The organism is Streptococcus cristatus, from assembly GCF_003944225.1.
GTDB lineage: Bacteria > Bacillota > Bacilli > Lactobacillales > Streptococcaceae > Streptococcus > Streptococcus cristatus_K.
This window is the reverse complement of sequence record NZ_RJPN01000002.1, coordinates 115,343-289,509: the sequence shown is the minus strand read 5'-3', so window position 1 is coordinate 289,509 and position 174,167 is coordinate 115,343. Positions and strand designations below refer to the sequence as shown.

Genomic DNA, 174,167 nt, shown 5'->3' with positions numbered 1-174,167 from the left:
ATTTGATTGGCAGAGTGAAATCGACGAATATCTCCCAATTCGCCAATGATAGATGTCGCTGTGGTTTCTGCGATGCCAGAAATTGACCGTAAGATGTTATACTCTGGTAAAGGCTGAGCTAGAGCTACCATGTCGTTTAAGACAACTTGTCTGCGTTCAGAAAGACGAAGCAATTCTTGAGCATAGTAGCGAACCTCTTCAAGCATTGGAGAGGTTTTCTTGACCGCACAAAAAGATTGTTTAGCGAGTGAGATAGCTGAGCCTTACCTTGATGAGCATATTGCCCAGCGCTGGTCTGATCTAGTTCGATCGGCTCAGACCAACTAAGTAGGATTCAGAAAGAAAGGCATAACCACTATGATTTGTTTGTTTGACCGCTATGATCAAGCAAGTTTTGATTTGTTACGTTCATTAAAAGCAACAGGACTTGATTGTCCTGTTGTTGTACAAGACGATGGCTATCTTTCACCAGATGTCGAGTCTCCTTACAGTTATTTTACAGGAGACTTGGACACGCCAGAAGGCCGTCCAATTTATTTTAATCTTGTCCCCAAACCGCACCTATGGGAGATTCGCTCCAGCAATGTAAATGGCGAAATCTTGGATATGGGCAAGAAGCGTGCGAATATTTTCTATCGCCAACCAACGCATGAAAGACGTGTACGGGCTGTCGAATGGTTGGATACAGAGGGGCAGGTTCGAGCAGCAGATATCTATAATCGCAAAGGACGCCTTTTCGCACAAATAACCTACGATCAGACACAACATCCGACCCATACTCGTTATTTTGACCAGAGCAATGTCGTGGTGATTATGGAAAATCATCTGACTGGTGATATCATCTTGACACTTGAAGGAAAGCGTCATATCTTTAAATCCAAACAAGAATTTGTCGTCTTTTATCTGCAATATCGTGGATATGATACAGATCGTATTATTTATAATTCTCTAGCAACCCCCTTCTTGGTGGCCTACGCTCTTCGTCCTAAAAATGGTCGTGCAGAAGATGTTCTTTTCTGGCAAGAGCCTATCGGAGAATCCTTACCTGGTAATATGAAAGTAGCTATGAAAATGCCTCATCGCAATATCCGCATCGCTGTTCAGGACAGGCAGGTATATGAGAAAATTCAAAGCTTGGCAACACCAGAAGAAAAAGTCTATTTCCACAATATTGGTTATATTTATGATTACCAGCGTCTTAATAATATGAATCCAGAAGCCCTGATTTTGACCAATAGTGATCAGCTTGAGCAAATAGAGCAGCTCTTGACTCAGCTGCCAAATGTACATTTCCATGTTGGAGCCATCACAGAAATGTCAAGCCATTTGATGGAATTAAATCGCTATCCGAATATTTCCCTCTACCCTAATATTCGTCCAGCTAAGGTGAATGAACTTTTTGCTCGCTGTGACTTGTATCTGGATATCAATATCAGCGATGAAATCCTAAATGCATGTCGCACAGCTTTTGAGAACAACATGCTGATTCTCAGCTTCAAAAACACTTGTCATAGCCATCGATTTATTGCGGATAATCACATTTATGCGCTAGAAAATGTCTCAACCATGGTGGATAAGATTCAAGCTGTCCTTGCCCACTCATCAGAGATGGAAGCAGCACTTACTAGACAGAAACAGGCTGCTAATCAGGCTAGTTTGGAGCAATATAAGGCCATTCTTTAACCAGATACATGAGAACTTGCTTTCGATGAAGGCAAGTTCCTTTATGCAGATTTAGTAAGGGAGGACAATCATGCCAGAGAAGAAAAAGGGAATTCTGCAGGAACATATCAACGAGCAACTAGATAATCGTAGAAAACCGTTGAAAAGAGAGAAGCAAGAGTTTAGTATGATTGCAGTGTTAGGCGGTATTCTTTTTCTGATCACCCTTTTGGTCACAATCATCATGCAGTTGGGACAATTCTTTTAGTCTCTAATATTCTAGTTAGAATGATAAAAAAACAGCAGACTTTCCTGCTGTTTTTTGTTACAATTTATACATGACTAAGAATCAAGAAAATAGAAGGGAGTGCCACTGTGTTAGCAATTGAAAAAATTAGGAAAATCACTCCCGAAAACCTTCCGACCTTAACGATTTTGACGGGAGATGACTTAGGGCAATTTGAGCTGTTAAAAGACGAGTTTCTGAAGCAGATCCACTACGATCCAGCGGATTTGAATATCACGTTGTTTGATATGAAAGAAACATCTTATGCAGATGTGGAGCTAGATTTAGTCAGTCTGCCCTTTTTTGCGGATGAAAAGATTATTATTTTAGATCATTTTGCGGATCTAACAACAGCGAAAAAGCGCTATTTATCGGATGAAGAGCTCAAGTCCTTTGAGCAGTATTTGGAAGCTCCTAGTAGCACGACCAAATTGGTCATTTTCGCGGAAGGCAAGCTGGACAGCAAACGCCGACTAGTCAAGATGCTCAAGCGCGATGGACAGATTTTTGAAGCGGCTGAGATTAAGGAAGCAGATTTACGCCAGTATTTTGCCAAACAGGCACAGCTTGAAGGTCTGGACTTTGCTCCGAAGGCTTTTGACCACTTGCTGATCAAATCAGGCTTTCATTTCAGCGAAATCAGTAAAAACTTGGCTTTTCTGAAGTCTTATAAAGAGTCGGGGCAAGTCAGTCTGGAAGACATTGCTGAGGCGATTCCTAAAACTTTGCAGGACAACATTTTTGATTTGACTCAGCTGATTTTACAGAAACAAATTGATGCCGCACGGAGTTTGGTGCGCGATCTGACCTTGCAGGGTGAAGATGAAATCAAGCTGATTGCCATCATGTTAGGCCAGTTTCGAATGTTTACTCAGGTTAAAATTTTGGCGGATAATGGCCGATCCGAGAGCCAAATCGTGTCGGACTTATCAGACTATCTAGGCCGCAAGATAAATCCCTTCCAAGTCAAGTTTGCACTCAAGGATGCGCGTGGGCTCAGTCTCAACTTTCTGAAAAGAACCCTGACCTGCTTGATTGAAACGGACTATCAAATCAAGTCTGGCCTCTATGACAAGGACTACCTTTTTGACCTTGCCTTGCTGAAAATCGCAACAGGAAACTTCTAAAAGCTTAGCAAAATTTATAAGCAAAATAGTTGAAAAATGTGCGTTTTTACGTTATGATTTGTATAATAATAAAGAAAATGAGGACAAGTAAATGGCAATTATTTTACCAGATCTACCTTATGCATACGACGCTTTGGAACCTTACATCGATGAGGAAACAATGCACCTTCACCATGATAAGCACCACCAAACTTACGTAAATAACGTAAATGCGGCGCTTGAAAAACATCCTGAAATTGGTGAAGATTTAGAAAAACTGTTGGCAGATGTTGAGTCTATTCCGGCTGATATTCGCCAAGCAGTGATCAACAACGGTGGTGGACACTTGAACCACGCTCTTTTCTGGGAATTGATGACTCCTGAAAAGACAGCTCCTTCATCAGAACTTGCAGCAGCGATCGATGCGACATTCGGTTCATTCGAAGAATTCCAAGCAGCCTTTACTGCAGCAGCAACAACTCGTTTCGGTTCTGGTTGGGCATGGTTGGTTGTCAACAAAGAAGGGAAACTTGAAGTAACTTCAACAGCGAACCAAGATACACCAATCTCAGAAGGTAAGACACCAATCCTCGGCTTGGACGTTTGGGAACATGCCTACTACGTGAAATACCGCAACGTGCGTCCTGACTACATCAAGGCTTTCTTCTCAGTGATCAACTGGAAGAAAGTGGATGAGCTCTACGCAGCAGCTAAATAATAGAATTATAAAACGGATCGCAATGATTCGTTTTTAAATGCCCTTAAATTGACCTTTCTACTTGTTATTTTAATGAGAATCTTTTATAATACTAAAATATTAGGAGAAAAACTTTGATTAAAAATGACATAAAGAAACTGGCTTGCTGGTTCGGTGGTGTTTTCTTATTTATTTGTTTTTTGGGTCTTTTGGTGGAGCCACAGCGAGCTGATAAAAAGATAGCAGAAGCAGGTCAATCAATCGCTTCTTCACAGGCTACAGAAGGAGAGGAAACGAAGTCTGAGGCGACTGCGCGTGCTAGCAAGACGATGGAAGAGAAGCAAGAGGTGATAGAGCAAGACCTTCCAACCATGGAAGCTTTGGGTTTATCTTACGATTATGCGAATATGACCTTGCCACAAATTGTTCAGGCTTATATGGATGACATGGGAATTGACTCTTCGCAGATTGCTTTTTCTTATAAAGATCTGACGAGTGGGCAAACTTATGCCATGAATGATACCCAGCCTATGACAGCAGGCTCTACTTATAAACTTCCTCTTAATATGTTGGTTGTTGATGAGGTAGCAGCAGGAAAATTATCGCTGGAAGAGCGGTTTGATATTACCAATACCATATATGAATACAAAGGAGAGCACGATAACTATGTAGCGGCCTTCAATGGCGCCATGTCTATTCCTGATATGCAGGAGTATTCCTTGGTTTACTCTGAAAATACGCCCGCTTATGCGCTAGCAGAGCGATTAGGTGGTATGGATAAGGCCTACAGCATGTTTGAAAGATATGGTCGATCAAAAGCTAAAGTCAAGACGATCAGCAGAGAAAACAAAACAACAACGGATTATTATATTCAAGTTCTAGAGTATCTGTGGAATAATCAAGAAAAATACAAGGACATTCTTTATTTTATCGGTGTTTCCTTCCCTGGTGAATATTACAAGCGTTATTTATACGATTTGACAATTTACCAAAAGCCTGGGTATGTTAGAGAGGCTCTCAATGTTGATGCTATTGTTATGGAGGAGAAGCCCTATATTGTGGCACTTTATACCGCCTATCTAGGTGGCAGCACAGAAGCTAGTGAGGAGATCAGCGGAGTTGGTATTGATCAGGTCGGTCAAATTGCCTATATCATCAATGAGTGGCACCGGGTCAACATGAATTAATCTAATAGAAATCAGAAAAAATACGCTTTAGATGAAAATCTGGGCGTATTTTTGGTTTTTAATTGCAGTAAAGCTTGATGACTTTTAGATTGAAATCTATTTAGAAAAAAATCAAAATAGATTTGACAGAAAGAAAAGAAAGATGTATAATCTATTTAGAAAAAAATCTAAACAGTTCAGGAGAAAAACGATGATTTCCATTCATATCTTGATTGCTATGCTGCTGATTTTAGGAGCAGTCCTTGTTCCTTTGGTTTATTTTAAAAAGACCAAGCACATTTCTTTATTAGTCTTTCTTTTAGGGGGAGTTGGCTTTTATCTGTCTAGTCAGGTTCTGGAAAATATCTTGCATCGTATCGTTTTACAGCCTCAGGCTGATGGGACTATTTCTTTGCGGACGGAAAATCCTTGGCTATACGTTCTTTATGCTGTTGCTGCGGCAGCTATTTTTGAAGAAACAGGTCGCTGGGTCATCTTTTACTGGCTGCAAAAGAAGCGTCCACTGACCTTTAGGGATGGTGTGGCCTATGGCTTGGGGCATGGTGGTATTGAGGCTTTGTTTGTTGGTATTGTCAGTCTCTTAAACCTTTGGGTTATAGCTCAAGTAGTGACTCAGGGGAATGCTCAGATGCTGGCTCAAATTCCTCAAGCAGTTATTGACAATGTCCGTTCCATGAGTGCTGGCAGCATCTACCTTTTGGCTCTTGAGCGGATCTTGGCTATTCTTATCCAAATCTTGCTGACCTTCTGGGTTTGGAAGGCGGTCAAGGAGAAGGCTCCAGTGTATTTTTTAGCTGCGCTGGGACTTCACGCCCTGATTGACTTAGCGCCTGCCCTGGCTCAGGTGGGCTTTCTTCCGCCACTTGCAGTTGAAGCTCTACTCTTGGTAGAAGTAGTGGTACTAGTCTTTCTGACCAAGAAAATCTTGAAAGTTTACCTGAAAGAAAGGTCTAATCATGGGGATCAGTCAAACGCTTAAAGCTCTAGCTGACCCAGTTCGGAGGGGGATTCTGGAAATGCTCAAGCATGGTCCGAAGTCTGCAGGGGAAATTGCCCAAGCTTTTGAGCTGACGCCTGCGACGGTATCCTACCACCTCTCTCAGCTAAAGAAAGCCGGTCTACTCATAGAAGAAAAGCAGAAGAACTTTATTTATTACAGCTTAGATGTCACTGTTTTTGAAGAAATTCTTGTCTGGTTTCAATCTCTTGGAGGAGGAAACGAAAATGAAAAAAAATAGTTTACAAGAATTAGGATGGGCACTTGGCGTCATGCTCTTGCCAGTTTTCTATGCCATCTGGGTCTATCAAGAATTACCAGATAGCCTAGCGATTCACTTTGACTTATCTGGGGAAGGAGACAGCTTTTTACCTAAGTTTCTGTTAATCTCTGCTTTTCCAATTGTCATGATGCTGCTAGAAGTTATGATTTATTGGTCTACTGTTGCTAAAGATATCTTAAATCCCACTTTTAAACACCTTATTCGCTGGATCTTTCCCTTTAGCTTTGTCTTACTCTATATGGCGACTATCTATGGGGGCTTAGACGAGGACTTTGATATCCGTAAAATAGCAACTGTGATTGTTGGTGTTGTTTTTATAATTATGGGAAATTATCTGCCGAAAAAAGTCCAGGCGGATAGAAAACCCATGAATAGAAAGTGGGCACGTCTTTTAGTTTTGCTAGGCTTTCTTATTTTTATAATGGCTGTTTTCTGCCTGTAAGCGGATTTATGCTATAATACTAATAGCAAGTAAGAAGGGTTATTATGATCAATAAGGAACATTATCAGATTATTAGACAGCATCCAGCATTTGCACATTTTCCTGTGGAAATTTTTGATAAGATTGCTATTGAGATTCAATTCCGCAAGATTCCCAAGGGACAGATTATCTTCTTTTCAGGGGACCGTAGGGATCGTCTTTTCCTCCTGCATCGAGGCTATGTTCGTATCGAACAGTATGATTCAACCGATACTTTTTCTTATATGGACTATATTAAAATGAATAGTGTGTTTCCATATGGAGGTATGTTTTTCGATGAGCGTTATCATTATACGGCTAGCGCGGTCACCAATGTCGAATATTTCAGCATTCCTATGGACTTATTTGAAGACTATTCAAAAAAGAATGTTGATCAGCTGTTGTTTATCACCAAGCGTTTATCACAGATTTTAGAATTTCAGGAATTGCGCTTACGGAATGTCGTCTCAGCCAGTGCTACGGATCGTGTGACCCAGTCTTTATCTATTTTATGCATGGATCTGTGCAAAGAGCAGGATACACTTCCATTTCCAATGAGTATGAAAGAGTTGGCCAAGTTAGGAGCCACCACACGTGAAACAGTCAATCAGGTTCTAAAAAAACTAAGAGAAGAAGGAGTGATTGACTACGAGCATAAAAAATTGACATTTAAGAATAAGGATTACTTTATGAGATATTTTGAAGGAAGCTAATCAATCATTTGATTGGCTTTTTTCAAACATTTTTACACATTTAAAAGTTTTTTCTGATCATATTCTAATATTAATTGAACATATATTTTTTACAAAAAAATATATATTCCTAAAAATAATAGAATAACCGAAATATGCAAAGAAAACGCTTTAGAATAAATAAATATTATAATGTTTTATAAAAAACGCAAAGGATTTGGCATTTGTAATGTAAGATTTTAGGTGTAAGCCTTTCCAATTCGTGATAGAATAATAGCATAAAAGGGATTGGGAAACCAAACCTCAACGAAAAGGAGGACAATAGATGTCTACACATCCAATTCATGTTTTCTCAGAAATTGGAAAACTGAAAAAAGTTATGTTGCACCGTCCGGGCAAAGAGCTGGAAAACTTGCTACCGGACTATCTAGAACGTCTTCTTTTTGATGACATTCCTTTCTTGGAAGATGCTCAAAAAGAACACGATGCATTCGCTCAAGCTCTTCGTGATGAAGGAATTGAAGTTCTTTATCTCGAAAAATTGGCTGCTGAATCCTTGATTTCTCCAGAAATTCGTGAACAGTTCATCGAAGAATATTTGGAAGAAGCAAATATTCGTGGACGCGAAACGAAGAAAGCTATTCGTGAATTGCTGCATGGTATCAAGGACAACCAAGAATTGGTTGAAAAAACAATGGCAGGGGTTCAAAAAGCTGAATTGCCAGAAATTCCTGACGAAGCGAAGGGTCTGACTGACTTGGTAGAATCAGATTATCCATTTGCGATTGATCCAATGCCAAACCTTTACTTCACACGCGATCCATTTGCAACCATTGGTAATGCTGTATCGCTCAACCACATGTTTGCAGATACTCGTAACCGTGAAACACTTTACGGTAAATACATCTTCAAATATCACCCAGAATACGCTGGAAAAGTGGAATTGGTTTACAACCGTGAAGAAGATACTCGTATCGAAGGTGGAGATGAGTTAGTTCTTTCTAAAGATGTATTGGCAGTTGGTATTTCTCAACGTACAGACGCAGCATCTATCGAAAAACTTTTGGTGAACATCTTCAAGAAGAATGTTGGCTTCAAGAAAGTATTGGCCTTTGAATTTGCTAACAACCGTAAATTCATGCACTTAGATACTGTCTTCACTATGGTTGACTATGACAAGTTCACCATCCACCCAGAAATCGAAGGCGACCTTCGCGTTTACTCCGTTACTTATGAAAACGAAAAACTGAAGATCGTTGAAGAAAAAGGTGACTTGGCTGAACTCCTTGCGCAAAACCTTGGCGTAGAAAAAGTTCATTTGATTCGTTGCGGTGGCGGCAATATCGTAGCAGCTGGACGTGAACAATGGAATGACGGTTCTAACACCTTGACTATCGCTCCTGGTGTGGTAGTGGTTTATGACCGCAATACTGTAACCAACAAGATTTTGGAAGAATACGGGCTTCGCTTGATCAAGATTCGCGGAAGTGAATTGGTTCGGGGCCGTGGTGGACCTCGTTGCATGTCTATGCCATTTGAACGTGAAGAAGTTTAATTCGTGTTCGACAATTTATCAATAGAAATTTAATAACTAGAAAGAGGAAATAACAGAATGACATATTCAGTATTCCAAGGACGTAGCTTCCTTGCAGAAAAAGACTTTACTCGTGCAGAATTAGAATACCTAATCGGACTTTCAGCTCACTTGAAAGACTTGAAGAAACGCAATATTCAACACCATTATCTTGCTGGTAAGAATATCGCTCTCTTGTTTGAAAAAACATCTACTCGTACGCGTGCAGCCTTTACTACAGCAGCTATCGACCTTGGTGCACATCCAGAATACCTTGGCGCTAATGATATTCAGCTTGGTAAGAAAGAATCTACAGAAGATACTGCTAAAGTATTGGGACGTATGTTTGACGGGATTGAATTCCGCGGCTTCAGCCAACGCATGGTAGAAGAATTGGCAGAATTCTCAGGTGTTCCAGTATGGAATGGTTTGACTGATGAATGGCATCCAACTCAAATGCTTGCTGACTACTTGACAGTTCGAGAAAACTTTGGTCGTTTGGAAGGCTTGACATTGGTTTACTGTGGTGATGGACGTAACAATGTTGCTAACAGCTTGCTGGTAACAGGAGCTATCCTTGGCGTTAACGTTCACATCTTCTCACCAAAAGAACTCTTCCCAGAAAAAGAAATTGTTGAATTGGCAGAAGGCTTTGCTAAAGAAAGCGGCGCACACATCCTCATCACTGAAGATGCAGACGAAGCTGTTAAAGGTGCAGATGTACTTTACACAGACGTTTGGGTATCTATGGGTGAAGAAGATAAATTCGCAGAACGCGTTGCACTTTTGAAACCTTACCAAGTTAACATGGAATTGGTGAAGAAAGCTGATAATGAAGACTTGATCTTCTTGCACTGCTTGCCAGCATTCCACGATACAAATACTGTCTACGGTAAAGATGTCGCTGAAAAATTTGGCGTAGAAGAAATGGAAGTAACAGACGAAGTCTTCCGCAGCAAATACGCTCGCCACTTTGACCAAGCAGAAAACCGTATGCACACAATCAAAGCTGTTATGGCTGCTACACTCGGCAACCTTTACATTCCAAAAGTATAATCTTATATAAGAAACCGTCTACCAACAGCTATGAGGGCTGCGACTAATAGCTTTAGTCCAGTCCTCTTTTATATGATGGAAATCTGTTATTTCTTATAAAAATTTGAAAAAATATTAAACCGAAATCTAAAGGCATTCAATTGAATGTGATAAAGGAGAATTTATGGCAAATCGTAAAATTGTAGTGGCTTTGGGAGGAAATGCGATTCTTTCTTCTGATCCATCAGCAAAAGCTCAACAGGAAGCTTTGGTGGAAACAGCTAAGCACCTTGTAAAATTGATCAAAAATGGGGATGATTTGATCATCACTCACGGTAATGGTCCTCAAGTTGGAAATCTCTTGCTCCAACACTTGGCAGCTGATTCTGAAAAGAACCCCGCTTTCCCACTTGATTCACTTGTTGCTATGACAGAAGGTAGCATCGGTTTCTGGCTGCAAAATGCCTTGCAAAATGCTCTCTTGGATGAAGGTATCGAAAAAGATGTTGGTTCAGTTGTGACACAAGTTGTTGTCGATAAAAATGACCCAGCTTTTGTTAACTTGAGCAAACCAATCGGTCCTTTCTATTCAGAAGAAGAAGCAAAAGCAGAAGCTGAAAAGAGCGGAGCGACTTTCAAAGAGGATGCTGGCCGCGGTTGGCGCAAGGTTGTTGCTTCACCAAAACCTGTTGATATCAAGGAAATCGAAACAATTCGTACCCTCTTTAATGCTGGTCAAGTGGTCGTTGCTGCTGGTGGTGGCGGAATTCCAGTCATCAAGGAAGACAACGGTCATTTGGCTGGTGTTGAAGCTGTTATTGATAAAGACTTTGCTTCTCAACGCTTGGCGGAATTAGTCGAAGCTGACCTCTTCATCGTCTTGACTGGTGTAGATTATGTCTTTGTCAACTACAATAAACCTGATCAAGAAAAATTAGAACATGTGAATGTTGCTCAGCTGGAAGAATATATCAAACAAGACCAATTTGCCCCAGGCAGCATGCTTCCAAAAGTAGAAGCAGCTATCGCTTTTGTCAACGGTCGTCCAGAAGGAAAAGCAGTTATTACTTCCCTTGAAAATCTTGGCGCTTTGATTGAATCTGAAAGCGGAACAATTATTGAAAAAGAATAAGCTATTTTACTAGTAAAATATATGGTATTTCTAACGTCTTTATATCAAGTTAGGAATATTTCTTGAAAATAAATGCGATATTTTCAAAAAATACTAGTTTTTTAGACCTTAATGTGGTAAAATAAATATAAATAGAAAGCGTTTTTCTTAAATATTTATTTAAGAAAGTGGTTGGTTTTTTGCACTTTGTTAGACATTAGGAGGAAAAACAAATGAGTGAAAAAGCTAAAAAAGGGTTTAAGATGCCTTCATCTTATACCGTCTTGTTGATAATCATTGCTATTATGGCAGTGTTGACTTGGATCATTCCTGCGGGTGCCTTTGTGGATGGTGTTTACAAAGCCCAACCTCAAAATCCGCAAGGGATTTGGGATGTTCTCATGGCACCGATTCGGGCTATGCTAGGTACTCATCCAGAGGAAGGCTCGCTGATTAAGGAGACAAGTGCAGCGATCGATGTAGCCTTCTTCATCCTCATGGTTGGTGGTTTCCTTGGCGTTGTCAATGAAACTGGTATGCTAGATACTGGTATTGCTTCTATTGTGAAGAAGTACAAGGGCCGCGAAAAGATGTTGATTTTGGTTCTCATGCCTTTGTTTGCCCTTGGTGGTACAACTTATGGTATGGGTGAAGAAACCATGGCCTTCTATCCTCTTCTTGTGCCAGTTATGATGGCTGTTGGATTTGATAGCTTGACTGGGGTTGCCATTATCTTGCTCGGTTCACAGATTGGATGTTTGGCATCTACCTTGAACCCGTTTGCGACAGGTATTGCTTCATCAACTGCAGGTGTCGGTCTGGGTGAAGGGATTATCCTTCGTTTGATCTTCTGGTTTGTCTTGACTGGTCTTAGTACTTGGTTCGTTTACAAGTATGCTGATAAGATTCAAAAAGATCCAACTAAGTCTCTCACTTATGCAACACGTGATGAAGATATGAAATTCTTCAATGTTGGTGAAGACGAAGAAAATGTCAACTCAACTCTTACTAAGAAACAAAAACATGTCTTTGTTCTCTTTGTACTGACCTTCGTCTTGATGGTCTTGAGTTTCATTCCTTGGAGTGACTTAGGTATTACTCTTTTCGGAGACTTAAATACTTGGTTGACTGGTCTTCCAGTTATCGGTAAGATTGTTGGTTCATCTACAGCTGCTTTGGGTACTTGGTACTTCCCAGAAGGCGCAATGCTCTTCGCCTTTATGGGTATCCTTATCGGTGTTGTTTATGGTCTTAAAGAAGACAAAATTATCTCTGCTTTCATGAATGGTGCTGCTGATTTGCTCAGTGTAGCCTTGATCGTAGCGATTGCCCGTGGTATCCAAGTTATTATGAATGATGGCATGATTACCGATACTATCCTCAACTGGGGTAAAGAAGGCCTCAGCGGTCTGTCTTCACAAGTCTTTATCGTTTTGACTTATATTTTCTATCTGCCTATGTCATTCTTGATCCCATCTTCATCTGGTCTTGCCAGCGCGACTATGGGTATCATGGCTCCGCTCGGAGAATTTGTCAATGTGCGTCCTAGCTTGATTATCACTGCTTACCAATCTGCTTCAGGTGTCTTGAACTTGATCGCACCAACATCTGGTATTGTGATGGGAGCTCTTGCACTTGGACGTATCAACATCGGTACTTGGTGGAAATTCATGGGCAAACTTGTAGTTGCTATCATTGTAGTGACTATCGCCCTTCTTCTCCTTGGAACATTCATTCCATTCCTATAAAGAGTGAGTGAGGTGATTCCATGAAAACATATATCACAAATCAAGTTAAAGATGAATTTCTTACATCATTAAAAACCTTGATTTCCTATCCTTCGGTACTCAATGAAGGAGAAAATGGAACACCTTTTGGACAAGCAATTCAAGATGTCCTAGAAAAAACTTTAGAGATTTGTCGAGGTTTAGGTTTCACTACCTATCTTGACCCTAAAGGTTATTATGGATATGCAGAAATCGGTCAGGGAGCAGAGCTCCTGGCCGTTCTCTGTCATTTGGATGTTGTTCCATCAGGTGATGAGGCAGATTGGCGGACACCGCCATTTGAGGCAACTATCAAAGACGGATGGATCTTCGGACGTGGTGTCCAAGATGATAAGGGACCATCAATGGCTGCTCTTTATGCAGTAAAGGCTCTGCTAGATAGCGGAGTTACATTTAAAAAGCGGGTTCGTTTTATCTTTGGTACGGACGAGGAGACCCTCTGGCGCTGTATGGGTCGGTACAATGAACTAGAAGAAACAGCGACGCTTGGCTTTGCACCAGATTCTTCTTTCCCTTTGACCTATGCTGAAAAAGGCCTCTTGCAAGTCAAGCTGCATGGTCCTGGCTCAGATAAGCTAGACCTAGAAGCAGGAGCAGCCTTTAATGTTGTGCCTGGCAAGGCTAGCTACCAAGGAGAACTTTTAGAGCAGGTCGTGGCAGGTTTGCAAGTAGCTTCTTTTGACTATGAGCAAAATGACCAACAAGTTACTGTTCTCGGCCTGCCTAAGCATGCCAAGGATGCAGCTGAAGGTATCAATGCTATTGTTCGGCTGGCGACAGTTTTGCAGCCTTTACAAACTCATCCTGCCTTGGCCTTTATTGCAGAAGCAGTGGGAGAAGATGCGACTGGCGGCCGTTTATTTGGCGACATTTCAGATGAACCGTCTGGCAGACTTTCCTTTAACATTGCAGGTCTGACGCTGAACTCAGAAAAGTCTGAAATTCGTATTGATATTCGGATTCCTGTCTTAGCGGATAAAGATCAGCTAGTAGCACAACTAGCGGAGATTGCTGGGCGCTACCAACTGGACTATGAAGAGTTTGACTATTTGGCTCCGCTTTATGTACCTAAAGATAGCGAACTGGTCAGCACCTTGATGGCTATCTACCAAGAAAAGACTGGCGATACTAGTCCAGCTATGTCCTCTGGTGGAGCAACCTTTGCTCGGACTATGCCAAATTGTGTGGCCTTTGGCGCTCTTTTCCCAGGAGTGGAGCAGACGGAACATCAGGCCAATGAACGAGCGTCTTTGGAAGATCTCTATCGTGCGATGGATATCTATGCTGAGACTATTTTCCGCTTGGCAGGAGAATAAAATTGCTAAGATAGATATCAGTGTTGCCAATTTTTCCAAGTAAAAACTGCGGATCAAAACAAAAAAGAGTTGGATTTTCCAACTCTTTTGTCATTTACTAAAGAAAAATGGGGGGGCAAATTCTTTGAGTTTATCAAAGCAATCGATAGCAGCTTGGTTATCTTCACAGATGATTAGGCAGACGTCGTCTCCACAGACGGTAGCAACAATCTGGGGCAACTCTAGAGCATCTAAAATGGCACCAAAAGATTGGGCCAGTCCGGGCAAGGTTTTCATGACGACTTGATGCTGAACGGGGCGGAGCATGACCAGGGCATCTTCCATATAGAAGCGCAGTCTTTTCTCCCAACGAGAGGGAGCGATGCTATTAATGATATAGTAAGATCTGTCGTTTTCGGTCACCTTGACTAGATTGAGAGTTTTCATGTCACGAGAGAGAGTAGACTGGGTGACAATGACGCCGTTTGCTTCCAGAAGTTCTTGGAGTTCCTGTTGGGTATGGACCCTTTTTTCCATGATGAGGGAGCGGATGAGGCGGTGCCTACTTTCGATTTTATTCATAGATTCACCTGTATTTATTTGATAAACATAGCGTCGCCAAAGCTAAAGAAGCGATAGCGCTCAGCGATAGCATGCTCATAGGCTCGCAGTGTCAGTTGGCGTCCAGCAAAAGCTGATACCAGCATGACAAGAGTTGATTTTGGTAAGTGGAAGTTGGTCGAAAAGGCATCGACAATCTTCCACTGATAGCCTGGTTTGATAAAAATATTGGTCCAGCCAGAGTCGGCTTGGATTTGACCATCGAATTTGCTGCCGATTGTTTCCAGTGTTCGGATAGAAGTGGTGCCGACAGCAATGATGCGGTGGCCGCTTGCCTTGACTTGACGCAGGGTCTCAGCTGCTTCTTCAGACAAGCTATAAAATTCGGAATGCATCTCATGCTCTTCCAAGTTGTCAACTGATACGGGACGGAAGGTTCCAAGCCCCACATGCAGGGTCAGATAGACGAGCTTAACGCCTTTTGCCGCAATTTTATCCAGCAATTCCTCTGTGAAATGGAGGCCAGCGGTTGGAGCGGCGGCGGAGCCGTTTTCTTTGGCATAGACTGTCTGGTAGCGTTCACGATCCTCTAGCTTCTCATGGATATAAGGTGGCAGGGGCATTTCACCCAAACTTTCTAGGACTTCTAGGAAAATCCCCTGATAGTCAAAGCGAACAATCCGTCCACCGTGCTCCAGCTCTTCTGTTACAGTGGCAGTCAAACGACCATCGCCGAAAGAAACACGCGTTCCGACTCTGAGTCGTTTGGCTGGCTTGGCTAGGACTTCCCAGAAGTCTCCTTGGGTATTTTTCAAGAGTAGGAGTTCTACATGACCGCCGGTTTCAGGCTTGGTTCCATAAAGGCGGGCTGGCAGGACACGGGTGTTATTCATAACCAAGGCATCACCTGGCTCAAGTTGGTCAATAATATTGTCAAAATGTTGGTCACTAAACTGGCCAGTTTCCCGGTCTACAATGAGCAGGCGAGAAGAGTCTCGCTTCTCCAGAGGGGTTTGAGCAATCAATTCTTCCGGCAAGTAAAAATCAAAATCAGCAGTATTCATTCTATCTCCCTAAATAGTTCTCATGATCCAAATATAGTAGGCGGCAAGCAAAAAGGGAATACTGATAAAGAAAATTCCCAGGCATAAAAAAATTAGTTGCCAACCGAGATGTTTTTTTAAGAAAAGCCCAGCGGTAAAAAGGGCAATTCCTAGTAAAAAGATTATAATCATTGGTAATAGCATGCTTTTATTATACCATGATTTGACGCTAAGTCTCTCAGTAAAATTTGAAAAAATTAAGTAGAATCTACTTGACAAAAATTGGTCTATACCATATAATAAAATAAGGAATCAATCAAGAAAAATAGGAGAACAGAATGAAAGTTATTCGTGTTGAGAATCAGGTAGAAGGCGCAAAGGTAGCTTTAGAAATCTTGAAAGAGAAGTTGGCTCAGGGGGCCAAAACATTGGGCTTGGCAACAGGAAGTAGTCCGATTGAGTTTTACAAGCAAATCATTGCCAGTGACCTAGATTTATCAGAGCTGACCAGTGTAAATTTGGATGAGTATGTGGGACTTTCAGAAGATAATCCCCAGTCTTACCGTTACTTTATGAATGAGCAGCTATTTAATAAAAAGCCTTTCAAAGAAAGCTTTTTGCCAAATGGTGTAGCAGAAGATTCGGAAGTAGAAGTGAAACGCTACAACCAAGTCTTGGCTGACCACCCAGTAGATTTGCAAATTTTGGGAATTGGCACCAATGGTCATATTGGCTTTAATGAGCCAGGAACTAGTTTTGATAGCACTGTCCATATCGTCGATTTGCAGCAATCAACTATCCAAGCGAACGCTCGCTTCTTTGAGAAGATTGAGGACGTACCGACCCAAGCTATCTCAATGGGAATTCGGAATATCTTAGATGCGAAGTCAATCATCCTCTTTGCCTATGGCGCTTCTAAAGCTCAAGCAATTGCAGGAACAGTCCAAGGTGAGGTGACAGAAGCTTTGCCAGCTAGTAGCCTTCAAGGCCATGAAGATGTCGTGATTATCGCAGATAAAGAAGCTCTGAGTTTATTAGAAGTCTAACAATCTATTTCCTATCTAATTTTTAGGTAGGATTTTTTATATTTATCAAAAACCTTGTTAAAAATATGGTATACTAGTTAGGAATGATTTTTTTGGAGGATAAATGTGAAGAAGAAATTTTTGGTGTTTGGACTGATTTTATCTGCCTTTCTGTCACCGTTTTCTGCTGCGGCAGATGAATTGGTAGATATGGCACGAAAAATGTATCCCAATGAAAATGTACAAGCAATCAATCGCCCTAAGTCATCTTTGATGATTGACGGAAATACGGGAGATATCCTGTGGCAGGATAACATCGATGAGGTTCGAGACCCAGCCAGCATGAGTAAGATCATGACCTTGTACTTGGTTTTTGAAGCCATTAAAGAGGGAAAACTCAGTTTAGATACGGTGATTAAGGCGACGCCGCAAGATCAGGCTGTTGCGGGAATTTATGAAATTTCCAATAATAAAATCGTGGCTGGGGTCAATTATACTGTTTCTGAGCTGATTACCATGACTGTTGTCCCATCCTCTAACGCAACAACAGTGATGCTGGCGAATTACCTGTCAGATAACGATCCCGATGCTTTCTTGGATAAGATGAACGCGAAAGCGCAGGAACTAGGCATGGCCAACACCAAATGGTTTAATGCCAGCGGTGCTGCGGCGGTTTCCTTCAAAGGTTACTATACTCCTCAGAGATATAACAATTATGTTAGTAATCAAACAACTGCGCGTGATTTAGGGATTCTAGTTTATAATTTTGTAAAGAACTATCCAGATATTTTAAACTATACCAATCAGGCTAAAGTAACTGTCAAGGCTGGCACGCCTTATGAAGAAACATTTGAGACTTATAATTACTCATTGCCGGGTGCTCGCTACGCTTTGGAGGGAGTAGATGGTCTGAAGACGGGCTCAAGTCCGAACGGTGCCTTCAACTACATTGCAACTGTCAAGCGTGGAAATCAGCGCGTGATTGGGGTTATCATGGGCGTTGGCGACTGGTCTGACCAAGACGGTGAATATTATCGCCACCCATTTGGAAATGCCTTGATCGAAAAATCTTATGCTGACTATGAGTACAAGAAATTATTCTCTAAAGGGAAGCAGGAGATTGATGGAAAAACTTACAATCTGCCAGAGGATTTTTATGCGACAATCAAAAAAGATGCGAAGGCAAAGCCTGTAGTTGAGAATGGTGTCTTGAAGGCTGGAAATGATCTGTACACGCTCTCTCCAAAAATCTCTGATGAGATGAAAGTGGAGGAAGTAGATGCTTCTGTCACCCAGTCTGCCAAGGAAGAAGTCACTAAGAAAGAAAATAATAAAACTTGGTATAGTGACTTGCTGAGCAACCGCTGGTTAATTGCCTTGCCAATTGTCATTATTGTCCTGATTTTCTATATCGAGAATCGGAAATCGAGAAAAGCTAAAGCAAGGGCTAGGAAAAATAAATAATTGATTGCATTTAGCTTGCAAGCTGAAATAAAGCTCAGTTCCTAAAAACTGGGTTTTATTCTATTTTTGGAGAGGTTTTGATGATGGGAAAAAAGTTTTCTAATAGCTATTTGGCTTATTTTTTGATGTATAATTTTTATTTTCTATCCAATTCATTGTTTTCAACCTTGATATCCGTTTATATGCTGGATAAGGGGTACACGGCTGGTCAAGTATCTATCGTCGTATCAGCTTCTTTCTTTTCTTCCATGCTGGCTCAGCCAATCATGGGGCTGTTAACTGATACGCTTGGCATCAAGAGAGTTTCGCTTATCAGTTTTTTCCTGATTATCCTAGGAGACATCTTCTTTATGGAGGCCGATAATCTATGGCTCTTGGCCATCTGGTACAGTTTTGTCTTGATGCTCATCAATGGAGTGGGTACCGTGATGGATGTACTAGCAACCCAAAGTCCTTATAAATATGGGAAAATCCGAATTTGGGGAACAATCGGTTATGCCGTCGGTTCACAGCTGGCAGGTTTGATTTATAAGAATATTTCTCCCCAGGCCATCTATCTGGTCTTTATCGGGACTATGATGCTGAGTATTTTAGGAGTTCTTGGCATGAATCCCAAGCGAGATAGATTAACTAAAAAGACTGAAAAACGAGGCCATTCGCTCTTTTCAGCTATACTTAAAAACAGAACTTATCTTTTTTATCTTTTCCTTGTTGCCCTATACTCTGGTGTGGGCAATACAGGGCATACCTATATTCCTTCCATGCTAGAATCCAGTGGCTTGAGTGTTGATTGGGCAACGACTGTTGTCGCAGTTTCTGTACTCTGTGAGGCACCCTTGATCTTTTATTCCTACCTTTTCATGGATAAGATAGCTGTCAAACAGTTGCTCTATATCTGCTTAGGTATGATGCTTCTTCAGTATGCGGTTTATGCTTTAAACTTTGGCTTGGGTTCGAAAATCGTAGTCACTCTGCTTTCCAAGCATGCTTCTGGCATGGTACTGACTATGCTTAGTCTGCGCATCGTAGCAAATTTGGTGGATGAAAAATATTTGGTGACCGCTTTTGCATTACTACAGACAGGGAGAAATCTAGGAACAATTTTCATCCAGAATATGTCAGGGTCTATCTTAGATCGTTTTGGCTATGGTAGTATGAATTTCATGTTGGCAGCGATCATAGGTCTAGTGCTCTTGCTTGCTCTCTTTTTGAAAGTTCCTGAAAAAAAGAATCAGAATTTATTTGGATAAGAAAAAGCGAGTCTGGAAACTTTTCAGCTCGTTTTTGTTTAGGGAGATTACATAAGTGAGAGAGTAAATAATACTTCGTTCCATTTCACAAGCCCTCTCTTTGGTGTTTTAATTACGAATAAAGATATAAAAGATATTGTTTTGAAAGGGAAATGCTCATGTTACTTGCGAAAAATGAAGAGGGGATTTTGCTGAATGCGATGGAAAAGCAGCCGTCTCTAGGCGAACAACTCTTTTGTCCGGCCTGTTCGGGAGCGGTCCGCTTCAAAAAAGGAAGGGTCATGCGAACGCATTTTGCTCATATTTCTCTTGAAAATTGCTCATTTTATGCGGAAAATGAAAGTGCGGAGCATTTGAACTTGAAAGCTGGCCTTTATAGCTGGGGGAAGCAAAGTCAAGAGATTCAGGTGGAGGCTTTTTTACCTGAGATAAGGCAGATTGCTGACCTTTTGATAGATGGCCGCATAGCGCTGGAGGTTCAATGCAGTCCTCTCAGTCAGGAAAGACTTGAGGAAAGGACGCTGTCCTATCGTCAGCATGGCTATCAGGTCCTCTGGCTTTTGGGCAAGAAATTATGGTTAAAACAGTCGCTGACGAAACTGCAAAAGGACTTTCTTTATTTCAGTCAAAATATGGGCTTTCATCTTTGGGAATTGGATGAGAGAAAGCAGGAACTTCGACTTAAATATCTCATTCACGAGGACTTGCATGGGCGAGCTCAGTACAAGGTCAAATCCTTTCCTTTTGGTCAAGGCTGTCTTTTATCCGTCTTGCGCAGTCCCTTTCAGAAGCAGGGGCTAGAAAGTTATCTGGCTAAGCAAGATCCAGAGATTTGTCGCTATGTTCGTCAGCAGCTTTATTACCAGCAGCCTCGATGGATGAAGCTCCAAGCCCAGCTCTATCAGAAAGGAGACAATCTTCTGACCAAGTCAGCTGAGGATTTTTATCCGCAGGTTCGGCCTGTCCAAGCCAGTTCCTTTTGCCAAATAACAAGAGACTTGACGTCCTATTACCAGCACTTTCATCGTTATTATCAGGCTGAAAAAAATAAGCAGCTTCAAATTATCTATCCACCAGTATTTTATGCGAGGAGGAGAGCAGATTCTTAAATGTTATTCCACTTCCTATTGATGAAGAAGAGAGTTTTTGCCTATACTTTGAATTTAAGAATATTTGAAAATCCTGTATAATAAAGTAATAGGTTAGATATTCCAAAATCCTAATTTTGACTAGTCCAACCAACTTTACCAAAGATGAGAAACGAAAGGAGCTGTCATGAAGAAAATTTTTGTAATATTTCTGACTATCATCACGCTCAGTTCAGGCATGATTTTAGCAGGCTGTAGTATGCTAAATAGTTGGTCAGAAAGAGAAGAAATGATTCAGATTGCGGAGAGTAAAAAGATGAAGAAAGCCTTGGAAAATTTTTTCAAAGATTTAGATTCTAAAGCTTTGACACCAGAAGGAAAGATTAAATCCTATGAAATTCAAAAGGATAAGTTAGATTATAATCTCATGGGTGGACTAAATGTTTACATAATTATTAATGGGAATGAAGTTTTGAATATTGATATGACTGTTCAAGAAGAAGATACTGGAGAATATGAGGTTGTATCATATGGTATTCCACAAGAATTGAGTGAGTTATTAGGAGAGGATTAACATGGCTAATAATGCAGAGTACAATGATAAGTAAAATGTTGAAGCAGCTTTGGTAGAGTATCGTGAATTAGAATTTGGGAAAAATTACTCAATAGCAGGTAAGAATGGATACATTGGTAATCTTTCTCAGGTATACGATAATGTACATGACAATGAAGAACAGGCTTTTATCTTTACGAATCTTTAAAAATGATTCCGTTTTCATATTCTTGAGAAAAATAGTATAATAATTAATATAAAACATTCATCTAAATCCAGTTTCTCATTTTTGTTAAGGCTCCACCTTTAGCAAAGATGAGAAGCGAAAGGAGCTGTCATGAAGAAAATTTTTGTAATATTTCTGAGTATTATCACGCTCAGTTCTGGCATGATTTTAGGAGGTTGCAGTATGCTAAACAGTCGGTCAGAAAAAGAAGAAATGATTCAGATTTCAGAAAGTAAAAAAATGAAGAAGGCGATTGAGAAAGAGTTGAGAGAACTGGATCCTAAAGCTCTGACACCAGAGGGGAAGATTAAAACGTATAAAATTGAAAAGAATAAATTAGATTTCAATCCGATGGGAGGATTAGACATCTATTTAATAATTAATGATGATAAGAAGTTTGAATTAGACATGACTTTTCAAGAAAATTCAACTACTAGCGAATACGAGACGGGTGGTTATGGCATGTCTCCGGAATTTAACGAGCTAATTAGAGGAGAAAAGTAATATGCCTGATTATAAAAACCCTATTGATGGTAGCGAATATAGAGATAAACAACATGTTGAGACTGCTTTATATGAGTATAGGAGTATGTATGTTGGTAAACAATATGATGTAAAAGGGGGGGGGATTATTTAGGCACAGTCTCCCAAATTTATGATAATGTAAATGGCAATGAGGAGCAATTTTCTATCTTTACGAACTTCTATCAATGATTGCGTTTTCATATTCTTTGGAAAAATAGTATAATAATCAATATAAGACGTTAATCTAAAACTGGTTTCTCATTTTCGTTAAGGTATCAGCTTTAGCAAAGATGAGAAGCGAAAGGAGCTATCATGAAGAAAATTTTTGTAATATTTCTGAGTGTCATCACGCTCAGTTCAGCTATGTTTTTAGGAGGTTGTAGTATGCTAAACAGTCATCAGAAAAAGAAGAAATGATTCAGATTGCAGAGAGTCAGAAATCTAAAAAGTTAATTGAGGAAATGTTAAGGAAGAAAGATCCTGAAGCACTGACAGAAAAGGGGATAATAAAAAAATATACAATAAATGAAAAAAATCTTAAATATAATCCAATGGGTGGCTTAATAGTTGAGCTTATAATAAACGATGACCCGGAATTAACAATTACCACAACATTGATGGAAGAGTCTGATGGTAAGCTAGAACATACAGGGTACGTAATTTCTGGTGAGCTTGTAAAGAAGTTGAGGGGAGAATGAGATGACGTATGATAAAGCATTTTATATTTATGAATCTCCGATGATTCCGCTTTCATGTTCTCGATAAAAATAGTATAATAATCAATGTAAAACATTAATCTAAATCTAGTTTCCCATTTTTGCTAAGGCTCCAGCTTTAGCAAAGATGAGAAGTGAAAGGAGCTATCATGAAGAAAATAGTTATTATTTTTCTGAGTATTGTAACACTCAGTTCAGGCATGATTCTAGGAGGTTGTGGTATGTTAAACAGTCGGTCAGAAAAAGAAGAAATTCTTCAGATTTCAGAAAGTAAAAAGATGAAGAAAGCCTTGAAAATTCTTCTTAGGGAATTGGATCCCAAAGCTTTGACACCAGAAGGAAAGATTAAAACCTATGAAATTAAAAAGGAAATGTTAGAATATAATCCTATGGGAGGATTAAATGTATACATAACAATTAACGGGGACGAAAAACTATATATTAACATGACTGTTCAGGAAGAAGAAGCAGGTAATTATGAAGTAGTCAGTTATGGCGTTTCCCAGGAATTAAGTCAGTTAATTGGAGAATAATATGGCTAATAATAAGAACTACACAGATCAACAAAATGTTGAGGCTGCTATGGTGGAATATAGACCTTTAAAAGTAGGAGAAAACCACTCAATTAAAGGCGAAAATGGATATATCGGTAATGTCTCCCAAATTTACGACAATGTAAACGGCCATGAAGAACAAGTATTTGTATTTACAAATAATGGTAAAGGCCCTGAACAATCTCCAGTTCCCTACTCAGCTTCGGATGCTGAGCGTGCTCAGGTGCAGGATGTGACAGTCATGATGCAGGGCTCTCAGACCAAGACGGACACTCCTAAGCTACTCCATGATACTGTTACGGATTGGCTGCCTACAGACTTTGTGACGGCGGCCCACCGCCTGGGTCCTGTCGGTGCAGTGGAACATGCTACCCCTTTTGTTTATCGCCATTCCCAAAATATCATCACTCAGAAAAGCCGGGAAGTGCTGGATAAGGCAGATCGAGATGCTAGCAATAATATAGGAGATGCGGTCGGATTCTTTAATAAAGATGTTGGTCAGGCTGTGACGAGGGGGCTTAATTCTTTAAATAAAAATCCCTTCAATGAGCTAAGGAAGGATGTTCTGTCAAATAGTGCAGGTATCTTTGGCGGAGCCGTAGTGACAGGTGTTACCTCTACACCGATTATGCTAGCTGCTGGCGGTCTTAAACTGACTCAAAAGTTTCCGCCCGCTCAGTTTGAGGATGCTGCTAAGCACCTCAAGGAAACCATTCGTAAATATCCCAATGCTAAGATTGACCTTTACGGACATTCTTTGGGATCGATGGATATCCAGTATGCTCTTGCCAGTCTGACCGAGGAGGAGATGCGCCATATTGGTACGGTTCACATCTATAACGGCCCTAATATCTATCCTCTCCTGACCAAGGAACAGAAGGCACGACTGGATAGCGCTAAGTACAAGATCTTCAATCATATCGATCATAAAGACATTGTCAGCCTAGGCTACAGCTTATCTGGTAGTGAAAATGCAGCTGGTATCGTCCGTCATATTAAAACTATCGGAAAAAGCATTGATGACCAGCATATGATGAAGGGGTATATCTATGATAAAAATAAAAACTTTGTGCTCATGGATGAGACAGGAAAGATTACCATTCAAGATACTATCAAAGCAAATATGATTCCCTATCAGAACATGAAAAAGTACTTATCGAAGGGAGGATTTAGCGGTAACGAAAAAATTTATCTGGACAGTGTCCAAGCGCAAGCAACTGCACAAAATCTAGTAAATGTGGCTAAGTTAGGATATAAAACTTTACAGCAAGCTAGAGATCAAGTTGTTGGAGAAGCCGAAATTCTAGCAGATGAGTTGCACAAAGTTCCGTGGGGCTTTAGTCTTAGTCCAGATGAGATGGCTACAGCTTATCAGGATGGAGGAGCAGATTACCAATCTTTGGTCATGTCCTTGAAAGCCCACTTTGACAGCCGTTTGTCCAAGGTTCAGGCGCTTCAAACGAGCTTTACATCTCTAACAGAGCAGCTTAGTGCTGGCATTCAGCAACTATTGGACAAGGATCAGGTATTAGCGGGAGATTTTGAGCAATGGAACCAAATCAAGCAATGAGACAGGATATCATCCAAAAAGAAAAAGAGATGGAAGAGCTCTACTCGGAGCTTCAGCGGGAACGCTTGAAGATTGAGAAGGAGCGAGATATTCTTATGTCTAAGAAAAGGGCTTTTTCTGATATGCTTCAAGAAGAGTATGAAATGGCGGCTGCAATTTTACGGAGACAGGAGTGGGATACTAGTGTTGAATGGCAGGTTCTAAATCGGTATATAGAATCCTATGATATAATGGCGGATGAAGCCAGTAATGACCAGTTGAAAAAATTAGATTTGAAAGATGAGGAATTGGTAGAAAACTTCTCAAGACAGAGACGTCGATTAGAGTTGGATATTGAAGAGAACTATCGCCGTCTTCGTGAATCTAAATGAATAACGACAGATGCTTTAGTGAATAAAAATAATAGGCAAAAGATTGAACATAGTTAGAGTAAAGGAAAAAGTTTATGTTTATAACAGAATCAGGATCAGAACCAGTAAGAACTTATTTTTCATCATCCAAAACGATTGATTTGCTAGAAATCAAGAAAACAATAGAAAAGCAAATTATAACAAATGTCCTAGCTCCGCTCTTACTAGCTCAAAGGGACAGGATGCAGAGCACATATGATAATCTTTTTACCGATGTTGCAAAGACTGTTCAGGAAAGTGTGAAAGTAGCTGCGGATCAGTTAGATGACTCAATGAAAGGCCAATTCTCTAAGAAAGTTGTGACCGTCATAAAAGAAAATAGTGAAAAATATAAAGAAATTTAATAATTGAGCTCTCTTGGATTCGAGTCCTGATTGATCAGGAATTGGATGTGGAGAGCTTTTTAAGTGAAGTATATCTATTTATCTACCATGCTATTTTGGTACTTGAGTTTTATAAAAATAGGCTTTTTATGATAAAATAGAAAAGATGGAGGAAATTTCTATGGCAAAACAAAGAAATGAAATTGAAGAAAAATATACTTGGGATTTGACAACCATTTTCCCAACAGATGAAGCCTTTGAAGCGGAGTTGGCGCAGGTTTCAGAAGAAGTGAGGAAAGCAGCTGGTCTGGCTGGGCATTTGCTGGATTCGGCTGACAGTCTTTTGACAACGACGGAAATCCAGTTGGACTTGATGCGCCGGATTGAAAAGCTTTATTCTTATGCTCACATGAAGAATGACCAGGATACTCGTGTGGCTAAGTATCAAGAATATCAGGCTAAGGGGATGACTCTTTATAGCGAATTCGGTCAAAGCTTTGCCTTCTATGAGCCCGAATTTATGGCGATTACAGAAGATCAGTACCAAGCTTTCTTGGCTGAGCAGCCAGCCTTGCAGCTGTATCAGCATTATTTTGACAAGCTTTTGAAAAAGAAAGCCCACATCCTGACCCAGCGCGAAGAGGAGCTGTTGGCTGGTGCTGGTGAAATCTTTGGGGCAGCAGGCGAAACCTTTGCTATCTTGGATAATGCAGATATCGTCTTTCCGATGGTGCATGACGAAGACGGAAATGAAGTTCAGCTTAGCCACGGTAACTATATCACCTTGGTTGAGTCTAAGAACCGAGAGGTCCGCAAAGAAGCTTACGAGGCTCTCTACAGCGTCTACGAGCAGTATCAGCATACCTATGCTAAGACTTTGCAGACCAATGTCAAGGTTCACAATTACAATGCGAAAGTCCGCAAGTTTTCATCTGCCCGTGAAGCAGCCTTGTCAGCGGACTTTATTCCAGAAAGTGTCTATGATAGCCTAGTTTCAGCTGTTAATAAGCATTTGCCTCTTTTGCAGCGTTATATCGCTTTGCGAGCGAAGATTTTAGGCATTTCTGACTTGAAGATGTATGATATGTACACACCTTTGTCAGAGACAGACTACAAGTTCACTTATGAGGAAGCCTTGGCTAAGTCTGAGGAAGTTTTGGCTATTCTGGGTGAGGATTATCTGAGCCGAGTGAAAACAGCCTTCTCAGAGCGCTGGATTGATGTTCATGAAAATCAAGGTAAGCGCTCAGGGGCATACTCAGGCGGTTCTTACGATACCAATGCCTTTATGTTGCTCAACTGGCAGGATACACTGGATAATCTCTTTACCTTGGTGCACGAGACAGGCCACAGTATGCACTCTAGCTACACCCGTGAGACCCAGCCTTATGTCTATGGAGACTATTCTATCTTCCTAGCTGAGATTGCTTCAACGACCAATGAAAATATTCTGACAGAAAAGCTCTTGGAAGAAGTAGAAGATGATGCAACCCGCTTTGCTATCCTCAATCACTTCTTGGATGGTTTCCGAGGTACGGTCTTCCGTCAAACCCAGTTTGCTGAGTTTGAGCATGCTATCCACAAGGCTGACCAAGAAGGTCAAGTGTTGACCAGCGAGTTTCTCAATGACCTCTACGCTGATTTGAACGAGAAATACTATGGACTGAAAAAAGAAGATAATCCACAGATTCAGTACGAGTGGGCTCGGATTCCGCATTTCTACTACGATTACTATGTTTTCCAATATTCGACAGGTTTTGCAGCCGCTTCTGCCTTGGCTGAAAAGATTGTCCATGGCAGTCAGGAAGACAAGGACAAGTATCTGGACTATCTCAAAGCCGGGAACTCTGACTATCCGCTCAATGTCATCAGAAAAGCAGGTGTAGATATGGAAAAAGAAGACTACCTAAATGCTGCTTTTGCTGTCTTTGAGCGTCGTCTGGACGAATTCGAAGCTTTAGTAGAAAAGTTGGGACTGGCATAAGATGGTCGAGACTTATAACCAAAATTCCAATCCCAATATGCGTCGGCCAGTGGTCAAAGAAGAGATTGTAGACTTTATGAGACAACGACTCCAGCCAGTTTCTGGTGGACTCAAGGAGCTGGAGGATTTTGCCAGAGCTGAAAATGTGCCCGTGATTCCCCATGAGACAGTAGCTTATTTCCGCCTGCTACTCGAAAGCCTGCAGCCAGAGAAGATTTTAGAAATCGGGACGGCTATCGGTTTTTCGGCCCTTTTGATGGCGGAACATGCGCCTCAGGCTCAGATTACGACTATTGATCGCAATCCAGAGATGATTGAGCTGGCTAAGGCTAATTTTGCTAAATATGACAGCCGTCAGCAGATCACCCTGCTGGAAGGCGATGCAGTGGATTTGCTTGAGACACTGGAGGATTCCTACGACCTTGTCTTTATGGACTCTGCCAAGTCCAAGTATGTGGTCTTTCTGCCCCAAGTCCTCAAGCGCCTCAATCCTGGTGGTCTGGTCCTCATTGATGATGTCTTCCAAGGCGGAGATGTTGCCAAGCCTTTTGAGGAAATTAAGCGTGGCCAGCGGGCTATTTACCGTGGCTTGCATAGCCTGTTTGACGCAACTTTGGACAGTCCAGATTTGACTGCGAGCTTGCTTCCTTTAGGAGATGGGCTGCTTATGATTAGAAAAAAATAATCCCTTCACTTTTTTCTCAAATTCCAAAAATTTTTAGGAAAAATTAAGATATCAAGTTGGATTTGTGGTACAATAGACAAAGTGAATTTATTGAAGGAGTAGATAAAACAATGAAGAAAAAAATCCTTACAGGAGCAGTAACTCTCTTTTCTGTAGTGGCTTTAGCAGCATGTTCACAAACAGCAAAAGATAAAGATATTGTGACAATGAAAGGTGAGACAATCACAGTAAGTGAATTTTACGATCAAGTAAAAAATAATGGATCCTCTCAACAAGTCTTGCTTCAAATGGCCATTAAGCAGGTTTTTGAAGAAAAGTATGGCAAAAAAGTGACGGATAAAGAGGTTGAAGAAGCCTTTGAAAAAATGAAATCCGCTTATGGTTCTGCTTTCCAAAATGTTCTTGCTCAAAGCGGAATGACAGAAGATGCCTACAGAGATCAGATCCGCGCAAATAAATTAGTTGAATACGCTGTTAAGAAAGCAGCTGAAAAAGAGTTGACAGATGACAACTACAAGGCTTTCTTTGAAACGTATACCCCAGAAGTAACGGCTCAAATTATCAAGGTAGATAGTGAAGAAAAGGCTAAGGAAGTGCTTGAAAAAGCTAAGGCTGAGGGAGCAGACTTTGGTCAGTTAGCCAAGGAAAACTCAACCGACAAGGACACCAAAGATAAGGGCGGCGAGGTGAAATTTGATTCAACCTCAACAACAGTTGCGGATGCCGTTAAAAAAGCTACTTTTGCTTTGGAAGAAAATGGCGTTTCTGATGTAATCACTGTACGAGGTAAGCAGAACTATTCAGCAAGTTACTACATTGTTAAATTGGTGAAGAAAACTCAAAAATCTGCAAAATGGACAGATTACAAGAAGCAACTAAAAGAAGGAATCCTGACTCAAAAACAAAACGATGCAAGCTTTATTCGTTCCGTTATTTCTAAAGAATTGAAGGAAGCGAATCTGAAAGTGAAGGATCCAGCTTTCCAAAATGTCTTTGCCCAATATGTAGAAGGGGATACTTCTAGCTCATCGTCTAAAGAAGAAAGCAAGTCTCAGTCTTCTAGTTCAGAAGAAAAGAAATCACAATCTTCTAGCTCGGAAGAAGCAAAATCTGGGGCTTCAAGCTCAGAAGAAAGCAAGTCAGAAGCTGCTCATACTGAAGAAAACCCAGCTCCTGCAGCAGAATAAGCTTGACGAAAAGCCAAGAAGTCAGTATAATAAAATTATTGAGAATTGATTTTCTAAATCTCAGCTCAGAGAATTGGCGGTGCTGCGAGCCATGTGAGAGGAAAATTCATGCTACTCATGTTTCAAACTAAATAGCTAATGAGAATGACAAGTTCATTGAATGAAGGTGGTACCGCGGTTTTTCGCCCTTCAGACAAAGAGCTTGTCTTTTATCTTGACTCTGGAGGTAAAGCGATGAAGACCTATCTTGTCAAACAAAAATTGCGCCTAGGTGGCGAACGCTTTGATATCAAGGACGATCGAGGTAATGTAGATTACCAAGTAGAAGGATCATTTTTCCAGATTCCTAAGAGCTTCACCATCTATGATGCCCAAGGACAGACAGTTAGCCAGATCAGCAAAATCTTTCTAACATTTTTGCCTCGGTTTGAAATCAAGCTCAGTGACGGGACAAGCTTTTATATTCGCAAGAAACTGACTTTCTTCCGTGATAAGTATGAGTTTGATGATTTAGGCCTTCGTATCGAGGGTAATATCTGGGATTTGAATTTCAAATTACTAGATGATCGCGATCAAGTCGTGGCAGAGATTACCAAGGAACTTTTCCATTTGACCTCCACTTATCAGGTGAGTGTCTATGATGAGGCATACTCAGATTTGGTCATTTCCCTCTGTGTCGCCATTGACTATGTGGAAATGCTGGAAAGTTCTTCATCATAATATAAATATTTAGAAAATTAAGGAGAAAAATAAAATGAAACAAATGTCAAGTGCTCAAATTCGCCAAATGTGGCTGGATTTCTGGGCAAGCAAAGGCCACTCCGTAGAACCATCAGTTAGCTTGGTTCCAGTAAACGACCCAACTCTTTTATGGATCAATTCTGGGGTAGCCACTCTTAAGAAATATTTTGACGGGACCATTATCCCTGAAAATCCACGGATTACCAATGCTCAAAAAGCGATTCGTACTAACGATATCGAAAATGTCGGAAAAACTGCCCGCCACCATACCATGTTTGAAATGTTGGGGAACTTCTCTATCGGGGATTACTTCCGTGATGAAGCTATTACTTGGGCTTATGAACTTTTGACAAGCCCTGAGTGGTTTGACTTCCCAGCTGAAAAACTCTACATGACCTACTATCCAGACGATAAAGATTCATACAACCGCTGGATTGAAGTGGGAGTGGATCCAAGCCACTTGATTCCAATCGAGGATAACTTCTGGGAAATCGGTGCGGGACCTTCTGGACCTGATACTGAGATCTTCTTTGACCGTGGAGAAGCCTTTGACCCAGAAAATATCGGTCTTCGCCTGCTTGCAGAGGATATTGAAAACGACCGTTATATCGAAATCTGGAACATCGTTTTGTCACAATTCAACGCTGATCCAGCTGTACCTCGTAGCGAGTACAAGGAATTGCCACACAAGAACATTGATACGGGCGCTGGTTTGGAGCGTTTGGTGGCCGTTATCCAAGGGGCTAAGACCAACTTTGAAACGGACCTCTTCATGCCGATTATCCGTGAAGTTGAGAAATTGTCTGGTAAGGTTTATGACCAAGATGGCGACAACATGAGCTTTAAGGTCATCGCAGACCATATCCGTTCCCTCTCATTTGCCATCGGTGATGGTGCCCTTCCAGGAAATGAAGGTCGTGGCTATGTCCTTCGTCGTCTCCTCCGTCGCGCTTCTATGCACGGTCAAAAATTGGGTATCAACGAGCCTTTCCTTTACAAGCTGGTTCCAACTGTTGGAAAAATCATGGAAAGCTACTACCCAGAAGTACTTGAAAAACGTGACTTTATCGAGAAAATCGTCAAGAGCGAGGAAGAGTCATTTGCTCGCACCCTTCACTCAGGTCAACATTTTGCAGAAACCATTGTAGCAGACTTGAAAGAAAAAGGACAAACGGTTATCGCTGGGCAAGATGTCTTCAAACTCTATGACACTTACGGATTCCCAGTTGAATTGACAGAAGAAATTGCTGAGGAAGCTGGTATGACAGTCGACCGTGAAGGTTTTGAAGCAGCCATGAAAGAGCAGCAAGAGCGTGCGCGTGCGTCTGCTGTTAAGGGTGGCTCAATGGGGATGCAAAATGAAACCCTCCAAAACATTACAGTAGAAAGCCACTTCAACTACAATGCCAGCCAATTGCCGTCTAAATTGGTGGCTATCGTAGCGGACAACGCTGAAGTAGAAGCTGTTTCAGAAGGAACTGCCTCTCTCATCTTTGCAGAGACTCCATTCTACGCTGAAATGGGTGGACAAGTAGCGGACCACGGTCAAATCTTGGATGCTGCAGGAAACGTCGTGGCTACTGTAACAGATGTTCAAAAAGCACCAAACGGACAACCATTGCATACTGTTGAAGTTCATGCTCCGCTTGATTTGAACCAAGAATACACATTGGCCATCGATACCAATCGTCGTCACCGTGTCATGAAAAACCACACAGCAACTCACTTGCTTCATGCCGCTCTTCACAATATCCTTGGTCACCATGCGACACAAGCAGGATCTCTGAACGAAGTCGAATTCCTTCGCTTTGACTTCACACATTTCCAAACAGTAACTCCTGAAGAATTGCGCGCCATTGAACAACAAGTCAATGAGAAAATCTGGGAAGCAATCGCAGTAGAAACTGTTGAGACAGATATTGACACGGCTAAAGAAATGGGAGCCATGGCCCTCTTTGGTGAGAAATATGGCAAGGAAGTCCGTGTTGTGACTATCGGCGATTACTCAGTCGAGCTCTGTGGTGGTACTCACGTAGGTAATACTTCTGAAATTGGCCTCTTCAAGATTGTCAAGGAAGAAGGAATCGGATCAGGAACTCGTCGTATCTTGGCAGTGACTGGTAAGGAAGCCTTTGAAGCCTACCGTGAACAAGAAGACGCTTTGAAAGCCGTCGCAGCGACCTTGAAAGCACCGCAACTTAAGGAAGTACCTCATAAAGTTGAAGGTCTTCAAGAGCAACTCCGTCAATTGCAAAAAGAAAATGTAGAATTGAAAGAAAAAGCCGCAGCCGCAGCTGCTGGTGATGTCTTCAAGGATGTGAAGGAAGTCAACGGCCACCGTTACATTGCAAGCCAGGTTTCTGTATCAGATGCAGGTGCCCTTCGTACCTTTGCGGATAACTGGAAACAAAAAGACTACTCTGATGTGCTTGTCCTAGTTGCAGCTATCGGTGACAAAGTCAATGTTCTTGTAGCTAGCAAGACGAAAGACCTTCATGCAGGAAACCTTGTCAAAGAATTGGCACCAATCGTCGATGGACGTGGTGGTGGTAAACCAGACATGGCCATGGCAGGAGGAAGCAACCAAGCCAAAATCCAAGAACTCTTGGACGCAGTAGCTGGTAAATTGTAAGAAAACAAAGATCTATCCACTTGGGTAGATCTTTTTGCATGCGCAAAAAAAGCTAAATCCGAGTGGACTTAGCTTGATTCGTAATAGCTAAAAGAAGAAAACTTACTATGCTTCTGAATGCAAGTTATAGCTCGTAAGGAAATTTAAAAGAGAGTGGGACAGAAATCGGTAATTCGTTAGAATTCGATTTCGTCGTCCCACCTCCGCACAGTTGAGTAGGGCTGTAAAAGCTGATGAAATCAGCGTAATAGAGCCCACTCAACCACTGCGTCTTGCTCGACAATCCAAAGACAATTGAGAGGCTAGGATTTCTGTCCCACTCTCTTGCTATCTAATGCTCTGTTTTACTTTTAATTCTAGCTCTCAGAAAGCGCAAATCATTAAAAATATAAATTAGAAAAATGATTTGACAAGAGTAAACGCCCCAATCTAGCCTATAAATATCCCTTTGAATAGTGATGGAAAACAGGGCGTACATCATGAAGATAAAACTAGCTATGAATACTAGAAAGGATTGTAGGCTTGCTATAAAAGGATAGCCTCTCTTTTTCAAAATGGATTTGAATAAAATAGCTAGAGCAGGCAAAATGGAAAATAAGGTAAAACAAGTTAAAAAATAGAAAACAGTTAAATTTCTAAAATCTTTTCCCCAAAAGATAGAATCCTCGTTTTGAAAAAGATAAATTGAAAGTGATCGATCGTTTAAAAAGGGTAGGCCAAGGATGACCAGATAAAATACAATCAATAATCCAATTTGCCAAGAGAAACCTGCTTTCCTTCTCTCTTTATTGTCTGACATGTCTATCTCCCTTCTATAATTTTTCCTTGCTCAACCACAACAAAATCACCGTTAGTTTCATCAATAGTCTCCAAGACATAGGTTCCATCAGGTAAGCTTAATTGTTCTAGTAACTGTTGGATTTGGTCTCTTAGATAAAAATGTTCCTTGTATCTTTCTTCTGGCAAGATAATTTGAACATAGACTGCATTATGTGACAAGGCATCATTTAAAGGCACATTGTACAATTCTTCAAGAATAGAATGGTTATTGCTAACAGCATCTTCCATACGATCGCTATACCAGAGCTCACCTTTACCAAATCTATTTTGGTCAGATAGAGTGCTTCTCAGCTTAACAGTTCCCCCTTTTAGGTGTGAAGCCTGATTTAATTTTCTCGTCAAAGATTGTTCCAATTTAGTCCGCTCAGGGTTGATTTCTAAAGCTTTTTCAAGAATTGGCGCATATACTCTCATAGATTCATCATATATAGGGTTCCTCCACTTGTCTATATCCATCTTGTCGTAATAAGGCATGACTAATTGTTTGAAGCGGACCGATTTTTTTACAGGGACAGAGATGGTTTTGTCCTTAATTTTTTCAGTATAGGTATAATTGACATCTATGCCCCAATTTTCTTCAGCCCAGGAAAAGCCAGTTATCTTAATCTCTCCCCAAAAATTACGATTGGCGTAAAAGCCTTTGAGATGAGCTTCTAGATTTCGGTAGAAAAACAAAGACGAGACCACTAGAAAGCATACAAGCACCATGAAACTTTTTCTCTTGTCCGTATCAATCTTTAAATTCTTTTTCAATGGCTTCCTCCTTAATGACTTGCTTGAACTCTTCTTCCGTACGGATTATTTCTTCTTTGCCACTCTTTGTATACTTTTTGCCAATACTCCAGTAAAAAGAGCCGGCATCGGGGATGAACATTTTTGTTAGGGTGATGCTATCGTTGAGGGTCATGTTTTCTTTTAAAACTACTATATAGCCGTATTTTTTCAATATTGAGAGGAGTAGGCTATCCTCTGGTTTCCTAAGGCTATCATCAGAATCGCCATCCGTTATACGTGATTGGTAATCGTTCTTTTTGTAACTAAACAAAGTGGGCCAATCCGTAGTTACATTTTCACTATCATCCTTATATATCCCTGTAATAAATGATGGACTTGAAAGTACTCGATAGAGCCCTCCATATCCGAAATGAATCGTCTCTTTGGGCTGTTTTTTTGTAGCTTTTTTACTGGTTAGGTTTACATAGATTTCATCATTGTCTTTTATCTGGATTTTGACATATTCATCTTTTCCATCAGAATACATAAGATTATCCATCTTGCCTTCTATGGTGACATAGCCCATATCTTGAACCAGTTTCAAGACATCAATCGTTTGCCCTTCTCCTTTTTCTTGTCCCAGTTTGTAATAACGAATTCGGAAGTATTCTTCCTTGTCCTTTGCTTTCAGTGTTCCCACATACTGCTTGGAATCCTGAAATGCTAGAAATTTCCGTCCAACAGCAAAATCATACGGACTCCACTCGTCGCTCTCTTTAAAAGAAAGAGCAATCATAGGGAATTCTGGTTCGGTCTCACCAATAGTTGTATAATCAGTTAGACGCTGATTCTTTCCTTTATAGGCATAATTTCGTTCTTTGACCACAAAAGCAGCTTCTTTTGTGAAAAAGAAAGAACAAGCACCAGCGACCATAAAAATGACCAGTGTTGCCAAAGCATAAATCTGCCACATTTGCCAAGAGAAATTCTCTATCTTTTTCATCCTATTCTCCTTTTAGATAGATTATGGACTATTATATCATTTTTTGTAAACTTCCTGCCATAAGCAAAAGAAAAGTATGATAAAATGGTATTATTATAGTTTTATAAGGGAAAAATATGAATCAAACACGTCTCAAAAAAATCCTGAAAATATCGAGTTTCTTTCTATTCGCTTTTGTGACATATCATGTCTACTATCAATCTCTCGTCCCTCATCTTACAACTAGGAACGAGGAAGATGCTAGACTGAGCCAGTCCAAATATCAAATCGCCTATGGGCAAGTAAGAGATTTTCAAAAAATCGGAAATTTTGCTTTGGCCATTGATATGTTTGGTGATGTCCAGCAGAAGGAAGGCTACATTATTGCTCAGAATTATCGCATTCCCAAAACTCAGGATCCTTCTAAAGGGCAAGCATTTTATGATAAAGAAAAGTCTGAGTATTTTTATCAAATTGACATTTACAAAGAGGATGAAGGAATTCAGTCACTGAGAAAGATTGATGTAAGAGATATCCTTCTCAAAGAAAAGAAGAAATATAAGATCATCAGTACAGCAAAAATAGATGCTTTTGACTCACCAACCAAGGCTCCCTATTTAGAAATAGGACTAGAAGAAATCGATGGGGATGCGAGAACTTTCTCACTGATCATTGATTTACAGACCTTAGAAAGTCGCATTACTCGCCTTATAGGCTCTTCATCTGAGGAAAAGATTACTAGCAGGACTAATAGAGAATTATCGGTTGTCAGAGCCAATCCTGTCTTTGCAGAGCGCTTGAAGAACCTAAGCTTCGTTATTGGTACTGATGATGCCATCACAATGCGACCATATCAGGGGGGAGAACTCATCAATCTCTACCAAGAATTTCCTCATATTTTTGAAATGGCTAAAAAAGGTAGTTTTACGATCTATCCACAGTTTCAATACAAAGAAGATCTAACTCAACAAGTTTCAAATTTTGCTAATCTTTTCAATTATCCAGGTGAAGCTCCCTTTTGGTCTGCTCAACAGAAACAAGATTACGAGGCAGACCGAGCTTTAAAACAGACAAAAGATTTATCGACTCCCCTTTCATATGATTTTTTCATGGAGAGGGTAAAAAAAGAAGGCAAGCTTAATGCGGTAGAAGGAATGATTCCTATCGGTTTTGATATCAATACTGGGGAAATAGTCACCGTTGATTTCAAAAAAGGACCTGTCTATCTCCAAAATTTTGACCTAGAAGACCATATAGATAGTCTAAGCTTTATGGAGTCCAATTATTCCTATATAAGGGATGTGCGGTTTGATCAAGTCAGTATCGACACAGCCATGTCTTATAAATTAGGTAGAAAATCAGTAAATGATTACAGTAGGTTGATTGAGGATTCTAAAATTAATAAACCGCGAGAGACACTCTATATCACTTGGCTTCAATATGAACCAAACAACAATGTACATGAATCCGATATGAATATCGTTAAGGGAATTGTGGATCAAGGAATCTTGTACAAAATCTTCTCCATATTTAGTCTTGAAGAAGGGCAAATGACAGTGAATCAGACTGGGACCAACAGCAATCTTGCAGTAGGAAAGACCAAAATATTAGTACAAAATGGGCATCAACTTCTTGATTCATTACAGTTTGAGACAACTGATATGCCTAGCTTGAATCACGATGAAATGATCCAGTCTGGTCGGATTATATATGTCCTTATCGATGGGCAGCTTCGTCAAGTAAAAGTTCCGGAGGAAAAGTAGGTGCAGAAGATAGTGATAAAAATAAAAAAATGCTTTCAAAATAAAAATTTTTTGAATGTTTCTGGCTATACCTTGGCTTTTACACTTGGTTTATTTTTGGCTTTTTATGTTTTTGAGAGGGAAAAAATGACCATTCAGTCTGAGCAAAGACAGTCTAAAACATCCCAAGAAAAGAAAGTTACAAGAGCGAAAGATGAGGCAGTCCAGATAGAAAAACTTGCAGACAAGATCTATATGGTGAAAAATCCTAATTCGGCTATCTTGTCTGATAAGTATATCTTACAGCAAGAAATGAATTACTCTGATCAATCCTTTCACTTCGATAGCTATCAGGCCTTTAGTAAGGACAATAAACAGAGCAACCATGTCAAAATTAAGCTTTTAAATCAAGTTGAAGCGTTGTATAAAGATTACGATTTAGTCCAATTGGCTCAAAACCTGCATAGTCAAGCCATACCAGGGAAAGTTAGCCATCAGCTCTATCAAGATCCTCAGGATGGGCAATATTATTTTGCTTTTGAAGTCTATATACCAGGTGGTAAGGATGAAAATGATTACTCGAACGCTCATGAGGAGAAGCCTATCTATACTCTCTATACTAACATTGAAAACGGGCAGACTTTTTATCTAAAAGACTATTTTAAGCCCCTAAGTATCCGTGACAAGTATCCTGTCTATGGTGCTAGTAATCTGGATGACAAACTTGAGAAGTACGGCTTGGTTTTACTCAACAGTCCGCATAACTTTACCCTCATTGAAGGGGAAGGAAATTTACAGATCAAAAAGTTGAAGCTAAGCCAGCAATTTCCAAAAATAGAGGAAAAACTTGCTAGTGGCTGGAGTTTAGTTGTAACTGGCGAGGATTCTTATGAAACCAGTATCAGACTTTTAGCGTCTGAAGGAGAAACCGATCTCTATACAAATGTCAAACTAGATCGTTCTTATTCATCTGATGACCAAGATCATCTCTTACAGTCTTATCAGGATTTCCTTGAGTTATACAAGGAGAAATAAGCACGTTCCTCTCTATCAAATAAGCACGTTCCATATGATTTTCCAATGATGCTTTTCATTGCTTTCATATGGGGCTTTTTTATGCCTTCGAAATGATATTTTGGATTTACCAACTGTAAAGTCTCTAGAGAATCTTTCTCAAATATTTGTAAAAGATCCAAGTCTTTATGACAAAAATCTTTATTTTTTTGACAAATATACTTGTCAAAAAGAAAAGAATCTGTTACAATGTATTTAAGTTAAGAAGAAAAGATAAAAGGAGGAACTGATGGAGATACTGTTTTGGTGTCTACTTCCGATATTTTCTGGTTTGTGGCTGACGTTATCCAGTGAATTGAAAAATGTAAAAAGGAAGTTGAAACGTTTAGAGAGAAATAAAGAAAGGAGTGGAGAAATGTCACGTTTTTTTAAAGAAATGATTGGGAAAAAACCGATCATCATTGGTGAAGTTTTCGGGACAGATTGCTGGGAGGTAGTTGATGCTGATGACGATTGGGTTAAGTTGAGTAAGACCAATAAAAAAGGTCAAACAAGAATCAAGCTCATGCGCATTGACGATATCAAGTCTGTTGAACTGAAAGAAGACTGAGAGGTGTTGTCATGAAGCTGAAAAATCGACTCAAAGAGCTGAGGGCCAGAGACGGGCTGAATCAAACCGACTTGGCCAAGGAAGCCGGCGTGTCACGGCAGACGATTAGCTTGCTGGAGCGGGATGAATACACGCCCTCCGTGGTCATTGCTCTCAAAATTGCTCAGATTTTTAACGAAAGTGTCGAAAATGTCTTTCGCCTAGTGGAGGAAGAGTAGGTATAAAAAGAGCTGGAACGGATACAATAATGTCCTAGTTATTATATTTATAGTTTTTTGGTCCATTTTGTTGCGATTATCTTGGGTGGTTTGCACATGCTGTCTTGGCGGCGACTGCTTGATTTGCCTCTGGTGATTTGTATTTATGTCGTTGTTATGCCTGAAATGGATGCTGGGAAAAAGAAGGAGAATTAGAATGAAAGAAAAAAGAATGAAATCAACTCGATACCGTTTTTGGAGAAATATTGTGTTTATTGCTGCGGGAGGTGTAGTAGGTTTTATCGCTGGCTCTCTGGTCGGTTATTATAACTTAGCAGTTAGAATTGATTTTAGCCAGCTGATTAGCCTGAAGGCAGTGCAAGATATCATGCTAGTAGCCATATTCCTGCTTTTTCTAGGAACGCTTTATTATCTTCACATCAGCCGGGAAAGTATGTCACGCTTGGAGAAGATAGAAGATGATGAGGAGATAGAATCATTAGAACAAGCGGGAAATCGAGCTTATGCTCTAGCTGGTATTTTAACGAATTTAATGCAGATTCCCTTCATGTTTTATGCGGCTACTGGCTTTGCAGAGGGAATCCGTCACGCAGATTTTAATATTCTGCCAGTCTTTGGTAAATTTTTCTTCTTGGTTCTTTTAATAACTGTAGCTAGCATTCTAGTTCGAAAAGGATTTAAAACGGTGAATGGAGAAGAGCTCCCTCGCTATAGCAATGTCAGGGAAACCAGAGATTTCTTAATGGATAAGATGGATGAGGCAGAAAAACAGATTAATTATGAAGAAAATTTTGAATTAGTCATGAAATTAGTAAGCTTTATCTTTCCTAGTATCTATATTGGACTGATACTGCTAAATCTTCTGTTCCAATTGGATACGATTTTGGCTTGGATTGCGGTATCTGTCATATATCTTTATGTTACTGTCAGCCAGTACAAAATTGTTAAACGTTATTATAAGTAAGAAAGTGAGAAGAGGCCTTATGTCACAAGTGATTCAAGTGGAGAATATTTCTAAAAGTTTTGGAGATAAAAAAGCTTTAGAACGGATTAATTTTCATATCGATCAAGGAGAGATTTTCGGATTTTTAGGACCATCTGGATCGGGAAAAACAACCTTAATTAATATCCTAACAGGCCAGCTTGATGCCGACAATGGTCAAAGTAAAATTCTTGGTAAGGCTTCAGATGCTATTAATGCTCAAGATTTGGTGAAAATTGGCCTAGTATCTGATACAAGTGGCTTTTATGAGAAGATGACTCTCTATAAAAACCTGCAGATATATGCGAAATTATACGGTTTAAAAAATGAACGGATAGATGAAGTTTTAGAGCAGGTTGGTTTGTTAGAAAGCAAAAATATTGTAGCAGAAAAACTTTCGACAGGTATGAAGCAGCGGATGTTTCTAGCCCGAGCTCTTTTAAATGATCCTGAAGTCTTATTCTTGGATGAGCCAACGAGTGGGCTTGATCCTCGTACTTCCAAGGTAATTCATGAGCTTTTGCTTGAGCTGAAGAAAAAGGGAACAACTATTTTTCTGACGACGCATGATATGCATGAAGCTAGCGCCCTTTGTGATCGACTGGCCCTGCTAAATAAGGGAGTATTAGTAGAATATGGCGAGCCGAAAGCTATTATTCAAAAATATAACGCAGCCAAGAAAGTTAAAATTAGCTATGAAAATGGAGAAACCGAGCAAATTTCATTCTCAGAATTGGCTACAAAAGACCTAAAACTAGCTATTACAGTACATTCTTGCGAACCTACATTAGAAGAAATCTTTATTCAATTAACAGGAGAAAAATTAGATGTATAAAAAAATTAAAGCTCTCACATGGCTGCGTACTCAGATTTTATTGACAAACTCTTCTTTGCTTATGTCCGTCTTGTTGCCCTTTGGCCTCCTCTTTTTGTACAATATGATTTTAAATAAGAATGGCAATGCAGGCCAAGGACTATTGAAGATGATCCTGCCTATGACCTTTGCTATGAGTGGCGGCTATATGGTGTCTATTATGATGGCAGAGGACAAGGAAAAGCGCAATCTAAAAACCTTGATGTTGAGCGGGGTTCGTTCTACTGAATACCTCTTATCCATGTTGGTTTATCCCTTCCTATTTACAGTCTTTGCCTTGCTTTTTTTCCCATATTATTTGCATGTAGATCTCTCTGGCAAATGGCCTATCTATCTTTTGATCAATCTCTTAATTATTGTTATTATCCTTTTAATCAATCTTTTTATTGGTGGTATTTCCAAGACACAATCTCAAGCTCAGGTTTATAGTTTATTTCCGCTGTTGCTGATCAGCTTCGTACCTCTATTTGCTAGTTTTGATAAAACAATACAGCATATTCTGCGGTTTACTTTTATGAATCCTTTTATCAACTTCTTTGAAACAGGAGACTATTCACTTAACATTGAAGATTTCTCTAATTTGGTGATTTGGCTTCTTATTTTTATCAGTGCAAGCACCTATGTCTTGAGTAAAGGTCGAAAATGATGGAGGAGATTTTATGAAACTCATTAAAAAAATCAATTTTATGGAAGAAAAGAAATATGTAATCGGTCTAAATGTAGCAGGGCTCTTACTGATTTTTCCCTTCTCCATGCTTTTTGCGAAGTTGACCCAGCTAATCTTCCGAGCCGATCATTATGATTTTTCGGGTCTAGATCTTGCCTATTTGTTAGTTTTTACCTTTATCCTTGTCGTCATCCATGAGTACATTCACGGTTTCTTCTTCAAGTTTTTTGGTAAAGGGAAGGCCAAGGTCAAGTTTGGTTTTAAAAAAGGGATGGCCTATGCGACTAGTCCAGGAACCTTTTACAATCGTAAGGACTTCTTGGTCATTGGTTTGGCACCTTTTGTTTTGATTAGCCTGCTTCTGACCTTATTGGCCATGCTGGGCTTGCTCAGTTCAACTCTCTACATGCCTCTAGCTAGTATTCATGCAGCGGGCTGTGTTGGTGACTTTTACATCGCTTTGCTGCTGTTGGGCCAGACTGATGATATTCTGGTTGAGGACACTGAGGTTGGGATGAATTTTTACCAGAAAGAAGAGCCTAGTCAGGGCTAGGAATCACAAGTATTGTATGCTTTTTTAAAATGTCTATTAAAGGGTAATATACTTGATAATTTAATGATGTGGAGCAATGTTGATCTTGTCTAAATGGATGGCAGCATGATACCAAATTCAAATTTAAAACAAATGAAACCCGAAGGACTAGAAGTTCCTTCGGGTTTTGTATATAAGAGAAAAATGATTAGACAAGTTCGTCAATAGAAGTGTAATCGAGATTCAAGCCTTCTGCAACTGGTCGGCTAGTGATGTGGCCGTGATAGGTTGTGACACCTTCACGCAATCCAGCGTCGTCAGCAATAGCTTGTTTGAAGCCTTTGCCAGCCAGCGCTTCGATATAAGGAAGGGTGACATTGGTCAGGGCGATGGTAGAAGTGCGAGCCACGGCACCAGGGATATTGGCTACCGCATAGTGGAGAACACCGTGTTTCTCATAGACTGGCTCATCGTGGGTTGTCACGCGGTCAGCAGTCTCGATAACACCACCTTGGTCAACGGCCACGTCAACAATGACAGAACCAGGGCGCATTTGCTTCACCATATCGTCAGTTACTAGTTTTGGTGCTTTAGCACCAGGAATGAGCACAGCTCCAATCACGACATCTGCTTCACGGACGCTTGCCTCAATGTTAAATGGATTGGACATGAGGGTTTGGATTTGGTTGCCAAAGACTTCTTCTAGAACGGATAGACGTTTGGCACTAATATCGAGAATCGTAACCTGAGCGCCTAGTCCCAGAGCGATACGGGCTGCATGAGTTCCTACAACACCGCCTCCGATAATGGTAACTTTACCTTTTGGCACTCCTGGTACACCGCCAAGGAGAACGCCAGATCCGCCTGTCTGCTTGGTTAGGAAATGAGCTCCGATTTGAACCGCCATACGACCAGCCACCTCGCTCATAGGTACTAAGAGTGGTAGTTGCCCTTGTCCGTCACGTACAGTCTCGTAGGCTACCCCAGTAGTTTTAGCAGTGACCATAGCTTGGGCTAATTCGGGAGCAGCGGCCATGTGCAGGTAAGTGAAGAGTAGGAGGTCATCACGCAAGAATTGGTACTCAGCTTCCAGCGGTTCTTTAACCTTAACAACCAACTCAGCTGCCCAGGCTTCAGCAGCAGTGGCAACGATTTTTGCACCTTGCTTTTCATAGTCTGCATCTGCAAAGCCAGATCCAAGTCCAGCATTTGTCTCGATCAAAACCTGATGGCCTTTTCCTACAAGACTGTGTACACCAGCAGGCGTCAGGGCAACACGATTTTCATTATTTTTAATTTCTCTTGGAATTCCGATTAACATAGAGCTTTACTCCTTTTTCTAACGCTAGGGTCTCCGAATACAGGACTACAAAGGGACCTAGGCCAATTATTGTGATGTTTTCATTTTAAAGGAAACTGGCGCAAAAAGCAAGAAAAAAAGGATTGTTTTAGACAGAGAATTATGCTATTCTGATAAGAAAAATTAGGAGGAAGAGATGGAAAATATTTACGTTAAGCTGAGCCAGCATTCCAGAATTGAGACGGAACGATTAATCTTGCGCCCGGTGACTTTGGATGACGCACCAGCCATGTTTGAATATGCTTCAGACGAGGAGAATGTTCGCTATACCTTTGCGACCAACAAAAATTTAGAGGAAACCCGCAATAATATTGCCTTGTTTTACTTGGCGAATCCTTTGGGGCGCTGGGGCATCGAGCTGAAGGAGACTGGCGACTTTATCGGAACGATTGACCTGCATAAGATCCGCTTGGACTTGAAAACGGCAGCTATCGGCTATGTAATCCATAAAAAATACTGGAATCAGGGCTATACGACGGAGGCCAATCGGGCGGTGCTTGAGCTGGCTTTTGAGAAAATCGGGATGAATAAACTTGTAGCGCTGTACGATGCGGATAATCCAGCATCTGGCCGTGTCATGCAAAAGTCAGGTATGATCTTTTCCCACGAAGAGCCTTACGCAGCCTTGGACAAGCATGAGGAAGAGCGCATAGTGACGCGGGTGCATTACTATCTGACTAGGGATCAATATTTTGCAAAAAAATGAGAAAGAATATTGACAAGTACCTATCTACATGATATAGTAGATAGGCAATGCTGATTTAGCTCAGTAGGCAGAGCGCATCCATGGTAAGGATGAGGTCGCCGGTTCGATCCCGGCAATTAGCACTAGATAAAGAGGTTGAGATTTTCTCAGCCTTTTTTGGTTTTAAATTAGGATTTCTCCTCGTTTAAATGCAATGCTTGTGGCTCTCATAGGCGCCCAAATATGATATAATAAAAGTAATATTAGCAAGGCAGGTAAAATATGTATATCGAAATGGTGGATGAAACCGGTCAGGTTTCTCAAGAAATCATCATGCAGACTCAGGAAATCTTGGAGTTTGCGGCTAAAAAGACGGGCAAAGAAAATAAGGAAATGGCTGTGACCTTTGTGACCAATGAGCGCAGCCATGAGCTCAACTTGGAATACCGAGACACGGATCGGCCGACGGATGTTATCAGCTTGGAATACAAGCCGGAGCTGGATATTGCTTTTGATGAGGAAGATTTGGCAGACAATCCTGAGCTGGCTGAGATGCTGGAGGATTTTGACGCTTATATCGGCGAGCTCTTCATCTCGGTGGACAAGGCGCGGGAGCAGGCAGAAGAATACGGCCACAGCTTTGAACGGGAGATGGGCTTTTTGGCGGTGCATGGTTTTCTGCATATCAACGGCTACGATCATTATACGCCGGAAGAAGAAGCGGAAATGTTTGGCTTACAGGAAGAAATTTTGACAGCTTATGGACTTACAAGACAATAAAAAAAACAAGCGCAAGTGGAAAAATCGAGATGTCATATCGAGTTTGGAGTTTGCCCTGACGGGGATTTTCACAGCTTTTAAGGAAGAAAAGAATATGCGGAGCCATGTTCTTTCAGCTGTGGCTGCCATCATTGCAGGTTTGATTTTTCGGATTTCAGCGACGGAGTGGCTGTTCTTGCTGCTAAGTATCTTTTTGGTGATCGCTTTTGAAATCATGAATTCAGCTGTTGAAAATGTTGTGGATCTGGCTAGTGATTATCACTTTTCTATGCGGGCAAAGAATGCCAAGGATATGGCAGCTGGTGCAGTTTTGGTGGTTTCTGGTTTTGCAGTTATCACAGGTTTGATTATCTTTCTGCCAAAACTGTGGGATATTATTTTTTAGAGAAGGAATAGAACAATGACTTTTAAATCAGGCTTTGTAGCCATTTTAGGCCGACCAAATGTCGGCAAATCAACTTTTTTGAATCATGTCATGGGGCAAAAAATTGCCATCATGAGTGACAAGGCTCAGACGACCCGCAACAAGATTATGGGCATTTATACGACGGATAAGGAGCAGATTGTCTTTATCGACACGCCAGGCATTCACAAGCCTAAGACGGCTTTAGGCGATTTCATGGTGGAAGCAGCCTACAGCACCTTGCGTGAGGTGGATACGGTTCTCTTCATGGTACCGGCAGATGAGCCACGTGGCAAGGGTGATGATATGATTATCGAACGCCTGAAAGCGGCTAAGGTGCCAGTGATATTGGTGGTCAATAAGATTGATAAAGTCCATCCGGATCAGCTTTTAGCGCAAATTGATGATTTCCGACAGCAGATGGACTTCAAAGAAATCGTTCCAATTTCGGCTCTGCAGGGCAACAATGTTTCGCATCTGATTGACATCCTTAGTGAAAATCTAGAGGAAGGTTTCCAGTATTTCCCAGAAGATCAGATTACCGACCATCCAGAGCGCTTCTTGGTTTCAGAAATGATCCGCGAGAAGGTTCTACATTTGACTCGTGAAGAGATTCCCCACTCAGTTGCGGTAGTTGTTGACAGCATGAAGCGAGATGAGGAGACGGACAAGGTCCATATCCGAGCGACGATCATGGTCGAGCGAGACAGCCAAAAAGGCATTATCATCGGTAAAGGCGGCTCCATGCTCAAGAAAATCGGTTCCATGGCTCGTCGCGATATCGAGCTTATGCTGGGAGATAAGGTCTTCTTAGAAACGTGGGTCAAGGTCAAGAAAAACTGGCGGGACAAGAAGCTGGATTTGGCAGACTTTGGCTATAATGAGAAGGAATATTAACAGAGCAAGAATTTTTCATTTCTGGTTATCGATTGAATCGTAGATAGGAAAATTGAATGAACAAAGACTACATTTCCTATATTCGCTCCAAGGTGGGGCATGATAAGGTTATCCTGAATTTTGCTGGTGGAATTCTGGCAGACGAGGAGGGTTGTGTGCTTCTGCAGTTGCGAGGTGATAAGAAAACATGGGCGATTCCTGGTGGAGCTATGGAGCTTGGGGAGACTTCTTTGCAAGCAGCTGTGCGTGAATTTTACGAAGAGACGGGCATTTCTGTTGAAGCCAAGCGCTTGATGAATGTCTACACTAATTTTGATGAATCTTATCCTAATGGTGACCAAGTGCAGACGGTTGTCTTTCTATATGAATTACAGGCACTGGAGAATTTTGATATTTCCAATTTTCACAATGATGAAACTCTGCGTTTAGGATTCTTTTCTAAAGAAGAAATGGCAGAGCTGGAAAATGTATCAGATAAACACCGCCTGATGCTGGATGAGTATTTCTCAGACAGCTTTGCTATGGGGCTTTGATATTGAGAATACTAAGAAAGGAGCTTTATGCCTGAATTACCTGAAGTGGAAACGGTTCGGCGCGGTTTGGAGCGTCTGGTTGTTGGCAAGACGATTGGGCAGGTGCAGGTCCGCTATACCAAGATGATTGGAACGGGAGTGGATAGCTTTGTCCATGACTTGCCAGGTCAGACCATTGAAAGGATTGGCCGTCGGGGCAAGTATTTGCTCTTTTACCTGACAGGCGGGGTGCTGGTTTCTCATCTGCGAATGGAAGGCAAGTATCTTTTTTATCCTGATGCGGTGCCTGAGCGCAAGCATGCTCATGTCTTTTTTGAGATGACGGATGGTGGGACGCTTGTTTATGAAGATGTTCGCAAGTTTGGGACCATGGAGCTGCTTAGAAAAGACCAGCTGGAGGCTTATTTTGCTGCCAGAAAGCTTGGTCCTGAGCCGACAGAGGCGGACTTTCTTTTGGCGCCTTTTGCAGCAGCTTTGGGGCGTTCCAAGAAGCCCATCAAGCCTTATTTGCTAGAGCAGACCTTGGTTGTTGGTTTAGGCAATATCTATGTAGATGAGGCCCTTTGGCGGGCGCGGATTCATCCGACAAGGCCAGCAGATAGTCTAAAGCCTGCTGAAGTCAAGCGCCTGCGTGAGCAGATTATAGAAGTTTTGCAGCTTGGGATTGAGAAGAGGGGTTCTACTATTCGGACCTACCGCAATGCTTTGGGCGAAGATGGCACGATGCAGGATTTTCTGCAGGTCTATGGAAAGACTGGTCAGCCTTGTGCTAGATGCGGTAGCCCGATTGAAAAGATTAAGCTGGGCGGACGCGGTACTCATCTCTGTCCTCATTGCCAGAAAGCGAGGTAGCTGTTGTGGTAAGAATTATTGGTATCACCGGCGGCATTGCTTCGGGTAAGTCAACCGTGACAGAGTTTTTGCGGCAGCAAGGCTACCAAGTCATCGATGCGGATCAAGTGGTGCATGAGCTGCAGGAGCCAGGGGGGCGGCTTTATCAGGCTCTTTTATCTACTTTTGGCTCAGCTATCTTACAGGAAGATGGGCGATTGGATCGCCCCAAGCTGGGAGCCATGATTTTTGGGAATCCCGAACTCTTGGCGCAGTCTAGCCAGCTTCAGAACGAGATTATTCGAGAGGAACTGGCTAGCAGACGAGATTTGCTGGCAGAAACTGAAGCTGTCTTTTTCATGGATCTTCCCTTGTTGTTTGAGTTAGAATATGATAACTGGTTTGACCAAATCTGGCTGGTGGATGTGACGGAGGAAACTCAGCTCAGTCGTCTTATGGCTCGAAACGATCTCAGTCGGGAAGAAGCAGAAAAGCGCATAGCAGCTCAGCTATCTCTCCAAGAAAAACGAAAGAGGGCGGACGTGCTGATTGATAATAATGGCTCGCTTGAGGAAACAAGACAGCAGCTTCGCGATGCTTTGCAGAAATTAGAAAGAAGATGATTCTATCACGATACAAGTAAATTGGAAACATAATCTGAAAATCGCCTGGTTTGGGAACTTCCTGACAGGTGCCAGTATTTCTCTGGTCACTCCTTTCATGCCCCTTTTTGTTGAGCAGCTAGGAGCGCGTGGTCATGAGGTGGAGTATTATGCTGGTCTTGGCATTGCTCTTTCGGCTGTTTCGGCAGCCTTTTTATCCCCTGTCTGGGGCAGTTTGGCTGACCGCTATGGCCGTAAACCTATGATGATTCGGGCTGCTACGGCTATGGTCTTTACCATGGGTGGCATTGCCTTTGTGCCCAATATTTTTTGGCTCTTGGTCTTGCGCTTTCTCAACGGCGTTTTTGCGGGCTATGTGCCCAACAGCACCGCCTTGATTGCCAGTCAGGTTCCTAAGGAAAAGACTGGTTACGCGCTGGGAACTTTGGCAACTGGTGTCGTCGCTGGCAATCTCATGGGGCCCTTAATTGGTGGAGTGATTGCTGAAGTTTTTGGTATCCGCAATGTCTTTCTACTGATTGGCTTTTTCTTTCTGATTGCGACCCTGATGACGGCTGCTTTTATCCGAGAAGATTTTAGGCCAGTCACCAAGGAAGAGGAGGTCAGCTTTAGAGAACTGATTCGTCAGATTAGGTATCCCAAGCTCTTGCCCACTCTTTTTCTGACCAGTTTTGTTATCCAGTTTGCAGCCCAGTCTATTGGTCCGATTCTTTCCCTTTATATTCGGGAGTTAGGCCAAACGGACAATTTGATTTTTGTATCTGGCCTGATTGTTTCGAGTATGGGGCTGTCTAGTATGCTAAGCTCAAGTATTTTAGGCCGTATGGGGGATCGGATGGGCAATCATCGTTTGCTGGTCTTAGCTCAGTTTTATTCCATTATCATTTACCTGCTCTGTGCTCATGCAGGCACCCCACTCCAACTCGGTTTTTATCGATTCTTGTTTGGTTTAGGGACCGGAGCCTTGGTGCCGGGGGTCAATGCTCTATTGAGCAAAATCACGCCTAAGTTTGGGATTTCTCGAATCTTTAGCTACAACCAGATTTTCTTTTATCTGGGTGGTGTCATCGGCCCCATGTCAGGCTCGGCTATTGCAGCGACAGCAGGCTATCATTCAGTTTTTTATGCTACAGCAGGCTTAGTGGGACTGAGTCTCCTTATCAACCTTTTTTGTTTTGGAAATTTATTGAAAAAGAAGGAAATCTAGTGCGCGTTAAAATTCATTTGAAATGCTCCAGTTGCGGCAGTCAGAATTATCTGACCAGTAAGAATAGTAAGACTCATCCTGATAAGATTGAGGTATTGAAGTACTGCCCCAAGGAAAGAAAAGTAACCTTACATCTTGAATCTAAGTAGATTTTATGGTAAAATAGAAAGGATTTTAAGGAGTTTTATTTATGTATAGCCTATTATTAACGATTTTAGTCATTTTATCAGGTTTTATTGTCATTGCTATTTTCATGCAACCAACTAAAAACCAATCTAGTAACGTGTTTGATTCGAGTGCCAACGACCTTTTTGAGCGGTCAAAAGCACGGGGATTTGAAGCTGTGATGCAGCGTCTGACAGGATTTTTGATCTTTGTCTGGTTGCTGATTGCCTTGATATTGGCAGTATTATCTAGTAAATAAAATGGGCTCTGACTTTGTCTTGGCCTTTTTTTAAAGTTTAAAAAGAGGGGAATATCAAGAGCCCCTCATAGTATAGAAAGAAAGTATGAAAGCAGAAATTATAGAATATTTAAAAGAAAAGCAGCAGGCTAGCGTAGATGAGATGGCGGCTGCTCTGGGGAAAGAGTCTTCCAAGGGCTTTAGTGACTTGGTCAAGATTATCTCCCAAATGGAAAGAAAGCATCAGATTCGCTTTGATGATGAGGGGCGGATTGAGCTTTACGAGAAGAAAAAGCAGGAGCGTCTGACGCTCAAGGGTGTTTTTCATGCTCACAAGAATGGCTTTGGCTTTGTCACCCTGAATGAAGAAGAGGATGATCTTTTTGTCAGCCGTAATGATGTCAATCATGCCATTGATGGCGATACGGTGGAAGTGGTCATTACCAAGGTGGCAGATCGTATCAAGGGAACGTCAGCTGAGGCTAAGATTATCGATATTTTGGAACACAGCCTGACGTCAGCGGTTGGCCAGCTGGTGTTGGATGAGGAAAAGCCCAAGTATGCCGGCTATATCCGCTCGAAAAATCAGAAAATCCGCCAGCCTATTTATGTCAAAAAACCAGCCTTGGTTCTGGACGGCACAGAGGTGCTCAAGGTCGCTATTGACAAATATCCGACCAAGAAACACGATTTCTTTGTGGCTAGTTTGGTTGATGTAGTCGGTCATGTCAACGATCCAGGTATAGATGTACTGGAAGTGCTGGAGTCGATGGATATTGTCTCCGAATTTCCAGAAAAGGTTTTGGAAGAAGCCGAGCGGGTTCCGGACGCGCCGACAGAGAGTGATTTGGAAGGACGTTTGGACCTGCGTGAAGAGATAACCTTCACCATCGATGGGGCGGATGCCAAAGACTTAGACGATGCTGTCCATATCAAGCGCCTGAAAAATGGCAACTTTGAGCTGGGCGTCCATATCGCGGATGTGTCCTACTATGTCAAAGAAGGCTCTGAGCTGGACAAGGAAGCCCTCAATCGAGCAACCTCCGTCTATGTGACCGACCGCGTGGTGCCTATGCTGCCGGAGCGCCTGTCCAACGGAATCTGCTCTCTCAATCCCAATGTGGACCGGCTGACCCAGTCAGCTATCATGGAGATAGATGCCAAGGGGCGCGTGGTCAAGCATACCATCACCCAGTCTGTCATTAAAACGACCTTTCGCATGACTTACAGCGATGTCAACGACATCATCGCTGGTGATCAGGAAAAAGCTGAGCAGTTCAAGGCCATTGTGCCCAGTATTGACAGCATGGTCCGTCTGCATGAGATTCTGGAAAGCATGCGATTTAAACGCGGTGCACTCAACTTTGACACCAATGAATCTAAAATCATCGTCAACAAGGAAGGTCGACCGGTTGACATTGTCCTGCGTCAGCGGGGAATTGCTGAGCGCATGATTGAGTCCTTTATGCTAGTGGCTAATGAGACGGTGGCTGAGCATTTTGCTAAGCTAAATCTGCCCTTCATCTATCGGATCCACGAGGAGCCTAAGGCGGAGAAGGTGCAGAAGTTTATCGACTACGCCTCTAGCTTTGGCATTCGGATATATGGGACGGCTAGCTCTATGAGTCAGCAGGCTCTGCAGGATATTATGGAGGCAGTCAAAGACCAGCCTTATGAGGATGTCCTGTCCATGATGCTTCTGCGCTCCATGCAGCAGGCTCGCTACTCTGAGCACAATCACGGCCACTATGGTCTGGCAGCGGAGTTTTATACGCATTTCACCAGTCCGATTCGCCGCTATCCAGACCTTCTAGTTCACCGGATGGTACGGGATTATGGACAGTCTAAGGAAATAGCAGAGCATTTTGAGCAAGTGATTCCAGAGATTGCCAGTCAATCTTCCAGCCGAGAGCGTCGGGCTATCGAGGCCGAGCGTGAAGTCGAAGCCATGAAAAAGGCTGAGTACATGGAAGAATTTGTTGGAGAAGAATTTGACGGCGTGGTTTCAAGCGTGGTTAAGTTTGGACTCTTCGTCGAACTGCCCAATACGGTTGAAGGCTTGATTCATGTCACCAACCTGCCAGAGTTTTACAACTACAATGAGCGGACGATGACCCTGCAAGGAGAAAAATCCGGCGTAGTCTTCAAGGTCGGTCAGCAGATTCGCATCAAGCTGGTTCGAGCGGATAAGGCTACAGGTGAGATTGACTTTGAATACCTGCCAAGTGAATTTGACCTGGTAGAAAAGACCAGCAAGAGTGGCAGAGGCAAGTCAGGTAGAAAGAGACGCCGTGAGGATGACAAGCGCAGCCATTCTTCCAAAGAAAAAGGCTACAGAGATAAGAAAGATAAGAAGTCCAAGAAAGGCAAGAGCCAGAAGGCATTTTACAAGGAACTAGTCAAGAAAGGAGCCAAGCATGGCAAAGGGAGAAGGAAAGGTCGTCGCGCAAAATAAAAAGGCCAGACACGACTACACCATCGTAGACACCATCGAGGCTGGCATGGTGCTGACCGGGACGGAAATCAAGAGTGTCCGTGCCGCTCGTATCAATCTTAAAGATGGTTTTGCCCAGATTAAGAACGGTGAGGCCTGGCTCAGCAATGTCCATATCGCGCCTTATGAAGAGGGCAATATTTGGAACCAAGAGCCTGAGCGTCGTAGAAAGCTGCTGCTGCATAAGAAGCAGATCCAAAAGCTGGAGCAGGAGACCAAGGGAACCGGAATGACGCTGGTGCCGCTCAAGGTCTATCTCAAGGACGGCTATGCCAAGCTGCTTCTGGGCCTAGCCAAAGGGAAGCACGACTATGACAAGCGCGAGTCCATCAAACGCCGCGAGCAAAACCGCGACATCGCAAGACAAATGAAGAACTTTAATACAAGATGAAAGACTGGGCGACCGGTCTTTTTTAACATTCAACTATGATTTTGGATTTATGCTATAATGGAGATAAGGTTTGAGGATGATTGAGAAAAGGAGAATAAAATGAAGAAGCAAGAAATACGTAACTGGAGTTGGTGCAGGAGGAAACTGATACGATGAGAAAGATATTAAAAAATAAGCGTGCTTTTCAATGGATGGTAGCTAGCCTAATTCTTATCCCTTTTATTATAGTAGGTACTGTTGGGTTACAACAATTATTTAAAGAACCTGAAAAAGTCGAATATTCTGAAAAAGTCGAATATTCTATTGAGAAATACCATTCTGTAAAGGAAAACGTATATTTTTTCGGGAATCAACGAAAATTCGTCTTATTGAGAAGAGGTTCTAATGTGAATTTTGGGGGCGAATTTTATCTCTATACAACCGAGCGGAAAGTGATGACAAATAAATATGGAGTTGATTTAACCAAAAGAAAAAACATGCCCAAATCAGATTATTGGAAGATTCGTCTTTATGACTATAGAACAGAAGACTTAGTCGTTAAAGAAGTGGATCTAAACAAAGTAGTCGCAGACTATGATAGTAATTTTTTTCCAATTGATTTCAAGATTTTTACCTATCGTGATAATCCTAAAAACACCATCAATATAGAAGTCAAAGATAATCAAGGTGATAGGAAAATCTTAATTTTAAACATTGATAGTGGAAAAGTAGGAGTAGTGAATCAACTGCGTTCAGATATGTATGAAGCGGGTCCTTACTTTGATTATACGACACTGGATCAGTATGCAGAAGATAAGGGGTATGTAGTAGGTCGGCTCATTAACAGTTCTTTGCCTTTTAAAGAGGAGGGCAAGGTTATTGATACCAACATCAATCTCTTTGAGGAATATCCTGAAATTGAGAAAAAAATAACTGAAGGAGATTGGAGTCTTTATCCTCAAGTAGAATACGTGACCCTAGAGGAATGGTATGACAAAGTTTTGTACTGGATGGCGCCTAAGGGAGGAGAGAAACTGACGATTTATGGTATAGATACTAAGGGTCAGGTTTCTGATACCCCACTTACGACTTATGCAGAATATCAAGCCTGGGTTGAAAAACAACGATCAGAAAGGAATATAAATGAAACGAATTGATCCTGAGAGAATAAAGAGTATAAAAGCGCGAGTTCACCAAACTCCGCGAGCAAAACCGCAACATGGCAAGACAAATGAAGAACTTTAATACAAGATGAAAGGCCGGGCGACCGGTCTTTTTTAGTTTTATATTAGTGATTTTCATCTACAGTAGCTGTCTTAAATTGTTTATTTTCAAATTTACTAAACAGAAAAGTTCTGACCACTTTGCCACTTGTCAAGTCTGCTCTTTTCGAGTATGATAAAGACAGTTAAAATTTTGAAATTTGGCTTTCAGAGAAAGGATTTTTTATGACAGAAAAATTGCTAGCTTATAAACGCATGCCAGTGTGGACAGCTGAGACCATGCCCGAATTGGTCAAGAACAAGCACAATACCAAAGAGGGAACTTGGGGCAAAATCACTGTTCTCAAGGGACGCCTTAAGTTTATTGAGATGTCAGAGGAAGGTGAGGAGCTGGCTGAGCACATCTTTGAAGCTGGTCAGGACAATCCTTTCGCCCAGCCCCAAGCTTGGCATCGGGTCGAAGCCTTGACAGATGACCTAGAGTGGTATTTGGAGTTTTACTGTCGGCCTGAGGATTATTTCCCTAAGAAATACGGCAGCAATCCAGTTCACTCAGAGGTTTTGGAAGCTATGCAGACGGTTGGCCCAGGACGAGTCTTAGATCTAGGCTGTGGTCAAGGCCGCAATGCTCTCTTTCTGGCCAAGCAGGGCTTTGAAGTAACGGCCGTAGATCAGAATGAGCTGGCACTGGAAATCTTACGTAGCATTGTCGAGCAGGAAGATTTGGATCTGCCAGTGGGTACCTACGATATCAACTCAGCTAGTCTGACCCAGACTTATGATTTGATCGTTTCTACTGTTGTCCTTATGTTTCTGCAGGCGGAGCGGATTCCGGATATTATCCACAATATGCAAGAGCATACAGCGCTTGGCGGCTACAATCTCATCGTCTGTGCTATGGATACAGAAGACTTCCCATGCTCTGTTCCCTTTCCTTTTACGTTTAAGGAAGGCGAGCTTGCCGAGTATTATAAAGACTGGGAGCTGGTTAAGTACAATGAAAATCCTGGTCACCTCCATCGCCGTGATGAAAACGGCAATCGGATTCAGCTGCGCTTTGCGACGATGTTAGCTAAAAAAGTGAGATAGATTCTTTGAGCTCAAGTCGGCTCTGCTAAAATCTCTAGTGAATTGCTTATAAAGATTTTATAGCAGGATATTTTCTGATAAGATAAAAATAATAGCCTTTCCTCTAAATAAGATGGGGCTATTTTTTAGTTTATCTGGTCTGGATTGATAAAAAAGTAGAGGAAATATAGATTAGATAAAAAATATACACAATTTTGTGTAAACGCTTGCAAAAAGTTTAGAAAGAGAGTATACTAAAGTAGGAATGTTAAGGTATTACGGTTTATGTTGTTTAGACTGGGAGTTGATTCCAGCCCCGCAGATAGTCAAAAGGAGATAGACTATGAAGAAAATACTGCTCAGACTAATGTTCCTTGCAATGTTAGTTGCTCTTTTGCCTGTTCATGTGGCACAAGCGTGTTCTGCTTTTATTGTCGGTAAAGATCTGACAGCAGATGGCTCTACTCTATTTGGTCGGACAGAGGACTATCCATACGCCCCTGACGGTGGTCGGCACAATCAAAACTATGTAGTTGTGCCAGCTAAGACCTATAAAGATGGTGATAAGATAGAAGATGAGTCAAATGGCTTTACCTATCCGCATTTGGCGAATGAAATGAAATACACAGCTGTCTACGACTCTGATCGTGACAACGGAAGTAACGGAAACTTCGCTGCGCATGGCTTTAATGAACTTGGTGTAGCTATGACAGCGACCGTTTCAGCAACACCAAATGATAAAGTTCTAAAAGAAGACCCACTTGTAAAAGATGGTCTTCCAGAAGCATCATTAGTTGACCTTGCTTTGCCTCGTGCAAAAACAGCACGTGAAGTTATTGAGACAGTTGCGAAAGTTCTGGATGAAAAAGGGTCAGCAGAAGGAAATATCATCGTTGCAGCAGATAAGAATGAGCTGTGGTACATGGAAATCCTGTCTGGTCACCAATACGTAGCCATCAAATTCCCAACGAATAAGTATGCTGTCTTTGCGAACACTTACTATCTTGGTCACGTTGACTTGAACGATAAGGAAAATGTCATTGCTTCTAAAGATGTGGAACAAGTAGCTAAAAAAGCAGACAACTATAAGACCGACAAAGATGGCAACTTTTTGATTGCTAAATCTTATGGACCTGATAAATATATGGAACGTAACCGTTCACGGACCTATGCAGGTATCAAGTGGATGGATCCACAAGCAAAAGTAAATTATGACGATGAAGCTTTTGATCTCTTGCGCGAACCAACTGATCCAAATAAGAAATACACGGTTCATGATGTGATCGCTGAACAAAGAAATCGTTTTGAACACTTGCCAGAATATAAAGCAGATGACTTAGTTGAAGTCGGTAAGAAGATCGATGGCAATGTCTACAAATATGCGCTAGGTAACGAAAACGTAATCGACGCCCACGTTTATCAAATCAAACCAAACCTACCAAATGCCTTTGGCGGTGTTATGTGGCTGGGTCTGGCACAAAGTCGCAACACACCATATGTGCCATTCTATGGTAATGTAGAAGATACTTACGAAGCTTTCAAGAACCGCTCTACTAAATATGACGGAAAATCTTGGTATTGGACTGTTTGGCATATTGACCAAATGGTTATGAAATATCCAGAAATCTTTGGTAACAGCATCCAAGAAAAATGGAAAGAAAAAGAAGCTGAATGGGATAAAGAACAAACCGAACGCGACGCCAAATACGCAAACTACACAGATGAACAAGCCAAAGCCGCTGGACCAGAAGTGACGAAGGAAGCCTTGGAACGCTCAGAAAAAATCTTTAAGGAAATCAAAGCAGTCGAAGCAGAGATGGAAGAAAAGATTAAGAAGGAAAAAGGTAAAGATGCAGATCTTGTCTATACAGGCTATAACAAAGCAAACCTCCTAGCTGAAGCAGAAAAAGGAAAATCAGCGGAAAAAGCTAGCGATACGAAGAAAGATGGCTCAAGTCAAACTACTTGGATTGTCATCGGCGTATTGGTTGTGCTAGTTGCTGGATTCTTCGGATACAAACAATTTAATAAGAAGAAGGAGGAAGAATAAATTTTGAAAGAAAAGCTAGAAGTTTAAGACTTCTGGCTTTTTTCCTCTCTCAGATAATAAACCTATATCCTAAAATACTTAGTGAGGAGATGAGGATAGAAGATTAGAATTGTCAAAAAACTAGGCTTCATCTTGCTTTTAGCGGTAAATTGCTATAAAATAGATAGGGTTAAACATCAATACTTTTATATTGCAAATAGGAGAAAAGATGACAAAAAAATTAAAACGTCCAGAGGTGCTTTCACCAGCTGGTACGTTAGAAAAGTTAAAAGTAGCTGTTCGCTATGGGGCAGATGCTGTTTTTATTGGTGGTCAAGCCTATGGTTTGCGCAGCCGTGCGGGAAACTTCACTTTTGAGCAAATGGAAGAAGGTGTCCAATTTGCGGCTGAGCATGGTGCCAAGGTCTATGTAGCGGCCAATATGGTCATGCACGAAGGAAATGAGGCCGGTGCTGGAGAATGGTTCCGTCGTTTGCGAGACATTGGGATTGCGGCTGTTATTGTTTCTGACCCAGCCTTGATTGCGATTGCAGCTTCTGAAGCACCTGGTCTGGAGATTCACTTGTCAACGCAGGCTAGTGCAACCAACTATGAAACGCTTGAGTTTTGGAAAAATCTTGGTTTGACACGGGTCGTTTTGGCGCGTGAGGTTTCCATGGCCGAGTTAGCTGAGATTCGCAAGCGTACCGATGTAGAAATCGAAGCTTTCGTTCACGGGGCTATGTGTATTTCTTACTCTGGTCGTTGTACCCTTTCCAATCATATGAGCATGCGCGACGCCAACCGTGGCGGTTGCTCGCAATCTTGTCGTTGGAAATATGATTTGTACGACATGCCTTTCGGACAAGAACGCAAGAGTTTGAAGGGGGAAATTCCAGAAGAATTTTCTATGTCAGCTGTTGATATGTCCATGATTGACCACATTCCTGATATGATTGAAAATGGTGTCGATAGTTTGAAAATCGAAGGTCGGATGAAGTCTATTCACTACGTTTCAACGGTGACCAACTGCTACAAAGCAGCTGTGGACGCCTATTTGGAAAGCCCAGAAAAATTTGAAGCTATTAAGCAAGATCTAGTAGATGAAATGTGGAAAGTAGCTCAACGTGAGCTGGCAACTGGTTTTTACTACCATACGCCAACTGAGAATGAGCAGCTTTTTGGAGCCCGTCGTAAGATTCCAGAATACAAATTTGTAGCAGAAGTAGTTGCTTATGATGAGGCTACACAAACTGCGACTATTCGCCAGCGGAATGTTATCCATGAAGGCGATCAAGTGGAATTCTATGGACCTGGTTTCCGTCATTTTGAAACCTACATTACTGACCTCCATGATGAAAAAGGAAATAAGATTGACCGTGCGCCAAATCCAATGGAATTACTGACGATTACAGTTCCGCAACCAGTCCAACCTGGTGATATGGTCCGTGCCCGCAAGGAAGGTTTAATCAATTTGTATAAAGAAGATGGCACTAGTGTGACTGTTCGGGCTTAATCAGGCGCGAAAGTTGGAGCAATGTGCTCATCAAGTAGATATTGCCTACATGGTGGATACGAATTGATAACGGAAGTCCTTATTCTAAAAATTCAGCCATTGGCTTTAAAAATAAAACTCTTCAAATCGCTTTTGATTTGAAGAGTTATTTTTTGAATTTGCGGCTTTCGAGCCGAATATCTTTTCTTTGGGCTTCACGGATGTTATTGGGAACTAGACTGATGCGATGGATATCAGGCACTCGGATGATGGTCGTCATGCTTTTTTTGAAATTTTTGACAATCAACTGTTGGCGATCACGGTCATATTTGACAATATCTCCAGTAAAATTCTTATCCAGAAAAATAACATGGACACCAGAATTTTTCCGAAGAGCTAACTCAATTGTATGTAGGATATGACTTTTGTCGTCCTCTTCCTGATCTGTCTTTTTATAATTGATAAACTCATTCGTCTTTTGTAAAATCATTTCGAGATATTTTTTCATAGCTAAAATCTCCATAACTTGTTACAATATATTATATAATAAAATACTTAAAAAAGTAAAATCTTTTACGAATAATGAGATAGAAAGTAGAAAAGAGGTAATATATGGCAGATTTTAAATTTGAAATCGAGGAAAAATTGCTCGTTTTATCGGAAAATGAGAAAGGTTGGACCAAGGAGCTCAACCGCGTAAGTTTTAACGGTGCGCCTGCCAAGTACGATATTCGCACTTGGAGTCCTGACCACAGCAAGATGGGCAAGGGCATCACCCTTTCCAATGAAGAATTTCAAGTTCTTTTAGATGCATTTAAAAATGGATAGACGCAAAGTCTATCCGTTTTTCTATTTATCTGAAAAATAGGGATGAAAGGCTAGGCTTCTAAATATAGGAATGCTGATGAGAGTAATTGCTACAATTTTTAAAAGATCAGGAAGAATGAAAGGTGTGACTCCAACAGCAATGGCTTTAGAAAAATTCATATTAGCCAGAAAATGAAGCCCGATTACGCCACCGACGAAGACCAGTGTATCTCCGAGCAGATTAGACAAAAAAATCGTGTAAAACTTGCTATCCTTGCTTGTCAGACTGGAAGTTACCAGCGCAAAGAGTAGATAGGCCCAAAGATAGCCTGCGCTTGGACCAAAGAGAGCCTGAAATCCACCGCTTCCTCCGGCAAAGACTGGCAGGCCAATAGCTCCGAGCAGTAGATAGAGCAGAACAGACAAGACAGCTTCGCGGGTTTTAAAAATGGTTGCAATTAAACCTACGGCAAAGGTCTGCAGCGTAATGGGAATGGTCCCAATAGAGAAACTAAGCTGGGATAGTACAGCTAAGAATGCAGCTCCGATAGCTGGGAGGGCAAGAAGAAAAGCTTTGTTCTTGTTCATAAATAGTAAACCTCTTTATTAAATTATGGTAACTATTTTAAATCAAAATAAAAAAAAGTCAAGTCTTTTCATATCAGACTAGACAGTTGTTTGTTTATTTCCGCTTTTTGCGGCTCCGAATGAGGAGGAAGATAAAGGCGATTAAACCAAAAATATTAAAGAAAATAATTCCTAGAGCTGCTAATAATTTTTTCGTTTTGCTCATTTCCAATCCCCTTTCTTTTAGTATTTCTTACTATCATATCAAAAATATGGTTTCTTGAATAGCAGAAAGGGTAAAAGGTGGTTGGGAAGTCATGAATATTTCAAGAAAATAGGATTATCTTGACAATTTATAAGCTTGTCCAGAAGAAGTGAGCCAACTAAATAAAAAAGAGGAAGATCCATTAAATAAATCTTCCTCAATTTTAGAAATAATTTAGAATTTCTTGAATGATAATTGAATTTTGTGCTTTAAAATAAAGAAAGAAGTCAAAGAATAAAGCCAGATAGTGTGTCTAGCTCTATCTAAATGGCATAAGACTTCTTTCTTACAAAAATGTAAGATAAAAATTAAAAATGAAAGGATAAGTTATGGTTGCCCTTTATTCTTTATTTTATGATAATAATGAGCTTTAGAAAGGCGAAAGAAGAAACTTTTAGCGCATGGTGACAAATTCTTCGGAGCCAGTTGGGTGGATGGCAACAGTCGCGTCGAAGTCGGCTTTGGTAGCTCCCATCTTAATAGCAACAGCGAAGCCTTGGATCATCTCATCTACGCCATAGCCAATGCCGTGGAGACCGACAACTTTTTCATCGTGACCCGCAGTGATAAGCTTGAAGCGAGCCTGCTGGCGGTGATGGGTGACAGCTGAGTACATAGAGGTAAAGCTAGAGGTGTAGACATGAACTTGCTCAGCGCCATAATCTCGAATAGCTTCTTCCTCCGTCAGCCCTACTGTGCCGATAGCGGGGTGGGAGAAGACGACAGTCGGAATAGTGGAGTAATCCATCTTGGCATCTGTTTTGCCGTTAAAGAGGCGCTCAGACAGGGTGCGTCCAGCCTTGATTGCTACTGGCGTCAGCTCTTTTTCGCCCGTCACATCGCCCAAGGCATAGATGCCAGGTACGACAGTATTTTGGTATTCATCCACAGCGATGAAGCCTCGGTCATTTAGGGTAACTCCTGCAGCATCAAGATTGAGCCCTTGGACATTTGGCTTGCGGCCAATAGCCCAAATAATCCGCTCAGCAATATGGCTACTACCGTCTTGGAAGTAGAGTTGTAGCTGACCATCGGCTAGTTTCTCCACTCGTTCGGGTATCTTGTGAGCATGAAGACTAGGACCAGATTTTTCCATTTCAGTCACCAATCCGTCAATCAGATAGCTATCGAAATTGCGGAGAGGACGGTCGCGACGGACAAAGAGATCCGTCTTGACACCTAGAGTATGGAGGACACCAGCAAGCTCCACTGCGATATAGCCTGCTCCGACGACGGCAACAGACTTGGGCAACTCTTCCCAAGCAAAGACATCATCAGAAGTCTCACCGTATTCGGCACCAGGAATCTGAGGAATGGCTGCATGTGCACCTGTTGCGATAACGATGTGCTTGGCGCGAATCAATTCTCCATTGACTTCGACTGTATGCTTGTCAACGAAATGAGCGCGACCTTCGATCAGTTCAACGCCGTTGCGTTTGAAGCTGCCATCATAGGATGAGCGAGCACGGTCAATGTAGGCTTCCCGATTCTTTCGTAAAGTAGCAAAGTCAAAGTGCTGATTTTCTGAAGTAAAGCCATAGTCTGGTCCATAGTGCTGGATGGCCTCGGCAATCTGAGCACCGTACCACATGATTTTTTTAGGGACACAACCGACATTGACACAGGTTCCCCCTAATTTCTTTTCTTCAATGACAGCTGCTTTAGCACCATGCTCACCAGCACGATTCATGGTAGCAATACCCCCGCTACCCCCGCCAATTGCAATAATATCGAATTCTTTCATAGTTAGATAGAAGCTCCTTTAATCAATATGAAGTAATTGTACCTTTTTTAGAAAATGAATGCAAAAATCTGCTATGATTTAGAGATCCTGCAGCGTTTGTAGAGGAAAAATGGTCTTTTAGGGATTTTGTCCCTTTTCCTATCACAATATGTTAGGCTTATGATATAATGTAGTATAAAAGAAAAATGGTTTTCATCAAGAGGAGGAAAAAAGATGAAAAAGCTGAAAAAATGGCAGCTATTTAGTATTATCGGAGTTGCTGTTGTAGTTGTATTGGGAGCAATTTCTGCAATAGTCCTGAGCAATCTTAGTTCTACAACAGAACCTAAGGAAGTTGCACCAATTGTGCAACAGGCAAAAGAAGGTAGCATAGCCTCATCTGTCCTGTTGACGGGGACCGTAACGGCTAACTCAGAGCAATATGTTTATTATGATGCTACCAAGGGCGACTTGGAGTCGGTCCTAGTCAATGTTGGTGACCAAGTAGCTGTAGGACAAGCACTTGTTCAATATAAGAGCACAGAAGCTCAAGCAAATTATGATGCAGCAGTTCGTGCTGTTAATAAGGCTGATCGTCAGATTAATGACTTACAGACAAATGGGGCGACAGTAGAAAAAACTGGCGATGAAGAGACGGATAGTAAGTCCCTTGCTTCTGCTCAACGTACCGTCGATTCTCAACTGGCTGATTTGCGTGATGCACGTTCAGACGCTGTGGATAATATGAACAAAGCACAAGCTTTGTTGAATGCAGCGACTGTTACAAGCACTGTTGAGGGAACAGTAGTAGAAGTAAACCGCGATGTATCCAAATCAACAACAGGAACCAACCAAACCTTGGTGCACATTGTCAGCAATGGCAGTCTTCAAATTAAGGGAGAACTCTCTGAATACAATCTGGCTAATTTGTCAGTTGGACAAGAAGTAACCATTACCTCAAAAGTGTATCCAGATAAAAAATGGACAGGTAAAATTAGCTATATTTCCAACTATCCTAAGGACGGACAGCAAGCTTCATCAACTAATACAGGTGGCGCGGCTTCCTCTGCAAAATATCCATTTACAGTCGATATTACAAGTGAAATTGGTGATTTGAAGCAAGGTTTCTCTGTCAGCGTTGAAGTGAAAAACAATACAAAAGGGATTCTTGTACCAGCAAGCAGTATCATCTCAGACGGAGACAAGAACTACGTTTGGACTGTCGAAAAAGGTAAAGCGAAGAAAGTGGAAGTAACCTTAGGGAATGCTGATGCTGAAAATCAAGAAATCTCATCTGGTTTGACAAAAGACAGTAAAGTTATCACCAATCCAACAGATAGCTTGAAAGATGGTCAAGAGGTGAAAGCGGATGAAAAAACTCATTGATCTACGAAATATTAACAAAACCTATCGGAATGGTGATCAAGAACTTAAAGTCTTAAAAAATATCAATTTGACAGTTGAAGAGGGCGAGTTTGTGGCTATCATGGGGCCGTCTGGTTCTGGGAAGTCCACCCTGATGAATATTATCGGGATGTTGGATCGCCCGTCTACTGGCGAGTATTTTTTAGAAAACAAAGATGTTGCAAACTTAGGTGATAAGAAATTAGCCAAGGTTCGAAATAATCAAATCGGCTTCGTTTTTCAGCAATTTTTCCTCTTGTCTAAATTAAACGCCCTTCAAAATGTAGAACTCCCGTTGATTTATGCGGGGGTGTCACAAGGAAGTCGAAAAAATCTAGCTAAGCAGTATTTAGAAAAAGTAGATTTGGGCACTCGTATGACTCACTTGCCGTCAGAATTATCTGGGGGACAGAAGCAACGTGTTGCCATTGCGCGTGCCTTGGTAAACAATCCTTCGATTATTCTTGCCGACGAGCCGACAGGGGCCCTCGATACCAAAACTGGCGAGCAAATTATGGAACTCTTGACGGAGTTGAACGCTGAAGGAAAAACGATTATCATGGTTACTCACGAACCTGAGATTGCTGCCTATGCTAAGCGTCAGATTGTCATTCGTGATGGAGCCATCTCTTCAGATAGCGCTGAGAAGGAGGAACGTGATTAATGCAAAATTTTAAATTTGCCATTAGTTCCATTCTTGGGCATAAGATGCGGGCTTTTCTGACCATGATCGGGATTATCATCGGGGTTGCGTCTGTTGTCGTCATCTTGGCACTGGGAAATGGAATGCAACAGGGAGTCACCAAGAGCATCACAAAAGAACAGAAGTATGTCAGCTTGCTTTATTCTCCTACTAAAAATAATTATACGATGGGAGTTAATTTGATGGAGGTCAATGGTGGTCAAGATGCAGATAGTGAGATACTAGAGGAACCACCTGTTGTCCAAGAGTCTTGGGTCAAGGAACTATTAAAAATTGACGGCGTCAAGGGCTATTATGTGACCAATGGTTCAACAGCTGACTTTTCTTATCAGAACAAGAAGTCTGATAAGGTCAACATTACGGGCGTGAATGCTACATTCTTTAAAATTAGAAAATATGAGATTTTAGCTGGACGGACTCTCTTGCCTAGTGACTATCAAAGTTTTTCTAATGTGATGATGATTGATGAAACAGTGGCAACCAGCCTGTTTGGAAGTAGTGCGGAAGCCCTGAATAAAATAGTTTCAGTCGGTGACAGCAACTATCGGGTTGTTGGGATTTATAAGGATCCCAATGCTGGTCAGAGCATGAGTATGAGCTCAGGTAGCGCCTTGATGGCGAATACACAGGTAGCATCTGAATTTCATACAGATGAAATTGCAACTGTCTATATCTATGTGCCAGAAGTGGATCGTATCAACGAAGTTGGTGTAGAAGCAGCCAAAGAATTGACGGCTCTTTCAGGAGCTCGTCAAGGAGAATATCAAATCCTAAATATGGATACCTTGCTGGAGCAGTACAATCAAATCACAGGAACTATGACCGGTGTTATCGGAGCTATTGCAGGAATTTCCCTCTTTGTTGGTGGTATCGGTGTGATGAATATCATGCTAGTATCTGTTACAGAGCGGACACGGGAAATTGGTTTGCGAAAAGCTCTTGGAGCAACGCGTGGAAATATTCTCACGCAGTTCTTGATTGAATCTATGGTATTGACCCTTATCGGTGGTCTGCTTGGTCTTAGCCTTGCTTACGGGATCAATGCTCTGCTAGCTGCAGTCGTGCCTGAAAACGTATTTGGAGGCCCACCAGTTGTCTCTGTCACTGCAGCAGTTGGAAGCCTTGTCTTCTCAGCTATGGTTGGGATTGTCTTTGGTATCCTGCCGGCTAATAAAGCATCTAAATTAGATCCGATTGAAGCGCTGAGATATGAATAATGTGAGTAAAAGTCTGGGAAACCAGACTTTTTGTCATGTGAAAAATCCCGATGGAATTCCAGCGGGATTTGTTTTTTAAAAATGTGTAAGTTTGAGATTACTTCATTGTTGGGAAAAGCAATACATCGCGAATGGTAGTCACATCTGTCAGCAACATTACAAGACGGTCGATACCGATTCCGAGGCCTCCAGTTGGTGGCATACCGTATTCCAAGGCTTCAACGTAATCATAGTCGATGCCAGTTGCTTCGTCATCGCCCAGTTCTTTAGCCTTTGCCTGTGCTTCAAAACGAGATAATTGATCGATTGGATCGTTCAGCTCAGTGAAGGCATTAGCATATTCTTTGGTCATGATAAAGAGCTCAAAGCGGTCCGTGAAGCGTGGATCTTCTGGGTTTTTCTTAGCCAGAGGTGACACAGCAACGGGGTGACCGTAGACAAAGGTTGGCTGAATCAGGGTTTCTTCGACAAATTCTTCAAAGAAAGCATTGATGATGTGTCCAACTTCAGTATAATGTTTTTCAACTGGTACTTTCTTTTCTTTAGCCAAGGCAGCAGCTTCTTCAAAGCTCATATCTTGCCAGAAATCAACACCAGTAATTTCCTTGATGGCATCCACCATATGAACACGTTTAAATGGCTCGTTGATCTTGATATCAGTGCCTTGGTAGTTGACTGGACCATCTCCTTTTACAGAAATGGCAGCATGTTGGATAATGCCTTCTGTCAAGTCCATGATATCTTGGAAGTCCGCATAGGCTTGATAAACTTCGATAGAAGTGAACTCAGGGTTATGAGTAGCGTCCATCCCTTCGTTACGGAAGATACGGCCAATTTCATAAACGCGTTCCATACCACCGACGATGAGACGTTTCAAGTGAAGCTCAGTTGCAATCCGTAGCACCATGTCAATGTTTTGAGCATTGTGGTGAGTAATGAATGGACGAGCAGCAGCACCGCCTGCTTCGTTGTGGAGAACAGGTGTTTCAACTTCAAGGAAGCCTTGTCCATCAAGATAGCGACGAATTTCTGAGATGATTTTTGAGCGAGTGACAAAGCGCTCAAAGCTTTCTCGGTTGGAAATCAAGTCCAAATAACGTTTGCGGTAGATAGTTTCCACATCTGTCAAACCGTGGAATTTCTCTGGAAGGGGACGCAGAGCTTTTGAAAGGTGAGTAATATGCGTTGCTTTGATAGAGAGTTCTCCCATATCTGTACGCATCACATCGCCTTCAATTCCCAAGAAGTCACCCAAGTCAGCCTTTTTGAAAATCTCATAGTTTTCTTCACCAACCTCGTCCTTACGAACGTAAATCTGGATTTGGCCTTCACGGTCTTGGATGTGGGCAAAGCCGACTTTCCCTTTTCCACGTTTAGTCATCAAACGACCAGCAATAGTTGCTTTTTCGTTTAATTCATGTAATTCTTCTTTGGATTTGTCGCTGTATTTTTCTTTAAGTTGAGCAGAATTTGCAGTGCGTTCAAAACGTTTTCCGAAAGGATCAATTCCTTGCTCAGCCAGCGCGGCCATTTTTTCACGGCGAATAATCTGCTGGTCATTTAGTTCTTCAATATGTTCAGTAGTCATTTTCTTCCTCCTAAGGCTTTCCCTTCTATTTTATCACAAAATAAAAGGAAATTCAGCAATAATTATTGATAAAAATATAAAAACTGCGATGTTTAAAGATTCGCAGTTTCATCAGTTAGCATGTAATCTAAGTTGTTCCAAGCAAGTAACTTGAAAGAGTCAAAATCGTCTGTTTCCAAAATGGTGACGCTAGCATTGGCCAAGCCTCCGTCCTTACGGAGCAAAGATGTTTCATAACCGAGCAGGCGACGAATACTGGCAGTTAGGTTAGCTCCATGTCCGACAATCAAGACATTTTGAAAATCTTTCCCTTTGAGAGACTTCACGAAGGCAATTGTCCGATTGGTGGTTTGAGCGACGGATTCTGCTTCAAATAGTTGGTGATCAAACTGGGATAGATCGTGGCGAAAAGCCCACATCTGCTGAGGATAAGTGGCTTCTACAGTAGCAATTTTGGCTCCTTCTAGTTGTCCAAGAGCCCACTCTCTTAGTTGAGGAGTTGGAACAATGTCGGTTTGATACTGGTTTTCACTTTGGATAATTTCTGCAGAACGGTAAGCGCGAGGCAAATCGCTAGAGTAGATTTTATCAAATTGAACGTTTGATAAATGCTTGCCCAAGCGCTTGAGCTCATCAATGGATGTCGCCAGCAGTGGAGAATCTCCGCTTGCCCCTTGGAAACGCATTTCTAGATTCCATTCGGTTTTTCCATGTCGGATAAAATACAATTTCATATCAAGATCCTTTTTCCTTTTGAAGCGAATAGCCTAGTCCTCTTTCAAGTCTGCGAACTGTGCTTGAACAAAGTCAGCCAAGTCCTGAGCCTTGATCTGGATGCTACGGCCGACCTCACCAGCAGAAACAATGATGCTTTCGCGACTCAGAGCCGTTTGGTCAATGAAAATGGGGAAGGAGTGCTTTTGGCGAATGCCGACAGGATTATTTGCACCATGGATATAACCAGTCGTTTTTTCTAAATCTTTCTGCGGAATCATGCTGACTTTTTTATTGCCTGAAATTTTTGCTAATTTCTTTTCCGACAGATGTTCGGTGATGGGGAGAATGCCAATGACTGTTCCTGTTTTATCCCCGTTTAAAGCCAGTGTTTTATAAATGAGTGAGCGGTCAAATTCCTCTGTCAGGCTATCATCCAAAGCATTAATCTGCAAGCCTTGGTGCTCGATTTTTGCCTTGTTTAAAATTTGCTCGACTAGTGTTTTTTTGAGTTTTGTCTTTTTAGCCATTATTTATATTTCTCTTCTAATTGGGACATCCAAATTCCTAGCCAGATACCTAATCCAAAGAAAAAGGCAGCAAGAACAAGTGTGAAAATGGATACTCCTGCATAACTAATGCTCTCACTGTTGCCGCTTTGAGGGAGAACAATGAGTAAGGTGCTGGACAATACAATGCCAATGATAAAATGGTAAACGCGGGAATGATAATGCTTCAAAATGTAGTCCATGGCTTTTGAAAAGAGAATCAGAGCCAGAGCGCCACCGATGCCGATTGGCAGGAAGGTGCCAAATAAATCTAGGCGTTTAAATCCTGTCAGCATAGGAGTATAGAGCCCTAAAATCAATAGCAGATTTGAAGGACTGAGTCCCGGAATCAAGATTCCTAAGGCGATAAGAGCACCTGCTAAAACAAAGGATAAGAAGTTAGCTGGCAGTGTTCCCACCATTCCATTTAGTGAATAGAGGAAGACGCCCGACAAGATGAAACTAAGCCAGAAGGTAACAGTGTCGGCTCGATCTCTGTCGGATTCCTTGACGGATTCTTTTATCAGGCTGGGAATGGTGCCGATGATGGCTCCAGCAAAGCCCCAGAGAACGATAACCTTGTAATTATCCAGCAAGAGATTGACTGGATAGGAGAAGGCTGCGATCCCTAAAACCATCCCAATAGCTACAGGAGTGAAGTAGAGAACATTCTCGATAAAATTTTCTTTGATATGGGCTAAAAAGCGAATCATTCGCTCATAAATCCCCAAAATCGCGGCTAATACACCGCCAGACACACCAGGTAGGATGAAGCCAAGCGCGATAATCATTCCTTTTAACATCCTAGCAATCCATGAAATCATAATATCTCCCTACAAGTCTTTTTCATTAGACTATTGTACCATAAAGCTACATACTTTTCTGAAAAAAGCAAGAAAAATATCTTGTACAGAAAAAAAAGATACAAGATTTCCTAACAATTATCTTGCATCTTTTTTATTTTGGTGTTGAAAATAATTTCTTGTAAGTCTCTTTTTTATCCTGTACGGGAGAGAGCTGATTGAGGTCTAAGTTATGTGGGAAACCTTCCAATTTACCTTCTGAGGTGTATTGATGTAGGTCATAGGGTTGTTCAGTATTTGGAGCAGCGTTATAGTAGCCGTCATTATAGCCATAAGTTGGAATCCAAACGGCAGTAAATTTCTCAGTTGAGATACTATGCTCTTCCATGAAATAGGTCCCAATGTAGATACCAATATTTTGAGCTCCAAGACTTTCAAGCTTGGCACGAAAGGCCTCAATTCCTGCGTTCATGTCGCCCATGGTCTTTTCTTCAACATCAAGCCAGTAAAAGGTAGGTTTATATTTCGAAGAGGCCTTGTAGAAGCTTTCAGCTTCTTTTTCCATTTCTTTGATATTGCCTGCCGCTATATAAGCATAGACAGCTACAGGAATCCCCCGTTTTTGAAACTCTTGGATATGGGTAGCAAATGATTTGTCAAGTCCATTTAAATGAGTGGCAACATTTTCTTTTTTTGCTTGAGCTCCACTATGCACGCGAATGATAGCTCCAGAAATATTTGTTGATAAGGTATCATAGTCTATTTCGCTGGGCAATTGCCAACCGGAAAGGTCAACGATAGGCTTATTAAGCAATTCTTCCTCAGGTTCGTCTGAAGGAGTTTCCTCCTTTTTTTTCTTGGTTGTCACCTGACTGACTTGAGTTTTTTTTGTTTGGGCTTGTTTAATTTGCACATCAAGATGGTGTTTGCTTATGACAATATATAGAATAAAGCAAGCAAAGAATAGCAAGAGTGCAAGCGGTTTAATCCTTTTTCTCATACTGTTTCATTGTAACGTAAAATAAATAGAAAAGCAAAGTATTTATCTATATTTCCAGCGAAATGCGAAAATGTAATCTGATTGCAATAGAAGATAAAACAATTTGAAATAATTGGATTTTTGAGGCGATAAATAAGTAAATATTTTTGGAAGCCATCCTAATGCTTTTTTTTCGAATCAAAAAGTGGTATAATGAAGTTTGAATTTTTAGAATAAATTGGTGAAATATGAAAATTGACAAAAAGCATTTATTGAATTACTCAATTTTGATTCCGTACATGCTGTTATCTGGCATTGGCTTGATTGTCGTTTATTCCACGACGAGCCCCATCCTCATTCAAAATGGGCTCAATAGTTTTCAAATGGTTGTCACTCAAGCGGCTTTTTGGCTCTTCAGTTTGGTGATGATTTGGATTATTTACCGCATGAAGCTGGATTTTTTGAAGAGGCCAGGAGTGATTACTTTTGTTATCGTAGTTGAAACGATTTTGCTTCTGCTCTCGCGCTTTATCACGGGAACCATCAACGGAGCACACGGTTGGCTAAAAATCGGCCCAGTTACTGCTCAGCCGGCAGAATATCTGAAGATTATTTTGGTCTGGTATTTGGCCCTACAGTTTTCTAAGAAACAAGAACAAATAGAAGTATATGATTATCAAGCAATCACCTTTAATCAGTTGATTCCGCGTGCTGTTACGGATTGGCGGGTTATTGTTGCTTTCTTGATAGGCCTGGTGGTTATCATGCCCGACTTAGGAAATGCGACCATTTTGCTCTTAACAGTTTTGATTGTAATTTCCACCAGCGGAGTTGCTTACAGATGGTTCTCGACCATGCTTGGTGCTGTTGTAGGAGGGTCGGCAGCAGTTTTAGCGAGTATTTGGTTGATAGGTGTCAAGCGTGTTGAGCAAGTTCCTGTTTTTGGGTATGTCGCAAAGCGTTTTAGTGCCTTTTTCAATCCATTTGACGATTTGTCTGGCTCAGGTCACCAGTTAGCCAACTCCTACTATGCTATGAGTAATGGTGGTTGGTTTGGCTTAGGCTTAGGAAATTCTATCGAAAAACGAGGTTACCTACCAGAGGCTCATACAGACTTTGTTTTCTCGATTGTTATTGAGGAAGTCGGATTCTTTGGAGCTACTTTAATTTTAGCTTTGCTCTTTTTCTTGATTTTACGGATTATTCTCGTAGGTACAAGGGCTAAAGATCCATTTAATTCTATGATGGCTTTGGGAATTGGCGGTATGATTCTGATGCAAACCTTTGTCAATATTGGTGGTATTTCGGGCTTGATCCCTTCAACCGGTGTAACCTTCCCGTTCTTATCTCAGGGGGGAAACAGTTTATTGGTTCTATCAGTTGCCATTGCCTTTGTTTTAAATATTGATGCTAATGAGCGACGAAACGCCATGTATCAGGAACTAGAAGTAAGTCAATCCTAAAAGATCTTCTTGTATGTTAGCTCTTCAACAATAGAAAGGTGTAAATAATGTCATTTACAAAATTAGAAAATTATAGCAATAAAGAAATGATTCGAGAAGAAGTTTCTATTTTAACGGACTTGTTGGTAGATATTACCCGGGATATTCTCAGTCCTGACACTTTTGCTAAAATCTCCATGATTGAAGAACTAGCAGTTCAATCTAAATACCAAGAGCTGAAAGCAGTGGTAGAAGAATTATCTACGGATGATATGGTCTATATCTCACGCTATTTTGCTATTTTACCTCTACTCATCAATATTTCTGAAGATGTTGACTTGGCTTATGAGATCAATCATCAAAATAATATCGACCAAGATTACCTTGGTAAGCTTTCGACGACGATTGATTTGGTTTCAACACGAGAAAATGCACAAGAAATACTGGAAAATCTAAATGTTGTTCCCGTTTTGACTGCTCATCCGACTCAGGTTCAGCGCAAGACCATGTTGGATTTGACTAATCATATTCACACACTGTTGCGCCAGCATCGTGATGTTAAAGCTGGTCTGGTGAACGAAAAGAAATGGTTAGCCAATCTCCGTCGCTATATCGAGCTGATGATGCAGACTGATATGATTCGGGAAAAGAAACTTAAAGTTACCAATGAAATCACTAACGTTATGGAATACTATAACAGTTCTTTTCTTCAGGCAATCACGAACCTGATGCTAGAGTATAAACGCTTAGCAGAAGAAAAAGGAATCCATTTGGAAAATCCTAAGCCGATCACCATGGGAATGTGGATTGGTGGTGACCGGGATGGAAATCCATTTGTAACCGCTGAAACTCTGAAATTGTCTGCAACGGTACAGAGCGAAGTTATTCTGAATTATTACATTGATAAGGTTTACACGCTCTATCGTAACTTCTCCCTGTCTACTAATCTTTCAAAAACAAGTGAAGCTGTAGCCAAGATGGCAGCTTTGTCAAGCGACAAGTCTGTTTATCGGGAAAATGAGCCTTATCGCCGTGCCTTTCATTATATTCAGTCCAAGTTGATTCAGACCTTACTTTATCTGAAAGAAGGTAATTTCTCTGGTGAAGGACATCGTTTGGCTGATAAAGCTGAAGCCGTCCTGCATGCAAATTCAGCTACTTCAGTTAGCCATAATGGTAGAGAAATCATTCCAAATTATATCCAGTCTAAACTTAGTGGTAGTTTAGATGAATTACGAAAAGAACAACTTCCATCTTATAAAGATGCACAAGAGTTTAAGGAAGATCTCCTTGTTATTCGTGATTCTTTGCTGGAGCACAATGGACAAGCTCTGGTGACCGGAGACCTTACTGAATTGCTACAAGCAGTTGACATTTTTGGTTTCTTCTTGGCCAGCATTGACATGCGTCAGGATTCTAGTGTCCATGAGGCTTGTGTGGCGGAGCTCTTGGCTTCTGCTAATATTGTGGAGGATTACAGCAGCTTGTCAGAGGAAGAAAAATGCCAAGTCCTTCTCAAGCAGCTTCTGGAGGATCCACGGGTCCTGTCAGCCACTCATGCACCTAAATCTGAACTTCTACAAAAGGAATTAGAGATTTTCAAGACGGCTCGTCAGCTTAAGGATGCGATTGGCGAAGATGTTATCAAGCAAAATATTATTTCCCATTCAACTAGTGTATCAGATCTGCTAGAGTTGGCGATTATGCTCAAGGAAGTCGGCTTGATCGATGAAGAAGGTGCGCGTGTGCAGATTGTTCCTCTGTTTGAAACGATTGAGGACCTAGATAATTCCTGCGATACTATGGAGAAATATCTATCTCTGCCAATTGCTCAAAAATGGATTGCTTCTAAAAACAATTATCAAGAAATCATGCTGGGCTACTCAGACAGTAACAAGGATGGTGGCTATTTATCATCATGCTGGACACTCTACAAGGCTCAGCAACAGCTGACAGCTATTGGTGATAAGTTTGGCGTCAAGATTACCTTCTTCCATGGTCGTGGAGGAACTGTCGGTCGTGGCGGTGGCCCAACCTATGAGGCAATCACTTCACAACCATTGCGGAGTATCAATGATCGTATCCGCCTGACAGAGCAGGGTGAGGTCATCGGCAATAAATACGGTAATAAGGATGCTGCTTACTACAATCTGGAAATGCTCGTATCGGCGGCTATTAACCGTATGATAAGCTATAAGAAGAGTGATAGTAATACGACCAATGAATACGAGAGAGTGATGGATCGAGTGGTTGATCGAAGCTACCAAATCTATCGTGATCTAGTCTTTGGCGACGAACGTTTCTACGACTATTTCTTTGAGTCTAGTCCTATTAAGGCCATTTCTAGCTTTAATATCGGTTCTCGTCCAGCGGCCCGTAAAACGATCACTGAGATCGGCGGCCTGAGAGCCATTCCTTGGGTCTTCTCATGGTCTCAAAGTCGGGTTATGTTCCCTGGTTGGTATGGCGTTGGCTCTAGCTTCAAAGAATTTATCGATGAAGATCCTGAAAAGAATCTGGCCTTCCTTCAATTTATGTATCAGAGATGGCCATTCTTCCAGTCCCTCTTGTCAAATGTCGATATGGTGCTGTCCAAGTCCAATATGAATATTGCCTTTGAATATGCGCAACTTTGTGAAGACCAAAATGTACGCGATATTTTCAATACAATCCTAGATGAATGGCAGCTGACCAAGGATGTTATCTTGGCGATTGAAGGCCATGACGAGCTCTTAGCAGAAAATGCCTATCTCAAGGATAGCTTGAACTATCGGATGCCTTATTTCAATGTTTTGAACTATATTCAGCTTGAGCTGATCAAGCGTCAGCGCCGAGGAGAACTTTCACCAGAACAAGAACGTTTGATCCACATTACCATCAATGGAATTGCGACAGGACTACGAAATTCTGGTTGATGTATAAGCAGTTTTAAATGATATAAAAGAATCGGCTTTTGAGCCGATTTTTTATTGAGTTTAAACTATTTTGAGTCAATAATTCATTTCCTGCGATTCGTGTAAATAAAAAATGAAAAAGTTTTCATATCTGTGCGCTAAAATACTTGAAAGTGTTTACAATTAGTGATACAATGATAAGTGTAGAAAAATGAAAACGATATTTTCAACAAAAGAAAGGAAACTATATGAACACAGACGACACAGTAACCATTTATGATGTCGCCCGTGAAGCGGGAGTTTCAATGGCGACAGTCAGCCGAGTTGTAAATGGTAACAAGAATGTAAAAGAAAATACACGAAAAAAAGTACTAGAAGTAATTGAACGTCTTGACTATCGTCCTAATGCAGTTGCCCGTGGTTTGGCCAGCAAAAAGACGACCACAGTTGGTGTTGTAATTCCTAATATCACGAATAGTTACTTCTCTACTTTAGCCAAAGGGATTGATGATATTGCCGAAATGTATAAGTACAATATCGTCCTGGCAAACAGCGATGAAGATGATGACAAGGAAGTTTCGGTTGTTAATACCCTTTTCTCTAAGCAAGTAGATGGTATTATTTTTATGGGCTACCATCTGACAGAGAAAATCCGCTCAGAATTTTCACGTTCACGGACACCAGTGGTTCTAGCAGGCACGGTGGATGTAGAGCATCAGTTACCAAGTGTCAATATTGATTATAAACAGGCAACCGTTGATGCTGTGGAACTATTGGCTAAACGCAACAAGAAAATTGCTTTTGTCAGCGGTCCTTTGGTAGATGATATCAATGGTAAAATCCGTTTGTCTGGCTACAAAGAAGCTCTGAAGGGCAAGAAAATTTCGTACAGCGAAGGCTTAGTCTTCGAGTCTAAGTATAGCTACGATGATGGTTATCATCTAGCTGAACGTCTGATTGCTTCAAAGGCTACGGCGGCCTTTGTGACCGGAGATGAGTTGGCAGCAGGTTTGCTTAATGGTTTGGCTGATCGAGGTGTTCGTATTCCTGAAGACTTTGAAATCATTACTAGCGATGATTCGCAAATTGCTCGCTTTACTCGCCCTAATCTGTCTACTATCGGACAACCTCTGTATGACATCGGTGCGATTAGTATGCGGATGCTGACGAAGATTATGCATAAAGAAGAGTTGGAAGAGCGCGAGGTTCTCCTAGCTCATACGATCAATGAACGTAAATCAACTCGTAAATAATAAAATTGATACGGAATGGGACAGAATTAAATTTTGAAAGAATTTAATTCTGTCCCGTTTTTTATTTTAGTTAAACACAGTCGCCGAATATAAAAGTCTCTGAGTTTCTTCTTTACAGAAATTTAGGTATAATAGAAGTAGGAATGCTGAAATTAGTTCTTGTTCTACTTACTTGACTGACGAAGGTTAAGAAGAAATAGGCTAGTTAGAGCTTGGGATAGATTTTCAGTAAAACGAAAAAAATAAAGAAGTGGAAACGCATTTTTCTTATCTTCTTTTTACTAGTAGGCATCATTTATCGTAGCTGTATCAAGGAGAATTTTGTGATTACGCAACTAGATACCAAGACTGTTTATAGCTTTATGGATAGTTTAGTCTCTATCAAAAAATATGTTCAACGGGCCAAGGGCCTGGGCTACAAAAGTCTAGGCATGATGGATGTGGACAATCTTTATGGGGCTTATCATTTTCTAGAGGAGGCAAAAGCGGCAGGACTTCAGCCCTTGCTGGGTCTGGAAATGGAAATTTATAAAGATGGAAATCCTCTCAATCTGAGACTGTTAGCCATAGATAGTCAGGGTTATCGCAATTTGATGAAGATTTCGACTCTAAAAATGATGAATCGTCAAAATTGGGAAGATTTTCAACATCTTTTTAAAGGTTTGGCTCTGATTGTGCCAATCTTTGAGGGCGTGGATCAACTAGATCTTGGTTTAGACTTTTATGTTGGGGTCTTTCCAGATACGCCTAGGCAGGAATTGACTAGGTCAGTCCTGCCCTTACATACGGTTCGTTATTTTGAGCAGGGAGACTTGGAAACCTTGCAGATGTTGAGGGCGATTCGGGATAATATCAGCTTGCGAGAGGTCGGCCATCTGTCAAACCATGAATTTTTATTAGCGCCAGCCTCTTTAGAAGAAGCTTTCGCTGAAAACTTTCCAGAGAGTTTGACTAACTTGGAGAAATTGATAGCTGATGTTCACTATGAAATCAACACCGAGTTGAAACTTCCGCGCTTCAATCCTGAGCGTCCTGCTGTGGAGGAGCTGCGGGAGTTAGCTGAGGCAGGATTAGCCAAGCGGGGGCTTGCAGGTGAAGTCTATCAAGCAAGGCTGGATCAGGAGCTGGATGTTATTCATCAGATGGGTTTTGATGACTATTTTCTCATCGTCTGGGATTTGCTGCGCTTTGGCCGCAGTCAAGGTTATTACATGGGGATGGGACGTGGATCTGCAGTTGGCAGTTTGGTGGCCTATGCTTTGGAGATTACAGGCATTGACCCAGTAGAAAAGAACCTGCTGTTTGAACGTTTCCTAAATCTAGAGCGCTATACCATGCCCGATATTGATATTGATATTCCCGATGTGTATCGGTCAGAGTTTATCCGCTATGTCCGAGATCGTTATGGTAGCATGCATGCGGCTCAAATTGTGACCTATTCAACCTTTGGAGCCAAGCAGGCCATCCGAGATGTCTTTAAGCGCTTTGGTTTGCCAGAGTACGAGCTGACCAATATGACCAAAAAAATCGGTTTTCGAGATAATTTAACCACTGCTTATGAGCGAAATATAGCCTTTCGTCAGATTATCAATAGCAAACTAGAATACCAGAAGGCTTTTGAAATTGCTAAGAAAATCGAAGGCAATCCACGTCAGACCTCAATCCATGCGGCTGGTGTCGTCATGAGTGACGATGATTTGACCAATCAAATTCCCTTAAAATACGGGGAGGACATGTATCTCACCCAGTACGATGCCCACGGTGTCGAAAGCAATGGACTGCTTAAGATGGACTTTCTGGGCCTGCGCAATTTAACCTTTGTCCAGCGGATGAAAGAAGCGGCTCTGGACAAATACGGAGTTGATATTGATATTGCTGGTATTGACTTGGAGGACGAGGAAACTCTGCGCCTCTTTGCAGCGGGTAATACCAAGGGTATTTTCCAGTTTGAACAAGCGGGTGCCATCAGTCTTTTGAAAAGAGTCCAACCCGTCCAGTTTGAAGAAGTAGTGGCTACCACCTCTCTCAATCGTCCTGGAGCTAGTGACTATATTGATAACTTTGTCAAGCGCAAGCATGGTCGCGAGCGCGTGGAGATGATTGATCCGAGCTTGGAGGATATCTTGGCTCCAACCTATGGCATCATGCTTTACCAAGAGCAGGTCATGCAGGTAGCCCAGCGCTTTGGTGGTTTTAGTCTGGGGAAGGCCGATATTTTACGACGAGCGATGGGCAAGAAAAATGCTGCTGAAATGCATAAAATGGAGGAAGAATTTGTCAGGGGAGCTGTCAAATTGGGGCACTCAGAGACTAAAGCCAAGGAAGTCTTTGCGGTCATGGAGAAATTTGCTGGTTATGGCTTCAACCGCAGTCATGCCTATGCTTACTCGGCTCTAGCTTTTCAGTTGGCATATTTCAAGGCTCATTATCCAGACATCTTCTTTGATGTTATGCTCAATTACTCGAGTTCGGATTATATCACGGATGCACTTGGATTTGGCTTTGAGCTAGCTCCCTTGACCATCCATAACATCCCCTATAAAGATAAGTTTCAGGAGCGAAAAATCTATCTTGGCCTGAAAAATATCAAGGGCTTGCCAAGAGATTTTGCTTTCTGGATCATAGAAGAGCGTCAAAAAAATCCCTTCAGCAGTGTGGAAGATTTCATTTTACGCCTGCCGCAGAGTTATCATAAATTGCCACTTTTAAGTCCTTTGGTGCAATTAGGGCTCTTTGATGTTTTTGAGCCCAATCGCCAGAAGATTTTGCACAATCTACCGAATCTTTTTGTCTTTGCAGATGAGTTGGGGAGTTTATTTGCTGATACTAGCTATTCATGGACGGATGCTGAGGATTTTACTGCTGCAGAAAAGTTTGAGCAGGAGCAAGCCCTGATTGGGATTGGCCTTAGTGATCATCCGCTCATTAGCCTAGCTAAGAAAGCCCATCATCCTTTTGTCTGGATTGAAGAGTTGGCCGATAATAGTAAGGCGACCATTCTAGTTGAAGTCCAGTCTATCAAAGTTATTCGCACAAAAAATGGTGAAAACATGGCCTTTATGCAAGTGACAGATACGAAGAAAAAGTTGGATGTCACCTTATTTCCGGAGGTTTACCGCCGCTTTGCTCAACTAATCCAAGAAAAAGGCTATTACTATCTGACTGGAAAAATTCAGGAGAGGGATGGCCGACTACAGATGGTTCTAGCAGAGGTGGAAAAAGCAAGCTCAGAACGCTTTTGGATCCAATTAGCTGATACTAGTCACGACAGGCAGATTGCGGAGATCCTGCAGCGATACCCTGGGGATATTCCCGTGGTGCTACGCTATGAGAATGACAAGAAAACGGTTCCTGCAACAGGCTTTCAAGTTCAAAAATCAGACCAACTTCAAGCTGAACTAGAAAATTACAGCATGAAAACGGTTTTTCGGTAAAAAATCAGGAAAATAAGAGAATTTTTATTCTGATTGTGGTATAATCTATAAGAATGTTAAAAAGATAAAGGAGCACATTACGAAATGAAACGTATTGCTGTTTTGACCAGTGGTGGAGATGCCCCTGGTATGAATGCTGCTATTCGTGCAGTTGTTCGTAAAGCAATTTCCGAAGGAATGGAAGTTTATGGGATTTATGGCGGCTACGCTGGAATGGTTGCTGGTGATATTTATCCACTTGATGCGACTTCAGTTGGAGACATTATTTCTCGTGGAGGAACTTTCCTTCATTCAGCGCGCTACCCTGAGTTTGCAAAACTTGAAGGGCAATTAAAGGGAATCGAACAACTGAAGAAACACGGTATTGAAGGTGTAGTTGTTATCGGTGGAGACGGTTCTTACCATGGTGCGATGCGCTTAACAGAGCATGGCTTCCCAGCTGTTGGTGTACCTGGAACTATTGACAATGACATTGTCGGAACAGATTTCACTATCGGTTTTGATACTGCTGTTACAACTGCAATGGATGCGATCGACAAGATCCGTGATACATCATCCAGTCACCGTCGTACTTTCGTTGTTGAAGTAATGGGACGTAACGCTGGAGATATCGCACTTTGGGCAGGTATTGCTACAGGTGCAGATGAAATTATCATTCCTGAAGAAGGCTTCAAGATTGAAGATATCGTTGCCAGCATCAAACGTGGCTATGAAAAAGGTAAGAAGCATAATATCATTGTTCTTGCTGAAGGAGTTATGTCAGCAGATGAGTTTGGTAAAAAGCTGAAAGAAGCTGGTGATACTAGCGATCTCCGTGTGACTGAACTTGGTCACATCCAACGTGGTGGTTCACCAACTGCTCGCGACCGTGTATTGGCTTCTCGTATGGGAGCGCATGCCGTTAAACTACTTAAAGAGGGTATCGGTGGTGTTGCCGTAGGTATCCGTAATGAAGAAATGGTGGAAAGCCCAATCTTGGGAACTGCTGAAGAAGGCGCACTCTTTAGCCTGACTGCAGATGGCAAAATCGTTGTCAACAATCCACACAAAGCTGATATCAGCTTAGCAGAGCTCAATCGCAGCATTAATATTTAATTGGTCAATCAGGGGTGAAATCCCCAAATAGTAGAAGGAGTTTCTTAATATCATGAACAAACGCGTAAAAATCGTTGCAACTTTAGGTCCTGCGGTAGAAATCCGTGGCGGTAAAAAATTCGGTGAAGACGGATACTGGGGCGAAAAACTGGACGTTGAAGCTTCAGCTGAAAATATTGCAAAATTGATTGAAGCAGGAGCAAACACTTTCCGTTTCAACTTCTCACACGGTGACCACCAAGAACAAGGTGAGCGTATGGCAACTGTTAAACGTGCGGAAGAAATCGCTGGTAAAAAAGTTGGTTTCCTTCTTGACACTAAAGGTCCAGAAATCCGTACAGAACTGTTCGAAGGTGACGCAAAAGAGTACTCATACAAAACTGGTGAAAAGATCCGCGTTGCGACAAAACAAGGAATCAAATCAACTCGCGATGTGATTGCTTTGAACGTTGCTGGTGGACTTGATATCTACGATGATGTTGAAGTAGGTCGCCAAGTATTGGTTGACGATGGTAAACTTGGTCTTCGCGTTGTAGAAAAAGACGATGCAAGCCGTGAATTTGTAGTTGAAGTTGAAAATGACGGTGTTATCGCTAAACAAAAAGGTGTAAACATCCCTAACACTAAAATTCCTTTCCCAGCTCTTGCTGAGCGCGATAACGATGATATCCGTTTCGGTCTTGAACAAGGTATCAACTTCATCGCGATTTCATTTGTACGTACTGCAAAAGACGTCAACGAAGTTCGTGCAATCTGTGAAGAAACTGGTAACGGACATGTTCAATTGTTCGCTAAAATCGAAAACCAACAAGGTATCGACAACTTGGATGAAATCATCGAAGCTGCTGACGGTATCATGATTGCTCGTGGTGACATGGGTATCGAAGTACCATTCGAAATGGTTCCAGTTTACCAAAAAATGATCATTACTAAAGTCAATGCAGCTGGTAAAGTTGTTATCACAGCAACAAACATGCTTGAAACAATGACTGAAAAACCACGTGCAACTCGTTCAGAAGTATCAGACGTATTTAACGCTGTTATCGATGGAACTGACGCTACAATGCTTTCAGGTGAGTCTGCAAACGGTAAATATCCACTTGAGTCAGTAACTACAATGGCTACAATCGATAAGAACGCTCAAACTCTTCTTAACGAATACGGACGTTTGAACTCAGATACTTTCGAACGTAACTCTAAGACAGAAGTTATGGCTTCAGCCGTTAAAGATGCTACTAACTCAATGAATATCAAACTGGTTGTTACTTTGACTAAGACTGGTCACACTGCTCGTTTGATCTCTAAATACCGTCCAAATGCTGATATCTTGGCATTGACATTCGATGAATTGACAGAACGTGGCTTGATGTTGAACTGGGGTGTTATCCCAATGTTGACTGAAGCTCCATCATCAACTGATGATATGTTCGAAATCGCTGAACGTAAAGCAGTTGAAGCAGGTCTTGTTGAGTCTGGTGACGATATTGTTATCGTTGCAGGTGTACCACTTGGCGAAGCTGTTCGTACAAACACAATGCGAATCCGTACAGTACGCTAATTTATTTCATAGTATGCAAAAACCGATAGATCCATTCTATCGGTTTATTTTTGGTTCTAGAATTTTTAATTGATTTCGTAAATATGAAAACTTCAAAATAAGAATATTAATATTTTGCATATCAAAAAAGAGAAGATCCTTATTATCCTCTCCAGATTTTTGACTTTTCAATCGACCACAGTTAATAAGGAGGCAAAGAACCAATAGTGTAAAGATGATAATTATGGATTATCGTTATATTATTGGTTAATAATGGATACTCTATATCACTTTCTCTTTTCTAGATTCTAATACCCAACCGATAATCCAGCAGCAGACGAGTAGGTAATTTTCAATCCAGCCCAGTAGGTTGGCTTGATTCGCTTTTTCCAGATAGCCTAGTAGATGGTTGGTGCCAAAGCCCAGTCCACCCAGAATCAGTGCTAGCAAAGTTATACGCAGATAGAACCAATCATACTTTATGTTGGTGGCAATGACTAAAGGCAGAATAGCCAGATTCCAGAAACCAATTTCCCGCTGCCAATAGGGAGCTAGGCCGTAGATGGACTCATTTCCCAAGAGTTGGGGCTGGAAAATCTGGATTATAGACGCGCCCAGCATAGCTAAGATCAGTAAAATGAAAGTCACTCGTAAAAATTTATTCATACCTGTCTCCTTTCTTCTTTATAGATTATATTATTTTTGAAAATAATTTTCAAGTTTTCATTTTTTACAAAAGAAATCTCTAGTAAAATATTTTACAAGCAAGTCCTATCTTTTTAGGTGCTTTTGTGGTATACTAGATTAGTTGCAGAAATACAGTTTTTCTATTCAGTGGGAACTAGCGACCGAGTCGGCGCTTTTTTAGTGCCTGGACTTGAGAGACCATATTTATGAAGAGAAGAGCGAATACTCTCAGAAAATCGAGATTTAGCAAGCGACAAGTGCTTGGTATGTTTCGATAGTTGAGTATCAAAAGCCTTATAAGGTGGCTTCGCACCGCCTTTAGAAAGAAGAAAAACATTGAAATTTAATGAATTACATTTATCTGCTGAATTGCTAGCAGAGATTGAAAAAGCTGGTTTTGTAGAAGCAAGCCCTATTCAAGAGCAGACCATTCCGCTTGCTATGGCAGGTAAGGATGTCATTGGTCAGGCCCAGACTGGGACAGGAAAGACAGCAGCCTTTGGCTTCCCAACTCTGGAGAAAATTGATACAGATAATCCTGCTGTGCAGGCTTTGGTTATTGCTCCAACCCGTGAATTGGCTGTTCAGAGTCAGGAAGAGCTGTTCCGTTTTGGCCGCAGCAAGGGTGTCAAGGTGCGTTCTGTCTACGGTGGCTCTAGCATTGAAAAGCAAATCAAGGCCCTCAAGTCTGGTGCTCATATCGTCGTAGGAACACCTGGTCGTCTCTTGGACTTGATCAAACGCAAGGCGCTTAAGCTGAATCAGATTGAAACCTTAATCTTGGACGAAGCGGATGAAATGCTTAACATGGGCTTTTTGGAAGATATTGAGTCTATCATTTCCCGTGTGCCAGAAGAGCGTCAGACCTTGCTCTTTTCAGCGACCATGCCGGATGCTATCAAGCGCATCGGTGTTAAGTTCATGAAGGAGCCTGAGCATGTCAAGATTGCTGCTAAAGAGCTGACGACAGAGTTGGTAGATCAGTATTATATCCGTGTCAAAGAAAATGAAAAATTTGATACCATGACCCGCCTGATGGACGTGGAGCAGCCTGAGCTGTCTATCGTCTTTGGCCGGACCAAGCGCCGGGTGGATGAGCTGACTCGTGGTCTGAAAATCCGCGGTTTCCGAGCAGAGGGTATCCATGGTGATTTGGACCAAGGCAAGCGCCTCCGCGTTCTACGCGACTTTAAAAACGGCAATCTGGATGTCTTGGTGGCGACAGATGTGGCCGCGCGTGGATTGGACATTTCTGGTGTGACCCATGTCTACAACTATGATATTCCTCAGGATCCAGAAAGTTATGTTCACCGGATTGGTAGAACTGGTCGTGCTGGTAAGTCAGGTCAGTCTATTACTTTCGTAGCGCCAAATGAAATGGGCTATTTGCAGATTATCGAAAATCTGACTAAGAAGCGCATGAAAGGCCTCAAGCCTGCGACTGCAGAAGAAGCTTTCCAAGCTAAGAAAAAAGTTGCTCTTAAGAAGATTGAACGCGATTTTGCGGATGAAAGCATCCGTTCTAACTTTGAGAAATTTAGCAAGGATGCCCGCAAGCTGGCAGCAGAATTCAGCCCAGAAGAGCTGGCTATGTATATCCTCAGCTTGACGGTGCAGGATCCGGATACCCTTCCTGAAGTAGAAATCGCCCGTGAAAAACCATTGCCATTTAAAGCATCTGGTGGCGGTTTTGGTGGAAAAGGTAAGAGTGGTCGTGGCAACGGCCGTCGAGGCGACCAAGGCCGTGATCGCCGTGGCGGACGTGAAGACCGAGAGGGTGGTCGCCGTGACTTTAAACGCAAGTCAAACAAGAACAGTCGCGACTTCGAAAGCAGAGGAAATAAACGTCCACAACGCACTTCCAGCGAAAAGAAAACCGGCTTTGTTATCCGTAATAAAGGCGATAAATAAACAAAAAATCCGATGTCAGCTGACATCGGATTTTTCTATTGAAAATAATTTGAATATCTTTCAAGATTTGTTTGAAAATAGCACAATGAAAACGCATAAACAAACAATAATCTATTTTTTTGAAAAAAAGTATACATTTTTTTGTTTATATGAAAAAATTGTAGTATAATGATATAAGCAAAGGTGCATGGACATTAAAGTGATTTGAGGTGTCCAAGAAACCTAAGAATCAAAGGGGAAACTTTGATGAGACGTCTCTAGACATCAACAACAAGGAGGATTGTACATGAAGGAAAGTCGTCATAAAGTGATCTTACAAGAGCTGGACCAGACGGGAGTTGTGTCTGTAAAGAACCTGAAGGAATTGCTGAATGTAACAGATATGACCATTCGGAGAGATTTGATTGATCTTGAGAAGCAAGGACTTTTGATTCGGGTGCATGGTGGGGCTCATAAAAAGGTGAAAGATAGCTTGAATGAAGCTTCGCATTCTGAAAAAACGATGTTAAATATCGAAGAAAAGAAGCTGATTGCTAAGAAATGTGCTGATTTGATTGCTGAAGGAGACACGGTTTTTATAGGATCAGGTACTACAACGGATTTTATAGGTGATTATTTAGAAGGGAAAAATATCAGTATTGTAACCAATTCTCTCCCTATTTTCGAAAAATTGAAGGATTACCCTAATTTTGATTTGATTTTGATCGGAGGACGCTATCGGGTCAAGACCCAGACTTTTGTAGGGCAGTTTGCTAATAAACTTCTACGAGAAATCAAGGTATCAAAGGCCTTTATTGGAGTGAACGGCATTGATGGCCACAATGTGACGACTGCCAATGAAGAAGAGGGTAATGGAAATGCCATTATTCTCAACAATGCAATTGAAAAATACATTGTTGCAGATAATAGCAAATTTGATAGCTATTCTTTCTATAGTTTTTACCGTTTGGACAATATTGACGCGATTGTAACGGATGACCATATCTCTCCGAAAGTGAGAGCAAAATATAGTTCTTACACCAAGGTTCTCTGATTTGTTCGCGTTGTCATGAATATTAATTTGAGATTCTGAAAGCTGCGAATTTCGTAGCTTTTATTTCTTATTGCAGATGAATAATTGTATTTTACAGTGAACGAAAAGTTCTTGTATATCAACTTAGACTTGCTAAGGATATTTTCATGACTCGTGTTATTCCTTAACAATTCAGAATGACGAAATGTTCTATCTTCATATGAACATTAAAATTTTAAGTTATTAGACAAATAAACAAAAAATAACAAAACAAACTATTGACAGCGCTATCACATAATGATATAATTAATTAAACGAACAAAAAGAAACAAAAGGAGAGGTGATAAAATGGCGCTTGCCCAATTATTTGATGAAAATCTAGTGTTTTGTTTACATGCAGAAAATCAAGAAGATCTTTTTCATCAAGTAGCTGATTTGTTAGAAGAAAGAGAAATTGTAACTTCTTCTTATCGAAACGCTTTACTTGAAAGAGAAAAGGCGTTTCCAACTGGATTGGATATGGAATTTTTAGGCAAGGACTTGCCGAATGTTGCCATACCTCATACGGATATTGCGCATAATTTGACTGAAAACGTGGTAGTTGTTAAGCTAGATCAGCCTGTAACCTTCCACAATATGATTTCTCCTACGCAAACCGTTGAAGTGTCTCTCTTGTTCTTTATTATCAACAACTCTAGCTCAAGCCAGACCAATATCTTAGCACAGTTAATGGATTTCTTCACTAGCGAAGGAAATCTAGCTGGTTTAGCTTCTTTGAACTCAAAAGAAGAGTTGTTCCAATATATTTCAAAAGTTATTAAATAAATAAATCGGAGGATTTTATTATGATTAAAATTTTAGCAGCCTGCGGAGCAGGGGTAAACTCAAGTCACCAAATCAAGAGTGCTCTTGAGGAAGAGTTGTCAAACCGCGGTTATGATGTACATTGTGATGCCGTGATGGTTAAGGATGTCAATGAAGATCTAATGCAAGGCTATGATATCTTCACGCCAATCGCTGCAACAGATCTTGGTTTTGAACCAGGAATCCCAGTTATCGAAGCTGGACCAATCTTGTTCCGTATTCCTGCAATGAGCGCTCCAGTGTTTGACAATATTGAAGCAGCAATTAAAGAGCACGGACTAAGTTAATTTATTCTTTATCTTGTTAACATTCATATAACAAAAAAGGGAGGAATTATTATGGATGTCATTATTGACCTAGCCAATAAGATTTTTAAACCCATCTTAGATATGGGTGGTCCTATCATCATGCTGATCATCTTGACAGTATTGGCTTTACTTTTTGGAGTAAAATTCTCCAAAGCGCTTGAAGGTGGTATCAAACTTGCCATCGCTCTTACTGGTATCGGTGCCATCATCGGTATGCTTAACGGAGCTTTCTCAGCTTCACTTGCTAAATTCGTTGAAAACACTGGTATTCAGTTGAACATCACTGACGTTGGTTGGGCACCGCTTGCAACTATCACTTGGGGTTCTCCATGGACCTTGTACTTCTTGCTCATCATGCTCATTGTCAATGTTGTGATGTTAGCTATAAAGAAAACAGATACATTGGATGTGGATATCTTTGATATTTGGCACTTGTCAATCACTGGCTTGCTCATCAAATGGTATGCAGATAAGAGCCATGTAAGTCCTGCCGTATCACTTTTGATTGCAACTTTAGCAGTTGTCTTGGTTGGTGTCTTGAAGATTATCAACTCTGACTTGATGAAACCAACTTTTGATGATTTGTTGAATGCGCCAAGTTCATCACCAATGACTTCAACTCACATGAACTACATGATGAACCCTGTTATCATGGTTTTGGATAAGATTTTTGACAAGTTCTTTCCTGGGTTGGATAAATATGACTTCGATGCTGCCGCTTTGAATAAGAAAATCGGTTTCTGGGGATCTAAATTCTTCATCGGTTTCCTTCTCGGTGTAGTTATCGGTATCATGGGAACTCCGCACCCAGTAGCAGGTGTAGAAGATGGCAACACATGGCAATTGGTTATTAAAGGATGGTTGTCTCTCGGTTTGACTGCCGGTGTCTGCTTGGAGCTCTTCTCACTTATCGGATCATGGTTTATCGCAGCCGTGGAACCACTTTCACAAGGTATTACAAACGTAGCAACAAAACGTCTTCAAGGACGTAAATTCAACATCGGTCTTGACTGGCCATTTATCGCTGGTCGTGCAGAAATCTGGGCCTGCGCTAACGTACTTGCCCCAATCATGTTGATTGAAGCAGTTCTGCTTTCTAATGTAGGGAATGGTATCTTGCCATTGGCTGGTATCATCGCAATGGGTGTGACACCTGCCCTTCTGGTTGTTACTCGTGGTAAATTGCTTCGTATGATTGTCTTTGGAACACTCTTGTTACCACTCTTCCTTCTTTCAGGTACCCTGATTGCACCGTTTGCAACAGAACTTGCTAAAGGCGTAGGTGCCTTCCCTGAAGGAGTTAGCCAGTCTCAATTGATCACTCACTCAACACTTGAAGGACCAATCGAAAAACTCTTGGGCTGGACTATTGGTAATACTACTACAGGTGATATTAAAGCTATCATTGGTGCTATTGTCTTCCTTGGTGCTTATATTGGAATCTTTGCTTGGTACAGAAAGCAAATGATCAAACGGAATGCAGAATATGCAGCAAAAGCAAAATAATATCCGTTAACTATTGTTAAATATTGTAAGACTAGGGAAGCTAGATTGTCCATTTCCAAATGGGAATGTTGATAATCTAGCTTTTCCTATGTGATGAATACTAAGCAGAGAGAAGTCAGAAGCCTGCCTTTTTCTCTGAAGTAGAGAGGAGATTTGGATGGTGATCGCGCTAGCAAATGATGAATTGACAGTGCAGTTTGAGAAATTGGGAGGAGCGCTTTCTTCAATCAAGGATAAGGATGGTGTAGAATACCTCTGGCAGGGTGATGCGACCTATTGGAGTGGTCAAGCTCCAGTTCTTTTCCCCATTTGCGGGAGTTTGCGTAATGACACTGCTCACTATGCATTAAAAGATGGCCAAGAAGCGAGTGGAGTCATTCCTCGGCATGGTCTCGTTCGCAAGAAAGAATTTGAATTGGTTGAACAAACGGATACGAGTGTGACTTTTGCTATTGAGGACACAGAGGAAATGTTTCAGAACTATCCCTATCATTTTCGCTTATCAATTCGCTATAGCTTGACTGGTAAGAAGCTTCGTACCCAGTATATCGTAGAAAATCGTGGAGATAGTGGCGCCATGCCGTACTTTATCGGAGGTCATCCCGGCTTTAACTGTCCATTATTTGATGATGAAAAGTATGAAGATTACTATTTGGAGTTTGAAGAGGAAGAAACTTGCAGCGTTCCTCTCTCCTATTCTGAAACTGGAATGTTGAACTTTCTGGAACGCACAAGTTTCCTAGACCATCAAAAAGAACTAAATTTGAGCTATGCTATCTTTGCTAAAGATGCAGTGACTCTTGATGAGCTAAAATCGCGGACTGTTACTCTTCGTTCTCGGAATCATGATAAAGGGTTACGTTTAGATTTTCAAGAATTTCCAAATCTAATTATCTGGTCAACTATTAACAAAGGACCATTTATAGCCTTGGAACCTTGGTCAGGTTTGTCGACCTCGTTAGAAGAGGGAGATTATTTAGAAAGCAAGAAAAACGTCCGTCTACTCCCAGCAGGAGAAAAAGAAGAAATTGGATTTGATATTACTATTTTTTAAAGAAAAATTTTAAAAATGTTTAAAAACAAACATATAATGTTGACAGCGAACACGAAATGTTGTATTATAAACTTGTGAATCAAATAACGTTTAATGTTTTAAAACATTTTAGTTCATTATATAGAAAATTAAAGGAGGACTTAATATGTCTATTATCATTGGTGCAGATGCTGCAGGTTTGAGATTGAAAGAAGTTGTGAAAGACTTCTTGGAAAAAGAAAACTTCCACGTAGTGGATGTTACGGCTGAAGGTCAAGACTTTGTTGATGTGACTCTTGCTGTTGCTGCAGAAGTAAACAAAGAAGAACAAAACCTTGGTATCGTGATTGATGCCTATGGTGCTGGTCCGTTCATGGTCGCAACTAAGATTAAAGGAATGGTTGCTGCAGAAGTTTCAGACGAACGTTCAGCTTATATGACTCGTGGCCACAACAACTCACGTATGATTACTATGGGTGCAGAAGTCGTTGGTGACGAATTGGCTAAAAACATTGCTAAAGGTTTTGTTAATGGTAAATACGACGGTGGTCGTCACCAGATTCGTGTCGACATGTTGAACAAAATGTGTTAATTAGATTACAGTAAGAAAGGTAAGTTAAAAATGAGAATTGCAATTGGATGTGACCACATCGTAACAGATGAAAAAATGGCGGTTTCAGAATTTTTGAAATCAAAAGGACATGAAGTCATTGACTTTGGTACTTACGATCATGCTCGTACACACTACCCAATTTTTGGTAAAAAAGTAGGGGAAGCAGTTGTTAGCGGACAAGCTGATCTTGGTGTTTGTATCTGTGGTACCGGTGTAGGTATCAATAACGCAGTTAACAAAGTTCCAGGTGTACGTTCTGCCTTGGTTCGTGATATGACAACAGCTCTTTATGCAAAAGAACAATTGAATGCTAACGTTATCGGTTTTGGTGGTAAGATCACTGGTGAATTGCTTATGTGCGATATCATTGAGGCTTTCATCAATGCTGAATACAAACCATCAGAAGAAAACAAAAAATTGATTGCGAAAATTGAGCACGTTGAAACTCACAATGCTCATCAAGCAGATGCAAACTTCTTTACAGAATTCCTTGAAAAATGGGATCGCGGTGAATACCACGACTAAGAGGTAACGCATGATTTTAACAGTCACAATGAATCCATCCATTGATATTTCTTATCCTTTGGATGAATTGAAAATTGATACTGTCAACCGTGTGGTGGACGTGACCAAGACAGCTGGTGGAAAGGGACTCAATGTTACGCGAGTACTTTCAGAATTTGGTGATTCTGTTGCTGCTACAGGTTTAGTTGGGGGAAAACTTGGTGATTTTCTAGTAGAAAACATTGATGATAAAGTAAGGAAAAGCTTCTTCTCAATTCAAGGAGAGACTCGTAACTGTATCGCTATTCTACACGGAGACAACCAAACAGAAATTCTTGAGAAAGGACCTGAAGTTCTGGAACAAGAAGGTCAAGATTTCTTGGCTCATTTCAAAAATCTTCTTGACACTGTGGAAGTAGTGGCTATCTCTGGTAGTCTGCCAGCAGGTCTTCCAGTTGACTACTATGCAAACTTGGTAGAACTTGCTAATCGCGCAGGAAAACCAGTTGTTCTGGATTGCTCAGGTGCGGCTCTTCAGGCCGTCCTTGAATCACCGCACAAACCAACAGTAATCAAACCAAATAATGAAGAATTGTCTCAGCTTCTTGGGAAGGAAGTTTCTGAGGATTTGGATGAATTAAAAGAAGTTCTTCAAGAGTCATTATTTGCAGGGATTGAGTGGATTATCGTTTCACTTGGTGCTAATGGAGCTTTTGCCAAACATGGTGATACTTTCTACAAGGTAGATATTCCTAGAATCCAAGTAGTTAATCCTGTTGGATCTGGAGATTCTACTGTTGCAGGTATTTCATCAGGACTTCTTCATAAGGAATCGGATCAAAAACTCCTAATCAAGGCTAATGTCCTTGGTATGCTCAATGCTCAAGAAAAAATGACAGGTCATGTCAATATGGCCAACTATCAAGCTCTATATGATCAATTAATAGTAAAAGAGGTATAAAATGGCTTTAACAGAACAAAAACGCAAATATTTGGAAAAACTCTCTGACGAGAACGGCATCATCTCAGCTCTTGCCTTTGACCAACGTGGTGCTTTGAAACGCCTCATGGCTCAATACCAAACAGAGGAGCCAACAGTGGCTCAAATGGAAGAACTCAAAGTCTTGGTTGCAGATGAATTGACAAAATACGCTTCATCTATGCTTCTCGACCCTGAATATGGTCTTCCAGCTACAAAAGCGCTTGATGCCAACGCCGGCCTTCTCCTAGCTTATGAAAAAACAGGTTACGACACAACAAGCACTAAACGCTTGCCAGACTGCTTGGATGTTTGGTCTGCCAAACGCATCAAGGAACAAGGTGCGGATGCTGTTAAATTTTTGCTTTACTATGATGTAGATAGCGCTGACGAACTTAACCAACAAAAACAAGCCTACATCGAACGCATTGGTTCTGAGTGTGTGGCGGAAGACATTCCTTTCTTCCTTGAAATCCTTGCTTACGATGAAAAGATTGCTGACGCAGGTTCTGCAGAATACGCAAAAGTAAAACCACACAAGGTTATCGGTGCCATGAAAGTCTTCTCAGACCCTCGCTTCAACATCGATGTCTTGAAAGTGGAAGTTCCAGTCAACGTCAAATACGTTGAAGGATTTGGCGATGGTGAAATCGTGCATACACGTGAAGAAGCAGCTGCTTTCTTCAAAGCGCAAGATGAAGCGACTAACTTGCCATACATCTACTTGAGTGCAGGTGTGTCAGCTAAACTCTTCCAAGAAACACTTGTCTTTGCCCACGAATCAGGCGCAAACTTCAACGGCGTTCTTTGTGGACGTGCAACCTGGGCTGGATCAGTTGAAGCCTACATCAAGGACGGTGAAGCAGCAGCTCGTGAATGGCTTCGCACAACTGGATTTGAGAACATTGACGAACTCAACAAAGTTCTTCAAAAAACAGCAACTTCATGGAAAGAACGCATCTAATTTAATCTTGATGTAGAACTCAAAAAACGTAGTAAGTTTCAGGACTTGCTACGTTTTTCTTCTATATAGGCTAGTTTTTCAGCTCGTTTCTTCTTTTTGAAGTGGGCTTCAGCCGACATGGCTGCAGATTTGTCGGGATGTTCCTCTTGATAGATGAGTGTGACGGGCAATCGGGCGCGAGTGTACTTGGCTCCTTTTCCAGACTGATGTGTTTTGAGACGAGCTTCTACATCGGTAGTATAGCCTGTGTAGAGGGTTCCGTCTCCGCATTCAAGGACATACATATAGGCTTTATTTTCCATAGTAAATCTCTTGAATTTCTGGTGTATAGCTGCCGTCTTGCTCGTGGATAAAGAGAGGCGGGAGGATTTTCAGGCCGTCTGGTGAACCATCTTTAATAGCCTCAATTAAGAGCATATTGGCTTCTCTCCCTTGTTTGGGATAGACAAACTGGATGCGCTTAGGCGCTAGATTATGGTTTTTCATGGTTTCTAAAATATCCAAAAATCGGTCAGGACGGTGAACCATTGCTAAGCGACCATTGGACTTGAGGACTCGCTGGGCAATCGTGCAAATTTCTTCTAAGTTGGTAGCAACTTCGTGACGCGCTAGCAGATAATGCTCACTGCCGTTAAGATTGGAATGTTCATCTACCTTGAAATAGGGAGGATTGCAGAGAATGATGTCAACCTTACTGCCAGATATATGGGCGCCTAGATTTTTCAAGTCGTCATGGATGACCTGCATCTGTTGAGTAAGGTGATTTAATTCAATGGAACGCTGGGCCATATCGGCTAAACGCTTCTGAATTTCCACCGCTAGAATCTGGGCCTGAGTCCGTGTGCTAGCAAAGAGACCAACAGCCCCGTTTCCAGCGCAGAGATCAACGATGAGCCCTCGTTTGGGTAATTTTGGAAAGCGAGAAAGCAGGACACTATCGACTGAATAGCTAAAGACCTCGCTATTTTGAATGATTTTTATATCAGTGGAAAAGAGTTGGTTGACTCTTTCCCCGTCTTTTAATTTTGCTTCTATCATACCAACATTATAGCATGATTAAGTGCTATTCCAAAGAAGAAAGAGAAATTTTATAGGAAAAAACACCTGACAGAAACAGTCAGGTGCGAATTTTAGTTGAATTCATATTTTTGCTTGATGGTACAAGCGATGAAAATTCCGATAAAGAAAACCATGAGAATCAGATAGACTGGCAAGGTTGCGGCTGTCAGCGTCGCAATTTCCAAAAGGTGTTGCAGGACAAAGGCGGATAGATAGAAGCCTGCGACTGAAAAAATGATCAGAAGAGCGCGCCAGAGGTTGAGTGGCAGGCAGGCCCGAATGACGGACAAGAAGCTGATGCTGCCTAGCAAGTAGTAGGTCAGGGTGGACATTTCTATGTCGCTCCAGCCATGGCTGCTGCCCCAGATACGGACAAATAGCACGCTGAAGATAATCATGAGGGAACTTGGCAGAGCTAGCTGCAGGGAGCGTTTAAGGAAGTGCTTTTCAACCGGCTTAATATTGCGCTCAAAGGTGAGGACAAAGGGTGGGAAGCCTTCAACAAACTGGTCAATCAGGGTGATTTGAATCGGAATGAATGGGAAAATCAAGAGGTATTCTGGCTTGCCTAGCAGAATACTGGCGATACAGATAATAGCCAGGATAAAGGAATAAATGGTCTTGATGAAGAAAATCGGAGCAATCCGGCCGATATTGTTAACAACACGGCGGCCTTCAAAAAGAATCTCAGGGACATCGTTAAAGTCGGAGTTAAGAAGGACCAAGTTGGCAATTTGCCGAGTTGCGGGGTCGCCCTCGGCCATAACGATGGAACAGTCTGCTTCACGTAAGGCCAAGATATCATTAACCCCATCTCCGGTCATGGCTGTTGTCCGACCAGCGGCCTTAAGAGTCTGGATGAGCAGCTTCTTCTGATGGGGAGAAACACGGCCAAAGATGGCCGTTTCTTCAGCTTGCTCAACCAGTTCTTGGTCGCTGATTTTAGAGCAGTCGATGTAGCTGTCGTAGTTGGCAAATCCAGCCTGGCTCGCGATATGGGAAACGGTCACAGGATTGTCACCAGAGATGATTTTCAGATCAACATCCTGAGAGCGTAGGTAGTCCAAGGTCTCAGCCGCTCCCTCACGAATAGGGTCAGTGATTTCCAGAACAGCTAAAGCGGTCATATCTTCAGGCAGTTGGATACTGTGTTTGTCTAGCACTTGGTCGCTGTGAGCCAGTACCAAAACCCGCGATCCGCGTTTTTGGGCCTCTCCAACCGCTGCAGGATTGCTGTCCAGCAGCATTTCGGGCGCTCCCAGAAAAATAGTTCCGACATTGGATAAATGCATAGCGCCCCATTTTCGGTCGCTAGAAAATGGGATGACATTGTCGCTAGTGTAGTTGTGCTCTAAATGGCCGTAGCCCTTGCGGATAGCCTGGGCTGTTGGGTTATTATCCTCGCTGGTTTGGATGTAGGCTGCTAAGATTTGACCGACGGTCTCATCAGAAAACTTATTTGACAGGCTATGCAAGGCTTCAACAGTCATCTTTCCTTGGGTAATTGTTCCGGTCTTGTCCAGACAGAGAGTGTCCACTCGAGCCAAGGTTTCAACAGAATACATTTCCTGAACAAGAACCTTGCGCATGCCGAGCTTGATGACAGCTGTCAGAAGTGACGTGACTGTCAGCAGGGCGATTCCCTTAGGCAGCATACCCAAAAGAGCTGTCGAGCTGGTAATGACAGAGTTTTTGACAGGCAATCCCTTTATCATCAGGGCTTCAAAGAAGAGAGCCAATCCGAAGGGAATGATGATTTTTCCAGTAAAGCGAGAAATTTTCGCAAGATTGTATAGAATGCGCGAGTTGATAGGCTTGAGGGTTTTAGCCTCAGTCATGAGCTTGTTGGCATAGTTGTCTGCGCCGACATGGTGTACCTCAGCATAGATCTGCCCACTAGCCAGAAAGCTACCAGACAGCAGCTCAGCGCCTTCTTCCTTGAGAACCAAGTCACTCTCACCTGTCAGCATGGCTTCATTGGCCTCGGCAACACCCTCTACTACATGGGCATCACTGGGAATTTGCTCGCCGGCTGACAGCTTGATCAGGTCACCCAGTACAATTTCTTCTGGCTGAATCTTGACTTCCTGGCCGTCGCGGATGACTGTGACCAGCTCTCGGCTGACTAGATTAAGCTTGTCAATCATGTGTTTAGCCCGCAGCTCCGTAATAATACCAGTAACGGCGTTAAAGCTGATGACGGCAAAGAAGACCAGATTGCTCCAGGCTTGGACAGAGACCAAGGCTACAGCAATAACAAAGTTAAGGGCATTAAAAAGGGTGAAAACATTCCGCTTAACGATTTGCCAGTTACTAGTACTGGTGTCACTTGTAAAATCGTTGGTCAAGCCCTGCGAAATCTTTTCATCTACTTGGGTTTGGTTTAAACCGATTAATTCTTTCTTGTTCATGAGACTAATGATACCATTTTTTTATGGAAATGGCTATCAGAATCAGCTGTTACAGCCAAAGTTTGGAAAAATATTGCAGACTACAAGGGGATAGGGTATAATGGGAAAGGATGTAAAAGATCGCAAGTATAATCACAGTTTAAATAAGGAGAGTTTATGTTTTATACCTATTTGCGAGGTCTGGTGATTTTTATTCTCTGGGCTTTGAACGGCAATGCACATTACCACAATAAAGAAAAGATTCCTTCACAAGATGAAAATTATATCTTGGTTGCCCCTCACCGGACATGGTGGGATCCAGTTTACATGGCTTTTGCGACCAAGCCCAAGCAGTTCATTTTCATGGCCAAGAAACAGCTTTTTGAAAATCGGGTGTTCGGCTGGTGGATTCGCATGTGTGGTGCCTTTCCTATTGATCGGGAAAATCCTGGTCCGTCAGCGATCAAGTATCCTGTCAATATGCTGAAAAAGAGCAATCGTTCTCTGATTATGTTCCCAAGCGGCAGCCGCCATTCTACGGATGTCAAGGGAGGAGTAGCAGTGATTGCTAAGATGGCTAAGGTCCGTATCATGCCAGTAGTCTATGCTGGTCCCATGAGCCTCAAAGGCTTGGCAGCTGGGGAGCGCGTGGACATGAACTTCGGCAATCCAATTGATATTTCTGATATCAAAAAGATGAATGATGAAGGGGTTGAGGAAGTGGCTCGTCGGATTCAGGCAGAGTTTGACCGCTTGGATGCAGAAGTAGCGCCCTACCAGACAGGTAAAAAACCAAATATCTTCTGGCGGATTTTACGAGCACTGGCCTTTATTCCAGCAGCATTGATTGGTATTTTGACCTTCATTTTTAGTTTCATTGCAAGCTTTGTCTGGGATCCAGATAAGCATAGAAAATAAGAGACGAATCAGCTTCCTTAGCAATCTTGCTTGGGAGCTGATTTTTTTATGCGAGTGAGCTATAATGTTGGTATGTTTTATAAGGAGGATGCTATGTCTCTTGCTTTTTTATCTTTTGTAACCTTATCACTGTTTATACTGCACGAGTTTGATGAGATTATCCTGATTAGGCCTTGGATTTCTCAGAATCAAAACCATCAAGGCTATCAAAAGGAGATGTTCATTGCTAGGAGAGGAAGTTATCTTTCTGCTGAAAGCATTGCTCTGATGATTGCGGAGGAATTTCTACTGGCTTTTATTCTCTTGCTGCTTGCCATTCTATTTCGCATTCCCGAGCTGGTTCTGGCTATTGGCTTCTGTCATACTCTCCATCTGCTGGGCCATATTATGCAAGTGTTTCGCTTTCGTCGCTGGGTACCGGGCGGCTTCACAGCTTTGACGACTTTTCCTATACTCATCTTAGTCTTTGTCCTTTATCTGAGTCAGCAGTCAGTTTCTTGGCCGCTGCTTCTGATTCTAAGCGTGCTTGTGATGGCTTTTCTTTTGGCAAATCTGGTTTTTTTACATAGCAGAGCTAAAAAGTTAGAAGCTTGGATATACAGGATAAGCAAAGCAAATTGATATTACAGCTTCTATTTTCATCAATGGCCTTTCTATCTATACGACTTCTTGCAAAATAAAGATTTTAAAATATGATAAGCTGAAAATTCTCTCGGTTTGTCATATTTTTTTGAATTTTTTACGAATATAAAGATAAAGGAGAAAAATTATGTTTGAAGAAATCATTGAGAAATTAAAGGAATACAAGATTTTTGTTGGACTTTCTTTGATAGGAGTCGTCTTGGCTGGCTTTTTCTTGCTGAAGGGCAATGCTCTGCCACAGAATCAAGTCAGTGCACTGGCTCAGGAAGTGGTTACATCAGCTTCATCTGAAACCAATGCAGAAAAAAGAAATGCGAATCAAGAAAAAATCGATTCAGAAAAAGATATGGATTCAGAGGAATCTGAGAAAGAAGTAACAGTTGATGTCAAAGGAGCTGTCAAAAATCCAGGAGTTTATCAGTTGCAGGCAGGAGCACGTGTGCATGATGCCCTACAAAAAGCAGGTGGTTTACTGCCGGATGCTGAGTCCAAATCCATCAACCAAGCTCAAAAATTAACAGATGAAGCGGTTGTTTATGTAGCTAAAGTCGGTGAGGAAGGAGCAGATGTGACGCAAACTAGTCAGACGCCAGCTGGAACTGGAGAAACGGCAAAAGGGAAGTCTGGCTTGGTCAATCTCAATACGGCGACTGAGGCTGAACTTCAGACAGTTTCAGGCATCGGTCAAAAGAAAGCGCAAGACATCATCGCTTATCGGGAAGCCAATGGCAAGTTTAAGTCAGTAGACGAGCTGAAAAATGTTTCAGGAATCGGTGCAAAAACCTTAGAAAAGTTAAAAGACTATGTCACAGTGGATAAATAAATTTCCCATCAAACCAATCTATTTTTGTCTTTTGCTGGTGCTGACCTACTTTGCGATTTACACTAGTAGTCTGCCAGCTTATCTAGGTTTGGCAGTCCTCCTTGTTCGGCTCTTTTGGCTTTATTCGACTAGAAATAGTCTGCTTGTTTTGGTGTTCTTGAGTCTCTTTGCAGGATTTTTCCTATTTCAGAGAGAAATGGCAAATCAAGCCTTTCAAGATGAACCGAAAACCATCTCTGCCATTGTGATCAAGCCAGATACGCTCAAAGTCAATGGCGACTCGCTTTCTTTTCGCGGTCATTCTAATGGTCGAACTTATCAGGCCTTTTATAAAATCCAGTCAGAAAAGGAAAAAATCGCTTTTCAAAAGCTGAGCTATCAACTCCTTTTGGAGATTGATGGAGAGCTTAGTTTAGCAGAAGGCCATCGCAATTTTTCGGGTTTTGACTATCGGGCTTATCTGAAAACGCAAGGGATTTACAGGATTTTGAAAATCAATCAAATCAAGTCCAGTCAGCAATTTAGCAGTCTTAATCCTTGGGACTGGCTGTCGGTTTGGCGGAGAAAAGCCTTAGTTTACATCAAAGAAAACTTTCCTAGTCCCATGAACCATTATATGACTGGACTCTTGTTTGGCGATTTGGACACAGATTTTGCTGAGATGAATGAACTTTATTCCAGTCTGGGGATTATCCACCTCTTTGCCCTATCTGGCATGCAGGTCGGCTATTTCATGGATGGTTTTCGCAAGCTTCTCCTCAAATCTGGTTTAAAAAGAGAAACTGTTGATTGGATACAACTCCCTTTTTCCTTTATCTATGCAGGTTTAACGGGCTTTTCAGTATCGGTTGTGAGGAGTTTAGTACGAAAGCTGCTCTCGCAATTTGGTGTGACTAAGCTGGACAACTTTGCTTTGACAATCATGCTCTTAGCCATGTTCATGCCCAATTTTCTCTTGACGACGGGTGGCGTTCTTTCCTGTGCCTATGCTTTTGTCATCTCTATCATGGATTTTGAGCATTTACCTCCTATGAGAAAGGTGCTGGCAGAAAGTTTGACCATTTCACTGGGAATTTTGCCGATTCTGATTTTCTATTTTTCTGAATTTCAGCCTTGGTCTATTCTGCTGACTTTTCTATTCTCAGTCGTTTTTGATCTTTTTATGCTTCCAGCCCTGACCTTTATTTTTGCCCTAGCACCTCTTTTGAAAATCACTCAGGTCAATGTTTTATTTGAACTGTTGGAAGGGTTAATTCGTTGGACAGCCTCTATTTCTTCTCGACCAGTGGTTTTTGGTCAGCCATCTATCTGGATGATGCTAGGCCTGCTTATCACTCTTGGCTTGCTCTATGATTTTCGCAGACAGAAGAAAGTTGTGACCTTACTTAGCTTGGTTCTTGCTCTGCTATTTTTTCTCACAAAGCATCCTCTACAAAATGAAATTACAGTTATTGATATTGGGCAGGGAGACAGCATTTTCTTACGTGATTGGCGGGGGAAATCTGTTCTGATTGATGTGGGTGGTCGAGTGGAGATTGGCAAGAAAGAAGCATGGCAGAAACGGGTTTCTTCGACAAATGCAGAAAAGACCTTGATTCCCTATCTGAAAAGTCGGGGAGTGAGTCGCTTGGATGTACTGGTTTTGACCCACACAGATGCCGATCACATGGGTGATATGTTGGAGATGGCCAAGCATTTTTCTATAAAGGAAATTTACGTATCTAAGGGAAGTTTGACCCAGTCGGATTTTGTGGAGAAACTGGAGCGGATGCAGACGGGAGTTCATGCGGTAGAAGTAGGAGATAGCCTTCCAATTTTTGATGGAGCTTTGCAGGTTCTTTATCCTGAGGAGACGGGCGACGGTAGTAATGACGACTCTGTCGTCTTGTATGGGCAATTTTTTGGAACCAGTTTTTTGTTTACGGGAGACTTAGAGGAGAAAGGCGAAGCTACCTTGATGCGGCGTTTTCCGCAACTCAAGGTGGATGTTTTAAAGGCAGGACACCACGGTTCTAAAGGATCCTCTAGCCCAGAATTTTTACATCAGCTTCAGCCCAAAATTGCCCTTATCTCTGCCGGTAAGAATAACCGCTACAAGCATCCTCACCGGGAAACTCTGGACAGATTTGAGAATATTCAGACACAGATTTTCCGAACAGATGAACAAGGAGCTATTCGCTTCAGTGGCTGGGATTCATGGGAAATCGAAACGGTAAAGTAACCCCTGTTTCCTTGCTCTGAGAGCAAGCTAGAATTAACTTACCTTGATTTCGAGCTAAAATTATGATACAATGAATTCTGTTAATAAAAATTTAGAGGAGATTTCTATGTTTTCTGCTTATAAAAAATTTTGGACTCGTTATGCAGACTTTAGTGGTCGTTCAAGCCGTTCGGATTACTGGTGGGTTGTCCTATGTCATTTTTTGATTACCCTACCATTTTCGATGATTGCCGTTTTTGGTTTTCTCATTCCGCTTTTTAGTGAAGTTTATTATGCAGGACTATACGATTATGAACCAGATTTCTCTGGAGTTACGGCTGGCGCTGGTTTGGCTGTGTTCATCATGTTCTTACTTGCCATCTATTGGCTTGCAACAATCGTTCCTAATCTTGCCATCGCTGTTCGTCGTCTTCGTGATGCTGGCTTCCATTGGGCATTTATTTTTCTCACTGTAGGGCCTTCACTAGCTTCCTTCATTCCAGTGTTGAATATCCTAGCTGCTTTAGTCAGCTTGCCATGTAGTATTGCTTTAATTGTCTTGCTTTGCCAAGCTAGCAAACCAGCTCAGCAAGTTAAAGGAGCTCCTTATGGTCAACAAGGATTCCAAGGTCAGCAATTTGGTCAAGCTCAGCAACCCGTTCAAAACCAACAGTTTGCTCAGCCTGGATTCCAAGGACAACAACAGCCGACACAAGGCCAACAATTTGGTCAAGCTCAACAGCCAGCTCAAAACCAACAGTTTAGCCAGCCTGCTAGCCAAGAGCAACCATTTGCTCAGCAACAAGCACCAGTTCAAAATCAAGAATTTAGCCAGCCTCAGCAACCTTTTGGTCAGAATCAAGTGAACCAGCCAACTCAACCGTTTGCTGCTAGTCAAGCCCAAACTCAAGAATCAACTCAATCAGCATTCTCAGCCTCAGTTTCAGAACCAGCTGAATCAGTTCATTCAGTAGAAGCTCATCAGTCTCAAGCTGAAACTGCAGAACAAGCTCTGGGAACTGCTTCTGAACAAATCACTAACTCAGAGTCAATCTCTCAATAAAATCTATAAGATATCAACCCTAGATAGTTTCAATCTATCTGGGGTTTCTTTGTCGTCTTTTAAACTTTTGTAACCAAAATGACTTTCTATTCGTTATACTAGTAGAAAGGGGGAAGAATAGAGAAGTATTGTATAGAGAAAAGTAGTATCAAATGAAAAGTAGCAGCTGCGAGCTTTGGATTAGAAAGGCTTTTTTGTTATTCTTTTTAAAGAAGTGCAAAAAAAGAGAGATTTTAGGAGAAGTTGTGGGGAGGTGAGATTATCAAACTGGATGAATATGAAAACATCTTGATTGGTTTTGCCCGAGAGATTGTTTTCTACTTGCAAAAGTCAGGAGCTGCTAAGGCCGAGGCAGAAGATGTGGTGCAGGATGTTTTTGTCAAAATGTTAGAGACTGATCTGGTCATCCCAGCAGAGAAGATGCGAGCTTGGATGTATCGGGTTTCCATCCGCCGCTACATCGATCGCTATAGGCGCGATCAGCATTATTTAGAAATTTTGCAAAAGGAATTTTTCAAACAAGATGTGATTCAACCATTTGAGAACGACCATTATGAGCTGTTAAGGTCGACGATAGAAGAGCTCCCAACTAAGGAGGCAATGCTTTTAGATCTTTATTATTTTCAAAATTTCACAGTAAAGGAAATCGCTCAAATTATGTCGTATTCTGTAAGTAAAGTGAAAGTACAACTCATGCGTAGCCGAATCAAGCTCCGCCATAAATTGGAAAAGAAAGGATATAAAAATGGAAACATTTGAAATTTTAGCGAAGAAAAGTAGAAGAAAACGACTTTGGAAGACAGTTGCCATCAGTAGTCTTGTCTCCTTAGCTTTATTGCTTTTACTAGGAAAGGGATTGATAGAATTAGCCTCGAGTAATGGTCGAAATTTGCAGAAAGAGTACGAAGTTATGTCGGAAATCGCCTACCCTAATGTTGACTATGACAGTCTTTACTACACTCAAAATTCTTTGTTTTCAGGAACCTTACATTCTGATCGTTTCAAAGATTTAGATGGAGTGAAGGTGACTTATCCTTCCTATGAGGGAAACTATTCTCTCATAGGTGCTTTTAAAGATACGACTGCGGAAGGGACTTATCTGTCTCTCTCGGGGACCTATACGCGAACCCTGCGTCAAAAATATCCGGTCTTCTATAATATCAATGTCAAAGGGACAAAGGATAGTAATTCTATACCTAAGGAGTTGGCTTCTGTCAAAGAAATGCCAAATCAATTGGTGGAAGTAGCTTTGACTTTTGATAAAGCTTATACCTATAAGGAAATCCAGAAGATGATACCGAACAACCTCAAGATTAACTGGTACTGGATTGGCAGCCAGTCAGAAGATGGTGAAAAAGGTATTGAACTGTTTTCCGATCCCCAGTTCACCTACGGAGCTAACGCTAGTCTTCTCTTTACTTATGATTCAGATGTTAGGAAGAAGGCAAAAGAGGCTAAGAAAGAGCAGCAGACTTTCTTGGATTATCTGAAAAAGGCCGATAAAAATCTTTTCCCAAGTGTTAGTGGGTACAACACGTACAATGATGTGGAGTCCTATCTCAAGAAATTTGGTCAGCTAGATATTCGTGAAGCAGAAAATCGGGATCAATTGACTTTCTCCGGTGTCATCTTGACAGGAAAAGCTGAAAATTTCACTCAATTAGAAGGAAAAGAGTGGATTTATGCTTCGAGTATCGGTGCTTCCGTTCCCAATCAGCCTTACTATAAGCTCGATAAGGAATAATTGACAAAAAATGTGTAAAAGGCTTGCATTTTCAGTAAAATTTGATAAAATAGTAAGGAAAGTTAGACTGTATTGCCTACTGTCTATCTATAAAATATATTTTATTGGAGGCTTTTACTCAAATGGCAAAAGAAAAATACGATCGTAGTAAACCACACGTTAACATTGGTACTATCGGACACGTTGACCACGGTAAAACTACTTTGACAGCAGCTATCACAACTGTATTGGCACGTCGCTTGCCTTCATCAGTTAACCAACCAAAAGACTATGCGTCTATCGATGCTGCTCCAGAAGAACGCGAACGCGGTATCACTATCAACACTGCGCACGTTGAGTACGAAACTGAAAAACGTCATTACGCTCACATCGACGCTCCAGGACACGCGGACTACGTTAAAAACATGATCACTGGTGCCGCTCAAATGGACGGAGCTATCCTTGTAGTAGCTTCAACTGACGGACCAATGCCACAAACTCGTGAGCACATCCTTCTTTCACGTCAGGTTGGTGTTAAACACCTTATCGTCTTCATGAACAAGATCGACTTGGTTGATGACGAAGAATTGCTTGAATTGGTTGAAATGGAAATCCGTGACCTCTTGTCAGAATACGACTTCCCAGGTGATGATCTTCCAGTTATCCAAGGTTCAGCTCTTAAAGCTCTTGAAGGTGATACTAAGTACGAAGACATCATCATGGAATTGATGAACACTGTTGATGAGTACATCCCAGAACCAGAACGTGATACTGACAAACCTCTTCTTCTTCCAGTCGAAGACGTATTCTCAATCACTGGTCGTGGTACAGTTGCTTCAGGACGTATCGACCGTGGTACTGTTCGTGTCAACGATGAAATCGAAATCGTTGGTATCAAAGAAGAAATCCAAAAAGCAGTTGTTACTGGTGTTGAAATGTTCCGTAAACAGCTTGACGAAGGTCTTGCAGGGGACAACGTAGGTGTACTTCTTCGTGGTATCCAACGTGATGAAATCGAACGTGGTCAAGTTATCGCTAAACCAGGTTCAATCAACCCACATACTAAATTCAAGGGTGAAGTTTACATCCTTACTAAAGAAGAAGGTGGACGTCACACTCCATTCTTTAACAACTACCGTCCACAGTTCTACTTCCGTACAACTGACGTTACAGGTTCAATCGAACTTCCAGCAGGTACTGAAATGGTAATGCCTGGTGATAACGTAACTATCGACGTTGAGTTGATCCACCCAATCGCCGTTGAACAAGGTACTACTTTCTCTATCCGTGAAGGTGGACGTACTGTTGGTTCAGGTATGGTTACTGAAATCGAAGCTTAATTCGATTTCGTTCCCAGATAACAATTATAAAATCAGACACGAAAAGTCTCGCTTCGGCGGGGCTTTTTCTTTTAGACAAAGCCTTTTTCTCGCAAACATGATATAATAATTCTATAATTTTGTTGTTGAAAAGAGACGGTATGAAATTACTTTATACGGATATCCGCAGTCCTTTGACGGCGCATTTGGCTAAGCAAGCTCAGGACTTGGCAGCGGCCGGCAAGCGGGTCTTTTATATAGCGCCCAACTCCCTTTCTTTTGAAAAGGAGCGAGCAGTTTTGGAAGCATTAGAAAATCACGCTTCCTTTGCTATTACGGTGACCCGTTTTGCTCAGATGGCTCGCTATTTTGTCCTTAATGATGTTCAAGATGGACAGCCTTTGGACGACATTGGCCTAGGTATGCTATTTTATCGGATTTTATCGGAAATGGATGACCGAGAACTAAAGGTTTATGGGCGGATCAAGAAGGATGCACAATTTATCCAGCAACTGCTAGACCTTTATCATGAGCTTCAGACAGCCCAGATGACTTTTACGGATTTGAACTATCTAGAAGAGCCAGAGAAGCGTGAGGATTTACTCAAGATTTTCACGGCCTTTTCTGTTGCTCTTCAGGAGGGAAGTTATGATGCGACTTCTAAACTTANGATTTTCGCACAACATATTCTAGCTGGTGATTTGGATGGGGAATTGGCTAATCTCGCGCTGGTTATTGACGGCTTTACTCGCTTCTCAGCAGAGGAGGAATATCTAGTAGATTTGCTGCATCGCAAGGGAGTGGAGATTGTCATTGGCGTTTATGCTAGTCAAAAAGCCTACCGGACAGCCTTTCGTGAGGGCAATCTTTATCAGGCCAGCGTGGACTTTTTGCTCAAGCTAGCTCAAACTTATGAGGTCAAGCCAGTATATCTAGCGGGAGATTCGACTCAGTCGGATGATGCCTTTGGTAAGATTTCCAAGATTTTAGAGAGTCGCTATGACTTTTCTGAAACGCATGTGGAATTGACCGAAGATGACCGCTCTCACTTAGAGATTTGGTCGGTTCGCAATCAAAAAGAAGAACTAGAGTATGTGGCCAAGTCCATCCGTCAGCGGCTCCATGATGGCGCCCGCTACAAGGATATCCGGCTGCTTTTGGGTGATGTGGAGGCCTACCAGCTCCAGCTGAAGACCATTTTTGACCAGTATCAAATTCCATTTTATTTAGGGCGGTCTGAACCCATGTCCCAGCATCCTTTAGTCCAGTTTTTAGAGTCACTGGAACGGTTGAAACGCTATAATTTTCAGACAGAAGATTTACTCAATCTCCTAAAAACTGGCCTTTATGGTGGCTTGCGTCAGGAGGAGCTGGATAGTTTTGAACAGTACCTTCGCTTTGCGGAAATTAAAGGAGCAGCCAAGCTGGGGAGAGATTTCACTATTAACCGTCAGGAGAAATTTGACCTGAAGCGTCTTAATGCTATGCGTCGGAGCCTTATCAAGCCTCTGTTAGACTTTTTCAAATCTCGCAGTCAGACAGCGACTGGTCTCTTGGCTAAATTTACCAACTTTATCAAAGAAGTTCGCTTGGATGCCAATCTGATGGGGCTGCTGGAAGATGCAAGCCAGCAAGAAGTAGAGCGTCAGGAGGAAGTCTGGAAGACCTTTTGCCATGTTCTAGAGCAACTTGCTCAGGTGTTTGATGGTAGCAAGCTCAAGATCGATGATTTTCTGGCTCTGATTCTGTCTGGCATGCTTCTGGCTAAATACCGGGTTGTACCAGCGACAGTGGATGTGGTGACCGTTCAGTCCTATGATTTGATTGAGCCCATGGCTGCGCCTTATGTCTATGCCATCGGGCTGACGCAGGAGCGCTTGCCCAAGTTAGCGCAAAATAAAAGTCTTCTCAGTGACGAGGAACGGCAGAGATTAAATCAAGCGACTGGGGACGAGGCTGAGTTGCAGGTAGCCAGCAGTGAAAATCTCAAGAAAAACCGCTTTGCTGCCCTATCTTTGCTTAATTCAGCGACAGAAGATTTGGTTTTGTCTGCTCCTGTATTGACCAATGAAGTAGAAGATGCTATGTCTTCCTATCTGACAGAGCTGGAAATAGCGCCTATTTCCCTGCCCATCATCAGCAAGCGGCCACAGGCTAGTAGCGACGATATTGGGACTTATCGGGCTCTGTTGGCGCGCGTGATTGACCTCTATCAGGAGGATATTGACCGCGAATGGACGCCGGAGGAACAGACCTTTTGGGCAGTGGCCATCCGAGTCTTGCGTAAGAAATTGGCAGCTGAAGGGATTTCTATTCCCCAGATCAGCAAGGAGTTGAAAACGGAGCCTCTCAAGTCGGAGACCCTTCAAGCTCTGTATCCTTCAGAGCAGCCTTTGAGACTATCAGCTTCTGCCCTCAATGAATATTTTAAAAACCAGTATGCCTATTTCCTTAAATATGTCCTGCGGCTACAGGAGGAGTGGACCATTCAGCCGGATGCGCGCAGCCACGGGATTTTCCTCCACCGAATCTTTGAAAAGGTTATGCAGGAGCACTTGGAGCAGGATTTCGACACTTGCTTGCAGCGTGCTATGGAGGAGACTAGCTGGGAGGCTGAGTTTGAAACGGTCTATGGAGAAAATGGCGAGACCCAGTTTGCCCGCCGTTTGCTATTGGACACGGCTCGGGCTACTGGCCGTATCTTGGCTCAGTCGGATGGGCTGGAGGTCATTGGTGAGGAGACTGACTTTGGTCAGGATGATCGGACTTTCTTGCTATTGGACAATGGCAGAGCTCTTCAGGTGAGCGGCAAGGTGGACCGGATTGATCGTTTGACGGAGACGGGGAGTCTGGGAGTTGTGGATTACAAGTCGGGTGATACCAAATTCAGCTTTGAGAAGTTCTTTAATGGACTTAATTCCCAGCTGCCGACCTACCTAGCAGCTATCCGAGAAATGCCAGAATACCAGGAAGATAAGGGAATTTTCGGTGCCATGTACCTACAGATGACGGAGCCCCAAGCCAGCCTCAAGGAGACCAAGGCGCTGGACGAGGCAGTGAAACAGGTCATGAAAAGTCAGGTCTATAAAGGCCTCTTTCTGGCTGACCAAGCCAAGGACTTGGGCGCTAACTATGAGAAAAGCAAGGTTAATCTGCTGACTAAGGAAGAATTGGAAGTGATTCTAGCTTATAATGCTTTTCTCTATCAGCAAGCAGCAGAAGGCATTTTGGCTGGTCGTTTTGCCATCAATCCTTATACAGAAAATGGGCGTAGTATTGCCCCTTACGTGGACCAGTTTAAGGCCATTACAGGATTTGAAGCCAATCTCCATCTGGGGCAGGCTAGACAGCTGACCAAGTTAAATCTGGATCAATACGATAAACGACCGACAGGCGAAAAGCTGCGTCAAGCCTGGCTAGAAAAAATCAAGGAGGAGTTAGATAAATGAGACGGATTCCCTTTTTAAACGAGCAGGATATCCTAGTCAAGCAGGCTGAGGAAGTTGCCTCTGACAAGCTACAAAAGCGCACACCAGAGCAGATCCAGGCCATCTACTCCTCTGGTCAGAATATTCTCGTTTCGGCTTCGGCTGGCTCTGGTAAGACCTATGTTATGGTTCAGCGGATCATTGACCAGATTCTCAGAGGTGTGGAGGTCAGCCAACTCTTCATCTCAACCTTTACTGTCAAGGCGGCAGGTGAGCTCAAGGAGCGGTTGGAGAAGGAGCTGAGTCTGGTACTCAAGGAGACTTCAGATCAGGAACTCCGCCAGCATCTAGCTCAGCAGTTGGCTGAGATTGCCAATGCGGATATTGGCACCATGGACGCTTTTACCCAGAAAGTAGTTAATAAGTACAGCTATTTGCTGGGGCTGGCACCGCATTTTCGGATTTTACAGTCGGCCAGTGAGCAGCTCATTATGCAAAATGAAGTCTTTGACCAGCTTTTCGATACTTACTATGAGAGTGATCGACAGGAATTATTCAGTCGCTTGGTCAAAAATTTCACTGGTAAGCGCAAGGACATTTCTGGTTTCCGCCAGCAGATTTATAGTATTTATAGCTTTCTCCAGTCTACCAGCAATCCGCGAAAATGGTTGGAAGATACCTTTCTTCTAGGCTATGAAACCAGTGATTTTGGAGCAGAGCGGGAGCGAATCCTGTCTGGAGCTAGGCAGTCTTTGCTGGATTTGGAAGATTTTTTCCAGAGCCATTTGGCTCATGAAGGTCAGGTCTTTGCTGGGGCTAAATACCAGGAAAATATTCAGGCGGCCTTAGATATCTTGGCTGAGCTGACAGAGCAGACTGGATCTGAGCAGTTGCTAGACTTGATTCAGCGCTTTTTAGAATTAGCCAAGACCTCTAACCATCAGGCTTTTACTGCCCGAGTCGGTAAGAATGCGGACGAGCTTAAAAAAGAGTTGGCTCAGACCTATAATGAAGCCCGCAAGCCCTTGATAGAGCGAATTAAAGAGCTGGATGTCCGCCTCTATCATCTGAATTTTATGGAGCAGCATCAGGCTGAATCTCTTCCTCTACTGGATTTGTTACGCGATTTTGTCCGAGATTTCTCGCAAGCTTATTTGGAGCGTAAGGTAGCGGAAAATGCCTTTGAATTTGGCGATATCAGTCACTTTGCAATTGAGATTTTAGAAAATTATCCAGAGGTGCGGCGTTTTTATCAGGATAAGTACCATGAGGTCATGGTCGATGAGTATCAAGACACCAACCATACTCAGGAGCGAATGCTGGAATTGCTGGCTCGAGAAAATAATCGCTTTATGGTTGGCGACATTAAGCAGTCCATCTATCGATTCCGTCAGGCCGATCCGCAGATTTTTAATGATAAATTTAAACTCTATCAGGCCGATCCTAGTCAGGGCAAGCTGATTATCCTCAAGGAAAATTTCCGCAGTCACATCGAGGTGCTGGAAGCGACCAATGATGTCTTTAAACGACTCATGGACGAGGAAATCGGCGAGATTGACTACAATGAGACCCACTACTTGGTGGCAGGAAATCCAGCCAAACGGGAGCCTAATCCAGTCAATCAGGCGGAGTTCCTGATTTATGATGGTAGCGCCGATAGCGACGAAGAGGATTCTGACCAAGGCCTGCCCAGTATTTCAGCTGGTGAAGTCGCCTTGGTAATCAAGGAAATCATCCGTCTTCATAATCAGGAAGGGGTGGATTTCAAGGATATTACCTTGCTGACAGCTTCGAGGACCCGCAATGATCTGATTTTGGCAGAGTTTGACCGGCATCATATCCCGATTGTGCCTGATGATGGCGAGACCAATTACCTCCAGTCGGTAGAGGTTATGGTGATGCTGGATACCTTGCGGACCATTAACAATCCTCTCAATGACTATGCCCTGACCGCTCTCCTAAAGTCTCCAATGTTTGACTTTGATGAGGATGAATTGGCTCGGCTAGCCTTGCAAGCCTCCAGTACCAAGTCTATGGAAAATCTCTACGAAAAGCTGAGGAATGCTCTGGCTGATCAAGGTCTGGAACCTCAGCTCATCCATGATGAATTGCGTAAGAAACTGCAACATTTCCAGGAAACGCTGGATGACTGGCGAAGCTATTCCAAGACCCATTCTCTCTATGATTTAATCTGGAAGATTTATCAGGATCGTTTTTACTACGATATGGTGGGGGCTTTGCCCAACGGCGAACAGCGTCAGGCTAATCTCTATGCCCTGTCCTTGCGGGCCAACGACTATGAAAAGTCGAGTTTTAAAGGCCTGTCCCGCTTTATCAGCATGATTGACCGGATTTTGAAAAATGAGCACGATTTGGCCAGTGTACCTCTGGCTGCTCCAAAAAATGCGGTCCAGCTAATGACCATCCATAAGAGTAAGGGGCTGGAGTTTAAGTATGTCTTTCTACTCAATATGGACAAGGCCTTCAATCGTCAGGATAGCAGCTCTGCAATTATCCTCAGCCGACAAAAGGGTATTGGAATCAAATATGTGGCTGATGTGGACCTTGAGGCTCAGGATCCTCATGCGCCCAAGCAGATCCGCATTTCCATGGAGACCCTACCTTATCAGCAGAATGCCGAAGAACTCAAGCTGGCGAGCCTGTCTGAGCAGATGCGTCTGCTCTATGTGGCCATGACGCGGGCTGAAACCAAGCTCTATCTGGTCGGAAAGGGCAAGCAAGCTAAGCTCCAAGAGCGCAAGTGGGGGACTAGCCAAAATGGTCGCTTATCTAGCAGTCTCCGAAGTCTGCTGACCAATTTTCAGGATTGGCTCTATGCTATCCAGTCAGTGTTTGAAAAGGAAAATCTGGCTTATAAAACCTGCTTTGTAACTGATCAGGAGCTGACAGATGAGCAGATTGGAGTAGTGGAGCAGGCTGATCCTATTCCAGTAGATGATTTGACGGGCAACCGTCAGTCAGAAGATATCCGCCGAGCTCTGGATATCTTGGAGAATGTAGACCGGCTCAACAGCCTCTATCAAGCGGCTATTGAATTGCCTAGTGTCCGTACGCCTAGTCAAATCAAGAAGTTCTATGAGCCGGTTATGGACTCAGAAGGTCTGGACATTATGGATGCGCCTCGAAGTTATCAGCCCCAGCTGACTTTTGATTTGCCTGATTTTGGTAAGAAGAAGCAAATCACAGGATCTCAAATCGGTTCTGCTGTCCATGAGCTCATGCAGCGGATTCCGTTGGATCAGCCTGTTACTAAGACTAGCATTCGCCAAGCCTTGACTCAGGTTCAGGTAGATGCGGCAGTTAAGAAAGAGATTGATTTGGCTAAGATTGAAGCTTTTTTCGCTACAGAACTGGGTCAGCTAATCCAGCAGGAGGTCAATCATCTCCATAGGGAAGCACCTTTTGCCATGCTCAAGCAAGATCCGGCTAGCGGTCAAGACTTTGTCGTTCGGGGAATCTTAGACGGCTACTTGCTCTTTGATGATCGTATTGTCCTCTTTGACTATAAGACTGATCGCTATCATGAGCCGACAGAGTTGGTGGATCGCTACCGAGCTCAGCTGGATCTCTATGCTGAAGCACTCAGTCGTTCCTATGGTCTTAGCCAAGTAGACAAGTATTTGATTCTACTAGGAGGGACTGAATTACAGGTGGTCAAGGTGGACTAGTCTGCTTGGGGAATAATTAAAGTTCTAGCAAGAAAGGATATTACTAAGGGAAATGCTTGGCGGAAGACTAGGTACATGAATTAAGTACTAATCTTCCCTTGGCGTTTCCTTTTTTTGCTTCTTTTGGGTATAATAGAAGATATGAAAGTATTACTATATCTAGAAGGAAAGTCTGTTTTAGAAAAATCAGGCATCGGCCGCGCCTTGCAGCATCAAATGCATGCACTGGATCTGGCAGGAATTCCTTATACCACAGATGTTTTAGGAGATTATGATGTCGTGCACATCAATACTTACGGACCTCGTAGCTTGCTTCTTCTCCATGCAGCTAAGCGGAGAGGCAAAAAAGTGATCATGCACGGACATTCGACCAAAGAAGACTTTGAAAATTCTTTTATTGGATCCAATCTTTTTGCACCTTTTTTTGGCAAATATCTAGCGCACATGTATAAAATGGCGGACTTCATCATTACTCCGTCTGAGTATTCAAAAAAATTGATTCAATCCTACGGTGTGACGACGCCCATTATGGCTGTCTCAAACGGCATTGACCTGTCGAAATATAAGAAAGATGAACGTAAGGAAGAAGTCTTTAAAAAACATTTTCAGATTGCAGATGGACAGAAAGTCGTAGTCTGTGCAGGCCTTTATTTCAGACGAAAAGGAATCGAAGACTTTGTCGAAGTGGCTCGCAGAATGCCAGATGTCCGTTTTATCTGGCTGGGCTCTATCAATCTCTGGCTTATTCCGCGCAAGATTCGAAATCTTGTCCTTTATAATCATCCTGAAAACGTAGAATTTCCGGGTTATTTCAAAGGTGCAGTTTTCCAAGGAGCCATGTCAGGCAGCGATGCCTTCTTTTTCCCGTCTTATGAGGAGACTGAAGGGATTGTGGTCTTAGAAGCGCTGGCCAGCGGCCAACACGTAGTTCTGCGTGATATTCCTGTTTATAATGGATGGATTGATGAAGATTCGGCGGAGCTTTGTCATAATGTAGATGAGTTTGTCGAATCGCTTCGTAAGGTTCTTGACGGAAAAGTAGATAAACGTGAAGCAGGCTATCGTGTTGCGGAGAGTCGCTCCATTGATGACGTCGCACTTCAGTTAGTCAAGGCTTACCAAACAGTTTTGGAGATGTGATATGCGGATTGGTCTTTTTACAGATACCTATTTTCCTCAGGTTTCCGGGGTTGCGACAAGTATCCGCACCCTCAAGACTGAGCTAGAGAAATTAGGTCATAAAGTCTTTATTTTTACTACGACGGACAAGGATGTCAATCGTTATGAAGATTGGCAGATTATCCGTATTCCCAGTGTGCCTTTTTTCGCATTTAAAGATCGACGCGTGGCTTATCGTGGCTTTTCTAATGCTTTAGAAATTGCTCGCCAGTATCAGCTGGACATTATCCATACCCAGACAGAGTTTTCGCTGGGTCTTTTGGGAATTTGGATTGCCAAGGAACTACGGATTCCAGTGGTTCACACCTACCATACCCAATATGAGGATTATGTGCACTATCTTGCCAAGGGCATGGTAATTCGGCCGAGTATGGTCAAGTACATCGTGCGTGGTTTTATGAGCGATTTGGATGGTGTCATTTGTCCTTCTGATATTGTCTACGATCTTTTGGTTGGTTATAAAATCAAGGCGGAAAAACGGGTCATTCCAACAGGAATCGACTTAGCCAAATTTGACCGCCCAGAACTCTCACGGGAAGACATTAAGAAACTGCGCTTTAAGCTGGGAATAGCAGAAGATGAAGTCATGTTGCTCAGTCTATCCAGAATTTCCTACGAGAAAAATATCCAGGCGATTGTTGAAGCACTGCCAATGGTTTTGGAAGAAAATGCCAAGGTGAAGTTGGTCATTGTCGGAGATGGACCATATGCTGAGGACTTAAAAGCCTTGGTAGCCCAGCTTCATATTGAGGATTCAGTCATTTTTACAGGGATGATTGCGCCGAGTGATACGGCCCTCTACTATAAGGCGGCAGATTTCTTTATTTCGGCCTCAACCAGTGAGACGCAGGGGCTGACTTATCTGGAAAGTCTAGCCAGCGGTACCCCCATCATCGCCCATGGCAATCCTTATCTGGACAATGTAATTAGCGATAAAGCCTTTGGTACGCTTTATTATGAGAGCCGGGATTTGGCAGGAGCTATTTTGGAGGCCATTTTGGCAACACCAGATATGGACGAGAAAAAGCTAGCCGATAAATTATACGAGATTTCCGCCGAGAATTTTGGTCGTCGAATCTATGAATTCTATTTGGATTTGACCATTAGTAAGGATTTTCATAATGATCTCAATCCAGAAGAAACGATGGCCAAACGCTTGGCCAAGACCATTGTCTATTTACCAGGAAAAATCATGTCACTGCCGGTCAACAGCTCAACTAGAATGATAAAAGCATCTAAGAAGCAGATAAAGAATATTCGGAAATATTGGGAATAAACTTTCTCATAAGGCCTAATGAACAGAGGTGCTCTTATGAAAGTCTATAAAAAAGAAATTTTCTTTTTGCTCCCCCTTTTCTTTTTCTATTTTGTCTTTTATATACTGTTACGGTATTTGCCCATGGATTCCATCTTAAGTAAGGGGCTAGTAGTTGGAAATGTTCTCATATACTCTCCTCTGGCAACCTTGTTGGTGTCCCTGCTCTATGCAGCTTTATATGGATTTTCTTTGCGCTTTTCTTTCTTGGTTGCTCTCTTATTTTTCTTGACTATTATCACCTTTGGGGAGTGGATTCCTCTTTATCATGCCGCCTATTTCCTATGCTCACTAGCTGGAAATGGCTTGGGGCATGTGATTTATCGATTTACTAGGAAAAATAGCAGAGCTGAAAACCAATAAAAGTTCTTGCAAATTTTTTCAATCGTGCTATAATAATTTTTAGAGACATATCACCTGCAGGAAATCTTTTAGAGAGCGCGTGGAGCTGGAAATCGCGCAGAGGATGCAGTTGGGACTACTCTACTGACTTTTATGAAAACATAAAACGGTGGCTACGTTAGAGCCAATCAGAGGTGTAGGTCTTTTTGACTTGCATAAATGAAGGTGGAACCACGTTGCGACGTCCTTTCGAGGATGTCGTTTTTTGTATGGAGAATAGTTACGACAAAGTTAAAATGAAATTTAGCTAAGAGCTGAATGAGGTGATAGATTTGAAGAAATATTTATCTTGGATGATGACTTGTACCTTCCTATTAGTCTATGTTTGGCTAATGAAAACTCTTAGCCTATGGGGAACGGAAAATATTGTCGTCTTTTCATTTTTTCTACTCATTCCTCTCTTGCCATTTCTTGCCCCCTTTCTTGGTATCTTAATGTTTTTCAACAACAAGAAACTCATTATAACAGGATATCTTTTAAGTTTGACAGCTGCTATCTATTTGGTCAATGCAATCAAAAGTTATCCGATAAGAATATACATGAGAGGTGAGATGACTCAGGAGGAATATCTGTCTCTTATTCTTTCCTTGGTAGGCTATTTATTTATTTATTTCTACGCTTTTCTTTATTTTTAGAATGAAAAAGCTAAAATGAAATTGATTGTTATCATTCTTTGTTGATAGCTGGTTTCCCAGTTCTTCAAAACTCAGTTATAAAAATATGATAAAATTTTAAGGAGAAAACCATGATTAAGATTACTTTCCCAGATGGCGCTGTTCGTGAATTCGAATCTGGCGTGACTACTTTTGAAATTGCTCAATCTATCAGCAATTCCCTAGCTAAAAAAGCTCTCGCTGGTAAATTCAACGGCAAACTCATCGACACGACTCGTGCTATCACTGAAGATGGAAGCATCGAAATCGTGACACCTGATCACGAAGATGCCCTTCCGATTTTGCGCCACTCAGCGGCTCACTTGTTCGCTCAAGCAGCTCGTCGCCTCTTCCCAGACATTCACCTGGGTGTTGGTCCAGCGATTGAAGATGGTTTCTACTACGATACGGATAATCAAGCTGGTCAAATTTCTAACGAAGACCTTCCTCGTATCGAAGAAGAAATGAAGAAGATCGTCAAAGAAAACTTCCCATCTATTCGCGAGGAAGTCACTAAAGACGAGGCGCGTGAAATCTTTAAGAACGACCCGTACAAGTTGGAATTGATCGAAGAACACTCAGAAGACGAGGGTGGTTTGACTATCTACCGTCAAGGCGAATATGTAGACCTCTGCCGTGGCCCTCACGTGCCTTCAACAGGTCGCATCCAAATCTTCCACCTTCTCCATGTAGCTGGTGCTTACTGGCGCGGAAATAGTGACAACGCGATGATGCAACGTATCTACGGTACAGCTTGGTTTGACAAGAAAGACTTGAAAAACTATCTTCAAATGCGTGAAGAAGCCAAAGAACGTGACCACCGTAAACTTGGTAAAGAGCTTGACCTCTTCATGATTTCACAAGAAGTCGGACAAGGACTTCCATTCTGGCTGCCAAACGGTGCGACTATCCGTCGTGAATTGGAACGCTACATTGTCGACAAAGAGTTGGCTTCTGGCTACCAACACGTTTACACTCCACCACTGGCTTCTGTAGAGCTTTACAAGACTTCTGGTCACTGGGACCATTACCAAGAAGACATGTTTCCAACTATGGACATGGGGGACGGGGAAGAATTTGTTCTTCGTCCAATGAACTGTCCACACCACATCCAAGTCTACAAACACCATGTTCACTCATACCGTGAATTGCCAATCCGTATCGCTGAAATCGGCATGATGCACCGTTACGAAAAATCTGGTGCCCTCACTGGTCTTCAACGTGTGCGTGAAATGTCACTCAACGACGGTCACCTCTTTGTAACTCCAGAACAAATCCAAGAAGAATTCCAACGTGCCCTTCAGTTGATTATCGATGTTTATGAAGACTTCAACTTGACTGAATACCGATTCCGCCTCTCTCTTCGTGACCCTCAAGATACTCACAAGTACTTTGACAATGATGAAATGTGGGAAAATGCCCAAACTATGCTTCGTGCAGCTCTTGATGAAATGGGTGTTGACTACTTTGAAGCCGAAGGTGAAGCAGCCTTCTACGGACCAAAATTGGATATCCAGATTAAGACCGCCCTTGGAAAAGAAGAAACACTTTCTACTATCCAGCTCGACTTCTTGCTTCCAGAACGCTTCGACCTCAAATACATCGGTGCTGATGGTGAAGAACACCGTCCAGTTATGATCCACCGTGGGGTTATCTCAACCATGGAGCGCTTCACAGCTATCTTGATTGAGAACTACAAGGGTGCCTTCCCAACATGGCTTGCACCACATCAAGTGACCCTCATCCCAGTATCTAACGAAAAACACGTGGACTATGCATGGGAAGTGGCTAAGAAACTCCGTGACCGTGGTGTCCGTGCTGATGTCGATGAACGCAACGAAAAAATGCAGTTCAAGATCCGTGCTTCTCAAACCAGCAAGATTCCTTACCAATTGATTGTTGGGGACAAGGAAATGGAAGACGGAACTGTCAATGTTCGTCGCTACGGTCAAAAAGAAACACAAACTGTCTCAGTCGATGATTTTGTTCAAGCTATCCTTACTGATATTGCCAACAAATCACGTGTGGCTAAAGAAGATTAAAATAAGAAAGGCAAATTCGATTGAGGAAGCTCCTCAATTGAATTTGCCTTTTCATTTTTTACAATTTTGTTAAACGTAATCCTCTCTCATCTCAGTGTTTTGTCTAATCCCATGAAAAATGATATAATAGAATAAAAGGACAGGGGAGAGAGATGTTAAAGAGAGATTTACTGAGAAATATTATTATTGTGACGGTATTTATTGCCATTCTGGTGGGATTACGCTTGTTTGTCTATACACCTTATCGTATCACCAAGCAAGATGCCAATTCTTTCTTAGCGGAAAATGATTTGGTCTTGGCGGATAAGACAGCCAAGCTTGCTCGTGGGGAATTTGCTCTCTATGAGGTTGATGGAAAAGAGTATGTCGGCCGTGTCATTGCTATGGAAAATGACAAGGTGACCTATATGGATAACTTGCTGTATCTGAACGATCAGGTGCAATCAGAGCAATATATCGAAAAGATGCGAGAGAAATATCTGGCTTCGGCTGCCAGCACAGGCTATTATACCCACGATTTTTCTATTGTTGACTTAAAAGGAGCGACTTCTGATACCATCCCTAAAAATTCTTTTTTAATCTTAAATGATCGACGAGAAAACACGAAAGATAGCCGTGAGTTTGGGCTGATTAAAAAGGAGCAGATTAAGGGAAGTGTAGAATTTCGCGTGTCTCCCTTAAATAAATTTGGTTTTATTGAAACGAAGTAGCAAAAAAACTAGGCTGGAAATTCCAACCTAGTTTTCTTTTTGAGATGTTTTAAGACTTTCTTTGGTTTTCTTAAGCTCTTTTTTCAGCGAGAAGTTTTTAGACATGCTGATGAGAAAGGTTGTAATAGAGCCTAGGAGGACAGAGACCAAAATCAAAATGATTAAGGGAAGTTTAAAGCTGAAAAGGATAAAGCTAACATTGACGCTCTGCATATTTGCTAAGGAAATGCTGGCAACCAATAGGATGGTAATCAATAGCAGGATATAGTGCAATTTTTCTTTCATAACGATCTCCTAATTATTCAAATTCAGCCTTGCTCTTGATATCGCCATATTCTTCTTGAGTTTCTTGGGCTAGGATATCCTCATAGGCTGCCAGTTCAATGGCAGAGCCATACTTGTTTTTCAGAGCAGTGGTCACCAGACGGTAGGCCAGATTTGCATTGCGGGACAAGATAGGGCCATGGAAGTAGGAGCCGAAGACATTTTTATAATGTACGCCTTCGTTGCCGTCCTCTTGGTTGTTGCCATTTCCATAGACGACCTTGCCCAGAGGTTTCTCATCGTCAGAGAGGAAGGTTCGTCCTTGGTGGTTTTCAAAACCATAGTAGGTCTCGTTAAATTCTTCGTTATGAATCTTGATGTCACCAATATAGCGATTCTTGACTTGGTTGAGAGTGTAGTGTCCCATGATGCCCAGTCCTTCGATTCGACGGCCAGACGCTTCGATATAGTATTGGCCTAGAAGTTGGAAACCGCCGCAGATAGCGAGCACAACGCCGTTGTCATTGATGAAATTTTCCAAAGCTTCCTTTTTAGCTGGCAAGTCACGAGCCACGATCGTTTGCTCATAGTCTTGACCTCCGCCAAAGAAGACGATGTCGTAGCTATCCTTGTCAAAGTCATCCTCTAGGGAGACAATATCAACCTCAACCCTAGCGCCTAGCTTTTCAGCTACATACTTGAGCATGAGGACATTGCCATTGTCGCCATAGGTGTTCATAAGGTCGCCGTAGAGATGAGCAATTTTTAAGTCATAGTGATAATCCTGGTTTTCAGGAGAAACGAGGGATATATAAACCATTAGTTCATCTCCTTTCTGATTACTTGTCGTTCTGCTAACAACTCGCGGAATTCCAGCATGGCGGTATAAGTAGCTAGGATATAGGCGTGTTTGGTTTCTTGCTCTTCAATCAACTTAAAGACTGCTTCCAAATCTTTGACTTCGGTAATCTGATCTGCTGGATAGCCCGTCACGCGCAGTCGACGTGCAATCTCTGAGTGGCGCACACCGCCTGCAATGACCTGAGGAATATTCATTTCTAGAATTTTCTCAAAATCTGCATCCCAGATCCAGCTAGTATCGATGCCGTCTGCATAGTTGGCATTAAGCAGGACAGATAGGCTAAAATCAAAAGGTGCCAGCTCAATCATTTCCAAGGCTTGGGTGGCTCCGACCGGATTTTTAATCAAGACCAAGGTACATTCCTTATCGCCGATTTTGAAAGTTTCCTGACGTCCAAAGACAGCCCGGCTCTTGTCAAAGCCAGCCTTGATGGTAGCCGGCTCAACTCCGAAGAACTGAGCAACTGACACAGCGGCCAAGGCATTGTAGATATTGTAGAGACCACCGATATTGATCTGATAGTCTTGACCATCAATAGTAAAGGCAGAGCGATTGTGCTCAAGTGCTTTGAGAGCGGTCAGGCTGTAATCTAGCTTAGGGCGCTTGAAGCCACAGTCCTCACAGATGTAAGCTCCGAGATTGGCATAAGTATTGAGCTCGTACTTGAGGATATGCTCGCACTTAGGACAGAGGATACCCTCTGTATTATAGTGCGCCAGCTTAGCCTGGCTTTTCTCCGTGTCAAAACCATAGTAGCGGACAGGATTTTTCAGGCTGACCGAGTTAAAGAGAGGGCTGTCACCATTCATCAGCACAGTTGCTTCAGGTACTTTAGCCGCAGCATCTAAAATCATCTGGTAAGTTGTGTAGATCTCACCATAGCGGTCCATCTGGTCACGGAAAATGTTGGTAAAGACGAAGAGGCTAGGCTTGATATAATCACAAATCCGAGACAGGCTGGCTTCATCAATTTCCAGCACAGCGATATGTTTGCCAGATTTGCTTTTCTTAGCAGTCAGGAAGGTTGTCGTAATCCCCGTAATCATATTGGCGCCGCTGGGATTGGTTACCACTTCGCCAAAAGCTTCCTTGAGAATGCCTACTGTCAAAGCTGTAGTCAGAGTTTTTCCGTTGGTTCCAGTAATAACCACAACTTCGTAGTTTTTGGCCAAGTTTTGCAGAATGTTTTTGTCAAATGTGAGGGCAACTTTCCCTGGTAGAGTCGAGCCGCGTCCCATTTTGCTGAGAACAAAGTGGGAGGACTTGCCTGCCAAGAGGCCCAATGCTGTATTTATCTTCATAAGAAATATTTTATCATAAAAAAGTAAAGAAGGTTACAGAAAAATATTCTTAAAAGTGATATAATGGTTGAGAACTGTTTGTTTTTGACTGGGAGGGCCACTATGCAATGAACTTTCAACAATTAACCAATCTCCAATACTGGGCTAATGTATTCAGTAATCCTTGGAATATTTTAATCAACATTATTGATATTGCTTTAGTCACCTGGATTTTATATCATTTTACTAAAGCAATTGCCGGGACCAAAATTATGATTCTGGTTCGAGGAGTGCTCTTCTTTATCTTGGCACAGTTTTTAGCGAATATCATTGGTTTGACGACCATTTCATGGTTGATCAATCAGGTTATTACCTACGGGGTCATTGCGGCGGTGGTGATTTTCTCGCCTGAGATTCGGACTGGTCTCGAAAAGTTGGGTAGAGCGACTGAGATTTTTTCAGCCACGCCAGTCAGCAGCGAGGAGAAATTGATTCAAGCCTTTGTTAAGGCAGTAGCTTACATGAGTCCGCGTAAAATCGGTGCCTTGGTGGCTATTCAAGGCGCTCGAACGTTGCAGGAATATATTGCAACGGGAATCCCACTGGATGCGGATATATCTGGGGAACTGTTGATCAATATTTTCATTCCTAATACGCCGCTGCATGATGGGGCAGTTATTATCAAAGATAATAAGATCGCTGCCTCTTGTGCCTATTTGCCGCTTACCGAAAGCACAGGTATTTCCAAGGAATTTGGGACTCGTCACCGGGCTGCGATTGGCCTTTCAGAAGTTTCAGATGCCTTTACTTTTGTCGTGTCTGAGGAGACAGGCGGTATCTCTACGACACATAATGGAGTCTTCAAGCATGACTTGAGTTTGAGCGAGTTCGAATCACAACTGCGGGAAGTTCTCTTATCAGACAAGCATGAGAAAATGAGCCTAAAGAATCGTATCCTAGGAGGATGGAAGAATGAAACAAAGTAAAAAAATTCTCTATATTATCTCCTCCTTATTTTTTGCTTTGGTTTTGTTTATTTATGCGACGTCTAGTAGTTTTCAAAATAGTATCAGCATTCGCCAAGTGACCTCGGAAACTTACAGCAATACGATTTCTAATGTCCCGATTGATATCAAGTATGATAGTGAACGGTACTTCATTAGCGGCTTTACTTCCGAGGCTAGTGTTGTTTTAACGGGTTCTAATAGAGTGGCTTTAAGTAGCGAAATGCAAGAGAGTACACGGAAGTTCCATGTGGTAGCGGATTTATCCAATGCATCAGAAGGAACAGTCGAAGTGCAGCTGAAAGTCGAAAATCTACCTAGCGGCCTGTCTGCTACGGTCAATCCGCAAAAAATTTCAGTCAAGATAGGTAAAAAAGCAAGCAAGAAAGTACCAGTGAAGTATCTCATCACAGGCAGTCAAGTTGCAGAAGATATCTCTATCACAAATGTGAGCTTGGAGCACGAAGAGGTGACAGTGACAAGCGATGAAGAAACTTTGGAAAAAGTTAATCATGTCGCAGCAGTCTTACCAAGCAACGTCACTATTTCAGGAAATTATAGTGGGGCAGCTTCCTTGCAGGCCATGGATGCCAATGGGAATGTTTTGCCAAGCGTTGTGACACCGTTTGAAACAACGATGAAAGTTACGACCAAAACCACACATTCGAATTCGTCAAGCTCCAAATCGAGCTCAAGTTCGAATTCATCTAGTAAATAAATGCAAGATTTGAAAGGAAAATTTGAAAAATGGGTAAATATTTTGGAACCGATGGTGTTCGTGGAGAAGCTAATGTGGAGTTAACGCCGGAATTGGCCTTTAAACTGGGTCGTTTTGGCGGATATGTTCTGAGCCAACACGAAAGTGAAGTTCCTCGAGTATTTGTTGGCCGTGATACACGTATTTCGGGAGAAATGCTGGAAAGTGCCTTGATTGCAGGTCTGCTTTCTGTGGGGATTCACGTCTACAAACTTGGTGTGATTGCTACTCCAGGTGTTGCTTACTTGGTTAAATCCGAAAAAGCTAGCGCGGGTGTCATGATTTCAGCTAGCCACAATCCTGCTCTCGATAACGGCATCAAATTCTTTGGTGGCGATGGTTATAAACTGGATGATGAGCGCGAACTTGAAATCGAAGCTTTGCTGGACGCAGTAGAAGATACCCTTCCACGTCCAAGTGCAGAGGGCTTAGGAAAAGTCGTGGACTATCCAGAAGGTCTGCGTAAGTACCAACAATATATCGTGTCAACTGGTTTAGATCTTGAAGGAATGCATGTTGCCCTTGATACGGCAAATGGCGCTGCTTCAACTAGTGCCCGTCAAATTTTTGCTGATTTGGGTGCCCAGCTGACTGTTATCGGAGAAAATCCAGATGGCCTCAACATTAACTTAAATGTAGGCTCTACTCATCCAGAAGGCTTACAAGAAACAGTCCGTGAATCAGGAGCAGCGATTGGACTTGCCTTTGATGGTGATAGTGACCGTTTGATTGCCGTTGATGAAAATGGCGATATTGTAGATGGTGATAAGATTATGTACATCATCGGCAAGTATCTTTCTGAAAAAGGCCAATTGGCTCAAAATACAATTGTGACTACCGTTATGTCCAACCTTGGTTTCCATAAAGCCTTGGAGCGCGAAGGCATCAATAAAGTAGTGACTGCCGTTGGTGACCGCTATGTGGTAGAAGAAATGCGCAAGAACGGTTATAATCTAGGTGGCGAGCAATCTGGACATGTTATTATCATGGATTATAATACCACTGGTGATGGTCAATTGTCAGCGGTGCAATTAACCAAAGTGATGAAAGAAACTGGCAAGAGCTTGTCTGAACTTGCGGCAGAAGTGACCATTTACCCACAAAAATTGGTCAATATCCGTGTCGAAAATGCTATGAAGGATAAGGCAATGGAAGTACCAGCCATCAGAGACATTATTGAAAAAATGGAAACTGAAATGGCAGGAAACGGCCGTATCCTTGTCCGCCCAAGTGGGACAGAACCGCTTCTGCGTGTCATGGCTGAAGCGCCAACTCACGAAGAAGTGGACTATTATGTGGACACAATTGCGGATGTCGTCCGTGCTGAAATTGGTATCGAATAAAAGTCAAAAGATTGGAGAAGTCTCCTATTTGGAGTAAGTTCTTCAATCTTTTAAAATTATTTTCATAAATATCCTTTAGGATTCTTTGGCTAATGGAGTAAAACCTCTCTTTTTCTTTTTCATCTCGTAAATATTTGAAAAAGTATGCCAATCGTGTTAAAATATAGGGAGTAATCTAGGAATTGAGGTAATAAAGTGGCTTTTGGAGATAACGGACAACGTAAAAAAACTGGATTTGAAAAATTGACAATGCTGGTCGTGGTAATCATGTTACTTGTAACGATTGGTGCAATTTTTGCACAAGCTATCGGCGTAATCTTCTAATCCTAAACGCTGCAAGGCGTTTTTTTAGAGTAAAAAAGAAGCGAGAATTTATATGAGTATGTTTTTAGATACAGCCAAGATTCAGGTCAAGGCTGGCAAAGGCGGCGATGGCATGGTGGCTTTTCGCCGAGAAAAATATGTACCCAATGGCGGACCTTGGGGAGGCGATGGCGGTCGTGGCGGCGATGTGATTTTTGTCGTTGACGAAGGACTGCGTACCTTGATGGATTTCCGTTATAATCGTCATTTCAAGGCTCAATCAGGCGAAAAAGGAATGACCAAGGGAATGCATGGTCGAGGAGCGGAGGATTTGATTGTCCGTGTACCGCAGGGGACGACCGTGCGTGATGCTGAAACCGGCAAGGTCATTACGGATTTGATCGAGCATGGTCAACGTTTCGTCGTAGCGCATGGTGGTCGTGGTGGTCGTGGCAATATTCGCTTTGCTACACCTAAAAATCCAGCTCCGGAAATTTCTGAAAATGGGGAGCCTGGTCAGGAAAGAGAATTACTGCTGGAGCTAAAAGTGCTGGCCGATGTTGGTTTGGTTGGTTTTCCTTCGGTTGGGAAATCAACCCTACTAAGTGTGATTACATCAGCTAAGCCGAAAATCGGAGCCTATCACTTTACTACGATTGTTCCTAATCTGGGCATGGTTCGGACTCAGTCTGGAGAATCCTTTGCTGTAGCCGATCTGCCAGGTTTGATCGAAGGAGCCAGTCAGGGAGTGGGCCTAGGTACCCAGTTTCTTCGTCATATCGAGCGGACACGGGTCATTTTGCACGTTATTGATATGTCTGCCAGTGAGGGTCGCGATCCTTATGAAGATTACCTTGCGATCAATAAAGAGCTAGAATCCTATAATTTGCGCTTGATGGAACGGCCACAGATCATTGTAGCCAACAAGATGGATATGCCTGATAGCGCAGAAAACTTGGAAGAATTCAAGAAAAAACTGGCTGCCAATTATGACGAATTTGAAGAGTTGCCACAGATTTTCCCTATTTCTAGTCTGACCAAGCAGGGGCTTGCTACGCTCTTGGATGCGACAGCTGAGTTGCTGGATAAGACAGCTGAGTTTCTACTTTATGAAGAATCCGATATGGAAGACGAGGCTTATTATGGCTTTGATGAAGAAGCACCAGCCTTCGAAATCTCCCGTGATGATGATGCTACATGGGTACTTTCAGGTGATAAACTAGAAAAACTCTTTACAATGACCAATTTTGACCGTGATGAGTCCATCATGAAATTCTCCCGTCAGTTGCGTGGTATGGGCGTTGACGAGGCGCTTCGTGCGCGTGGTGCCAAGGACGGAGATTTGGTGCGTATCGGCAGTTTTGAGTTTGAATTTGTTGACTAAGGAGATATGTAATGGGTGATAAACCAATATCTTTTCGAGACGAAAATGGCAACTTTGTCTCAGCAGCAGATGTTTGGAATGCAAAAAAGCTGGAAGAACTCTTTAATCGGCTGAATCCAAATCGCAAACTTCGTCTTGAGCGAGAAAAATTGAAAGAAAATCAATAATTGAAACCAATCCTTTGAGATGAAGGAATGAGTGACAGTAGTCATGCTGCCTCATTCCAGATTTCGAAGGATTTTCTATTGGAAAAAACCAAAAAAGCCAAATCCGATTTCTCGGAAATGGCTTTGTATCAACATTCTTTTTAATGTCAATACAGTTCTTATTTGAGACCGTATTTTACAAAGGTATACTCTGTAATATTTAAATCCTTATTAAATCAACGTTTCTAAAGGGAAAGTAGCTGTAAAATATTATGTACATGCCGTATTGTTAAACTAAGACGGTACCAAAAAGGTACCAAAAATTAAGGTTTCGGAGCTTATAAAATAATGAAAGTTGTCTCAATCAGTTGAGCTTTTTTTATTACCATTTTGTAGCAAAGTGACATAGTCGCTTTTTGTGTGGAATAGGTGAGATAAAAAAACAGTGTTTCGTTTTTGGTCGATGAAGTAGAGTAAAACATACTGACCGATAATTTTTCCTCGTGTAGGGTACTTACTGTTAATCTTTACACCAATTTTTTCATCGGCGTTAAAACCAGCCTCAGGAAAGACTTCTAAACTTTTTAAGCCATCTAAAATTTTACCCACAGTATTTTTAGCAGACTGAGGTGATAAAAGAACAGTAGTGATGTAATCATGAATACTGTCAATGGCTTGGCTCACTTCATCAGAAACAATTACTTTATAAGCCATAGCGTGCCCTCATACTGTCTAGGGAAATCCCTTTGCCTGCTTCATATTCTCTTAAGGCTCGTTCGGATTGAGCTTGTAATTCCTCAATCAACTGTTCACGGTGTAAATCTTCTGCAGTCCTGATCGGCAAGTCCTGTTCGAGGACAATCTGCTCTATAAAAAGAGTGATAGCATCCGTCATGGTCATTCCTTTTTCCTTGATAATGGCTCTAGCTTGCTCCATTGTTACTTCATTTATTTTAAAATTGTATTGCTTAGCAAGTGATGTAGTCATGGTATATCTCCAATCTATATCTTATATAGCTAGTATATATCTTTTATACTTTTTAGGCAAGAAAAACTCTTGAATATAATCCAAGAGTAAAACGAATAGGACCGATGGTAGTCTGGGGTCTTTACAGCTCTAAGCTGAAGGCAGTCCCACACCCGTACCAGAAGACGATACCTTTGAACGAACTGTTACCAGTCGCCCTACGTTATCCTATCCTTACTTACAGTTTAGAATAAATAAGAGCAGAATGTCAAGAAAAAATATATAGAATAAATTAAATCTTTGTCAGAACCATCTGTCTTGTTCCTTTGTTTGCTTTTCTTGTTTTTGGATAAATTGATTGACTGTATCTTTCAAATATTTTTGTAGTTCAAGAATCTGACTCAACTCATTTAGACTAACCTGGTCATCTTCGTTTACCTTTTTTGCAATCTGATTGACATTGACTCCAATCCGATTGATAGCCTGACGCAATTCCTTTAATTCTTCAAAATTCAAAATTTTGACTTCGCCCATAATTAACATGATGCGGGCAAAGGAATTAAAATTTGTCATTCCAGACTCTGCAACTTTGTCTGAAATGAAACGAGCCTCTTCGTCCGTTAGTCTGATAAGTTTTTGAACTGGCCTTTTCCGTTTTTCTCCATTTTCCAAAATTATTCACCTCCGTTCTGGCATTTTTCGCTTGAGGCCCTCAGGGCCCTTTTCTTCTGGCAAGATTAGCACTTGGATATCCAAATGCTGTTTTTAAAAAGGTCAGAGATGGTCAGCTCCTAAAACCGACCATCCTTGACTTTTTAAATTTTTGGGGAAATCCCCAATCCCCTAATCCCTGCAGTCAGGAATTTTTAGATCACGAGGGAAAAGTTTTAATGAGAATTTCTTATCGTCCACCATAGAAAGCAAGTTGCTTTTCTAGTTTGGGTCGTTCCTTATGTAACAAATTTTTCAAAAGTTGCAGATAATCAATTTCAGAAGTTTGATGGTTTTCCAAAATTTTTTTGTACTTAGTTCGTGTATTTCTATGCAATTTTTTCCAAATATTTTTATCACGTGTATATGCCACTAGATAGATTTGAGTTTCAACTGGTAGCTCGTCAAATGTGAAAGGCTTAAAAACAATTGAATTTATAATCTCGAATATTTCTTCAACTGAACGACTGCGTAACTGAAACTCTAATCGCCACCAATGAGTAAATTTTCTTGCGAACTCCTTATCATTTTCAGAGCCATTTTCTAATTGCTCAACTTTTTTGTTATAGAGTCTGATTTGCTTTTCTGACCTAGAGGAGCCTAGATACTTTGTTTCCAGTTTTCCATTCTGGTCTCTCCACTCTTTGGTTGCAGTAGGGCGACCTTTCTTTTCAAAAACAAATTCACTGCAATCAACTTCAAATAGATCAAAAGCCAAATCGGCACGAGAGATTGAAATATCTTCAAGATTTGGTATAATAGAGTTCAAGATATTATTATCAACTGGACGGAGTTTATTGGGATTAAACTCTATCCTGAAAGGGCGAGAGTTAAAGGCTTGTCCTTTTAATTTGTCGTAGTCTAGGAGGAGTCTAACGTGGCCCCCATCCCGGGTATAGGCTTTGAACATATCTGTCATAGCAGTTTGAACGATAATAGCAGTATGAGTTTCTATCAGTGTTTTTATCGTATAGAGCTTGTTATGCGTAATATAGGCAGTTAAAGTGATATTGTCTAAGCTGACTTCAAAGTCCAAATCAAGCTCCTTTCTTTTTGAGGTCGCCTATCGGCGCCTCTTTTTTGTCTGCGCAAAGACCTCCGTAAAATGACATTCTTGGGGGAGCAACCCCAAGCCGACTTCGTCGGACCATTTTCATTTTGCTACGGTCAAACTTGCCAAAAAACGGGTGTAGTAAATGCACATCAGATGTGCACATAGCGGGCTGTTAGAGGGCGCCCTGTTATAAATTTTCTGAAGCACCCTAAAATGGGGTCATGTTTTTCTGTTTTCATAATATTTTCATAGTTATTTTCACAATTATTTTTCAGTAAAAAATGATGAAATAGACAAAAAATTTTTATCAAATAAATTGCTATTTTATTCTCATCTCTCATATTGTTGTAGCCAGGCAGTAACCTTACGTTTATCATATAAGGTCACTCCATCAATCACCATGTGAGGCATGCCCTCACGTTGCCATTTGACAATAGTAGTGGTGGATACATCAAGCCAACGGCACAAGCCTGACATACGAATCATAGGTTTATAGAGTTCTCTATCTTCAAGGGCTTTTTCTATAGCCTTTTGAACCATGTTATCGTAGCGAGCGAGCAACTTCTTTTCAGTTGCTTTGGGTAAGTGGATAGTAAAATCTTCTGCCATATTCTGACCTCTTTCTTTATTGTATAAGCTCCGAAATTAAACAAATTTGTTTAATAATTGAATTTTATTAAACTTTTTTGTTTTTGTCAACTAAAAATATACATATTTGTTTAAAAATGATAAAATAATAGTCTGAAAGGAGTTTTTATGGCTAATATTAATAATGTTTTTGGAAAACCACCTACTAGAATAAAAGAAATGATCAAAAAATCTGGAAAAAAGTTAAAGGAGATTAGTCAAGAGTCTGGTGTTCCTTATGGTGCTCTTAGTTCTTATAATCAAGGTACTAGAAAGCCAAAAGAAGAAAATGCAAAAAAACTTGCCGACTACTTCGGAGTCTCCATCCCTTTTTTACTAGGCATAGAACAATCTCCAAATAAGACTGTTAATAGCTGGGAGAATTTAACTGATGATGCAAAGACAGCATATTTATACATGCTAAATATGGCACAGTCTGTTAATGGAATAGAGTTATTAAGTCAAGAAGAGATTCAGAAACTACAGTCTATCCATGAGAAAAGAAGAAAGATTTTAAAGCAATTAAGTGACTTACAAAATCAACTATTCGAACTTGAAAATCAAGAAGAATCATTACGAAATAGTCTTAATCACGATATTCAAGAATTATTTAATAGAATAGCCAATGAGGAGGGAGAAATAGAATTAACTATCAATGATTTATAAAACGATTTAAACAAATGGTTTAATCAGTAATTTCTTTATTTTATAAGCTCCGAAACCTTAAAAAATAAAGGAGAAATTAGAATGTCTATTATTAAATATAAGGCTAAAAAGTCTAAATCAGGGTATCTTTATAAGGTCAGAATCTACAGGGTGATTGATGGCAAGCGTCAGGATTTCTTTAAAAGCGGCTTTAAGAGTCTTAGAGAGGCTAGACAGTATGAAGCTATGATTTACCACAAAAAAGCATCAGGCGAGTTTTCAGAGCTTATGAGAGCCTCAGAGAGACGTTTTGATGAAGTTTTTGAGGAATGGTTCAAAACTTATCAAGATACAGTAGAAAGGACGACAAGCGTCCGTACAGATGACCAGTTCAGGATCCATATTTTACCAGTTCTTGGTCAGTTTAAAATTTCCAAGATTACACCTTGGCAGTGCCAGGAATTCATTACAGAAAAAGGGAAGACTTTTAAAAATATTAAACAGGTCAAGTCATACACTAGCCAAGTATTTGATTTTGCAATAAAGATGAAATTAATTGCTGATAATCCCATGAAGCAAGTAGTGCTTCCTAAAAGGGAAAAGAAGAAGTCAGATAACTTCTTTAGCGTTGAGGAATTGCATGAGTTTTTAGCCATTATTAAGGCAGAAGAGCCTTATAAAAATTATGCCTTATTTCGTTTGTTGGCCTATAGTGGCTTAAGGAAAGGGGAGCTGTATTCCTTAAGGTGGTCTGATCTTGATTTTGATAAGCAGTTACTTTCTATCAACAAAAATTTAGGTAGGATTAAAGGAAAACCAGTGGAGAAAGGAACGAAAAATAAATTTTCTGTACGACAAATCCCTTTAGATACCGAGACAGTCTCCATCTTGAAAGAGTGGAAGCAGCAAAGCAGAAAAGAAAAAGGGCAACTGTCAGTTACCCCATTGATTGATAGCGAGTATATGTTTACCTTTGTTGATCGAGACGGAAAGATAGAACCTTTATACCAGGACTATATCAATAGTGTTCTTAAGCGTATTATTAGGAAACATGACTTGAAGAAGATAACTCCTCATGGCTTCAGACATACTCATGCAACCTTGATGATTGAAGTAGGGGTTGACCCTGTCAATGCGGCCAAAAGGTTAGGGCATGCAAGTAGTCAGATGACCTTGGATACTTATAGCCATTCTACAGTAGCAGGAGAGAAGAAAGCTATCACAAAATTTGTAGATTATCTGGATAGTGCAAAAGGTTAGTTTTCCAAGACGGTACCAAAAACGGTACTAAAAACAAAAAAAGCCAATTCCAATTTCTTGGAAAAGGCTTTGTATCAACATTCTTTTTAATGTCAATACGCTTCTTATTTGAGACCGTATTTTTTGTTGAAACGATCCACACGTCCATCTGCTTGAGTGAACTTTTGACGTCCAGTGTAGAATGGGTGTGAGTCTGATGAAATTTCGACACGGATCAATGGGTAAGTTTCACCTTCGAATTCAACAGTTTCGTTTGAACGTTTAGTTGAACCGCTAAGGAACTTGTAGCCAGTAGTAGTGTCCATAAATACAACTTGACGGTATTCTGGATGAATGTCTTTTCTCATTTTAAAAAATCCTTTCTGCCATGGACTCTTTGCGAGCCATAGATTAGTTACTTTGATAGTTTATCAAATTCTAAATGATTTGACAAGTCTTTTAGATGATTTTCTTACTTTTTTGCTCTTTCTTTTAATTTTTGATAAATCAAATCCACTTCATCTTTGGAATAAGCATTGGCACCGCTGGCAAGTGGGTGACCACCTCCATCATGTTGCTTAGCAATTTCATTGATTGGAGTAAATTTACTGCGCATCCGCACACGATAATGGCCGTCAGGCTGTTCGACAAAGATAGCCCACATCTGGACATCTTCGATTCGTCCGGGTGCAGCTACAATGGCTGAAGTATCAGCATCTGTCAGCTGATTTTCTTTCAATAACTGCTGAGATAGGATAACGCGCGCAGCACCATTCTCATCAATTTCTAGATTATCGTAAACATAACCTTGCAGTTTGGCCACTTGATGCGTGATGGAGTCCATTTTTCGAGAAAGCTCTGAAAAATTAAAAGCGTATTGGCGAAGTTTTCCAGCTACCTCAAATGTGCGCGCAGTAGTTGCTGGATAGAGGAAGCGCCCCGTATCTCCAACAATGCCAGCATAGAGAAGTTTAGCGATATAGTCATTTACTTCTAAGTGATTTTCGAAAGCAAAAAGAGCGATAATTTCGCTTGTGCTACTAGCATCTGTATCAACCAGCAGCAAATCTCCGTAGGCATCATCGTTGGGATGATGGTCGATTTTAATCAAAAAGTCGCCTGTACTGTAGCGCTGATCATCAATGCGGGGAGTGTTGGCTGTATCGCACACGATTACCAAGGCCTGCTCATAGTCCGCATCTGTGACCTCATCCATCTTTGCTAGCCAAGTAAGACTAGGCTCGTCGTAACCTGTTACTTTGATAGATTTTTCAGGAAAGTTGAGCTGGAGAAGTTTTTGTAAGCCGACTTGACTGCCAAGTGCATCTGGGTCAGGGCGCATATGGCGGTGGATGATAATTTTATCGTATTCCTTCATTTTTTTCAGAATTTTACTATAGATACTCATTGTAAACCTCTTAAACTTTCTCTAGTTATTGTAGCATAAGAATTTTTATTTTTAAAATAAAAAAGATGTGTTATAATGAATGAAGATTATAATTTGGAGGGAACTATGACCTTAGCGAAAATTGTATTTGCCAGTATGACTGGAAACACCGAGGAAATTGCCGATATTGTGGCGGATAAGCTAAGAGAACTAGATGTAGAAGTTGAAGTGGACGAGTGTACCACTGTCGATGCAGAAGATTTCTTGGAAGCGGATATTACGATTGTAGCGACCTATACCTATGGTGATGGTGAGCTACCTGATGAAATGATGGACTTTTACGAAGACTTGTCTGGATTGGACTTGTCTGGCAAGGTCTACGGTGTGGTCGGTTCAGGCGATACTTTTTATGATGAATTCTGCAAGGCTGTTGATGACTTTGATGCTGTTTTTGCGGCTACAGGAGCAGTGAAAGGTTCAGAATGTGTCAAAGTAGATCTTTCTGCAGAAGAAGATGATATTGAGCGCTTGGAAGCATTTGCGGAAGAGTTGGTAAGTAAAGTTTAAAATGACAATATGGGAAGCGGCTGTGGCCGTTTTTCTTTTGTTAAAGTATTATTTTCTGACAATTCTCATGATTAGGAGTATAATATAAGTAAGCGTTATCCCTTAGATAAAGGAGGAGTTCCTATGAAAGAACGCGACTATGCCTTTGGCTTTCATGATGATGTTAAGCCGCTCATTTCAACTGGTAAAGGTCTGACCGAAGAAGTAGTTCGAGAAATCTCAGAAATAAAGAATGAACCTCAGTGGATGCTGGACTATCGACTCCGCTCCTTGGAACTCTTTCATAAGCTGCCCATGCCCGACTTTGGCTCGGATTTGTCAGGTATTCGTTTTGATGACATTATCTATTATCAAAAGCTGACAGGAGAGAGAGCTCGCAGCTGGGATGAAGTGCCAGATGAGATTAAGAAAACCTTTGACCGCTTGGGAATTCCAGAAGCTGAGAAGCGTTTTCTATCTGGAGCTGTGGCTCAGTATGAATCTGAAGTGGTTTACCACAATATGAAGGAAGCGTTTGCCAAGTTGGGGATTATTTTCACTGATACGGATACGGCTGTCCAGGAATATCCGGACTTGGTCAAGCAGTATTTTGGTACTGTGATTTCAAATGCTGAGCATAAATTTTCTGCGCTTAATAGTGCGGTTTGGTCTGGCGGAACCTTTATCTATGTGCCTAAGAACGTCCAGTGCCAAGTTCTTGTTCAGACCTTTTTTCGAATCAACGGAGAAAATGCCGGTCAGTTTGAGCGTTCTTTAATGATTATCGAGGAGGGTGGTTCTATCCAGTACATCGAGGGCTGTACAGCACCGACTTATACGACTAATAGCCTTCATGCGGCAAATGTTGAAATCATTGTCAAAAAGGATGCCTTTTTCCGCTATACGACCATTCAAAACTGGTCGGACAATGTCTATAACCTCGTAACGGAGCGGGGGATTGTTGAAGAAGGCGGCACCTTAGAGTGGATTGATGGGAACTTAGGCAGTAAGGTCAATATGAAATATCCCTGTAGCATTCTTAATGGCCGAAATGCACGGACTTCTGTCCTCTCTATGTCCTTTGCCAACTATGGTCAGCACTTAGATGCGGGCTGCAAAGTCTTTCATAATGCACCCAAGACATCTAGTACCTTAATTTCTAAATCAGTGGCTAAGGATGGTGGAAAGACAGACTATCGTGGTCAGGTCCGCTTTGGTAAGAATAGTGCTGGTTCCAAATCTCATATTGAGTGCGATACCATTCTGATGGATGGCGAGTCCAGCTCTGACACCATTCCTTTTAATGAAATCCATAATTCCAATGTTACTTTAGAACACGAAGCCAAGGTCTCCAAAGTGTCGGAAGATCAGCTCTATTACCTGATGAGTCGAGGTATCAGTGAAGAAGAAGCCACGGCTATGATTATCAACGGATTTATGGAACCCATTACCAAAGAACTTCCAATGGAATACGCCGTCGAACTCAACCAACTCATCAACATGAGCATGGAAGGATCGGTTGGTTAAAAAGGTTCGGGGAACCTTTTTAATCTGTAGATAGGGACTCGCCTTTGCGAGTTCCCCTTAATTTAAGGTTGCTTTAGGTTACAGATAAAAACTCGCTTAAGCGAGTTTTCTTTTAATTTAAGGTCCAGTGGCCCTTTTTTATTTAGGATAAAACTAGAACATTTTACTATTTTTTGATATGATAGATAGAATATGAGGAGGAATGAGATGACGTTAGAAGAAATCAGACAGGAAATTGACCAAGTAGATGACGCGCTCGTTGCCTTACTAGAGCAGCGTATGAATCTGGTTGGCCAAGTTGTTGCTGTTAAAAAATCGAATGGGAAGGCCGTCGCAGATCCTAAGCGAGAAGAAAGGATCTTTGCTAGAGTTGCGAGCAAGATTGAAAATAAGGACTATCAAGAAACGATTCTTGCGACCTTTGCAGATATCCTAAAGCATTCACGTGCTTTTCAGGAGAAACAAATAAGATGAGAGAAGTAAAAAATTCTTTGGCAATCTTCCTAGCAGCGATGCTAGGTGGATTACTTCGTTATCAATGCTCATCCTTTTTCACATTTACGGGATATTTTCCGCTAGCGACACTTTTGGTTAACTATTTGGGAACTTTCTTGTTAGTCTATTTGGTTAAAGGCTATCTCAGTCGTAAGCAAGTTTCCAAGCGTTTTCCACTGGCTTTATCTACAGGTTTTTGTGGCGGATTGACGACTTTTTCTGGACTTCTATTAGATTCGCTCAAATTGTTGGATTTAGGCCGTTATCCAGAATTGCTCCTATATCTTGCCTTGAGTATCGGGGGCAGCCTTTGCATTGCTTTATGGGCTGGAAGGAAGGTGACCGCATGATTTGGTTTTTGCTCATTGCTTGCGGTCTAGGAGCTCTTGTCCGTTACTTTTTTTCTAAGGTTAATAGCAGAGCTGCTTTGCCAATAGGCACCTTGATGGCTAATGTACTGGGAGCCTTTTTGATTGGATATTTTTATAATCATATCCAAGATAAACAGCTGTATAGCATTCTGGCAACAGGCTTCTGTGGCGGTTTAACAACTCTTTCCACGTTTAATGCGGAATTAGCAGAGCTGTTTTCAGAGAAGAAGAAATTTAGCCTCTATCTGATGCTGGCCTATTTTTTAGGTTTTTTAGCGATTCTTTTAGGAATTTTTATCTAAAAATCTTTACTTTTACTAGAATTTTGATATAATATACTTTGTGCATAAATGGATGCACTAAAAAAACGGCTAATCCGCTGTTGTCTAGAACTACAAGATTAGTAAGATAGGAGAAAAAATGAATCCATTAATTCAAAGCTTGACTGAAGGTCAACTTCGCTCAGATATCCCTGCATTCCGTCCTGGTGACACTGTCCGCGTTCACGCGAAAGTTGTCGAAGGAACTCGCGAACGTATCCAGATCTTTGAAGGTGTCGTTATCGCTCGTAAAGGTGCTGGTATCTCAGAAAACTACACAGTTCGTAAAATCTCTAACGGTGTAGGTGTTGAACGTACTTTCCCAATCCACACTCCACGTGTTGACAAGATTGAAGTCGTTCGTTACGGTAAAGTTCGTCGTGCTAAATTGTACTACCTTCGTGCATTGCAAGGTAAGGCAGCGCGTATCAAAGAAATCCGTCGTTAATATCAGAAATGACTCTGTCACTTGGCAGAGTTTTTCTCTAGTCCCCTTAGTTCAATGGATATAACAACTCCCTCCTAAGGAGTAGTTGCTGGTTCGATTCCAGCAGGGGGCATAAATATTAAAACTACGTTCATTTGAACGTAGTTTTTTTAGTGAATTTGTGAAAACGCTTTGAATTTCGTTGCCTTTTTATAGAAAAAATAGCAAAATATAGTTATTATAGTAAATGAAAAGCACCGAATCGGTGCGCACTTTTTCAAGTTGTGTACGGACAAAAGCCTTATTTTAACTTGCTGTGTTGTTTCGAATAGTTCCAACAGTTTCATTGTACTATACTTATCAAAGATTATCAAGTAAAATGTAAATTATTTTACAAATCCGATAAAAGGTTACTTTAAAGCTGTAAACAATACAGCTCTAAAACCTCGTTGGAAACTTTTGAAAAAATCTAGTTTAGTATTATTCGAAACAACACAGCTCTAAAACTAAAATACAACTCATTACTAATTCTAACAGATTTCTACAAAGATAGCATTTATTTTATTGAAATTTTCATTAAAAATGCTATACTTTTTATAGTGTTGTATTTTAAGGAGATTGTTTTGAAAAAGTTCAAATTTACTAAAGATAATTTAACTACTCTAACTGAGTTAGTAAAGTTTATGAAAAGCTGCATTGACTTAATCAAAGCTCTCTTTTTTTGATTTTTTAAAAAATTATAACCTAATACAAAGGAGGATTGTATATATGAACAATAACAATTATTCTATCGGACTTGATATCGGAACAAATAGCGTCGGATGGGCCGTCATTACGGATGACTATAAAGTTCCATCGAAAAAGATGAAAATTCTGGGGAATACTGATAAACGATTTATCAAGAAAAATCTTATTGGAGCTTTGTTATTTGATGAGGGGACTACTGCTGAAGATAGACGTCTCAAACGAACAGCACGTCGTCGCTATACTCGTCGGAAAAATCGTCTTCGTTATCTTCAAGAAATCTTTGCTGAGGAAATGAGCAAGGTGGATAGTAGTTTCTTTCATCGATTAGATGACTCCTTTTTAGTTCCTGAGGATAAAAGAGGTAGTAAATATCCTATTTTTGCTACCCTGGCAGAAGAAAAAGAATATCATAAGAAATTTCCAACAATTTATCATTTGAGAAAACACCTAGCGGATTCGAAAGAAAAAGCAGATTTACGCTTGATTTATCTAGCATTAGCTCATATAACTAAATACCGCGGACATTTTTTATATGAAGAATCGTTCGATATTAAAAACAATGATATCCAAAAAATCTTTAACGAGTTTACAAACATTTACGACAACACCTTTGAAGGAAGTTCACTTAGTGAGCAAAATGTACAAGTCGAAGCAATTTTTACTGATAAAATTAGTAAATCTACAAAGAGAGAACGCGTTTTAAAACTCTTTCCTGACGAAAAGTCCACTGGTTTGTTTTCAGAATTTCTCAAATTAATCGTAGGAAATCAAGCTGATTTTAAAAAATATTTTAACTTAGAAGAAAAGGCTCCACTGCAATTCTCTAAAGATACCTATGATGAAGATTTAGAGAGTTTGCTAGGACAAATTGGAGATGACTTTACAGACCTTTTCGTGGCCGCTAAAAAACTCTATGATGCCATTCTTCTATCAGGAATCTTAACTGTCTCAGATCCTTCAACCAAGGCTCCACTATCAGCATCTATGATTGAACGCTATGAAAATCACCAAGAAGATTTAGCTGCTTTAAAACAATTCATCAAAAACAATCTTCCAGCAGAAAAATATGTTGAAGTTTTTTCTGACGATAGCAAAAATGGTTATGCAGGATATGTCGGAGTTGATTCAAAAGTACGAAAAAGAAATGGTAAATTAGCAACTGAAGAAGAATTTTATAAATATCTTAAGAACATTTTAAATAATGTGAAAGGAGCTGACTATTTCCTTGATAAAATTGATCGTGAAGATTTTTTGAGAAAACAGCGCACCTTTGATAATGGTTCTATTCCTCATCAAATTCATCTTCAAGAAATGAATGCCATTCTCCGTCGGCAAGGAGAACATTATCCATTCCTGAAGGAAAATAAAGAAAAGATAGAGAAAATCTTGACCTTCCGTATTCCTTACTACGTTGGCCCATTGGCTCGTGGCAATCGTGATTTTGCTTGGCTAACTCGAAATTCTGACCAAGCAATCCGACCTTGGAATTTCGAAGAAATTGTTGATAAAGCAAGCTCTGCAGAAGACTTTATCAATAAGATGACTAACTATGACTTATATCTGCCAGAGGAAAAAGTTCTGCCTAAGCACAGTCTGTTGTATGAAACATTTGCTGTCTATAATGAATTAACAAAAGTAAAATTTATTGCAGAAGGGTTGAGAGACTATCAATTCCTTGATAGTGGGCAGAAGAAGCAAATTGTTGATAGATGTTTCAAAGAAAAAAGAAAAGTAACTGAAAAAGACATCATTCAGTATCTACACAATGTTGATGGTTACGATGGAATCGAACTAAAAGGAATTGAAAAACAATTTAACGCAAGTCTATCTACCTACCATGATCTGCTCAATATTATCAAGGATAAAGAGTTTATGGATGACCCTAAAAATGAAGAGGTTCTTGAAAATATCGTCCACACTTTAACGATCTTTGAAGATCGTGAGATGATTAAGCAACGCCTTGCTCAATATGACTCCATCTTTGATGAAAAAGTGATCAAGGCACTGACTCGTCGACATTATACTGGTTGGGGAAAACTCTCTGCCAAGCTGATTAACGGCATCCGTGATAAAAAAACTGGCAAAACGATTCTTGATTATCTGATTGATGATGGCCACAGCAATCGTAACTTTATGCAATTAATCAATGATGATGGACTTTCTTTCAAAGAAATTATCCAAAAAGCACAAGTGGTTCGTAAGACAGACAATGTGAAGCAAGTTGTCCAAGAACTTCCAGGAAGTCCGGCCATTAAAAAGGGAATTTTGCAAAGTATCAAGATTGTTGATGAACTTGTCAAGGTTATGGGCCACGCCCCTGAGTCCATTGTGATTGAAATGGCACGAGAAAATCAGACAACTGCTAAGGGAAACAGTAAGTCACAACAACGTTTCAAGAGACTTTCAAATGCTATTTCTGAACTCGGAAGTAACATTCTAAAAGAACATCCAACAGATAACACTGAGCTCCAAAACGACCGACTTTATCTATACTATCTCCAAAATGGAAAGGATATGTATACTGGGAAACCTCTTGATATCAACCAACTGAGCAGCTATGACATTGACCATATCATCCCACAAGCCTTTATCAAGGATGATTCGCTTGATAACCGTGTCTTGACGAGTTCAAAGGATAATCGTGGCAAATCTGATAATGTTCCTAGTCTAGAAGTCGTTCAAAAAAGAAAAGCTTTTTGGCAACAATTATTGGATTCCAAATTGATTTCAGAACGTAAATTTAATAATTTAACCAAGGCTGAACGTGGCGGGCTAGATGAGCGAGATAAAGTTGGTTTCATCAAACGCCAACTAGTTGAAACACGGCAAATCACAAAACATGTTGCTCAGATTTTGGATGCTCGCTATAATACAGAAGTGAATGAGGAGAACCAAAAAATCCGTATCGTCAAAATCATCACTTTGAAATCCAATCTAGTTTCCAACTTCCGTAAAGAATTTGGGTTATACAAGGTGCGGGAAATCAATGACTACCACCATGCACATGACGCCTACTTAAATGCAGTAGTGGCTAAGGCTATCCTTAAGAAATATCCTAAACTAGAGCCTGAATTCGTTTATGGTGATTATCAAAAGTACGACCTTAAGAGATATATCTCAAGATCAAAAGATCCTAAAGAAGTCGAAAAAGCAACTGAAAAGTATTTCTTCTATTCAAATTTGTTGAACTTCTTTAAAGAAGAAGTACATTACGCAGACGGAACCATCGTAAAAAGAGAAAACATCGAATACTCCAAGGATACGGGAGAAATCGCTTGGAATAAGGAAAAAGATTTCGCAACAATCAAAAAAGTACTTGCCTATCCACAGGTAAATATTGTGAAGAAGCGAGAGGTGCAAACAGGTGGCTTCTCTAAAGAGTCCATTCTTCCTAAAGGAAATTCTGATAAGCTAATCCCTCGAAAAACAAAAGATATTCTTTGGGACACTACTAAGTATGGGGGATTTGATAGCCCTGTTATCGCCTATTCGATCCTGCTCATTGCCGATATCGAAAAAGGAAAAGCGAAAAAACTGAAGACTGTCAAAACTTTAGTTGGTATCACGATTATGGAAAAAGCCGCTTTTGAGGAGAATCCAATAACTTTCCTTGAAAATAAAGGCTATCATAATGTCCGTAAAGAAAACATCCTCTGCCTACCTAAGTATAGTTTGTTTGAACTGGAAAATGGTCGCAGACGACTACTTGCAAGTGCGAAAGAACTTCAAAAAGGCAATAAAATAGTGCTTCCAGTATATTTAACAACCTTGCTCTACCATTCTAAAAATGTCCATAAACTAGATGAGCCAGAACATTTGGAATATATTCAGAAACACCGAAGTGAATTTAAGGATTTGTTAAATCTTGTATCTGAGTTCTCTCAAAAATATGTCCTCGCTGAAGCAAATCTAGAGAAAATCAAGAACTTATATGCAGACAATGAACAGGCAGATATAGAAATTCTAGCAAATTCATTTATCAATTTGTTGACCTTTACTGCTTTAGGTGCTCCTGCTGCCTTTAAATTCTTTGGTAAAGATATTGATCGGAAACGATACACAACAGTCTCTGAAATCCTTAACGCCACCCTCATCCACCAATCCATCACTGGTCTTTACGAGACTCGGATTGATTTAAGCAAACTAGGAGAAGACTAATGGGATGGAGAACCGTTGTTGTCAATACGCACTCTAAACTTTCCTACAAGAACAACCACTTGATTTTTAAAGATGCCTCTCGGACAGAGTTGATTCACCTGTCCGAGGTGGACATCCTACTTTTGGAGACGACAGATATTGTACTCTCAACCATGTTGATTAAGCGATTGGTGGATGAAAATATTCTGGTCATTTTTTGTGATGATAAACGCTTGCCAACTGCATACTTGATGCCCTACTACGGTCGACACGATTCCAGTTTGCAACTCTCTCGTCAAATTTCCTGGAATGAAGATATAAAGGCGGAAATCTGGACGACGATTATTGCACAAAAAATTCTCAATCAGGCTTTTTATCTAGGGAGTTGTGGTTTTCTGGAAAAGAGTCAGTCCGTCATCGATCTCTATCATGGGTTGGATTTGTTTGATCCTAGTAACCGCGAAGGGCACGCAGCTCGGATTTATTTCAACACCTTGTTTGGGAATGATTTTAGTCGTGAGCAGGATAATGATGTCAATGCCGCCTTGGACTACGGTTACACCTTGATTTTGAGTATGTTTGCGCGTGAGATTGTGCTATCTGGCTGTATGACCCAATTTGGATTGAAACATGCCAATCAGTTCAATCAATTCAACCTAGCTAGTGATATCATGGAGCCTTTTCGTCCAATTATTGACAGGATCGTCTATGAAAATCGAAACAGTTCTTTTGTCAAAATCAAGCGAGAACTTTTTACTATTTTCTCTGACACCTTCCACTACAATGGCAAAGATATGTACCTGTCTAATATCGTCAGCGACTATACTAAGAAAGTCATCCAAGCTCTCAATCAACCCGAGAAAGGAGTTCCTGAGTTTAGGATATGAGTTATCGATATATGCGTATGATTTTAATGTTTGATATGCCTGTTGATACCGCGGAGGAACGCAAGACCTATCGGAAATTTCGGAAGTTCCTCATAGATGAGGGATTTATCATGCACCAATTCTCCATCTATAGCAAGCTCTTGCTCAACAACTCTGCTAATAATGCCATGATTGAGCGACTCAAGACTCATAATCCTAAAAAAGGAAGTATTACTCTCTTAACCGTCACGGAAAAGCAATTTTCTCGCATGATTTACTTAAATGGTGAGCGAAATACCAGCGTAGCAAACTCCGATGCCCGTTTAGTTTTTCTAGGAGAGGAGCCTAGAGATGAAGATTAATTTCCCACTATTGGATGAACCATTAGCTATTGAAAATGCAACCTTTTTAGTACTGGAAGACCAGTTGACCTTTTCAACTATCGTCAAGCAGTTCTACCAATATACTGATGATGGGGAGTTGAAGTTGTTTGATAGAAATCTAAAAGCTCTGAAAGAGTCCGAGTTACTAGTGATAACGGATGTCTTAGGATACAATCTCAACTCACCCGCCATGCTCAAGCTGATACATGGGGATCTTGAAAATCAACTCAATGACAAACCCGAAGTCAAGTCCATGATTGAAAAGTTGGTTGCTACGATTACAGAATTATTGGCATTTGAGTGCTTGGAAAATGAACTAGACCTAGAGTACGATGAAATCACCATTCTAGAGTTGATCGATGCTTTAGGAGTCAAAGTTGAAACTCTGAGTGATACACCTTTTGAAAAGATGCTAGAAATTATCCAGGTTTTTAAATATCTTTCCAAAAAGAAACTCCTTATTTTCATCAATGCGACCGCCTATCTATCAAAGGATGAGTTAGTAAATCTGATAGAGTATATCCAACTCAATCAACTAAGAGTCTTATTTGTCGAACCTCGAAAAGTCTTTGATTTCCCGCAGTATGTACTGGATCAAGACTATTTCTTGAACCCTGAAAATATGGTATAATAAGAGTAACAATTGGAACCTGACGAGCTGAAGTCTGGCTGGGACGAATGGCGCGATTACGAAATTTCGTGAGAAAAATTTTTCTACGAGGTTTTAGAGCTGTGTTGTTTCGAATGGTTCCAAAACTGATAATAGTGTTTAAAAGAATATCCTAGAGTTTTAGAGCTGTGTTGTTTCGAATGGTTCCAAAACATTTGTCGTGACACTCCTCTCGTTTCCGACGTTTTAGAGCTGTGTTGTTTCGAATGGTTCCAAAACGTATTTATCGTTATATCAAGAGGGGTGCTAGTTTTAGAGCTGTGTTGTTTCGAATGGTTCCAAAACTCAAGGGGATTTGAACGTGATAAGTTCACTGTTTTAGAGCTGTGTTGTTTCGAATGGTTCCAAAACTTATGTCGCGAAAGTTATTGCTAACAAGCTGTTTTAGAGCTGTGTTGTTTCGAATGGTTCCAAAACAACTGTCATAGGTTCACCCCCTTTCAAGTAGTTTTAGAGCTGTGTTGTTTCGAATGGTTCCAAAACATCTCACATAACTACTTTGTTAAGACCCAAGTTTTAGAGCTGTGTTGTTTCGAATGGTTCCAAAACATTCGTCCAATGCAGGAACAATCTTTCTGAGTTTTAGAGCTGTGTTGTTTCGAATGGTTCCAAAACGCCGTGTCTGTGTTATTTTCTGGACTTTCGTTTTAGAGCTGTGTTGTTTCGAATGGTTCCAAAACTGAAAACTTTTCCAATGGTCGTGCTTCCAAGTTTTAGAGCTGTGTTGTTTCGAATGGTTCCAAAACCAACTTCTTCTCCTACCCGCAACAATAGCGGTTTTAGAGCTGTGTTGTTTCGAATGGTTCCAAAACATCGGGAGAATGCGAGAAAGTATCGTGAGCGTTTTAGAGCTGTGTTGTTTCGAATGGTTCCAAAACCAGTCCTGGCTATCACATCAGCTACTCCCTGTTTTAGAGCTGTGTTGTTTCGAATGGTTCCAAAACCCGACTTGAACAACTTCTTCAAAACCTTGTGTTTTAGAGCTGTGTTGTTTCGAATGGTTCCAAAACAAGCCAAGGCGTAGCAATTCTCCTGATTGTGTTTTAGAGCTGTGTTGTTTCGAATGGTTCCAAAACTCATGATATAGGTTTTTCTCATCATATTAAGTTTTAGAGCTGTGTTGTTTCGAATGGTTCCAAAACGGTATGGAATCATCACTTGTAATGACCAGTGTTTTAGAGCTGTGTTGTTTCGAATGGTTCCAAAACATCTTCGTGATGTTGTATCAGGGCTAGTGTGTTTTAGAGCTGTGTTGTTTCGAATGGTTCCAAAACCTATTCATCCGCACAACTAACTGCCGATTTGTTTTAGAGCTGTGTTGTTTCGAATGGTTCCAAAACCATCTTCCCAGCGGAAAAAGTTCGGCAGATGTTTTAGAGCTGTGTTGTTTCGAATGGTTCCAAAACTTTGCAACTCTATGCTCTTAACTGAGGGCTGTTTTAGAGCTGTGTTGTTTCGAATGGTTCCAAAACGGGAGGTGTTGCTGGCTATTTCCAGTGGTCGTTTTAGAGCTGTGTTGTTTCGAATGGTTCCAAAACTTGTTTATAATTTGGCTATAGTGTTGTTCTGTTTTAGAGCTGTGTTGTTTCGAATGGTTCCAAAACTTGTTTATAATTTGGCTATAGTGTTGTTCTGTTTTAGAGCTGTGTTGTTTCGAATGGTTCCAAAACTCAATAGAGGGGACGCTAAGAACAGCAGGAGTTTTAGAGCTGTGTTGTTTCGAATGGTTCCAAAACAAACACTGATGATTACATCCTAGTTGGTCTGTTTTAGAGCTGTGTTGTTTCGAATGGTTCCAAAACTATTGTTAAGATCCAAGATAATAATTTTGTGTTTTAGAGCTGTGTTGTTTCGAATGGTTCCAAAACCAAAAAATGGGATACCTTCAACGAAGAAGCGTTTTAGAGCTGTGTTGTTTCGAATGGTTCCAAAACCTTGCCGCCAAGCTCAACATAGCTCTCATAGGTTTTAGAGCTGTGTTGTTTCGAATGGTTCCAAAACACAAATATGACCATCATTTTTTGACAAGTGGTTTTAGAGCTGTGTTGTTTCGAATGGTTCCAAAACCTAACACTTGCGGACGAGCTTTCATTTCACAGTTTTAGAGCTGTGTTGTTTCGAATGGTTCCAAAACTAATGGTGTTTATGATGTGGTCATAAGGATGTTTTAGAGCTGTGTTGTTTCGAATGGTTCCAAAACAGCAGTTTGACATTGAAAACGCTCTGCCGGTTTTAGAGCTGTGTTGTTTCGAATGGTTCCAAAACCCAAGCAACAATAGTCAGCTTCAAATGCCAGTTTTAGAGCTGTGTTGTTTCGAATGGTTCCAAAACCCCGATTTATAAAACAATTCAGAACGCAGGTTTTAGAGCTGTGTTGTTTCGAATGGTTCCAAAACATGATGGTATCTATGCCCGTGATACTACCAGTTTTAGAGCTGTGTTGTTTCGAATGGTTCCAAAACGTAACATGATTTCTAGGTTGATTTTGTCAAGTTTTAGAGCTGTGTTGTTTCGAATGGTTCCAAAACCCTACCGCATTGATGATAGTCGCTACTCCTGTTTTAGAGCTGTGTTGTTTCGAATGGTTCCAAAACTCCAACGCTGGGAATACGGCGCAGAGCCGCGTTTTAGAGCTGTGTTGTTTCGAATGGTTCCAAAACTTCCCATCAACATCCACACCATCCGCATTCGTTTTAGAGCTGTGTTGTTTCGAATGGTTCCAAAACTAAGTCAACGTTAGAAACTTTAGTGCCTGTTGTTTTAGAGCTGTGTTGTTTCGAATGGTTCCAAAACAAGGAGAAGATAACATTGTAGCTGGGTACAGTTTTAGAGCTGTGTTGTTTCGAATGGTTCCAAAACCTATCATTTTCCGAATGATATTAGATGGAAGTTTTAGAGCTGTGCTGTTTCGAATGGTTCCAAAACTTATAGATGAATTTATCAAACTAAACGACCGTTTTAGAGCTGTGCTGTTTCGAATGGTTCCAAAACGAGAATTTAGCCCAAGCATTGAATTAAGTTGTTTTAGAGCTGTGCTGTTTCGAATGGTTCCAAAACTCAACTCAAGTGCTAACGAACGCCAGCGCTGTTTTAGAGCTGTGCTGTTTCGAATGGTTCCAAAACGTCTCTTCTAGACTATCCTGCGCCCACACAGTTTTAGAGCTGTGCTGTTTCGAATGGTTCCAAAACAGGGTTTAACACCCAGCACAGCGAAAGTCTGTTTTAGAGCTGTGCTGTTTCGAATGGTTCCAAAACCTTGTTAGACCATATACAAACTGGTCAACTGTTTTAGAGCTGTGCTGTTTCGAATGGTTCCAAAACTCGATCGCTAAAATACAAAAGATAAAAAGTGTTTTAGAGCTGTGCTGTTTCGAATGGTTCCAAAACGCATTTCTATAGCGTATTTCTTTTTTTGGTGTTTTAGAGCTGTGCTGTTTCGAATGGTTCCAAAACATAGAAGGAAAAAAATCAAGCAGCGACTCTGTTTTAGAGCTGTGCTGTTTCGAATGGTTCCAAAACTCGATCGCTAAAATACAAAAGATAAAAAGTGTTTTAGAGCTGTGCTGTTTCGAATGGTTCCAAAACGCATTTCTATAGCGTATTTCTTTTTTTGGTGTTTTAGAGCTGTGCTGTTTCGAATGGTTCCAAAACAGTCAGATTATAGAGAAGAAATAGACGTCAGTTTTAGAGCTGTGCTGTTTCGAATGGTTCCAAAACCCCATCTTTATCTTTCTGGTTGGCTCTATCGTTTTAGAGCTGTGCTGTTTCGAATGGTTCCAAAACCTCAAGACGATTTCTGCGGCCTGATGGGATGTTTTAGAGCTGTGCTGTTTCGAATGGTTCCAAAACCGCATCGATGACGTGGTTATTCGCATCTATGTTTTAGAGCTGTGCTGTTTCGAATGGTTCCAAAACTATAGCCCACGGGATAATCTCAGGGGGCTTGTTTTAGAGCTGTGCTGTTTCGAATGGTTCCAAAACATCATCAGCTTGAAATCAGGCATTTTACGAGTTTTAGAGCTGTGCTGTTTCGAATGGTTCCAAAACATGTTTCGAGCGCCAATGTTTCCGACACGTGTTTTAGAGCTGTGCTGTTTCGAATGGTTCCAAAACCTGCTTTCATGGCAGAAAAGGAACCACTAAGTTTTAGAGCTGTGCTGTTTCGAATGGTTCCAAAACCGTAGGAGGTGAGACGTATGACTAACTCGCTGTTTTAGAGCTGTGCTGTTTCGAATGGTTCCAAAACTAGTTCTCCAGCCACATCTCAGCTATTGCCGTTTTAGAGCTGTGCTGTTTCGAATGGTTCCAAAACTACTGGCGCGTTTGACCCTGTATCAGAGCAGTTTTAGAGCTGTGCTGTTTCGAATGGTTCCAAAACCATCTGTAAACCTCCTTGCGTTGTCTAGTTGTTTTAGAGCTGTGCTGTTTCGAATGGTTCCAAAACCTCGTAGTGACTTGCGTAGCTTCCAAAAAGGTTTTAGAGCTGTGCTGTTTCGAATGGTTCCAAAACGCAACCACTTGCAAGATGGTCAATCTTTTAGTTTTAGAGCTGTGCTGTTTCGAATGGTTCCAAAACTTAAGAAGTCAGCAGAAGGCGTGTCTTTCAGTTTTAGAGCTGTGTTGTTTCGAATGGTTCCAAAACCAATAACTTGTCAGATAGTGGAGCTTGGTCGTTTTAGAGCTGTGTTGTTTCGAATGGTTCCAAAACCAGACCATCCACGATAAGACGATTGTCAATGTTTTAGAGCTGTATTGTTTCGAATGGTTCCAAAACCGGGCAGAGCTAGGTCTCGAGGCTGTGTCAGTTTTAGAGCTGTGTTGTTTCGAATGGTTCCAAAACCCCTCTGATTTTAGATAGAAAAGCTGAGGCGTTTTAGAGCTGTGTTGTTTCGAATGGTTCCAAAACGAACAAGCTCTCCTTCCCACGTTCCCACGAGTTTTAGAGCTGTGTTGTTTCGAATGGTTCCAAAACAATCAAAATATCTACCTTCTTCAGAATGAAGTTTTAGAGCTGTGCTGTTTCGAATGGTTCCAAAACATGTGATTTCAGCTGAGGCAGAGAGTGTCTGTTTTAGAGCTGTGCTGTTTCGAATGGTTCCAAAACGCAGTGTAATGCGGTATAATAAATAATGTAGTTTTAGAGCTATGTTGTTTCGAATGGTTCCAAAACTCAGCGCCCCAGATTAAAATAAATCCGATTCTTGAAAGGAGGGTCGGATTTTAGTTTTGTTTGATTTCGATTTTCTTACTATAACTTTTTTGCAATATCTGCTTGTATTTTCCTGAGATTCTGCTATAATGGTATAATATTTATTTAGGAGGAAGAGAATGAGCTATATTTTGGAAATTTTACCTAGTCTTCTAAGTGGAGCAGCAACCACCTTGCAGGTGTTTGCTTTGGTCTTGGTTTTTTCGATTCCTTTGGGAATTATGCTGGCTTTTTCAATGCAAATTCGCTTGAAGCCTCTGCAATGGCTGCTTCATATTTACATTTGGATTATGCGTGGGACACCGCTTTTGCTACAGTTAATCTTTATTTACTATGTGTTGCCAAGTATAGGGATTCGGCTGGATCGGATTCCCGCAGCGATTATTGCTTTTACACTAAACTATGCGGCTTATTTTGCGGAGATCTTCCGCGGAGGAATTTCTTCTATTCCGACTGGACAGTATGAAGCTGCGAAAGTTTTGAAATTTACACCTGTTCAGACGGTTCGCCTGATTATTTTGCCACAAGTCGTAAAAATTGTGCTACCTAGTGTCTTTAATGAAGTCATGACTTTGGTGAAAGACACCTCTTTGGTTTATGCTTTAGGCATTTCAGACTTAATTTTGGCTAGTCGTACAGCGGCCAACCGAGATGCCAGTCTGGCACCGATGTTTGTTGCAGGCTTGATTTACTTACTCTTAATCGGTTTGGCCACCTTGATTGCCAAGCAGGTCGAAAAGAAATTTAGTTATTATAAGTAGGTGCTATTATGTTAGAATTACGAAATATTAGTAAAAAATTTGGTGATAAGCAGATTCTAAAGGATTTTAATTTGATTGTGCCTGAAAAGCAAGTATTGGCCATTGTTGGACCTTCGGGTGGAGGGAAGACGACTCTTCTACGTATGCTGGCAGGCTTGGAGACAATTGATTCGGGACAAGTGATTTATAATGGAGAGATTTTGGATGTCGCAGAGCTTGAAAAGCGCAATCTTCTAGGCTTTGTTTTTCAAGATTTTCAGCTCTTTCCTCATTTATCTGTCTTAGAAAACTTAACCTTATCACCAATACATACAATGAATGTTTCCAAAGAAGAGGCTGAAGAGAAGGCGCAGGACTTATTGGCCCGCTTAGGCTTGTCCGAGCATGCCAAGGCCTATCCTTATTCGTTGTCAGGCGGGCAAAAACAGCGGGTCGCTTTGGCTCGTGCTATGATGATCAACCCGGAGATTATCGGATATGATGAGCCGACTTCTGCCTTGGACCCTGCATTACGCTTGGAAGTAGAAAAACTCATCCTCCAAAATCGGGAAATGGGGATGACACAGATTGTGGTCACACATGATTTGCAGTTTGCGGAAAACATTGCGGATTCTATTCTCAAAGTCACACCAAAATAAGGGAGGCTCAGATGAAACTAAAGAATATTCTTTTGGCCTGTTTGACCTTGATCCTAACTTTTCTGCTCGGTGCTTGTAGTTCCAATGTCAGTGACCCCAGCTTAGACAACTGGAGCAAGTACGAGGAGAAAAAACAGATTACAATCGGCTTTGATAATACCTTTGTCCCTATGGGATTTGAGCAAAAAGATGGCACTTATGCAGGATTTGACATTGATTTGGCCAACGCTGTTTTTGAGGAATATGGAATTAAGGTGAAATGGCAGCCGATTGATTGGGATATGAAAGAAACAGAGTTGACCAACGGCACAATTGACCTCATCTGGAATGGCTATTCCGCGACGGATGAGAGAAGGGAAAAGGTAGAATTTACCAATCCTTATATGAAAAATGAACAGGTTTTGGTCAGCAAAAAGTCCTCTCATATCTCACAGGCCAGAGATATGGCAGGAAAAGTATTGGGTGCACAAGCAGGATCTTCTGGCTACGTAGCTTTTGAAAGCAATCCTGAAATTTTGAAAACCATTGTCAAAAATCATGCAGCGACCCAGTACCAAAGCTTCAACGAGGCGTTGATTGACTTGCAAAATGACCGGATTGATGGTCTCTTGATTGACCGTGTTTATGCCAATTATTATCTGACAGAAGAAGGAATTTTAGATCAGTATTCAGTTTTTTCAGTTGGATTTGAGAGCGAGGACTTTGCGGTCGGGGCTAGAAAGGCGGACCGTACTTTAGTTGAAAAAGTAAATGCTGCTTTTGGAAAATTATACCAAGAGGGAAAATTCCAGAAAATCGCTGAAAAGTGGTTTGGAGAGGATATTGCGACAGATCAAGTGAAAGCATATAAAAACAACTAGCAGAAAACTAGTTGTTTTTTCGTGTTTCTTGGTGAAAGATATTTTGCCAGACTTCGTGGCGGCGCCAGAGGCTAGTATGGATGACATCCCCAATTTGATAGCGAATCAGCTTGGTCTTTTGGCTGACGGATGTAATTTCTAAATTTTTGATAGGAGAGGTTTGAGCTCTCTCTAGTTGAAATTCCTCTTTGTTTAGCTGGCGACCATCTTGGGAAATGTAGACAAAATCAGAGGAAAGAAGTGCCTCCAATTGACTGCCTTGGTCGACTAATTGCTCACGCATCAGGAGCTTTTGATAGACATTATCCAGAATCTCATCTTCAGGTATCGGAGCTGGCTCAATATGAATATCAATGTCGAAGACGCCAAAGTTCTCCTTGAGCATATCCTCTACCTGGTCAGCGATTTCGTGGCTTTCAAAGACAGAGAGGTCAGGGTTCATTTCCAGTATAATATCCAGATAGATATTGCTACCATAGGTGCGACCACGCTGGGATTTGATGCGTGTGATTTTAGGAATTTCCAGAATAGCGCGCTTGTAATCGTCTAAAAGGTCCTGATCAAAGCCATCTGACAGGCTGAAAGAGGACTCTATAAAGATATCATAGGCTGTTTTTAGAATGAAAAACGTAATAACGATGGCTGCTAGCTTATCAACGATAGGGAATTTCAGGGAGCTGGCAATAATGGCAACAGAAGTGCCCAGAGAAGTGATAGCGTCCGATAGATTGTCCTTGGCGGCCGCATCCAGAGCTTTGGATTTCACTCTTTTAGCTAGATTTTTATTGTAAAGATAAACACCGAACATGATGATAGCCGACACAATTCCGACAACAGCTCCCACAGGATCAATCAAGGTTTCTTCCTTGTTAATGATTTTTTGAGCTGTATCAATGAGGACATTGAAGCCGACAAAAAACATGATAAAAGAGGTAATCAGACTGGCCAGATCTTCAATCTTCCAATGGCCGAAGCGGTGATCCTTATCCGCTGGTTTTCGGGCCATGCGCAGGCCGATTAGGACCGCTAGATTGGCAACGATATCGGAGACGTTGTTGAAACCATCCGCCGTCAAACTGGAGGATGCCAGTGCTGCACCTGCAATGATTTTTGTAACGGATAGGCCAATGTAGGTGGCAATTGCTAGGAGGGCGCCTCGTTCGGCAAGTTTGAGATTGTCACTTGGATGATTGTTCATGGTTGCCCCTTTCTAAACTATTATTATAACTTTTTCACACTTGGATTTCAAATGAGATAGTTGCCTTTTCGATAACAAATTCGCTCGAATTTTGATATAATGGAAGCATTGATTGTCAGTTTGATTTTATATTGAAAGGATAGAAGATGAATCCCTTATTAAACGGTATGAATGACCGTCAGGCCGAAGCGGTCCAGACGACAGAAGGCCCCTTGTTGATTATGGCGGGGGCTGGTTCAGGAAAGACTCGTGTTTTGACTCACCGCATCGCCTATTTGATTGATGAGAAGATGGTTAATCCTTGGAATATCCTTGCCATTACCTTTACCAATAAGGCGGCGCGGGAGATGAAGGAACGAGCAGCAGCGCTCAATCCAGCCACCCAAGATTGCTTAATCGCCACCTTCCACTCCATGTGTGTACGTATCCTGCGGCGAGAAGCAGATCATATCGGCTACAATCGCAACTTCACCATTGTTGATCCAGGTGAGCAGCGAACTTTGATGAAACGGATTCTCAAAAACCTCAATCTGGATCCTAAAAAGTGGAACGAGCGCGCCATTCTAGGGACCATTTCCAATGCCAAGAACGACCTGATTGATGAGGTGGCCTATGCAAATATGGCTGGTGATATGTACACAGAGATTGTAGCCAAGTGCTACACGGCCTATCAAAAGGAATTGCGCCAGTCTGAGGCCATGGATTTTGACGACTTGATCATGCTGACTCTGCGACTTTTTGATCAAAATTCTGACGTCCTGACCTACTATCAGCAACGTTACCAGTATATCCATGTGGACGAGTATCAGGATACCAACCACGCTCAGTACCAGCTGGTCAAACTCTTGGCTTCTCGCTTCAAGAATATCTGTGTAGTCGGGGATGCTGACCAGTCTATCTACGGCTGGCGGGGAGCCGATATGCAGAATATCCTAGACTTTGAAAAGGATTATCCAGAAGCCAAGGTAGTCCTGCTTGAGGAAAATTATCGCTCGACTAAGACCATTCTTCAGGCAGCTAATGAAGTCATCCGAAACAACCGCAACCGCCGTCCTAAAAATCTCTGGACTCAAAACGAAGACGGTGAGGAAATTGTCTATTATCGGGCTAATGACGAGCAGGACGAAGCTCTCTTTGTTGCCCGAACCATTGATCAGCTGAGCCGAGAAGGCTACAGTCATAGGGATTTTGCAGTCCTTTATCGGACCAATGCCCAATCACGGACAGTGGAGGAAGCCCTGCTCAAAGCCAATATTCCCTACACCATGGTCGGTGGCACCAAGTTCTATAGCCGTAAAGAAATCCGTGATGTTATTTCTTACCTCAATCTCATTGCTAATCCTAGCGACAATATCAGCTATGAGCGCGTGGTCAATGAGCCCAAACGTGGTGTCGGGCCGGGAACGGTGGAGAAAATTCGGGATTTTGCGTCCAGTCAAGAAATCTCTTTGCTAGATGCATCGGCCAATATTATGCTTTCACCAGTCAAGGGCAAGGCAGCTCAGGCAGTTTATGAGTTTGCCAATCTGATAATCGACTTGCGGGATCGTTTGGATGACTATAGTGTGACTGAGCTAGTCGAGCTTGTTCTGAAAAAGACAGGTTACTCAGCCGCCTTGGCAGCTCAGGCAACCCTAGAAAGCCAAGCACGGATTGAAAATATTGAAGAATTCCTGTCTGTAACCAAGAACTTTGACGAAAATCCAGATAATCCTACTGATGAGACAGGTCTGGACAAGCTTAGCCGTTTTCTCAATGACTTAGCCTTGATTGCGGACACAGATGACGGAGATACGGAGAGTTCTGAAGTAACTCTGATGACGCTCCACGCAGCCAAGGGATTGGAATTTCCAGTCGTTTTTCTGGTTGGTATGGAGGAAAATGTCTTCCCTCTGAGCCGAGCTTCTGAAGATGAGGATGAGCTGGAAGAGGAGCGGCGTCTGGCCTATGTCGGCATCACCAGAGCAGAGAAGATTCTCTATCTGACCAATGCTAATTCCCGCCTGCTTTATGGTCGTACCAACTACAACCAGCCGACCCGTTTCTTGAGAGAAATCAGTTCAGATTTGCTAAACTATCAGGGATTGGCTCGACCAGCCAACAGCTCCTTTAAGGTCAGTTATACCAATAGCGATACTAACAAATTCGGTCAGGGCATGAGTCTGGCTCAAGCCTTGCAGGAGCGGAAGCGTCAGGCAGCACCAAGTTCGATTTCTACGGGCAGCCTGCCTTTTGGCAAGAGCAACCAGCCATCTAAGACAGACGTTGCTTGGGCTATCGGAGATATTGCTCACCATAAGAAATGGGGCGATGGAACAGTTTTGGCAGTCTCTGGCAGCGGAAATAGTCAAGAACTTAAGATCAATTTCCCAGAAGTCGGTTTGAAGAAAGTGCTGGCCAGCATAGCACCAATTGAGAAAAAATCATGATGAGGCAGTCGATTGAAGCCTGGATTTATCATCCAGAGGAACGAGAAATCTTGCTCTTAAAAGTGGAAGCTGAGAAAGTTTCCTTTTGGCAGCCCATTACTGGTGGGATTGAGAGTGGTGAGAGTCCAGAAGAAGCCTGTCTTCGTGAAATAAAGGAAGAGACCGGCTTGCTCTTAGATTGTTCAAATCTGACAGGTCTTGGAAATTTCACAGTAAAGATTGATGAAAATCTGACCATCCACAAAAATCTCTTTCTAGTTCTGACAGAGCAGAAGGAAATCCAGATTTCTGATGAGCATGTAGATGCTCAGTGGGTGGCTTTAGACAAAGTTTCATCGCAGTTGTACTGGCCCAGTAATCAGGAGACTTTTGAGATTATATCTGAGAAGCTATAAGATATAGCTTCTCTTTATTTCTTTTGATAAGGAAATTCTATTAGTCAAGTGAGGCGTTTAGTGGTAGACTTATCACATAACTATAGTGAGGTGACCTTATGACACGTGAATTTAAATTTGAAACTCTGCAGCTTCATGCCGGACAGACAGTGGACCCGACAACCAAGTCGCGGGCTCTGCCTATTTACCAGACAACTTCCTATGTGTTTGACGATACTCAGGAGGGAGAAGATCTCTTTGCCCTACGTAAGCCGGGCAATATCTACACTCGGATTACCAATCCGACCCTGTCTGCTTTTGAGGAGCGGATTGCGGCTTTGGAGGGTGGAGTCGGAGCTCTAGCAACAGCTTCTGGTATGGCAGCTGTTACCTACACTATTCTAGCTTTGGCCCATGCTGGCGACCATGTAGTAGCAGCCTCTACCATCTACGGTGGTACCTTTAATCTGCTCAAAGAAACCCTGCCTCGCTATGGCATTACCACGACTTTTGTTGATATTGAAAATCTGGCTGAAGTAGAAGCAGCCATTCAGGACAATACCAAGCTAGTTCTGATTGAAACTTTGGGCAATCCTCTGATTAATATTCCTGACTTTGATGCTTTAGCAGAGCTGGTTCATGCTCACAAGATTCCGCTGATTTCTGACAATACCTTTGCTACACCTTATCTAATCAATGTCTTTTCTCATGGAGTGGACATCGCAGTACATTCTGCGACTAAGTTTATCGGCGGTCACGGAACCAGCATTGGAGGTGTGATTGTGGACAGCGGTCGTTTTGACTGGGAAGCTTCTGGCAAGTTTCCGCAGTTTGTTGACCCAGATCCTAGCTACCACGATATCAGCTATACGCGCGATGTTGGAGCGGCAGCCTTTGTCACTGCAGTCCGGACTCAGCTCTTGCGCGATACGGGCGCAGCCATGTCTCCTTTCAATGCCTTTCTCTTCCTGCAGGGGTTGGAAACTCTCTCTTTGCGTGTAGAGCGCCATGTGTCCAATGCCGAGAAGATTGTAGATTTCCTAGCAGGGCATCCTAAGGTCGAGCAGGTAAATTATCCCAATCTTGCTGACAGTCCTTACCACGCTTTGGCAGAAAAATATTTCCCTAAAGGCGTGGGCTCTATCTTCACCTTTAATGTCAAAGGTGGGGAGAAAGAAGCTCGTAAGGTTATTGACAGCCTAGAGATTTTCTCCGACTTGGCCAATGTAGCTGATGCTAAGTCCCTGGTCGTCCATCCAGCTACAACGACTCATGGTCAGATGTCGCCAGAGGCTCAGCTGGCAGCAGGCATTACACCAAATCAAATCCGACTCTCTATCGGCCTAGAAAACGTGGATGACTTGATAGAGGATTTGAGAATAGCTTTGGAAACTATTTAAATTTTAAGGTCTCTAGACTAAGCAAATAAGATTAAAACTAGGTTTTCGCCTAGTTTTTTGTTATAATGAGAGATATTAAAAAATAGCAGGTAATCAAAGTGACAATTTCAGTGATTGTTCCGTGCTTCAATGAAGAAGAGTCTATTCCTTTGTTTCATGAAGCTATGGAAGCGGTGAAATATCAAATCCGTGACCAGTTTGAATATATTTTTGTCAATGACGGATCGACTGATCGGACCTTGACTGTTTTACGTGAGCTCAGCAGTCGCTGTCCAGACGTGCACTATCTGTCCTTTTCTCGTAATTTTGGAAAAGAAGCAGCGCTTTACGCTGGTTTGCAAGAGGCAAGTGGGGAATTTGTGACGGTCATGGATGTGGATTTGCAGGATCCGCCCGAGCTCCTGATTGAGATGAAGGCCATGCTGGACTCGAATCCTGAGCTGGACTGTGTGGGTACCCGTCGCACTACTCGCGAGGGAGAGCCGCCAATCAGAAGCTTTTTTGCTAATTTGTTCTACAAGCTGATTAACAAGATTAGTCAGGTTGAGATGGTAGATGGTGCGCGTGACTTCCGACTGATGCGCCGTCAGATGGTAGAAGCCATTCTGGAGGTTTCAGAGTACAATCGCTTCTCCAAGGGAATTTTTGCCTGGGTTGGCTTCAATACTGAGTACTTGGAATACAAAAATGTTGAACGAGTGGCTGGCAAGACCTCTTGGAATTTCTGGTCTCTATTTAACTATTCTTTAGAAGGCATCGTCAATTTCTCTGATGCGCCTCTCAACATCGCCTTTTTAGGGGGCATCCTGTCCTGGATTTTAGCCTTTATCTTGATGGCGGTAATTATTATCCGTACCTTGGTTTTTGGTGATCCGACATCGGGTTGGCCGTCCCTTATGACTGTCATTCTCCTTATCGGAGGCTTCCAGCTGTTGACCATCGGTATATTGGGCAAGTACATCGGCAAAATCTTCATGGAAACAAAGAAACGCCCTGTTTATGTGATTAAGGAGAAGAGTAAGTGAGTCTTTGAGAGAGTTTTTAGGGCTTAAATGACTCTTATTTAGCTGAGGAGAGATTGTGAAAAATAAAAAAGTTAATATTGTCTTATGCTTATCTTCGTTTATTTATGCGATACAGTTTTACATCAATAATAAAATCACCCCAGTAGGAGACCAAACAGCATTTTTAGAATATGCTAAGGAATTTCATTACAATTATTTATTCTTTGGGATTGATCGTTATTTCACTTGGAGCAGTAGATTACTCATTGAATCAGCCACCTTATTATTTTCCGTTCACGAAAAGCTGTTTATAGCAGCAGCCTTTCTGGCAACTCTGCTTTTGGTCTATGCTTTAAGGAAGCTGACTCCCTCCTTGCCTTGGCTGCCAGCTTTACTTATTTTTATATTCCTTCCAGCGACGGAATTTTTAAGTGCGGGTTCTATTCCGACCTATGTTAATTACATTTTCCCTGCTTCCTTGTTGCTTTTCGCACTTTTTTGCAGAGAATCTAAAAATATTTGGATTAATATGGCTAGCCTTTTGTGCTTTTTAGTTGCTATCATGCAAGAACAATTATCTGTCTACGCTTTTTTATGGCTTCTGTTTGAAACTGTCCTTGCGAAGAAAGATAAAAAACCTTTACTGGGTAATCTATGCTATTTGGCACTGAGCGCTTTAGGAATCTTATCAGCCAAGCTGTCTCCGGGGAATGCTCTGCGTTTGGAAAAGAACATTGTCAGTTGGTTCCCCAACTTTCCGAACTTGAATATCTTCCAAAAGCTTGGGCTGGGCTTTCTGGAGACAGGGGATAATCTGCTTTCCACGTCCTTTGTCTTTGTGATGGTCTTCTTGCTTGTGCTCTTTTTTTATGCTCTTCATAAGAAAAATGTAACAGCCTTAGCACTGAGCGGTTTTGTTATACTCAATATTTTTTCACAAAAAATGGGCTGGAATACTATTTTTGGTACCTTAACAGGTATCAGTAAAGCAGCCAGAGAATCAGGGACATTTTCTTTTAATATCACGTATATGAGCGCAGTCGCTTTTTATGGCTTGCTGCTATTAATGATTCTTTATGCTTTGTGGCTTGTAGTTTCTGACTGTAAAGAAAAAATATGGCTGACCTATTTATTTGTAATTGGCCTCATTGGACGCATGGTCATTTCATTATCTCCAACTCTGTATGCTTCAAGCACTCGAACCTTTTTGCCTCTGATGATAAGTCTATTCATTATTACTTGCAGATTATTGTATCACTTGTATACAGAATATCAAACGCGGCAAGAGGCTGTTCTCTAGATCATACTATTAAGTATATTTTCCGATAGTGATTCGATCAAGCAGATTTTTTCTATTTTTTTTGGTATAATAAATTCATTGAATATTTATGATCTGAAAGGAAGAACAAATGATTTTAATTACAGGTGCGAATGGACAGCTGGGGACAGAGCTCCGCTATCTTTTAGATGAGCGCAACGAGGAGTATGTAGCTGTTGATGTGGCAGAAATGGATATTACCAATGCCCAAATGGTAGACAAGGTCTTTGCGGAAGTCAAGCCAAGCTTGGTTTATCACTGCGCAGCTTATACTGCAGTTGATGCGGCTGAGGACGAAGGAAAAGAGCTGGACTATGCCATCAATGTGACCGGAACCGAAAATGTAGCAAAAGCAGCAGAAGCGCACGGGGCGACCATGGTCTACATCTCAACAGACTATGTCTTTGACGGACAAAAGCCTGTCGGCGAGGAATGGGAAGTAGACGATCGACCAGATCCACAGACCGAGTATGGTCGTACCAAGCGCATGGGTGAGGAGCTGGTTGAGAAATATTCCAGCCGTTTCTATATTATCCGTACTGCTTGGGTCTTTGGTAACTACGGTAAAAACTTTGTCTTTACCATGCAAAATCTTGCTAAGACACATAAAACTCTGACCGTAGTTAATGACCAGCATGGCCGTCCGACATGGACTCGTACGCTGGCTGAATTTATGACTTATCTGGCTGAGAATCAAAAGGAATTTGGTTATTACCATCTGTCTAATGATGCGGCAGAGGATACAACTTGGTATGACTTTGCAGTGGAAATTCTCAAAGATACAGATGTGGAAGTCCAGCCGGTTGATTCCAGCAAATTTCCAGCCAAGGCTAAGCGACCTTTCAACTCAACTATGAGTCTGACCAAGGCCAAGGCTACAGGCTTTGTCATTCCAACTTGGCAGGATGCTTTGAAAGAGTTTTACAAGCAGGAAGTGAGAAATTAAACATTGAGCAACCTTGCGGTTGCTTTTTTTAAGGGGAATTTATGGTATAATTGGGTATAGTTTTATTTACATTGAAAGAGAGTTCTATCAAATTGAAAGTACGATCATTGCCAAAAATTTTCTTTTGGAATATGCTCGGGAGTTTATCTTCAGCAGCTGTATCTGTTATTTTATTATTTATAGTTACTCGCACCTTATCTAGTGAATCAGCTGATCTTTATAGCTTTGCTTACGCAATTGCAAATTTGCTAGTTATTGTTGCAGGGTTTCAAGTCCGAGATTTTCAAGCAACGGATATTAAAGAAAAATATTCTTTTGATGCATATTTGACTACTAGATTTCTAACTAATATTTTAATGATACTAATTTTGTTAGGCTATTTAATTTTAAATCCTTCGACTTATGAAAATTTTTGGATTATATTTTGGGTCTCCTTTTTTAGAGTTAGTGAGGCGCTTTCGGATGTATTTCAAGGNTTATTCCAGCAGAAAGAACGATTGGATTTAGCTGGCCAATCATTATTTTTTAGAAATATAATTTCAACAATAACATTCGCTGTTCTGTTATTATTTTCTAAAAATCTTCTTTTATCTATTGTTTTTCAAACACTCACCTCTTTCATTGTAGTTCTTTCTTTTGATTTTCCAAAATCTAAGTTGTTTCATCGTATTAATATCTCTACAGTAAAATTCAAAGATATTTATAGTATTTTAAAGGACTGCTTACCTTTATTTATAAATGCTTTTCTATTAGTTTCGATCTATAACCAACCTAAGTATGCATTAAACGATATTTTTAATAGGGGATTGATTGAAGCGGGAGTACAGAGAGACTTTAGTATTTTATTCACTCCAATTTTTGCAATGAATCTAATGATTGTTTTTTTACGTCCAATGATTACACAGCTAGCAATTTTCAAGGAAGAGAATAAAATTTCTCATTTTATTACGTATAAAAATAATCTATTTAAGATTTTATGGGGAACAAGTATATTAATTTCTATTGTTGGAGCTCTTGCTGCCATACCTGTTTTAAATATTGTTTATGGAACCAAGCTAAATCAATATCAAATAAGTTTCTTTATATTGTTGCTAGGCGGCATTGCGAGTACGTTTTCTACAGTATGTGATAATATTTTAACTGTTTTTAGAAAACATCATTATTTAGTCATTTCATTCTTAGCGGGATATCTTGTATCCATTCTTACAGCTGAGCCACTGGTATCCCAATACGGAATTTTTGGAGCCTCTTTGTCTTTCCTTATCTCTATGATTGCTTGGTTGAGTGTCTCGCTAATTATTTATTTTATGACGAATCCATATACTTTTTTGAGAAGGAAAAAATAAGAAACTTATGAAATTTTCAATTATTATACCTGCCTATAATGTAGCGGATTATTTAGAAAAATGTGTTAAAAGTGTCTTAATTCAAGAATTTAAAGATTATGAAATTTTAATCATAAATGATGGTTCAACTGACACTACTGCAATAGTCGCTGATAAATTGTCTGCGGAGAATACCAATAAAGTAAGGGTGTTAAATCAAAAAAATGGTGGAGCTTCAAAAGCAAGAAATACAGGTATTGAGTCTGCTCGGGGAGAGTACTTATTGTTTTTAGATGGTGATGACTTTTGGAGTGATCAACACTTTTTGAGTCAACTTGATGAAATAACTACAGAATGCATTGATGATGTTATCGTTTTTGGCTACAGTTATTTTTATGATGATAGAATTTTAGATTTCCCTATATCTATGTTTGAGGAAAATATTTTAAAAGCTACTTGCTTTGGAATATTTAATGGTCCAAATTGGAATAAATGTGTATCGAAAAAATTATTTCAAAACGGCTTGAAATTTCCAGAGGGAATGGTATCTGAGGATAGTTTATATTGTTCTCGGATCTTAAAAATGACAAAGAAATTTTCAATTCTTAATANTACTCAATATATGTATCGACAGAACCGCAAAGGAAGTTTGACTAATGTCGTGAAAGAAAAAAATGTTCAAGATACTCTTAAAGGAATCAGGATGGGACTTTCTGACTTGAAAAACTATTCAGTTGAAATTCAAAAAGCTTTAAATATCTATTTTGCAATCTCATATATTTCAATATTACCTTATGTAAATCAATACATTGATAATTTTAAAATTAAAGAGTTGCTTTATCAGTATAAGTATTTGCTACAGTATGCAAAATATATAGAGAACCGAGCATTTAAATTAACAGGTCTATTAGCCAATTTATTGGGGATAAAATTTTCAATAAAACTATTTCCTGTTTTATTGAAGTTTTATAAATAGAGTGGATTAGTTATGAAAGGGAAAATATGTCTAAACCAGCTATTTCAGTTATTATTCCAGTTTATAATGCACAAGACGGGATTAAACGCTGTGTAGATTCTCTTTTGAATCAATCATTTAAGAATTTTGAGATTATTCTTCTCAACGATGGTTCGAAAGATAACTCTTTAAATATTTTAAAAGAATATGAATTGAAGTATAGTTTTGTAAGAGTAATTGACAAACAAAATGAAGGAGTTGCAGTAACTAGAAATAAGGGGATTCTTCTAGCTGAGGGAGAATATACTATGTTCATGGATAATGATGATTTTGTTGATAGTGATTACATTGAAACTTTTTATCAGGCTATCCATGAGAAAAATCTAGACTTGGTTATTGGTGGATACAAACGTGTCAATCAGGATAACCAAATTATCTTTAGCCAAAATATACAGCAGTCAGAGTGGTCCAAGTATATTATAATGGCTCCCTGGGCCAAAATTTACCGGACGGAGTTCTTGAAAACGAACAATCTAGAATTTTTTGACTATGGTATAGGAGAAGATATCATTTTTAACCTAGCTGCCTATAAGGCAACAGACAAAATAGGTTTGTTAGATTATAAAGGATATAATTGGTATTACAATAGTCAGAGTATTTCTAATACTTCTCAGAGAGGTTTCTCTCCTAAAATTGATATTTTAGTTCTTTTTTCAAAAATATTTGAGCTGGGTAAGCCATCTGAGCTAGAAGTATATTACTTGAAAAGATATTATGTTTGGTATTTGCTTTTTTCTGGGAGATCCTCATCAAATCAGGAGTTTATTCATCAGTATATTAGGATTAAGGAATGGTTAAAAGAGAATAAACTCATCAGTACGATCTCTCCCTTGTCTAAGAAGGTTCAGGGCGAAAGATTTCAGACTAAAATTTCTCTAATTGTTTTTTTGAGTTTGGAAAAGTTAAGGTTAGTTCCATTATTTGCTAAAATTTATTGTAAAGGGAAGAAAGATAATTGAAAGTTTTAATGATAATTCCTGCTTATAATGAGGAAGAAAGTATTTTAAATACGGTTATGAGCATTGTAGAATATCGGAAGAAAGTTGATTTTGACTTAGACTACGTAGTTATCAATGATGGGTCAGTTGATAGAACTGAGGAGATTTTGGACAGCCATAATCTGAATGCTATTCATTTGGTTATGAATTTAGGGATTGGCGGAGCTGTTCAGACGGGCTATAAGTATGCTCTTGAGAATAATTATGATGTGGCCGTACAGTTTGATGGAGATGGTCAACATGATATTGAGTCACTGGATGCTTTGCTGGAGCCTATTCGTCGTCAGCAGGCTGATTTGGTTGTTGGTTCTCGTTTTATCGGTGACAAGTCTTCGGAATTTCAGACGACTTTTATGCGGCGTTTTGGCATTACCATTATTTCAGCTTTTATTAAATTAACAACAGGCAAAAGGATTCTGGATACCACGTCAGGCTATCGTTTGGCCAATCGTGACATTATTCGACAATTCGCTGCGCGCTATCCTATAAAATATCCTGAGCCAGAATCAATCGTCCATATCTTGAAGCGGAAATATAAAGTGGTGGAAGCACCAGCCAATATGTTTGAACGTGCAGGAGGAGTCTCTTCGATCACTCCGATTAAGTCCATTCGCTATATGATTGAAGTTTGCTCTTCGATCTTGATTGCTGCTTTTATGAAAGAGAGTGAATAATGTCCATTTTGTCTATTGTTATGCTAGTGGCTTCAGTTCTATTCCTGTATTTTGTCTTTCGGAATATAAATCAAAACAATATTTTATTTGAGCAAGCCTTTATGTGGATTATTATAGGCTTTGTACTGATTGTTATTTCTGTATTTGATTGGATTCCAGTTTCGATTGCCAAATTGTTGGGCTTTGAGTTGACCTCAAACTTTGTCATGTCCTTGGCCATCTTTTTCCTGCTGGTTATTGTTTTTTTACATACTATTTCCATTTCCAAGCAAAAGGAGCAAATCAAGCAGTTGGTGCAAGAACTGTCCATCATGAAGCAAAGAATGTCCAAGTTAGAGAGTGAAAAAGATGAAAAATAATCATACCTGGGTGATTTGTGCCTATGGCGAAAGTGAATTTTTAGAAGCTTGTATCCTGTCTTTGCAAGCTCAAACTTTGTCATCAAAGATTATCTGCTATAGCTCGACACCGTTGGATTCAATCAAGCAGCTGTGCCAGAAGTACGGTATTCCTTTTTACACGAAAGAAGGCGGTGGTATTGGTAAGGACTGGAATAATGCCCTTACCTTTGTTGAGACTTCTTATGCTACCATTGCTCATCAGGATGACTACTATGAGCCAACTTATCTAGAAGCAGTGATGCAGAAGATAGAGCAGTCGAAGGATATTCTCATTGCCTATACAGACTATTTTGAAGAGAAAAATGGAGTCAAAATTCCGGCTAATACCAATCTGAAAATTAAGACTCTCATGCTTAAAACCTTGAATCTGATTCCGGCCAGTCGTTTTTGGAGAAATCGGGTGTTGGCTTTTGGCAATCCCATTTCCTGTCCAGCGGTGACTTACAACCTAGAGTTATTAAGAGATTTTCGATTTGATGAGGAAATGCGCGTGAGTCTGGATTGGTACGCTTGGTACAAGATTAGCGCCTATAAGGGTCGCTTTGCTTATATTTCTGAGAAGCTTATGTGCCACCGGATTCATGGAGAGTCTGAAACAACTAAGACCATTTCAGATAATACTAGGACCAAAGAAGATTTGTTCATTTATCAGCTTTTCTGGCCTAAGTGGGTGGCTAATCTAATAAACAAAGCATATAAGAAGAGTCAAGATGCCAACTCAAATTAATATAGTTATTTACAAGGAAAGTATATGAAAGATTTAATATCTGTTGTTGTAACATGTTACAACCATCAAGACTACATTGAACAGTGTTTGCGCAGTATTTTTGAACAAACATATAAAAATATTGAGTTGTTGGTATTGGATGATGGGTCCACAGACAAGTCCGCCCAGATTATCCAAGAAACTTTGGTAGATTCCCCTTTCCCGACGAGGTTTGAAAGCCATGAAAATATGGGAGTCGTCAAGACAAGAAACAAGGCTTTGCAGCAAATTCAAGGCACTTATTTTATTTTTGTGGATAGTGACGATTTTCTGGATTCAGACTACATTGAGAGCTTTTATACAACCATGCTGCAAGAGGAGGCAGATATTGTCTATGGGGATCTGTATGATCCCGATAAAAAAGAAATTTACCTTAAATCGCGGCCCTTTGACAAGGTAGCTTTCTTAACGGAGAATTTTATTTCCAACTGTTCCCTCATTCGTCGCTCAATTGCTGATGGTATTTATTATGATGAAGCGCTGAATCGTGAAAAATTGGAAGACTATGATTTTCTTTTAAACTTAATTATCAATCAAGGTGCGAAACCTGTTTATGATGCAAATACAAAGCTGAATTATCGGGTCTTTGACAAAGAGTCAATCTCTAAACGAGATTCTACTCGATATCATTATGAAATTTATCTAAAAATCCTGCAGAAGTATATGAAACAGATACCAGATGAAGTTTATCAAGCTTTGTCTGCAAATATTTATACTTTAGATGGCAGACTGAATGATTTAATTCAGCATATGAATCAGGTATCCGATTATATCCATGAGCTAAAGAAAGGCTGGGAACGTGATAGTGAATTAATTTATCAATATCAGGATGACATTGATGAATTACGTAACTCACTCTCTTATCGTGTTGGGAATGCTATCGTCACTCCAATTAAGCAAGTAGGTCAGATTGTCAAAAATCCGCGGAATATTAGAATTGTCCTATCTCAATTGAAGCGTCAGTGTATTACCATAAAACGAAATATCAAATCGCCAAAAAGCTATTATTATCGAGTTTTACGAAATTCTCAGCGAAAACAGCTTCAACAAGTGACTGGCAAAAAGTGCCTAATCTACGTCATTTTTGAGGCAGAAGAGAATCTTCAGCGCTACAAAGTTCTATTTTTAGAGAAATTAGCAGCTTTGGTAGATGAAACGTTGATTGTGGTAAATGGAGGATTGAAATCAGAGGATTTATCTGTCTTGGAACAATATGGCCAAGTTCTGGTAAGGGATAATACAGGTTACGATGCTGCAGCATTTAGGGAAGGTATTTTAACCATTGGTAAGGAAAAGTTGCAAACGTCTTCTCAGCTTCTGTTAGTCAATGATACGAATATTGGTCCAATGAGAGATTTGAATGAAGTCTTCCAAACAATGGCGGATAGAAATCTTGATTTCTGGGGGATGTCCTTTGGTGAAGTACAGGAAGATGCAACAAATTTCAATCAATATGGCTATATTCCAGAGCATCTGCAATCCTATTTTCTTGTCATTGAGCCTTTGTTACTTCGGTCAGAGGAATTTTTCGACTATTGGAACAACCTAACGGATACGGATTCGCGTGATAAGGCTATTGGGAAACACGAAACAACTTTTACTAAGTATTTTGCAGATTTAGGTTATCGCTATGATGCTTTGGTGTCTGAAAACAAAGACAGTGCTATGTATATTCATCCTTTGAGAATGCTCAGGGCTGGTAGTCCGTTGGTTAAATACACCTCATTACAAAATTATAATGCGCAACAATTCCGTTGGCAGGGACTGGAAAGACGAACAGAAATACCTGATTTGCTCAATTATGTACAAATGGAAACAGATTATCCAGTTGAAATATTGGAAAATATTGTACAAAAATTCAAATCAATCTCCAGAGAACAATATATCTTGATTATAGATGGGGTTGAAAATATTATTCCGCAATGTACACGTTACCGAGTGCTGAACAAAGCAGAACAGTTGCGAAAAAACGGTTTCACGGTCAAAGTAGTAAATGTATCAGAATTTGAGATTTCTCAGGCTCGATATGCAAGTCATATTATCATCTATCGGGCTCCATGGTCTTATCAACTTCAATTCTTGTGCGATACAGCTAAAAGAGATAAAAAACCAGTTTATTTTGACATTGATGATTTGGTTTTTGATACAGTTTATACAGATCAGCTAAGCTATACTCAAGGCTTATCAGAAAAGGACAAGGGCAACTATGATGCTGGTGTCAAAAATTATGGCAAGATGTTAGCTGCCTGTGATGGAGCGATTACTTCGACTTTCCAATTGAAGGAAGAGCTGCTCAAATATAAAGATAAGGTATTGCTGAACAGAAATCGAGCTTCCAGTGACTTGATTGAAATCAGTTCTCACTTTATCAAAGATTATAGTCAGCAAGATTCAAAAGTCAAGATTGGCTATTTTTCAGGTTCTATCAGCCACAATGAAAATTTTGAATTGATAAAACCAGCCATCCAATCCTTACTTGAAGTCTACAAGAATGTGGAGCTTCATATCGTCGGACATTTGAATATTCCAGAGGATATGAAGCCGTATCAACAGCAGATTGTTGTACATGACTATGTTGACTGGAAGGATTTACCTCAGCTGATCAGTCAGGTGGATATCAATCTAGCACCGCTAGTTGACTCGGTCTTTAATCGGGCTAAGTCTGAAATCAAATGGATGGAGGCTGCCTTAGTAAAAGTTCCTACAGTTGCTAGTCATATTGGAGCCTTCTCTGATATGGTTAAAGATTGGGAGACTGGACTTTTAGCTAAAGACGGGGAGTGGAAAGAAAAGTTAGAGCGTTTGATTCTTTCGTCTGACCTACGTCAGGAATTAGCAGAAAATGCCTATGATTTTGTTCTTGAAAACTGCAGTTTAGATAGTAAAGATGAAATGGTGAATGATTTTGAAAAGAAGTAAGACGATGAAAATAGAAAATATCTTTTTGGTCTTGGCGACGGTCTTTGTCATGACATTTATGGTGGTTCAACCGATCAACCGTGTTCCGGATGAAACGAATCACGCCCGCATGACTTGGGAGATTTTCCATAAGCCGACAGAGAAAACCTACAAGTGGATGGAAAATATCTCTTCGGAACCGCATGTTTCTTCCAAAGAGTATAAGAAACTTTTTACGGAAAAATTGGATTTATCTCAGGAAGAGTCTACTTTGGGGATTAAACTCAAGACTCTGTCCTTTTTACCGCAGCTAATTGGCATGACCTTGGGAGCGTTTATCTATCCATCAGTGGGAGTTATTATCATGATGGGGCGCTTTTTTAACGGCCTAGCCTATATTTTGGGTGTTTACTTCTTGATTAAGTATTTTAAGTATGGCAAGAAGGCTCTCTTTTTTATTTCACTTCTGCCAATTATGGTTCAGCAGGCTGCTTCTCTCTCCTATGATGTAATGAACTATTTGGAGATTATGCTGGTCATTGGTTTTTTCACTAATATTGCTTCCAGCAAGAAATTTACCAATAAGAATTTTATCCAGCTTTTGGTCATATCCGTTGGACTCTTTGCAACCAAACTGAACAATGTCTTATTGCTAGGCTTGTTGCCTTTCATTGATTTTGAAATGGAAGGATTCTTAGCTGTTTTGAACAAGCCATTTCTTGCGACCAAGGCATTTATCGGTCGTCATCGCTATGTTTTTTACAGTTTGGCTCTTGTCGCAGTTTTATTAGCCTTGCATCTGCTTTTTCGTCATCAAGGAGGGATCTTCCACTACAGTAGGGTTCTGCTCAACACTTTGTTTAAACAGCGCATGAACGGTGACCTCAATACCATATTGACTATTGGTCTCTTCGGATTTTTGGGTAATTTTACCATTCAGTTGCCCCTGTGGCTAATCTTTCTTGATGTAGCGGTACTGACTATCATTTTCTTGCAGTCTAAGAAAGATTTTATGACGAAGTCCTATGCAACTGTCTCCGCTTATCTTTTCCTTTTGCAGGTCATTGCCGTTGTCACCATCATGTATCTAGAGTGGACTCCGATTGTTTTAGGAAAAGGTGCTCAGATATCCGTTGGAACTCAGGGCCGCTATTTTACGCCTTTCCTAATTCTCTTCTTACCCCTTCTTGCGAATATGGGCAAGCTAGAGATTCAGGAGCGGACAGTTAAAAACTTGCTTATAGGCACTTTGTCAGCTAACTTTTTAATTTCAATCTATTTAATGATTCCATTCTATTGGAATTGGTAAGGATAAGCTATGAAGAAAAATATTTTATTCATTTCGCCGACTGGAACCTTGGATAATGGGGCAGAGATTTCTATTTTCCATCTGATGAAGTATTTGGTTCAAGATGGCTATCACGTTATCAATGCGATACCAGATTATCATGTCCAAGCCCAGCAAGACTATATTTCTACTCTTGCAAAAGAAGGAATTAGGACCATTGCTTTGCCATCGGTTAAATGGTGGTGGGAGGATGCACCAGGTGGTCTTCCTGGAACTCATGAAGAGAGGGTAAATTCTTACCAAGAAAATATTGCTGCGCTGAGAAAGATAATAGTAGATAGCCATATTGACTTGGTCATTACAAATACAGTTAATATGTTTCAAGGAGCGGTAGCAGCAGCTTGTGAAAATATTCCGCATTTCTGGCTGATTCATGAATTTCCTGAAGGAGAATTTGGCTATTATAAAGAGAAAATTGGTGTTATAGACTCTTTAGCAGATGAGATATTCACTGTTACAGGAAACCTTCAAAAATCGCTATCTTTTCTCTTGCCTCAGCGTGAAATTAAATCGTTTATTTCGCATAATGAAGTCGTATCAATAAAACTAAAACAAGGAAGCAAGAAAAGATTTGTTTCTGTTGGTCGAGTAAATGATAATAAAAATCAGATTGAACTGATTCAAGCTTATCAAAATTTAGAAAATGCTTCGGATTATGAGCTTGTATTTATTGGTGGTTGGGATGAAACTTATAAAAAGAAATGTGATGATTATATCCAAGAGAACCGATTAACCAATATTTTCTTTTTGGGGCACAAAGATAATCCTTGGGAAGAGTTAACATCAGAAGATATCTGTGTTTTTACTTCCAAAATTGAAACTTTTGGTTTAGTATACATAGAGGCTATTTTAAATGGGATTCCAACGATTATATCAGATAATCAAGGATATATGACGGCCTACAATTTATTTGAAGTCGGTACTATTTACCAATTAGGAAATATTGAACAGTTGACGAGTATTTTGCAAGATTCTATAAAAAACTTCTCACAGCAAAAAGACTTTGTTGTAAAACAAAGAGAGAGGATTCAAAATGTTTATCGAATAGAAAACAACTATGCTGAGTTGTTAAGTGCAATAACAGAGGATAATGTGAGAAATAAGAAATTATTGTATTATTTTAATAGTCTATTTGAATTCAAAAAAGTATCTGAAAGAAAAATTACCCACCTATTTAAAAAAATTATAAGAAGAATTATAAAATAGTGAATATTATTAAGAGACAGTAAATGGTAAAAAGAAATGACATTTACTGTTTCTTTCTTTACAATACAAATCACTAAGAAAATGATATAATAGACTAGATTGTAAATCTTTGAATAGAGGAAAAGCATGAGACATGTCTTCATCATCGGGAGTCGCGGACTTCCTGCTAAATATGGCGGCTTTGAAACTTTTGTTGAAAAATTAGTAGAAAATAAGGTTTCTTCCCAAATCCAGTATCATGTAGCTTGTTTGTCGGATGATGAAGCTTCTCATCATTTCGATTACAAGGGAGTAGATTGCTTCACCGTTAAGGTTCCTAAATTTGGGCCGGCTCGGGTTATTGCCTATGATATGATGGCCATCCATTATTCTTTAAAGCTAGTGCAAGAGCAACAGATTGAGCGTCCAATTTTTTATATTTTGGGTAATACGATCGGAGCTTTTGTGGCACCTTTTGCGCATAAAATTCATAAAGCAGGCGGGACTTTCTTTATTAATCCAGATGGTCTTGAATGGAAGCGGGCTAAGTGGCCTAAGCCGGTTCAAGCCTATCTTAAATATTCTGAGAAGCTTATGACCAAGCATGCTGATCTGGTCATTGCGGACAACGAAGGCATTGAAAGTTATATAAAACAATCCTATCCTTGGTCCAAGACAGCTTTCATTGCTTATGGGACAGACCTCCAGTTATCTTCTCTTGACTCTCAGGATGCTCGCGTGCGTGATTTTTTTGAGAAATGGCAGAGCAGAGAAAAGGAATATTATCTGATTGTTGGACGTTTTGTGCCAGAAAACAACTACGAGACCATCATTCGGGAATTTATAAAATCCAAAACCCAACGTGACTTGCTGATTATTTGCAATCATGAGGGAAATCCTTATTATGAAGAGCTTAAGCAAAAAACGGGTTTTGACAAGGACTCTCGGATTAAGTTTGTCGGGACTGTTTATGATCAGGAATTGCTCAAATACATCCGCAATCAAGCTTTTGCCTACTTGCATGGACACGAAGTCGGTGGAACTAATCCCGGGCTTCTGGAAGCACTGGCTCAGACTGATGCCAATTTGGTTTTGGATGTGGACTTCAATCATCAAGTAGCCCAAGAAACAGCTCTGTATTGGCAAAAAGAAGAGGGGCAGTTGGCTCAGCTGATTGACCGAGTAGATGCTCAAACAGCCTTTTCTGAGCTAGGTCAGGCGGCCAAAGAAAATATGAAAGAAAACTACACCTGGGAAAAAATTGTAGGTGAATACGAGGAGCTATTTTTATCATGAAAGTGACTATTCTGCTGTCTACCTATAATGGTGAGCAGTTTTTGGCAGAACAGATTGAAAGTATTCAAGCCCAAACTTATAGGGATTGGCAGCTCTTGATTCGAGATGACGGATCTAGTGATGGGACGCGAGCGATTATTGAGGATTTTTGCCAACAGGACGACCGTATCTTCTTTATCAATCCAGAAGAACCTCAAAATTTGGGCGTCATTAAGAGTTTTCATAGCTTGCTTAAATATCAGGATTCGGATGTTTACTTTTTTAGTGATCAGGATGATGTCTGGTTGCCAGATAAGTTGGCGATTCAGTTAGCAGCAGCAGAAAACTATGATGCTTCCGTACCTTTGTTGGTTTATATGGATTTAAAAGTGGTGGATCAGGAGCTAAATATTGTTCATGAAAGTATGATTCGAACGCAGTCTGACCATGCCAATACAAAATTGATTCAGGAACTGACGGAAAATACGGTGACAGGTGGTGTTTCGATGATTAACCGTGCTCTGGCTGATTTGTGGACAGGGCAGGAGGAGCATGAATTGCTCATGCACGATTGGTATCTGGGTTTGTTGGCTTCGGCTTTTGGGCAACTCGTTTATCTGGATCAGCCAGGTGAGCTCTATCGCCAACATTCCAATAATGTGTTGGGAGCCCGAACCTTACGCAAGCGGATGAAGAACTGGATTCATCCTAGCCGTCTATTTGCTAAATATTGGAAATTGATAAAAGACAGTCAGACTCAAGCTCGCAACCTTCTCAGTCAGACTCTGACAACTGAAAATAGAGAAATTATTGAACATTTTGTGACAATCATGGAGGCCCCTTTTGCAGAGCGACTGCGACGGATTCGAAAGTATGGCTACAGAAAAAATCGTGCCTTTCATACTTTGGTTTTTACGACGCTCATTCTCACAAAATTTGCTTATAAGGAGTAATATGCATGCTAGATTATTTTAGCCAAAAAAATTGGATTCTCTTGAGGGAACTGGTTAAAACAGATTTCAAATTGCGTTATCAAGGCAGTTTCATTGGGCATTTGTGGTCGATTTTAAAACCCTTAATGCTTTTTACCATTATGTATCTTGTTTTCGTTCGTTTCCTGCGTTTTGATGACGGAACACCTCATTATGCAGTATCGCTTCTCCTAGGGATGGTGACGTGGAACTTTTTCTCAGAAGCAACCAATATGGGCATGATGTCCATTGTTGCGCGAGGGGACTTACTACGAAAACTGAATTTTTCTAAATCAATTATCGTTTTTTCAGCTATCACTGGTGCAGCAATCAACTATGCTATCAATTTAATGGTCGTTTTTGCTTTTGCACTGATTAATGGCGTATCAATCACCCTAGGGTGGCTAGTTATTATCCCGCTTTTTCTGGAATTAGTTTTGATTTCAGCTGGTTTTGCCTTTATGTTGGCGACACTTTTTGTCAAATATCGTGATATTGGGCCCATTTGGGAAGTAGTGCTGCAGGCAGGCTTGTATGCGACACCGATTATTTATTCACTGACTTTTATTCTGAAGGGTGGGCATGTTTTGGTCGCTAAGCTGATGATGCTTAATCCAATGGCTCAGATTATTCAAGATCTTCGTCATTTTATCGTTTTCTCAGGCAGTACTCGGGGCTGGGATTTGATGGATCATTACTGGATTGCTCTGATTCCTTATTTATTGCCAGTAGTGATATTTGGGCTTGGATATTATATCTTTAATAAAAATGCTAAGAGATTTGCGGAGATTCTATAATGTCAAATAATATTGCAGTAAAAGTTGACCATGTCAGTAAGTTTTTTAAACTGCCAACAGAGTCAACACAAAGTTTAAGAACGAGCCTAGTCAACCGTTTTCGAGGTATCAAGGGTTACAAAGAGCAGAACGTTCTTAAGGATATTTCCTTTGAAGTGGAAAAGGGAGATTTTTATGGAATTGTTGGCCGTAATGGTTCTGGCAAATCAACTCTTCTGAAAATCATTTCAGAGATTTATATTCCCGAAAAGGGAACAGTGACCATTGATGGCAAGCTAGTTTCCTTTATCGAGCTGGGTGTCGGCTTTAATCCAGAGCTGACGGGCTGCGAAAATGTCTATATGAATGGTGCCATGCTGGGCTTCTCAACTGAAGAAGTAGATGCCATGTATGACGACATCGTTGAATTTGCTGAGCTGGGTGAGTTTATGAATCAAAAACTCAAAAATTATTCTAGCGGGATGCAGGTTCGCTTGGCCTTTTCAGTTGCGATCAAGGCACAGGGAGACATTCTAATTTTGGATGAGGTTCTGGCTGTTGGGGATGAAGCTTTTCAGCGCAAGTGTAATGATTATTTCATGGAACGGAAGCATTCGGGAAAGACAACTATTTTAGTAACTCACGACATGAATGCTGTTAAAAAGTATTGTAATAAAGCTGTTTTGATTGAAAATGGTTTAGTCAAAGTTGTCGGAAATCCAGATGATGTAGCTAACCAATACAGTTTAGACAATGCAAGTGACACCAAAGCCATGAACGAAGATTTTGTCGCTGAAACGGAATCTGTTGCAGTTTCTGATTTAGAGGTTCGTCTATTAAGCTCTCCTCAGACAGCACCAACTGAAGAAATTGCATTTGAAATTAGCTATCAAGTCAATCAAGATATACCAACCTACATAGCCTTTTCACTGACTGATATCGACCGTACCATTTGGCTGTATAATGATAATTCAATGGATAATTTGACAGAAGGAACAGGCAAGAAGACATTTAAATACAAATGCCATCTTTCTCAAATCAATCATGCAAAATTGAAATTGCAGGTTTCTGTGCGTGATGAAGAGAATCAGATTTTAGCCTTTGCAGATTCTAAGAATACCCCGGTCCTTATTATCAGCCGACGGGATATTGAAGATGACGATATCTCTGCAAAAGACTCAGCAACGGGATTGATTCAGCGTAATGGGGTCTGGGAAATCTCTCAATAAAATGATAAGGTGTTTTCATGCAACGAATATTACTCTATGTTCATTTTAATAAATATAAGCGCGTGAGTAATCATGTCTTCTACCAATTAGAACAGCTAACGCCCCTGTTTTCCAAAATCCTTTTTATTTCAAATAGTCATATCGAAGAAGCAACTAAGAAAAAGTTGTACGACGAATTTGGGATAAGCAATTTGCTGGAGCGGGACAATCAAGGCTATGATTTCGCGGCTTGGCGGGATGGAATGAGCGCCGTAGGTTTTGAAGAGCTCAAAAACTACGACTCTCTGACTCTGATGAATGATACTTGTTTTGGTCCACTCCGGGAGTTGGAGCCTATTTATAAGCGTTTTGAGGCGGATGCTCAGGTTGATTTTTGGGGCATGACCAACTTTCGAAAAACAAAGTATTTTGAAGAACATCTGCAGAGCTATTTTGTTACCTTTAAGCAGCAGATATTGAGGGCAATTTCTTTTCAAGAATTTTGGACAAAAGTAAAAGATTTTACTGATGTTCAAGATGTGATTGACCACTACGAGACGAAATTCACCCAATATTTTACAGAGGCAGGCTTTAGCTATCAAGCTTTATTTGATACTCGTCTAGAAGAAGCAACAGATTTAATCCATCCAGATTTTACTTATTATAAGCCTTTTACTATTCTTGAGAAAAAGGTTCCCTTTTTGAAAGTGAAAGCTATCAGTGGCAATCCTTTTTCTGCGAGGTATCTGCTGGAAGAAATCAAAGAGAGAACCTCTTATCCTGTTTCTTTAATTTCTGAGCATATATTTGAATATATTGGTCCAGATGTCCCCTGCCTTTTGCAGGATAAGCAGCTTGCGAAAGATGATAAGAATGACTCGCCAGAAAAGCCGGTAGCGCTTCATATTCATGTGACAGACCTTCAAGTCTTCGACCAATTTAAAGAAAAATGGGAAGTTCTTCCTCTACAATACCAATTTGTGGTGACGACAGCTGACGAAGAAATCTTTGATCAGATTTTGGAAACTGTATCAGACCGTTATCAAGTTCTTCTAGGCAAAGAAGAAAATTCTATGCAGGCGATGCTTGAACAGAGCGACTTATTACAGAAATTTGCTTTCGTTGGGCATATTTCTACTGTAAATTTAGTAGATAGAATACCTCAGCTTGATAATGCGATGCGTAGAGAACTGATGGATATAATGTTTGAAAATGCCAATGCTAGTATTAAAGCATTGGAACGAGATGGTAAGCTTGGTCTCGTTATCCCAGATCTTCCAAGTTTAGTCAGATATGGCTTGTTTGAGCAAAAAACATATCGGAAAGAAATGGCTACAATTTGGCAGGAGCTCCATTGCCAGAAAACTTTTGATTTTGAACAATATCCTGTTTTTACTAGGGTGTATGGAGGCTTTCTTTGGTTTAAGCCTTCTGCTCTGATTAGACTTTTTCAAAACGACTACCAGTTATCAGCTCAAACTGAACCTCAAGTTTTAGAAAGTTTGTTAGTTTATTTGGCTTGGGAACAGGACTAT

At 41.1% G+C, this 174,167-nt stretch carries 159 protein-coding genes, 2 tRNA genes, 3 pseudogenes and 1 CRISPR repeat array (1 of these 165 cut by a window edge); of the genes and pseudogenes, 134 read left to right on the top strand and 30 right to left on the bottom strand.

The features are described from left to right. Positions 1-254 (bottom strand): annotated as a pseudogene (locus D8797_RS04405) (transposase); the annotation flags it as partial. A gap of 103 nt (positions 255-357) precedes the next feature. On the opposite strand from D8797_RS04405, the gene gtfB reads away from it, so the two are divergent. The 14 genes from gtfB to D8797_RS04335 all read left to right on the top strand — a co-directional run bounded on the left by gtfB (position 358) and on the right by D8797_RS04335 (position 14,192). Further along, positions 358-1,683 carry an accessory Sec system glycosylation chaperone GtfB gene (gene gtfB, locus D8797_RS04400; RefSeq protein ID WP_125379406.1) on the top strand — a complete coding sequence of 442 codons (1,326 nt, stop codon included), beginning with the start codon at positions 358-360 and terminating at the stop codon, positions 1,681-1,683. Between the two features lie 70 nt (positions 1,684-1,753). After that, a complete protein-coding gene (locus tag D8797_RS04395) occupies positions 1,754-1,930 on the top strand; it encodes a hypothetical protein (RefSeq protein ID WP_048764492.1) in 177 nt (58 codons plus the stop codon). Between the two features lie 107 nt (positions 1,931-2,037). Next, on the top strand, positions 2,038-3,075 hold the full coding sequence (gene holA, locus D8797_RS04390; RefSeq protein ID WP_125379405.1) for a DNA polymerase III subunit delta: 1,038 nt from the start codon (positions 2,038-2,040) through the stop codon (positions 3,073-3,075). 91 nt (positions 3,076-3,166) lie between these two features. Then, on the top strand, positions 3,167-3,772 hold the full coding sequence (gene sodA / locus D8797_RS04385) for a superoxide dismutase SodA (RefSeq protein WP_125379404.1): 606 nt from the start codon (positions 3,167-3,169) through the stop codon (positions 3,770-3,772). 113 nt (positions 3,773-3,885) lie between these two features. Next, positions 3,886-4,938, top strand: a complete 1,053-nt coding sequence (locus tag D8797_RS04380) for a serine hydrolase (RefSeq protein ID WP_125379403.1) — start codon at positions 3,886-3,888, stop codon at positions 4,936-4,938. Positions 4,939-5,128: 190 nt separating this feature from the next. Continuing rightward, positions 5,129-5,917, top strand: coding sequence for a YhfC family glutamic-type intramembrane protease (locus D8797_RS04375; RefSeq protein WP_125379402.1), 789 nt, complete (start codon positions 5,129-5,131; stop codon positions 5,915-5,917). Further along, positions 5,895-6,176 (top strand): autorepressor SdpR family transcription factor, encoded by a 282-nt coding sequence (locus D8797_RS04370; protein WP_002896078.1) that lies wholly within the window; start codon positions 5,895-5,897, stop codon positions 6,174-6,176. Before D8797_RS04375 ends, D8797_RS04370 begins: the two co-directional genes overlap by 23 nt. Next, positions 6,163-6,660 (top strand): DUF1648 domain-containing protein, encoded by a 498-nt coding sequence (locus tag D8797_RS04365; protein WP_125379401.1) that lies wholly within the window; start codon positions 6,163-6,165, stop codon positions 6,658-6,660. The genes D8797_RS04370 and D8797_RS04365 overlap by 14 nt, the downstream gene beginning before the upstream one ends. A gap of 44 nt (positions 6,661-6,704) precedes the next feature. Further along, complete coding sequence (locus D8797_RS04360) at positions 6,705-7,391, top strand: Crp/Fnr family transcriptional regulator (RefSeq protein ID WP_045499178.1); 687 nt, start codon at positions 6,705-6,707, stop codon at positions 7,389-7,391. A gap of 304 nt (positions 7,392-7,695) precedes the next feature. Next, a complete protein-coding gene (arcA, locus tag D8797_RS04355) occupies positions 7,696-8,925 on the top strand; it encodes an arginine deiminase (protein WP_005590767.1) in 1,230 nt (409 codons plus the stop codon). 57 nt (positions 8,926-8,982) lie between these two features. Beyond that, complete coding sequence (gene argF / locus D8797_RS04350) at positions 8,983-9,999, top strand: ornithine carbamoyltransferase (RefSeq protein ID WP_125379400.1); 1,017 nt, start codon at positions 8,983-8,985, stop codon at positions 9,997-9,999. A 163-nt stretch (positions 10,000-10,162) separates the two neighbouring features. After that, positions 10,163-11,110, top strand: coding sequence for a carbamate kinase (gene arcC / locus D8797_RS04345; RefSeq protein ID WP_125379399.1), 948 nt, complete (start codon positions 10,163-10,165; stop codon positions 11,108-11,110). Positions 11,111-11,322: 212 nt separating this feature from the next. After that, complete coding sequence (locus D8797_RS04340) at positions 11,323-12,837, top strand: YfcC family protein (protein WP_125379398.1); 1,515 nt, start codon at positions 11,323-11,325, stop codon at positions 12,835-12,837. A gap of 20 nt (positions 12,838-12,857) precedes the next feature. Continuing rightward, positions 12,858-14,192, top strand: a complete 1,335-nt coding sequence (locus tag D8797_RS04335; RefSeq protein ID WP_125379397.1) for a dipeptidase — start codon at positions 12,858-12,860, stop codon at positions 14,190-14,192. Between the two features lie 90 nt (positions 14,193-14,282). Here D8797_RS04335 and D8797_RS04330 read toward each other — a convergent pair whose 3' ends face one another. Then, the gene (locus tag D8797_RS04330) at positions 14,283-14,753 is read right to left on the bottom strand and encodes an arginine repressor (protein ID WP_125379396.1); all 471 of its coding nucleotides are present in this window, start codon (positions 14,751-14,753) and stop codon (positions 14,283-14,285) included. A 14-nt stretch (positions 14,754-14,767) separates the two neighbouring features. Further along, on the bottom strand, positions 14,768-15,796 hold the full coding sequence (queA, locus tag D8797_RS04325; protein ID WP_125379395.1) for a tRNA preQ1(34) S-adenosylmethionine ribosyltransferase-isomerase QueA: 1,029 nt from the start codon (positions 15,794-15,796) through the stop codon (positions 14,768-14,770). A gap of 317 nt (positions 15,797-16,113) precedes the next feature. Here queA and D8797_RS04320 point away from each other — a divergent pair, with 317 nt between their 5' ends. From D8797_RS04320 to alaS, 17 genes and pseudogenes are all read left to right on the top strand, one after another. Continuing rightward, positions 16,114-16,821 (top strand): glucosamine-6-phosphate deaminase, encoded by a 708-nt coding sequence (locus D8797_RS04320; protein ID WP_125379394.1) that lies wholly within the window; start codon positions 16,114-16,116, stop codon positions 16,819-16,821. Between the two features lie 105 nt (positions 16,822-16,926). Further along, positions 16,927-18,264, top strand: coding sequence for a D-alanyl-D-alanine carboxypeptidase (locus D8797_RS04315; protein WP_125379393.1), 1,338 nt, complete (start codon positions 16,927-16,929; stop codon positions 18,262-18,264). An 83-nt stretch (positions 18,265-18,347) separates the two neighbouring features. Beyond that, positions 18,348-19,514, top strand: coding sequence for an MFS transporter (locus D8797_RS04310; RefSeq protein WP_185780841.1), 1,167 nt, complete (start codon positions 18,348-18,350; stop codon positions 19,512-19,514). Between the two features lie 158 nt (positions 19,515-19,672). Continuing rightward, on the top strand, positions 19,673-20,623 hold the full coding sequence (locus D8797_RS04305) for a competence protein CoiA (RefSeq protein WP_125379391.1): 951 nt from the start codon (positions 19,673-19,675) through the stop codon (positions 20,621-20,623). A 166-nt stretch (positions 20,624-20,789) separates the two neighbouring features. Continuing rightward, positions 20,790-21,176 (top strand): DUF1310 family protein, encoded by a 387-nt coding sequence (locus D8797_RS04300; RefSeq protein WP_125379390.1) that lies wholly within the window; start codon positions 20,790-20,792, stop codon positions 21,174-21,176. A 316-nt stretch (positions 21,177-21,492) separates the two neighbouring features. Then, positions 21,493-21,885 carry a DUF1310 family protein gene (locus tag D8797_RS04290; RefSeq protein ID WP_125379389.1) on the top strand — a complete coding sequence of 131 codons (393 nt, stop codon included), beginning with the start codon at positions 21,493-21,495 and terminating at the stop codon, positions 21,883-21,885. Position 21,886: 1 nt separating this feature from the next. Continuing rightward, positions 21,887-22,018 (top strand): hypothetical protein, encoded by a 132-nt coding sequence (locus D8797_RS10370; protein ID WP_260469264.1) that lies wholly within the window; start codon positions 21,887-21,889, stop codon positions 22,016-22,018. A gap of 200 nt (positions 22,019-22,218) precedes the next feature. After that, positions 22,219-22,604 (top strand): annotated as a pseudogene (locus tag D8797_RS04280) (DUF1310 family protein). Positions 22,605-22,771: 167 nt separating this feature from the next. Beyond that, positions 22,772-23,155 (top strand): DUF1310 family protein, encoded by a 384-nt coding sequence (locus tag D8797_RS04275; protein ID WP_002902670.1) that lies wholly within the window; start codon positions 22,772-22,774, stop codon positions 23,153-23,155. Between the two features lies 1 nt (position 23,156). Further along, positions 23,157-24,746, top strand: a complete 1,590-nt coding sequence (locus tag D8797_RS04270) for an Mbeg1-like protein (RefSeq protein ID WP_125379388.1) — start codon at positions 23,157-23,159, stop codon at positions 24,744-24,746. After that, positions 24,725-25,117, top strand: coding sequence for a hypothetical protein (locus tag D8797_RS04265; protein WP_260471205.1), 393 nt, complete (start codon positions 24,725-24,727; stop codon positions 25,115-25,117). Before D8797_RS04270 ends, D8797_RS04265 begins: the two co-directional genes overlap by 22 nt. A 74-nt stretch (positions 25,118-25,191) precedes the next feature. Next, positions 25,192-25,500 carry a hypothetical protein gene (locus D8797_RS04260; RefSeq protein WP_125379387.1) on the top strand — a complete coding sequence of 103 codons (309 nt, stop codon included), beginning with the start codon at positions 25,192-25,194 and terminating at the stop codon, positions 25,498-25,500. A 160-nt stretch (positions 25,501-25,660) separates the two neighbouring features. Further along, a complete protein-coding gene (pepF, locus tag D8797_RS04255; protein WP_125379386.1) occupies positions 25,661-27,463 on the top strand; it encodes an oligoendopeptidase F in 1,803 nt (600 codons plus the stop codon). A gap of 1 nt (position 27,464) precedes the next feature. Then, positions 27,465-28,148: an O-methyltransferase gene (locus D8797_RS04250; protein ID WP_125379385.1), complete on the top strand. Its 684-nt coding sequence runs from the start codon at positions 27,465-27,467 to the stop codon at positions 28,146-28,148. Positions 28,149-28,258: 110 nt separating this feature from the next. Further along, a complete protein-coding gene (gene prsA / locus D8797_RS04245; RefSeq protein WP_005592327.1) occupies positions 28,259-29,335 on the top strand; it encodes a peptidylprolyl isomerase PrsA in 1,077 nt (358 codons plus the stop codon). Between the two features lie 138 nt (positions 29,336-29,473). Continuing rightward, on the top strand, positions 29,474-30,055 hold the full coding sequence (locus D8797_RS04240; RefSeq protein WP_185780837.1) for an LURP-one-related/scramblase family protein: 582 nt from the start codon (positions 29,474-29,476) through the stop codon (positions 30,053-30,055). 34 nt (positions 30,056-30,089) lie between these two features. Next, positions 30,090-32,708, top strand: a complete 2,619-nt coding sequence (alaS, locus tag D8797_RS04235; protein ID WP_125379383.1) for an alanine--tRNA ligase — start codon at positions 30,090-30,092, stop codon at positions 32,706-32,708. Between the two features lie 331 nt (positions 32,709-33,039). Here alaS and D8797_RS04225 read toward each other — a convergent pair whose 3' ends face one another. Genes D8797_RS04225 through D8797_RS04215 form a run of 3 tightly spaced genes read right to left on the bottom strand, consistent with a single transcriptional unit; the run spans position 33,040 to position 35,265 of the window. Further along, a complete protein-coding gene (locus D8797_RS04225; protein WP_005590748.1) occupies positions 33,040-33,507 on the bottom strand; it encodes a hypothetical protein in 468 nt (155 codons plus the stop codon). 2 nt (positions 33,508-33,509) lie between these two features. Then, the gene (locus tag D8797_RS04220) at positions 33,510-34,301 is read right to left on the bottom strand and encodes a hypothetical protein (protein WP_005590747.1); all 792 of its coding nucleotides are present in this window, start codon (positions 34,299-34,301) and stop codon (positions 33,510-33,512) included. Beyond that, positions 34,279-35,265: a hypothetical protein gene (locus tag D8797_RS04215; protein ID WP_005590745.1), complete on the bottom strand. Its 987-nt coding sequence runs from the start codon at positions 35,263-35,265 to the stop codon at positions 34,279-34,281. The genes D8797_RS04220 and D8797_RS04215 overlap by 23 nt, the downstream gene beginning before the upstream one ends. Positions 35,266-35,381: 116 nt before the next feature. On the opposite strand from D8797_RS04215, the gene D8797_RS04210 reads away from it, so the two are divergent. From D8797_RS04210 to D8797_RS04175, 8 genes are all read left to right on the top strand, one after another. After that, positions 35,382-37,007 (top strand): hypothetical protein, encoded by a 1,626-nt coding sequence (locus tag D8797_RS04210; protein WP_125379382.1) that lies wholly within the window; start codon positions 35,382-35,384, stop codon positions 37,005-37,007. A 126-nt stretch (positions 37,008-37,133) separates the two neighbouring features. Then, on the top strand, positions 37,134-38,021 hold the full coding sequence (locus tag D8797_RS04205; protein WP_260471204.1) for a hypothetical protein: 888 nt from the start codon (positions 37,134-37,136) through the stop codon (positions 38,019-38,021). Positions 38,022-38,415: 394 nt separating this feature from the next. Continuing rightward, positions 38,416-38,610 (top strand): aspartyl-tRNA synthetase, encoded by a 195-nt coding sequence (locus D8797_RS10365; RefSeq protein WP_231089324.1) that lies wholly within the window; start codon positions 38,416-38,418, stop codon positions 38,608-38,610. Positions 38,611-38,621: 11 nt separating this feature from the next. Further along, complete coding sequence (locus D8797_RS04195; protein ID WP_125379379.1) at positions 38,622-38,828, top strand: helix-turn-helix transcriptional regulator; 207 nt, start codon at positions 38,622-38,624, stop codon at positions 38,826-38,828. Between the two features lie 196 nt (positions 38,829-39,024). Then, positions 39,025-39,792, top strand: coding sequence for a DUF3169 family protein (locus tag D8797_RS04190; RefSeq protein ID WP_260471203.1), 768 nt, complete (start codon positions 39,025-39,027; stop codon positions 39,790-39,792). 19 nt (positions 39,793-39,811) lie between these two features. After that, on the top strand, positions 39,812-40,645 hold the full coding sequence (locus D8797_RS04185; RefSeq protein WP_125379377.1) for an ABC transporter ATP-binding protein: 834 nt from the start codon (positions 39,812-39,814) through the stop codon (positions 40,643-40,645). Continuing rightward, positions 40,638-41,330 (top strand): ABC transporter permease, encoded by a 693-nt coding sequence (locus D8797_RS04180; RefSeq protein ID WP_125379376.1) that lies wholly within the window; start codon positions 40,638-40,640, stop codon positions 41,328-41,330. The genes D8797_RS04185 and D8797_RS04180 overlap by 8 nt, the downstream gene beginning before the upstream one ends. Before the next feature lie 13 nt (positions 41,331-41,343). Then, the gene (locus D8797_RS04175; protein ID WP_125379375.1) at positions 41,344-41,904 is read left to right on the top strand and encodes a DUF3267 domain-containing protein; all 561 of its coding nucleotides are present in this window, start codon (positions 41,344-41,346) and stop codon (positions 41,902-41,904) included. A 187-nt stretch (positions 41,905-42,091) separates the two neighbouring features. Here D8797_RS04175 and ald read toward each other — a convergent pair whose 3' ends face one another. Then, a complete protein-coding gene (ald, locus tag D8797_RS04170; RefSeq protein WP_125379374.1) occupies positions 42,092-43,204 on the bottom strand; it encodes an alanine dehydrogenase in 1,113 nt (370 codons plus the stop codon). A 175-nt stretch (positions 43,205-43,379) separates the two neighbouring features. Between ald and D8797_RS04165 the strand changes: the two genes are divergently transcribed. The 17 genes from D8797_RS04165 (at position 43,380) to D8797_RS04090 (ending at position 58,305) form a co-directional block, all read left to right on the top strand. Continuing rightward, complete coding sequence (locus D8797_RS04165; RefSeq protein WP_125379373.1) at positions 43,380-43,949, top strand: GNAT family N-acetyltransferase; 570 nt, start codon at positions 43,380-43,382, stop codon at positions 43,947-43,949. A gap of 49 nt (positions 43,950-43,998) precedes the next feature. Continuing rightward, positions 43,999-44,071 (top strand) — tRNA-Thr (locus D8797_RS04160). A 139-nt stretch (positions 44,072-44,210) separates the two neighbouring features. Then, positions 44,211-44,708, top strand: a complete 498-nt coding sequence (ybeY, locus tag D8797_RS04155; protein WP_125379372.1) for an rRNA maturation RNase YbeY — start codon at positions 44,211-44,213, stop codon at positions 44,706-44,708. Next, positions 44,689-45,093 carry a diacylglycerol kinase family protein gene (locus D8797_RS10360; RefSeq protein WP_061909639.1) on the top strand — a complete coding sequence of 135 codons (405 nt, stop codon included), beginning with the start codon at positions 44,689-44,691 and terminating at the stop codon, positions 45,091-45,093. The genes ybeY and D8797_RS10360 overlap by 20 nt, the downstream gene beginning before the upstream one ends. A gap of 15 nt (positions 45,094-45,108) precedes the next feature. Continuing rightward, a complete protein-coding gene (era, locus tag D8797_RS04150) occupies positions 45,109-46,008 on the top strand; it encodes a GTPase Era (RefSeq protein WP_045499234.1) in 900 nt (299 codons plus the stop codon). A gap of 56 nt (positions 46,009-46,064) precedes the next feature. Beyond that, positions 46,065-46,541: an NUDIX hydrolase gene (locus tag D8797_RS04145; RefSeq protein ID WP_125379371.1), complete on the top strand. Its 477-nt coding sequence runs from the start codon at positions 46,065-46,067 to the stop codon at positions 46,539-46,541. A gap of 27 nt (positions 46,542-46,568) precedes the next feature. Then, positions 46,569-47,393, top strand: a complete 825-nt coding sequence (mutM, locus tag D8797_RS04140; protein ID WP_125379370.1) for a DNA-formamidopyrimidine glycosylase — start codon at positions 46,569-46,571, stop codon at positions 47,391-47,393. Positions 47,394-47,398: 5 nt separating this feature from the next. Further along, positions 47,399-47,995 carry a dephospho-CoA kinase gene (coaE, locus tag D8797_RS04135; protein WP_125379369.1) on the top strand — a complete coding sequence of 199 codons (597 nt, stop codon included), beginning with the start codon at positions 47,399-47,401 and terminating at the stop codon, positions 47,993-47,995. A 10-nt stretch (positions 47,996-48,005) separates the two neighbouring features. Beyond that, positions 48,006-49,202: a multidrug efflux MFS transporter gene (locus D8797_RS04130; protein WP_376739408.1), complete on the top strand. Its 1,197-nt coding sequence runs from the start codon at positions 48,006-48,008 to the stop codon at positions 49,200-49,202. Then, positions 49,202-49,351, top strand: a complete 150-nt coding sequence (gene rpmG, locus D8797_RS04125; RefSeq protein WP_005590723.1) for a 50S ribosomal protein L33 — start codon at positions 49,202-49,204, stop codon at positions 49,349-49,351. The genes D8797_RS04130 and rpmG overlap by 1 nt, the downstream gene beginning before the upstream one ends. A 41-nt stretch (positions 49,352-49,392) precedes the next feature. Continuing rightward, positions 49,393-49,626 carry a preprotein translocase subunit SecG gene (gene secG / locus D8797_RS04120; RefSeq protein ID WP_005590722.1) on the top strand — a complete coding sequence of 78 codons (234 nt, stop codon included), beginning with the start codon at positions 49,393-49,395 and terminating at the stop codon, positions 49,624-49,626. 85 nt (positions 49,627-49,711) lie between these two features. Continuing rightward, entirely contained in the window at positions 49,712-52,060 is a 2,349-nt protein-coding gene (gene rnr / locus D8797_RS04115) for a ribonuclease R (protein WP_125379367.1), read from the top strand. Continuing rightward, positions 52,023-52,490: an SsrA-binding protein SmpB gene (gene smpB / locus D8797_RS04110; RefSeq protein ID WP_002894882.1), complete on the top strand. Its 468-nt coding sequence runs from the start codon at positions 52,023-52,025 to the stop codon at positions 52,488-52,490. Before rnr ends, smpB begins: the two co-directional genes overlap by 38 nt. A gap of 152 nt (positions 52,491-52,642) precedes the next feature. Then, complete coding sequence (locus D8797_RS04105; protein WP_260471201.1) at positions 52,643-53,626, top strand: hypothetical protein; 984 nt, start codon at positions 52,643-52,645, stop codon at positions 53,624-53,626. A 291-nt stretch (positions 53,627-53,917) separates the two neighbouring features. Further along, on the top strand, positions 53,918-54,781 hold the full coding sequence (gene tehB, locus D8797_RS04100) for an SAM-dependent methyltransferase TehB (RefSeq protein WP_125379366.1): 864 nt from the start codon (positions 53,918-53,920) through the stop codon (positions 54,779-54,781). Between the two features lie 322 nt (positions 54,782-55,103). Further along, entirely contained in the window at positions 55,104-56,810 is a 1,707-nt protein-coding gene (locus tag D8797_RS04095) for a C69 family dipeptidase (protein WP_125379365.1), read from the top strand. A 208-nt stretch (positions 56,811-57,018) separates the two neighbouring features. Beyond that, complete coding sequence (locus tag D8797_RS04090) at positions 57,019-58,305, top strand: peptidase U32 family protein (RefSeq protein WP_048791652.1); 1,287 nt, start codon at positions 57,019-57,021, stop codon at positions 58,303-58,305. A gap of 145 nt (positions 58,306-58,450) precedes the next feature. Here the strand turns inward: D8797_RS04090 and D8797_RS04085 are convergent, their stop codons facing one another. Continuing rightward, positions 58,451-58,807, bottom strand: a complete 357-nt coding sequence (locus D8797_RS04085; protein WP_125379364.1) for a hypothetical protein — start codon at positions 58,805-58,807, stop codon at positions 58,451-58,453. Between the two features lie 89 nt (positions 58,808-58,896). On the opposite strand from D8797_RS04085, the gene D8797_RS04080 reads away from it, so the two are divergent. Beyond that, positions 58,897-59,112, top strand: a complete 216-nt coding sequence (locus tag D8797_RS04080; RefSeq protein WP_005590703.1) for a YdbC family protein — start codon at positions 58,897-58,899, stop codon at positions 59,110-59,112. A 21-nt stretch (positions 59,113-59,133) separates the two neighbouring features. Here the strand turns inward: D8797_RS04080 and D8797_RS04075 are convergent, their stop codons facing one another. Both D8797_RS04075 and gorA read right to left on the bottom strand, forming a co-directional pair. After that, a complete protein-coding gene (locus tag D8797_RS04075; protein ID WP_125379363.1) occupies positions 59,134-59,679 on the bottom strand; it encodes a biotin transporter BioY in 546 nt (181 codons plus the stop codon). Between the two features lie 638 nt (positions 59,680-60,317). After that, on the bottom strand, positions 60,318-61,667 hold the full coding sequence (gene gorA, locus D8797_RS04070; RefSeq protein ID WP_125379362.1) for a glutathione-disulfide reductase: 1,350 nt from the start codon (positions 61,665-61,667) through the stop codon (positions 60,318-60,320). A 213-nt stretch (positions 61,668-61,880) separates the two neighbouring features. Between gorA and D8797_RS04065 the strand changes: the two genes are divergently transcribed. Genes D8797_RS04065 through D8797_RS04055 form a run of 3 tightly spaced genes read left to right on the top strand, consistent with a single transcriptional unit; the run spans position 61,881 to position 64,970 of the window. Then, positions 61,881-63,032: an efflux RND transporter periplasmic adaptor subunit gene (locus D8797_RS04065; RefSeq protein WP_005590698.1), complete on the top strand. Its 1,152-nt coding sequence runs from the start codon at positions 61,881-61,883 to the stop codon at positions 63,030-63,032. Continuing rightward, positions 63,016-63,714, top strand: a complete 699-nt coding sequence (locus D8797_RS04060; RefSeq protein ID WP_125379361.1) for an ABC transporter ATP-binding protein — start codon at positions 63,016-63,018, stop codon at positions 63,712-63,714. Before D8797_RS04065 ends, D8797_RS04060 begins: the two co-directional genes overlap by 17 nt. Beyond that, positions 63,714-64,970: an ABC transporter permease gene (locus tag D8797_RS04055; RefSeq protein ID WP_005590694.1), complete on the top strand. Its 1,257-nt coding sequence runs from the start codon at positions 63,714-63,716 to the stop codon at positions 64,968-64,970. The genes D8797_RS04060 and D8797_RS04055 overlap by 1 nt, the downstream gene beginning before the upstream one ends. 97 nt (positions 64,971-65,067) lie before the next feature. Here D8797_RS04055 and lysS read toward each other — a convergent pair whose 3' ends face one another. The 5 genes from lysS to D8797_RS04030 all read right to left on the bottom strand — a co-directional run bounded on the left by lysS (position 65,068) and on the right by D8797_RS04030 (position 69,623). Then, complete coding sequence (lysS, locus tag D8797_RS04050) at positions 65,068-66,558, bottom strand: lysine--tRNA ligase (RefSeq protein WP_125379360.1); 1,491 nt, start codon at positions 66,556-66,558, stop codon at positions 65,068-65,070. 92 nt (positions 66,559-66,650) lie between these two features. After that, the gene (locus tag D8797_RS04045; RefSeq protein WP_125379359.1) at positions 66,651-67,292 is read right to left on the bottom strand and encodes a histidine phosphatase family protein; all 642 of its coding nucleotides are present in this window, start codon (positions 67,290-67,292) and stop codon (positions 66,651-66,653) included. Between the two features lie 33 nt (positions 67,293-67,325). Then, positions 67,326-67,802, bottom strand: coding sequence for an aminoacyl-tRNA deacylase (locus D8797_RS04040; RefSeq protein WP_125379358.1), 477 nt, complete (start codon positions 67,800-67,802; stop codon positions 67,326-67,328). After that, positions 67,802-68,644 (bottom strand): DUF368 domain-containing protein, encoded by an 843-nt coding sequence (locus D8797_RS04035; RefSeq protein ID WP_125379357.1) that lies wholly within the window; start codon positions 68,642-68,644, stop codon positions 67,802-67,804. The genes D8797_RS04040 and D8797_RS04035 overlap by 1 nt, the downstream gene beginning before the upstream one ends. A 133-nt stretch (positions 68,645-68,777) precedes the next feature. Then, positions 68,778-69,623 (bottom strand): glycoside hydrolase family 25 protein, encoded by an 846-nt coding sequence (locus tag D8797_RS04030; RefSeq protein WP_125370646.1) that lies wholly within the window; start codon positions 69,621-69,623, stop codon positions 68,778-68,780. Between the two features lie 227 nt (positions 69,624-69,850). Here D8797_RS04030 and ftsW point away from each other — a divergent pair, with 227 nt between their 5' ends. The 6 genes from ftsW to pyk all read left to right on the top strand — a co-directional run bounded on the left by ftsW (position 69,851) and on the right by pyk (position 81,278). Continuing rightward, entirely contained in the window at positions 69,851-71,065 is a 1,215-nt protein-coding gene (ftsW, locus tag D8797_RS04025) for a cell division peptidoglycan polymerase FtsW (protein ID WP_125379356.1), read from the top strand. A gap of 47 nt (positions 71,066-71,112) precedes the next feature. After that, complete coding sequence (gene ppc, locus D8797_RS04020; RefSeq protein WP_125379355.1) at positions 71,113-73,959, top strand: phosphoenolpyruvate carboxylase; 2,847 nt, start codon at positions 71,113-71,115, stop codon at positions 73,957-73,959. 227 nt (positions 73,960-74,186) lie between these two features. After that, the gene (gene ccpA / locus D8797_RS04015; protein WP_005590686.1) at positions 74,187-75,191 is read left to right on the top strand and encodes a catabolite control protein A; all 1,005 of its coding nucleotides are present in this window, start codon (positions 74,187-74,189) and stop codon (positions 75,189-75,191) included. 323 nt (positions 75,192-75,514) lie between these two features. Continuing rightward, positions 75,515-78,625, top strand: coding sequence for a DNA polymerase III subunit alpha (locus tag D8797_RS04010; RefSeq protein ID WP_125379354.1), 3,111 nt, complete (start codon positions 75,515-75,517; stop codon positions 78,623-78,625). 84 nt (positions 78,626-78,709) lie between these two features. Beyond that, positions 78,710-79,720 carry a 6-phosphofructokinase gene (gene pfkA, locus D8797_RS04005; protein WP_125379353.1) on the top strand — a complete coding sequence of 337 codons (1,011 nt, stop codon included), beginning with the start codon at positions 78,710-78,712 and terminating at the stop codon, positions 79,718-79,720. Positions 79,721-79,772: 52 nt separating this feature from the next. Then, positions 79,773-81,278 carry a pyruvate kinase gene (gene pyk / locus D8797_RS04000; RefSeq protein ID WP_125379352.1) on the top strand — a complete coding sequence of 502 codons (1,506 nt, stop codon included), beginning with the start codon at positions 79,773-79,775 and terminating at the stop codon, positions 81,276-81,278. 261 nt (positions 81,279-81,539) lie between these two features. Here pyk and D8797_RS03995 read toward each other — a convergent pair whose 3' ends face one another. Next, positions 81,540-81,923 (bottom strand): hypothetical protein, encoded by a 384-nt coding sequence (locus D8797_RS03995; RefSeq protein ID WP_125379351.1) that lies wholly within the window; start codon positions 81,921-81,923, stop codon positions 81,540-81,542. Positions 81,924-82,280: 357 nt separating this feature from the next. Here D8797_RS03995 and cshA point away from each other — a divergent pair, with 357 nt between their 5' ends. The 10 genes from cshA (at position 82,281) to lacD (ending at position 91,638) form a co-directional block, all read left to right on the top strand. Continuing rightward, complete coding sequence (cshA, locus tag D8797_RS03980) at positions 82,281-83,855, top strand: degradosome RNA helicase CshA (RefSeq protein ID WP_125379350.1); 1,575 nt, start codon at positions 82,281-82,283, stop codon at positions 83,853-83,855. 286 nt (positions 83,856-84,141) lie between these two features. Then, positions 84,142-84,888, top strand: coding sequence for a DeoR/GlpR family DNA-binding transcription regulator (locus D8797_RS03975; RefSeq protein ID WP_005590674.1), 747 nt, complete (start codon positions 84,142-84,144; stop codon positions 84,886-84,888). 327 nt (positions 84,889-85,215) lie between these two features. Next, complete coding sequence (locus D8797_RS03970) at positions 85,216-85,692, top strand: PTS sugar transporter subunit IIA (RefSeq protein ID WP_125379349.1); 477 nt, start codon at positions 85,216-85,218, stop codon at positions 85,690-85,692. Positions 85,693-85,712: 20 nt separating this feature from the next. Beyond that, entirely contained in the window at positions 85,713-86,018 is a 306-nt protein-coding gene (locus tag D8797_RS03965) for a PTS sugar transporter subunit IIB (RefSeq protein ID WP_005590672.1), read from the top strand. 51 nt (positions 86,019-86,069) lie between these two features. After that, positions 86,070-87,545 carry a PTS galactitol transporter subunit IIC gene (locus D8797_RS03960; RefSeq protein ID WP_125370638.1) on the top strand — a complete coding sequence of 492 codons (1,476 nt, stop codon included), beginning with the start codon at positions 86,070-86,072 and terminating at the stop codon, positions 87,543-87,545. Positions 87,546-87,702: 157 nt separating this feature from the next. After that, positions 87,703-88,599: an aldose 1-epimerase family protein gene (locus D8797_RS03955; protein ID WP_125379348.1), complete on the top strand. Its 897-nt coding sequence runs from the start codon at positions 87,703-87,705 to the stop codon at positions 88,597-88,599. Positions 88,600-88,744: 145 nt separating this feature from the next. Next, positions 88,745-89,170: a galactose-6-phosphate isomerase subunit LacA gene (gene lacA / locus D8797_RS03950; protein ID WP_125379347.1), complete on the top strand. Its 426-nt coding sequence runs from the start codon at positions 88,745-88,747 to the stop codon at positions 89,168-89,170. A gap of 30 nt (positions 89,171-89,200) precedes the next feature. Next, complete coding sequence (gene lacB / locus D8797_RS03945; protein ID WP_045499324.1) at positions 89,201-89,716, top strand: galactose-6-phosphate isomerase subunit LacB; 516 nt, start codon at positions 89,201-89,203, stop codon at positions 89,714-89,716. Positions 89,717-89,726: 10 nt separating this feature from the next. Beyond that, complete coding sequence (locus tag D8797_RS03940; RefSeq protein WP_125379346.1) at positions 89,727-90,656, top strand: tagatose-6-phosphate kinase; 930 nt, start codon at positions 89,727-89,729, stop codon at positions 90,654-90,656. A gap of 1 nt (position 90,657) precedes the next feature. Next, positions 90,658-91,638 carry a tagatose-bisphosphate aldolase gene (lacD, locus tag D8797_RS03935; protein WP_125379345.1) on the top strand — a complete coding sequence of 327 codons (981 nt, stop codon included), beginning with the start codon at positions 90,658-90,660 and terminating at the stop codon, positions 91,636-91,638. Between the two features lie 38 nt (positions 91,639-91,676). On the opposite strand, the gene D8797_RS03930 is transcribed toward lacD, so the two are convergent. From D8797_RS03930 to D8797_RS03920, 3 genes are all read right to left on the bottom strand, one after another. Further along, the gene (locus D8797_RS03930) at positions 91,677-91,940 is read right to left on the bottom strand and encodes a GIY-YIG nuclease family protein (protein ID WP_125373272.1); all 264 of its coding nucleotides are present in this window, start codon (positions 91,938-91,940) and stop codon (positions 91,677-91,679) included. Further along, positions 91,930-92,676 carry a tRNA1(Val) (adenine(37)-N6)-methyltransferase gene (locus D8797_RS03925; protein ID WP_125379344.1) on the bottom strand — a complete coding sequence of 249 codons (747 nt, stop codon included), beginning with the start codon at positions 92,674-92,676 and terminating at the stop codon, positions 91,930-91,932. Before D8797_RS03925 ends, D8797_RS03930 begins: the two co-directional genes overlap by 11 nt. Before the next feature lie 92 nt (positions 92,677-92,768). After that, complete coding sequence (locus tag D8797_RS03920; RefSeq protein ID WP_125379343.1) at positions 92,769-95,108, bottom strand: cation-translocating P-type ATPase; 2,340 nt, start codon at positions 95,106-95,108, stop codon at positions 92,769-92,771. Between the two features lie 156 nt (positions 95,109-95,264). On the opposite strand from D8797_RS03920, the gene D8797_RS03915 reads away from it, so the two are divergent. The 16 genes and pseudogenes from D8797_RS03915 (at position 95,265) to lepB (ending at position 117,193) form a co-directional block, all read left to right on the top strand. Further along, the gene (locus D8797_RS03915; RefSeq protein WP_125379342.1) at positions 95,265-96,005 is read left to right on the top strand and encodes a lysophospholipid acyltransferase family protein; all 741 of its coding nucleotides are present in this window, start codon (positions 95,265-95,267) and stop codon (positions 96,003-96,005) included. 72 nt (positions 96,006-96,077) lie between these two features. After that, complete coding sequence (locus D8797_RS03910) at positions 96,078-96,626, top strand: HXXEE domain-containing protein (RefSeq protein ID WP_185780840.1); 549 nt, start codon at positions 96,078-96,080, stop codon at positions 96,624-96,626. A gap of 148 nt (positions 96,627-96,774) precedes the next feature. Then, positions 96,775-97,470 (top strand): helix-hairpin-helix domain-containing protein, encoded by a 696-nt coding sequence (locus D8797_RS03905; RefSeq protein WP_125379340.1) that lies wholly within the window; start codon positions 96,775-96,777, stop codon positions 97,468-97,470. Then, a complete protein-coding gene (locus D8797_RS03900; RefSeq protein WP_125379339.1) occupies positions 97,451-99,691 on the top strand; it encodes a DNA internalization-related competence protein ComEC/Rec2 in 2,241 nt (746 codons plus the stop codon). The genes D8797_RS03905 and D8797_RS03900 overlap by 20 nt, the downstream gene beginning before the upstream one ends. Before the next feature lie 106 nt (positions 99,692-99,797). Beyond that, positions 99,798-100,733, top strand: coding sequence for a DUF805 domain-containing protein (locus tag D8797_RS03895; RefSeq protein ID WP_125379338.1), 936 nt, complete (start codon positions 99,798-99,800; stop codon positions 100,731-100,733). A 288-nt stretch (positions 100,734-101,021) separates the two neighbouring features. Then, positions 101,022-101,492 carry an RNA polymerase sigma factor gene (locus D8797_RS03890; RefSeq protein WP_185780839.1) on the top strand — a complete coding sequence of 157 codons (471 nt, stop codon included), beginning with the start codon at positions 101,022-101,024 and terminating at the stop codon, positions 101,490-101,492. After that, positions 101,479-102,477 (top strand): anti sigma factor C-terminal domain-containing protein, encoded by a 999-nt coding sequence (locus D8797_RS03885; RefSeq protein WP_125379336.1) that lies wholly within the window; start codon positions 101,479-101,481, stop codon positions 102,475-102,477. Before D8797_RS03890 ends, D8797_RS03885 begins: the two co-directional genes overlap by 14 nt. Before the next feature lie 122 nt (positions 102,478-102,599). Further along, the gene (tuf, locus tag D8797_RS03880; RefSeq protein WP_005590656.1) at positions 102,600-103,796 is read left to right on the top strand and encodes an elongation factor Tu; all 1,197 of its coding nucleotides are present in this window, start codon (positions 102,600-102,602) and stop codon (positions 103,794-103,796) included. 140 nt (positions 103,797-103,936) lie between these two features. Further along, the gene (gene rexB, locus D8797_RS03875) at positions 103,937-107,224 is read left to right on the top strand and encodes an ATP-dependent nuclease subunit B (protein ID WP_125379335.1); all 3,288 of its coding nucleotides are present in this window, start codon (positions 103,937-103,939) and stop codon (positions 107,222-107,224) included. Next, entirely contained in the window at positions 107,221-110,892 is a 3,672-nt protein-coding gene (gene addA, locus D8797_RS03870; protein ID WP_125379334.1) for a helicase-exonuclease AddAB subunit AddA, read from the top strand. The genes rexB and addA overlap by 4 nt, the downstream gene beginning before the upstream one ends. Before the next feature lie 141 nt (positions 110,893-111,033). Continuing rightward, positions 111,034-112,032, top strand: coding sequence for an LTA glycolipid anchor biosynthesis glycosyltransferase, IagA/BgsA family (locus tag D8797_RS03865; protein ID WP_125379333.1), 999 nt, complete (start codon positions 111,034-111,036; stop codon positions 112,030-112,032). Position 112,033: 1 nt separating this feature from the next. Continuing rightward, the gene (locus D8797_RS03860; protein WP_125379332.1) at positions 112,034-113,347 is read left to right on the top strand and encodes a glycosyltransferase family 4 protein; all 1,314 of its coding nucleotides are present in this window, start codon (positions 112,034-112,036) and stop codon (positions 113,345-113,347) included. A gap of 36 nt (positions 113,348-113,383) precedes the next feature. Beyond that, on the top strand, positions 113,384-113,749 hold the full coding sequence (locus D8797_RS10355) for a hypothetical protein (protein WP_125379331.1): 366 nt from the start codon (positions 113,384-113,386) through the stop codon (positions 113,747-113,749). Between the two features lie 332 nt (positions 113,750-114,081). Then, positions 114,082-114,442: pseudogene (locus D8797_RS10525) on the top strand (hypothetical protein). A 91-nt stretch (positions 114,443-114,533) separates the two neighbouring features. After that, complete coding sequence (thrS, locus tag D8797_RS03845; RefSeq protein WP_125379330.1) at positions 114,534-116,483, top strand: threonine--tRNA ligase; 1,950 nt, start codon at positions 114,534-114,536, stop codon at positions 116,481-116,483. A 152-nt stretch (positions 116,484-116,635) separates the two neighbouring features. Continuing rightward, positions 116,636-117,193 carry a signal peptidase I gene (gene lepB, locus D8797_RS03840; protein ID WP_125379329.1) on the top strand — a complete coding sequence of 186 codons (558 nt, stop codon included), beginning with the start codon at positions 116,636-116,638 and terminating at the stop codon, positions 117,191-117,193. Positions 117,194-117,220: 27 nt separating this feature from the next. Here lepB and D8797_RS03835 read toward each other — a convergent pair whose 3' ends face one another. From D8797_RS03835 to murT, 3 genes are read right to left on the bottom strand one after another with little or no spacing between them, the layout of a single operon-like run. After that, positions 117,221-117,478: a LapA family protein gene (locus tag D8797_RS03835; protein ID WP_045499381.1), complete on the bottom strand. Its 258-nt coding sequence runs from the start codon at positions 117,476-117,478 to the stop codon at positions 117,221-117,223. A gap of 13 nt (positions 117,479-117,491) precedes the next feature. Then, on the bottom strand, positions 117,492-118,277 hold the full coding sequence (gatD, locus tag D8797_RS03830; RefSeq protein WP_125379328.1) for a lipid II isoglutaminyl synthase subunit GatD: 786 nt from the start codon (positions 118,275-118,277) through the stop codon (positions 117,492-117,494). Continuing rightward, the gene (murT, locus tag D8797_RS03825) at positions 118,277-119,620 is read right to left on the bottom strand and encodes a lipid II isoglutaminyl synthase subunit MurT (RefSeq protein WP_125379327.1); all 1,344 of its coding nucleotides are present in this window, start codon (positions 119,618-119,620) and stop codon (positions 118,277-118,279) included. Before murT ends, gatD begins: the two co-directional genes overlap by 1 nt. A gap of 107 nt (positions 119,621-119,727) precedes the next feature. On the opposite strand from murT, the gene cdaA reads away from it, so the two are divergent. The 6 genes from cdaA to D8797_RS03795 all read left to right on the top strand — a co-directional run bounded on the left by cdaA (position 119,728) and on the right by D8797_RS03795 (position 124,557). Further along, the gene (gene cdaA, locus D8797_RS03820) at positions 119,728-120,585 is read left to right on the top strand and encodes a diadenylate cyclase CdaA (protein ID WP_125370609.1); all 858 of its coding nucleotides are present in this window, start codon (positions 119,728-119,730) and stop codon (positions 120,583-120,585) included. Then, a complete protein-coding gene (locus tag D8797_RS03815; RefSeq protein ID WP_048763687.1) occupies positions 120,572-121,321 on the top strand; it encodes a CdaR family protein in 750 nt (249 codons plus the stop codon). The genes cdaA and D8797_RS03815 overlap by 14 nt, the downstream gene beginning before the upstream one ends. A 29-nt stretch (positions 121,322-121,350) precedes the next feature. Next, positions 121,351-122,703 carry a phosphoglucosamine mutase gene (glmM, locus tag D8797_RS03810; protein ID WP_125379326.1) on the top strand — a complete coding sequence of 451 codons (1,353 nt, stop codon included), beginning with the start codon at positions 121,351-121,353 and terminating at the stop codon, positions 122,701-122,703. A 195-nt stretch (positions 122,704-122,898) separates the two neighbouring features. Further along, positions 122,899-123,027, top strand: a complete 129-nt coding sequence (locus tag D8797_RS03805) for a DUF4044 domain-containing protein (protein WP_065426516.1) — start codon at positions 122,899-122,901, stop codon at positions 123,025-123,027. 52 nt (positions 123,028-123,079) lie between these two features. After that, positions 123,080-124,390 (top strand): GTPase ObgE, encoded by a 1,311-nt coding sequence (gene obgE, locus D8797_RS03800; protein WP_125379325.1) that lies wholly within the window; start codon positions 123,080-123,082, stop codon positions 124,388-124,390. Positions 124,391-124,401: 11 nt separating this feature from the next. Then, positions 124,402-124,557 (top strand): hypothetical protein, encoded by a 156-nt coding sequence (locus tag D8797_RS03795; protein WP_045499399.1) that lies wholly within the window; start codon positions 124,402-124,404, stop codon positions 124,555-124,557. Between the two features lie 339 nt (positions 124,558-124,896). Here D8797_RS03795 and D8797_RS03790 read toward each other — a convergent pair whose 3' ends face one another. The 5 genes from D8797_RS03790 to D8797_RS03765 all read right to left on the bottom strand — a co-directional run bounded on the left by D8797_RS03790 (position 124,897) and on the right by D8797_RS03765 (position 127,877). Continuing rightward, on the bottom strand, positions 124,897-125,250 hold the full coding sequence (locus D8797_RS03790) for a type II toxin-antitoxin system RelE/ParE family toxin (protein WP_015605380.1): 354 nt from the start codon (positions 125,248-125,250) through the stop codon (positions 124,897-124,899). After that, positions 125,240-125,524 carry a type II toxin-antitoxin system RelB/ParD family antitoxin gene (gene relB, locus D8797_RS03785; RefSeq protein ID WP_015605379.1) on the bottom strand — a complete coding sequence of 95 codons (285 nt, stop codon included), beginning with the start codon at positions 125,522-125,524 and terminating at the stop codon, positions 125,240-125,242. Before relB ends, D8797_RS03790 begins: the two co-directional genes overlap by 11 nt. Positions 125,525-125,806: 282 nt before the next feature. Next, positions 125,807-126,175 carry a plasmid mobilization protein gene (locus tag D8797_RS03780; RefSeq protein ID WP_125379324.1) on the bottom strand — a complete coding sequence of 123 codons (369 nt, stop codon included), beginning with the start codon at positions 126,173-126,175 and terminating at the stop codon, positions 125,807-125,809. Between the two features lie 229 nt (positions 126,176-126,404). Beyond that, entirely contained in the window at positions 126,405-127,250 is an 846-nt protein-coding gene (locus D8797_RS03775; protein WP_111694572.1) for a replication initiation protein, read from the bottom strand. A gap of 348 nt (positions 127,251-127,598) precedes the next feature. Further along, positions 127,599-127,877 (bottom strand): hypothetical protein, encoded by a 279-nt coding sequence (locus D8797_RS03765; protein WP_015605376.1) that lies wholly within the window; start codon positions 127,875-127,877, stop codon positions 127,599-127,601. Positions 127,878-128,024: 147 nt separating this feature from the next. On the opposite strand from D8797_RS03765, the gene D8797_RS03760 reads away from it, so the two are divergent. Together D8797_RS03760 and D8797_RS03755 are read left to right on the top strand one after the other, a co-directional pair. Then, the gene (locus tag D8797_RS03760; protein ID WP_015605375.1) at positions 128,025-128,561 is read left to right on the top strand and encodes a helix-turn-helix domain-containing protein; all 537 of its coding nucleotides are present in this window, start codon (positions 128,025-128,027) and stop codon (positions 128,559-128,561) included. 81 nt (positions 128,562-128,642) lie between these two features. Beyond that, positions 128,643-129,800: a tyrosine-type recombinase/integrase gene (locus tag D8797_RS03755; protein WP_125379322.1), complete on the top strand. Its 1,158-nt coding sequence runs from the start codon at positions 128,643-128,645 to the stop codon at positions 129,798-129,800. Between the two features lie 104 nt (positions 129,801-129,904). On the opposite strand, the gene D8797_RS03750 is transcribed toward D8797_RS03755, so the two are convergent. Beyond that, a complete protein-coding gene (locus D8797_RS03750; RefSeq protein WP_048763695.1) occupies positions 129,905-130,147 on the bottom strand; it encodes a type B 50S ribosomal protein L31 in 243 nt (80 codons plus the stop codon). 104 nt (positions 130,148-130,251) lie between these two features. Beyond that, a complete protein-coding gene (locus tag D8797_RS03745) occupies positions 130,252-131,187 on the bottom strand; it encodes a DHH family phosphoesterase (protein ID WP_125379321.1) in 936 nt (311 codons plus the stop codon). A gap of 105 nt (positions 131,188-131,292) precedes the next feature. Here D8797_RS03745 and D8797_RS03740 point away from each other — a divergent pair, with 105 nt between their 5' ends. The 14 genes from D8797_RS03740 to D8797_RS03675 all read left to right on the top strand — a co-directional run bounded on the left by D8797_RS03740 (position 131,293) and on the right by D8797_RS03675 (position 149,123). Then, complete coding sequence (locus tag D8797_RS03740) at positions 131,293-131,733, top strand: flavodoxin (protein WP_037586414.1); 441 nt, start codon at positions 131,293-131,295, stop codon at positions 131,731-131,733. 123 nt (positions 131,734-131,856) lie between these two features. Beyond that, positions 131,857-133,239, top strand: a complete 1,383-nt coding sequence (gene sufB, locus D8797_RS03735) for a Fe-S cluster assembly protein SufB (RefSeq protein ID WP_125379320.1) — start codon at positions 131,857-131,859, stop codon at positions 133,237-133,239. A gap of 207 nt (positions 133,240-133,446) precedes the next feature. After that, on the top strand, positions 133,447-133,713 hold the full coding sequence (locus D8797_RS03730) for a chorismate mutase (RefSeq protein WP_125379319.1): 267 nt from the start codon (positions 133,447-133,449) through the stop codon (positions 133,711-133,713). Beyond that, positions 133,710-134,084: a fluoride efflux transporter CrcB gene (gene crcB / locus D8797_RS03725; protein WP_125379318.1), complete on the top strand. Its 375-nt coding sequence runs from the start codon at positions 133,710-133,712 to the stop codon at positions 134,082-134,084. The genes D8797_RS03730 and crcB (D8797_RS03725) overlap by 4 nt, the downstream gene beginning before the upstream one ends. Next, entirely contained in the window at positions 134,081-134,407 is a 327-nt protein-coding gene (crcB, locus tag D8797_RS03720; protein ID WP_185780836.1) for a fluoride efflux transporter CrcB, read from the top strand. The genes crcB (D8797_RS03725) and crcB (D8797_RS03720) overlap by 4 nt, the downstream gene beginning before the upstream one ends. Positions 134,408-134,525: 118 nt before the next feature. After that, positions 134,526-134,873 carry a 50S ribosomal protein L19 gene (gene rplS / locus D8797_RS03715; RefSeq protein ID WP_005590628.1) on the top strand — a complete coding sequence of 116 codons (348 nt, stop codon included), beginning with the start codon at positions 134,526-134,528 and terminating at the stop codon, positions 134,871-134,873. Between the two features lie 40 nt (positions 134,874-134,913). After that, positions 134,914-134,985, top strand: a tRNA-Arg gene (locus D8797_RS03710). A gap of 635 nt (positions 134,986-135,620) precedes the next feature. Continuing rightward, positions 135,621-139,757: a type II CRISPR RNA-guided endonuclease Cas9 gene (cas9, locus tag D8797_RS03705; protein WP_125379316.1), complete on the top strand. Its 4,137-nt coding sequence runs from the start codon at positions 135,621-135,623 to the stop codon at positions 139,755-139,757. Further along, positions 139,757-140,623, top strand: a complete 867-nt coding sequence (cas1, locus tag D8797_RS03700; protein ID WP_125379315.1) for a type II CRISPR-associated endonuclease Cas1 — start codon at positions 139,757-139,759, stop codon at positions 140,621-140,623. The genes cas9 and cas1 overlap by 1 nt, the downstream gene beginning before the upstream one ends. Next, the gene (cas2, locus tag D8797_RS03695) at positions 140,620-140,964 is read left to right on the top strand and encodes a CRISPR-associated endonuclease Cas2 (protein ID WP_125379314.1); all 345 of its coding nucleotides are present in this window, start codon (positions 140,620-140,622) and stop codon (positions 140,962-140,964) included. The genes cas1 and cas2 overlap by 4 nt, the downstream gene beginning before the upstream one ends. Beyond that, positions 140,954-141,616 (top strand): type II-A CRISPR-associated protein Csn2, encoded by a 663-nt coding sequence (gene csn2, locus D8797_RS03690; protein ID WP_125379313.1) that lies wholly within the window; start codon positions 140,954-140,956, stop codon positions 141,614-141,616. Before cas2 ends, csn2 begins: the two co-directional genes overlap by 11 nt. 90 nt (positions 141,617-141,706) lie before the next feature. Beyond that, positions 141,707-146,825: direct repeats of the CRISPR family, unit length 36 nt; unit sequence GTTTTAGAGCTGTGTTGTTTCGAATGGTTCCAAAAC. A gap of 158 nt (positions 146,826-146,983) precedes the next feature. After that, positions 146,984-147,625, top strand: a complete 642-nt coding sequence (locus tag D8797_RS03685; RefSeq protein WP_062122784.1) for an amino acid ABC transporter permease — start codon at positions 146,984-146,986, stop codon at positions 147,623-147,625. Positions 147,626-147,633: 8 nt separating this feature from the next. Beyond that, on the top strand, positions 147,634-148,263 hold the full coding sequence (locus D8797_RS03680) for an amino acid ABC transporter ATP-binding protein (protein ID WP_125379312.1): 630 nt from the start codon (positions 147,634-147,636) through the stop codon (positions 148,261-148,263). Positions 148,264-148,274: 11 nt separating this feature from the next. Continuing rightward, positions 148,275-149,123 (top strand): amino acid ABC transporter substrate-binding protein, encoded by an 849-nt coding sequence (locus D8797_RS03675; RefSeq protein WP_125379311.1) that lies wholly within the window; start codon positions 148,275-148,277, stop codon positions 149,121-149,123. A gap of 7 nt (positions 149,124-149,130) precedes the next feature. On the opposite strand, the gene D8797_RS03670 is transcribed toward D8797_RS03675, so the two are convergent. Continuing rightward, positions 149,131-150,321 carry a cation diffusion facilitator family transporter gene (locus tag D8797_RS03670; RefSeq protein WP_125379310.1) on the bottom strand — a complete coding sequence of 397 codons (1,191 nt, stop codon included), beginning with the start codon at positions 150,319-150,321 and terminating at the stop codon, positions 149,131-149,133. A 146-nt stretch (positions 150,322-150,467) separates the two neighbouring features. On the opposite strand from D8797_RS03670, the gene pcrA reads away from it, so the two are divergent. From pcrA to D8797_RS03570, 20 genes are all read left to right on the top strand, one after another. After that, positions 150,468-152,750: a DNA helicase PcrA gene (gene pcrA, locus D8797_RS03665; protein ID WP_125379309.1), complete on the top strand. Its 2,283-nt coding sequence runs from the start codon at positions 150,468-150,470 to the stop codon at positions 152,748-152,750. Then, a complete protein-coding gene (locus D8797_RS03660) occupies positions 152,747-153,145 on the top strand; it encodes an NUDIX hydrolase (protein WP_125379308.1) in 399 nt (132 codons plus the stop codon). Before pcrA ends, D8797_RS03660 begins: the two co-directional genes overlap by 4 nt. 98 nt (positions 153,146-153,243) lie before the next feature. Continuing rightward, positions 153,244-154,524 (top strand): O-acetylhomoserine aminocarboxypropyltransferase/cysteine synthase family protein, encoded by a 1,281-nt coding sequence (locus tag D8797_RS03655; RefSeq protein WP_125379307.1) that lies wholly within the window; start codon positions 153,244-153,246, stop codon positions 154,522-154,524. Between the two features lie 98 nt (positions 154,525-154,622). Continuing rightward, positions 154,623-155,549, top strand: coding sequence for a glycosyltransferase family 2 protein (locus D8797_RS03650; protein ID WP_125379306.1), 927 nt, complete (start codon positions 154,623-154,625; stop codon positions 155,547-155,549). 55 nt (positions 155,550-155,604) lie between these two features. Further along, complete coding sequence (locus tag D8797_RS03645; protein ID WP_125379305.1) at positions 155,605-156,828, top strand: beta-carotene 15,15'-monooxygenase; 1,224 nt, start codon at positions 155,605-155,607, stop codon at positions 156,826-156,828. A 109-nt stretch (positions 156,829-156,937) separates the two neighbouring features. Next, positions 156,938-157,792, top strand: a complete 855-nt coding sequence (gene rfbD / locus D8797_RS03640) for a dTDP-4-dehydrorhamnose reductase (protein ID WP_125379304.1) — start codon at positions 156,938-156,940, stop codon at positions 157,790-157,792. 71 nt (positions 157,793-157,863) lie between these two features. Beyond that, complete coding sequence (locus tag D8797_RS03635) at positions 157,864-159,138, top strand: lipopolysaccharide biosynthesis protein (RefSeq protein WP_125379415.1); 1,275 nt, start codon at positions 157,864-157,866, stop codon at positions 159,136-159,138. A 7-nt stretch (positions 159,139-159,145) separates the two neighbouring features. After that, positions 159,146-160,093: a glycosyltransferase family 2 protein gene (locus D8797_RS03630; RefSeq protein ID WP_125379303.1), complete on the top strand. Its 948-nt coding sequence runs from the start codon at positions 159,146-159,148 to the stop codon at positions 160,091-160,093. A gap of 26 nt (positions 160,094-160,119) precedes the next feature. Beyond that, positions 160,120-161,091 (top strand): glycosyltransferase family 2 protein, encoded by a 972-nt coding sequence (locus D8797_RS03625; protein WP_125379302.1) that lies wholly within the window; start codon positions 160,120-160,122, stop codon positions 161,089-161,091. Beyond that, positions 161,088-161,804, top strand: coding sequence for a glycosyltransferase family 2 protein (locus D8797_RS03620; RefSeq protein WP_185780835.1), 717 nt, complete (start codon positions 161,088-161,090; stop codon positions 161,802-161,804). The genes D8797_RS03625 and D8797_RS03620 overlap by 4 nt, the downstream gene beginning before the upstream one ends. Further along, positions 161,804-162,163: a DUF2304 domain-containing protein gene (locus tag D8797_RS03615; protein ID WP_002897243.1), complete on the top strand. Its 360-nt coding sequence runs from the start codon at positions 161,804-161,806 to the stop codon at positions 162,161-162,163. Before D8797_RS03620 ends, D8797_RS03615 begins: the two co-directional genes overlap by 1 nt. Further along, a complete protein-coding gene (locus D8797_RS03610; protein WP_125379301.1) occupies positions 162,153-162,932 on the top strand; it encodes a glycosyltransferase family 2 protein in 780 nt (259 codons plus the stop codon). The genes D8797_RS03615 and D8797_RS03610 overlap by 11 nt, the downstream gene beginning before the upstream one ends. Before the next feature lie 24 nt (positions 162,933-162,956). Further along, on the top strand, positions 162,957-165,890 hold the full coding sequence (locus D8797_RS03605; protein ID WP_125379300.1) for a rhamnan synthesis F family protein: 2,934 nt from the start codon (positions 162,957-162,959) through the stop codon (positions 165,888-165,890). Continuing rightward, positions 165,877-167,178 (top strand): DUF2142 domain-containing protein, encoded by a 1,302-nt coding sequence (locus D8797_RS03600; RefSeq protein ID WP_185780838.1) that lies wholly within the window; start codon positions 165,877-165,879, stop codon positions 167,176-167,178. The genes D8797_RS03605 and D8797_RS03600 overlap by 14 nt, the downstream gene beginning before the upstream one ends. Before the next feature lie 9 nt (positions 167,179-167,187). Continuing rightward, on the top strand, positions 167,188-168,423 hold the full coding sequence (locus tag D8797_RS03595) for a glycosyltransferase family 4 protein (protein WP_125379298.1): 1,236 nt from the start codon (positions 167,188-167,190) through the stop codon (positions 168,421-168,423). Positions 168,424-168,549: 126 nt separating this feature from the next. Continuing rightward, positions 168,550-169,698 (top strand): beta 1-4 rhamnosyltransferase Cps2T, encoded by a 1,149-nt coding sequence (gene cps2T / locus D8797_RS03590; protein WP_125379297.1) that lies wholly within the window; start codon positions 168,550-168,552, stop codon positions 169,696-169,698. Further along, positions 169,695-170,630, top strand: a complete 936-nt coding sequence (locus tag D8797_RS03585; protein ID WP_125379296.1) for a glycosyltransferase family 2 protein — start codon at positions 169,695-169,697, stop codon at positions 170,628-170,630. Before cps2T ends, D8797_RS03585 begins: the two co-directional genes overlap by 4 nt. Before the next feature lie 5 nt (positions 170,631-170,635). Further along, the gene (locus tag D8797_RS03580) at positions 170,636-171,445 is read left to right on the top strand and encodes an ABC transporter permease (protein WP_045499479.1); all 810 of its coding nucleotides are present in this window, start codon (positions 170,636-170,638) and stop codon (positions 171,443-171,445) included. Then, positions 171,445-172,653, top strand: a complete 1,209-nt coding sequence (locus D8797_RS03575) for an ABC transporter ATP-binding protein (RefSeq protein WP_125379295.1) — start codon at positions 171,445-171,447, stop codon at positions 172,651-172,653. Before D8797_RS03580 ends, D8797_RS03575 begins: the two co-directional genes overlap by 1 nt. A 17-nt stretch (positions 172,654-172,670) precedes the next feature. Further along, on the top strand, positions 172,671-174,167 hold the 5' portion of the coding sequence (locus D8797_RS03570; protein ID WP_125379294.1) for a rhamnan synthesis F family protein. It continues 150 nt past the right edge of the window; 1,497 of the gene's 1,647 nt are visible here — the first part of the coding sequence; it begins with the start codon at positions 172,671-172,673; its stop codon lies off the right edge, out of view.

What these genes read in the sequence shown, in the direction of transcription:
- tuf (WP_005590656.1), top strand. Translation starts at nt 102,600, where the DNA reads ATGGCAAAAGAAAAATACGATCGTAGTAAACCACACGTTAACATTGGT.
- D8797_RS04180 (WP_125379376.1), top strand. Translation starts at nt 40,638, where the DNA reads ATGTATAAAAAAATTAAAGCTCTCACATGGCTGCGTACTCAGATTTTA.
- D8797_RS03610 (WP_125379301.1), top strand. Translation starts at nt 162,153, where the DNA reads ATGAAAAATAATCATACCTGGGTGATTTGTGCCTATGGCGAAAGTGAA.
- cdaA (WP_125370609.1), top strand. Translation starts at nt 119,728, where the DNA reads ATGAACTTTCAACAATTAACCAATCTCCAATACTGGGCTAATGTATTC.
- D8797_RS10370 (WP_260469264.1), top strand. Translation starts at nt 21,887, where the DNA reads ATGCCTGATTATAAAAACCCTATTGATGGTAGCGAATATAGAGATAAA.
- D8797_RS04080 (WP_005590703.1), top strand. Translation starts at nt 58,897, where the DNA reads ATGGCAGATTTTAAATTTGAAATCGAGGAAAAATTGCTCGTTTTATCG.
- D8797_RS03835 (WP_045499381.1), bottom strand. Translation starts at nt 117,478, where the DNA reads ATGAAAGAAAAATTGCACTATATCCTGCTATTGATTACCATCCTATTG.
- argF (WP_125379400.1), top strand. Translation starts at nt 8,983, where the DNA reads ATGACATATTCAGTATTCCAAGGACGTAGCTTCCTTGCAGAAAAAGAC.
- pepF (WP_125379386.1), top strand. Translation starts at nt 25,661, where the DNA reads ATGGCAAAACAAAGAAATGAAATTGAAGAAAAATATACTTGGGATTTG.
- D8797_RS03970 (WP_125379349.1), top strand. Translation starts at nt 85,216, where the DNA reads ATGGCGCTTGCCCAATTATTTGATGAAAATCTAGTGTTTTGTTTACAT.
- D8797_RS10365 (WP_231089324.1), top strand. Translation starts at nt 38,416, where the DNA reads ATGTCACGTTTTTTTAAAGAAATGATTGGGAAAAAACCGATCATCATT.
- secG (WP_005590722.1), top strand. Translation starts at nt 49,393, where the DNA reads ATGTATAGCCTATTATTAACGATTTTAGTCATTTTATCAGGTTTTATT.
- cps2T (WP_125379297.1), top strand. Translation starts at nt 168,550, where the DNA reads ATGAGACATGTCTTCATCATCGGGAGTCGCGGACTTCCTGCTAAATAT.
- D8797_RS04145 (WP_125379371.1), top strand. Translation starts at nt 46,065, where the DNA reads ATGAACAAAGACTACATTTCCTATATTCGCTCCAAGGTGGGGCATGAT.
- D8797_RS04225 (WP_005590748.1), bottom strand. Translation starts at nt 33,507, where the DNA reads ATGTCAGACAATAAAGAGAGAAGGAAAGCAGGTTTCTCTTGGCAAATT.
- D8797_RS03680 (WP_125379312.1), top strand. Translation starts at nt 147,634, where the DNA reads ATGTTAGAATTACGAAATATTAGTAAAAAATTTGGTGATAAGCAGATT.
- era (WP_045499234.1), top strand. Translation starts at nt 45,109, where the DNA reads ATGACTTTTAAATCAGGCTTTGTAGCCATTTTAGGCCGACCAAATGTC.
- prsA (WP_005592327.1), top strand. Translation starts at nt 28,259, where the DNA reads ATGAAGAAAAAAATCCTTACAGGAGCAGTAACTCTCTTTTCTGTAGTG.
- arcA (WP_005590767.1), top strand. Translation starts at nt 7,696, where the DNA reads ATGTCTACACATCCAATTCATGTTTTCTCAGAAATTGGAAAACTGAAA.
- lysS (WP_125379360.1), bottom strand. Translation starts at nt 66,558, where the DNA reads ATGACTACTGAACATATTGAAGAACTAAATGACCAGCAGATTATTCGC.
- ald (WP_125379374.1), bottom strand. Translation starts at nt 43,204, where the DNA reads ATGTTAATCGGAATTCCAAGAGAAATTAAAAATAATGAAAATCGTGTT.
- D8797_RS03755 (WP_125379322.1), top strand. Translation starts at nt 128,643, where the DNA reads ATGTCTATTATTAAATATAAGGCTAAAAAGTCTAAATCAGGGTATCTT.
- D8797_RS03675 (WP_125379311.1), top strand. Translation starts at nt 148,275, where the DNA reads ATGAAACTAAAGAATATTCTTTTGGCCTGTTTGACCTTGATCCTAACT.
- tehB (WP_125379366.1), top strand. Translation starts at nt 53,918, where the DNA reads ATGACAGAAAAATTGCTAGCTTATAAACGCATGCCAGTGTGGACAGCT.
- D8797_RS04330 (WP_125379396.1), bottom strand. Translation starts at nt 14,753, where the DNA reads ATGAATAAAATCGAAAGTAGGCACCGCCTCATCCGCTCCCTCATCATG.
- sodA (WP_125379404.1), top strand. Translation starts at nt 3,167, where the DNA reads ATGGCAATTATTTTACCAGATCTACCTTATGCATACGACGCTTTGGAA.
- D8797_RS04030 (WP_125370646.1), bottom strand. Translation starts at nt 69,623, where the DNA reads ATGAGAAAAAGGATTAAACCGCTTGCACTCTTGCTATTCTTTGCTTGC.
- D8797_RS04375 (WP_125379402.1), top strand. Translation starts at nt 5,129, where the DNA reads ATGATTTCCATTCATATCTTGATTGCTATGCTGCTGATTTTAGGAGCA.
- D8797_RS03670 (WP_125379310.1), bottom strand. Translation starts at nt 150,321, where the DNA reads ATGAACAATCATCCAAGTGACAATCTCAAACTTGCCGAACGAGGCGCC.
- thrS (WP_125379330.1), top strand. Translation starts at nt 114,534, where the DNA reads ATGATTAAGATTACTTTCCCAGATGGCGCTGTTCGTGAATTCGAATCT.
- D8797_RS03580 (WP_045499479.1), top strand. Translation starts at nt 170,636, where the DNA reads ATGCTAGATTATTTTAGCCAAAAAAATTGGATTCTCTTGAGGGAACTG.
- D8797_RS03975 (WP_005590674.1), top strand. Translation starts at nt 84,142, where the DNA reads ATGAAGGAAAGTCGTCATAAAGTGATCTTACAAGAGCTGGACCAGACG.
- D8797_RS04040 (WP_125379358.1), bottom strand. Translation starts at nt 67,802, where the DNA reads ATGGCTAAAAAGACAAAACTCAAAAAAACACTAGTCGAGCAAATTTTA.
- D8797_RS04340 (WP_125379398.1), top strand. Translation starts at nt 11,323, where the DNA reads ATGAGTGAAAAAGCTAAAAAAGGGTTTAAGATGCCTTCATCTTATACC.
- gatD (WP_125379328.1), bottom strand. Translation starts at nt 118,277, where the DNA reads ATGGTTTATATATCCCTCGTTTCTCCTGAAAACCAGGATTATCACTAT.
- D8797_RS04240 (WP_185780837.1), top strand. Translation starts at nt 29,474, where the DNA reads ATGAGAATGACAAGTTCATTGAATGAAGGTGGTACCGCGGTTTTTCGC.
- murT (WP_125379327.1), bottom strand. Translation starts at nt 119,620, where the DNA reads ATGAAGATAAATACAGCATTGGGCCTCTTGGCAGGCAAGTCCTCCCAC.
- D8797_RS03585 (WP_125379296.1), top strand. Translation starts at nt 169,695, where the DNA reads ATGAAAGTGACTATTCTGCTGTCTACCTATAATGGTGAGCAGTTTTTG.
- D8797_RS04395 (WP_048764492.1), top strand. Translation starts at nt 1,754, where the DNA reads ATGCCAGAGAAGAAAAAGGGAATTCTGCAGGAACATATCAACGAGCAA.
- D8797_RS04105 (WP_260471201.1), top strand. Translation starts at nt 52,643, where the DNA reads ATGAGAAAGATATTAAAAAATAAGCGTGCTTTTCAATGGATGGTAGCT.
- D8797_RS04270 (WP_125379388.1), top strand. Translation starts at nt 23,157, where the DNA reads ATGGCTAATAATAAGAACTACACAGATCAACAAAATGTTGAGGCTGCT.
- D8797_RS03740 (WP_037586414.1), top strand. Translation starts at nt 131,293, where the DNA reads ATGACCTTAGCGAAAATTGTATTTGCCAGTATGACTGGAAACACCGAG.
- ftsW (WP_125379356.1), top strand. Translation starts at nt 69,851, where the DNA reads ATGAAAATTGACAAAAAGCATTTATTGAATTACTCAATTTTGATTCCG.
- rfbD (WP_125379304.1), top strand. Translation starts at nt 156,938, where the DNA reads ATGATTTTAATTACAGGTGCGAATGGACAGCTGGGGACAGAGCTCCGC.
- D8797_RS04165 (WP_125379373.1), top strand. Translation starts at nt 43,380, where the DNA reads ATGGAAAATATTTACGTTAAGCTGAGCCAGCATTCCAGAATTGAGACG.
- D8797_RS04250 (WP_125379385.1), top strand. Translation starts at nt 27,465, where the DNA reads ATGGTCGAGACTTATAACCAAAATTCCAATCCCAATATGCGTCGGCCA.
- D8797_RS04190 (WP_260471203.1), top strand. Translation starts at nt 39,025, where the DNA reads ATGAAAGAAAAAAGAATGAAATCAACTCGATACCGTTTTTGGAGAAAT.
- D8797_RS03910 (WP_185780840.1), top strand. Translation starts at nt 96,078, where the DNA reads ATGTTTTATAAGGAGGATGCTATGTCTCTTGCTTTTTTATCTTTTGTA.
- D8797_RS04055 (WP_005590694.1), top strand. Translation starts at nt 63,714, where the DNA reads ATGCAAAATTTTAAATTTGCCATTAGTTCCATTCTTGGGCATAAGATG.
- crcB (WP_185780836.1), top strand. Translation starts at nt 134,081, where the DNA reads ATGATTTGGTTTTTGCTCATTGCTTGCGGTCTAGGAGCTCTTGTCCGT.
- D8797_RS04090 (WP_048791652.1), top strand. Translation starts at nt 57,019, where the DNA reads ATGACAAAAAAATTAAAACGTCCAGAGGTGCTTTCACCAGCTGGTACG.
- D8797_RS03815 (WP_048763687.1), top strand. Translation starts at nt 120,572, where the DNA reads ATGAAACAAAGTAAAAAAATTCTCTATATTATCTCCTCCTTATTTTTT.
- D8797_RS03900 (WP_125379339.1), top strand. Translation starts at nt 97,451, where the DNA reads ATGTCACAGTGGATAAATAAATTTCCCATCAAACCAATCTATTTTTGT.
- obgE (WP_125379325.1), top strand. Translation starts at nt 123,080, where the DNA reads ATGAGTATGTTTTTAGATACAGCCAAGATTCAGGTCAAGGCTGGCAAA.
- D8797_RS03895 (WP_125379338.1), top strand. Translation starts at nt 99,798, where the DNA reads ATGTTTTCTGCTTATAAAAAATTTTGGACTCGTTATGCAGACTTTAGT.
- D8797_RS03790 (WP_015605380.1), bottom strand. Translation starts at nt 125,250, where the DNA reads ATGGCTTATAAAGTAATTGTTTCTGATGAAGTGAGCCAAGCCATTGAC.
- D8797_RS04210 (WP_125379382.1), top strand. Translation starts at nt 35,382, where the DNA reads ATGAATCAAACACGTCTCAAAAAAATCCTGAAAATATCGAGTTTCTTT.
- lacB (WP_045499324.1), top strand. Translation starts at nt 89,201, where the DNA reads ATGAGAATTGCAATTGGATGTGACCACATCGTAACAGATGAAAAAATG.
- csn2 (WP_125379313.1), top strand. Translation starts at nt 140,954, where the DNA reads ATGAAGATTAATTTCCCACTATTGGATGAACCATTAGCTATTGAAAAT.
- lacA (WP_125379347.1), top strand. Translation starts at nt 88,745, where the DNA reads ATGTCTATTATCATTGGTGCAGATGCTGCAGGTTTGAGATTGAAAGAA.
- D8797_RS04305 (WP_125379391.1), top strand. Translation starts at nt 19,673, where the DNA reads ATGTTACTTGCGAAAAATGAAGAGGGGATTTTGCTGAATGCGATGGAA.
- D8797_RS04215 (WP_005590745.1), bottom strand. Translation starts at nt 35,265, where the DNA reads ATGAAAAAGATAGAGAATTTCTCTTGGCAAATGTGGCAGATTTATGCT.
- pcrA (WP_125379309.1), top strand. Translation starts at nt 150,468, where the DNA reads ATGAATCCCTTATTAAACGGTATGAATGACCGTCAGGCCGAAGCGGTC.
- D8797_RS03595 (WP_125379298.1), top strand. Translation starts at nt 167,188, where the DNA reads ATGAAGAAAAATATTTTATTCATTTCGCCGACTGGAACCTTGGATAAT.
- cas9 (WP_125379316.1), top strand. Translation starts at nt 135,621, where the DNA reads ATGAACAATAACAATTATTCTATCGGACTTGATATCGGAACAAATAGC.
- D8797_RS04260 (WP_125379387.1), top strand. Translation starts at nt 25,192, where the DNA reads ATGTTTATAACAGAATCAGGATCAGAACCAGTAAGAACTTATTTTTCA.
- D8797_RS03575 (WP_125379295.1), top strand. Translation starts at nt 171,445, where the DNA reads ATGTCAAATAATATTGCAGTAAAAGTTGACCATGTCAGTAAGTTTTTT.
- D8797_RS03730 (WP_125379319.1), top strand. Translation starts at nt 133,447, where the DNA reads ATGACGTTAGAAGAAATCAGACAGGAAATTGACCAAGTAGATGACGCG.
- D8797_RS04085 (WP_125379364.1), bottom strand. Translation starts at nt 58,807, where the DNA reads ATGGAGATTTTAGCTATGAAAAAATATCTCGAAATGATTTTACAAAAG.
- D8797_RS04360 (WP_045499178.1), top strand. Translation starts at nt 6,705, where the DNA reads ATGATCAATAAGGAACATTATCAGATTATTAGACAGCATCCAGCATTT.
- D8797_RS03955 (WP_125379348.1), top strand. Translation starts at nt 87,703, where the DNA reads ATGGTGATCGCGCTAGCAAATGATGAATTGACAGTGCAGTTTGAGAAA.
- D8797_RS03860 (WP_125379332.1), top strand. Translation starts at nt 112,034, where the DNA reads ATGCGGATTGGTCTTTTTACAGATACCTATTTTCCTCAGGTTTCCGGG.
- D8797_RS04045 (WP_125379359.1), bottom strand. Translation starts at nt 67,292, where the DNA reads ATGAAATTGTATTTTATCCGACATGGAAAAACCGAATGGAATCTAGAA.
- queA (WP_125379395.1), bottom strand. Translation starts at nt 15,796, where the DNA reads ATGAATACTGCTGATTTTGATTTTTACTTGCCGGAAGAATTGATTGCT.
- pyk (WP_125379352.1), top strand. Translation starts at nt 79,773, where the DNA reads ATGAACAAACGCGTAAAAATCGTTGCAACTTTAGGTCCTGCGGTAGAA.
- D8797_RS03865 (WP_125379333.1), top strand. Translation starts at nt 111,034, where the DNA reads ATGAAAGTATTACTATATCTAGAAGGAAAGTCTGTTTTAGAAAAATCA.
- D8797_RS03920 (WP_125379343.1), bottom strand. Translation starts at nt 95,108, where the DNA reads ATGAACAAGAAAGAATTAATCGGTTTAAACCAAACCCAAGTAGATGAA.
- D8797_RS10360 (WP_061909639.1), top strand. Translation starts at nt 44,689, where the DNA reads ATGGACTTACAAGACAATAAAAAAAACAAGCGCAAGTGGAAAAATCGA.
- D8797_RS03925 (WP_125379344.1), bottom strand. Translation starts at nt 92,676, where the DNA reads ATGATAGAAGCAAAATTAAAAGACGGGGAAAGAGTCAACCAACTCTTT.
- D8797_RS03940 (WP_125379346.1), top strand. Translation starts at nt 89,727, where the DNA reads ATGATTTTAACAGTCACAATGAATCCATCCATTGATATTTCTTATCCT.
- crcB (WP_125379318.1), top strand. Translation starts at nt 133,710, where the DNA reads ATGAGAGAAGTAAAAAATTCTTTGGCAATCTTCCTAGCAGCGATGCTA.
- D8797_RS03930 (WP_125373272.1), bottom strand. Translation starts at nt 91,940, where the DNA reads ATGGAAAATAAAGCCTATATGTATGTCCTTGAATGCGGAGACGGAACC.
- addA (WP_125379334.1), top strand. Translation starts at nt 107,221, where the DNA reads ATGAGACGGATTCCCTTTTTAAACGAGCAGGATATCCTAGTCAAGCAG.
- D8797_RS04185 (WP_125379377.1), top strand. Translation starts at nt 39,812, where the DNA reads ATGTCACAAGTGATTCAAGTGGAGAATATTTCTAAAAGTTTTGGAGAT.
- D8797_RS03905 (WP_125379340.1), top strand. Translation starts at nt 96,775, where the DNA reads ATGTTTGAAGAAATCATTGAGAAATTAAAGGAATACAAGATTTTTGTT.
- D8797_RS03965 (WP_005590672.1), top strand. Translation starts at nt 85,713, where the DNA reads ATGATTAAAATTTTAGCAGCCTGCGGAGCAGGGGTAAACTCAAGTCAC.
- D8797_RS04195 (WP_125379379.1), top strand. Translation starts at nt 38,622, where the DNA reads ATGAAGCTGAAAAATCGACTCAAAGAGCTGAGGGCCAGAGACGGGCTG.
- D8797_RS04095 (WP_125379365.1), top strand. Translation starts at nt 55,104, where the DNA reads ATGAAGAAAATACTGCTCAGACTAATGTTCCTTGCAATGTTAGTTGCT.
- D8797_RS03995 (WP_125379351.1), bottom strand. Translation starts at nt 81,923, where the DNA reads ATGAATAAATTTTTACGAGTGACTTTCATTTTACTGATCTTAGCTATG.
- D8797_RS03660 (WP_125379308.1), top strand. Translation starts at nt 152,747, where the DNA reads ATGATGAGGCAGTCGATTGAAGCCTGGATTTATCATCCAGAGGAACGA.
- D8797_RS03625 (WP_125379302.1), top strand. Translation starts at nt 160,120, where the DNA reads ATGTCTAAACCAGCTATTTCAGTTATTATTCCAGTTTATAATGCACAA.
- D8797_RS04205 (WP_260471204.1), top strand. Translation starts at nt 37,134, where the DNA reads ATGACCATTCAGTCTGAGCAAAGACAGTCTAAAACATCCCAAGAAAAG.
- D8797_RS04275 (WP_002902670.1), top strand. Translation starts at nt 22,772, where the DNA reads ATGAAGAAAATAGTTATTATTTTTCTGAGTATTGTAACACTCAGTTCA.
- D8797_RS04320 (WP_125379394.1), top strand. Translation starts at nt 16,114, where the DNA reads ATGAAAGTTATTCGTGTTGAGAATCAGGTAGAAGGCGCAAAGGTAGCT.
- D8797_RS03655 (WP_125379307.1), top strand. Translation starts at nt 153,244, where the DNA reads ATGACACGTGAATTTAAATTTGAAACTCTGCAGCTTCATGCCGGACAG.
- relB (WP_015605379.1), bottom strand. Translation starts at nt 125,524, where the DNA reads ATGACTACATCACTTGCTAAGCAATACAATTTTAAAATAAATGAAGTA.
- glmM (WP_125379326.1), top strand. Translation starts at nt 121,351, where the DNA reads ATGGGTAAATATTTTGGAACCGATGGTGTTCGTGGAGAAGCTAATGTG.
- D8797_RS03760 (WP_015605375.1), top strand. Translation starts at nt 128,025, where the DNA reads ATGGCTAATATTAATAATGTTTTTGGAAAACCACCTACTAGAATAAAA.
- D8797_RS03745 (WP_125379321.1), bottom strand. Translation starts at nt 131,187, where the DNA reads ATGAGTATCTATAGTAAAATTCTGAAAAAAATGAAGGAATACGATAAA.
- D8797_RS04310 (WP_185780841.1), top strand. Translation starts at nt 18,348, where the DNA reads ATGGGAAAAAAGTTTTCTAATAGCTATTTGGCTTATTTTTTGATGTAT.
- pfkA (WP_125379353.1), top strand. Translation starts at nt 78,710, where the DNA reads ATGAAACGTATTGCTGTTTTGACCAGTGGTGGAGATGCCCCTGGTATG.
- D8797_RS04075 (WP_125379363.1), bottom strand. Translation starts at nt 59,679, where the DNA reads ATGAACAAGAACAAAGCTTTTCTTCTTGCCCTCCCAGCTATCGGAGCT.
- ppc (WP_125379355.1), top strand. Translation starts at nt 71,113, where the DNA reads ATGTCATTTACAAAATTAGAAAATTATAGCAATAAAGAAATGATTCGA.
- smpB (WP_002894882.1), top strand. Translation starts at nt 52,023, where the DNA reads ATGGCAAAGGGAGAAGGAAAGGTCGTCGCGCAAAATAAAAAGGCCAGA.
- D8797_RS04365 (WP_125379401.1), top strand. Translation starts at nt 6,163, where the DNA reads ATGAAAAAAAATAGTTTACAAGAATTAGGATGGGCACTTGGCGTCATG.
- sufB (WP_125379320.1), top strand. Translation starts at nt 131,857, where the DNA reads ATGAAAGAACGCGACTATGCCTTTGGCTTTCATGATGATGTTAAGCCG.
- D8797_RS04370 (WP_002896078.1), top strand. Translation starts at nt 5,895, where the DNA reads ATGGGGATCAGTCAAACGCTTAAAGCTCTAGCTGACCCAGTTCGGAGG.
- D8797_RS04290 (WP_125379389.1), top strand. Translation starts at nt 21,493, where the DNA reads ATGAAGAAAATTTTTGTAATATTTCTGAGTATTATCACGCTCAGTTCT.
- rnr (WP_125379367.1), top strand. Translation starts at nt 49,712, where the DNA reads ATGAAAGCAGAAATTATAGAATATTTAAAAGAAAAGCAGCAGGCTAGC.
- D8797_RS03685 (WP_062122784.1), top strand. Translation starts at nt 146,984, where the DNA reads ATGAGCTATATTTTGGAAATTTTACCTAGTCTTCTAAGTGGAGCAGCA.
- rplS (WP_005590628.1), top strand. Translation starts at nt 134,526, where the DNA reads ATGAATCCATTAATTCAAAGCTTGACTGAAGGTCAACTTCGCTCAGAT.
- gorA (WP_125379362.1), bottom strand. Translation starts at nt 61,667, where the DNA reads ATGAAAGAATTCGATATTATTGCAATTGGCGGGGGTAGCGGGGGTATT.
- ccpA (WP_005590686.1), top strand. Translation starts at nt 74,187, where the DNA reads ATGAACACAGACGACACAGTAACCATTTATGATGTCGCCCGTGAAGCG.
- mutM (WP_125379370.1), top strand. Translation starts at nt 46,569, where the DNA reads ATGCCTGAATTACCTGAAGTGGAAACGGTTCGGCGCGGTTTGGAGCGT.
- lacD (WP_125379345.1), top strand. Translation starts at nt 90,658, where the DNA reads ATGGCTTTAACAGAACAAAAACGCAAATATTTGGAAAAACTCTCTGAC.
- D8797_RS03885 (WP_125379336.1), top strand. Translation starts at nt 101,479, where the DNA reads ATGGAAACATTTGAAATTTTAGCGAAGAAAAGTAGAAGAAAACGACTT.
- ybeY (WP_125379372.1), top strand. Translation starts at nt 44,211, where the DNA reads ATGTATATCGAAATGGTGGATGAAACCGGTCAGGTTTCTCAAGAAATC.
- D8797_RS03615 (WP_002897243.1), top strand. Translation starts at nt 161,804, where the DNA reads ATGTCCATTTTGTCTATTGTTATGCTAGTGGCTTCAGTTCTATTCCTG.
- D8797_RS03960 (WP_125370638.1), top strand. Translation starts at nt 86,070, where the DNA reads ATGGATGTCATTATTGACCTAGCCAATAAGATTTTTAAACCCATCTTA.
- D8797_RS04300 (WP_125379390.1), top strand. Translation starts at nt 20,790, where the DNA reads ATGAAGAAAATTTTTGTAATATTTCTGACTATCATCACGCTCAGTTCA.
- gtfB (WP_125379406.1), top strand. Translation starts at nt 358, where the DNA reads ATGATTTGTTTGTTTGACCGCTATGATCAAGCAAGTTTTGATTTGTTA.
- D8797_RS03605 (WP_125379300.1), top strand. Translation starts at nt 162,957, where the DNA reads ATGAAAGATTTAATATCTGTTGTTGTAACATGTTACAACCATCAAGAC.
- alaS (WP_125379383.1), top strand. Translation starts at nt 30,090, where the DNA reads ATGAAACAAATGTCAAGTGCTCAAATTCGCCAAATGTGGCTGGATTTC.
- D8797_RS04060 (WP_125379361.1), top strand. Translation starts at nt 63,016, where the DNA reads ATGAAAAAACTCATTGATCTACGAAATATTAACAAAACCTATCGGAAT.
- D8797_RS03795 (WP_045499399.1), top strand. Translation starts at nt 124,402, where the DNA reads ATGGGTGATAAACCAATATCTTTTCGAGACGAAAATGGCAACTTTGTC.
- D8797_RS03765 (WP_015605376.1), bottom strand. Translation starts at nt 127,877, where the DNA reads ATGGCAGAAGATTTTACTATCCACTTACCCAAAGCAACTGAAAAGAAG.
- cas2 (WP_125379314.1), top strand. Translation starts at nt 140,620, where the DNA reads ATGAGTTATCGATATATGCGTATGATTTTAATGTTTGATATGCCTGTT.
- cas1 (WP_125379315.1), top strand. Translation starts at nt 139,757, where the DNA reads ATGGGATGGAGAACCGTTGTTGTCAATACGCACTCTAAACTTTCCTAC.
- D8797_RS03750 (WP_048763695.1), bottom strand. Translation starts at nt 130,147, where the DNA reads ATGAGAAAAGACATTCATCCAGAATACCGTCAAGTTGTATTTATGGAC.
- D8797_RS04065 (WP_005590698.1), top strand. Translation starts at nt 61,881, where the DNA reads ATGAAAAAGCTGAAAAAATGGCAGCTATTTAGTATTATCGGAGTTGCT.
- D8797_RS04335 (WP_125379397.1), top strand. Translation starts at nt 12,858, where the DNA reads ATGAAAACATATATCACAAATCAAGTTAAAGATGAATTTCTTACATCA.
- D8797_RS04175 (WP_125379375.1), top strand. Translation starts at nt 41,344, where the DNA reads ATGAAACTCATTAAAAAAATCAATTTTATGGAAGAAAAGAAATATGTA.
- D8797_RS04035 (WP_125379357.1), bottom strand. Translation starts at nt 68,644, where the DNA reads ATGATTTCATGGATTGCTAGGATGTTAAAAGGAATGATTATCGCGCTT.
- D8797_RS10355 (WP_125379331.1), top strand. Translation starts at nt 113,384, where the DNA reads ATGAAAGTCTATAAAAAAGAAATTTTCTTTTTGCTCCCCCTTTTCTTT.
- arcC (WP_125379399.1), top strand. Translation starts at nt 10,163, where the DNA reads ATGGCAAATCGTAAAATTGTAGTGGCTTTGGGAGGAAATGCGATTCTT.
- D8797_RS04265 (WP_260471205.1), top strand. Translation starts at nt 24,725, where the DNA reads ATGGAACCAAATCAAGCAATGAGACAGGATATCATCCAAAAAGAAAAA.
- lepB (WP_125379329.1), top strand. Translation starts at nt 116,636, where the DNA reads ATGTTAAAGAGAGATTTACTGAGAAATATTATTATTGTGACGGTATTT.
- D8797_RS03915 (WP_125379342.1), top strand. Translation starts at nt 95,265, where the DNA reads ATGTTTTATACCTATTTGCGAGGTCTGGTGATTTTTATTCTCTGGGCT.